Annotated in this window: 226 protein-coding genes, 1 other RNA gene, 2 pseudogenes and 1 riboswitch (2 of these 230 cut by a window edge); of the genes and pseudogenes, 144 read left to right on the forward strand and 85 right to left on the reverse strand. The window is 62.2% G+C overall.

The features are described from left to right. The 34 genes from rpsL to bfr form a co-directional block, all read left to right on the forward strand. Positions 1–51 carry the 3' portion of a 30S ribosomal protein S12 gene (rpsL, locus tag K8U54_RS13705; protein WP_003186084.1) on the forward strand. 321 nt of this gene lie to the left of the window's left edge, so 51 of the gene's 372 nt are visible here — the last part of the coding sequence; the start codon falls outside the window, past its left edge; it ends in the stop codon at positions 49–51. Positions 52–168: 117 nt separating this feature from the next. Further along, positions 169–639, forward strand: a complete 471-nt coding sequence (gene rpsG / locus K8U54_RS13710; protein ID WP_010490886.1) for a 30S ribosomal protein S7 — start codon at positions 169–171, stop codon at positions 637–639. A gap of 30 nt (positions 640–669) precedes the next feature. Beyond that, positions 670–2,799, forward strand: coding sequence for an elongation factor G (gene fusA, locus K8U54_RS13715; protein ID WP_249906365.1), 2,130 nt, complete (start codon positions 670–672; stop codon positions 2,797–2,799). A gap of 30 nt (positions 2,800–2,829) precedes the next feature. After that, on the forward strand, positions 2,830–4,023 hold the full coding sequence (tuf, locus tag K8U54_RS13720) for an elongation factor Tu (RefSeq protein WP_013789746.1): 1,194 nt from the start codon (positions 2,830–2,832) through the stop codon (positions 4,021–4,023). A gap of 183 nt (positions 4,024–4,206) precedes the next feature. Further along, a complete protein-coding gene (rpsJ, locus tag K8U54_RS13725; protein ID WP_013789756.1) occupies positions 4,207–4,518 on the forward strand; it encodes a 30S ribosomal protein S10 in 312 nt (103 codons plus the stop codon). An 82-nt stretch (positions 4,519–4,600) separates the two neighbouring features. After that, a complete protein-coding gene (rplC, locus tag K8U54_RS13730) occupies positions 4,601–5,236 on the forward strand; it encodes a 50S ribosomal protein L3 (protein WP_013789757.1) in 636 nt (211 codons plus the stop codon). A gap of 12 nt (positions 5,237–5,248) precedes the next feature. Continuing rightward, positions 5,249–5,851, forward strand: coding sequence for a 50S ribosomal protein L4 (rplD, locus tag K8U54_RS13735; RefSeq protein ID WP_013789758.1), 603 nt, complete (start codon positions 5,249–5,251; stop codon positions 5,849–5,851). Then, positions 5,848–6,150, forward strand: a complete 303-nt coding sequence (gene rplW, locus K8U54_RS13740) for a 50S ribosomal protein L23 (protein ID WP_013789759.1) — start codon at positions 5,848–5,850, stop codon at positions 6,148–6,150. Before rplD ends, rplW begins: the two co-directional genes overlap by 4 nt. A gap of 14 nt (positions 6,151–6,164) precedes the next feature. Then, positions 6,165–6,989, forward strand: coding sequence for a 50S ribosomal protein L2 (rplB, locus tag K8U54_RS13745; protein WP_013789760.1), 825 nt, complete (start codon positions 6,165–6,167; stop codon positions 6,987–6,989). A gap of 16 nt (positions 6,990–7,005) precedes the next feature. Next, entirely contained in the window at positions 7,006–7,281 is a 276-nt protein-coding gene (gene rpsS, locus K8U54_RS13750; protein ID WP_013789761.1) for a 30S ribosomal protein S19, read from the forward strand. An 11-nt stretch (positions 7,282–7,292) separates the two neighbouring features. Beyond that, a complete protein-coding gene (gene rplV / locus K8U54_RS13755) occupies positions 7,293–7,625 on the forward strand; it encodes a 50S ribosomal protein L22 (protein ID WP_003103908.1) in 333 nt (110 codons plus the stop codon). 13 nt (positions 7,626–7,638) lie between these two features. Further along, positions 7,639–8,325, forward strand: a complete 687-nt coding sequence (rpsC, locus tag K8U54_RS13760) for a 30S ribosomal protein S3 (protein ID WP_013789762.1) — start codon at positions 7,639–7,641, stop codon at positions 8,323–8,325. Positions 8,326–8,337: 12 nt separating this feature from the next. After that, on the forward strand, positions 8,338–8,751 hold the full coding sequence (gene rplP / locus K8U54_RS13765) for a 50S ribosomal protein L16 (RefSeq protein ID WP_003243901.1): 414 nt from the start codon (positions 8,338–8,340) through the stop codon (positions 8,749–8,751). Next, positions 8,751–8,942, forward strand: coding sequence for a 50S ribosomal protein L29 (rpmC, locus tag K8U54_RS13770; RefSeq protein ID WP_013789763.1), 192 nt, complete (start codon positions 8,751–8,753; stop codon positions 8,940–8,942). Before rplP ends, rpmC begins: the two co-directional genes overlap by 1 nt. A gap of 2 nt (positions 8,943–8,944) precedes the next feature. Beyond that, positions 8,945–9,211, forward strand: a complete 267-nt coding sequence (gene rpsQ / locus K8U54_RS13775) for a 30S ribosomal protein S17 (protein ID WP_003243904.1) — start codon at positions 8,945–8,947, stop codon at positions 9,209–9,211. A gap of 23 nt (positions 9,212–9,234) precedes the next feature. Continuing rightward, a complete protein-coding gene (rplN, locus tag K8U54_RS13780) occupies positions 9,235–9,603 on the forward strand; it encodes a 50S ribosomal protein L14 (protein WP_002555479.1) in 369 nt (122 codons plus the stop codon). 11 nt (positions 9,604–9,614) lie between these two features. Further along, positions 9,615–9,929, forward strand: coding sequence for a 50S ribosomal protein L24 (gene rplX, locus K8U54_RS13785; RefSeq protein WP_003463290.1), 315 nt, complete (start codon positions 9,615–9,617; stop codon positions 9,927–9,929). A gap of 19 nt (positions 9,930–9,948) precedes the next feature. Beyond that, positions 9,949–10,488, forward strand: a complete 540-nt coding sequence (rplE, locus tag K8U54_RS13790) for a 50S ribosomal protein L5 (RefSeq protein ID WP_013789764.1) — start codon at positions 9,949–9,951, stop codon at positions 10,486–10,488. 13 nt (positions 10,489–10,501) lie between these two features. Then, positions 10,502–10,807, forward strand: coding sequence for a 30S ribosomal protein S14 (gene rpsN / locus K8U54_RS13795; RefSeq protein WP_013789765.1), 306 nt, complete (start codon positions 10,502–10,504; stop codon positions 10,805–10,807). A gap of 185 nt (positions 10,808–10,992) precedes the next feature. Then, complete coding sequence (gene rpsH, locus K8U54_RS13800) at positions 10,993–11,385, forward strand: 30S ribosomal protein S8 (protein ID WP_013789766.1); 393 nt, start codon at positions 10,993–10,995, stop codon at positions 11,383–11,385. Between the two features lie 12 nt (positions 11,386–11,397). Beyond that, on the forward strand, positions 11,398–11,931 hold the full coding sequence (rplF, locus tag K8U54_RS13805; protein WP_013789767.1) for a 50S ribosomal protein L6: 534 nt from the start codon (positions 11,398–11,400) through the stop codon (positions 11,929–11,931). 11 nt (positions 11,932–11,942) lie between these two features. Then, entirely contained in the window at positions 11,943–12,293 is a 351-nt protein-coding gene (gene rplR / locus K8U54_RS13810; protein WP_003293038.1) for a 50S ribosomal protein L18, read from the forward strand. Positions 12,294–12,296: 3 nt separating this feature from the next. Beyond that, entirely contained in the window at positions 12,297–12,797 is a 501-nt protein-coding gene (gene rpsE, locus K8U54_RS13815; RefSeq protein WP_013789768.1) for a 30S ribosomal protein S5, read from the forward strand. Between the two features lie 2 nt (positions 12,798–12,799). Then, positions 12,800–12,979 carry a 50S ribosomal protein L30 gene (gene rpmD, locus K8U54_RS13820; RefSeq protein WP_013789769.1) on the forward strand — a complete coding sequence of 60 codons (180 nt, stop codon included), beginning with the start codon at positions 12,800–12,802 and terminating at the stop codon, positions 12,977–12,979. A 3-nt stretch (positions 12,980–12,982) separates the two neighbouring features. After that, entirely contained in the window at positions 12,983–13,417 is a 435-nt protein-coding gene (rplO, locus tag K8U54_RS13825) for a 50S ribosomal protein L15 (RefSeq protein ID WP_070887126.1), read from the forward strand. Next, the gene (gene secY / locus K8U54_RS13830) at positions 13,418–14,746 is read left to right on the forward strand and encodes a preprotein translocase subunit SecY (protein WP_013789771.1); all 1,329 of its coding nucleotides are present in this window, start codon (positions 13,418–13,420) and stop codon (positions 14,744–14,746) included. 28 nt (positions 14,747–14,774) lie between these two features. After that, positions 14,775–14,891, forward strand: coding sequence for a 50S ribosomal protein L36 (gene rpmJ / locus K8U54_RS13835; RefSeq protein ID WP_002555468.1), 117 nt, complete (start codon positions 14,775–14,777; stop codon positions 14,889–14,891). A 131-nt stretch (positions 14,892–15,022) separates the two neighbouring features. Beyond that, on the forward strand, positions 15,023–15,379 hold the full coding sequence (gene rpsM, locus K8U54_RS13840; protein ID WP_249906366.1) for a 30S ribosomal protein S13: 357 nt from the start codon (positions 15,023–15,025) through the stop codon (positions 15,377–15,379). A 30-nt stretch (positions 15,380–15,409) separates the two neighbouring features. Then, positions 15,410–15,799 (forward strand): 30S ribosomal protein S11, encoded by a 390-nt coding sequence (rpsK, locus tag K8U54_RS13845; RefSeq protein ID WP_013789773.1) that lies wholly within the window; start codon positions 15,410–15,412, stop codon positions 15,797–15,799. Positions 15,800–15,816: 17 nt separating this feature from the next. Next, the gene (rpsD, locus tag K8U54_RS13850) at positions 15,817–16,437 is read left to right on the forward strand and encodes a 30S ribosomal protein S4 (protein WP_013789774.1); all 621 of its coding nucleotides are present in this window, start codon (positions 15,817–15,819) and stop codon (positions 16,435–16,437) included. 22 nt (positions 16,438–16,459) lie between these two features. Beyond that, a complete protein-coding gene (locus tag K8U54_RS13855) occupies positions 16,460–17,461 on the forward strand; it encodes a DNA-directed RNA polymerase subunit alpha (protein ID WP_013789775.1) in 1,002 nt (333 codons plus the stop codon). A 43-nt stretch (positions 17,462–17,504) separates the two neighbouring features. Beyond that, on the forward strand, positions 17,505–17,891 hold the full coding sequence (rplQ, locus tag K8U54_RS13860) for a 50S ribosomal protein L17 (protein ID WP_042552930.1): 387 nt from the start codon (positions 17,505–17,507) through the stop codon (positions 17,889–17,891). 173 nt (positions 17,892–18,064) lie between these two features. Continuing rightward, a complete protein-coding gene (katG, locus tag K8U54_RS13865) occupies positions 18,065–20,356 on the forward strand; it encodes a catalase/peroxidase HPI (RefSeq protein ID WP_249906367.1) in 2,292 nt (763 codons plus the stop codon). Between the two features lie 137 nt (positions 20,357–20,493). Further along, the gene (bfr, locus tag K8U54_RS13870; protein ID WP_249906368.1) at positions 20,494–20,958 is read left to right on the forward strand and encodes a bacterioferritin; all 465 of its coding nucleotides are present in this window, start codon (positions 20,494–20,496) and stop codon (positions 20,956–20,958) included. Between the two features lie 55 nt (positions 20,959–21,013). On the opposite strand, the gene uvrA is transcribed toward bfr, so the two are convergent. Continuing rightward, entirely contained in the window at positions 21,014–23,848 is a 2,835-nt protein-coding gene (uvrA, locus tag K8U54_RS13875) for an excinuclease ABC subunit UvrA (protein WP_249906369.1), read from the reverse strand. A gap of 187 nt (positions 23,849–24,035) precedes the next feature. Here uvrA and K8U54_RS13880 point away from each other — a divergent pair, with 187 nt between their 5' ends. Further along, positions 24,036–25,424, forward strand: a complete 1,389-nt coding sequence (locus tag K8U54_RS13880) for an MFS transporter (protein ID WP_249906370.1) — start codon at positions 24,036–24,038, stop codon at positions 25,422–25,424. 15 nt (positions 25,425–25,439) lie between these two features. Next, complete coding sequence (locus K8U54_RS13885) at positions 25,440–25,940, forward strand: single-stranded DNA-binding protein (protein ID WP_073267867.1); 501 nt, start codon at positions 25,440–25,442, stop codon at positions 25,938–25,940. Between the two features lie 60 nt (positions 25,941–26,000). Here the strand turns inward: K8U54_RS13885 and K8U54_RS13890 are convergent, their stop codons facing one another. Then, positions 26,001–26,348, reverse strand: coding sequence for a VanZ family protein (locus K8U54_RS13890; protein WP_249906371.1), 348 nt, complete (start codon positions 26,346–26,348; stop codon positions 26,001–26,003). A gap of 241 nt (positions 26,349–26,589) precedes the next feature. Between K8U54_RS13890 and K8U54_RS13895 the strand changes: the two genes are divergently transcribed. Then, entirely contained in the window at positions 26,590–27,474 is an 885-nt protein-coding gene (locus K8U54_RS13895; RefSeq protein ID WP_249906372.1) for a sugar nucleotide-binding protein, read from the forward strand. Next, the gene (locus K8U54_RS13900) at positions 27,467–28,396 is read left to right on the forward strand and encodes an NAD-dependent epimerase/dehydratase family protein (RefSeq protein WP_249906373.1); all 930 of its coding nucleotides are present in this window, start codon (positions 27,467–27,469) and stop codon (positions 28,394–28,396) included. Before K8U54_RS13895 ends, K8U54_RS13900 begins: the two co-directional genes overlap by 8 nt. 187 nt (positions 28,397–28,583) lie before the next feature. On the opposite strand, the gene K8U54_RS13905 is transcribed toward K8U54_RS13900, so the two are convergent. From K8U54_RS13905 to K8U54_RS13925, 5 genes are all read right to left on the reverse strand, one after another. Beyond that, positions 28,584–29,276 (reverse strand): OmpW/AlkL family protein, encoded by a 693-nt coding sequence (locus tag K8U54_RS13905; RefSeq protein ID WP_249906374.1) that lies wholly within the window; start codon positions 29,274–29,276, stop codon positions 28,584–28,586. Between the two features lie 386 nt (positions 29,277–29,662). Beyond that, positions 29,663–30,184, reverse strand: coding sequence for a DUF3299 domain-containing protein (locus K8U54_RS13910; RefSeq protein WP_249906375.1), 522 nt, complete (start codon positions 30,182–30,184; stop codon positions 29,663–29,665). Positions 30,185–30,241: 57 nt separating this feature from the next. Then, a complete protein-coding gene (locus tag K8U54_RS13915; protein ID WP_249906376.1) occupies positions 30,242–31,504 on the reverse strand; it encodes an ABC transporter permease in 1,263 nt (420 codons plus the stop codon). Between the two features lies 1 nt (position 31,505). Next, entirely contained in the window at positions 31,506–32,213 is a 708-nt protein-coding gene (locus K8U54_RS13920) for an ABC transporter ATP-binding protein (RefSeq protein ID WP_249906377.1), read from the reverse strand. 128 nt (positions 32,214–32,341) lie between these two features. Beyond that, positions 32,342–32,938, reverse strand: a complete 597-nt coding sequence (locus tag K8U54_RS13925) for a DUF2796 domain-containing protein (protein ID WP_249906378.1) — start codon at positions 32,936–32,938, stop codon at positions 32,342–32,344. Between the two features lie 129 nt (positions 32,939–33,067). Between K8U54_RS13925 and K8U54_RS13930 the strand changes: the two genes are divergently transcribed. Next, positions 33,068–33,421 (forward strand): hypothetical protein, encoded by a 354-nt coding sequence (locus K8U54_RS13930; RefSeq protein WP_249906379.1) that lies wholly within the window; start codon positions 33,068–33,070, stop codon positions 33,419–33,421. A 108-nt stretch (positions 33,422–33,529) separates the two neighbouring features. Further along, positions 33,530–34,690, forward strand: coding sequence for an IS30 family transposase (locus K8U54_RS13935; RefSeq protein ID WP_249906380.1), 1,161 nt, complete (start codon positions 33,530–33,532; stop codon positions 34,688–34,690). A 180-nt stretch (positions 34,691–34,870) separates the two neighbouring features. On the opposite strand, the gene trxA is transcribed toward K8U54_RS13935, so the two are convergent. The 3 genes from trxA to K8U54_RS13950 all read right to left on the reverse strand — a co-directional run bounded on the left by trxA (position 34,871) and on the right by K8U54_RS13950 (position 36,917). Continuing rightward, on the reverse strand, positions 34,871–35,743 hold the full coding sequence (trxA, locus tag K8U54_RS13940; protein ID WP_249906381.1) for a thioredoxin: 873 nt from the start codon (positions 35,741–35,743) through the stop codon (positions 34,871–34,873). A gap of 74 nt (positions 35,744–35,817) precedes the next feature. After that, positions 35,818–36,480: a class I SAM-dependent methyltransferase gene (locus K8U54_RS13945; RefSeq protein ID WP_249906382.1), complete on the reverse strand. Its 663-nt coding sequence runs from the start codon at positions 36,478–36,480 to the stop codon at positions 35,818–35,820. Continuing rightward, positions 36,477–36,917 carry a YbaY family lipoprotein gene (locus tag K8U54_RS13950; protein ID WP_249906383.1) on the reverse strand — a complete coding sequence of 147 codons (441 nt, stop codon included), beginning with the start codon at positions 36,915–36,917 and terminating at the stop codon, positions 36,477–36,479. Before K8U54_RS13950 ends, K8U54_RS13945 begins: the two co-directional genes overlap by 4 nt. Positions 36,918–37,064: 147 nt before the next feature. Between K8U54_RS13950 and nrdR the strand changes: the two genes are divergently transcribed. The 11 genes from nrdR (at position 37,065) to K8U54_RS14005 (ending at position 45,271) form a co-directional block, all read left to right on the forward strand. Next, the gene (nrdR, locus tag K8U54_RS13955) at positions 37,065–37,529 is read left to right on the forward strand and encodes a transcriptional regulator NrdR (RefSeq protein ID WP_070887146.1); all 465 of its coding nucleotides are present in this window, start codon (positions 37,065–37,067) and stop codon (positions 37,527–37,529) included. Between the two features lies 1 nt (position 37,530). Continuing rightward, positions 37,531–38,649, forward strand: coding sequence for a bifunctional diaminohydroxyphosphoribosylaminopyrimidine deaminase/5-amino-6-(5-phosphoribosylamino)uracil reductase RibD (gene ribD, locus K8U54_RS13960; RefSeq protein ID WP_249906384.1), 1,119 nt, complete (start codon positions 37,531–37,533; stop codon positions 38,647–38,649). Between the two features lie 184 nt (positions 38,650–38,833). Further along, positions 38,834–38,990: riboswitch (FMN riboswitch) on the forward strand. A gap of 92 nt (positions 38,991–39,082) precedes the next feature. Continuing rightward, positions 39,083–39,544, forward strand: coding sequence for a 6,7-dimethyl-8-ribityllumazine synthase (locus tag K8U54_RS13965; protein WP_249906385.1), 462 nt, complete (start codon positions 39,083–39,085; stop codon positions 39,542–39,544). Positions 39,545–39,556: 12 nt separating this feature from the next. Next, entirely contained in the window at positions 39,557–40,219 is a 663-nt protein-coding gene (locus K8U54_RS13970; RefSeq protein ID WP_249906386.1) for a riboflavin synthase, read from the forward strand. 13 nt (positions 40,220–40,232) lie between these two features. After that, the gene (gene ribBA, locus K8U54_RS13975) at positions 40,233–41,324 is read left to right on the forward strand and encodes a bifunctional 3,4-dihydroxy-2-butanone-4-phosphate synthase/GTP cyclohydrolase II (protein ID WP_249906387.1); all 1,092 of its coding nucleotides are present in this window, start codon (positions 40,233–40,235) and stop codon (positions 41,322–41,324) included. 99 nt (positions 41,325–41,423) lie between these two features. Further along, positions 41,424–41,900 carry a 6,7-dimethyl-8-ribityllumazine synthase gene (ribH, locus tag K8U54_RS13980; protein ID WP_075931540.1) on the forward strand — a complete coding sequence of 159 codons (477 nt, stop codon included), beginning with the start codon at positions 41,424–41,426 and terminating at the stop codon, positions 41,898–41,900. Then, the gene (gene nusB, locus K8U54_RS13985) at positions 41,897–42,376 is read left to right on the forward strand and encodes a transcription antitermination factor NusB (protein ID WP_249906388.1); all 480 of its coding nucleotides are present in this window, start codon (positions 41,897–41,899) and stop codon (positions 42,374–42,376) included. The genes ribH and nusB overlap by 4 nt, the downstream gene beginning before the upstream one ends. Before the next feature lie 5 nt (positions 42,377–42,381). After that, positions 42,382–43,347, forward strand: a complete 966-nt coding sequence (gene thiL, locus K8U54_RS13990) for a thiamine-phosphate kinase (RefSeq protein ID WP_249906389.1) — start codon at positions 42,382–42,384, stop codon at positions 43,345–43,347. Then, positions 43,340–43,873: a phosphatidylglycerophosphatase A family protein gene (locus K8U54_RS13995; protein ID WP_111463960.1), complete on the forward strand. Its 534-nt coding sequence runs from the start codon at positions 43,340–43,342 to the stop codon at positions 43,871–43,873. Before thiL ends, K8U54_RS13995 begins: the two co-directional genes overlap by 8 nt. 9 nt (positions 43,874–43,882) lie before the next feature. Beyond that, on the forward strand, positions 43,883–44,611 hold the full coding sequence (locus tag K8U54_RS14000; RefSeq protein WP_249906390.1) for a substrate-binding periplasmic protein: 729 nt from the start codon (positions 43,883–43,885) through the stop codon (positions 44,609–44,611). Between the two features lie 15 nt (positions 44,612–44,626). Then, a complete protein-coding gene (locus tag K8U54_RS14005; protein WP_434059951.1) occupies positions 44,627–45,271 on the forward strand; it encodes a retropepsin-like aspartic protease family protein in 645 nt (214 codons plus the stop codon). A gap of 18 nt (positions 45,272–45,289) precedes the next feature. Here K8U54_RS14005 and K8U54_RS14010 read toward each other — a convergent pair whose 3' ends face one another. Beyond that, a complete protein-coding gene (locus K8U54_RS14010) occupies positions 45,290–46,564 on the reverse strand; it encodes a cation:proton antiporter (protein ID WP_249906391.1) in 1,275 nt (424 codons plus the stop codon). A gap of 307 nt (positions 46,565–46,871) precedes the next feature. On the opposite strand from K8U54_RS14010, the gene K8U54_RS14015 reads away from it, so the two are divergent. Genes K8U54_RS14015 through K8U54_RS14030 form a run of 4 tightly spaced genes read left to right on the forward strand, consistent with a single transcriptional unit; the run spans position 46,872 to position 50,313 of the window. Continuing rightward, a complete protein-coding gene (locus tag K8U54_RS14015; RefSeq protein WP_249906392.1) occupies positions 46,872–47,585 on the forward strand; it encodes an ABC transporter permease in 714 nt (237 codons plus the stop codon). A gap of 11 nt (positions 47,586–47,596) precedes the next feature. Next, entirely contained in the window at positions 47,597–48,487 is an 891-nt protein-coding gene (locus K8U54_RS14020; RefSeq protein WP_249906393.1) for a glycine betaine ABC transporter substrate-binding protein, read from the forward strand. A 1-nt stretch (position 48,488) separates the two neighbouring features. Further along, positions 48,489–49,148 carry an ABC transporter permease gene (locus K8U54_RS14025; protein WP_070887159.1) on the forward strand — a complete coding sequence of 220 codons (660 nt, stop codon included), beginning with the start codon at positions 48,489–48,491 and terminating at the stop codon, positions 49,146–49,148. 10 nt (positions 49,149–49,158) lie between these two features. Then, entirely contained in the window at positions 49,159–50,313 is a 1,155-nt protein-coding gene (locus tag K8U54_RS14030) for an ABC transporter ATP-binding protein (RefSeq protein WP_249906394.1), read from the forward strand. A gap of 54 nt (positions 50,314–50,367) precedes the next feature. Here the strand turns inward: K8U54_RS14030 and K8U54_RS14035 are convergent, their stop codons facing one another. Beyond that, positions 50,368–50,727 (reverse strand): cupin domain-containing protein, encoded by a 360-nt coding sequence (locus K8U54_RS14035; protein WP_249906395.1) that lies wholly within the window; start codon positions 50,725–50,727, stop codon positions 50,368–50,370. Between the two features lie 390 nt (positions 50,728–51,117). Here K8U54_RS14035 and K8U54_RS14040 point away from each other — a divergent pair, with 390 nt between their 5' ends. Both K8U54_RS14040 and K8U54_RS14045 read left to right on the forward strand, forming a co-directional pair. Further along, positions 51,118–52,611 (forward strand): aldehyde dehydrogenase, encoded by a 1,494-nt coding sequence (locus K8U54_RS14040; RefSeq protein ID WP_249906396.1) that lies wholly within the window; start codon positions 51,118–51,120, stop codon positions 52,609–52,611. A 360-nt stretch (positions 52,612–52,971) separates the two neighbouring features. After that, on the forward strand, positions 52,972–54,114 hold the full coding sequence (locus tag K8U54_RS14045; RefSeq protein WP_249906397.1) for an MFS transporter: 1,143 nt from the start codon (positions 52,972–52,974) through the stop codon (positions 54,112–54,114). On the opposite strand, the gene K8U54_RS14050 is transcribed toward K8U54_RS14045, so the two are convergent. Both K8U54_RS14050 and K8U54_RS14055 read right to left on the reverse strand, forming a co-directional pair. Continuing rightward, a complete protein-coding gene (locus tag K8U54_RS14050) occupies positions 54,109–55,581 on the reverse strand; it encodes a phospholipase D family protein (RefSeq protein WP_249910449.1) in 1,473 nt (490 codons plus the stop codon). The two genes, K8U54_RS14045 and K8U54_RS14050, sit on opposite strands and share 6 nt — an antisense overlap. 143 nt (positions 55,582–55,724) lie before the next feature. Then, positions 55,725–57,158 (reverse strand): PLP-dependent aminotransferase family protein, encoded by a 1,434-nt coding sequence (locus K8U54_RS14055; protein WP_249906398.1) that lies wholly within the window; start codon positions 57,156–57,158, stop codon positions 55,725–55,727. 176 nt (positions 57,159–57,334) lie between these two features. On the opposite strand from K8U54_RS14055, the gene K8U54_RS14060 reads away from it, so the two are divergent. Next, positions 57,335–57,574 carry a DUF1127 domain-containing protein gene (locus K8U54_RS14060; protein ID WP_249906399.1) on the forward strand — a complete coding sequence of 80 codons (240 nt, stop codon included), beginning with the start codon at positions 57,335–57,337 and terminating at the stop codon, positions 57,572–57,574. Between the two features lie 40 nt (positions 57,575–57,614). Here the strand turns inward: K8U54_RS14060 and K8U54_RS14065 are convergent, their stop codons facing one another. Next, the gene (locus tag K8U54_RS14065) at positions 57,615–58,928 is read right to left on the reverse strand and encodes an NAD(P)/FAD-dependent oxidoreductase (RefSeq protein WP_249906400.1); all 1,314 of its coding nucleotides are present in this window, start codon (positions 58,926–58,928) and stop codon (positions 57,615–57,617) included. A gap of 153 nt (positions 58,929–59,081) precedes the next feature. Between K8U54_RS14065 and K8U54_RS14070 the strand changes: the two genes are divergently transcribed. Continuing rightward, positions 59,082–59,435: a YkgJ family cysteine cluster protein gene (locus K8U54_RS14070; RefSeq protein WP_249906401.1), complete on the forward strand. Its 354-nt coding sequence runs from the start codon at positions 59,082–59,084 to the stop codon at positions 59,433–59,435. A gap of 3 nt (positions 59,436–59,438) precedes the next feature. Here the strand turns inward: K8U54_RS14070 and dadR are convergent, their stop codons facing one another. Continuing rightward, a complete protein-coding gene (dadR, locus tag K8U54_RS14075) occupies positions 59,439–59,927 on the reverse strand; it encodes a transcriptional regulator DadR (RefSeq protein WP_013789818.1) in 489 nt (162 codons plus the stop codon). Positions 59,928–60,083: 156 nt separating this feature from the next. Here dadR and dadA point away from each other — a divergent pair, with 156 nt between their 5' ends. The 6 genes from dadA (at position 60,084) to K8U54_RS14105 (ending at position 66,586) form a co-directional block, all read left to right on the forward strand. Then, positions 60,084–61,382 (forward strand): D-amino acid dehydrogenase, encoded by a 1,299-nt coding sequence (gene dadA, locus K8U54_RS14080; protein WP_249906402.1) that lies wholly within the window; start codon positions 60,084–60,086, stop codon positions 61,380–61,382. After that, positions 61,357–61,707, forward strand: a complete 351-nt coding sequence (locus K8U54_RS14085; protein WP_027904572.1) for a RidA family protein — start codon at positions 61,357–61,359, stop codon at positions 61,705–61,707. The genes dadA and K8U54_RS14085 overlap by 26 nt, the downstream gene beginning before the upstream one ends. Before the next feature lie 135 nt (positions 61,708–61,842). Continuing rightward, positions 61,843–62,916 carry an alanine racemase gene (alr, locus tag K8U54_RS14090; RefSeq protein WP_249906403.1) on the forward strand — a complete coding sequence of 358 codons (1,074 nt, stop codon included), beginning with the start codon at positions 61,843–61,845 and terminating at the stop codon, positions 62,914–62,916. Between the two features lie 307 nt (positions 62,917–63,223). Continuing rightward, positions 63,224–63,772: a cupin domain-containing protein gene (locus K8U54_RS14095; protein WP_249906404.1), complete on the forward strand. Its 549-nt coding sequence runs from the start codon at positions 63,224–63,226 to the stop codon at positions 63,770–63,772. Positions 63,773–63,899: 127 nt separating this feature from the next. Beyond that, complete coding sequence (locus tag K8U54_RS14100; protein WP_249906405.1) at positions 63,900–64,322, forward strand: c-type cytochrome; 423 nt, start codon at positions 63,900–63,902, stop codon at positions 64,320–64,322. A gap of 131 nt (positions 64,323–64,453) precedes the next feature. Beyond that, complete coding sequence (locus tag K8U54_RS14105; RefSeq protein ID WP_249906406.1) at positions 64,454–66,586, forward strand: acetyl-CoA hydrolase/transferase C-terminal domain-containing protein; 2,133 nt, start codon at positions 64,454–64,456, stop codon at positions 66,584–66,586. Here the strand turns inward: K8U54_RS14105 and K8U54_RS14110 are convergent. The 3 genes from K8U54_RS14110 to rep form a co-directional block, all read right to left on the reverse strand. After that, entirely contained in the window at positions 66,570–67,142 is a 573-nt protein-coding gene (locus K8U54_RS14110) for a xanthine phosphoribosyltransferase (protein WP_249906407.1), read from the reverse strand. The two genes, K8U54_RS14105 and K8U54_RS14110, sit on opposite strands and share 17 nt — an antisense overlap. A gap of 117 nt (positions 67,143–67,259) precedes the next feature. Beyond that, positions 67,260–67,742, reverse strand: a complete 483-nt coding sequence (locus K8U54_RS14115; RefSeq protein ID WP_249906408.1) for a UPF0158 family protein — start codon at positions 67,740–67,742, stop codon at positions 67,260–67,262. 200 nt (positions 67,743–67,942) lie between these two features. Then, positions 67,943–69,952 carry a DNA helicase Rep gene (gene rep / locus K8U54_RS14120; protein WP_249906409.1) on the reverse strand — a complete coding sequence of 670 codons (2,010 nt, stop codon included), beginning with the start codon at positions 69,950–69,952 and terminating at the stop codon, positions 67,943–67,945. Positions 69,953–70,209: 257 nt separating this feature from the next. On the opposite strand from rep, the gene K8U54_RS14125 reads away from it, so the two are divergent. After that, positions 70,210–71,886, forward strand: a complete 1,677-nt coding sequence (locus K8U54_RS14125; protein WP_249906410.1) for a putative bifunctional diguanylate cyclase/phosphodiesterase — start codon at positions 70,210–70,212, stop codon at positions 71,884–71,886. 12 nt (positions 71,887–71,898) lie between these two features. Here the strand turns inward: K8U54_RS14125 and K8U54_RS14130 are convergent, their stop codons facing one another. Continuing rightward, positions 71,899–73,281, reverse strand: coding sequence for a NorM family multidrug efflux MATE transporter (locus K8U54_RS14130; RefSeq protein WP_249906411.1), 1,383 nt, complete (start codon positions 73,279–73,281; stop codon positions 71,899–71,901). Between the two features lie 139 nt (positions 73,282–73,420). Here K8U54_RS14130 and K8U54_RS14135 point away from each other — a divergent pair, with 139 nt between their 5' ends. From K8U54_RS14135 to K8U54_RS14170, 9 genes and pseudogenes are all read left to right on the forward strand, one after another. Next, the gene (locus K8U54_RS14135) at positions 73,421–74,341 is read left to right on the forward strand and encodes a LysR substrate-binding domain-containing protein (RefSeq protein WP_249906412.1); all 921 of its coding nucleotides are present in this window, start codon (positions 73,421–73,423) and stop codon (positions 74,339–74,341) included. A 232-nt stretch (positions 74,342–74,573) separates the two neighbouring features. Further along, positions 74,574–75,593 (forward strand): annotated as a pseudogene (locus K8U54_RS25345) (Cache 3/Cache 2 fusion domain-containing protein); the annotation flags it as partial. A gap of 180 nt (positions 75,594–75,773) precedes the next feature. Continuing rightward, complete coding sequence (locus K8U54_RS25350) at positions 75,774–76,496, forward strand: methyl-accepting chemotaxis protein (protein WP_434060027.1); 723 nt, start codon at positions 75,774–75,776, stop codon at positions 76,494–76,496. A gap of 513 nt (positions 76,497–77,009) precedes the next feature. After that, positions 77,010–78,173, forward strand: a complete 1,164-nt coding sequence (locus tag K8U54_RS14145) for a type III PLP-dependent enzyme (RefSeq protein WP_075931569.1) — start codon at positions 77,010–77,012, stop codon at positions 78,171–78,173. A 136-nt stretch (positions 78,174–78,309) separates the two neighbouring features. Next, a complete protein-coding gene (locus tag K8U54_RS14150; protein WP_249906414.1) occupies positions 78,310–80,778 on the forward strand; it encodes a Lon protease family protein in 2,469 nt (822 codons plus the stop codon). A gap of 181 nt (positions 80,779–80,959) precedes the next feature. Then, positions 80,960–81,301, forward strand: coding sequence for a hypothetical protein (locus tag K8U54_RS14155; RefSeq protein WP_249906415.1), 342 nt, complete (start codon positions 80,960–80,962; stop codon positions 81,299–81,301). Positions 81,302–81,491: 190 nt separating this feature from the next. Next, positions 81,492–81,980, forward strand: coding sequence for a TIGR00645 family protein (locus K8U54_RS14160; protein ID WP_249906416.1), 489 nt, complete (start codon positions 81,492–81,494; stop codon positions 81,978–81,980). Between the two features lie 108 nt (positions 81,981–82,088). Next, positions 82,089–82,394, forward strand: a complete 306-nt coding sequence (locus K8U54_RS14165) for a DUF6482 family protein (protein ID WP_249906417.1) — start codon at positions 82,089–82,091, stop codon at positions 82,392–82,394. Positions 82,395–82,632: 238 nt separating this feature from the next. Next, positions 82,633–83,250 (forward strand): FKBP-type peptidyl-prolyl cis-trans isomerase, encoded by a 618-nt coding sequence (locus K8U54_RS14170; protein ID WP_249906418.1) that lies wholly within the window; start codon positions 82,633–82,635, stop codon positions 83,248–83,250. A 353-nt stretch (positions 83,251–83,603) separates the two neighbouring features. Here the strand turns inward: K8U54_RS14170 and K8U54_RS14175 are convergent, their stop codons facing one another. Both K8U54_RS14175 and K8U54_RS14180 read right to left on the reverse strand, forming a co-directional pair. Then, the gene (locus K8U54_RS14175; RefSeq protein ID WP_249906419.1) at positions 83,604–83,831 is read right to left on the reverse strand and encodes a PA4570 family protein; all 228 of its coding nucleotides are present in this window, start codon (positions 83,829–83,831) and stop codon (positions 83,604–83,606) included. Positions 83,832–84,112: 281 nt separating this feature from the next. Continuing rightward, entirely contained in the window at positions 84,113–85,081 is a 969-nt protein-coding gene (locus K8U54_RS14180) for a polyprenyl synthetase family protein (RefSeq protein ID WP_070887311.1), read from the reverse strand. A 273-nt stretch (positions 85,082–85,354) separates the two neighbouring features. Here K8U54_RS14180 and rplU point away from each other — a divergent pair, with 273 nt between their 5' ends. From rplU to K8U54_RS14205, 5 genes are all read left to right on the forward strand, one after another. Then, positions 85,355–85,666, forward strand: coding sequence for a 50S ribosomal protein L21 (gene rplU, locus K8U54_RS14185; RefSeq protein WP_013789840.1), 312 nt, complete (start codon positions 85,355–85,357; stop codon positions 85,664–85,666). A 38-nt stretch (positions 85,667–85,704) separates the two neighbouring features. Further along, positions 85,705–85,962, forward strand: coding sequence for a 50S ribosomal protein L27 (gene rpmA, locus K8U54_RS14190; protein WP_013789841.1), 258 nt, complete (start codon positions 85,705–85,707; stop codon positions 85,960–85,962). Between the two features lie 223 nt (positions 85,963–86,185). After that, positions 86,186–87,409, forward strand: coding sequence for an Obg family GTPase CgtA (gene cgtA, locus K8U54_RS14195; protein ID WP_249906420.1), 1,224 nt, complete (start codon positions 86,186–86,188; stop codon positions 87,407–87,409). Positions 87,410–87,509: 100 nt separating this feature from the next. After that, positions 87,510–88,628, forward strand: coding sequence for a glutamate 5-kinase (gene proB / locus K8U54_RS14200; protein ID WP_249906421.1), 1,119 nt, complete (start codon positions 87,510–87,512; stop codon positions 88,626–88,628). Between the two features lie 65 nt (positions 88,629–88,693). Beyond that, positions 88,694–89,152, forward strand: coding sequence for a CreA family protein (locus K8U54_RS14205; RefSeq protein WP_249906422.1), 459 nt, complete (start codon positions 88,694–88,696; stop codon positions 89,150–89,152). A 257-nt stretch (positions 89,153–89,409) separates the two neighbouring features. Here the strand turns inward: K8U54_RS14205 and rpsT are convergent, their stop codons facing one another. Beyond that, positions 89,410–89,685: a 30S ribosomal protein S20 gene (gene rpsT / locus K8U54_RS14210; RefSeq protein ID WP_042556309.1), complete on the reverse strand. Its 276-nt coding sequence runs from the start codon at positions 89,683–89,685 to the stop codon at positions 89,410–89,412. Positions 89,686–89,945: 260 nt separating this feature from the next. On the opposite strand from rpsT, the gene murJ reads away from it, so the two are divergent. The 9 genes from murJ (at position 89,946) to K8U54_RS14255 (ending at position 98,760) form a co-directional block, all read left to right on the forward strand. Then, positions 89,946–91,490 (forward strand): murein biosynthesis integral membrane protein MurJ, encoded by a 1,545-nt coding sequence (murJ, locus tag K8U54_RS14215; RefSeq protein WP_249906423.1) that lies wholly within the window; start codon positions 89,946–89,948, stop codon positions 91,488–91,490. Positions 91,491–91,587: 97 nt separating this feature from the next. Then, entirely contained in the window at positions 91,588–92,538 is a 951-nt protein-coding gene (gene ribF / locus K8U54_RS14220; protein ID WP_249906424.1) for a bifunctional riboflavin kinase/FAD synthetase, read from the forward strand. After that, a complete protein-coding gene (gene ileS, locus K8U54_RS14225; RefSeq protein WP_249906425.1) occupies positions 92,535–95,369 on the forward strand; it encodes an isoleucine--tRNA ligase in 2,835 nt (944 codons plus the stop codon). Before ribF ends, ileS begins: the two co-directional genes overlap by 4 nt. 30 nt (positions 95,370–95,399) lie before the next feature. Then, positions 95,400–95,906 carry a signal peptidase II gene (lspA, locus tag K8U54_RS14230; RefSeq protein WP_249906426.1) on the forward strand — a complete coding sequence of 169 codons (507 nt, stop codon included), beginning with the start codon at positions 95,400–95,402 and terminating at the stop codon, positions 95,904–95,906. Next, a complete protein-coding gene (locus K8U54_RS14235; RefSeq protein WP_249906427.1) occupies positions 95,899–96,336 on the forward strand; it encodes an FKBP-type peptidyl-prolyl cis-trans isomerase in 438 nt (145 codons plus the stop codon). Before lspA ends, K8U54_RS14235 begins: the two co-directional genes overlap by 8 nt. A 48-nt stretch (positions 96,337–96,384) precedes the next feature. Beyond that, positions 96,385–96,576 carry a type II toxin-antitoxin system RelB family antitoxin gene (gene relB / locus K8U54_RS14240; RefSeq protein ID WP_249906428.1) on the forward strand — a complete coding sequence of 64 codons (192 nt, stop codon included), beginning with the start codon at positions 96,385–96,387 and terminating at the stop codon, positions 96,574–96,576. After that, on the forward strand, positions 96,576–96,851 hold the full coding sequence (locus tag K8U54_RS14245) for a type II toxin-antitoxin system RelE/ParE family toxin (protein ID WP_249906429.1): 276 nt from the start codon (positions 96,576–96,578) through the stop codon (positions 96,849–96,851). Before relB ends, K8U54_RS14245 begins: the two co-directional genes overlap by 1 nt. Positions 96,852–96,884: 33 nt before the next feature. Next, positions 96,885–97,829, forward strand: a complete 945-nt coding sequence (gene ispH, locus K8U54_RS14250) for a 4-hydroxy-3-methylbut-2-enyl diphosphate reductase (protein WP_249906430.1) — start codon at positions 96,885–96,887, stop codon at positions 97,827–97,829. Between the two features lie 190 nt (positions 97,830–98,019). Further along, positions 98,020–98,760, forward strand: a complete 741-nt coding sequence (locus tag K8U54_RS14255) for a dienelactone hydrolase family protein (protein ID WP_249906431.1) — start codon at positions 98,020–98,022, stop codon at positions 98,758–98,760. 54 nt (positions 98,761–98,814) lie between these two features. Here the strand turns inward: K8U54_RS14255 and ppa are convergent, their stop codons facing one another. The 3 genes from ppa to K8U54_RS14270 form a co-directional block, all read right to left on the reverse strand. Beyond that, positions 98,815–99,342, reverse strand: a complete 528-nt coding sequence (gene ppa / locus K8U54_RS14260) for an inorganic diphosphatase (protein ID WP_070887203.1) — start codon at positions 99,340–99,342, stop codon at positions 98,815–98,817. 38 nt (positions 99,343–99,380) lie between these two features. Then, positions 99,381–100,250 carry a zinc-dependent peptidase gene (locus K8U54_RS14265; RefSeq protein WP_249906432.1) on the reverse strand — a complete coding sequence of 290 codons (870 nt, stop codon included), beginning with the start codon at positions 100,248–100,250 and terminating at the stop codon, positions 99,381–99,383. A 295-nt stretch (positions 100,251–100,545) separates the two neighbouring features. Further along, complete coding sequence (locus K8U54_RS14270) at positions 100,546–101,001, reverse strand: GNAT family N-acetyltransferase (protein WP_249906433.1); 456 nt, start codon at positions 100,999–101,001, stop codon at positions 100,546–100,548. Between the two features lie 253 nt (positions 101,002–101,254). On the opposite strand from K8U54_RS14270, the gene mpl reads away from it, so the two are divergent. From mpl to K8U54_RS14285, 3 genes are read left to right on the forward strand one after another with little or no spacing between them, the layout of a single operon-like run. Continuing rightward, complete coding sequence (gene mpl, locus K8U54_RS14275) at positions 101,255–102,607, forward strand: UDP-N-acetylmuramate:L-alanyl-gamma-D-glutamyl-meso-diaminopimelate ligase (protein WP_249906434.1); 1,353 nt, start codon at positions 101,255–101,257, stop codon at positions 102,605–102,607. 2 nt (positions 102,608–102,609) lie between these two features. Then, on the forward strand, positions 102,610–103,242 hold the full coding sequence (gene ubiX / locus K8U54_RS14280) for a flavin prenyltransferase UbiX (RefSeq protein ID WP_249906435.1): 633 nt from the start codon (positions 102,610–102,612) through the stop codon (positions 103,240–103,242). Beyond that, positions 103,235–103,528, forward strand: a complete 294-nt coding sequence (locus K8U54_RS14285; RefSeq protein ID WP_249906436.1) for a YceK/YidQ family lipoprotein — start codon at positions 103,235–103,237, stop codon at positions 103,526–103,528. Before ubiX ends, K8U54_RS14285 begins: the two co-directional genes overlap by 8 nt. Positions 103,529–103,768: 240 nt before the next feature. On the opposite strand, the gene K8U54_RS14290 is transcribed toward K8U54_RS14285, so the two are convergent. The 4 genes from K8U54_RS14290 to K8U54_RS14305 form a co-directional block, all read right to left on the reverse strand. Further along, positions 103,769–104,701 carry a 2-hydroxyacid dehydrogenase gene (locus tag K8U54_RS14290; protein ID WP_249906437.1) on the reverse strand — a complete coding sequence of 311 codons (933 nt, stop codon included), beginning with the start codon at positions 104,699–104,701 and terminating at the stop codon, positions 103,769–103,771. 33 nt (positions 104,702–104,734) lie between these two features. Then, on the reverse strand, positions 104,735–105,322 hold the full coding sequence (locus tag K8U54_RS14295) for an IMPACT family protein (protein WP_249906438.1): 588 nt from the start codon (positions 105,320–105,322) through the stop codon (positions 104,735–104,737). Then, entirely contained in the window at positions 105,322–105,981 is a 660-nt protein-coding gene (locus tag K8U54_RS14300; protein WP_249906439.1) for a TetR/AcrR family transcriptional regulator, read from the reverse strand. The genes K8U54_RS14295 and K8U54_RS14300 overlap by 1 nt, the downstream gene beginning before the upstream one ends. A 112-nt stretch (positions 105,982–106,093) precedes the next feature. Beyond that, complete coding sequence (locus K8U54_RS14305) at positions 106,094–107,017, reverse strand: aldo/keto reductase (protein ID WP_249906440.1); 924 nt, start codon at positions 107,015–107,017, stop codon at positions 106,094–106,096. A 187-nt stretch (positions 107,018–107,204) separates the two neighbouring features. Here K8U54_RS14305 and K8U54_RS14310 point away from each other — a divergent pair, with 187 nt between their 5' ends. Both K8U54_RS14310 and K8U54_RS14315 read left to right on the forward strand, forming a co-directional pair. After that, positions 107,205–107,723: a hypothetical protein gene (locus K8U54_RS14310; protein ID WP_249906441.1), complete on the forward strand. Its 519-nt coding sequence runs from the start codon at positions 107,205–107,207 to the stop codon at positions 107,721–107,723. Beyond that, positions 107,720–108,088 (forward strand): DUF3140 domain-containing protein, encoded by a 369-nt coding sequence (locus K8U54_RS14315; protein WP_249906442.1) that lies wholly within the window; start codon positions 107,720–107,722, stop codon positions 108,086–108,088. The genes K8U54_RS14310 and K8U54_RS14315 overlap by 4 nt, the downstream gene beginning before the upstream one ends. 25 nt (positions 108,089–108,113) lie before the next feature. Here K8U54_RS14315 and K8U54_RS14320 read toward each other — a convergent pair whose 3' ends face one another. Then, positions 108,114–109,034 (reverse strand): LysR family transcriptional regulator, encoded by a 921-nt coding sequence (locus K8U54_RS14320; protein WP_249906443.1) that lies wholly within the window; start codon positions 109,032–109,034, stop codon positions 108,114–108,116. Between the two features lie 188 nt (positions 109,035–109,222). Here K8U54_RS14320 and K8U54_RS14325 point away from each other — a divergent pair, with 188 nt between their 5' ends. Then, positions 109,223–110,569 carry an aspartate aminotransferase family protein gene (locus K8U54_RS14325; RefSeq protein WP_249906444.1) on the forward strand — a complete coding sequence of 449 codons (1,347 nt, stop codon included), beginning with the start codon at positions 109,223–109,225 and terminating at the stop codon, positions 110,567–110,569. Positions 110,570–110,750: 181 nt separating this feature from the next. Next, positions 110,751–112,250 (forward strand): CoA-acylating methylmalonate-semialdehyde dehydrogenase, encoded by a 1,500-nt coding sequence (locus K8U54_RS14330; RefSeq protein ID WP_249906445.1) that lies wholly within the window; start codon positions 110,751–110,753, stop codon positions 112,248–112,250. 488 nt (positions 112,251–112,738) lie between these two features. Here the strand turns inward: K8U54_RS14330 and K8U54_RS14335 are convergent, their stop codons facing one another. The 3 genes from K8U54_RS14335 to K8U54_RS14345 all read right to left on the reverse strand — a co-directional run bounded on the left by K8U54_RS14335 (position 112,739) and on the right by K8U54_RS14345 (position 115,021). Continuing rightward, positions 112,739–113,446, reverse strand: a complete 708-nt coding sequence (locus K8U54_RS14335) for a DUF2441 domain-containing protein (protein WP_249906446.1) — start codon at positions 113,444–113,446, stop codon at positions 112,739–112,741. Between the two features lie 160 nt (positions 113,447–113,606). After that, positions 113,607–114,431 carry an NYN domain-containing protein gene (locus tag K8U54_RS14340; RefSeq protein WP_249906447.1) on the reverse strand — a complete coding sequence of 275 codons (825 nt, stop codon included), beginning with the start codon at positions 114,429–114,431 and terminating at the stop codon, positions 113,607–113,609. Positions 114,432–114,538: 107 nt separating this feature from the next. Continuing rightward, the gene (locus tag K8U54_RS14345) at positions 114,539–115,021 is read right to left on the reverse strand and encodes a BRO-N domain-containing protein (RefSeq protein ID WP_249906448.1); all 483 of its coding nucleotides are present in this window, start codon (positions 115,019–115,021) and stop codon (positions 114,539–114,541) included. A gap of 681 nt (positions 115,022–115,702) precedes the next feature. On the opposite strand from K8U54_RS14345, the gene K8U54_RS14350 reads away from it, so the two are divergent. The 7 genes from K8U54_RS14350 to azu all read left to right on the forward strand — a co-directional run bounded on the left by K8U54_RS14350 (position 115,703) and on the right by azu (position 122,964). Then, positions 115,703–116,593 carry an MBL fold metallo-hydrolase gene (locus tag K8U54_RS14350; protein WP_249906449.1) on the forward strand — a complete coding sequence of 297 codons (891 nt, stop codon included), beginning with the start codon at positions 115,703–115,705 and terminating at the stop codon, positions 116,591–116,593. 419 nt (positions 116,594–117,012) lie between these two features. Continuing rightward, positions 117,013–118,134 carry a branched-chain amino acid ABC transporter substrate-binding protein gene (locus K8U54_RS14355; RefSeq protein ID WP_249906450.1) on the forward strand — a complete coding sequence of 374 codons (1,122 nt, stop codon included), beginning with the start codon at positions 117,013–117,015 and terminating at the stop codon, positions 118,132–118,134. A gap of 223 nt (positions 118,135–118,357) precedes the next feature. After that, positions 118,358–119,272, forward strand: a complete 915-nt coding sequence (locus tag K8U54_RS14360; protein WP_070887221.1) for an ABC transporter permease subunit — start codon at positions 118,358–118,360, stop codon at positions 119,270–119,272. 52 nt (positions 119,273–119,324) lie between these two features. Then, positions 119,325–120,551 carry a high-affinity branched-chain amino acid ABC transporter permease LivM gene (livM, locus tag K8U54_RS14365; RefSeq protein ID WP_249910450.1) on the forward strand — a complete coding sequence of 409 codons (1,227 nt, stop codon included), beginning with the start codon at positions 119,325–119,327 and terminating at the stop codon, positions 120,549–120,551. Continuing rightward, positions 120,548–121,420, forward strand: a complete 873-nt coding sequence (locus K8U54_RS14370) for an ABC transporter ATP-binding protein (RefSeq protein WP_249906451.1) — start codon at positions 120,548–120,550, stop codon at positions 121,418–121,420. The genes livM and K8U54_RS14370 overlap by 4 nt, the downstream gene beginning before the upstream one ends. Beyond that, on the forward strand, positions 121,417–122,145 hold the full coding sequence (locus tag K8U54_RS14375) for an ABC transporter ATP-binding protein (protein WP_249906452.1): 729 nt from the start codon (positions 121,417–121,419) through the stop codon (positions 122,143–122,145). The genes K8U54_RS14370 and K8U54_RS14375 overlap by 4 nt, the downstream gene beginning before the upstream one ends. A 369-nt stretch (positions 122,146–122,514) precedes the next feature. Further along, the gene (gene azu / locus K8U54_RS14380) at positions 122,515–122,964 is read left to right on the forward strand and encodes an azurin (protein ID WP_249906453.1); all 450 of its coding nucleotides are present in this window, start codon (positions 122,515–122,517) and stop codon (positions 122,962–122,964) included. 525 nt (positions 122,965–123,489) lie between these two features. Here the strand turns inward: azu and K8U54_RS14385 are convergent. Together K8U54_RS14385 and K8U54_RS14390 are read right to left on the reverse strand one after the other, a co-directional pair. Next, positions 123,490–124,122 (reverse strand): TetR family transcriptional regulator, encoded by a 633-nt coding sequence (locus K8U54_RS14385; protein WP_249906454.1) that lies wholly within the window; start codon positions 124,120–124,122, stop codon positions 123,490–123,492. Between the two features lie 89 nt (positions 124,123–124,211). Next, complete coding sequence (locus K8U54_RS14390) at positions 124,212–124,652, reverse strand: YhcB family protein (RefSeq protein WP_111463860.1); 441 nt, start codon at positions 124,650–124,652, stop codon at positions 124,212–124,214. Between the two features lie 173 nt (positions 124,653–124,825). On the opposite strand from K8U54_RS14390, the gene K8U54_RS14395 reads away from it, so the two are divergent. The 3 genes from K8U54_RS14395 (at position 124,826) to zapE (ending at position 128,184) form a co-directional block, all read left to right on the forward strand. Further along, positions 124,826–125,455: an alpha/beta hydrolase gene (locus K8U54_RS14395; RefSeq protein WP_249906455.1), complete on the forward strand. Its 630-nt coding sequence runs from the start codon at positions 124,826–124,828 to the stop codon at positions 125,453–125,455. 63 nt (positions 125,456–125,518) lie between these two features. Continuing rightward, complete coding sequence (locus K8U54_RS14400) at positions 125,519–126,868, forward strand: tryptophan--tRNA ligase (protein ID WP_249906456.1); 1,350 nt, start codon at positions 125,519–125,521, stop codon at positions 126,866–126,868. Between the two features lie 221 nt (positions 126,869–127,089). Beyond that, positions 127,090–128,184, forward strand: a complete 1,095-nt coding sequence (gene zapE, locus K8U54_RS14405; protein ID WP_249906457.1) for a cell division protein ZapE — start codon at positions 127,090–127,092, stop codon at positions 128,182–128,184. A gap of 72 nt (positions 128,185–128,256) precedes the next feature. Here zapE and K8U54_RS14410 read toward each other — a convergent pair whose 3' ends face one another. Continuing rightward, positions 128,257–129,168 carry a GlxA family transcriptional regulator gene (locus tag K8U54_RS14410; RefSeq protein ID WP_434060028.1) on the reverse strand — a complete coding sequence of 304 codons (912 nt, stop codon included), beginning with the start codon at positions 129,166–129,168 and terminating at the stop codon, positions 128,257–128,259. A 219-nt stretch (positions 129,169–129,387) separates the two neighbouring features. Between K8U54_RS14410 and nfi the strand changes: the two genes are divergently transcribed. Beyond that, positions 129,388–130,095 carry a deoxyribonuclease V gene (nfi, locus tag K8U54_RS14415; RefSeq protein ID WP_249906459.1) on the forward strand — a complete coding sequence of 236 codons (708 nt, stop codon included), beginning with the start codon at positions 129,388–129,390 and terminating at the stop codon, positions 130,093–130,095. A gap of 204 nt (positions 130,096–130,299) precedes the next feature. Here the strand turns inward: nfi and K8U54_RS14420 are convergent, their stop codons facing one another. Then, positions 130,300–131,337 (reverse strand): NADP(H)-dependent aldo-keto reductase, encoded by a 1,038-nt coding sequence (locus K8U54_RS14420; protein WP_249906460.1) that lies wholly within the window; start codon positions 131,335–131,337, stop codon positions 130,300–130,302. A gap of 247 nt (positions 131,338–131,584) precedes the next feature. Here K8U54_RS14420 and rplM point away from each other — a divergent pair, with 247 nt between their 5' ends. From rplM to K8U54_RS14470, 10 genes are all read left to right on the forward strand, one after another. Continuing rightward, the gene (gene rplM, locus K8U54_RS14425) at positions 131,585–132,013 is read left to right on the forward strand and encodes a 50S ribosomal protein L13 (RefSeq protein ID WP_013789889.1); all 429 of its coding nucleotides are present in this window, start codon (positions 131,585–131,587) and stop codon (positions 132,011–132,013) included. 14 nt (positions 132,014–132,027) lie between these two features. Beyond that, positions 132,028–132,420, forward strand: a complete 393-nt coding sequence (gene rpsI / locus K8U54_RS14430) for a 30S ribosomal protein S9 (RefSeq protein ID WP_013789890.1) — start codon at positions 132,028–132,030, stop codon at positions 132,418–132,420. A gap of 516 nt (positions 132,421–132,936) precedes the next feature. Further along, positions 132,937–133,533, forward strand: coding sequence for a ubiquinol-cytochrome c reductase iron-sulfur subunit (gene petA / locus K8U54_RS14435; protein WP_070887233.1), 597 nt, complete (start codon positions 132,937–132,939; stop codon positions 133,531–133,533). Continuing rightward, positions 133,530–134,756 carry a cytochrome b gene (locus tag K8U54_RS14440; protein WP_249906461.1) on the forward strand — a complete coding sequence of 409 codons (1,227 nt, stop codon included), beginning with the start codon at positions 133,530–133,532 and terminating at the stop codon, positions 134,754–134,756. Before petA ends, K8U54_RS14440 begins: the two co-directional genes overlap by 4 nt. Then, entirely contained in the window at positions 134,756–135,538 is a 783-nt protein-coding gene (locus K8U54_RS14445) for a cytochrome c1 (protein ID WP_249906462.1), read from the forward strand. The genes K8U54_RS14440 and K8U54_RS14445 overlap by 1 nt, the downstream gene beginning before the upstream one ends. Positions 135,539–135,701: 163 nt before the next feature. Further along, positions 135,702–136,319 (forward strand): glutathione S-transferase N-terminal domain-containing protein, encoded by a 618-nt coding sequence (locus tag K8U54_RS14450; protein WP_249906463.1) that lies wholly within the window; start codon positions 135,702–135,704, stop codon positions 136,317–136,319. A gap of 51 nt (positions 136,320–136,370) precedes the next feature. Then, entirely contained in the window at positions 136,371–136,784 is a 414-nt protein-coding gene (locus tag K8U54_RS14455; protein ID WP_249906464.1) for a ClpXP protease specificity-enhancing factor, read from the forward strand. Between the two features lie 297 nt (positions 136,785–137,081). Continuing rightward, the gene (locus K8U54_RS14460; RefSeq protein ID WP_075960093.1) at positions 137,082–137,447 is read left to right on the forward strand and encodes a BON domain-containing protein; all 366 of its coding nucleotides are present in this window, start codon (positions 137,082–137,084) and stop codon (positions 137,445–137,447) included. A 53-nt stretch (positions 137,448–137,500) separates the two neighbouring features. After that, entirely contained in the window at positions 137,501–137,698 is a 198-nt protein-coding gene (locus tag K8U54_RS14465; protein WP_249906465.1) for a CsbD family protein, read from the forward strand. Between the two features lie 168 nt (positions 137,699–137,866). After that, positions 137,867–138,775, forward strand: coding sequence for a hypothetical protein (locus K8U54_RS14470; RefSeq protein ID WP_249906466.1), 909 nt, complete (start codon positions 137,867–137,869; stop codon positions 138,773–138,775). 21 nt (positions 138,776–138,796) lie between these two features. On the opposite strand, the gene K8U54_RS14475 is transcribed toward K8U54_RS14470, so the two are convergent. Then, complete coding sequence (locus K8U54_RS14475; protein ID WP_249906467.1) at positions 138,797–139,747, reverse strand: threonine dehydratase; 951 nt, start codon at positions 139,745–139,747, stop codon at positions 138,797–138,799. An 82-nt stretch (positions 139,748–139,829) separates the two neighbouring features. Here K8U54_RS14475 and K8U54_RS14480 point away from each other — a divergent pair, with 82 nt between their 5' ends. Continuing rightward, a complete protein-coding gene (locus K8U54_RS14480) occupies positions 139,830–141,170 on the forward strand; it encodes a PLP-dependent aminotransferase family protein (protein ID WP_249906468.1) in 1,341 nt (446 codons plus the stop codon). Between the two features lie 69 nt (positions 141,171–141,239). Next, positions 141,240–142,715, forward strand: coding sequence for an AMP nucleosidase (gene amn, locus K8U54_RS14485; protein ID WP_434059952.1), 1,476 nt, complete (start codon positions 141,240–141,242; stop codon positions 142,713–142,715). 579 nt (positions 142,716–143,294) lie between these two features. Here amn and K8U54_RS14490 read toward each other — a convergent pair. Beyond that, complete coding sequence (locus tag K8U54_RS14490; protein ID WP_249906470.1) at positions 143,295–143,519, reverse strand: hypothetical protein; 225 nt, start codon at positions 143,517–143,519, stop codon at positions 143,295–143,297. Between the two features lie 135 nt (positions 143,520–143,654). Here K8U54_RS14490 and K8U54_RS14495 point away from each other — a divergent pair, with 135 nt between their 5' ends. After that, positions 143,655–144,857 (forward strand): HD-GYP domain-containing protein, encoded by a 1,203-nt coding sequence (locus tag K8U54_RS14495; RefSeq protein ID WP_249906471.1) that lies wholly within the window; start codon positions 143,655–143,657, stop codon positions 144,855–144,857. A gap of 38 nt (positions 144,858–144,895) precedes the next feature. On the opposite strand, the gene K8U54_RS14500 is transcribed toward K8U54_RS14495, so the two are convergent. Both K8U54_RS14500 and K8U54_RS14505 read right to left on the reverse strand, forming a co-directional pair. Further along, positions 144,896–145,963 (reverse strand): ATP-binding protein, encoded by a 1,068-nt coding sequence (locus tag K8U54_RS14500; RefSeq protein WP_249906472.1) that lies wholly within the window; start codon positions 145,961–145,963, stop codon positions 144,896–144,898. Continuing rightward, the gene (locus tag K8U54_RS14505; RefSeq protein ID WP_249906473.1) at positions 145,960–146,685 is read right to left on the reverse strand and encodes a response regulator; all 726 of its coding nucleotides are present in this window, start codon (positions 146,683–146,685) and stop codon (positions 145,960–145,962) included. Before K8U54_RS14505 ends, K8U54_RS14500 begins: the two co-directional genes overlap by 4 nt. A 251-nt stretch (positions 146,686–146,936) precedes the next feature. Between K8U54_RS14505 and K8U54_RS14510 the strand changes: the two genes are divergently transcribed. From K8U54_RS14510 to K8U54_RS14525, 4 genes are read left to right on the forward strand one after another with little or no spacing between them, the layout of a single operon-like run. Beyond that, positions 146,937–147,983 (forward strand): efflux RND transporter periplasmic adaptor subunit, encoded by a 1,047-nt coding sequence (locus K8U54_RS14510; protein WP_249906474.1) that lies wholly within the window; start codon positions 146,937–146,939, stop codon positions 147,981–147,983. A gap of 15 nt (positions 147,984–147,998) precedes the next feature. Continuing rightward, positions 147,999–151,139, forward strand: coding sequence for an efflux RND transporter permease subunit (locus K8U54_RS14515; RefSeq protein WP_249906475.1), 3,141 nt, complete (start codon positions 147,999–148,001; stop codon positions 151,137–151,139). A 2-nt stretch (positions 151,140–151,141) separates the two neighbouring features. Further along, positions 151,142–152,602 (forward strand): efflux transporter outer membrane subunit, encoded by a 1,461-nt coding sequence (locus K8U54_RS14520; protein ID WP_249906476.1) that lies wholly within the window; start codon positions 151,142–151,144, stop codon positions 152,600–152,602. 2 nt (positions 152,603–152,604) lie between these two features. Then, the gene (locus tag K8U54_RS14525; RefSeq protein WP_249906477.1) at positions 152,605–154,113 is read left to right on the forward strand and encodes an MFS transporter; all 1,509 of its coding nucleotides are present in this window, start codon (positions 152,605–152,607) and stop codon (positions 154,111–154,113) included. 304 nt (positions 154,114–154,417) lie between these two features. On the opposite strand, the gene K8U54_RS14530 is transcribed toward K8U54_RS14525, so the two are convergent. From K8U54_RS14530 to K8U54_RS14570, 9 genes are all read right to left on the reverse strand, one after another. Next, positions 154,418–156,028, reverse strand: coding sequence for a gamma-glutamyltransferase family protein (locus tag K8U54_RS14530; RefSeq protein WP_249906478.1), 1,611 nt, complete (start codon positions 156,026–156,028; stop codon positions 154,418–154,420). Continuing rightward, entirely contained in the window at positions 156,022–156,819 is a 798-nt protein-coding gene (locus K8U54_RS14535; RefSeq protein WP_249906479.1) for an amino acid ABC transporter ATP-binding protein, read from the reverse strand. The genes K8U54_RS14530 and K8U54_RS14535 overlap by 7 nt, the downstream gene beginning before the upstream one ends. Before the next feature lies 1 nt (position 156,820). Beyond that, positions 156,821–157,591, reverse strand: coding sequence for an amino acid ABC transporter permease (locus tag K8U54_RS14540; RefSeq protein ID WP_249906480.1), 771 nt, complete (start codon positions 157,589–157,591; stop codon positions 156,821–156,823). Between the two features lie 11 nt (positions 157,592–157,602). Next, on the reverse strand, positions 157,603–158,409 hold the full coding sequence (locus tag K8U54_RS14545) for an ABC transporter substrate-binding protein (RefSeq protein WP_249906481.1): 807 nt from the start codon (positions 158,407–158,409) through the stop codon (positions 157,603–157,605). A 77-nt stretch (positions 158,410–158,486) separates the two neighbouring features. Next, positions 158,487–159,155, reverse strand: coding sequence for a GntR family transcriptional regulator (locus K8U54_RS14550; RefSeq protein WP_249906482.1), 669 nt, complete (start codon positions 159,153–159,155; stop codon positions 158,487–158,489). 297 nt (positions 159,156–159,452) lie between these two features. Next, positions 159,453–160,892, reverse strand: a complete 1,440-nt coding sequence (locus K8U54_RS14555; protein WP_249906483.1) for an amidase — start codon at positions 160,890–160,892, stop codon at positions 159,453–159,455. Between the two features lie 56 nt (positions 160,893–160,948). Next, the gene (locus tag K8U54_RS14560; RefSeq protein ID WP_249906484.1) at positions 160,949–162,160 is read right to left on the reverse strand and encodes an MFS transporter; all 1,212 of its coding nucleotides are present in this window, start codon (positions 162,158–162,160) and stop codon (positions 160,949–160,951) included. Positions 162,161–162,170: 10 nt separating this feature from the next. Beyond that, positions 162,171–163,100: a SphA family protein gene (locus K8U54_RS14565; RefSeq protein ID WP_249906485.1), complete on the reverse strand. Its 930-nt coding sequence runs from the start codon at positions 163,098–163,100 to the stop codon at positions 162,171–162,173. A gap of 59 nt (positions 163,101–163,159) precedes the next feature. Then, positions 163,160–164,164, reverse strand: coding sequence for a helix-turn-helix domain-containing protein (locus K8U54_RS14570; RefSeq protein WP_249906486.1), 1,005 nt, complete (start codon positions 164,162–164,164; stop codon positions 163,160–163,162). A 264-nt stretch (positions 164,165–164,428) separates the two neighbouring features. Between K8U54_RS14570 and K8U54_RS14575 the strand changes: the two genes are divergently transcribed. Then, positions 164,429–165,610 (forward strand): MFS transporter, encoded by a 1,182-nt coding sequence (locus K8U54_RS14575; protein WP_249906487.1) that lies wholly within the window; start codon positions 164,429–164,431, stop codon positions 165,608–165,610. A gap of 13 nt (positions 165,611–165,623) precedes the next feature. Here K8U54_RS14575 and K8U54_RS14580 read toward each other — a convergent pair whose 3' ends face one another. Both K8U54_RS14580 and K8U54_RS14585 read right to left on the reverse strand, forming a co-directional pair. After that, positions 165,624–166,964 (reverse strand): sensor histidine kinase, encoded by a 1,341-nt coding sequence (locus K8U54_RS14580; protein ID WP_249906488.1) that lies wholly within the window; start codon positions 166,962–166,964, stop codon positions 165,624–165,626. Continuing rightward, positions 166,961–167,635, reverse strand: coding sequence for a response regulator (locus K8U54_RS14585; protein WP_249906489.1), 675 nt, complete (start codon positions 167,633–167,635; stop codon positions 166,961–166,963). The genes K8U54_RS14580 and K8U54_RS14585 overlap by 4 nt, the downstream gene beginning before the upstream one ends. 195 nt (positions 167,636–167,830) lie before the next feature. On the opposite strand from K8U54_RS14585, the gene K8U54_RS14590 reads away from it, so the two are divergent. Then, positions 167,831–168,361 carry an SDR family NAD(P)-dependent oxidoreductase gene (locus K8U54_RS14590; protein ID WP_249906490.1) on the forward strand — a complete coding sequence of 177 codons (531 nt, stop codon included), beginning with the start codon at positions 167,831–167,833 and terminating at the stop codon, positions 168,359–168,361. Between the two features lie 106 nt (positions 168,362–168,467). Continuing rightward, positions 168,468–169,175, forward strand: coding sequence for a tRNA (adenine(22)-N(1))-methyltransferase (locus K8U54_RS14595; RefSeq protein ID WP_249906491.1), 708 nt, complete (start codon positions 168,468–168,470; stop codon positions 169,173–169,175). Between the two features lie 21 nt (positions 169,176–169,196). On the opposite strand, the gene K8U54_RS14600 is transcribed toward K8U54_RS14595, so the two are convergent. From K8U54_RS14600 to K8U54_RS14615, 4 genes are read right to left on the reverse strand one after another with little or no spacing between them, the layout of a single operon-like run. Then, positions 169,197–170,594, reverse strand: a complete 1,398-nt coding sequence (locus K8U54_RS14600; RefSeq protein ID WP_249906492.1) for an ABC transporter ATP-binding protein — start codon at positions 170,592–170,594, stop codon at positions 169,197–169,199. Next, a complete protein-coding gene (locus tag K8U54_RS14605) occupies positions 170,591–171,412 on the reverse strand; it encodes an ABC transporter permease (protein WP_249906493.1) in 822 nt (273 codons plus the stop codon). The genes K8U54_RS14600 and K8U54_RS14605 overlap by 4 nt, the downstream gene beginning before the upstream one ends. Further along, entirely contained in the window at positions 171,409–172,344 is a 936-nt protein-coding gene (locus K8U54_RS14610) for an ABC transporter permease (RefSeq protein ID WP_070887267.1), read from the reverse strand. The genes K8U54_RS14605 and K8U54_RS14610 overlap by 4 nt, the downstream gene beginning before the upstream one ends. Then, complete coding sequence (locus K8U54_RS14615) at positions 172,341–173,882, reverse strand: ABC transporter substrate-binding protein (protein ID WP_249906494.1); 1,542 nt, start codon at positions 173,880–173,882, stop codon at positions 172,341–172,343. The genes K8U54_RS14610 and K8U54_RS14615 overlap by 4 nt, the downstream gene beginning before the upstream one ends. A 526-nt stretch (positions 173,883–174,408) precedes the next feature. Here K8U54_RS14615 and K8U54_RS14620 point away from each other — a divergent pair. Then, a complete protein-coding gene (locus K8U54_RS14620) occupies positions 174,409–175,464 on the forward strand; it encodes an acyltransferase family protein (RefSeq protein WP_249906495.1) in 1,056 nt (351 codons plus the stop codon). Between the two features lie 360 nt (positions 175,465–175,824). On the opposite strand, the gene K8U54_RS14625 is transcribed toward K8U54_RS14620, so the two are convergent. Continuing rightward, a complete protein-coding gene (locus tag K8U54_RS14625) occupies positions 175,825–176,649 on the reverse strand; it encodes a hypothetical protein (RefSeq protein WP_249906496.1) in 825 nt (274 codons plus the stop codon). Between the two features lie 434 nt (positions 176,650–177,083). Here K8U54_RS14625 and K8U54_RS14630 point away from each other — a divergent pair, with 434 nt between their 5' ends. The 7 genes from K8U54_RS14630 to hsdR all read left to right on the forward strand — a co-directional run bounded on the left by K8U54_RS14630 (position 177,084) and on the right by hsdR (position 187,676). Continuing rightward, positions 177,084–177,314: a helix-turn-helix transcriptional regulator gene (locus K8U54_RS14630; protein ID WP_131650822.1), complete on the forward strand. Its 231-nt coding sequence runs from the start codon at positions 177,084–177,086 to the stop codon at positions 177,312–177,314. A gap of 496 nt (positions 177,315–177,810) precedes the next feature. Beyond that, positions 177,811–178,509: an inovirus Gp2 family protein gene (locus K8U54_RS14635; protein ID WP_249906497.1), complete on the forward strand. Its 699-nt coding sequence runs from the start codon at positions 177,811–177,813 to the stop codon at positions 178,507–178,509. A gap of 100 nt (positions 178,510–178,609) precedes the next feature. After that, positions 178,610–180,760 (forward strand): nuclease-related domain-containing protein, encoded by a 2,151-nt coding sequence (locus K8U54_RS14640; RefSeq protein WP_249906498.1) that lies wholly within the window; start codon positions 178,610–178,612, stop codon positions 180,758–180,760. A 125-nt stretch (positions 180,761–180,885) separates the two neighbouring features. After that, complete coding sequence (locus K8U54_RS14645) at positions 180,886–182,334, forward strand: N-6 DNA methylase (RefSeq protein WP_249906499.1); 1,449 nt, start codon at positions 180,886–180,888, stop codon at positions 182,332–182,334. After that, positions 182,331–183,491 (forward strand): restriction endonuclease subunit S, encoded by a 1,161-nt coding sequence (locus K8U54_RS14650; protein ID WP_249906500.1) that lies wholly within the window; start codon positions 182,331–182,333, stop codon positions 183,489–183,491. The genes K8U54_RS14645 and K8U54_RS14650 overlap by 4 nt, the downstream gene beginning before the upstream one ends. A gap of 13 nt (positions 183,492–183,504) precedes the next feature. Further along, a complete protein-coding gene (locus K8U54_RS14655) occupies positions 183,505–185,301 on the forward strand; it encodes a GmrSD restriction endonuclease domain-containing protein (RefSeq protein ID WP_249906501.1) in 1,797 nt (598 codons plus the stop codon). Continuing rightward, positions 185,301–187,676 (forward strand): EcoAI/FtnUII family type I restriction enzme subunit R, encoded by a 2,376-nt coding sequence (gene hsdR / locus K8U54_RS14660; protein WP_249906502.1) that lies wholly within the window; start codon positions 185,301–185,303, stop codon positions 187,674–187,676. The genes K8U54_RS14655 and hsdR overlap by 1 nt, the downstream gene beginning before the upstream one ends. A gap of 169 nt (positions 187,677–187,845) precedes the next feature. Here hsdR and K8U54_RS14665 read toward each other — a convergent pair whose 3' ends face one another. From K8U54_RS14665 to K8U54_RS14685, 5 genes are all read right to left on the reverse strand, one after another. Then, complete coding sequence (locus tag K8U54_RS14665) at positions 187,846–188,052, reverse strand: hypothetical protein (protein ID WP_249906503.1); 207 nt, start codon at positions 188,050–188,052, stop codon at positions 187,846–187,848. Positions 188,053–188,094: 42 nt separating this feature from the next. Further along, the gene (locus K8U54_RS14670; protein ID WP_249906504.1) at positions 188,095–188,988 is read right to left on the reverse strand and encodes a hydrolase or metal-binding protein; all 894 of its coding nucleotides are present in this window, start codon (positions 188,986–188,988) and stop codon (positions 188,095–188,097) included. A 90-nt stretch (positions 188,989–189,078) separates the two neighbouring features. Continuing rightward, positions 189,079–190,083, reverse strand: coding sequence for a YqaJ viral recombinase family protein (locus K8U54_RS14675; RefSeq protein WP_249906505.1), 1,005 nt, complete (start codon positions 190,081–190,083; stop codon positions 189,079–189,081). Between the two features lie 74 nt (positions 190,084–190,157). Continuing rightward, the gene (locus K8U54_RS14680) at positions 190,158–191,126 is read right to left on the reverse strand and encodes a DUF932 domain-containing protein (RefSeq protein WP_249906506.1); all 969 of its coding nucleotides are present in this window, start codon (positions 191,124–191,126) and stop codon (positions 190,158–190,160) included. Between the two features lie 90 nt (positions 191,127–191,216). After that, a complete protein-coding gene (locus K8U54_RS14685; protein ID WP_249906507.1) occupies positions 191,217–191,546 on the reverse strand; it encodes a hypothetical protein in 330 nt (109 codons plus the stop codon). A 512-nt stretch (positions 191,547–192,058) separates the two neighbouring features. Between K8U54_RS14685 and K8U54_RS14690 the strand changes: the two genes are divergently transcribed. The 3 genes from K8U54_RS14690 to K8U54_RS14700 are packed head-to-tail and all read left to right on the forward strand — an operon-like array spanning position 192,059 to position 195,605. After that, positions 192,059–193,273, forward strand: coding sequence for a DUF4297 domain-containing protein (locus K8U54_RS14690; RefSeq protein WP_249906508.1), 1,215 nt, complete (start codon positions 192,059–192,061; stop codon positions 193,271–193,273). Further along, complete coding sequence (locus K8U54_RS14695; protein ID WP_249906509.1) at positions 193,270–193,749, forward strand: three component ABC system middle component; 480 nt, start codon at positions 193,270–193,272, stop codon at positions 193,747–193,749. The genes K8U54_RS14690 and K8U54_RS14695 overlap by 4 nt, the downstream gene beginning before the upstream one ends. Then, positions 193,746–195,605, forward strand: coding sequence for a DUF3732 domain-containing protein (locus tag K8U54_RS14700; protein ID WP_249906510.1), 1,860 nt, complete (start codon positions 193,746–193,748; stop codon positions 195,603–195,605). The genes K8U54_RS14695 and K8U54_RS14700 overlap by 4 nt, the downstream gene beginning before the upstream one ends. 43 nt (positions 195,606–195,648) lie before the next feature. Here K8U54_RS14700 and K8U54_RS14705 read toward each other — a convergent pair whose 3' ends face one another. The 5 genes from K8U54_RS14705 to K8U54_RS14725 form a co-directional block, all read right to left on the reverse strand. After that, positions 195,649–196,905: an integrase domain-containing protein gene (locus K8U54_RS14705; RefSeq protein ID WP_249906511.1), complete on the reverse strand. Its 1,257-nt coding sequence runs from the start codon at positions 196,903–196,905 to the stop codon at positions 195,649–195,651. A 184-nt stretch (positions 196,906–197,089) separates the two neighbouring features. After that, positions 197,090–197,481, reverse strand: a transfer-messenger RNA (tmRNA) gene (ssrA, locus tag K8U54_RS14710). Between the two features lie 106 nt (positions 197,482–197,587). Next, positions 197,588–197,863 carry a hypothetical protein gene (locus K8U54_RS14715; RefSeq protein ID WP_249906512.1) on the reverse strand — a complete coding sequence of 92 codons (276 nt, stop codon included), beginning with the start codon at positions 197,861–197,863 and terminating at the stop codon, positions 197,588–197,590. Positions 197,864–198,018: 155 nt separating this feature from the next. Then, complete coding sequence (locus tag K8U54_RS14720) at positions 198,019–198,903, reverse strand: cation diffusion facilitator family transporter (RefSeq protein ID WP_249906513.1); 885 nt, start codon at positions 198,901–198,903, stop codon at positions 198,019–198,021. 61 nt (positions 198,904–198,964) lie between these two features. Then, positions 198,965–199,384 carry a polyribonucleotide nucleotidyltransferase gene (locus tag K8U54_RS14725; protein ID WP_249906514.1) on the reverse strand — a complete coding sequence of 140 codons (420 nt, stop codon included), beginning with the start codon at positions 199,382–199,384 and terminating at the stop codon, positions 198,965–198,967. 149 nt (positions 199,385–199,533) lie between these two features. On the opposite strand from K8U54_RS14725, the pseudogene K8U54_RS14730 reads away from it, so the two are divergent. Continuing rightward, positions 199,534–199,914 (forward strand): annotated as a pseudogene (locus tag K8U54_RS14730) (DEAD/DEAH box helicase); the annotation flags it as partial. A 248-nt stretch (positions 199,915–200,162) separates the two neighbouring features. Here the strand turns inward: K8U54_RS14730 and K8U54_RS14735 are convergent. From K8U54_RS14735 to K8U54_RS14760, 6 genes are all read right to left on the reverse strand, one after another. Further along, complete coding sequence (locus tag K8U54_RS14735; protein WP_249906515.1) at positions 200,163–200,369, reverse strand: hypothetical protein; 207 nt, start codon at positions 200,367–200,369, stop codon at positions 200,163–200,165. Positions 200,370–200,490: 121 nt separating this feature from the next. Then, positions 200,491–201,024, reverse strand: a complete 534-nt coding sequence (locus tag K8U54_RS14740; RefSeq protein ID WP_249906516.1) for a hypothetical protein — start codon at positions 201,022–201,024, stop codon at positions 200,491–200,493. Between the two features lie 105 nt (positions 201,025–201,129). Continuing rightward, positions 201,130–201,354: a DUF7706 family protein gene (locus tag K8U54_RS14745; RefSeq protein WP_249906517.1), complete on the reverse strand. Its 225-nt coding sequence runs from the start codon at positions 201,352–201,354 to the stop codon at positions 201,130–201,132. A 530-nt stretch (positions 201,355–201,884) separates the two neighbouring features. Next, positions 201,885–202,244: a histone-like nucleoid-structuring protein, MvaT/MvaU family gene (locus K8U54_RS14750; RefSeq protein ID WP_249906518.1), complete on the reverse strand. Its 360-nt coding sequence runs from the start codon at positions 202,242–202,244 to the stop codon at positions 201,885–201,887. A 129-nt stretch (positions 202,245–202,373) separates the two neighbouring features. Then, a complete protein-coding gene (locus tag K8U54_RS14755) occupies positions 202,374–202,874 on the reverse strand; it encodes a ProQ/FinO family protein (protein ID WP_249906519.1) in 501 nt (166 codons plus the stop codon). 681 nt (positions 202,875–203,555) lie between these two features. Then, positions 203,556–204,014 (reverse strand): helix-turn-helix domain-containing protein, encoded by a 459-nt coding sequence (locus tag K8U54_RS14760; protein ID WP_349654555.1) that lies wholly within the window; start codon positions 204,012–204,014, stop codon positions 203,556–203,558. Between the two features lie 221 nt (positions 204,015–204,235). On the opposite strand from K8U54_RS14760, the gene K8U54_RS14765 reads away from it, so the two are divergent. Then, a complete protein-coding gene (locus K8U54_RS14765; protein ID WP_249906521.1) occupies positions 204,236–204,964 on the forward strand; it encodes a metallophosphoesterase in 729 nt (242 codons plus the stop codon). Positions 204,965–205,743: 779 nt separating this feature from the next. Beyond that, a complete protein-coding gene (locus K8U54_RS14770; RefSeq protein ID WP_249906522.1) occupies positions 205,744–206,373 on the forward strand; it encodes an HAD family hydrolase in 630 nt (209 codons plus the stop codon). A 1,919-nt stretch (positions 206,374–208,292) separates the two neighbouring features. Here the strand turns inward: K8U54_RS14770 and K8U54_RS14775 are convergent. The 7 genes from K8U54_RS14775 to K8U54_RS14800 all read right to left on the reverse strand — a co-directional run bounded on the left by K8U54_RS14775 (position 208,293) and on the right by K8U54_RS14800 (position 215,510). Further along, the gene (locus K8U54_RS14775; RefSeq protein ID WP_249906523.1) at positions 208,293–208,460 is read right to left on the reverse strand and encodes a hypothetical protein; all 168 of its coding nucleotides are present in this window, start codon (positions 208,458–208,460) and stop codon (positions 208,293–208,295) included. An 830-nt stretch (positions 208,461–209,290) separates the two neighbouring features. Beyond that, positions 209,291–209,683, reverse strand: a complete 393-nt coding sequence (locus K8U54_RS14780; RefSeq protein WP_249906524.1) for a GlcG/HbpS family heme-binding protein — start codon at positions 209,681–209,683, stop codon at positions 209,291–209,293. 74 nt (positions 209,684–209,757) lie between these two features. Further along, positions 209,758–209,922 (reverse strand): hypothetical protein, encoded by a 165-nt coding sequence (locus tag K8U54_RS25355; RefSeq protein ID WP_434060029.1) that lies wholly within the window; start codon positions 209,920–209,922, stop codon positions 209,758–209,760. A gap of 109 nt (positions 209,923–210,031) precedes the next feature. Continuing rightward, positions 210,032–211,288, reverse strand: coding sequence for an MFS transporter (locus tag K8U54_RS14785; protein WP_249906525.1), 1,257 nt, complete (start codon positions 211,286–211,288; stop codon positions 210,032–210,034). A gap of 63 nt (positions 211,289–211,351) precedes the next feature. Further along, positions 211,352–212,947, reverse strand: a complete 1,596-nt coding sequence (locus K8U54_RS14790) for a GMC oxidoreductase (RefSeq protein WP_249906526.1) — start codon at positions 212,945–212,947, stop codon at positions 211,352–211,354. Positions 212,948–212,969: 22 nt separating this feature from the next. Continuing rightward, positions 212,970–214,757 (reverse strand): thiamine pyrophosphate-binding protein, encoded by a 1,788-nt coding sequence (locus K8U54_RS14795; protein WP_249906527.1) that lies wholly within the window; start codon positions 214,755–214,757, stop codon positions 212,970–212,972. A gap of 93 nt (positions 214,758–214,850) precedes the next feature. After that, positions 214,851–215,510 carry a ThuA domain-containing protein gene (locus K8U54_RS14800; RefSeq protein WP_249906528.1) on the reverse strand — a complete coding sequence of 220 codons (660 nt, stop codon included), beginning with the start codon at positions 215,508–215,510 and terminating at the stop codon, positions 214,851–214,853. Positions 215,511–216,214: 704 nt separating this feature from the next. On the opposite strand from K8U54_RS14800, the gene K8U54_RS14805 reads away from it, so the two are divergent. From K8U54_RS14805 to K8U54_RS14815, 3 genes are all read left to right on the forward strand, one after another. Then, positions 216,215–217,423, forward strand: a complete 1,209-nt coding sequence (locus K8U54_RS14805; protein WP_249906529.1) for a LacI family DNA-binding transcriptional regulator — start codon at positions 216,215–216,217, stop codon at positions 217,421–217,423. Positions 217,424–217,594: 171 nt separating this feature from the next. Further along, a complete protein-coding gene (locus K8U54_RS14810) occupies positions 217,595–219,001 on the forward strand; it encodes an amino acid permease (protein ID WP_434059953.1) in 1,407 nt (468 codons plus the stop codon). Between the two features lie 69 nt (positions 219,002–219,070). Further along, positions 219,071–220,225, forward strand: a complete 1,155-nt coding sequence (locus tag K8U54_RS14815; protein WP_249906530.1) for an MFS transporter — start codon at positions 219,071–219,073, stop codon at positions 220,223–220,225. 65 nt (positions 220,226–220,290) lie between these two features. Here the strand turns inward: K8U54_RS14815 and hisD are convergent, their stop codons facing one another. The 4 genes from hisD to K8U54_RS14835 form a co-directional block, all read right to left on the reverse strand. Further along, a complete protein-coding gene (gene hisD, locus K8U54_RS14820) occupies positions 220,291–221,598 on the reverse strand; it encodes a histidinol dehydrogenase (RefSeq protein ID WP_249906531.1) in 1,308 nt (435 codons plus the stop codon). A 223-nt stretch (positions 221,599–221,821) separates the two neighbouring features. Continuing rightward, positions 221,822–222,640: a helix-turn-helix domain-containing protein gene (locus K8U54_RS14825; RefSeq protein WP_249906532.1), complete on the reverse strand. Its 819-nt coding sequence runs from the start codon at positions 222,638–222,640 to the stop codon at positions 221,822–221,824. 207 nt (positions 222,641–222,847) lie between these two features. Further along, positions 222,848–223,498 carry a TetR/AcrR family transcriptional regulator gene (locus K8U54_RS14830; protein ID WP_249906533.1) on the reverse strand — a complete coding sequence of 217 codons (651 nt, stop codon included), beginning with the start codon at positions 223,496–223,498 and terminating at the stop codon, positions 222,848–222,850. Between the two features lie 88 nt (positions 223,499–223,586). Further along, positions 223,587–224,486, reverse strand: partial view of an FAD-dependent oxidoreductase gene (locus K8U54_RS14835; RefSeq protein WP_249906534.1) — the 3' portion only. Its footprint extends 372 nt past the window's final position; the window shows 900 of its 1,272 coding nt (coding positions 373–1,272); the start codon falls outside the window, past its right edge — the gene reads right to left on this strand; it ends in the stop codon at positions 223,587–223,589.

Below are 224,486 nucleotides of genomic sequence, written 5' to 3' on the forward strand. Positions count from 1 at the left end.
AAAGGCCGTAACCAGGGTCGTTCGAAGTACGGTACCAAGCGTCCGAAGTGATCGGCCGCCGGTATTGAATGCAGTTTCTAATTTTATTGAGTCGATAAGAGTAAGGTCGGGCGTAACCAGATGGTTGCAGTTCCGGGCTAACCTGAAGACCGTTTGAGGGCTTATCAAATGCCAAGACGTCGTGTAGCAGCCAAGCGCGAAGTGCTTGACGATCCAAAATACGGAAGCCAAATCCTGGCCAAGTTCATGAACCACGTGATGGAAAGCGGCAAGAAAGCCGTTGCCGAGCGTATCGTTTATGGCGCCCTGGACAAGGTTAAAGAGCGTAAGAACAGCGATCCCCTGGAAATCTTCGAGAAAGCTCTCGACGCCATCGCTCCGCTGGTCGAAGTGAAGTCGCGCCGTGTAGGCGGTGCTACTTACCAGGTTCCGGTCGAAGTTCGTCCGTCCCGTCGTAACGCTCTGGCCATGCGCTGGCTGGTGGATTTCGCCCGTAAGCGTGGCGAGAAGTCCATGGCACTGCGTTTGGCTGGTGAACTGCTGGACGCCGCCGAAGGCAAAGGCGCCGCAGTCAAGAAGCGTGAAGACGTGCACCGTATGGCCGAGGCCAACAAAGCGTTCTCGCACTACCGTTTCTAAATCCGGCATCACTCAATTTGCGAGGGCTTTATGGCTCGTAATACAGCAATTAACCGCTACCGTAACATTGGTATTTGCGCGCACGTCGATGCGGGCAAGACCACGACTACCGAGCGGATCCTGTTCTACACAGGTCTCAGCCACAAAATGGGTGAGGTGCATGACGGTGCAGCCACTACCGACTGGATGGTGCAGGAGCAGGAGCGCGGTATCACCATTACCTCCGCTGCCGTTACCACCTTCTGGAAAGGTTCCCGTGGTCAGTACGACAACTACCGCGTAAACGTCATCGATACCCCCGGCCACGTTGACTTCACCATTGAAGTAGAACGTTCGCTGCGCGTACTCGACGGCGCCGTCGTGGTGTTCTGTGGTACTTCGGGCGTTGAGCCGCAGTCGGAAACCGTATGGCGTCAGGCCAACAAGTACGGCGTACCGCGCGTTGTCTACGTCAACAAGATGGACCGTGCGGGTGCCAACTTCCTGCGCGTCGTCGGTCAGATCAAGAACCGTCTGGGCCACACTCCGGTGCCGATCCAGCTGGCCATTGGTGCAGAAGAGAACTTCGAAGGTCAGGTCGACCTGATCAAGATGAAGGCCATCTACTGGAACGATGACGACAAGGGCACCACCTACCGCGAGGAAGAGATTCCGGTGGAAATGCTCGAGCTCGCCAACGAGTGGCGCAGCAACATGGTCGAAGCCGCTGCCGAAGCCAACGAAGAGCTGATGAACAAGTACCTCGAAGAGGGCGAGCTCTCCGTCGAGGAAATCAAAGCCGGTCTGCGCCTGCGCACCCTGGCCAGCGAAATCGTTCCGGCCGTCTGCGGTTCCTCGTTCAAGAACAAGGGCGTTCCCCTGGTTCTCGACGCGGTCATCGACTTCCTGCCCGCTCCTACCGAAATCCCGGCGATCAAGGGTATCCACCCTGATCTGATCGAGAAGCCGAAGGAAGAGCTGGTCGACGCCGACTTCGACGAGCGTCACGCTTCCGACGACGAGCCGTTCTCGGCTCTGGCGTTCAAGATCGCGACCGACCCGTTCGTGGGTACGCTGACCTTCGTCCGCGTCTATTCGGGCTTCCTGACCTCCGGTGACTCCGTCATCAACTCGGTCAAGGGCAAGAAAGAGCGCGTTGGCCGTATGGTTCAGATGCACGCCAACCAGCGTGAAGAGATCAAGGAAGTGCGCGCTGGCGACATCGCTGCACTGATCGGCATGAAGGACGTCACCACTGGTGACACCCTGTGCAACGCCGACAAGCCAATCATCCTCGAGCGTATGGACTTCCCGGAGCCGGTTATCTCGGTAGCCGTTGAGCCGAAGACCAAGGCTGACCAGGAGAAGATGGGTATCGCACTGGGCAAACTCGCTCAGGAAGACCCGTCGTTCCGCGTCAAGACCGACGAAGAGACTGGCCAGACCATCATCTCCGGTATGGGTGAGCTGCACCTGGACATCCTCGTTGACCGCATGAAGCGCGAATTCAACGTCGAAGCCAACATCGGCAAGCCGCAGGTTTCCTACCGCGAGAAGATCACCAAGAACTGCGAAATCGAAGGCAAGTTTGTTCGTCAGTCCGGTGGTCGTGGTCAGTTCGGTCACTGCTGGATTCGCTTCGCGCCGGCAGACGAAGGTCAGGAAGGTCTGGTATTCGTCAACGAAGTCGTGGGCGGTGTGGTTCCGAAGGAATACATCCCGGCCATCCAGAAGGGTATCGAAGAGCAGATGAAGAACGGCGTCGTTGCCGGTTATCCGCTGATCGGCCTGAAGGCGACCGTGTTTGACGGTTCCTACCATGACGTCGACTCCAACGAGATGGCGTTCAAGGTGGCAGCTTCCATGGCGACCAAGCAGCTGGCCCAGAAGGGCGGCGGTGTTGTGCTTGAGCCGATCATGAAAGTAGAAGTGGTAACCCCTGAGGACTACATGGGTGACGTGATGGGTGACCTGAACCGTCGTCGTGGTCTGATCCAGGGTATGGAAGACTCGGTTTCCGGTAAGGTTATCCGTGCCGAGGTTCCGCTGGGTGAGATGTTCGGTTACGCAACCGACGTTCGCTCCATGTCCCAGGGTCGCGCAAGCTACTCCATGGAATTCTCCAAGTACTCCGAGGCTCCGGCGAACATCGTCGAAGCTCTGGTTAAAAAACAAGGCTGATTCAGCCCTTTAGGCAAGAGGTTCACTGTCGTGGCTAAAGAAAAATTCGAACGTAACAAACCGCACGTCAACGTTGGCACCATCGGTCACGTTGACCATGGCAAAACCACTCTGACCGCTGCTCTGACTCGCGTCTGCTCCGAAGTATTCGGTTCGGCTCGCGTCGACTTCGACAAGATCGACAGCGCTCCGGAAGAGAAGGCTCGTGGTATCACCATCAACACTGCCCACGTAGAGTACGATTCCAACATTCGTCACTACGCGCACGTTGACTGCCCGGGTCACGCTGACTACGTCAAGAACATGATCACTGGTGCTGCCCAGATGGACGGCGCGATCCTGGTTTGCTCGGCCGCTGATGGTCCGATGCCGCAGACCCGTGAGCACATCCTGCTGTCCCGTCAGGTAGGCGTTCCGTACATCGTTGTCTTCCTGAACAAGGCTGACATGGTAGACGACGCTGAGCTGCTGGAACTGGTCGAGATGGAAGTTCGCGATCTGCTGAGCACCTACGACTTCCCGGGCGACGACACCCCGATCATCATCGGTTCGGCGCTGATGGCTCTGAACGGCCAGGACGACAACGAGATGGGCACCACTGCCGTCAAGAAGCTCGTCGAGACTCTGGATACCTACATCCCTGAGCCGGTTCGTGCCATCGACCGTCCGTTCCTGATGCCGATCGAAGACGTATTCTCGATCTCCGGCCGCGGTACCGTTGTTACCGGTCGTGTAGAGCGCGGTATCGTCAAGATCCAGGAAGAAATCGAGATCGTTGGTCTGCGTGCTACCACCAAGACCACCTGCACCGGTGTCGAGATGTTCCGCAAGCTGCTCGACGAAGGTCGTGCTGGTGAGAACTGTGGCGTTCTGCTGCGCGGCACCAAGCGTGACGACGTAGAGCGTGGTCAGGTTCTGGCCAAGCCGGGCACCATCAAGCCGCACACCAAGTTCGAAGCTGAAGTGTACGTTCTGTCCAAAGAAGAAGGTGGTCGTCACACCCCGTTCTTCAAGGGCTACCGTCCGCAGTTCTACTTCCGTACCACTGACGTGACCGGTTCGTGCGAACTGCCGGAAGGCGTTGAGATGGTAATGCCGGGCGACAACATCAAGATGGTTGTCACCCTGATCAAGCCGATCGCCATGGAAGACGGCCTGCGCTTCGCCATTCGCGAAGGTGGTCGTACCGTTGGTGCCGGCGTGGTTGCCAAGATCGTCGAGTGATCGTCTGATCTGATCCACAGGGAGCCCCCGCCTAGCGGGGGCTTTTTTATGGGTGGAAGATATCCGCTGGTTATTTTCTAACCGGGTTGACACTCCCAGGGGGCGTCTATAGAATCACGCCTCCTTTTAACGGGCGTATTGCGTCCGTTGACTGGGAATCGCAGCTTGGAATCTGAGGTCAAAATGCAAAACCAACAAATCCGTATACGGTTGAAGGCTTTTGACCATCGCCTGATCGATCAATCAACCCAGGAAATCGTGGAAACCGCGAAACGTACTGGTGCTCAGGTGCGTGGTCCGATTCCTCTGCCAACTCGCAAAGAGCGGTTCACCGTTCTGACTTCGCCACACGTCAACAAAGACGCGCGCGATCAGTACGAAATCCGCACTCATAAGCGCGTACTGGACATCGTCCAGCCAACGGATAAAACCGTTGATGCTCTTATGAAGCTCGATCTTGCGGCTGGCGTGGAAGTGCAGATCAGCCTCGGCTAAAACCTGGCGGTTTTAGTCGTGTAACGCTCTGAAATGGGCGGCCATAGCGGGTGAAAGCCCCGTACACTCATGAGGTTACAACATGACTATTGGTGTAGTCGGTCGTAAGTGCGGCATGACCCGCATTTTCACCGAAGAAGGTGTCTCCATTCCGGTCACGGTCATTGAGATCGAGCCGAATCGCGTCACCCAGTTCAAAACTGAGGAGTCCGATGGCTATCGTGCAGTGCAAGTCACTGTCGGCGAGCGTCGCGTTTCTCGTGTCAGCAAGGCTCAAGCCGGTCACTTCGCCAAGGCGAACGTCGCGGCAGGTCGTACCGTTCTGGAATTCCGTCTTGAAGAAGGCGACTACCAGGCTGGCGATCTGATCAACGCTGAAATCTTCCAAGCTGGTCAACTGGTCGACGTGACCGGTCAGTCCAAAGGTAAAGGCTTCGCCGGTACCATCAAGCGTTGGAACTTCCGCGGCCAAGACAATACCCACGGTAACTCCGTGTCCCACCGCGTTCCGGGTTCGATTGGCCAGTGCCAGACGCCGGGCCGTGTATTCAAGGGCAAGAAAATGTCCGGTCACATGGGTGCTGAGCGCGTGACTGTGCAGTCCCTGGAAGTAGTGCGCGTGGATGCTGAACGCAACCTGCTGCTGGTCAAGGGTGCCGTTCCTGGCGCTACTGGCGGCAACCTGGTTGTGCGTCCGGCTGCCAAGGCTCGCGGTTAAGGGGAAGCTGACATGCAATTAAATGTAAATGGCGCTCAAGCGATCGAAGTCTCCGATGCGACTTTCGGTGGCGACTACAACGAGACCCTGGTTCACCAAGCTGTCGTCGCCTACATGGCTGGCGGCCGTCAGGGCAGCAAGCAGCAGAAGACTCGTTCCGACGTTTCCGGTGGCGGTAAGCGCCCGTGGCGTCAGAAGGGTACTGGCCGTGCGCGTGCCGGTACTTCCCGTGGTCCGATCTGGCGTGGCGGTGGTGTGACCTTCGCAGCACGTCCGCAGAACCATGATCAGAAGCTGAACAAGAAGATGTATCGCGCTGCGATCCGTTCGATTCTTGCTGAGCTGGTCCGTAGCGACCGTCTGGTAGTGGTAGAAGACTTCGCTGTCGAAGCTCCGAAAACCAAAGAGCTGCTGGGCAAGCTGAATGGTCTGGGTCTGAGCGACGTTCTGATCGTCTCCGACGCTGTAGATCAAAATCTGTACCTGGCTGCTCGCAACCTGCCACACGTCGACGTTCGTGACGTGCAGGGTTCCGATCCGGTCAGTCTGATCGCGTATGAAAAGGTACTGGTTACCGTTTCTGCCGTGAAGAAATTCGAGGAGCTGCTGGGATGAACCAGGAACGCGTATTCAAAGTGCTGCTTGGCCCGCACATCTCCGAGAAGGCCACGACTCTGGCAGACAAGAAAAGCCAGTTCGTTTTCAAAGTTGCGACTGACGCAACCAAGCTGGAAATCAAGAAGGCCGTCGAAAGCCTGTTCAGCGTGAAGGTTCAGCATGTCACTACCCAGAACGTTCTGGGCAAGAGCAAGCGCACCGCTCGCGGTCTGGGCAAGCGTAACGACTGGAAGAAGGCGATCATCTCCCTTCAGCCAGGCCAGGATCTCGATTTCGCCACCAGCAGTGCTGAGTAAGGAAGGGGTGCATCATGGCAATCGTTAAATGCAAACCGACTTCCGCGGGCCGCCGTTTTGTGGTCAAGGTGGTCAATCAGGAGCTGCACAAAGGCGCTCCTCATGCTCCACTGCTCGAGAAGAAGTCGAAGTCTGGCGGTCGTAACAACAACGGCCGTATCACCACCCGTCATATCGGTGGTGGTCACAAGCAGCATTACCGTCTGGTCGATTTTCGTCGCAACGACAAAGATGGCATTCCTGCCACTGTCGAGCGCGTTGAATATGACCCGAACCGTACCGCGCACATCGCTCTGCTGAAATACGCCGACGGTGAGCGTCGTTACATCATCGCACCGAAGGGTGTGAGCGCCGGCGATCAGCTGGTTGCAGGTTCGATGGCGCCGATCAAGGCCGGCAACAGCCTGCCGCTGCGTAACATTCCGGTAGGTTCGACCGTTCACGGTATCGAGCTGAAGCCGGGCAAAGGTGCTCAGATCGCTCGTTCCGCTGGTGCTTCGGCTCAGCTGATCGCTCGTGAAGGCGTCTACGTCACCCTGCGTCTGCGCAGCGGTGAAATGCGTAAAGTGCTGGCCGAATGCCGCGCGACCCTGGGCGAAGTCTCGAACTCCGAGCACAGCCTGCGTTCGCTGGGTAAAGCTGGTGCCAAGCGCTGGCGTGGCGTTCGCCCGACCGTTCGTGGTGTTGCCATGAACCCGGTCGACCACCCACACGGTGGTGGTGAAGGTCGTACCTCTGGTGGTCGTCATCCGGTGTCTCCATGGGGCTTCCCGACTAAGGGCGCGAAGACTCGTGGTAACAAACGCACCGACAACATGATCGTCCGTCGTCGCAAGTAACTAGAGGGATACGACAGTGCCACGTTCTCTGAAAAAAGGTCCTTTTATCGATCTTCACCTACTGAAGAAGGTCGAAGTGGCAGCAGAAAAGAACGATCGCAAGCCGGTTAAAACCTGGTCGCGTCGCTCGATGATTCTGCCGCAGATGGTCGGTCTGACCATCGCCGTGCATAACGGTCGTCAACACGTCCCCGTTCTCGTGAACGAAGACATGGTCGGCCACAAACTGGGCGAGTTCGCCGGTACCCGCACTTATCGTGGGCACGTGGCTGACAAGAAAGCCAAGCGTTAAGGGGTAAGGAAATGGAAGTAGCCGCTAAGTTGTCGGGCGCTCGCATCTCCGCCCAGAAAGCCCGCTTGGTCGCCGACCAGATCCGCGGGAAGAAGGTGGGCGAAGCGCTCAACCTGCTGGCTTTCAGCAGTAAGAAAGCCGCGGAAATCATGAAGAAAGTGCTGGAGTCGGCCGTGGCCAACGCCGAGCACAACGAAGGCGCCGACGTTGATGACCTGAAGGTCAGCACCGTTTTCGTCAACGAAGGGCGTTCGCTGAAGCGCATCATGCCGCGTGCCAAAGGCCGCGCTGATCGCATCGTCAAGCGGTCTTGCCATATCACTGTCAAGGTTGCGGACAAGTAACGGAGTCGATCAGATGGGTCAGAAAGTACATCCCACTGGCATTCGCCTGGGAATCGTCAAGGATCACACCTCCGTCTGGTACGCAGACGGCCGGACTTATGCGGACTACCTGTTCGCTGATCTGAAGGTGCGTGAGTATCTCCTCGACAAACTAAAAAGCGCGTCCGTAAGCCGTGTCGACATCGCTCGTCCGGCCCAAACCGCACGCATCACCATCCACACCGCTCGTCCCGGCATCGTGATCGGCAAGAAAGGTGAAGATGTTGAGAAGCTGCGTCAGGACCTGACCAAGCAAATGGGTGTGCCCGTGCACATCAATATCGAAGAGATCCGCAAGCCGGAGCTCGACGGTATGCTGGTTGCGCAGAGCGTAGCTCAGCAGCTGGAGCGTCGCGTTATGTTCCGTCGCGCCATGAAGCGCGCTGTACAGAACGCCATGCGTATTGGTGCCAAGGGCATCAAGATCCAGGTGAGTGGTCGTCTCGGCGGTGCGGAAATCGCACGTACCGAGTGGTACCGCGAAGGTCGTGTGCCGTTGCACACCCTGCGCGCTGACATTGACTATGCCACCTACGAAGCGCACACCACCTACGGTGTGATCGGTGTGAAGGTTTGGATCTTCAAGGGCGAGGTCATCGGTGGCCGCCATGAAGAGCTGAAGCCGCAAGCACCTGCGCCTCGTAAAGCTGCTAAGAAATAAGGAGTACGCATCATGTTGCAACCAAAGCGTACGAAGTTCCGTAAGCAGATGACCGGCCACAACCGTGGTCTGGCTCAGCGCGGTAGCAAGGTCAGCTTCGGCGAGTTCGCCCTGAAGTCCGTTGCCCGCGGTCGTCTCACCGCCCGTCAGATCGAGTCCGCTCGTCGTGCTCTGACTCGTCACGTCAAGCGTGGCGGGAAGATCTGGATTCGCGTTTTCCCGGACAAGCCGGTTACCAAGAAGCCTCTCGAGGTGCGTATGGGTAAAGGTAAGGGTGGCGTTGAATATTGGGTAGCCCAGATCCAGCCAGGCAAGGTCCTGTACGAGATCGAAGGCGTTTCCGAAGAGCTGGCGCGTGAGGCTTTCGCCCTGGCTGCTGCAAAGCTGCCGCTCGCCACCACCTTTGTTAAACGGACGGTGATGTGATGAAAGCGAAAGAACTTCGTGAAAAAAACGCAGAGCAGCTGAACGAGCAACTGCTCGGCCTGCTGCGCGACCAGTTCAATCTGCGCATGCAGAAAGCAACTGGTCAGTTGGGGCAGTCTCACCTGCTCTCGCAAGTTAAGCGCGACATCGCTCGTGTGAAAACTGTGCTCAACCAGCAGGCAGGTAAGTGATCATGGCCGAAGTTGAAAAAACAGTCCGTACGCTGACCGGCCGTGTCGTCAGCGACAAGATGGACAAGACCATCACCGTTCTGATCGAGCGTCGCGTAAAGCACCCGATCTACGGTAAATACGTCAAGCGTTCGACCAAGCTGCACGCTCACGACGAATCCAACCAGTGCAAGATCGGCGACAAGGTTTCCATCCGTGAAACCCGTCCGCAGTCCAAGACCAAGTCCTGGGCTCTGGTTGAAGTCGTCGAACGCGCCGTCGAAGTCTAAGAGCTAAGGGTCGGAGAAATTTTATGATTCAGACTCAATCCATGCTCGATGTGGCTGACAACAGCGGTGCACGTCGTGTCATGTGCATCAAGGTGTTGGGCGGCTCCCATCGTCGCTACGCCGGCATCGGCGACATCATCAAGGTCACCGTCAAGGAAGCAATTCCGCGCGGCAAAGTGAAGAAAGGTCAGGTCATGACCGCAGTGGTCGTTCGTACCCGTCACGGCGTTCGCCGTGCCGACGGTTCGATCATCCGCTTCGACGGCAACGCTGCTGTTCTGCTGAACAACAAGCAGGAGCCGATCGGTACCCGCATCTTCGGGCCAGTGACCCGTGAACTGCGTACCGAGAAGTTCATGAAGATCGTCTCGCTCGCCCCTGAAGTGCTTTAAGGAGATCCGACATGCAAAAGATTCGTCGTGACGACGAGATCATCGTGATCGCCGGCAAAGACAAAGGTAAGCGCGGTAAGGTGCTCAAGGTTCTCGCTGACGACCGTCTGGTCGTCGGTGGCATCAACCTGGTGAAGCGTCATACCAAGCCGAACCCGATGTCGGGCGTTCAAGGCGGTATCGTCGAGAAAGAAGCGCCACTGCACGCTTCCAACGTTGCCATCTTCAACAGCGAAACCAACAAGGCTGACCGCGTTGGTTTCAAAGTCGAAGACGGCAAGAAAATTCGTGTCTTCAAGTCCACCCAGAAGCCGGTTGGCGCTTGAGAATCATAGGTAAAACACCATGGCACGACTGAAAGAGATTTACCGGAAGGAAATCGCGCCCAAGCTGAAGGAAGAACTGAAGCTGGCGAACGTGATGGAAGTTCCGCGCATCACCAAGATCACCCTGAACATGGGCCTGGGCGAAGCGATCGGTGACAAGAAAGTCATCGAGAACGCCGTTGCCGACCTCGAGAAGATCACCGGTCAGAAAGTCGTCGTGACTCATGCCCGCAAGTCGATCGCAGGTTTCAAGGTTCGTGAAGGTTGGCCGATTGGCGTCAAGGTCACTCTGCGTCGCGAGCGTATGTACGAGTTCCTGGATCGTCTGCTGTCCATCTCCCTGCCGCGCGTGCGTGACTTCCGCGGCCTGAATGCCAAGTCCTTCGACGGCCGCGGCAACTACAGCATGGGGGTGAAAGAGCAGATCATCTTCCCGGAAATCGATTACGACAAGATCGATGCGCTGCGTGGTCTGGACATCACCCTGACCACCACTGCCCGTACGGATGACGAAGGCCGCGCTCTGCTGCGTGCTTTCAAATTCCCGTTCCGCAACTGATTGGAGTAGGAACATGGCCAAGACGAGCATGAAAAACCGCGAGCTGAAGCGTCAGCGCACGGTTGCCAAGTACGCCAAAAAGCGTGCCGAGCTGAAAGCCATCATCGTGGATCAGAACGCAACTCCAGAAGCCCGTTGGGAAGCCAGCGTCGCCCTGCAGAAGCAACCACGTGATGCCAGCGCTTCGCGCCTGCGCAACCGCTGCCGCATCACCGGTCGTCCGCACGGTGTATTCCGCAAGTTCGGTCTGTCGCGTATCAAGCTGCGTGAAGCAGCCATGCGTGGCGACGTACCAGGTCTGGTCAAAGCCAGCTGGTAAGCCGAAGCGGCAAACGCCGGAGCCTGCTCCGGCGTTCAAGCAATATGAATCAAGCCCCTTTTGGGGCTTGATTCATTTTTGATCAGTCTCTAGAATGCCCGGCTCTCCTGAGCCCGGATTTCCGTGAGCTCTGGTGATTCTTTAGCCGAGAGGCTAATTCTTTTTGTATCAGGAGCGTCTAGCCCATGAGTATGCAGGACCCGTTAGCGGACATGCTAACTCGTATCCGTAATGCCCAGATGGCTGAAAAGTCCGTCGTAAGCATGCCTTCTTCTACCCTGAAGGTGGCTGTAGCCAAAGTTCTCAAAGACGAAGGTTATATTGCGGGTTATCAGATCAGCGGCGAAGCAAAGCCGCAGCTGTCCATCGAGCTGAAGTACTTCGAAGGCCGTCCGGTCATCGAAGAAGTCAAGCGCGTCAGCCGTCCCGGCCTTCGCCAGTACAAATCCGTCGATGATCTGCCGAAAGTTCGCGGCGGTCTCGGTGTTTCCATCGTCTCCACCAACAAGGGTGTGATGACGGACCGCGCTGCGCGCGCTGCCGGTGTCGGCGGCGAAGTGCTTTGCACTGTGTTCTAAGGGGGGATAAGCATGTCTCGCGTTGCTAAGAACCCCGTCAAGCTGCCTGCTGGTGTAGAGATCAAGCTCGCCGGTCAGCAGCTTTCGGTGAAGGGTGCCAAGGGCACTCTGGAACTGAACGTTCACTCGTCCGTTGAAGTGCTGCAGGAATCCGGTGAGCTGCGTTTCGCTGCTCGCAACGGCGACCAGCAGACTCGTGCGATGGCCGGTACTACCCGCGCCCTGGTTAACAACATGGTCATCGGCGTAAGCCAAGGCTTCGAGCGCAAGCTCCAGCTGATCGGTGTTGGTTACAAGGCGCAGGCCAAGGGTCAGGTGCTGAACCTGGCGTTGGGCTTCTCTCACCCTATCGACTACCAACTGCCGGAAGGCGTTGTGGCCGAAACCCCGAACCAGACCGAGATCCTCATCAAGGGTGTCGACAAGCAGCTGGTTGGTCAGGTTGCCGCGGAGATTCGTGACTTCCGCCGTCCTGAACCTTACAAGGGCAAAGGTGTTCGTTACGCTGACGAAGTCGTCCGCCGTAAAGAAGCCAAGAAGAAGTAAGGGGCTAGGAAATGACCGACAAAAAAGTTACTCGTCTGCGTCGCGCTCGCAAAGCACGCCTGAAAATGCACGAGCTCGAAGCCGTGCGTCTGTGCGTGTATCGCTCTTCGCAGCACATCTACGCCCAGGTCATCTCGGCCGACGGCAGCAAGGTTCTGGCCAGCGCCTCTACCTTGGACAAAGCACTGCGTGACGGCGCCACCGGCAACGTCGACGCGGCCAAGAAAGTTGGTGAGCTGGTTGCCGAGCGTGCGAAAGCCGCTGGTGTGACCCAGGTTGCATTCGACCGTTCTGGCTTCAAGTACCACGGCCGCGTCAAGGCGCTGGCTGATGCTGCTCGTGAAGGCGGGCTGGAGTTCTAAGTTATGGCAAATAACGACCAAAAGCGCGACGAAGGCTATATCGAGAAGCTGGTTCAGGTGAACCGCGTTGCCAAGACCGTTAAAGGCGGCCGTATCTTCACCTTCACCGCGCTGACCGTGGTGGGTGATGGCAAGGGCCGTGTAGGTTTCGGCCGTGGCAAATCCCGTGAAGTGCCGGCTGCCATCCAGAAGGCGATGGAAGCTGCTCGTCGCAACATGATCCAAGTTGATCTGAACGGCACCACCCTGCAGTACGCCATGAAGTCCGCCCACGGCGCTTCGAAGGTTTACATGCAGCCTGCTTCCGAAGGTACCGGCATCATCGCTGGTGGCGCCATGCGTGCCGTCCTGGAAGTCGCTGGTGTTCAGAACGTTCTGGCCAAGTGCTACGGCTCCACCAACCCTGTGAACGTGGTTCATGCCACTTTCAAAGGTCTGAAGGCTATGCAGTCTCCGGATTCGGTTGCAGCCAAGCGTGGCAAGAGTGTCGAGGAGATTCTCTAACCATGGCTAACACCGTCAAAGTGACTCTGATCAAGAGCACCAATGGCCGTCTGGCCAATCACAAAGCCTGCGTCAAGGGTCTCGGCCTGCGTCGCATCAATCATACCGTCGAAGTTCTGGATACTCCGGAAAACCGCGGCATGATCAACAAGGCTTATTACCTTCTCCGTGTGGAGGGTTGATCCATGTACCTGAACGATTTGAGTCCAGCGCCGGGTTCCCGTCGCGAGAAGCACCGTCCGGGCCGTGGTATCGGTAGTGGTTTGGGCAAGACCGGTGGCCGTGGTCACAAAGGTCAGACCTCCCGCTCCGGTGGCACCATTGCTCCGGGTTTCGAAGGCGGCCAGCAGCCTCTGCACCGTCGTCTTCCCAAGTTCGGTTTCGTATCTCTGAAAGCTATGGATCGCGCGCAAGTGCGTACCTCCGAGCTGAACAAGATCGAAGGCGACGTAGTTACTCTGCAGGCGCTGAAGGATGCCAACCTGATTAATCAAAACGTACAGCGTGTGAAAGTCATGCTGTCCGGTGAGATTACTCGCGCGGTCACCCTCAAAGGTATCGCTGCCACCAAAGGTGCGCGTGCGGCTATCGAAGCAGCTGGCGGTAAGTTCGAGGAATAAATGGCTAAGCAAGGTGCTCTCTCTGCTCTGGCTGGTGGCGGGTTGTCCGAACTCTGGGCTCGTCTGCGCTTTCTGTTCATGGCGATCATCGTCTATCGAATCGGCGCGCATATCCCAGTTCCCGGTATAAACCCTGACCGTCTGGCCGATCTGTTTCGACAGAATGAGGGGACCATTCTTAGCTTGTTCAACATGTTTTCCGGCGGCGCGCTGGAGCGGATGAGCATCTTTGCACTGGGGATCATGCCGTACATCTCGGCATCGATCATCATGCAGCTGATGACCGCCGTGAGCCCGCAGCTGGAACAGTTGAAGAAGGAAGGTGAGGCTGGTCGTCGCAAGATCAGCCAATACACCCGCTACGGCACCTTGGTTCTGGCGTTCGTTCAGGCTATCGGCATGTCCGTTGGCCTGGCGAGTCAGGGCGTAGCGTTCTCGGTCGATTTCGGCTTCCACTTCGTTGCAGTCACCACCTTCGTGGCGGGTGCGATGTTCATGATGTGGCTGGGCGAGCAGATCACCGAGCGCGGTGTTGGCAACGGTATTTCGATGCTGATTTTTGCGGGCATCGTAGCCGGTCTGCCGTCGGCGATCGGGCAGTCTTTCGAGTCTGCACGGCAGGGCGATATCAACATCTTCGCTCTCATCGCCATCGGTTTGCTGGCAGTAGCGATCATCGGTTTCGTGGTGTTCATTGAGCGTGGCCAGCGTCGCATCGCGGTGCACTACGCCAAGCGTCAGCAGGGCCGCAAGGTCTTTGCTGCGCAGACCAGCCACCTGCCGTTGAAGGTGAACATGGCGGGCGTAATCCCGGCCATCTTCGCCAGCAGCCTTCTGTTATTCCCGGCCTCGCTGGGTGCCTGGTTTGGTCAGTCCGAAGGTATGGGCTGGCTGCAGGATATTTCACAGGCTATCGCTCCTGGTCAGCCGTTGAACATTTTGCTGTTTAGTGCAGGGATCATTTTCTTCTGCTTCTTCTACACAGCGCTGATGTTCAACCCGAAAGACGTAGCGGAAAACCTGAAGAAGTCCGGTGCCTTTATTCCGGGTATCCGTCCCGGTGAGCAGTCGGCGCGCTATATCGATGGCGTTCTGACCCGCTTGACCATGTTCGGTGCTCTGTACATGACGGCCGTATGCTTGTTGCCCCAGTTCCTGGTGGTGGCGGCCAACGTACCGTTCTACCTTGGCGGGACCTCGTTGCTGATCGTGGTAGTGGTTGTGATGGACTTCATGTCGCAAGTACAATCGCACCTCGTTTCGCACCAGTACGAATCCCTGATGAAGAAAGCCAACCTGAAGGGCTACGGCAGCGGCATGCTCCGCTGAAGTGCCCATAAGGTTCGAGGAGTTGGTGATGAAAGTTCGTGCATCGGTGAAAAAGCTGTGCCGCAACTGCAAAATTATTCGCCGTGAAGGTGTAGTGCGAGTGATTTGCAGCGCGGAACCGCGTCACAAACAGCGCCAAGGCTGAATGTGATCGACGCTATAAGCCCGGCAGCTAGTGCGCTGCCGGGTTGATTATTTGTTTCTACAGCGATAATATCTCGCGCCCCATTTCTTGGCTTCCGGGGCGTAGGTAGCTGTCAATTGGAGTTCCACTGAATGGCCCGTATTGCAGGCGTTAACATTCCGGATAACAAGCACACTGTTATCTCGCTGACCTACATCTTTGGTGTTGGTCGCACTACTGCACAGAAAATCTGTGCCGCTACCGGGATCAACCCGGCAGCAAAGATCAAGGATCTCTCTGACGAGCAGGTCGAGCAGCTGCGCGGTGAAGTTGCCAAGGTGAATACCGAGGGTGATCTGCGCCGTGAAGTGAACATGAAAATCAAACGCTTGATGGATCTGGGTTGCTACCGCGGCCTGCGTCATCGTAAAGGTCTGCCGGTTCGCGGTCAGCGCACCAAGACCAACGCACGCACCCGTAAGGGCCCGCGTAAGCCGATCCGCAAGTAATCGCGTTCGCGAATCGACAGGAATTTAGTCATGGCAAAACCTGCTGCTCGTACTCGTAAGAAAGTCAAAAAGACGGTGGTTGATGGCATCGCCCACATCCACGCTTCTTTCAACAACACCATCGTGACCATCACCGACCGTCAAGGTAACGCCCTGTCCTGGGCTACTTCCGGTGGTTCGGGTTTCCGCGGTTCCCGCAAGTCCACCCCGTTCGCTGCCCAGGTGGCTGCTGAGCGTGCTGGTCAAGCTGCGCTGGAATACGGCCTGAAGAACCTCGACGTCAACGTCAAGGGCCCAGGTCCGGGTCGTGAGTCCGCTGTCCGTGCTCTTAACGGCTGCGGTTACAAGATCGCCAGCATCACCGATGTGACGCCTATCCCGCACAACGGGTGCCGTCCTTCGAAGAAGCGTCGCGTGTAATCAGGAGACAGTGAGAAATGGCTCGTTACATTGGTCCCAAATGCAAACTGTCTCGTCGTGAAGGCACTGATCTGTTCCTGAAGAGCGGCGTCCGCGCTCTGGAATCGAAGTGCAACATCGAAGCAGCCCCAGGTATCCACGGCCAGCGCCGTGGCCGTCAGTCCGACTACGGCACCCAGCTGCGTGAGAAGCAAAAAGTTCGTCGTATCTACGGTGTACTGGAGCGTCAGTTCAGCGGTTACTACAAGCAGGCAGCCAGCCAGAAAGGCGCTACCGGCGAAAACCTGCTGCAACTGCTCGAGTGCCGTCTGGACAACGTCGTTTACCGCATGGGCTTCGGCGCTACGCGTGCCGAGTCCCGTCAGCTGGTATCGCACAAAGCGATCAGCGTGAACGGCAAGACTGTCAACGTACCGTCCTACCAGGTCAAAGCTGGTGACGTGGTTGCAGTTCGCGAGAAGTCGAAGAATCAGCTGCGCATCGTTCAGGCTCTTGAGCTGTGTGCTCAGCGTGGCCGTGTTGAGTGGGTAGATGTAGACACCGAGAAGAAATCCGGCGTGTTCAAAAGCGTTCCGGTTCGTGGTGATCTCTCCGCTGACATCAACGAGAGCCTGATTGTCGAGCTCTACTCCAAGTAAGGGCTAGAAAATAGGTGCATCCATGCAGATTTCGGTAAATGAGTTCCTGACCCCCCGCCATATCGATGTGCAGGTGGTCAGTCAGACCCGCGCCAAGATCACCCTCGAGCCTCTCGAGCGTGGTTTCGGCCATACCCTGGGCAACGCGCTGCGTCGCATCCTGTTGTCCTCCATGCCTGGCTGTGCAGTAGTCGAGGCCGAGATTGACGGTGTACTCCATGAGTACAGCGCCATTGAAGGTGTTCAGGAAGACGTCATTGAAATCCTGCTCAACCTCAAAGGTCTGGCCATCAAACTGCACGGTCGAGACGAAGTTACACTGACTCTGGCGAAGAAGGGCTCTGGCGTCGTAACCGCTGCCGACATTCAGCTGGATCATGATGTTGAAATCGTCAACGGCGACCACGTAATCGCCAATCTGGCCGCTAATGGCGCGCTGAACATGAAGCTCGTCGTAGCTCGTGGTCGCGGCTATGAGCCGGCCGATTCGCGCCAGAGCGATGAAGACGAGAGCCGCAGCATTGGTCGCTTGCAGCTCGACTCTTCCTTCAGCCCGGTGCGTCGCGTGTCTTACGTGGTGGAAAACGCTCGCGTCGAGCAGCGCACCAACCTGGACAAGCTGGTTATCGATCTCGAAACCAACGGTACCTTGGATCCTGAAGAGGCCATCCGTCGTGCCGCTACCATCCTGCAACAGCAGCTGGCTGCATTCGTCGACCTGAAGGGCGACAGCGAGCCGGTTGTGATCGAGCAGGAAGACGAGATCGACCCGATCCTGCTGCGTCCGGTTGATGACCTTGAACTGACCGTCCGTTCGGCCAACTGCCTCAAGGCAGAGAACATCTACTACATCGGTGACCTGATCCAGCGCACCGAAGTAGAGCTGCTCAAAACGCCGAACCTGGGCAAGAAGTCCCTGACCGAAATCAAGGACGTTCTGGCTTCCCGTGGTCTGTCCCTCGGTATGCGCCTCGACAACTGGCCGCCGGCAAGTCTGAAGAAAGACGACAAGGCCACTGCCTGATCGTCATCATCACCGAACGTGTAGTTTGGTAAGGAATTGAACCATGCGTCATCGTAAAAGTGGCCGTCACCTCAGCCGCACCAGCGCTCACCGCAAGGCCATGTTTCAGAACATGGCGGTATCGCTGTTCGAGCATGAGCTGATCAAAACTACTCTGCCGAAAGCCAAGGAACTGCGCCGCGTTGCCGAGCCGCTGATCACCCTGGCTAAAGAAGACAGCGTTGCTAACCGTCGTCTGGCTTTCGACCGTACTCGTTCGAAAGCTATCGTTGGCAAACTGTTCAACGATCTGGGCAAGCGCTACGCCACCCGTCAGGGCGGTTACCTGCGTATCCTCAAGTGCGGCTTCCGCGCTGGCGACAATGCTCCGATGGCTTATGTTGAGCTGGTCGACCGTCCGGTCGGCGGCGCAGTAGAAGCTGCCGAGTAAGGCATCGTTGCAAGAAAAGACCGGGCCTAGGCCCGGTTTTTTTATGGGTGTTTTTTAGTAAAAAACTATCGCACTGTAAGTTGTTATTCATTTGTCGCTTCGCTTGTGCTCGTCAATACTCAACGCCAATCCCGCTCAGTCGGGAACGAACAGGCCAGCTAAGGAGATAGACGATGAGTGACAAGACCGAGGGCAAATGCCCCTTCTCGGGGAAAGCCTCTGGGGAAACGCCGAAGCATGCGGCTGGCGGCGGTACGGGCAACCGTGACTGGTGGCCCAATCAACTGCGCGTCGACCTGCTGCACCAGCATTCCGCCAAGTCCAACCCGCTGGGTGAGGACTTCAACTATGCCGACGCCTTCAATTCCCTGGACTACGAAGCGCTGAAGAGGGACCTGCGCGCCCTGATGACCGACTCGCAGGACTGGTGGCCCGCCGACTTCGGCCACTACGGCCCGCAGTTCATCCGCATGGCCTGGCACGCGGCGGGTACCTACCGCACCGGCGACGGTCGTGGCGGCGCTGGCCGTGGCCAGCAACGTTTCGCACCGCTCAACAGCTGGCCGGACAACGTCAACATCGACAAATCGCGCCGCCTGCTGTGGCCGATCAAGCAGAAGTACGGCCAGCAGATCTCCTGGGCCGATCTGCTGGTACTCACCGGCAACGTCGCGCTGGAAACCATGGGCTTTCGCACCTTTGGTTTCGCCGGTGGCCGTGAGGACACCTGGGAGCCGGATCAGGACGTTTACTGGGGCACCGAAAAGACCTGGCTGGGTGGCGATGAGCGCTATGGCAAGGGCGCTGCCGGCCGTGAAGACGACCAGGGCGTGCTGGTCGCCGATGCCGAGCTGCATGGCCATGAGCAGGATCGTACCGATAGCCAGGGTCGCAATCTCGAGAACCCGCTCGCGGCCGTGCAGATGGGCCTCATCTACGTGAACCCGGAAGGCCCGGAAGGCAACCCGGATCCGCTCGCCGCCGCCCATGACATCCGCGAGACCTTCGCGCGCATGGCGATGAACGACGAGGAAACCGTCGCGTTGATCGCCGGTGGCCATACCTTCGGCAAGACCCACGGTGCCGGCCCGGCCGATCACGTTGGCGCCGAACCGGAAGCCGCTGGTCTGGAAGAGCAGGGCCTGGGCTGGAGCAGCTCGTTCGGCAGCGGCAAGGCCGGCGATGCGATCACCAGTGGGCTGGAAGTGACCTGGACGACCACCCCTGCGCAGTGGAGCAACAACTTCTTCGAGAACCTGTTCAAGTTCGAGTGGGAGCTGACCAAGAGCCCGGCCGGCGCCCACCAGTGGGTGGCCAAGGACGCCGAGGCGATCATCCCCGATGCCCATGACCCGTCGAAAAAGCGTCTGCCGACGATGCTGACCACCGACCTGTCACTGCGTTTCGACCCTGCCTACGAGAAGATCTCGCGGCGCTTCCTGGAGAACCCGCAAGCCTTCGCCGAAGCCTTCGCCCGCGCCTGGTTCAAGCTGACCCACCGGGATCTGGGGCCGAAATCGCGCTACCTGGGGCCGGAAGTGCCGAAAGAGGACCTGCTCTGGCAAGACCCGCTGCCGGCGGTGCACCACCCACTGATCGACGCCGCCGACGTGGCGACCCTCAAGGCCCAGGTGCTGGGCTCCGGTCTGTCGGTCTCCGAGCTGGTCGGTACGGCCTGGGCCTCGGCTTCGACCTTCCGCGGTTCCGACAAGCGCGGCGGGGCCAATGGTGCGCGCATTCGCCTGGCGCCGCAGAAGGACTGGGCGGCCAACCAGCCCGAGCAACTGGCCAAGGTGCTGGCGACGCTGGAAGGCATTCGAGCCGAGTTCAACCGCTCCGCCACCGGCGGCAAGCAGGTGAGTCTGGCCGACCTGATCGTGCTGGCAGGCAATGCCGGTATCGAGCAGGCCGCCAGCAAGGCCGGCCGCACCGTGCAGGTGCCGTTCTCGGCCGGGCGCAGCGATGCGTCCCAGGCGCAGACCGATGTCGAGTCCTTTGCCGTGCTCGAACCGATCGCCGATGGCTTCCGCAACTACCTCAAGGGCCGCTACAGCGTGCCGGCCGAGGCGTTGCTGATCGACAAGGCGCAGTTGCTGACCCTGACCGCGCCGGAGCTCACCGTGCTGATCGGGGGTCTGCGGGCGATCAACATCAACGTGGGCGGTACCAGCCATGGTGTGCTGACCGCCAAGCCTGGCGCGCTGACCAACGACTTCTTCGTCAACCTGCTCGACATGGGCACGGCGTGGAAGGCGGCGGCCGGTGACAGCAACCTGTTCGAAGGGCGTGACCGCAAGAGCGGCGAGCTGAAGTGGACCGGCACCCGGGTCGACCTGGTGTTCGGCTCCAATGCCATCCTGCGCGCCCAGGCCGAGGTCTATGCCAGCGCCGACGCCCGCTTCATCGAGGACTTCGTGGCCGCCTGGACCAAGGTCATGAACCTCGACCGCTTCGATCTCGCCTGATCCATGGCCGGGCGTTTGCGCCCGGTCGGTGATCCAACACAACGCCTCCTTCATGGGGGCGTTGTGCTTTTTGCTTGACCCGGCCGGGTGATGGGCCGAGCATTCACCCATTCATTCGCAGCACCAAGGATTTCCCCATGAAGGGCCATATCGAAGTCATCGACTACCTGAAAACCCTGCTCAAGGGAGAGCTGGCCGCGCGCGATCAGTACTTCATCCACTCCCGTCAGTACGAGGACTGGGGCTTCGGCAAGCTCTACGAGCGCATCAATCACGAGATGGAGGAGGAGACCCAGCACGCCGATGCCCTGCTCAAGCGCATCCTGTTCCTGGAAGGCGTGCCGGACATGGTGCCGGATGCCTTCACCTTCGGGCAGACCGTGCCGGATGCGCTGAAACTGGACCTGGCCCTCGAGTATCAGGTACGCGCTGCGCTGAGCAAGGGCATCGAGCTGTGCGAGCGCCACCAGGATTACCAGACCCGCGACATCCTGCTGCTGCAGCTCAAGGACACCGAGGAAGACCATGCCTATTGGCTGGAAATCCAGCTGCAGCTGATCGCCAAGCTGGGGCTGGAGAAGTACCTGCAGAGCCAGATGTAGATCACCAGCAAGAAAAAGCCCCGCATCTGCGGGGCTTTTCGTTTCAGGCCACGGGTTAAGCGCGGTCACGTTCCAGCAGCGGCTTGAGGAAGTGCCCGGTGTGGGACTGCGCCATCTCGGCCACTTCCTCCGGCGTGCCGACGGCGATGATCTGGCCACCCTTGGAGCCGCCCTCCGGGCCGAGATCGACCAGCCAGTCGGCGGTCTTGATCACGTCCAGGTTGTGTTCGATTACCACCACGGTGTTGCCATGGTCGCGCAGGCGGTGCAGCACGTCGAGCAATTGCTGGATGTCCGCGAAGTGCAGGCCGGTGGTCGGCTCGTCGAGGATGTACAGGGTCTTGCCGGTGTCGCGCTTGCTCAGCTCGCGCGACAGCTTGACGCGCTGCGCCTCGCCGCCGGACAGGGTGGTCGCCGACTGGCCGAGCTTGATGTACGACAGGCCCACGTCCATCAGCGTCTGCAGCTTGCGCGCCAGGGCCGGCACGGCATCGAAGAAGGCGCGGGCGTCCTCGATGGTCATCTCCAGCACCTCGTGGATGCTCTTGCCCTTGTACTTGATCTCCAGGGTCTCGCGGTTGTAGCGCTTGCTCTTGCACACGTCGCAGGGCACGTAGATGTCCGGCAGAAAGTGCATCTCCACCTTGATCAGGCCGTCGCCCTGGCAGGCTTCGCAGCGCCCGCCCTTGACGTTGAACGAGAAGCGCCCCGGGCCGTAGCCCCGCGAGCGTGACTCGGGGACCCCGGCGAACAGCTCGCGGATCGGCGTGAACAGCCCGGTGTAGGTCGCCGGGTTGGAGCGCGGCGTGCGGCCGATGGGGCTCTGGTCGATGTCCACCACCTTGTCCAGGTGCTGCAGGCCGTCGATGCTGTCGTGGGCGGCAGCCTCCAGGGTGGTGGCACCGTTCAGGGCGGTGGCGCTGAGCGGGAACAGGGTGTTGTTGATCAGCGTCGACTTGCCCGAGCCGGAGACCCCGGTCACGCAGGTCAGCAGGCCGATGGGAATCTCCAGGTTGACGTTCTGCAGGTTGTTGCCGCGGGCGCCCTTGATCTTCAGCGACAGCTTCTTGTTGCGCGGTGTGCGCTTGGCCGGCACGACGATCTTGGTGCGGCCGGACAGGTACTTGCCGGTGACCGAGTCCGGGTGGGCCATGACTTCTTCGGCGGTGCCTTCGGCGACGATCTGCCCGCCGTGCACGCCAGCGCCCGGGCCGATGTCGACCACGTAGTCGGCCATGCGGATGGCGTCCTCGTCGTGCTCGACCACGATCACCGTGTTGCCGATGTCGCGCAGGTGGCGCAGGGTGCCGAGCAGGCGCTCGTTGTCGCGCTGGTGCAGGCCGATGGAGGGTTCGTCGAGAATGTACATGACCCCCACCAGGCCGGCGCCGATCTGGCTGGCCAGGCGGATGCGCTGGGCTTCACCGCCGGACAGGGTGTCGGCACTACGGTCCAGGGTCAGGTAGTCGAGGCCGACGTTGACCAGGAACTGCAGGCGCTCGCAGATTTCCTTGAGGATCTTGCTGGCGATCTCGCCGCGACGGCCATCCAGGGTCAGGTCACCGAAATAGTCGCTGGCCGCGCCGATCGGCATGCCGGTGACGGCCGGCAGGGTCTTCTCGCCCACCCACACATGGCGCGCTTCGCGACGCAGGCGCGTGCCGCGGCAGTCGGGGCAGGGCTGGGTGCTGAGGAACTTGGCCAGCTCCTCGCGTACGCTGGTCGATTCGGTCTCGCGGTAGCGGCGCTCGAGGTTGGGCACGATGCCCTCGAACGGGTGCGAGCGCTTGACGATGTCGCCCCGGTCGTTGAGGTACTTGAAGTCGACCTTCTGCGTACCACTGCCGCCGAGAATGACTTTCTGGTGCTCGCTATCGAGCTCGCCAAAGGGTTTGTCCAGGCTGAAACGGTAGTGCGAGGCCAGCGAGCCGAGCATCTGGAAGTAATACACGTTGCGCCTGTCCCAGCCGCGTATCGCGCCTTCGGCCAGGGTCAGCTCGGCATTGACCAGGCGCTTGGCGTCGAAGAACTGCTTCACGCCCAGGCCGTCGCAGGTCGGGCAGGCGCCGGCCGGGTTGTTGAAGGAGAACAGCTTGGGCTCCAGCTCGCTGATCGAGTGCCCGCACACCGGGCAGGCGAAGCGCGCGGAGAAGATGATCTCCTCTCCTTCCTCGCCCTCCATGGGCGCGATCAGCGCCAGGCCATCGGCCAACTTCAACGCGGTCTCGAAGGATTCGGCCAGGCGCTGCTGCAGGTCGCCGCGGGCCTTGAAGCGGTCGACCACCGCATCGATGCTGTGCTTCTTCTGTTTGTCGAGCTTGGGCAGCTCGTCCAGTTCATACAGCTTGCCGTCGACCCGCACGCGCACGAAGCCCTGGGCGCGCAGCTCGTCGAACACCGCCAGGTGCTCGCCCTTGCGCTCGCGGATCACCGGGGCCAGCAGCATCAGCTTGCTGCCCTCGGGCATGGCCAGCACCTGGTCGACCATCTGGCTGACCGTCTGGGCTTCCAGCGGCAGGTCGTGGTCGGGGCAGCGCGGCGTACCGGCGCGGGCGTAGAGCAGGCGCAGGTAGTCGTAGATCTCGGTAATGGTGCCGACCGTCGAGCGCGGGTTGTGCGAGGTGGACTTCTGCTCGATGGAGATGGCCGGCGACAGGCCTTCGATGGTGTCGACATCGGGCTTTTCCATCATCGACAGGAACTGCCGGGCGTAAGCCGACAGCGACTCCACGTAGCGACGCTGGCCTTCGGCATACAGGGTGTCGAAGGCTAGGGAGGATTTGCCGGAGCCGGACAGGCCGGTGATCACGATCAGCTTGTCGCGTGGCAGGGTCAGGTCGATATTCTTCAGGTTGTGGGTACGGGCCCCACGAATCAGGATCTTGTCCAAAAGGAACCTCTAAGCTGACTGGTTTTTCGTCGCTGTCGTAACAGGAGGCCCTTGTCACAGCCTCGCGTGGCGGGCGGATAAACCGCCGAGTATACGGGCGGCGACAGTCGTGCGGCAAAGCGCCGCTGCTGTGCCAGTAGGGTTTCGACTGGTAGAATCGCCGGCTTGTTTCAACAGGTTATCGACGATGGGCGATTCGCACAGCGAACGCATGAGTAGCGCGGAAACCCGTGCAGCCGGTGGGCTGGCGTTGGTGTTCGCATTCCGCATGCTGGGCATGTTCATGGTGTTGCCGGTATTGGCTACCTATGGGCAGGAGCTCGCCGGTTCAACCCCGGCCCTGATCGGACTGGCGATCGGCGCCTACGGCCTGACCCAGGCCTTCCTGCAGATTCCCTTCGGGGTGATCTCCGACCGTATCGGTCGGCGACCGGTGATCTACTTCGGTCTGGTGATCTTCGCCGCAGGCAGTCTGCTGGCCGCCAATGCCGATTCCATCTGGGGGGTGATCGCCGGGCGTGTGCTGCAGGGGGCCGGGGCGATCTCGGCGGCGGTAATGGCGCTGCTGTCCGACCTGACCCGCGAACAGCACCGCACCAAGGCCATGGCCATGATCGGCATGAGCATCGGCCTGTCGTTCGCCGTGGCCATGGTGGTCGGCCCGCTGCTGACCCGCGCCTTCGGCCTGTCCGGGCTGTTCCTGGCCACCGGCGCCATGGCGCTGCTGGGCATCGTCATCGTCGTCGGGCTGGTGCCGTCGAGTGCCGGGCCGCTGCAGCACCGCGAGTCGGGCGTCGCCAGGCAGGCGCTGTGGCCAACCCTGAAACACCCGGACCTGCTGCGCCTGGACTTCGCCATCTTCGCCCTGCATGCGATCCTCATGGCCAGCTTCATTGCCCTGCCGCTGGCCCTGGTGGAGCAGGGCGGCCTGCCCAGGGAACAGCACTGGTGGGTGTACCTGACCGCGCTGCTCGGCGGCTTCTTCCTGATGGTGCCGTTCATCATCTACGGCGAGAAGAAGCGTCAGATGCGCCGCGTGCTGATCGGCTCGATCGTCGTGCTGCTCGGCTGCGAGCTGTTCTTCTGGGCGTTCGGCCATGGCCTGCGCAACCTGGTGCTGGGCATCGTGGTGTTCTTCACCGCCTTCAACCTGCTCGAAGCCTCGCTGCCCTCGCTGATCAGCAAGGTGGCGCCGGCCGGTGGCAAGGGCACGGCCATGGGCGTGTACTCGACCAGCCAGTTCCTCGGCTCGGCCCTGGGCGGCATCCTCGGTGGCTGGCTGTATCAGCACTACGGGCTGACCGGCGTGTTTGCCGGCTGTGCACTGTTGACGGTTCTCTGGCTGGCCTTTGCTGTTACTATGCGTGAACCGCCGTATGTGACCAGCCTGCGGTTGCCGCTCTCCAGTGCGGCGTTGCAGGAAGCAGGTCTGGCCGAGCGAATTCAGGCAGCGCCGGGAGTGGCGGATGCCGTTGTGGTGGTCGAAGAGGCCGCCCTCTATGTGAAAGTGGATACCCAACAATTGGATCGCACGTCGCTGCAGCGCTTGATCGAAGCGGCGCCGGTGACGTGCTGAAAGTAGGAGAGCGTTATGGCCCGTGGGGTTAACAAAGTCATTCTGGTCGGTACCTGCGGACAGGATCCGGAAACGCGCTATCTGCCCAGCGGCAATGCCGTGACCAACCTGAGCCTAGCTACCAGCGAGCAGTGGACGGACAAGCAGACCGGTCAGCGCGTCGAGAAAACCGAGTGGCACCGTGTGTCGTTGTTCGGCAAGGTCGCCGAGATCGCCGGTGAGTACCTGCGCAAGGGCTCCCAGGTCTACATCGAGGGCAAACTGCAGACCCGCGAGTGGGAAAAGGACGGTGTGAAGCGTTACACCACCGAAATCATCGTCGACATGCAGGGCACCATGCAGCTGCTCGGCGGCCGTCCTGACGGCGCCGGTGGTGGTGATTCCGCCCCGCGTCAGTCGCGCCCGGCACCGCAGCGCGAACCGCAGCAGCAGGCGCCGCGCCAGTCCGCGCCACAGCAGCAGAAGCCGCAGCCGGCCCAGGACTACGACAGCTTCGACGACGACATCCCGTTCTGATCGTCAGCTGACGGTAAAAGGCCCCGCACTGCGGGGCCTTTTCGTTTCCGTCGGCGGGGCTCAGGCCGGGCTGAACCAGCGCTTGCGCAACAGCCCCTGGCAGGTCCACAGCAGCAGGGCGATGCTGATGCCGCAGAGGTTGGCCAGCACGTCCAGCGGGCTGAACTCGCGCACCGGCTGGAGCAGGTGCTGCAGCCATTCCAGCAGGGGCGCCTGAATGTACAGCAGCGGCCACAGCAGCCAGCCTGGCGCGCTGGGAAAGGCGATACGGGTGATCAGCGACAGGCCGCCGAAGGCGACCAGATGCAGGAACTTGTCCGACCCGTCGAACAGGTCGGGTGGTGGCTCGGGGCGAAACAGCCCGTAGGCGAGTACCCCGCAGCAGGCCAGGAACAGCAGTTTTCTCACGTTTTCTTCCTTCGTTTCTGATCGGCTCGGCATTCAGACCGGCATCGCGCCGCAGGGTTGCCCGCTGCATCCCTGGGCCGGACCAGGCACGGCAAGATGAAGCCCGCAGGTGACGGCGCGGGGTAAAAACAGCAAAATGCAGGCCATGGGGCTGAACCGTTCGGGCTCTGCCAAGAGTCGGTCGCCCAGGCAACCATGCCGGGCCTGACTCAAATCTGATTGTGGAGCTTGTAGTTTCGTTATGCGCATGCGCCTGTTGTTGCTGGGTGGTGGCAGTACGCTGGGTCGGGCGTTGATTCGTCTGGGGGCCGAAGAAGACATCGGTTTCCTCGCCCCGCGCCCGCCGGCCCAGGGTTGGGATGCCGCCAGCCTGACTCAGTTGGTCGACGATACCCGCCCTGATGCGGTGATCAACCTCGCTTACTATTTCGACTGGTTTCAGGCCTCCAAGGTCAGCGAAGAGCGTTTCGCTGCCCAGGAGCGTGCGGTCGAGCGCCTGGCCGAGCTCTGCCAGCATCACGACATTCGCCTGCTGCAGCCATCCAGCTACCGGGTGTTCGACGGCGCCCGCGCCACCGCCTACAGCGAGAAGGACGAAACCCAGCCGCTGAGCATGCGTGGCCAGGTGCTGGTACGCATGGAGCAGAGCGTGCGCGCGCTGTGCCCGCGTCACGTGCTGCTGCGTTTCGGCTGGATCCTCGATGACAGCCCCGACGGCCTGCTGGCGCGCTTCCTGGTGCGCGCCGAGCGTGACAAGGCGCTGTTCCTGGCCGACGACCGACGCGGCAATCCAACGCCGGTGGAAGATGCCGCGCGGGTGATCCTTGCCGTGCTCAAGCAGCTCGACTGCGCCGCACCGCTGTGGGGCACCTACCACTACGGTGGCCACGAGGCGACCACGGCGCTGGCCCTGGGCCAGGCGATGCTCAGCGAGGCCCGGCACCTGCGCCAGAACCTGCTGGAGGAAATCTGCGGCCAGGCCCATGCCGCCAGGGGCGACGCCTCGGAAGAGCCGCAGCACGGCGTCCTGGCGTGCAAGAAGATCCTTCACACCTTCGGCGTCAAGCCGCGCGCCTGGCGTGCCGGCCTGCCGAGCCTGCTGGAGCACTATTACCGCCATGTCTGATCAACCTGTTCTCGTCACCGGCGGTGCCGGCTTCATCGGCTCCAACCTGGTCGACGCCCTGCTGGCGCGCGGGCACCGTGTGCGCGTGCTGGACAACCTGTCCATGGGCAAACTGAGCAACCTGCCGCTGGACCATGAGCGCCTGAGTTTTATCGAAGGCGACGTGGCCGATGCCGCCCTGGTCAGCCGTGCGGTGGCCGGTTGCGGCGCCGTGGTGCACCTGGCGGCCGTGGCCTCGGTGCAGGCCTCGGTGGACGACCCGGTCAGCACCCACCAGAGCAATTTCATCGGCACCCTGAACATCTGCGAAGCCATGCGCGAGCACGGCGTGCGGCGCGTGGTGTTCGCGTCCAGCGCCGCGGTGTACGGCAACAATGGCGAAGGCGTGGCCATCGACGAAGACACCGCCAAGGCGCCGTTGACGCCCTACGCGTCGGACAAGCTGGCCAGCGAGCACTACTTGGAGTTCTACGCGCGGCAACACGGGCTGGAGCCGGCGATCTTCCGCTTCTTCAACGTGTTCGGCCCGCGCCAGGATCCGTCGTCACCCTACTCGGGAGTGATCAGCATCTTCACCCAGCGCGCCCAGCAGGGTCTGCCGATCAGCGTGTTCGGTGACGGCGAGCAGACTCGCGACTTCTTCTACGTCGCCGATCTGGTGGAGCTGTTGCTGCAGGCGCTGGACGCCAGGCGGCCGCCCAGCGGGGCGGTGAACGTGGGCTGGAACCAGGCGGTGAGCCTCAAGCAGTTGCTGACGCAGATCGGCGAGCTGCTCGGCGGGCTGCCGGCCGTGACCCATCTCGAGGCGCGGGCAGGGGATATCCGCCATTCCCGTGCCGACAATGGCCGTCTGGCCAGCGAGTACCGGCTGCCGGCGCAGACGTCGCTGCGTGATGGGCTGGCGGCGTTGCTCAAAAGTTGAGCCGTTGAGTGCAGGACAGCAAAAAGCCGGCATTGCCGGCTTTTTGCGTTTGGATGGGCTGCTGTGTGGATTCCTGTGGGAGCGGGCGGGGACGCCTAGTCCATGCCCGCGATTTCGCGCGCATGGCGCGCTCCCACAAAAGTGCATCGATCACTGCGCCGCCCTTCACCTGGTCCCAAACCAGGATTCAGAACTTGTAACCCAGGCCAACCATGTACACGAACGGGTCCACATCCACATCGACCTTGGCGCGTACGCCCAGGGCGGTATTGTCCACGTAGGCGGTGGTGTCGATGTCGATATAGCGGGCCTGGGCGTTGATCATCAGGTTGTCGGTGAGCATGTAGTCGGCACCGATCTGCCAGGCCAGGCCCCAGGAGTTCTTGGCGCGGAAATTGTCGAAGCCGGCTGCCGAGGCGCCGCTGCCCACGTGTTCGTCGTAGATCCAGGTGTAGTTGATGCCGCCGCCGACATAGGGCTGGAAGGCCGACCTGGCGTCCAGCGGGTAGTACACCAGGCTCAGGGTCGGTGGCAGGTGCTTGAGGGTGCCGAGCTTGCCGTTGGCGGCGTCCAGCACGGTGCCCTTGATCTTCACGTCATGCTCGAACGGCGTGGCGGCGAGCAGCTCGATGCCCAGATGGTCGGTCAGCATGTAGGCGAAGTTCAGGCCCAGCTGGGTGTCGCTGCTCATGGTCGCCTTGCCGCCCAGGTCCGCGCCCGCCAGGCCGCCGCGGTCGACCTTGACCGAGGAGCTGTCCGCTTCCGGGTTGACGGTGATGGCGCCGGCGCGCACGAGAATGTCTCCGGCCTGGTGCGCCTGGGCAATGGGGGCAGCCAGCGCCAGGGCGATCAGCGAGGCAGAGAACAGCGACTTGTACATGGTGAGCTCCTAACGGGTCATTCGAATCATCTCGGATGGCGTCAGGGTAGGGCGCTGAGCGGAGCGCCCGTTGACTCAGCTCAATAGCTGGCTGAGCAACGGTGCGACAGTTTGCCGCGATGCAGGGTCTGTTGATGCTTCAGCGCGAACCGCGTTGCTGCGAGAAATCTCGCCAGGCTAGGCGGAGGACGCAGGGAATGGTGTTCCCTTCTCAAGTTCTCCAACGACGCATGGCGAGATTTCCCGCGCAACCCTTAGGGCCGGGCCCGTTTTAGCGCGATGCTGCGTTTCTCGGTGACTCATTTGGCCAGCCAAACTTCGCACCTCGTGCCTTGCCTCGCGCTAAAACGAGCTCCGGCGCGCTCGTGCTGAAGCGTCAACAGACCCTAATTGGCCGGCAGTTCGTAAGGGTAGATCTTGTCGGCCGCCAACTGGTAGCCGACTTCCGCCAATTCGCTGCTGCTGTGCTCGACCTTGAGCGGGCCTTCGATCCAGAACGGCTGGTACAGCGCATCGAGCAGCACGCCCAGTTCGGTGGTGACATGGATGATCTGGTTGGAGGGCGGTGGTGGCACGTGGATGCAGGCGCCGAAGTAGGGCACCAGCAGGAATTCGGTCACGCGGCCTTCTTCGGTGACGTCCAGTGGCACGATATAGCCGGGGATCTTTACCTGCTGGCCGTCCATCTCCTTGACCACCGGTGCCGAGGGGAACTGCTGCAGAGAGGCCGCGCCGCCCTCGGACAGCGCATCGCCGAGCTGCGACATGTCGTGCATCGGCGTCATCTGCGGCACCTGGGGTGGCGCATCCTTGGGAATCAGTTCCTGCCAGTTCAGGGTTCGCAGGTCGGCGGCCCAGAGCGGCGAGACGAGGGTGAGGAGCAGAGCGGTAAGCAGGACGCGACGCATGACACTACCTTTGAATTGGAAAACGAAGCCGGGCTGATCAGGCCCGGCTTCGCGCAGTCACAGCCGGATGGAGAGCCCATCCGCTAACGACTGCCGATACGCGCGCCAGGCCGGCACGCTGCCCATCAGCAGGGCGGCTGCCAGAATAGCGCCGAGCAGCGTCCACTCATAGGGCGTCGGTGCGCTGAGGGGGAGATACAGGCCGTAATTGGCCTGCACGTAGCCCTGGGCACCGGCAATGCCGGCATACAGCAGTGCGGTGCCCGCCACCACCCCGGCGGCGGCCAGCGAGAAGGCCTCGAGAACCAGCAGGCTGGCGACATGCCAGGGCCGTGCGCCGACCGAACGGAGGATGGCCATCTCCCGGCGCCGCTCGTTGAGGCTGGTGAGAATCGCCGTGAGCATGCCGATCAGCCCGGTCAGCACCACGAACAGCGAGACCACGAACAGCGCCTTTTCCGCGGTGCCCATCAGGCTCCACAGCTCCTGCAGGGCGACGCCGGGAAGAATCGCCAGCAACGGCTCGCCGCGGTATTCGTTGACCTCGCGCTGCACGGCGAAGGTGGCGATCTTGCTCTTCAGGCCGAGCATCGCCGCGGTGATCGCCTTGGGTTGCAGGTCCATGTGTCGCGCCTGCTCGGCGCTGACCTTGCCGGCACCGCGGGCCGGCACGCCGTTCTGCCAGTCGACGTGCAGCGCCTCCATGCCTTCCAGGGAGATGTGCAGGGTGCGGTCTACCGGCGTGCCGGTGCGCGCCAGGATACCGCTGACCACGAAAGGCTTGTCGTCGTGCTGCTGCAGGCTGATGGTCGCGACGCCGTGGGACAGCACGATTTTGTCGCCGAGCTTGTAGTTCAGCGCCTCGGCCACCTCGGCGCCGAGCACCACGTCGAACAGGTCGTGGAAGCGCTCGCCCTGGGCCAGTTGCAGCGATTGCCCGCGACCGTAATGGTAGTGGTCGAAGTAGTCTTCGTTGGTGCCCATCACCCGGTAGCCGCGGTGCGAGTCGCCCAGGGAAATGGGGATCGCCCAGTCGACCTGGCGGTGGGTGGCGAGCTTCTCGAAGCTGTCCCAGCGGATGTTGTTGGTGGCGTTACCGATGCGGAACACCGAGTAGAGCAGCAGGTTGACGCTGCCGGAGCGGGCGCCGACGATCAGGTCGGTACCGCTGATGGTGTTGGCGAAGCTGGCGCGGGCTTCGGTGCGCACCCGCTCCACGGCGAGCAGCAGGCACACCGACAGGGCGATGGCGAATACCGTGAGCAGGGCGGTGAAGCGGCGGTTGGCCAGGCTGGCCAGGGCGAGTCGTAACAGGAACACCTCAGACCTCCTGGGGCTTGCTGGCGCGGTTGAGTTCAGCCAGCGACAGGCTGCGGTCGAACAGTGCGGCCAGGCTCTGGTCGTGGCTGACGAACAACAGGCTGGCGCCGACATCGCGGCATTCGCCGAACAGCAGCTCGAGAAACGCCTGGCGGGCATCGGCGTCCAGCGCCGAGGTCGGTTCGTCGGCGATCACCAGCTCCGGCTGGCCGATCAGCGCGCGGGCCGCGGCAACCCGTTGCTGCTGGCCGATGGACAGCGAATCGGCGCGGCGTTCGAGCAGCTCCGGGCGCAGGCCCAGGTGTTCCAGCAGCTTGCCGGCGGCCCCATCGACGCTGCCATAACGCTGCGCCGCGCGTTCGGCGCGCAGGCGGGAAAAGCGGCAGGGCAGCTCGACGTTGTCGCGCACGCTCAAGAATGGCAGCAGATTGAACTGCTGGAAGATGTAGCCGGTGTGATCGACGCGAAAGCGATCGCGGCGCGCCGCCGAGAGCGTGGCGAGGTCTTCGCCGAGCAGGCGAATGGTGCCACGCCCGGGTTTCTGCACGCCGCCGAGCAGGCCGAGCAGGGTGGTCTTGCCGCTGCCGCTGGGGCCCTTGAGAAACAGGGTTTCGCCGCGTTGCAGGTGAAAATGGGGGATGTCCAGAAGCTCGTCCTGGCCGGGCCAGGCGAAGCCGAGGTCGGTGAGTTCGATCAGTGCTGTGGTCATGGGAACTGCTGGCGCTGGAGGAAAAAGAAGCAAGTGTGCCAGTCATGGCCACCAAATGCTGAGCCAGAGGGTGTTGCCGAACGTGTGCAGCAGCGGATGCCTCCGGGTGGAGGCCTCCGCCCTGTCGATCAGAGGGTCAGGCGTGGCTTGGCCGGGGTCGATTCGACACCCTGCTGGCCGCTCGGGCCGATCAGTTGCACGTTGATCTTCTGGGTGGCCGGGAACTGCTTGTAGAAGGCCGACAGGTCGAGGGCTTTCAGCTCGCCCGGTTGTTTGCAAGTGAAGCTGTAGTCGGCATCGATATCGCTGTGCTCGTGGTGATGGTCGTCGCCATCGGCATGCTCACCGTGGCCGTGGTCGTGGTCGTGGTCATGATCATGATCGGCTTCTGCATGGCCGAACAGCGGGCTGCGTACTTCATTTTCGTTCAGGCTGCAGCCAGCAGCGGCGGGCAGGCTGAACAGCGCCAGGGGCTTTTCCAGCAGGGCGCGGGCGGCGGCGACGGTCTTCTTGTCGGCATCGCTGGTGGCGGCATGCTCGAAGCCGACGATGTTCATCGCCGGGCTTTGCAGCTCGATTTCCAGGGTGCTGCCTTCCAGCGCCACGTTCAGCGTGGCGACGCCGTGTTCGTGTTTGCCAAGGCTGCCGTGTTCATGGTCATCGTGGGCCTGGGCGGCGGCCAGGGGCAGCAGGGCGAAGGGCAGGGCAAGCAGCAGGTGGCGCATGGTGGGCTCCGGTAGGGTATGGGTGGAATTAATTGATACGTTATAACAAATTTTTGGCCCTTGGTAGAGCCGGCTTGGTTTGCCCGCGCGGCCGTGGGAGCATGGCGTATCGAACGAGTGGAGGTGGGCATGGTGCGTATTCGCGGGCGAATCGGCGATTGGCCGGTGGACCTGACGGTGGAACTGGATCCGCAGGATTGGGCGCAACTGGCGGCGGCCGTGCCGGCCGCTGCGGCGCAGAGCCCGGCGGTGGCCGCGTCGGTGCCGGCGCAGGCCGATCAGGATGGCCAGTGGCAGACGGTGCTGGAGCTGTTGCGCCTTGCCGGACGCATCGAAGGGCCGCAGCTGATGGCGCAACTGGCGGCGCTGGCCGGCGGTGAAGTGGCGGGCAAGCGCCTGCTGGTGCGCCTGCGCCACTGCGAGCAGGTGCGCATGGAAGCCGGCGCAGATGCGCCGGTTTATTGCTGGGTGGGAGAGGCGTAGTTCAGCTGCCTGGGTAATCTGAGCATGTGTACGGGCAACTACAAGGGGCGGATTCAATTGGTCAACGCAACACCATAATTCCTGTGTAAGCAGGTAGGAGTGTTGCAGATGAAGCAAAGACCTCGAATCTATTACACCGAAAGCCAGAAAGCGCTGATGTGGGCGCACTGGAGAAGAGGAGACTCTCTCCAGCAGATCGCCCAGCTCTTTGATCGCAACCACTCCTCGATACAGCGCATTTTGGCGCAGACAGGAGGGATACGACCGCCGATACGTAAACGCTCAAGGCTCGCGCTTACGATGGCAGAGCGTGAGGAAATATCGAGATCTCTCGTTGCAGGGCATTCGATTCGCCTGATTGCTCTACAACTTGGCAGAGCGCCCTCGACAGTTAGTCGGGAGATAAGCCGCAACGGCGGGTTGCATCACTATCGAGCCAGCTATGCAGATCAAGCTGCATGGGATCGAGCCTGCCGCCCTAAGGTCTGCAAACTTGTCCAAGCTCCGCAGTTAGCGCAACTTGTGGCTCAGCGGTTGCAGATGCAGTGGTCACCAGAACAAATAGCTGGTTGGCTACAGCGTACTTACCCAAATGAGCCGAGCTATCACGTGTCCCACGAGACGATCTATCGCAGCCTTTTCATACAGGCACGTGGCGCCTTGAAAAAAGAGCTGCTTGAGCATTTACGGCGCACTCGAGCCATGCGTCGCTCACGCCATCACACCCAAAAAACAGATAACCACGGGCAAATTCTTGATACGGTCTCTATCAGTAAGAGGCCCGCTGAAGTAGCTGACCGTGCTGTACCTGGTCATTGGGAAGGTGACCTACTGTGTGGCAGTAAGAACAGCCAGATCGCCACGCTTGTCGAGCGTCACAGCCGCTATCTGATGTTGGTGAAAGTAGCCGGCAAAGATACGGCTACGGTAATCGATGCGCTTATAGAAAATGCTCAAAAGCTACCTCAAGAGCTTTATCGATCTCTGACCTGGGATCGGGGCAAAGAGATGGCTGCGCACAAGCGATTTACCTTGGCAACGAACATCCAAGTCTACTTCTGCGACCCCAAGTCCCCATGGCAACGTGGCTCAAACGAAAATACGAATGGGCTGTTGAGGCAGTACTTTCCCAAAGGCATGAATCTATCTGAGTACTCTCAAGACAAGCTCGATGAGGTAGCAAGACTATTAAATGAGCGACCACGTAAAACACTCGACTTTGCGACTCCTGCCGAGTGCTTTAATCAGTACGTTGCGTCGACCGGTTGAATCCGCCGGCGAAAGCAGACATTGTTGTTTTACCCGTGGGAACGGGCGGGGACGCCTAGTCCATGCCCGGGATTTTTCGCGGGCATGGCCCGCTCCCACAGATACTGCGCCGATGCCCGCTACCGCCGTGTTGCAGTCAAAATAGATAAAGCCCGGCATGAAGATCGTGAACAGGTTTTCTTAGTACAGTGCCTGGTACACCCGGCGGCGGTAGGTGGTGACCAGCGGGTTGTCGTTGCCGAGCAGGTCGAATACCTGCAGCAGGGTCTTGTGCGGCAGGCCGTCGGCGTAATTGCGGTTGCGCACGAACAGCTTCAGCAAGCCATCCAGGGCCGGCTCGTACTGTTGGCGGGCGAGCTGCTGGATGGCCAGTTGGTAGGCGGCTTCGTCATCCTCGCCATTCTGGGCCAGGCGGCTCTTCAGGGTGGCGGCGTCCGGCAGGTCGGCGGCCTGGCGCAGGAAGGTGATCTGCGCACGGGCGCCAGCGAGGGCCTGCTTGTGTTCATCGCCCTTCACCGCGCCGAGCACCTGCTCGGCTTCGCTCAGATCGCCCCGTTCGGCCACACAGCGGGCGTAGAGAATCAGCGCCGCGGCGTTTTCGTTGTTTTCCGTCAGCAGTTCTTTGAGCGCGGCCTCGGCCTCACCGATGCGGCCCTCGGCAAAGGCCGTCTGGGCGACTTCCAGCAGGTCGGCCTGGGGGGCTTGCGGCTCGGCGACGTGAGGTTGCAGCAGGGCACGAATCGCCGACTCCGGCTGGGCGCCCTGGAAGCCATCGACCGGCTGGCCGTTCTTGAACAGCACCACGGTCGGCAGACTGCGAATGCCGAAGCGGGCGACGATGTCCTGCTCGATGTCGCAATTGACCTTGGCCAGCAGCAGCTCGCCCTGGTAGCCCTCGGTGATCTGCGCCAGCACCGGCATCAGCGCCTTGCAGGGTGCGCACCACTCGGCCCAGAAGTCGACGAGCACCGGTTTGTCGAACGAGTTCTCGATCACCAGCTGTTCAAACTGGGCGGCGCCATTGATATCGAAGATGTAGGGGGTGTCGCTCATGGTCGGTCTCTGTCCGGGCGAAAGGTGGGTGTGACTCTATAGGTGTGACTATAAGTGTGGGCGTTGCCGCAAGGCTACAAGTGCACCGCGGCAGCGTGATACAGGCTGACGTGGCGGAAGGTTTCCGGCTCGGCCAGGTCGGGCCAGGTGCAGCCCTGCAAGCCGGCGATGCGCCGGTAGCGCGGGTGGTCGAAGTCGCGCACCCGGGAGTCGGCCACCAGCACCTCGCTGGCATGTTCGAGCACCCGGTCGAGCAGCGGCAGGTTGCTGCGGTCGTAGAGCACGTCGGCGACGATGGCCAGGTCGTAATCGTGGCGCTCGGCGTAGAGATCGCTGGAGTAAGCGAGCTGCACGCCGTTGAGCTCGGCGTTGGCCCGGCAGGCGGCCAGGGCCAGCGGGTCCAGGTCGCAGGCCACCACCTGGGCGGCGCCTGCACGGGCTGCGGCGATGGCGGCCACGCCCGAGCCGGCGCCCAGGTCCAGCACCCGTTTGCCGCGCACCCATTCGGGGTGGCGCGCCAGCCAGTCCACCAGCACCAGGCCGCTGGCCCAGCAGAAGCACCAGTAGGGTGGCTCCTCGAGAATGCGCCGGGTTTCCTCCGGGCTGAAGCAGCGGTCCATGTTCGCCGGGTCGATCAGCCACAGGCGCAGGTCGGTATCCGGCAGAGTGGTAGCGCTCAGTCGTGCATCGCCGAGCAGATCGCCCAGGGCGGCCTGTAGATCCGGCGGTGGCGTCACAGCGCCGGGGTCACGCGGACTTCGCCGAGGGCCTGGCTTTGCGGTTCACGAATCAGCTGATTGGGCATGTGCAGCACCAGTTTGCCGGACTGATGCACGCGGCCACGCAGTTCCACGCGAATGCCCTGGTCGAAGTTCTCCGGGTTGAATTGCAGGCGAAACGGCAGCGGCGCGCCGGTGCCGCGCAGCTGGATGTTGCCGAGCAGCTTGTGCGGCAGGCCGCGCTCGTTGATGGTCAGCAATGCCAGTTCCACTTCGGCCCCCGCTGGCACATCGAGCAGGGTACCGGTCAGTTCGCGCAGGTGAGCCGGGGTTGGCGCCGGCTGCTCGGCTTTGACCGCAGGTGCCGGCGCGCTAACCGCCGGCGGTGGTGTTTCCCCGGCACAGGCAGCGAGCAGGGAGGCAAGGCAGAGCAGGGCGAGCGGGCGCAATGGCATCGGATGATCCTGGCAAACGGGTAATGCCTGGATTCTCGCCATAGCGGGCGGTGAATGCAAAGGAAAGCGCCCAAGCCCGGGTGCTTGGCGCCGGGCGGTGCTGATGCGCTACCATGCGGGCTTTCTCGCCTGCGATCGTTTCCAGCCATGCATTGCCCGTTCTGCTCCGCCAACGACACCAAAGTCATCGATTCGCGTCTGGTCGCCGAGGGTGATCAGGTGCGCCGTCGCCGCGAATGCCTGGCCTGCGGCGAGCGCTTCACCACCTTCGAAACCGCCGAGCTGGTGATGCCGCGGCTGATCAAGCAGGACGGCAGCCGTCAGCCCTTCGACGAGGACAAGCTGCGGGCCGGCATGCAGCGGGCGCTGGAAAAACGCCCGGTGAGCATCGAGCGGCTGGAGGCGGCCATCGCCCATATCAAGCATCGGCTGCGCGCCACCGGTGAGCGCGAGGTCAAGTCGCTGGTACTCGGCGAATTGGTGATGACCGAGCTGCAGAAACTCGACGAAGTGGCCTATATCCGCTTCGCCTCGGTGTACCGCCGCTTCCAGGATCTCAACGAATTCCGCGAGGAAATCGACCGTCTTTCCCGCGAGCCGAACCAGGATTGAGATGAGCAGCAGCGATCACGCATTCATGGCGCGCGCCCTCGAGCTGGCGCGCAAGGGGCTGTATTCCACCCATCCCAACCCGCGAGTCGGCTGCGTGATCGTGCGCGACGGCAAGATCGTCGGCGAAGGCTGGCACGCCAAGGCCGGGGAGCCCCATGCCGAAGTGCACGCGCTGCGCCAGGCCGGCGACAAGGCGCGCGGCGCCACCGCCTACGTGACGCTGGAGCCGTGCAGCCACCATGGTCGTACACCGCCGTGCGCCGATGCGCTGGTGGCCGCTGGTGTCACGCGGGTGGTGGCGGCCATGCAGGACCCCAATCCCCAGGTGGCCGGCCGCGGCCTGCTGCGCCTGATGAATGCCGGCATCGCCGTGCAGGGCGGCGTGCTGGAAGCCGAGGCGCGGACGCTCAACGCCGGTTTTATCAAGCGCATGGAAAGCGGCCTGCCGCTGGTGCGCGTCAAACTGGCGATGAGCCTGGATGGGCGCACCGCCATGGCCAGTGGCGAAAGCCAGTGGATCACCGGGCCGGCGGCGCGTGCCGCGGTGCAGCGTCTGCGCGCGCGTTCCAGCGTGGTGCTCAGCGGCGCCGATACGCTGCTGGCCGACGCTGCGCGCCTGACCGTGCGCCCGGACGAACTTGGCCTGGGCGCCGAGCTGACCGCCTTGGCCCAGGCCCGGCCGCCGCTGCGCGTGCTGGTCGATGGGCGCCTGCGGGTGCCGCTCAGCGCGCCGTTCTTCCAGGCCGGACCGGCGCTGGTGGCCACCTGCGCGGCGGCCACTTCGCGCTGCCGTTACCAGGATGACGGCCACGAGCTGCTGGCCGTGCCTGGCAGCAATGGTCATGTCGACCTGCGCAAGCTGCTGCTCGAGCTGGCTGGGCGTGGCGCCAACGAGGTGCTGGTCGAGGCCGGGCCGAAGCTAGCCGGCGCCTTCGCTCGTTTGGGATTGGTCGACGAGTACCAGCTGTTCGTCGCGCCCAAGTTTCTCGGCTCCAGTGCCCGACCCCTGTTGGATCTGCCCCTGGCGAAGATGGCCGAAGCGCCGGCGCTGAAGATCGTCGACATGCGAGCCGTGGGCGACGACTGGCGGATCATTGCCGTGCCTGATCGTTCGAGCTGAAGCTGTTCACGCTCTTTCTGGGCATGTGTAGGGGCAGCTACAAGGCAATAGCAGCCGTTTGCCGATCCACTGTGGAGTTACATAGATAAAGCCCGGCATAACGATGTGAACAGCCGCTCAGGCAGGGCCGCCGTGCGCTGGCGCGGCAAGTATGGTAAAACGCTGTCGGCTGCGACAAGCAGCCACACGTTCTCAGGGCGGGGTGTAATTCCCCACCGGCGGTAATGCTGCGCAACGCAGCTAGCCCGCGAGCGCCCGGTACGGCACCAGCCGCCCGGGGTCGAGCAGATCCGGTGTGATTCCGGAGCCGACGGTATAGTCCGGATGAAGAGAGAGCGGGATTGCCTGACGAGGCGGCCCTCCGGCTGCTGCATGTCCGTACCATCCCTATCGATCCAAGCTGCCCTGTTTTAACCATAAACAGGAGTCGAACATGTCCACTTCCAACAGCGTGCGCCGGGTTGCCTTCGTGCAGGCCTGCTGGCACCGCGAAATCGTCGACCAGTCGCGTCACGCCTTTATCGAAGAAATGCAGCGCCAGGGCTACGCCGCCAGCGAAATCGATTGCTTCGAAGTCGGCGGCGCCTTCGAAATTCCCCTGCACGCCAAGCGCCTGGCCAGGAGTGGCCGCTACGCCGGCATCGTCGCCGCCGGCCTGGTGGTCGATGGCGGTATCTACCGCCACGAGTTCGTCGCCCAGGCGGTGATCGAAGGCCTGATGCAGGTGCAGCTGGACACCGACGTGGCGGTGTTTTCGGCGGTGCTGACGCCCCATCATTTCCATGCCGGTGAAGAACACCAGACGTTCTTCCGCGAGCATTTTCTGGTCAAGGGCGCCGAAGCAGCGCGCACTTGTGCCGACACGCTGCGCAAGCTCACCGAGCTGCCGGTCTGAGGAGGAGCCTCTATGTTCACCGGAATCATCGCCTCCATCGGCAGCATCGCCGCCATCACGCCCAAGGGCGGCGACGTGCGCGTCTACGTGAAGACCGCCAAGCTCGACCTCAGTGATGTGGTGCTGGGCGACAGCATCGCGGTCAACGGCGTGTGCCTGACCGCCGTCGAACTGCCGGGTGACGGCTTCTGGGCCGACGTCAGCCGCGAGACCCTGGCGCGTACCGCCTTCATCGACCTGAAGAGCGGCAGCCGGGTCAACCTGGAAAAGGCCCTGACGCCGACCACGCGCCTGGGTGGCCACCTGGTCAGCGGGCATGTCGACGGTGTCGGCGAGATCGTCTCCCGTGAGGAGAACGCCCGCGCCATCCAGTTCAAGGTGCGCGCGCCGCGGGAGCTGGCCAAGTACATCGCCCACAAGGGTTCGATCACCGTGGATGGCACCAGCCTGACGGTGAATGCCGTGGACGGCGCCGAGTTCGAGCTGACCATCGTGCCGCACACCCTGGCCGAAACCATCATGGCCGACTACCGCGTCGGCCGTCGGGTCAACCTCGAGGTCGATCTGCTGGCCCGTTACCTGGAGCGCCTGCTGCTCGGTGACAAGGCCGCCGAGCCGAGTGGGTCGGGGCTGACCGAAGGATTTCTCGCCGAACACGGCTACCTGAAGCATTAAGGACACCGCCACCATGGCACTCAACAGTATCGAAGAGCTGGTCGAAGACATCCGCGCCGGCAAGATGGTCATCCTCATGGATGACGAAGACCGCGAGAACGAGGGCGACCTGATCATCGCCTCCGAATGCGTGACCGCCGAGCACATCAATTTCATGGCGCGCTTCGCCCGCGGCCTGATCTGCATGCCGATGACCCGCGAGCGTTGCGAAACCCTCAAGCTGCCGCTGATGGCGCCGCGCAACGGCTCCGGCTTCGGCACCAAGTTCACCGTGTCCATCGAGGCCGCCGAGGGCGTGACCACCGGCATCTCCGCCGCCGACCGCGCCCGTACCGTGCAGGCCGCGGCGGCCAAGCACGCGGTGGCCGAAGACATCGTCAGCCCCGGCCACATCTTTCCGCTGATGGCCCAGCCCGGCGGCGTGCTGGCCCGCGCTGGCCATACCGAAGCGGCCTGCGACCTGGCGCGCATGGGCGGCTATGAGCCGAGCGGGGTGATCTGCGAGATCATGAACGACGACGGCACCATGGCCCGTCGCCCGGAGCTGGAAGCGTTCGCGGCCCAGCACGGCATCAAGATCGGCACCATCGCCGACCTCATCCACTACCGCATGCTCCACGAGCGCACCGTGCAGCGCATCGCCGAGCAGCCGCTGGACAGTGAAGTCGGCCATTTCAACCTGGTGACCTACCGTGATTCGGTGGAAGGCGACGTGCACATGGCGGTGACTCTGGGCACCATCTGCGCCGAGGAGCCGACCCTGGTGCGGGTGCACAACATGGACCCGATGCGTGACCTGCTGATGGTCCGCCAACCGGGGCGCTGGAGCCTGCGTGCGGCGATGACCGAGGTCGCCGAAGCCGGCAGCGGCGTGGTGCTCTTGCTCGGCCATTCGCTGGGCGGCGACGAAGTGCTGGCGCATATCCGCGAAGCGGACGGCAGCACCACTGCCAAGACACCGAGCACCTACAGCACCGTCGGCGCCGGCTCGCAGATCCTGCGCGACCTGGGCGTGCGCAAGATGCGCCTGATGAGCGCGCCGATGAAGTTCAACGCGATATCCGGTTTCGACCTGGAAGTTGTAGAATACCTGCCCCCGAAATAAAGGGGCGACCGCGATGGGCCGATTACGGCCCATCGCCCATATTTTTCGGGGCCTGCCGCGGCGGGCCCTGGCTCTTTAAAGACAGCTCGAGAACTCGCTATGACACTCAAGACCATCGAAGGTACTTTCATCGCTCCCAAGGGTCGCTTCGCCCTGGTGGTCGGCCGCTTCAACAGCTTCGTGGTCGAAAGCCTGGTCAGCGGCGCGGTCGACGCCCTGGTTCGCCACGGCATCAGCGAAGACGACATCACCATCATCCGCGCACCGGGTGCCTTCGAGATTCCGCTGGTCGCCCAGAAAGTCGCCCAGCGTGGCGAGTACAGCGCCATCATCGCCCTCGGCGCGGTGATCCGTGGCGGCACCCCGCACTTCGAATACGTGGCCGGTGAATGCACCAAGGGCCTGTCCCAGGTGTCCATGGAGTTCGGCGTACCGGTCGCCTTCGGCGTACTGACCGTCGATTCCATCGAGCAGGCCATCGAACGTTCCGGCACCAAGGCCGGCAACAAGGGCGCCGAAGCCGCGCTGTCCGCTCTGGAAATGGTCAGCCTGCTGGCGCAGTTGGAGGCCAAGTGAGCCAGAACGACAACAAGCCAGCCAAGAAAGGCCCGAGCCCCAAGCTGCTGGCTCGCCGTCAGGCGCGTACCCTGGCCATGCAGGCCCTGTACTCCTGGCATATCGCCGGGCAGGCGCTCAACGAGATCGAAGCGCAGTTTCGTGTCGACAACGATTTCAGCGCGGTCGACGGCGCCTACTTTCACGAGGTCCTGCATGGCGTGCCGCGCCAGAAGAGCGAGATCGACGCACTGTTCGAGCCGCTGCTCGACCGTCCGCTGGACGAGATCGACCCGGTCGAGCTGTCCATCCTGCGCCTGTCCACCTACGAGCTGCGTAACCGCATCGACGTGCCGTACCGCGTGGTGATCAACGAAGGCATCGAGCTCGCAAAAGTGTTCGGCGCCACCGACGGTCACAAGTTCGTCAACGGCGTGCTCGACAAGCTGGCGCCGACCCTGCGCGCCGACGAAGTCCGCGACTTCAACAAGCGCTGAGTGCCTTGGGCGAGTTCGAGCTGATTCGTCACTACTTCGCCGCAGCCGCCTGTGCGCAGGCGGCCGATGGTGTGGTGCTGGGAATCGGCGACGACTGCGCCCTGCTGCAGGTCCCCCCCGGCGAGCAACTGGCGGTGTCCACCGACACCCTGGTCGCTGGCGTGCATTTCCCGGCCGATGCGCCAGGCCGCCTGCTCGGTCAGCGCGCCCTGGGCGTTTCGGTCAGTGACCTGGCGGCGATGGGTGCCGCGCCCCTGGCGTTCACCCTGGCACTGACCCTGCCCGAGGTATCCCCCGACTGGCTGGCCGACCTCACGGCCGGGCTGGAGCACATGGCGCGCCAGTGCGGTGTGCGGCTGGTGGGCGGCGATACCACCCGTGGGCCGCTGAGCCTGACCCTCACCGTATTCGGCCGCGTACCGGCTGGCCAGGCGCTGACCCGCGCCGGCGCGCGGCCGGGCGACCTGCTGTGCGTCGGCGGCGAGTTGGGCAATGGCGCCGGCGCGCTGCCGTTCGTGCTCGGCGAGCGGGCCGAGCAACCGGAAAGCGCCGCGTTACTGGCCCATTACTGGTCGCCGGTGCCGCAATTGCAGCTTGGCCAGGCCCTGCGCGGCGTCGCCACGGCGGCGCTGGACATCTCCGACGGCCTGCTCGCCGACTGCGGACATATCGCCCGGGCATCCGGCGTGGCGCTGTTCGTCGAGCAGCAGCGTCTGCCCCTGTCAGCTGCCTTGCTGGCCTGCGTGGATGAGCAAAGCGCACGTCAGCTGGCGCTTGGGGGTGGCGACGACTACGTGCTTGCCTTTACCCTGCCTGCCGAGAAACTGGACGTGCTACGTGCCATGGGCCAGCCTGTACAGGTGATCGGTCGGGTCGAGGCCGGACAGGGCGTGCACCTGCTGGACGCCGGAGGCCACGCCATCGAGCCACGGTACAGTGGCTACCAACATTTCGGAACGCACCGTGACTGATCATCCCAAGCAAGTCCCCGCCGAGTTCGTGCCACCTTCCGTGTGGCGCAACCCGTGGCATTTTCTGGCCTTCGGCTTTGGCACCGGCACCATCGCCAAGGCGCCGGGCACCTGGGGTTCGCTGGCCGCCGTGCCGTTCATCCCGTTGTGGCAGATGCTGCCGGACTGGGGCTACTGGCTGCTGCTGGGCGTGACCATGGTGTTCGGCGTGTGGCTGTGCGGCAAGGTGGCCGACGACCTGCGTGTGCACGACCACGAAGGCATCGTCTGGGACGAGATGGTCGGCATGTGGATCACCCTGTGGCTGGTGCCCGAAGGCTGGGGCTGGGTGCTGGTGGGCTTTCTGATGTTCCGCTTCTTCGACATTCTCAAGCCGTGGCCGATTCGCTGGATCGATCGCCATGTGCACGGTGGCTTCGGCATCATGCTCGACGACGTGCTGGCCGGGGTGTTCGCCTGGCTGGCCATGCAGCTGCTCGTCTGGGGCTGGGCCAATGGCCTGGCGGCCAGCCTCGGTTTTGCCTGATCAGGAGCCATGATGGTGCGTGCGCTGTGGCTGGCTCTGTTGTTGTCGATCGGCGTCTGCGCCCAGGCAGGCAGTGAGGTGCCGTCCTCCATCCGCATGGCCAGCGATGTCTGGGTCGACCGTATCAACCCGGATGGCACCGGCATGTCCTGGGATATCCTGCGGTTGGTCTTCGAGCCCGCTGGCGTCAAGCTGGAGATGCAGATCGTGCCCTACACCCGCTCCATCGGCCTGGTGAAACGGGGTGAGGCCGACGCCTGGGTGGCCTCCTACCAGAACGAGGTCAGCGGCGGCGTGGTGTACCCGAGCTGGCATTACGATTCGGATCTGATCAGCGCCCTGAGCCTGGCGGCCAAGCCCGAGCCGGATCAGGCCGAGCTGCGTCGCTCGCGCCTGGTGTGGATGCGCGGCTACGAATACCAGCGCTATATCCCCGGGCTCAGCCACTACAACGAGCTGCAGCGGCGCAGCGGCATCCTGTCGATGCTCGACCAGGGCCATGCCGACTACTACATCGATGCCCGCCCCGAGGTCGAACAGACGCTTGCCGGCGCCACCGACCCCGGCAAGTACCGGGTCACCGACCTGCTGCGCCTGCCGTTGTACATCGGTTTTTCCGACACCCCGCGCGGTCGCGCGCTGGCCAAGCTCTATGATCAGCGCATGGCCGAACTCGTCGAGCAGGACAAGCTGCGAGAAGTCTTCGAGCGCTGGGGCCAGCACTACCCCTTCGAATAGCCGGGAGAAGCACGGATGCGTCGAGTGATGATGATCATGGCAGGTTGGTTGGCGGCACCGCTGCTGCTGGCCGCGCCGCCGGTTCAGGTGGTCGGGCTGTTTCCCGGTGCGGCGGTGCTGTCGGTGGACGGCCAGCGCAAGCTGGTGCGCGTCGGCCAGACCGGCCCCGGCGGCGTGCAGGTGGTCAGCGTCGACAGCCGCGGCGCGGTGCTGCGCGTCGACGGCGTGGAGCGCAGCTACGGCCTGAGCCGCGAGTACAACACCGAAGGTTTCGCCGCCCCACAGAAACAGACCCTCAGCATCGCCCGCAGCAATGGCGGTCACTACTGGGCCGAAGGCGCGATCAATGGCCGCGCCCAGCAGTTCCTGGTCGATACCGGCGCCACCTCGGTGGCCCTCAATGAAAATCATGCCCGCCGCCTGGGCATCGACTACCGCACCAGCGGCCAGCCGATCCAGGTCAGCACCGCCAGCGGTACGGCGCGGGGCTGGCGGGTGACCCTCGACAAGGTCAGCGTCGGTTCGCTGCAGGTGCTGGGCGTCGAGGCGGTGGTGCTCGAAGGTGCCTCGCCCAGCGAAGCATTGCTGGGCATGAGCTATCTCAATCGCATCGGCTGGCGGGTCGAGAACAACCTGCTGGTGCTCGAATCCCGCCTGTAGGCCAGTGGCGCCGCGCCTTCAGTGATGAGCGTCGACGGCAGTCTGTGGTCGGTCGCGGTACAGCCGGCTGACCAGCGGGCCGATGGACAGCCCCTGCAGGAGGATCGAGGTGAGCACGACGATATAGGTCAGGCTCAGCAGCAGGTCGCGCTCCTCACCGAGTGGCAGTGACAGTGCCAGCGCCACCGACACGCCACCGCGCAGCCCGCCCCAGGTGAGGATGCGGATCGCTCCGTGGGACACCTGGCGACGCCCGCCGGCGCGGCGGCGCATCACCAACACCGCCGGGGCCACCGTCAGCAGGCGCGCCACCAGCACCGCGCCACCGAGCACGAAGGCGGCGATGATGTGCAGCCAGGAGAACGGCAACAGCAACAGCTCCAGGCCGATCAGGGCGAACAGCAGGGCGTTGAGAATCTCGTCGATCAGCTCCCAGAAGCCATCGACGTAGCGGCGTGACTCGTCCGACATGGCATGCTTGCGGCCCAGGTTGCCGATGATCAGGCCGGCCACCACCATGGCGATCGGCCCGGACACGTGCAGGCGCGCCGCCAGTGCCGCACCGCCGAACACCAGCGCCAGGGTCAGCATCACCTCCACCTGGTACTGGTCGATGCTGCGCAGCATCAGCAGCACGCCGTAGCCCAGGGCGGCGCCGAACAGCAGGCCGCCCACCGCTTCATGCGCGAACAGCCAGCTCACCGTGCCCAGGGTCGGCGTGCTGCCCAGCTGCAGGATGCCGAGCAGGATGGTGAACACCACTACCGCGGTGCCGTCGTTGAACAGCGACTCGCCAACGATGGTGGTGGCCAGGGGCTTGGGCGCGCCGGACGACTTGAGGATGCCCATCACCGCGATCGGGTCGGTGGGCGAGATCAACGCCCCGAACAGCAGGCAGTAGATGAAGTCCACGTGCCAGCCGAACAGGGCGAAGATGTAGAACGCCAGGGTGCCGATCACGCTGGTGGCGATCAGCACGCCGACGGTGGCCAGCAGGCCGATGGGCCACTTGTAGCTGCGCAGATCGCTCAGGTCCACGTGCAGCGCGCCGGCGAACAGCAGGGCCGGCAGGAACCAGGTCATCAGGATGTCGGAGAAGTCGATGCGACGGATGATTTCCTGCGCCTCGATCTCGATCAGTGGATAACCGAGCTGGCTCAGGCCCTGGGCGATCAGCGAGAAGATCAGCGCGGTGGCCATCACGCCGATGGTCGGTGGCAGGCGGATGAAGCGGTAGTTGACGTAGGTGAGCAGGGTGGTGAGGACGATGAAGGCGGCAACGAGGTCGAGCACGGGGTCTCCTTTGACGGCTGATGTTCGCCATCCCGGCGAACACCCTGGAGCCCCGATGATACCTGGCTTGTAACCAGATGTGTGGGCGTAGATGGCCGCCCGCCCATGGCAGAACGATGGCAGAAAGGCGGAACCGAAGCGGCGGCGGAGGGTCGAGTAACCATGGGTCGGAAGGCTGCAGGGCGCATGCGTCCTGGCATGAGGGGCATCGTTAGAGGATGCTCCAGCCTCCGGCATTGGACGGCCGATGCGCAATGCATCCGGCCAGCTCGATCCGCCAACGGCGGTCGTCAACTGGAGTCGACATATGCTGAAAAGCTTCGGCAAGGTGCTGCTGGGCGCTGTTGCGCTGATCGCGGTACTGGCCTTGCTGGTCCACTGGATCACCCCGGCGGTGCTCGCGCAGCACCGCGAAGACCTCATCTACTACCTGCAGGCGCACCTGTATCTGGTGTTCGTGTCGATGCTGGCAGCCCTGGCGGTCGGCATCCCGGCGGGCATCCTGCTCAGCCGGCCCGGCCGCGAGCACAGCGCCGAGCGCTTCATGCAGGTGTTCAACGTCGGCAACACCGTGCCGCCATTGGCGGTGCTGGCCATCGCGCTCTCGGTGGTCGGCATCGGCAACGGCCCGGCGATCCTTGCCCTGTTCCTCGCCTCGCTGCTGCCCATCGTGCGCAATACCTACGAAGGCCTGCGCAACGTGCCGGGTTCGTTGAAGGAGGCCGCCACCGGCATCGGCATGACGCCGCGCCAGGCGTTGTGGCGGGTCGAGCTGCCCAACGCGGTGCCGATCATCGTCGGTGGCATCCGCGTGGCGCTGGCGCTGAACGTCGGGACCGCGCCGCTGGTGTTCCTGATCGGCGCCAACAGCCTCGGCAGCCTGATCTTTCCCGCCATCGCCCTGGAAAACCAACCGCTGCTGATACTCGGCGCCGCTGCCACGGCTCTGCTGGCGTTGCTGCTCGACGGCCTGGTGGCGGCCACCAGCCGTTTCTGGTTCGAGCGTGGGGTGGCCCGTTGAAGGAAACCATGATGAAGTCTCTCGTTCTGTGCCTCGGCCTGCTGCTGGCAGTGACCAGCCAGGCTGCGGAAATCCGTATCGGTGCCAAGGTGTTCACCGAGCAGGTGATCCTCTCCGAACTCACTGCCCAGTACCTGCGCCCCCACGGCTACCAGGCACGCATCGTCGGCAATCTGGGCAGCACCATCGCCTGGAACGGCATGAAGAGCGGCCAGCTGGACCTGACCTGGGAATACACCGGCACCTCGCTGGTGGCCTACAACAAGGTCACCGAGCGCCTCGACAAGGAAGCTGCCTACGGGCGCGTCAAGGAGCTGGACGCCAAGAGCGGCGCGATCTGGCTGGCGCCCTCGCGTTTCAACAACACCTACGCCCTGGCGCTGCCGGAAAAGGTCGCCGAGGAGAATCCGGATATCCACACCATCAGCGACCTCGCCCAGGCTCTGAAAACGCCGGGCAAGGGCAACCGCCTGCTGGCCCTGGACATCGAGTTCGCCAACCGCTCCGATGGTCTGGACGGGCTGGTCAAGGAGTACGGCCTGACCTTCACCCGTAACGAGATTCGCCAGATGGACCCGGGCCTGGTCTACACCGCGTTGCGCAACGGCCAGGTGTTCGTCGGCCTGGTGTACACCACCGACGGCCGCCTGGATTCCTTCGGCCTGCGCCTGCTCGAGGACGACCGCAAGTACTTCCCGGACTACACCGCTGCGCCGGTGGTCAACGCCGACTACCTCAAGCAGCACCCGGAACTCGAGGAGCTGCTCAAGCCGCTCGCCGAGCGCCTGGACGACGCCACCATGCGCCGCCTCAACGCCCGCGTCGACGTCGATCGCGAAACGCCGGCTGCAGTGGCCGCCGACTTCCTGCGTCAGGAAAAACTGATCGGGGAGGGCAACTGACATGGATTTCATGACCGCTTTCCAGCATATCGACTGGAGCCAGGTGCTCAGCCTGACCGTCGAGCATATCGCCCTGGTCGGCATCGCCGTGGGCCTGGCGATTCTCATCGGCGTGCCGCTGGGCATTCTGATGACCCGCTTCCCCTGGCTCGCCGGGCCGCTGCAGGGCCTGGCCACCGTGGTGCTGACCCTGCCGGCCATCGCCCTGTTCGGCCTGTTGCTGCCGTTCTACTCGCAGTTCGGCCAGGGCCTCGGCCCATTGCCGGCGGTGACCGCGGTGTTCCTGTATTCGCTGCTGCCGATCCTGCGCAACACCTACCTGGCGCTGACCAGCGTCGAGCCGGGCATCCGCGAGGCGGGCAAGGGCATCGGCATGAGTTTCTGGCAGCGCCTGCGCATGGTCGACCTGCCGATCGCCGTGCCGGTGATCCTGGCCGGGGTGCGCACCGCCGTGGTGATGAACATCGGCGTGATGACCATCGCCGCCACCATCGGTGCCGGCGGCCTCGGCGTGCTGATTCTCACCGCCATCAGCCGCAGCGACATGGCGACCCTTTTCGTTGGTGCGGTGCTGGTGAGCCTGCTCGCCATCGTCGCCGACCTGTTTTTGCAGTGGCTGCAGAAAACGCTCACTCCCCGTGGCCTGAAAGCCGCCCACTGAGGACTCGAACATGATTCAACTCGACAAACTGACCAAGAAATTCCAGCAGAAAGGCAAGGATGTCGTCGCGGTAAATGAAGTCAGCCTGACCGTCGACGAAGGCCAGATCTGCGTGTTCCTCGGCCCCTCGGGTTGTGGCAAGAGCACCACGCTGAAGATGATCAACCGGCTGATCGCGCCCACCTCCGGGCGCGTGCTGATCAACGGCGAGGACACCACCGGCATCGACGAAGTGACCCTGCGTCGCAACATCGGCTACGTGATCCAGCAGATCGGCCTGTTTCCCAACATGACCATCGAGGAAAACATCACCGTGGTGCCCAAGCTGCTCGGTTGGGACAGGAAGCGCTGCCACGAGCGCGCCGTGGAGCTGATGAGCATGGTGCAACTCGAGCCCAAACAGTACCTGTCGCGTTACCCGCGCGAGCTGTCCGGCGGCCAGCAGCAGCGTATCGGGGTGATCCGCGCCCTGGCGGCCGACGCCCCGGTGCTGCTGATGGACGAGCCCTTCGGCGCCGTCGACCCGGTCAACCGCGACGCCATCCAGAACGAGTTCTTCCAGATGCAGCGCGCGCTGAACAAGACGGTGATCATGGTCAGCCACGACATCGACGAGGCCATCAAGCTGGGCGACAAGATCGCCATCTTCAAGGACGGCACGCTGCTCCAGTTCGACCATCCGGACACCCTGCTGGCGCACCCGGCGGACGACTTCGTCAGCGGCTTCGTCGGCCAGGACAGCACACTCAAGCGCCTGCTGCTGATCCGCGCCGAAGACGCCGCCGACGATGCACCATCGATTCTGGCCGAAACCAGCATCGCCGATGCCGTGGAGTTGATGGAAGAGCATGACCGCCGCCACCTGGTGGTCACCGATGCCGGCAGGAAGGCCCTGGGCTACGTGCGCCGCCGCGATATGCGTGGCCAGGGCGGTGCGGTGCAGCCTTTCGTGCAACCGTTCAACGCCACCGCCGCCCACGATGAACACCTGCGCATCCTGCTGTCGCGCATGTACGAGTTCAACCGCTCGTGGTTGCCGGTGCTCAGCGCCGACAACGACTTCCTTGGCGAGGTCACCCAGGAATCCATCGCCGACTACCTCAGCTCCGGTCGCTCGCGGGGCAAGAGCAGCATCGTCTCGCCGGCCGAGCAGATCGCCAGCTGACGAATGGCTCGAAGCCGGTCAGGCATGGCCGGCTTCGGGCGTACCCGTGTTCGTTCAGGCCTGTTCGAAGATCACGTAGACCTTGCGGCACGGCTCCAGCACTTCCCAGGTGCCGATGAAACCGGCCGGGATCACGAAGCGGTCACCGGCCCGCACGGTCTTGGCATTGCCGTCGTTGTCACGCAGCACCGACACGCCCTGGAGGATTTCGCAGTACTCGTGCTCGCTGTAGCTGACCGTCCATTGGCCGACCTCGCCCTCCCAGATGCCGCTGTTGAATTGCCCGCAGGGGCTGGCGTAATGGTTGCGCACCTGCTGCTGCGGGTCGCCCTTGAGGATCTTTTCGGCGGCGGGGCGGTAGCTTTCGGTGCTGCCGGTGCTTTGCGCGAAATCGACGATCTGCTGGATATTCATATTCGCTTCCCTGGTCAACGTGAACGTACGTCGATCTTCCCATGGCCATTGCGGGCCAGGGGCGGCGCGGCGTAACGATTTGTTCGAGTCTATGTTTAAGAAAATGAACGCAGCAAGGGCATTTGGCCACCAACTGTCAAGAATATTGAAAACTCTGCGAGCGCTGGTTTAGTGTGGTTCGCAGTTTTCGGCCGGTAGGGCCCCTTGAAAAACGTAGGCGAGGCCGCTGGCGCGAGGCGAAAACAGGCGAAGACGTGGCGCTTACGTGCGGTAATGAGCCTTTCTCAGCCTGTTTAACGCCGCGATGGCAACGCAGTCGTTTTTAGGGGTGTCCTATAGCGGCTCACCACAGGCGCCCATGCGCCTTCACCGACCAGAGAGGATGATCAGATGACCGGTTTGACCCGTACCGATTGGGAACAGCGTGCCAAGGATCTGAAAATCGAGACCCGCGCCTTCGTGCAGGGCGAATACCAGGCTGCCCAGAGCGGTGAGACCTTCGATTGCATCAGCCCGGTCGACGGCCGGGTGCTTGGCCAGGTCGCCAGCTGCGACCTGGCGGACGCCGAGCTGGCGGTGAAATCGGCCCGTGCCGCCTTCGATTCCGGGGTGTGGTCGCGTATTGCCCCGGCCAAGCGCAAGGCCAAGATGATCCGCTTCGCCGAGCTGCTGATGGCCAACGCCGAGGAGCTGGCGCTGCTGGAAACCCTGGACATGGGCAAGCCGATCAGCGATTCCCTGGGCATCGACATTCCGGCCGCGGCCAACGCCATTCGCTGGAGCGCCGAGGCCATCGACAAGGTCTACGACGAAGTCGCCCCGACGCCGCACGACCAGCTTGGCCTGGTGACCCGCGAGCCGGTTGGCGTGGTGGCAGCCATCGTGCCGTGGAACTTCCCACTGCTGATGTCCAGCTGGAAGCTCGGCCCGGCCCTGGCCACCGGCAACTCGGTGATCCTCAAGCCCTCCGAGAAGTCGCCGCTGACCGCCATTCGGGTGGCCGCCCTGGCCGTCGAGGCCGGTATACCGGCTGGTGTGTTCAACGTGCTGCCCGGTTACGGCCACACCGTCGGCAAGGCCCTGGCGCTGCACATGGACGTCGACACCATCGTGTTCACCGGTTCGACCAAGATCGCCAAGCAGCTGATGATCTACGCCGGCGAATCGAACATGAAGCGCGTGTGGCTGGAGGCGGGCGGCAAGAGCCCCAACATCGTCTTTGCCGATGCGCCGGACCTCAAGGCCGCTGCCGAGTCCGCCGCCAGCGCCATCGCCTTCAACCAAGGCGAAGTGTGCACCGCCGGCTCGCGGCTGCTGGTGGAAAATTCCATCAAGGAGCGCTTCCTGCCGATGGTGGTCGAGGCCCTGAAAGGCTGGCAGGCCGGCAACCCGCTGGACCCGGACACCAACGTCGGCGCCCTGGTCGACACCCAGCAGATGGACACCGTGCTGCGCTATATCGAGGCCGGGCACAAGGACGGCGCCAAGCTGCTGATCGGCGGCAAGCGCACCCTGGAGGAGAGCGGCGGCACCTACGTCGAGCCGACCATCTTCGACGGCGTGACCAATGCCATGACCATCGCCCGCGAAGAAATCTTTGGCCCGGTGCTCTCGGTGATCGGTTTCGACAGCGCCGAGCAGGCCGTGCAGATCGCCAACGACACCGTGTATGGCCTGGCCGCGGCGGTGTGGACGGCGGACATCTCCAAGGCGCACCTGACCGCCCGCGCTCTGCGCGCCGGCAGCGTGTGGGTCAACCAGTACGACGGCGGCGACATGACCGCGCCGTTCGGGGGCTTCAAGCAGTCGGGCAACGGCCGTGACAAGTCGCTGCACGCCTTCGACAAGTACACCGAACTGAAAGCCACCTGGATCAAGCTCTGATCCTGCAGGGATGAGGCTCGCCAGCCGGCGAGCCAGTGCAGACCGGCGGCCGGGCTCCTAGGGTCTGTTGCCATTTCAACGCGAGCCGCGTTGCCGCGATAAATCTCGCCAGGCGAGGCGGAGGACGCAGGGAATGGTATTCCCTTTTCAAGTCCTCCAACGACGCATGGCGAGATTTATCGCACAACCCGAAGGGCCGGGCCCGTTTTGCCGCGATACTGCGTTTCTCGCCGGCTCATTTAACCCATTAAACTTCGCGGCTCGTGCCTTGCCTCGCGGCAAAACGGGCTCCGGCGCGGCCGTGCGTGAAACGGCAACAGACCCTGGAGCCCGGCCGCTGTGCTTTTACTGGAGTCAGTGATGCGTTGGGGTACCTACTTTGCCGTCTGCCTGGCGGTGATCAGCATCGGCCTGGCCATGGGCGTGACCATGCCGCTGGTGTCGTTGCGCCTGGAGAGCTGGGGCTACGGCTCGTTCGCCATCGGCATCATGGCGGCCACGCCGGCCATTGGCGTGCTGCTGGGCGCCTCGCTGGCCGGCCGGCTGGCCTCGCGCTGCCCCACGCCGCGGTTGATGCAGCTGTGCCTGTTGGCTGGCGCGCTGTCGGTCACCGGCCTGGCGCTGCTGCAGAGCTACCCGGTGTGGATCGTGCTGCGCCTGCTGCTCGGCGTGACCCTCACCGTGGTGTTCATCCTCGGCGAGAGCTGGATCAACCAGCTGGCCGTGGAGAAGTGGCGTGGCCGCCTGGTGGCGCTGTATGGCACCGGCTACGCCCTGAGCCAGCTGTGCGGGCCGCTGCTGCTCAGCGTACTGGGTACCGATACCGACCTGGGGTTCTGGTTTGGTGTGTCGCTGCTGATCGGCGGCTCGCTGCTGTTGATCGGCCGCACCGGCGCGCCGGTGGTCGATGCGCACAGTGCCTCCGGGCGCGGCCTGCTGGTGTTCTGCCAGCGCATGCCGGCGATCGCCTGGGCGGTGATGCTGTTCGCCGCCTTCGAGGCGATGATGCTCACCCTGCTGCCGATCTACGGCCTGCGCCAGGGCTTCACCCAGGAAGTGGCGTTGTTCATGGCCAGCGTGGTGGTGGTCGGCGATGCCGTGCTGCAGTTGCCCATCGGCCTGCTGGCCGACCGCATTTCGCGGGTCACGTTGTTCCGGGCCTGTGGCGTGGTACTGCTGTTCTCCAGCCTGGGCATTCCGCTGCTGTTGCACACGCCGCTGATCTGGCCGGTGCTGGTGCTGTTCGGCGCCAGCGCCGGTGGCCTGTTCACCCTGTCGCTGATCCTCATCGGCGAGCGCTTTCGCGATGACCAGCTGGTGCGTGCCAATGCCCACGTGGCGCAGCTGTGGGGCATCGGCTGCCTGATCGGGCCGCTGGCCACCGGCGCGGTCAGCCAGTGGGTCAGCGGGCATGCATTGCCGATGCTGATGGCGGTCGGTGCAGCGGCGTTCATCTGGCTGGCCTGGCGGCCCCGTGCCTTTGATGAGCAGGTGGCGCTATAGCATCTTCTCCAGGCCGATGGCCCGGGCGAACCAGGCGTTGAAGCGCCGCCAGCGGCTGCCGGGCTCTTCGCCGAGGACGAATTCCTTGCCGTCGTCCTCGCCGACCCAGACCATCCGCGTCGCACCGTTGGCGTCGTGCTGCAGGCGCACTTCGTAACTGACCGAGGGCTTCATGCCCTGCAGTGCCAGCTCGCGCAGGTAGGCGGCGAGCCTGGGGCTGTCGACCAGCACGCCGACCTCGGTATTCCACAGTACCGAGCGCGGGTCGACGTTGAAGGAGCCGACGAAGGATTTCTGCTTGTCGATGACGATGGCCTTGCTGTGCAGGCTGGAGTTGGAGCTGCCGCTGAAGCTGTAGGCCGGCGGCGAATCCGCACCCGGCTGACTGCGCAGCTCGTACAGGCGCATGCCGTGCTCGAGCATTTCCTGGCGATAGGGCGCGTAGCCGCCATGCACGGCGGGCACATCGGTGGCTTCCAGGGCATTGGTGAGCAGGCGGATGTCCACGCCGTTGTCGGCCAGGCCGATCAGGTACTGCAGACCGGCGGGGGCGGGCACGAAGTAGGCGGATACCATCACCAGGTCGCTCTTGGCCCCCTGCAGATGCGGCGCCAACTGGGTGGTGAGCAGCAACTGCGGGTCCGGTTCGCCGCTGGCCAGCACCTTGCTTGGTGCGTCCCACAGCGCGGTGCCCGGCGCCCAGATCAGCTCGTCGAGCCAGGCCTGCAGCTTCGGCTCGTGCTGGTAGGCGAGCAGGCGTTCGTACAGCTCCGGTTGCTCGACGCGGGCGGTGTCCAGGTAGTCGCGCAGGCCCTTGCGCGCCTTGTCCAGATCCTTTTGCGAGGGCTGGCGCCAGACGAAGGCCTCGATGGGTTTGCTCAGCCGGCTGTTCCAGTACTGATCGAAGCTCTCTGCCAGATCCTTGGCCACCGGGCCGACGGACAGCATATCGATGTCGGTGAAGTTCATGTTCGGTTCGGCGTCAAAATACTCGTCGCCCAGGTTGCGCCCGCCGACGATGGCCGCCGCGCTGTCGGCCAGCCACAGCTTGTTGTGCATGCGCCGGTGCTGCTGGGAGAGGTTCAGGCCGCGGCCGATCACCCGGGTGACGCCGGTCAGGCGGCCCAGGTGCAGGGGGTTGAAGACGCGGATCTGGATGTTCGGGTGGGCGGCCAGCAGGGCGATCCTGTAGTCCTCGCCGTCACTGGTGGTGTCGTCGAGCAGGATGCGGATGCGCACGCCGCGGTCGGCGGCCTGCAGCAGCTCCTTGACCAGTGCGCGGGTGCTCAGGCCGTCGTGCACGATGTAGTACTGCAGATCGAGGCTGTGCTGCGCCGCGCGAATCAGCTCGGCGCGGGCGGCGAAGGCTTCGTTGCTGGCCGGTAGCAGGCGAAAGCCGGAGTGGCCCCCATGTTCGGCGGCGCGCGCCGCGAGCCCTGCGCCGAACGACGAATCGGCGACGGCCATGGCCTGGCTGGGCACGATGGGCACCTGGTTGGTACAGCCGCCGAGAATCAACAGGGCGATAAAGAGCACGCGCAAGGGCAAGGTTGCAGCCTCCAATCGGCTGTGCGGATGTGCTGATAGGACGCCGCTGCGCTGGGAAAGATTCAGTCTCTTGGCGGTGACGAGGCGTCGAGCATGGCCGTGACGGTTTCCCCCACCTTGCGTACCGCTGCTTCGATGGTCGGGTTGGGGCGCGTGGCGTAGTTCATGCGCAGGCAATTGCGGTACTTGCCGGCAGCGGAAAAGATGCTGCCCGGCGCCACCTGGATCTTGTGCGCGGCCAGCTCGCGGTTCAGGCGCTGGCTGTCGAAGCCCTCGGGCATTTCCAGCCACAGCATGAAGCTGCCCTGGGGACGGCTGACCCGCACCGAGGGCGGAAAGTAGCGGCTGACCCAGTCGCTCATCTGTTCCAGGTTGCGGGCGTACTGGCCGCGCATGCGGCGCAGGTGCGGTTCGTAGTGACCGCCTTCGATGTATTCGGCCAGCGCCAGCTGCGGCAGCTGCGCGGTGGCGCCGGTACCCATGTACTTCATGTGCAGCACCTGGTTCAGGTAGCGGCCCGGGGCGATCCAGCCGACGCGAAAGCCCGGCGCCAGGGTCTTGGAAAACGAGCTGCAGAGCAGCACCCGGCCGTCGTCATCGTAGGACTTGATGGTGCGCGGGCGCGGGTAGTGAAAGGCCAGCTCGCCGTACACGTCGTCCTCGATGATCGCCACGTCGTGACGCTGGGCCAGGGCCAGCAGGGCGCGCTTGTTGGCCTCGGGCATGATGTAACCCAGCGGGTTGTTGCAGTTGGGGGTGAGCTGGATGGCCTTGATCGGCCACTGCTCCAGAGCCAGCTCCAGGGCCTCGAGGCTGATGCCGGTGAGCGGATCGGTGGGCAGTTCCAGGGCCTTCATGCCGAAGCCCTTGAGCGCCTGCATCACGCCGTGGAAGCTCGGCGAGTCGACGGCGACGATATCGCCCGGCACGCAGATCGCCCGGATCGCCGCCGACAGCGCCTCGTGGCAGCCGGTGGTGACGACGATGTCCTCGTGGCTCAGCTGGCAACCGGAGTCCAGGGTCAGGCGGGCGATCTGCTCGCGCAGGCGCGTGTCACCGTAGATGCTGCCGTAGGTGAGGGTGTGCAGGTCCTGCTTGCGGCTCAGCCGTGACAACGCGCGCAACAGTGGCTTGAGCGTCGGGCTGTCGATATCCGGGCGACCGCGGCCCAGTTGGACGAAATCGTTGCGTGGCGAGGGGGCGATCTGTTCCAGCACCTGGTCCCACTGCGAGACGTCCACGGGGCGCTGCGGCGCCCGGCTGATCTTGGGCAGCGCCGGCTTGTCGCGGCCTTGCGGCACGAAGTAGCCGGATTTCGGTTTCGGCAGCGCCAGGCCGCGGTCTTCCAGATGGCGGTAGGCCTGCTGCACGGTGCTCAGGCTGACCCCATGTTCCTGGCTCAGGGCGCGCACCGAGGGCAGCCGGTCACCCGGTCGATACAGGCCCTGCTCGATGCGTTCGCCGAGCAGGTCGGCCAGATTGGTGTAGAGGGTCATGTTCGCATGCCGGTATGGAAGGGAATCAGCTGAACCATACAGATGGCCCTGGTAGGGACCATTCAGTTCGGCGTGGGCCGATCTGTATGGATTTAATTCCCTTTCTTTGCATCTGTCATGCTTTTTCGCCGCCCCCCATCATGATCTCCCATGACCCCAATGCGCAGGAGAGCGACATGAACGGGCTGAGCGATGTGCGATTGACCTTGAAAGGCAGTGAGTTGGAAGGCGGTAACGGGCGGCGACTGGCCGCGGCACCGGCGCATTCGGCGATGACGCACCGCTGGCTGTGCTTCATCCGGCGCCTGACCACCCGGCGCGCACTGCTCAGGCTCAACGATGCTCAGCTGCAGGACATCGGCCTGAGCCGCGAGCAGGCCGTGCGCGAAGCCAACCTGCCGTTCTGGAAGCTCTGACGCGGGCTTCATGCTGCGCTCAGCCGCAGACTGCCGGCGATCAGAGCAGTTCCTTGAGGCGGTGCCAGAGCATGCCCAGCGCCAACAGGGGCGAGCGCAGATGGCGGCCGCCGGGGAAGGTCATATGCGGCACCCTGGCGAACAGCTCGAAGCCGCCGCCGGCCTGCCCGGCGATGGCTTCGGCGAGCAGTTTGCCGGCCAGGTGCGTGGCATTCACGCCGTGGCCCGCATAGGCCTGGGCGTAGAAGACGTTGGGCTGGTCCTTGAGCTGGCCCAGCTGCGGCAGGCGGTTGGCGCCGATGCCGATCATCCCGCCCCATTGATAGTCGATGCGCACGTGCTGCAGCTGTGGGAATACCGCGAGCATCTTCGGGCGCATGTAGGCGGCGATATCGGCAGGATCGGTGCCGGAGTAGCGGCAGGCGCCGCCGAACAGCAGGCGGCGGTCGGCGGACAGGCGATAGTAGTCGACCGCTACCCGCTGGTCGCAGAGCGCCATGTTCTGCGGGATCAGGGTATTGGCCTGCTCTTCGCTCAACGGCTCGGTGGCGATGATGTAGCTACCGGCCGGCAGCACCTTGCCGCCCAGGGTCGGGTGCAGGTCGCGGATATAGGCGTTGCAGGCCAGCACCAGCTGCCCGGCGCGCACCACGCCCTGGGCGGTGTGCACGCGGATCTCGCTGCCGTAGTCGATACGCGTGGCCGGCGAGTGCTCGAACAGGCGTACACCCAGGCTCTGCGCCGCGGCGGCCTCGCCCAACGCGAGATTGAGCGGGTGCAGGTGGCCCGAGCCCATGTCGATCATGCCGCCGACATAGCGCTGTGAGCCGACCACCTCGTGCATCTGTTCCGGTTGCAGCAGGCGCAGCTCATGGCGATAGCCGAGGCTCTGCAGCTCGGCAGCATCTTCGGCGAAGCCGGCCAGGTCGCGGGGTTTGTTGGCCAGGTCGCAGTAGCCCCAGGTCAGGTCGCAGGCGATCTCGAACTGGGCGACTCGCCGGCGCACCAGCTCCACCGCCTCCAGGCCCATCAGTTTCAGTTCGCGCACCCCGTCCTTGCCGATCACCGACTCGAACTGCTCGACGCCATGGCCGACCCCGCGAATCAGCTGGCCACCGTTACGCCCGCTGGCGCCCCAGCCGATGCGATGGGCTTCCAGCAGCACCACCGAGAGGCCTTTCTGGGCCAGTTCGATGGCCGTGTTCAGGCCCGAGAAGCCGCCGCCGACGATGCATACGTCGGCATGCTGCTCGCCTTGCAAGGCCGGCAAGTCGAGCAGCTGGTTGGCGCTGGCGGCGTAGTAGGAGGGCGCATGCTCGGCGCTATGAACCGGCGGGTGGGCACGGGCGGTCATATGCGAAATCCTGAAGTCTGTGTGGCTAAAAATGGACGAAGCATAAGCGCGCAGGAGGTTGCCAGCCAACCACGCATCCGCCGCGCAAGCGGTGCTTTGCCTGGCTTGAGCCCGGCTGTACCATGCCCGCCTGCCGTTCCTGAGCCTCCGACCATGAGTTGTACCAGCCGCAAGATCGACCTGTTGCGCCGCCAGATTCCGCGCTTTGAGTGTGTGCCTGGCTGTCACGATTGCTGCGGCCCGGTCACGGCTTCCTCCGAAGAAATGGCGCGCCTGCCGCGCAAGACCCGCGCCGAGCAGGACGCCGCCCTGGCCGCTTACAACTGCGTACACCTAGGGCCGAACGGCTGCCAGGTGTACGACCAGCGTCCGCTGATCTGCCGGCTGTTCGGCACCACGCCGAACCTGCCGTGCCCCCATGGCCGCGGGCCCGAACAGCCCATCGAGGCGCATGTCGAACAGCAGGTGCACCAGCTGATCGCCACTACCCGCCAGGTGCTCGTTTAGCGATTACTCCGGCACCGGCAGCGCCAGGCTCTCCTTCACCTCTTCCATCACGATATAGCTCTTCGACTCACGTACATGGGGCAGCTTGAGCAGGATGTCGCCAAGCAGCTTGCGGTAGCTGGCCATCTCGTTGATGCGCGCCTTCACCAGGTAGTCGAAGTCGCCTGATACCAGGTGGCACTCCAGCACGTGGGGCAGCTTGAGCACGGCACGGCGGAAGTCCTCGAAGGTGTCGCCCGACTTGTAGTCTAGGCTGATTTCCACGAACACCAGCAGGCTGGCCTTGAGGTTCTGCGGGTTGAGGCGGGCGTGGTAGCCCATGATGATGCCTTCGCGCTCCAGGCGGCGAACCCGTTCCGTGCACGGCGTGGTCGACAGGCCGACCCGTTCGCCCAGCTCGGTGAAGGAGATGCGCCCGTCCTCCTGGAGGATGCGCAGGATGTTGCGATCGATCTTGTCCAGCTCGCGGCGGCTCTGGTGTTGCGTACGCATGCTCGGCACCCCTCCGTGAAAGGCTCGTAAAGCCAGAATTCCCTTCGAATATACGAGTGTATACAGTGAAAAGCACTGGCATTCACTTTCTATACTGTACGCATCGACTTCTCAAATCGTAATACGCCAGTGCATCGTCGCGGCGAGGAGAACAACATGCGGGTTCTGGTGCTTGGTAGCGGTGTGATCGGTACGGCCAGTGCGTACTACCTGGCCCGTCAGGGGTTCGAGGTGGTGGTGGTCGATCGCCAGGACGGCCCCGCCATGGAAACCAGCTTCGCCAACGCCGGCCAGGTGTCGCCGGGTTACGCATCGCCCTGGGCGGCGCCGGGCATCCCGCTGAAGGCGATGAAGTGGCTGCTGCAAAAGCATGCGCCCCTGGCGATCAAACTGACCGGCGATGTGGATCAGTACCTGTGGATGGCGCAGATGCTGCGCAACTGCACCGCCAGCCGCTATGCGGTGAACAAGGAGCGCATGGTGCGCCTCTCCGAGTACAGCCGCGATTGCCTCGACGAGCTGCGCGCCGAAACCGGCATCGGCTACGAAGCGCGCCAGCTCGGCACCACCCAGCTGTTCCGTACCCAGGCGCAACTGGATAACGCCGCCAAGGACATCTCGGTACTGGAGCAATCCGGTGTGCCTTACGAGCTGCTCGACCGCGCCGGCATCGCCAAGGTCGAACCGGCCCTGGCCAGCGTCACCGACAAGCTGGCGGGCGCCCTGCGCCTGCCCAACGACCAGACCGGCGACTGCCAGCTGTTCACCCGCAGGCTGGCCGAGATGGCCACCGCGCTGGGCGTGCAGTTCCGCTTCGGGCAGAACATCCAGCGCCTGGACGTGGCCGGTGACCGCATCAATGGCGTGTGGATCGACGGCAAGCTGGAGACCGCCGACCGCTACGTGCTCGCCCTTGGCAGCTACAGCCCGCAACTGCTCAAGCCGCTGGGTATCCGCGCGCCGGTGTATCCGCTCAAGGGTTACTCGCTGACCGTACCGATCACCAACCCGGACATGGCGCCGACCTCGACCATTCTCGACGAGACCTACAAGGTCGCCATCACCCGTTTCGACCAGCGCATCCGCGTCGGCGGCATGGCCGAGATCGCCGGTTTCGACCTGAGCCTCAACCCGCGGCGTCGCGAAACCCTGGAAATGATCGTTGGTGACCTGTACCCCCAGGGCGGCGACCTGAGCCAGGCGGATTTCTGGACCGGCCTGCGCCCGGCCACCCCGGATGGCACGCCGATCGTTGGCGCCACACCCTATCGAAACCTGTTTCTGAACACCGGACACGGTACCCTAGGCTGGACCATGGCCTGCGGCTCCGGTCGCCTGCTGGCCGACCTGATCGCCAGGAAGCGCCCGCAGATCAGCAGCGAAGGCCTGGATATTTCCCGTTACGGTAGCCCCAAGGAGTTGAACAACCATGTCCATACAGCGCCTGCGAACTGAGCCGCGCCTGAGCGAAATCGTCATCCACAACGGTACCGTTTACCTGGCTGGCCAACTGGATGAAAACCACAGCGACGGTATCGAAGCGCAGACCAAGGCGACCCTGGACAGCATCGATGCCTTCCTGGCCGAGGCGGGCACCGACAAGACGCGCATCCTGTCGATCACCATCTTCCTCAAGAACATCGACGACCGCGATGGCATGAACAAGGTCTGGGACGCCTGGGTGCCGGCCGGCCACTCGCCCGCCCGCGCCTGTGTGGAAGCCAAGCTGTATTCGCCGGATGTGCTGGTGGAAATGACGGTGATCGCGGCGCTGCCTTGATGCCTGTATCGCTCTTGGCCTAAGACTGGCCGAATTGTGGGAGCGGGCCATGCCCGCGATTTTTTCGCGCGCATGAACTAGGCGTCCCCGCGCGCTCCCACAGGTTTCCTGCTTATATCCTGCTTCGAGATAACCATGCGCCCCGCCCGTGCCCTGATCGACCTGCAAGCCCTGCGTCACAACTACCAACTGGCCCGTGAACTGGCTGGCGCCCGCGCGCTGGCGGTGGTCAAGGCCGACGCCTACGGGCACGGCGCGGTGCGTTGCGCCCGGGCGCTGCAGGCGGATGCCGATGGTTTCGCCGTGGCCTGTATCGAGGAAGCGCTGCAACTGCGCGCAGCGGGCATCAGTGCGCCGATCCTGCTGCTCGAAGGTTTTTTCGAAGCCAGCGAGCTGACGCTGATCGAGCAGCATGACCTGTGGACAGTGGTACACGCCGAGTGGCAGCTCGACGCAATCGAGCAGGCAGCGCTCCAGCGCCCGCTGAACGTCTGGCTCAAGCTGGACAGCGGCATGCACCGCGTCGGTTTCCACCCGGCTGATTACCAGGCGGCCTACCGGCGCCTGCTGGCCAGCGGCAAGGTGGCGAAGATCGTGCTGATGAGCCACTTCTCCCGCGCCGACGAGCTCGATTGCAGCCGCAGCGATGAGCAATTGGCGGTGTTCCAGCAGGCCCGCGAAGGCCTGGCCGCCGAGGTCAGCCTGCGCAATTCGCCGGCCCTGCTGGGCTGGCCGAGCATCCCCAGTGACTGGTCGCGGCCCGGCATCATGCTCTATGGCATCACGCCGTTCGAGCAGGCCCAGCAAGTCGCCGCCCGGCTGCAGCCGGTGATGACCCTGGAGTCGCGGGTGATCAGCGTGCGTGATCTGCCGGCCGGCGAGCCGGTCGGCTATGGTGCGCGCTTCGTCAGCGAACGTGCGACGCGGGTGGGTGTGGTCGCCATGGGCTATGCCGACGGTTATCCGCGCCATGCGCCGACCGGCACCCCGGTGCTGATCGACGGCCAGCCATCGCGGATCATCGGCCGGGTGTCCATGGACATGCTTACTGTCGACCTCAGCGACCTGCCAGGCGCTGGCCTGGGCAGCCGCGTCGAGTTCTGGGGCCGCGGCGTGCTGGCCAGCGATGTCGCCCTGGCCGCCGGCACCATTCCTTACCAGCTGTTCTGTAACGTGCGGCGGGTGCCACTGATCTACAGCGAAGCCTGAGAAGCTGTTCATGATCGCTCAGCCCAGCTGCGTCGGTTTGGCAGCTAAGTGGCGGGAGCGGCCATTTGCAGGCCGTAGGGTGGATGACGCCTTTCTCATCCACCATTGCGATCCTGAGGTGGTGGACGGGTGAAGCGTCGTCCACCCTACGAAAGGCCGCTTCTGCCTTGCAGCTGCCGCTGCATGCCCATAACGATCATGACAGGTGCTGAGCGGGATACGCCCCAAGTGTTCGGGCTGTTGTAAATACTGAACACTGTCGCCATGATAAGACCACTTTTCATGGCTTCACTGGGGGTAACCAGCATTGGACGTCGGTCTTCGCCTGCAATCGATCCGCAAGCAAAAGGGGCTTTCCCAGCGCGAACTCGCCAAGCGGGCGGGGGTTACCAACAGCACCATCTCGATGATCGAGAAGAACAGCGTAAGCCCGTCGATCAGTTCGCTGAAGAAGGTGCTGGCCGGCATCCCCATGTCGCTCGTGGAATTCTTCTCTCTGGAAGCCGAGCAGGACAGCCCGGTGCAGGTGGTCTACCGCGCCAGCGAGCTGACCGATATCCATAGCGGCGCGATCACCATGAAGCTGATCGGCAAGGCGCACCCCAGCCGGGCCATCTCCTTTCTCGACGAAACCTACCCGCCGCACAGCGATACCGGCCTGGAGATGTACGCCCACGAGGGCGAGGAGACCGGCATGCTGGTGGAAGGGCGCCTGGAGCTGACCGTCGGTGACGAGGTGTTCATCCTCGAGAGCGGCGACAGCTACTACTTCGAGAGCAGCCGGCCGCACCGCTTTCGCAATCCCTTCGATCAGCCGGCGCGGCTGATCAGCGCCACCACGCCCGCCAACTTCTAGGCCCGCGCCAGGCAATCTGCGCCGTCGTTGATCTGCGTCATGGGGTCACGCATCCCGCCGTTTCGGCCAGTCGGTATACTTTGCCGGCTTGCGAAACCGTGGCCGAACCACCCATGAGGGCATCTGAGTGAACCCAATTAGAAGCATGCTGGTAGCGCCGGCCATCGCCCTGGCGCTGTGGGCCGTGACGGCCCAGGCGAATACCGACGAAGCGATTGCCGAGCGGATCAAACCCGTGGGACAGGTGTGCATTGCCGGGCAGGAGTGCCAGGGCGTCGAAGCCGTGGCGACCGCCGCTGCCGGTGCTGCGCGTAGCGCCGATGACATCATTGCCAGGCACTGCACGGCCTGTCACACCAGCGGGCTCCTGGGTGCGCCGAAGATCGGCGACACGGCGGCGTGGAAGGAGCGTGCCGATCACCAGGGCGGCCTGGATGGCATCCTCGCCGCGGCCATCAACGGCATCAATGCCATGCCGCCCAAGGGCACCTGTGGCGATTGCTCGGATGACGAGTTGCGCGCTGCCATCCAGAAGATGTCCGGCCTGTAAGCCGCGGATTTGCCCCTCGAAAAAGCCGCCAAGTGGCGGCTTTGTCGTTTCAGAATGATGACAACATGCAGCAAAAGGCGCAGCGGGGCAGTCCAACGGGGACGATCCCGACCGTTGGCCTGGAGAACCGCATGCCCCAATCCCGTAGCCTCGAGCAAGCTGTCGACCACGTGCTGGACGCCATCGACGGGCCGATTCACCTCGGTCTACCCCTTGGTCTGGGCAAGCCCAATCGCTGGGTCAACGCGCTGTATGCGCGGCTGCGCGAAATGCCCGAGCGGCAGCTGACCATCTACACGGCGTTATGCCTGGGTCGCCCGCGGGCCGACCAGGAACTGCAGCGACGCTTTCTCGAGCCCTTCGTCGAGCGCGTTTACGGCGATTACCTGGAACTGGATTTCCTCGCCGACCTGCAGGCCGACAGGCTGCCGGCCAATGTGCGCATCGAGCAGTTCTTCCTGCAGCCCGGCAGCCTGCTCGACAGCGCGCCGACCCAGCAGGACTACACCAGCAGCAACTACAGCCATGCCGCCCGCGACCTGAATGCCAAGGGCGTCAACGTGGTGGCCCAGCTGGTCGCGGCCGACCCGACGCGGCCCCAGCATTTCAGTCTCAGTTGCAACCCGGACATCACCCTCGACCTGCTGCCGATGCTGCAGGCGCGGCGTGCGCGGGGCGAGACCATTGTCTGCGTGGCCCAGGTGCACGAGGGGCTGCCGTACATGGCTGGCGACGCCGAGCTGTCGCGGGAGGTTTTCGATATCCAGCTGGGCGAGCACGAGGCCACCACGCTGTTTTCCACGCCGAACATGCCGGTCACGGTGCAGGACCATTGCATCGGCCTCTACGCCAGTACCCTGGTGCGCGACGGCGGCAGCCTGCAGATCGGTATTGGCGCCATGGGCGATGCGGTCAGCGCCGCGCTGCTGCAGCGCCATCGCCACAACCCGGCCTATCGCGCCGTGCTCGACGAGCTGCAGGGTGGCCCGGGGCACCCCCTGAGCGCCCAGCTGGGCGACCTGGAGCCTTTTCGGAGCGGGCTGTACGGCTGCAGCGAAATGTTCGTTAACGGCCTGCTGGATCTGGCCGAGGCCGGGGTGATTCGCCGCGTCGTCTACCCCGATGTGCGGGTGCAGCGCCTGGCCAGCGCCGGTGCGCTGGACGCCAGCGGCCAGCCGCGCAGCGTACAGGCGCTGCTCGACGCCGGCCTGCCTGCACGCCTCGATGACGCGGCGCTGGCCTGGATGCAGGAGGGTGGGCTCCTGGATGCCAACCTGAAGATGCAGGGCGAGAATCTGTTGTTACCCACCGACCAGCAATGCTCGGCCGACCTGTCCGATCCGCTCAGCCAGGCGGCCCTGCGCGATTACCTGACGCCCGCCGCCCATGGCGTGGTGGTACACGGTGGCTTCTTTCTCGGGCCACGGTCCTTCTACGAGCGCCTCAACGCCATGACCCCGGAGCAGCGCAGTCGCTTCGGCATGACCGGCATCGGTTTCATCAACGAGCTGTATGGGCAGGAGGAGCTCAAGCGCCTGCAGCGTGTGGAGGCACGCTTCATCAACAGTGCCTTCACCGTCACCCTGCTCGGTGCCGCGGTGGCCGATCAGCTGGAGGACGGCCGGGTGCTCAGCGGTGTGGGCGGGCAGTACAACTTTGTCGCCCAGGGCCATGCGCTGCCCGGCGCCCGTTCGATCCTGCTGCTGCGCAGCTGGCGCGAATCGGCTGGCGAGGTCAGTTCCAATATCGTCTGGGAATATGGCCACGTGACCATTCCCCGCCACCTGCGTGACGTGGTGATCACCGAATACGGCATCGCCGACCTGCGCGGCAAGACCGATTCTCAGGTGATCGAGGCGCTGCTCGCGGTCGCCGATTCGCGCTTCCAGGAAGCGCTGATGCAGCAGGCCATCGACGCCGGCAAGCTGCCCAGGGATTTCCGCCTCGCGACGCGTCATGCCGATAACACCCCCGAGCGCCTGGAACAGCTTGCCGAGCGGCATCGGGCGATGTTCGCCGAGTACCCGCTGGGCAGCGATTTCACCGAGGAGGAGCAGGCCCTGTTGCGGGCGCTGACCTGGCTGAAGGGCAAGCTGCGCCTGAGCGAGGTACTGGAGCTGGGCAAGGCGGCGCTGGATGCACCGCCCGCCGAGGCGTTTCCGGCAGCCCTGCAACGCATGGGTCTGGAGCGGCCCGAGGGATTGCGCGAGGAGCTGTACCAGCGGCTGGTGCTGGCCGGGCTGCAGGCTACTCGAGGAAGGTGACCTTGCCGCCTTCCAGGGACTTGATGCGCGCCAGGGATTCGATCCGGTAGCCCTGGGCATCCAGGGTGCTGCGACCGCTCTGGAAAGACTTCTCGATCACCACGCCGATACCGGCGATGCTGGCGCCGGCCTGGCCGACCAGGTCGATCAGCGCCTTGGCGGCGTGGCCGTTGGCGAGGAAGTCGTCGACCAGCAGCACGTGGTCGTCGGCATTCAGGTGTTTGGAGGAAATCGCCAGGGTGCTCTCGGTCTGCTTGGTGAAGGAGAACACCTTGGAGATGTACAGGTTGTCCTTGAGGGTCAGCGACTGGTACTTGCGGGCGAAGATCACCGGCACGCCCAGTTCCAGGCCGGCCATCACCGCCGGTGCGATGCCCGAGGCCTCGATGGTGACGATCTTGGTGATGCCCTGACCCTTGAAGCGCTCGGCGAACTCGTGGCCGATCTCCTGCATCAGCTTGGGATCGATCTGGTGATTCAGAAAGGCATCGACCTTGAGCACCTGCTCGGAGAGGACGGTACCTTCACTGCATATCTTCTGTTTCAACGACTCCACGATCGATCCTCTGGGCTCTAGAGCAAAGCGGCGGATTTTCGCTCAAATTGCCGATCATTTGTAGCGAAAACACCGCGCGCGTCATCCGCTCGTCCATTGCCGGGCCCAGCCGGGCGCTCAGGCGCTGCGGGTCAGCCGGCGCAGAATGTCCCGCGGAATGCCGCGCGGATCCAGCGGCAGCCTGTCCGGCGCCGGTTCCAGGCCCAGCTCGAACAGCCAGTTGAGGGCGTATTCGCGCAGTTGCTTGTGCTCGTACTCCTGCCACTGCTGGCGCAGGGCCGGGAAGTAGTCGATCTCGTAGTCGAAGGCGCGCAGCGGCTTGCGGCCGGTCAGCGCGGCGCTGAGCAGCGGATGGGCGTTGAGGTCGTTGAGGGTGAACAGGAAGGATTCGCGCATCGCCACGCGCTGGGCCACGTCCAGGTTCGGCACGTGGGCGTAGCGCTCGGGGTTGAGCTGCACCTGCTGGCGTTCCTCGCTGCCCTGGTCCTCCGGCGACAGGCTCAGCAGCGTGCCGGCGTCCATGTCGAGCCAGTGTTCGAGGGTTTCGCGGCCGCTGATCAACTGGGTCAGGGTGTCGAGGTCGAGAGTGAGCGTGCGCATGGTGCCGGGCCTCTGCAAGGGGAGCTGACGATGACGGGGCCGGCTGCTGGAGCCGGCCTCTCACTCTGACTACGAAATGTGGCACTGGTGCCCGGCGGGATGATGGGGTCGGCGAAAAGGTAGCCTGGGTTGAGCTAAGCGATATCCAGGTCGACTTTTCGGTGGCGCGGCGCCCGAGCCGGGCTGCGGATGGTGACCCGTCAGCGCTTGAGCATCGCCCGCATGCTGGCCAGGGCGTCGTTGCCACGGGCAGTCTTGACCTCCACCGGCGCCTCTTCCTGGCCTTCCCAGACCAGATCCTCCGGCGGCAGCTCGTCGAGGAAGCGGCTCGGCGTGCATTCGACGATCTCGCCGTACTGCTTGCGCTTGGCGGCGAAGGTCAGCGCCAGGTTGCGCTTGGCGCGGGTGATGCCCACGTAGGCCAGACGCCGCTCCTCCTCGATGGTGTCGGCCTCGATGCTGGAGCGGTGGGGCAGGATCTCCTCCTCGAAACCGATGATGTACACCGACGGAAACTCCAGGCCCTTGGAGGCGTGCATGGTCATCATCTGCACGCCATCGGCCCCTTCTTCCTCTTCCTGCTGGCGTTCTAGCATGTCGCGCAGTACCAGCTTGCCGATGGCGTCCTCGATGGTCATGTCGCCTTCCTCGTCCTTGTCGAGGGTGTTCTTAAGGGCGTCGACCAGGAACCACACGTTGCCCATGCGCGCCTCGGCGACCTTGTCGCTGGAAGCGTTCTGGCGCAGCCAGTTCTCGTAGTCGATGTCCATGACCATGCTGCGGATGGCGGCGATCGGCTCGTTGACCACGCACTGCTCGCGCACGCCGTCCATCCAGCGCTTGAAGCGCGCCAGGCGCTCGGTGTAGCGGCTGTCCAGGTGCTCGCCGAGGCCGATCTCGTCACTGGCGGCATACATGCTGATCTTGCGCTCGTTGGCGTAGTTGCCGAGCTTTTCCAGGGTGGTGGAGCCGATCTCGCGGCGCGGCACGTTGATCACCCGCAGGAAGGCGTTGTCGTCGTCCGGGTTGACCAGCAGGCGGAAGTAACTCATCAGGTCCTTCACCTCCTGGCGGGCGAAGAAGCTGGTGCCGCCGGACAGGCGATAGGGAATCTGGTGGTGCTGCAGCTTCAGCTCCATCAGCTTGGCCTGGTAGTTGCCCCGGTAGAGGATGGCGAAGTCGCTGTAGGGCCGCTGGGTGCGCAGGTGCTCGGTGAGAATCTCCAGGGCCACGCGCTCGCACTCGGCATCTTCGTTACGGGTGCGGATCACACGGATCTCGTCGCCCATGCCCATCTCGCTCCACAGCTGTTTCTCGAAGGCGTGGGGGTTGTTGGCGATCAGCACGTTGGCGCACTTGAGGATGCGGCTGGTGGAGCGGTAGTTCTGCTCGAGCATCACCACCTTGAGCGACGGGTAGTCTTCCTTGAGCAGGTTGAGGTTTTCCGGCCGTGCGCCGCGCCAGGCGTAGATCGACTGGTCGTCGTCGCCGACCACGGTGATCTGGTTGCGCATGCCTACCAGCAGCTTCACCAGCAGGTACTGGCTGGAGTTGGTGTCCTGGTACTCGTCGACCAGCAGGTAGCGGATGCGGTTCTGCCACTTTTCCAGGATGTCCTGATGTTCCTGGAACAGCTTGACCGGCAGCAGGATCAGGTCGTTGAAATCCACCGCGTTGTACGCCTTGAGCGTGCGCTGGTAGTGCAGGTAGACGATGGCGGCGGTCTGCTCCTTGGGGTTGCGCGCATTGGCCAGGGCCTCGTCGGGCAGGATCAGGTCGTTCTTCCAGCTGTCGATATAGTTCTTGACCTCGTCGGCACCGTCGTCGCCGGCGTACTCCTTCTGCATGATGTCGGTGAGCAGCGCCTTGATGTCGCCGTCGTCGAAGATCGAGAAGCCGGGCTTGTAACCCAGGCGCGCATACTCCTTGCGGATGATGTTCATGCCCAGGTTGTGGAAGGTCGACACCGTCAGGCCGCGGGCTTCGGCGCCCTTGAGCAGGGTGCCGACGCGCTCCTTCATCTCGCGCGCGGCCTTGTTGGTGAAGGTCATGGCGACGATGTGCTGGGCGCGGATGCCGCAGTTCTGCACCAGGTGGGCGATCTTGCGGGTAATCACGCTGGTCTTGCCGGAGCCTGCGCCGGCGAGCACCAAAAGTGGGCCGCCGACGTAGTTCACGGCTTCCTGTTGCCGGGGGTTGAGTCGGGACATCGTGTCTATCGCAGAGGGAAATGGCCGCGCATTTTAGCTGAAAGTCGGCGCTCATTTGCGGGCTTCGCTGCAGCAGCCGATAACCGTGCTCGCCAGCACGTTCACGCCACTTCATTGCGTCGGCGGGCTTGTCGATTACCGGGGTTTTGCCGCAGGATATCCGCCGATTTACACGGAAGTGATTGATTTGACGCCGGATGTGGCGCACTCAGAAGCGCCGCGCGCGCTCATCTTTTTCGTGCATCGGGGGATCTTTCTTGAGCGCATTCGTCGAGCCGTTGCGCCTGGTACTGCTGGCGGAGACGCCGCAGTGGAGCGAGCTGCTGCGCGAGCGCCTGGACGCCGTGGGCGGGTCGACGCCCCTGAGCTGCGCTACCAGTTGGCCGGATGCCCGGCAGCTGCTCGACACCGCCGCCGATGCCGTGCTGCTGACCACTCCCGCGCACCTGGCGGACTCCCGGCGCTGCGCGGCGCCGATCATCCTGCTGCTGGAACAGGAACCGGCCGACACGCCGCCCCAGGTCTGCGACTGGCTGGTGCGCGACCAACTGAGCCCCGAGGTACTGCGCCGCAGCCTGCGCTACGTGCGTGAGCAGGGCCGCCTGCGCCTGACCCTGCAACGTCTGGCCGAACAGGATGCGCTCACCGGCATCGCCAATCGCCAGGGGTTTCACACCCTGCTGGCAGCACGCCTGGCCGAGCAGGGCTGCCGCGGCCTGGCGCTGATCCAGCTGGACCTGGACAACTTCCGCCAGGCCAACGATGCCCTAGGCGACTGCGCCGGCGACCAGCTGATCCAGCAGGTGGTGGCGCGCCTCAAGCAATACCTGGAGCGCGGCGACCAGATGGCGCGGCTGGGCGGTGACGAATTCGCCTTGCTGCTCGACAGCCATGATGATCTCGAGCGCCTCCACGGCCGTGTGCAGCATCTGCTCGAGGCGCTGGGCGAGCCCTACTGGGTGGAGGGCGAAAGCCTGCTGCTCGGTTGCAGCCTCGGTGTGGCACTGGCCAAGCCGGCGAGCAGCGCCGATGGGCTGATGTGGCACGCCCATATCGCCATGCAACAGGCCAAGAGCCGCCAGGGCTGCACTTACCACCTGTACGACGAACGCCTGGACCACGGCATGCGCAGCCAGGTCGACCTGCAGCGCGAACTGCGCCGGGCGCTGCGCAAGGGCGAACTGCAGCTGCACTACCAGCCGCGGCTGTGCCTGCACAGCGGTACCATCGTCGGCCTGGAAGCGCTGGTGCGCTGGCAGCACGAAAGGCACGGGTTGCTGATGCCCGGCGAGTTCGTGCCGCTGGCCGAGGAGTGCGGGCTGATCGTGCCGCTCGGCTACTGGGTGATCGACCGCGCCATGCGCGACATGCAGTGGCTGCGCGAGCGCGGCCATCCGGCGTTGCACATGGCGGTCAACCTGTCGTTCCGGCAGTTCCAGGACAGCCAGTTGCTGCCCACCCTGGAACGGCTGATCGACAGTTGCGGCATCGACAGCCACTGGCTGGAGTTCGAGCTGACCGAAACCGCGGTGATGCGCCGCAGCGAGTACGTGCTGCAGACCATGGGCCGCCTGGGCCACCTGGGCGTGCGCTTTTCCCTGGACGACTTCGGCACCGGCTTCTCGTCGTTCGAGCACCTGAGCAACCTGCCCATCGCCCTGCTGAAGATCGATCGCAGCTTCGTCACCGGCATGGAGCTGCGCCCGCAGAGCCAGCAACTGGTGCAGGCGATGATCAGCCTGGCCCATAACCTCGACCTGCAGGTGGTCGCCGAAGGCGTGGAAAACCTGGAGCAGCTGCGCCTGCTGCGCGAATTCGGCTGCGACCAGGTGCAGGGTTACCTGATCAGCCGCGCCGTGCCACGCGACGAGCTGGATGGCGTGCTGGCCAGGGAGCAGGTGTCGCCGCCCGGTTCACGGCAGCGGGACGCCTGACGCCGCGTCAGGCTACGACACGCAGATCTGCCCCCTGGCATCCTCGGGGCGCTGCAGGCGCGCGGTCTTCCAGCGAAAGCCCAGTACCAGGCCGGTCGCCGTCACCGCCAGCCCGGCAGCCAAGCCCCACCAGACGCCATGGGCGCCCCAGCCGAGCGGGAAGGCCAGCAGCCAGGCCAGCGGCGCACCCACGCACCAATAGCCGGTCAGGCCGATCACCAGGGTCAGGCGGCCGTCGTTGAGGCCACGAATCGCGCCCATGGCGATGCTCTGCAGGCCATCGAACAGCTCGAACCAGGCGGCGATCGCCAGCAGGCTCACCGCCAGGCTGACGATATCGGCGAATGCCGGGTCGTGGCGGTCGAGGAACAGGCCGATGATCCACTCCGGCAGCAGCCAGAACGCCAGGGCGAACATCAGCATCAGCGCGGCGCCCAGGCCCATGCCCAGATGACCGGCGAGGCGCGACAGCGGCAGGCGGCCCGCGCCGTAGTGCATGCCGACCCGGAAAGTCACCGCATACGAGAGACCATGGGGCACGATAAAGGCCAGGGCCACCGACTGCATGGCGATCTGGTGAGCCGCCAGCTGCACGCTGCCCAGGGCGCCCATGCACAGGGTGGCGAAGGTGAACAGCCCTTGCTCGGCCGCGTAGGTGCCGCCAATCGGCAGGCCGAGGCGCAGCAGGGCGCGCAGCTCGGCCCGTTGTGGGCGACCCAGGCCACCGCGCAGCTTGTAACGCTGGTAGGTCGGCGAGATCAGGATGTACAGCGCCAGGGCCAGCGCCATGGCGCTGCTGACCAGCGCGGTGGTCAGGCCGATACCGCTCAGGCCCAGTTCCACGCCCAGCCAGCCCTTGATCAGCGCATAGTTGATGATGAAGTTGGCAAGGGTGCCGACGATGCTGATGGTCATCACCGGGCCGGGATGGCCGATGGCGCTGGTGAAGCCGCGCAGGGCCATGAAACACAGGTAGGCGGGCAGGCCCAGGGACAAGGGGCGCAGGAACGCCATGGCCTCGCCGGCCGCAGCCGGATCCTGCCCCAGGTGCGGCAGCAGCGGCCCCAGGCCGTTGAGGCACAGCGCACTGATGATGCCCAGCAGGATGGCCAGCCACAGGCCGTTGCGCAGTAGGCGGGTGACGCCCTCCGGGTCACCGGCGCCGTGGCGGATGGCGATCATGCTGCCCACGGCGGCGATCACCCCGGTGCAGAAGATCGAGAAGATGAAATAGCAGGTCGCACCCAGAGCGCCGCCGGCCAGCTGCCCAGGGCCGAGCATGGCCATCATCAGCGTGTCGGTGAAGATCATCAGCGCATGGGCCAACTGCGCGGAGATCAGCGGGCCGGCCAGGCGCAGCAGGGCGCCCAGTTCATGACCAAGGGGACTTTTCATGATGAGTAAAACTTCGGCTGGATAATTACTCCCGGGCTGTCGGGAGATAAGCAATGCCAGCTATTCTCCGGTTTGCAGCCCGAACCCACAAAAGGAAAATAGCCATGCATGGCATGATTAAAACTCATGGAGAGGTCCGGTGAGCCGGCACCTGCCGCCTTTATATGCCCTGCGCGCCTTCGAAGCCGCGGCGCGGCATTTGTCCTTTACCCGCGCTGCCGATGAGCTGGCGATCACCCAGAGTGCGGTCAGCCGGCACATCCGCACCCTGGAGGATCACTTCGCCTGCCGGCTATTCGAGCGCCGTGGCCGCGCACTGCACCTGACCGAGCCGGCCAGTCTGTTGCTGCCAGGCGTGCGCGAGGGCTTCGAGTCCATGGAGCGGGCCTGCGCGCACTTGCGCGTGGAGGACGGCACCCTGCGCCTCAAGGCGCCCTCGACCCTGACCATGCGCTGGTTACTGGCGCGCCTGTCGCTGTTTCGCGCCCGCCATGATGACCTTGAGGTGCAGCTCACCAGCGCCTGGATGGATCTCGATCGCGTGGATTTTCTCCACGAGCCGTTCGACTGCGCCGTGCTCCTGGGAGCCGGCACCTTCAGCGACGAATGGCATAGCGTGCGGCTGTTCGAGGAGTGGTTGATCCCGGTGTGCGCCCCCGGTGCCGTGGGCGAGCAGCCATGGGACGTCAGCCGTCTGCAGCAGGCCGAACTGGTACACCCCACGCCCGACCGCCGCGACTGGCGCCGCTGGCTGCAGGCCATGGGCCTGGCCGACCAGGTGGCGCTCAAGGGCGGCCAGGTGTTCGATACCCTGGAGTTGGGCATCGTCGCCGCCGCCCGCGGTTATGGCGTGTCGATCGGCGACCTGGCGATGGTCGCCGAGGACGTGCTGCTGGGCCGCCTGGCGCTGCCCTGGCCGAGCGCCGTGTCCAGTGGCGAAAGCTATTACCTGGTGTGGCCCAAGGCCCGCCGCGGCCAGGAACGCTTCGAGCGGCTGGCCGAGTTCCTGCTCGCCGAGGTGGCCGCCATGCAGTTGCCCGACGTGCAGCTGCGGCGCTAGGAAACGGCTGAAAATTCTCGCGGATGATACTTTTTGATTACTCCACGTAAAAAATGAGGTGATTGCGTCATGAGGGCCATTGACGCACTAAAACTCTCAAATATTCTCCGCGCTCGCCGAAAAATGGCGGCTTATCAATCACTCCATATAAGGACATGTGGAGCCATGGAGACGCGTCATGAACCAACCTCGTTCCCGTATCGCCTGGCAGCTGGCGACGGCCCTTGCCGCCATGCTGGTGCTGCTGATCAGTGTCAGTACCGTATTCGCCCTGCGCTCGCTGAGCAGCGCCAACCTGGTCACCCGTGAAGAGCACCTGGGCAGCGAAGCACGCCTGCTGGCCGACCAGTTGAGCACCTTCCACGAAAGCCTGCGCGAAAGCACCCAACGCCTCGCCGGCCTGTTCGAGCGCCGCTTCAGCAGCGGCCTGCAGGTCAGCCCGGACGAGCGCGTCGCCGCGGGTTCCCTGCAGGCGCCGGCGCTGTACCTGGGCAATACCCGACTGAACAACGATTTCAGCGAAGTCGATGAATTCCGTCGCCTGACCGCCGGCGTGGCGACCATCTTCGTCCGTGATGGCGACGACTTCGTGCGCGTGACCACCTCACTGACCAAGCAGGACGGCGGCCGCGCCATCGGTACCGTGCTCGACCGCAACCACCCGGCCTATGCACGCCTGCTCGGCGGCGACAGCTACGTGGGCCGCGCGCTGCTGTTCGAGCGCTTCTACATGACCCAATACACCCCGGTACGCGACAGTGCCGGGCGGGTCATCGCCGTGCTGTTCGTCGGCTTCGACTACACCGATGCGCAGAACGCCCAGTTCGCCAACCTGGAGCGCTTCCGCATCGGCAGCACCGGCTCCCTGGCGTTGCTCGACGACCAGAACAAGTGGCTGGTGGCACCTTATAGCGCGCAGCGTCCCGAGCAATTGACGGGCAACATGAGCAACGTGCTGGGCAATCCGGGCAAGGGCGGTTTCTGGAGCGATGGCAGCCAGGACTTCTACAGCGTTGCCGTGCCCTTTGCCGGTGGCCCGTGGACGGTGGTGGCAAGCATGCCGGAAGCGGAGATCCAGGCGGTGACCTGGCGAGTCGGCAGCCAATTGGCGATCGGCAGCCTGGTGACCCTGGTGCTGGCCGTGCTGGCGGTGATCTGGCTGCTGCGTCGCAAACTGCGGCCGCTGGGGGATCTGGTCGAACAGGCCCAGGCCCTCGGTGCCGGCGACCTGAGCGTGCGCCTGCAGGTCACGAGCCATGACGAGATCGGCGAGCTGTCGCGCAGCTTCAACCAGATGAGCGAAGCGCTGTCGACCATGGTCGCGCGCATCCGCAGCGCCGCCGGCAACGTCAGCCAGCGCGCCGAGGCGCTGTCCGGCCTGTCGCGCGGTGCCTATGAAGGCATCGAGCAGCAGTCCGGCGAGATCAGCAGCATGGCCGGCGCGGTGGAAGAGTTCAGCGCCACCTCGCTGAACATCGCCGACAACATGCGCAGCACCGAACGCATGGCCAGCGAGAACGCCAGCCAGACGCGCATCGGCCGTACCTCGATGGAAGAGGCGTCCAATGCGCTGGAGCAGATATCCCAGTCGGTGAACAGCGCGGCGAAGGTCATCGACAGCCTGGGCCAGCGTTCCCAGGAGATCGGCGGCATTCTCAGCGTGATCACCTCGATCGCCGACCAGACCAACCTGCTGGCGCTCAATGCCGCCATCGAGGCGGCGCGCGCCGGTGAGCAGGGCCGCGGCTTTGCCGTGGTCGCCGACGAGGTGCGCAGCCTGGCCGGCCGCACCCGCGAGGCGACCACCGAGATCTCCAGCATGATCAGCAGCATCCAGGGCGAAACCAGCAGCGCCATCAGCACCATGGAGCAGGGCCGGCAGTTGATGCAGAACGGCCTGGAGCTCAACGCCAAGGTCGCCGCGGCGCTGACTCATATCGCCGAGCAGACCAGCGCTGCCGGCGAGCAGTTCGCGGCCATCACCACTGCCACCAGCGAGCAGAGCAGCACCGCCACGGTGCTGAGCAGCAACCTGCAGAGCATCGCCCTGGCCAACGGCGAGCAGCGCGAAGTGATCGCCAACCTGGCGCACACCTCCAAGGAACTGGAAACCCTGGCCACCGACCTGCACCGCGAAGTCGAGCGCTTCCGCTGATCCCGGTCCTCCAGGACCGGTCCTCTACGGCTGGTGCTGCCTACTGGCGCCAGCCGCCTTCCGAGCCCCGGTCAAGGCTCGTCCAGGCTTGACGTCATCATCCTGAAAACCCTGCGTGCCAGGCTGCTGGCCTGGTGCGGCGGCTGCGTTGCAAGCCGCGGCTGTGCAGCATTGCGGACCATTTCGTGTGGAATCCGAAACGCTCTGAAAATCAGTTTCCGCCAGGGGCAATTTTTGATTGATCTGAGCGAGTCATGGTCTTAAAGTCCGCGCCCGAACGTCCATGCTGGCAACGATCCATTCGGCTCAAGTACTGACGACGAGAGGTTGTCCGGCCCCTTTCAGGGCAGGCAATTCTCGGCGACATGCCTTGGGAAGTAGGCGAACCAAAGTGGGGAAACTGATCAGACGTTCCTGGCCTGGCGACAGGCCGCCCCCGACACCCGGTTGAACCTGTGCCCGGTTCAACTGCCCGAATCCTAGTGTTCATGGTTTAGCCATTTGGAGACCCGCATGTCGATCAAGGTCGAAGACTACTACCCACGCGAAACCTTCAACAAAATGAAGGCCTTCGCCGACCAGCAGGAAACCCCGTTCGTGGTGATCGACACCGCGATCATCAGCCAGGCCTACGACGACCTGCGCGCCGGTTTCGAATTCGCCAAGGTGTACTACGCCGTCAAGGCCAACCCGGCGATCGAGATCATCGAACTGCTGCGTGACAAGGGCTCGAGCTTCGACATCGCCTCGATCTACGAGCTCGACAAGGTGCTGTCCGCCGGTGTCGGCCCGGAGCGCATCAGCTACGGCAACACCATCAAGAAGGCCCGCGACGTTCGCTACTTCTATGAGAAGGGCGTGCGCCTGTTCGCCACCGACTCCGAAGCCGACCTGCGCAACATCGCCAAGGCGGCGCCGGGCTCGAAGATCTACGTGCGCATCCTCACCGAGGGGTCGACCTCGGCCGACTGGCCGCTGAGCCGCAAGTTCGGCTGTCAGCCGGACATGGCCCTGGACCTGTTGATCCTCGCCAAGCAGCTGGGCCTGGTGCCCTACGGCATTTCCTTCCACGTCGGCTCGCAGCAGCGCGATATCGACGTGTGGGACGCGGCCATCGCCAAGGTCAAGGTGATCTTCGAGCGCCTCAAGGAAGAAGACGGCATCGAGCTGCAGATGATCAACATGGGCGGCGGCTTCCCGGCCAACTACATCACCCGCACCAACAGCCTGGAAACCTACGCCGAGGAAATCATCCGCTTCCTCAAGGAGGACTTCGGCGACCAACTGCCGGAAATCATTCTCGAGCCGGGCCGTTCGCTGATCGCCAACGCCGGCGTGCTGGTCAGTGAAGTGGTGCTGGTGGCGCGCAAGTCGCGCACCGCCGTCGAGCGCTGGGTGTACACCGACGTGGGCAAGTTCAGCGGTCTGATCGAAACCATGGACGAGTCCATCAAGTTCCCGATCTGGACCGAGAAGAAGGGTGAGATGGAAGAGGTGGTGATCGCCGGCCCGACCTGCGACAGCGCCGACATCATGTACGAGCACTACAAGTACGGCCTGCCCCTGAACCTGGCCAGCGGCGACCGCCTGTACTGGTTCTCCACCGGTGCCTACACCACCAGCTACAGCGCGGTGGAATTCAACGGCTTCCCGCCGCTGAAAGCCTTCTACCTGTAAGCCCCGCTGCACCGCCAGGCGCCCGCACCCGTTGCGGGCGTTTTGCTTTCTGCGCCAGTCGGCACGGGTGCCTTGCCAGGGGGAAGTGGGCAGCGCGAGAATGCAGGCAACTCTCCGCGGTATTTAAGGATCCCCGATGCCCGATCCCGTTGCAGCCGGCCTGCGCCTGGCGCCCGATGCACTCACCCGTCCCTTCTCGCCCACGCAGTTCGCCTTCACCACCACCGATGACCTGGAACCCTTTCGCGGCGTGCTCGGCCAGGAACGCGCCGTGCAGGCGCTGCAGTTCGGCGTGGCCATGCCGCGCCCCGGCTACAACGTGTTCGTCATGGGCGAACCGGGCACCGGTCGCTTCTCGTTCGTCAAACGCTACCTGCAGGCCGAGGGCAAGCGCCTGGAGACCCCGCCGGACCGAGTCTACGTCAACCACTTCGACGAGCCCCGCGAGCCCCGCGCGGTGGAACTGGCGCCGGGCACGGCCAGCGAGTTCATCGCCGACATCAACGCGCTGATCGACAACCTGCTGGCGACCTTCCCGGCGGTGTTCGAGCACCCGTCCTTCCAGCAGAAGAAGAGCGCCATCGACCGCGCCTTCAACAAGCGCTACGACCAGGCCCTGGACGTCATCGAAAAGCTGTCGCTGGAGCGCGGCATCGCCCTGTATCGCGACAGCAGCAACATCGCCTTCACGCCGATGCTCGACGGCAAGGCGCTGGACGAGGCCGAGTTCGCCCAGCTGCCGGAAGCCGACCGCGAGCGCTTCCACGCCGACATCGCCGCCCTGGAGGAGCGTCTCAACGAGGAGCTGGCCAGCCTGCCGCAATGGAAGCGCGAATCCAGCAACGCGTTGCGCCAGCTCAACGAGGAAACCATCACCGTCGCCCTGCAGCCGCTGCTGGCGCCGCTCTCGGAGAAGTACGCCGAGAACGCCGGGGTGTGCGCATACCTGCAGGCCATGCAGGTGGACCTGCTGAAGAGCGTGATCGACCTGCTGATCGAGGTGGAAAAGCCCGACGCCCAGACCCGCAAGCTGCTCGAGGAGCTGTATTGCCCGAGCCTGATCGTCGGCCACCACGTCGATGGTGGCGCGCCGGTGGTGTTCGAGCCCCACCCGACCTACGACAACCTGTTCGGGCGCATCGAGTACAACACCGACCAGGGCGCGCTCTACACCAGCTATCGCCAGTTGCGCCCGGGTGCGCTGCACCGCGCCAACGGTGGCTTCCTGATCCTCGAGGCGGAGAAATTCCTCAGCGAGCCGTTCGTGTGGGAGGCGCTCAAGCGCGCCCTGCAGTCGCGCAAGCTGAAGATGGAGTCGCCGCTGGCCGACCTCGGTCGCATCGCCACCGTGACCCTCAATCCGGAAACCGTGCCGCTGCAGCTCAAGGTGGTGATCATCGGCTCGCGTCAGCTGTACTACGCGCTGCAGGACGCCGATCCGGACTTCCAGGAGATGTTCCGGGTGCTGGTGGATTTCGACGAGGACATCCCCCTGGCCGACGACAGCCTGGAGCAGTTCGCCCAGCTGATGAAGACCCGCACCACCGAGGAAGGCATGGCGCCGCTGAGCGCCGCCGCGGTGGCGCGCCTGGCCACCTACAGCGCGCGCCTGGCCGAACACCAGGGGCGCCTGTCGGCACGTATCGGCGACCTGTTCCAGCTGGTCAGCGAGGCGGACTTCATCCGCAACCTGGCCGGTGAAGCGGTCACCGACGCCGACCACATCGAGCGCGCGCTCAAGGCCAAGGCCACCCGCACCGGGCGCGTCTCGGCGCGGATCATCGACGACATGCTGGCCGGCATCATCCTGATCGACACCGCCGGGGCGGCCATCGGCAAATGCAACGGCCTGACCGTGCTGGAAGTCGGCGACTCGGCCTTTGGCGTGCCGGCGCGGATCTCCGCCACCGTCTACCCGGGCGGCTCGGGCATCGTCGACATCGAGCGCGAGGTCAACCTCGGACAGCCGATCCACTCCAAGGGCGTGATGATCCTCACCGGGTTCCTCGGCAGCCGCTACGCCCAGGAATTCCCCCTGGAGATCTCGGCGAGCATTGCCCTGGAGCAGTCCTACGGTTACGTGGACGGCGACAGCGCCTCCCTCGGCGAGGTGTGCACGCTGATCTCGGCGCTGTCACGCACACCGCTCAAGCAGTGTTTCGCCATCACCGGGTCGATCAACCAGTTCGGCGAGGTGCAGGCGGTCGGCGGGGTCAACGAGAAGATCGAGGGCTTCTTCCGCCTCTGCGAGGCCCGTGGCCTGACCGGTGAACAGGGGGCGATCATCCCGCACTCCAACGTCTCCACCCTGATGCTCGACGAGCGTGTGCTGCAGGCCGTGCGCGCCGGGCAGTTCCATATCTACGCCGTGCGCCATGTGGACGAGGCGCTGAGCCTGCTGGTCGGCGAGGATGCCGGCACGCCGAACGACAAGGGTCAGTTCCCCACCGGCAGCGTGAACGCACGGGTGGTCGAGCGCCTGCGCGAGATCGCCGAAATCGGCATGGGCGAGGAAGACAAGCCCGAGCAGGCCAAGGAAGCGCTCACCGCGGCGCTGCCGGAAAAGCCCAACAAGCCCCGGGCCAAGAAGCCGACGCCGGAGTAGGGCGCCAGGGCGGGCTGATCATTCACTGATCGGCTCGCCCGCCGCCGTTGGGCCGGCAGCATGCAGGGGCTTGCGCACCTGTCATGCACAAGGTTATCCACAGCTTTTGTGTATAAACCTGCCTTTGCCGGCAGGCGCTACGGGTGTAGGCTGCAGGTCTGTCTCTGCGAGGATCGCCGCCATGTCGCGTAGCCTCTGCCTGACCCGTGATTGTCTTGGCGTGACCACCCGTATCGAATGCACGGTGCTGCCCCTGGCGGGGGAGCAAGGCTTGTGGACGCTGATCTGCGTTGCCGGCCTGTCTGCCCGGCAACCCTCCGCCGTCAAGGCACAAGGCCCATTCCACGGGCCTCTGGTCGTCGAGCAGCTGCTCGAGGACATTGCCGAGAGCCTGGCCGGCCAGGGCTACTGCACCTGCCACGAAGCGCCGATCTGGCGCCTGCATGCCCAGGCTCAACTGCGCCGTTTGAACGCTGCACGCCGCGCGTCGCGGCGCGTATCCCTGTCATTGCCCGATAGTTGAGCGATCGTCTGCGCCGCGTTCGTGGCGCGACCCGTCGGTCAGGCTGCGACGCCAGGCCGCAGATCTTATCCACAAGCGCCCGGGCGCCGCCCCTGGCCGGATTCCCTGCAATGCCCGGCGAACCGGCGCGGCTTGCCTGTGGTCGGACGCTGGGTATACTCGCTCGCCTGTCCATTACCTGTGAGAGTCCATGGAACGCTTTATCGAAAACGCGATGTACGCATCGCGCTGGTTGCTGGCCCCCATCTATTTCGGTCTGTCGCTGGGGCTGCTGGCACTGGCCCTGAAGTTCTTCCAGGAAATCTTCCATATCCTGCCCAACATCTTCGCCATGGCCGAGGCGGAGCTGATCCTGGTCCTGCTGTCGCTGGTCGACATGGCGCTGGTCGGTGGCCTGCTGGTGATGGTGATGATGTCCGGCTACGAGAACTTCGTCTCCCAGCTGGATATCGACGACAACAAGGAAAAGCTCGCCTGGCTCGGCAAGATGGATTCCAGCTCGCTGAAGATGAAGGTAGCGGCCTCCATCGTGGCGATTTCCTCGATCCACCTGCTGCGGGTGTTCATGGATGCCCGCAACCATGACCCCGACCACCTGATGTGGTACGTGATCATCCACATGACCTTCGTGGTCTCGGCCTTCGCCATGGGTTACCTGGACAAGCTGACCAAGCACTGATCGTCGCTGTCCAAGGCAGACGCCCGGCCCGCCCAGCGCGCGCCGGGCGTTTTGTTATCGACGCGCCGACAATCGTATAGTGGCGCTTCTTGCCTGCGAGGACCTGCCATGACCCTGCCTGAATTGCTGCACGCGGCGCGCGCCGGCGCGGTGAGCGAGCTCGAACTGATTTCCCTGGAAGGTGGCATCTACCTGCTGCAGATTCTCGGCACCGAGCAACGCGCCTACCTGCGCGACGCTGCGGGACGCAACCTGCACCTGCGCTCGGTGGAACACGCCCGTGACCTGCTCGAGGAGTTGCCGGACGTGCCGCTGTTTCTGGTGCATGCCTCGGCCTACGACGAGATGTGCGGATTGCCGGGCGGCACCCGCGACGCCCTGCGTGTACCGGTCGGCCTGCGCAGCCGCTGGTAAGAACCTGTTCACGATCTGCTGCGCGTCGGCCCTACGGCGTTAAAAACAGACTCAGAATGCTCATTTACAGCACGTAAACTCGTGTGCGAGCCCAGTCCGCTTCCTCGCCTGTTTTTGTGGGGCCGCCTAGGCCTTGTATGGCTCTAGCTCGCTAGATCGTGAACAGGTTCTAAGGCACGGGCGGCGGCTGGAACCGTGATAGGCTAGCCGGCCTTTTTCCTGCTAGCGGAGCGGCGACATGTCCGAACTCGATCTTTCCACTGACGAAGCGCGCGTCAGCTACGGCATTGGCCGCCAACTGGGCGGCCAGCTGCGTGACAACCCGCCGCCGGGCGTGAGCCTGGATGCCGTGCTGGCCGGCCTGGCCGATGCCTTTGCCGGTCAGCAGAGCCGTGTCGGCGAAGCCGAGCTGTCGGCCAGCTTCAAGGTCATCCGCGATGTCATGCAGGCCGAAGCCAAGGCCAAGGCCGAAGCGGCCGCCGGCGCCGGTCTGGCCTTCCTGGCCGAGAACGCCAAGCGTGACGGCGTCACCGTACTGGCCTCTGGCCTGCAGTACGAAGTGCTGACCGCGGGCGAGGGCGCCAAGCCATCGCGCGACGACAGCGTGCGTACCCATTACCACGGCACCCTGATCGACGGCAGCGTGTTCGACAGCTCCTACGAGCGTGGCCAGCCCGCCGAATTCCCGGTCGGTGGCGTCATCGCCGGCTGGACCGAAGCCCTGCAACTGATGGGCACCGGCAGCAAATGGCGCCTGTACGTGCCGAGCGAACTGGCCTACGGCGCCCAGGGCGTTGGCAGCATCCCGCCGCATAGCGTGCTGGTGTTCGACGTCGAGCTGCTCGACATCCTGTAAGCGCTAACGCTTCGGCCCTGCGGCGTTAGAAGCTCCCAGGGCTCCAGCTCGCGAGCTTTAGAACTGTTCAAAGTCTTCCAACTCAGATTCGTCGATTTTGACAGTTAGCTGGCGCTAGCGGACATACGTAGGGTGGACCGGGGCGCGTAGCTGAGGCTTTATCCGCCCACCGCTCTGCAATCGCGGTGGTGGACAAAAAGAGCGTTGTCCACCCTACGAAACTGCGAAGGCTGCTGCGCGTCGGCCCTGCGGCGTTAAAAATAGACTCAGAATGCTCATGTACAAAAGTACACTCCGCTTCTTCGCCTATTTTTGCCTTGCAGGGCTCTAGCTCGCGAGCCTTCGGATAAGTGTCACGGGCGCAATGCCCGGGCATAGCAGTACAGGAACAGGCTGCGCACCAGTTCCTTGAGGATCAGCGGCTCGCTCGAGCTCAGTTCGTGCAAATCCAGATCACCCTGTTTGCGCAGTTCATCCAGCGCGTCCTCTTCGAGCACGGCGCAGACTTCGCCTGTCTCGCGGTGCAGGATGCGCAGGTAGGGATGGGGACGGTCCAGCCAGGCGTCTATCAGATAAGTCATGCTCGCATCTCCCTGAGTGAGTGGTAGATATGAGAATAATTCTTATTACGTTAATAGCAAGCCTTAATCGCACCTTTCGTCGATCTGCCGCTGCCTTGGCTGAGCAGGTTCAGGCCGTTTCAACTCTAGAGCGTACTCGCCGAAGGCGGCACGCCGTGGCATGTTGCTGCAGATAAGTGCCTACACGCGGCCGGCGTCCCGGTCTGCCCTGCGCAGCAGGTAGTTCCGGGCATAAAAAAGCCCGTCGCTGGGACGGGCTTTCGAACTCGCGCTACCTGCCTTCAGTGCGTGCGGGCCACGGCGAAGTGGCTCAGCTCGACCAGGGCATCGCGGTAGGCGCTGGCGGGCAGCACTTCCAGGCAAGCGATGGCGCGTTCGGCGTAGTCGCGTGCCAGATTGGCGGTGTAGTCCAGGGCGCCGGCGGCCTGCACCGCCTCGCGGATGCTTTCCAGGTCTTCCAGGCCACCTTTCTGGATCGCCTGGCGCACCAGGGCGGCCTGTTCAGCGTTGCCTTCGCGCATGGTGTAGATCAGCGGCAGGGTCGGCTTGCCCTCGGCCAGATCGTCGCCGACGTTCTTGCCTAGGGTCGCCGCATCGCCCTTGTAGTCGAGCAGGTCATCGACCAGTTGGAAGGCAACCCCCAAGTGGTCACCGAACAGGCGCAACGCCTCGTTCTGCTCGGCGGTCGCTTCGGCCAGCGCGGCGGCGCTCTGGGTCGAGGCCTCGAACAGCATGGCGGTCTTGCCGCGGATGACTTCCATGTAGGTTTCTTCGCTGGTGCTGGCGTCACGGATCTTCGACAGCTGCAGCACCTCGCCCTCGGCGATCACCCGCGTGGCCTTGGAGAGGATCTTCATCACCGGCATCGAGCCGAGTTCGACCAGCATCTCGAACGAGCGCGAATACAGGAAGTCACCGACCAGCACGCTGGGTGCATTGCCCCACTGAGCATTGGCGGTGCTGCGGCCGCGGCGCATGTCGGACATGTCGACCACGTCGTCGTGCAGCAGGGTGGCGGTGTGCAGGAATTCGATGGTGGCCGCCAGCAGGCGCAGACGCTCGTCGTCCAGGCCCAGGGCCTTGCCGCTGAGCAGCACCAGCAGTGGGCGCAGGCGCTTGCCGCCAGCGGAGATGATGTAGTCGCCGATCTTCTCGACCAGCGGGACGCGGGACACCAGTTGCTGACGGATAATGCCGTCAACAGCGGTGAAATCATCCGCTACCACACTGTAAAAAGCCTGGGGTTGCATCGGCGACATAAGCTCCTTGGGCAGGCACTATCGACCGTAATAGGCCCTAGTTTGCGCGGCATGCTAGGGGGCAGGGTGGGGGCTGTCAAGGCGATGGCAGGCGGCGCTTGCGCAGTTCCAGTGGCTTGCGTACAATCGCGCACCCTGAACTTCCCCCTGGGTATTTCCCTGCCTTACGCAATTGCACGGGTGTCCATCCGGCCCCGAGCAGCCATGCCAGCCAACAGTTATTCCTATAAAGCGCTGGGTGAGCAGGATCAACGGAGATTTACCATGTACGCAGTAATTGTTACTGGTGGCAAGCAATACAAAGTCACCGAAGGCGAATTCCTCAAGGTCGAGAAACTGGAGCTGGCCGCTGGCGAAGCGCTGACTTTCGACCGCGTGTTGCTGGTTGGCAACGGTGATGACGTCACCATCGGCGCCCCTGTCGTCGAAGGCGCCAAGGTATCGGCTGAAGTCGTTTCGCAAGGTCGTCACGATAAGGTCACCATCATCAAGTTCCGTCGTCGTAAGCACCACATGAAGCGTCAGGGCCACCGTCAGTGGTTCACTGAGATCAAAATCACCGGTATTCAGGCCTGATTCGTTTCGTCTGAGCCCTTTATAGGAGTATTGAACTCATGGCACACAAAAAAGCTGGCGGTAGTACCCGCAACGGTCGCGACTCAGAAGCCAAACGCCTTGGCGTGAAGATGTATGGCGGCCAGAAAATCGTTCCTGGCAACATCATCGTGCGTCAGCGCGGCACCCAGTTCCACGCTGGCTACGGCGTTGGCATGGGCAAGGATCACACCCTGTTCGCGAAAATCGAAGGCGTGATCAAGTTCGAAGTCAAAGGTGCCTTCGGTCGCCGCTACGTAAGCGTCGTCGCGGCCTAATCGCGAAGTTGCTGGAAAAGCCCCGTCCTGCGACGGGGCTTTTTTGTTTCTGTATCCTGTTGCGCTCGGTTTGCTGCTTCGCCCTCTTCGGGCCGCTGCAAGCGCGCATCCTGTGGGTTCTTGCCAAACTGTCCTGGGTTGACGCGGGTGGTTTCAGGGCAATTTCGCAAGCACCCGGTGTTTCCTGTTTCAGTGACCCGCGATTATGGCGGGAGGTGTACCCATGAAATTCGTCGATGAAGTATCGATTTCTGTAAAGGCCGGCGATGGCGGCAACGGCATGATGAGCTTCCGTCGCGAGAAGTTCATCGAGAACGGTGGCCCCAACGGTGGTGATGGTGGCGACGGTGGCTCGATCTACATCGAGGCCATGGCCAACCTCAATACCCTGGTGGACTACCGCTATACCCGGCGCTTCCAGGCGCCCAATGGTGAGAAGGGCGGCAGCACCGACTGCACCGGTGCCAAGGGCGAAGACCTGATCCTGCCGGTGCCGATCGGCACCACGGTCATCGATGCCGGTACCCAGGAAGTGATTGGCGACCTGACCAAGGCCGGGCAGCGCCTGATGGTGGCCCAGGGCGGCTGGCATGGGCTGGGCAACACCCGCTTCAAGTCGAGCACCAACCGTGCCCCGCGCCAGACCACGCCCGGCAAGCCGGGTGAGGCGCGCGACCTCAAGCTGGAATTGAAGGTGCTGGCGGACGTCGGCCTGCTCGGTCTGCCGAATGCGGGCAAGAGCACCTTCATTCGCTCGGTGTCGGCGGCCAAGCCGAAAGTCGCCGATTACCCCTTCACCACCCTGGTGCCGAACCTGGGTGTGGTCAGCGTCGACCGCTACAAGAGTTTCGTGGTCGCCGACATTCCCGGTTTGATCGAGGGTGCCTCCGAGGGCGCCGGGCTGGGCATTCGCTTCCTCAAGCACCTGGCGCGTACCCGTCTGCTGCTGCACCTCGTCGACATGGCGCCGCTGGACTTGACCGACCCGGCCGAAGCCGCTGCCACCATCGTCGCCGAACTGACCAAGTTCAGCCCGGCGCTGGCCGAGCGCGAGCGCTGGTTGGTGCTCAACAAGGCCGACCAGATCCTCGATGAGGAGAAGGAGCAGCGGGTCGCCGAGATCAAAGCGCGGCTCGAATGGGAAGGCCCGGTCTACGTGGTCTCCGCCCTGGCGCGCGAAGGCACCGAGCAGCTGTGCTACGACATCATGGATTTCCTCGAGGCGCGTGCCGAGCGTATTCAGGAGAACCCCGAATATGCCGCCGAGCTTGCCGAGCTCGATCAACGCATCGAAGATGAGGCACGTGCCCAGTTGCAGGCGCTGGACGACAAGCGCGCGCTGCGCCGTTCCGGGGTGCGCGCCGTGGGCGACGTCGAGGAAGACGACAGCTTCTGGGACGAGGAAGATGACGAGGATGGCCCGGAAATCATTTACGTCCGGGATTGATGGGACGACAGACGCCGCTTTTTAGCGGCGTTTTTGTAGGTTTGGCCGTTGCCGCGGGTAGCGGCTTGCGAAAATGTGCGTCTGGCTGGGGTTGGAAAACATGCGTGACAAGGTAAGTGGTGCGCAGCGCTGGGTGGTGAAGATCGGCAGTGCCTTGCTGACCGCCGATGGCAAGGGGCTGGATCGCGGCGCCATGGCGGTGTGGGTCGAGCAGATGGTCGCACTGCGGGCGCAGGGCGTCGAGCTGGTGCTGGTGTCCTCCGGTGCGGTGGCAGCGGGGATGAGTCGCCTGGGCTGGGCGGCGCGCCCGAGCGCCATCCACGAGCTGCAGGCCGCCGCCGCGATCGGCCAGATGGGCCTGGTGCAGGCCTGGGAGTCGAGCTTCGGCGAGCATGGTCGGCGCACCGCGCAGATCCTCCTGACCCATGACGACCTGTCCGACCGCAAGCGCTACCTCAACGCGCGCAGCACCCTGCGCACCCTGGTCGAGCTCGACGTGGTGCCGGTGATCAACGAGAACGACACCGTGGTCACCGACGGTATCCGGTTCGGCGATAACGACACCCTGGCTGCGCTGGTGGCCAACTTGGTGGAAGCTGATCTGCTGGTGATCCTTACCGACCGCGACGGCATGTTCGATGCCGATCCGCGCAACAATCCCGATGCCCAGCTGATCCACGAGGCGCGCGCCGACGACCCGGCCCTGGATGCCGTGGCCGGTGGCGTGGGTGGTGCCCTGGGGCGCGGCGGCATGCAGACCAAGCTGCGCGCGGCGCGCCTGGCGGCCCGTTCCGGGGCGCACACGGTGATCGTCGGCGGTGCCATCGAGCAGGTATTGGCGCGGCTCAAGGCTGGCGAGCTGCTCGGCACCCTGCTGGTGCCCGAGCGCGGCATGCTGGCGGCGCGCAAGCAGTGGCTGGCCGGGCACCTGCAGACCCGCGGCACCCTGGTGCTCGACGATGGCGCGGTCAAGGCGCTGGTCTCCGACCGCAAGAGTTTGCTGCCGGTCGGCGTCAAGGCCGTGCAGGGCAGCTTCCGCCGTGGCGAGATGGTGATCTGCGTGGCGCCGGATGGCCGGGAGATCGCCCGCGGCCTGGTCAACTACAGCGCCCTGGAGGCGCAGAAGATCATCGGTCGCCCTTCGGACGAGATCGAGCGCCTGCTCGGTTACGTCGACGAGCCGGAGCTGGTGCATCGCGACAATCTGATTCTGGTTTAGGGCGCTACGAGCTGCAGCCTGCAAGCGAAGAGCGGTTCTGTCGGTATCCATCGAAGGGGTGACGTATGAAGGCGGGATGGCTGGGGTTGTTGTGTCTGTTGCCGCTGTGGGTGTCTGCCGAGGAAATCGGGCAGGTGTCTACCGTGTTCAAGTGGCTCGGGCCAAACGACAAGATTGTGGTCGAGGCCTTTGACGATCCGAAGGTGGCGGGCGTGACCTGCTACCTGTCGCGGGCCAAGACCGGCGGTGTGAAAGGTGGCCTCGGTCTGGCCGAGGATCGCGCCGAGGCTTCGATCGCCTGCCGCCAGGTGGGGCCGATCAGCTTTGCCGGCGAGCTCAAGGATGGCGAGGAGGTATTTCGCGAGCGTACCTCGCTGGTGTTCAAGACCATGCAGGTCGTGCGCTTCTTCGACCAGAAGCGCAACACCCTGGTGTACCTGGTCTACAGCGATCGCATCATCGAGGGCAGCCCGCAAAATGCGGTGACGGCCATCCCGATCCTGCCCTGGCCGAAGGGTAGCTGAGTCGGCGGCCGTTGCTCGGGTCGGCGAATCGGTAGGGCGCTTCGTTTTGCCCGGGCAATTCGGGAGCCGTCTTTGTCGGCGGCTCCGCTTGCCTGGTGGCGTCGCCTCGGTGTGCCTGGGGCTTGCAAGCCGGCTCGCTCGGCTGCGGCTTGTCGGCTGGGTGGTCAGCGCGCGCGGAGGGCCCGGGGGTGAGGGCGGTACTTTTCTCCGGGCAATAAAAAACCGGCCCTGGGGCCGGTCTTCATGAAGCGGTACGCTTAGGCAGCAGCTTGGCTGAGTGCTTTGACGTGACCGTTCAGGCGGCTCTTGTGACGAGCGGCCTTGTTCTTGTGGATGATGCCCTTGTCGGCCATACGGTCGATCACAGGCACAGCCAGAACGTAAGCAGCTTGTGCTTTCTCGTGGTCTTTGGCGTCGATGGCCTTGACTACGTTCTTGATGTAGGTACGAACCATGGAGCGCAGGCTGGCGTTATGGCTACGACGCTTCTCAGCCTGTTTTGCGCGTTTTTTGGCAGAAGGTGTATTGGCCACCGTCAAGCTCCTCGAAAACTAAGGGGTTACAGACAAATAAGGCCGCGAATCATGCAGGCGACCGAAGCACTTGTCAAGGTCGATACTGCGTCAGTCGTCGCAGGGCGAACGAGACGAGGGGTGCTTTATCGCGTCGGCGATTCTACACTCCCGGCCGCACCGGCGCCGTTGCACCTTCGGTGGCCGGCGCGGTCTGTTGCTGGCGCGTGACGCGCGCGCCGAATTCGATCCAGTAAACGCCGATTGAGCATCCCTGCCGAATGAATCTTCTCAAGTCGCTGGCCGCGGTCAGTTCCATCACCATGTTGTCGCGGGTTCTGGGTTTCGTGCGCGACACCATCATGGCCCGGATCTTCGGTGCGGGTATCGCCTCGGATGCCTTCGTGGTGGCCTTCAAGCTGCCCAACCTGCTGCGCCGCATCTTTGCCGAAGGAGCCTTTTCCCAGGCTTTCGTGCCGATCCTGGCCGAGTACAAGACCCAGAAGGGCGAGGAGGCGACCCGCACCTTCGTCGCCTACGTGGCTGGCCAGCTGACGCTGATTCTCGCTCTGGTAACCTTGCTCGGCGTGCTGGCTGCCCCCTGGATCGTCTGGGCCTCGGCGCCAGGCTTCAGCGACAACCCCGAGCGCTTCGAGCTGACCAGCGATCTGTTGCGGGTGACCTTTCCTTATATCCTGCTGATCTCCCTGTCGTCCTTCGCCAGCGCGCTGCTCAATACCTGGAACCGCTTTGCGGTGCCGGCCTTCGTGCCGACCCTGCTGAACGTCAGCATGATCGTCTTCGCGCTGTTCCTGACCCCGTACTTCGACCCGCCGATCATGGCCATGGGCTGGGCGGTGCTGGTCGGCGGCCTGCTGCAGCTGCTCTATCAGCTGCCACACCTGCGCAAGATCGGCCTCCTGGTGCTGCCGCGTCTCAACCTGCGCGACAGCGGCGTGTGGCGCGTGCTGCGGCAGATGGGGCCGGCGATCCTCGGTGTGTCGGTGGCGCAGATCTCGCTGATCATCAACACCATCTTCGCCTCCTTTCTGGTCGCCGGTTCCGTGTCCTGGATGTATTACGCCGACCGTCTGATGGAGTTGCCGTCGGGCGTGCTGGGCGTCGCCCTGGGTACCATCCTGCTGCCGTCGCTGGCCAAGACCCATGCCGCCGAGGATCCGGCCGCCTATTCGAAGCTGCTCGACTGGGGCCTGCGCCTGTGCATCCTGCTGGCGCTGCCCTGTGCCCTGGCCCTGGCCCTGCTGGCCGAGCCGCTGGTGGTGTCGCTGTTCCAGTACGGCAACTTCACCGCCACCGACGCCGAGATGACCCAGCGCGCCTTGCTGGCCTACTCGCTGGGGCTGCTGGGCATGTTGCTGGTCAAGGTGCTGGCGCCGGCCTTCTATGCGCGCCAGGACATTCGCACGCCGGTGCGTATCGCCATGTTCACCCTGCTGATGACCCAGGTGATGAACCTGTTGTTCGTTTTCGTCATTCCCCTGGCCCATGCCGGCCTGGCATTGGCCATCGGCCTGGCCGCCTGCCTGAATGCCAGCCTGCTGTTCTGGAAGTTGCGCACGCGCGGCCTCTATCAGCCGCAACCGGGCTGGGCGATGTTCAGCGGCAAGCTGCTGGCGGCGCTGCTGGTGATGGTGGTGGTGCTGGTCGGCATGCTCTGGCTGATGCCGGCCTGGAGCGACGGCAACATGCTGGCTCGCCTGATGCGCCTCGGCGCGCTGGTGGCCGCTGGCGCGCTGAGCTATTTCGCCGTGCTGGGCATCCTGGGGTTCCGGCTGCGCGACTTCTCCCGACGCTCGATTGCCTGATGACGGTGTGGCGCCGGCCAAATGAGCGCGCCGTATCCGCTACCCGGCGCCAGCCGCTGTGCGTATAATTGGCCACTTTGTGAGCAAGAAGCGCGTTATGCAGCTGGTTCGAGGCCTTCATAATCTGCGGCCCCAGCATCGGGGCTGTGTCGCCACCATCGGTAATTTCGACGGCGTTCACCGTGGCCACCAGGCGATTCTGGCGCGTTTGCGTGAGCGCGCGGCGGAGCTGGGCGTGCCGAGCTGCGTGGTGCTGTTCGAGCCGCAGCCCCGTGAATACTTCGACCCCGCGGGCGCGCCGGCACGCCTGAGCCGCCTGCGTGACAAGCTTGCCCTGCTGGCTGCCGAAGGCGTCGACCGGGTGCTGTGCCTGACCTTCAACCCGCGCCTGCGGGAACTGAGCGCCGCCGAGTTCGTGCAGCGCGTGCTGGTCGATGGGCTTGGCGTCCTGCATCTGGAAGTAGGCGACGATTTCCGCTTCGGTTGCGACCGTGCCGGGGATTTCGCCTTTCTGGCCGAGGCCGCGCAGCGCGAAGGCTTCAGCGTCGAAGCCGCCAAGACCGTGGAGATCGAAGGGCAGCGGGTCAGCAGCACGCGGGTGCGCGAGGCCCTGGCCAGCGGCGACTTCGCCGTCGCCGAACGCATGCTGGGCCGGCCGTTTCGCATCGTCGGGCGGGTGCTGCATGGCCAGAAGCTCGGCCGCCAGCTGAATGCGCCGACCGCCAACGTGCAGCTCAAGCGCAAACGTGTACCGCTGACCGGGGTGTACCTGGTCAGTGTCGAGATAGACGGCCAGCCATGGCCGGGGGTCGCCAATATCGGCGTGCGCCCCAGCGTGGCCGGTGACGGGAGCGCCCACCTCGAGGTGCACCTGCTGGATTTTGCCGGTGACCTGTATGGCCGGCGTTTGACGGTGGCTTTCCACCACAAGCTGCGCGATGAGCAGCGTTTCGCCTCGCTCGAGGCATTGAAGACGGCCATTGCGGCCGACATTGCCGCTGCCCGCGACCATTGGCAGCGCCAACCGCTGATGAAGAGCCCGACATGACCGATTACAAAGCCACGCTGAACCTGCCCGATACTCCCTTCCCGATGAAGGCTGGCCTGCCGCAACGCGAGCCGCAGACCCTGCAGCGCTGGATTGATATTGGTCTGTACGAAAAACTGCGCAAGGCTGGCGAAGGCCGCCCGAAATTCGTGCTGCACGACGGCCCGCCCTATGCCAACGGCAGCATCCACATCGGTCACGCGCTGAACAAGATCCTCAAGGACATCATCACCCGCTCCAAGACCTTGGCCGGCTTTGATGCTCCCTACGTGCCGGGCTGGGATTGCCACGGCCTGCCGATCGAGCACAAGGTCGAGACCACCTTCGGCAAGAACCAGCCGGCCGATCTGACCCGCGAGCGTTGCCGCACCTACGCCGCCGAGCAGGTCGAGGAGCAGAAGGCCAACTTCATCCGCCTCGGTGTGCTGGGTGACTGGAACAACCCCTACCTGACCATGAACTTCGCCAACGAGGCCGGCGAGATCCGTGCCCTGGCGGAAATGGTCAAGAACGGCTTCGTGTTCAAGGGCCTCAAGCCCGTCAACTTCTGCTTCGACTGCGGTTCGGCCCTGGCCGAGGCCGAGGTCGAGTACCAGGACAAGAAGTCCGAAGCCATCGACGTGGCCTTCCCGGTGGAAGATGCCGACAAGCTGGCCGCCGCCTTCGGCCTGGCCAGCCTGAGCAAGCCGACCGCCATCGTCATCTGGACCACCACGCCCTGGACCATCCCGGCCAACCAGGCGCTGAACGTGCACCCGGAATTCACTTACGCGCTGGTAGATGTGGGCGACCGCCTGCTGCTGCTGGCCGAGGAGATGGTCGAGAGCTGCCTGCAGCGCTTCGGCCTCGAAGGCCAGGTAGTGGCCACCGCCGAAGGTTCGGCGCTGGAACTGATCAACTTCCGTCATCCGTTCTATGACCGCCTGTCGCCGCTGTACCTGGCCGACTACGTCGAGCTGGGCGCCGGTACCGGTATCGTCCACTCCGCGCCGGCCTACGGCGAGGACGACTTCCAGAGCTGCAAGCGCTACGGCATGAGCAACGACGAGATCCTCAACCCGGTGCAGAGCAACGGTGTATACGTCGATTCGCTGCCGTTCTTCGGCGGCCAGTTCATCTGGAAGGCCACACCGGCGATCATCGCCAAGCTCGAGGAAGTGGGTGCGCTGCTCAAGCACGCCACCATCAGCCACAGCTACATGCACTGCTGGCGCCACAAGACCCCGCTGATCTACCGCGCCACCGCGCAGTGGTTCGTGGGCATGGATAGCAAACCGAAAGAGGGCGGTACTCTGCGTGAGCGCTCCCTGGCGGCCATCGAAGACACCAGGTTCATCCCGGCCTGGGGCCAGGCGCGCCTGCACAGCATGATCGCCGGTCGTCCGGACTGGTGCATCTCGCGGCAGCGCAACTGGGGCGTGCCGATCCCGTTCTTCACCCACAAGGAGAGCGGCGAGCTGCACCCGCGTACCGTCGAGCTGATGGAAGAAGTTGCCAAGCGCGTCGAGCAAGAGGGCATCGAAGCCTGGTTCAAGCTGGACGCCGCCGAGCTGCTGGGCGCCGAGGCCGACCAGTACGACAAGAGCCGCGACACCCTGGACGTGTGGTTCGACTCCGGCACCACCCACTGGCACGTGCTGCGCGGCTCCCACGCCGAGCTGGCGCATGCCTCTGGCCCGGTGGCCGACCTGTACCTGGAAGGCTCCGACCAGCACCGCGGCTGGTTCCATTCGTCCCTGCTGACCGGCTGCGCCATCGACGGCCACGCGCCGTACAAGGAACTGCTGACCCACGGCTTCACCGTCGACGAGCAGGGCCGCAAGCAGTCCAAGTCCCTCGGCAACGTGGTCGCGCCGCAGAAGGTTATCGACAGCATGGGCGCCGACATCCTGCGCCTGTGGGTCGCTTCCACCGACTATTCCGGCGAGATGGCGGTTTCCGACCAGATCCTGCAGCGCAGTGCCGACGCCTACCGGCGTATCCGTAACACCGCGCGTTTCATGCTGGCCAACCTCAATGGCTTCAACCCGGCTACCGACCTGCTGCCGGCCGAGCAGATGCTCGATCTGGACCGCTGGGCGGTGGACGCCACCGCGCGCCTGCAGGACGAGCTGACCGAAGCCTACGCCGAGTACCGCTTCTGGAACGTGTATTCCAAGGTGCACAACTTCTGCGTACAGGAGCTGGGCGGCTTCTACCTGGACATCATCAAGGACCGCCAGTACACCACCGCGCCGGACAGCATCGCCCGTCGTTCCTGCCAGAGCGCGCTGTTCCACATCTGCGAGGCGCTGGTGCGCTGGGTCGCGCCGATCCTGTCGTTCACCGCCGAGGAAATCTGGCAGTTCCTGCCGGGCGAGCGCGCCGAGTCGGTGATGCTGGCCACCTGGTACGAGAACCTGGCCCGCCTGCCGGAGGGCGCCGAGCTGGACAACGCCTATTGGCAGCGCGTCATGGCGGTCAAGGGCGCGGTCAACAAGGAGCTGGAGAACCTGCGTGCAAGCAAGGCCATCGGCGCCAGCCTGCAGGCGGAAGTGACCCTGTTCGGTGACGACGCCCTGCGCGGCGACCTGGGCAAGCTCGGCGACGAGCTGCGCTTCGCGCTGATCACCTCCGCCGCCGCTACCGCGCCGCTGAGCGATGCGCCAGCCGATGCGGTGGTCACCGAGGTCGAAGGTTTGAAGCTGAGGATCGTCAAGTCCGCCCACGCCAAGTGCGGCCGTTGCTGGCACCTGCGCGCCGATGTCGGTACTCACGCCGAGCATCCGGAGCTGTGCGGCCGTTGCATCAGCAACATCGAAGGTTCGGGCGAGGTGCGCCACCATGCGTAACGCCCTGGCCCGCATCGCGGAGATGAATCAATGAGCGCCCGTTTCGGCAAGCTCGGCTGGGTATGGCTCAGCGTCGTGGTGTTCGTGATCGACCAGGTCACCAAGTTCTGGTTCGACAACAACCTGCAGATGTACGAACGCATCACCGTGATCCCCCAGGTGCTGGACTGGACCCTGGCCTACAACACTGGCGCCGCCTTCAGCTTCCTGGCCGGTGCCTCGGGCTGGCAGCGCTGGTTGTTCACCCTGATCGCCGTGGTGGTCAGCGTGATTCTGGTGGTGTGGATGAAGCGCCTCAAAGCTGACGAAACCTGGCTGGCCATCGGCCTGGCCCTGGTACTCGGTGGCGCCCTGGGCAACCTGGTGGACCGGGTGATCTTCGGCCACGTGGTCGACTTCATCCTGGTGCACTGGCAGAGCAGCTGGTATTTCCCAGCCTTCAATATCGCTGACAGCGCGATCACCGTCGGCGCCATCCTGCTGGCGCTGGACATGTTCAAGAGCAAGAAGCCCGAAGAAGAGGTGGCACGTGACTGATGTACGTATCGGCCCGGATCGGCAGGTGACCCTGCATTTCGCGCTGAAGCTGGATAACGGCGATGTGGTCGACAGCACCGAAGGCAAAGCTCCGGCGACCTTCAAGGTCGGCGACGGCAACCTGCTGCCGGGCTTCGAGTCCGCGCTGTACGGCTTCAAGGCCGGCGACAAGCGCAGCCTGACCGTCGAGCCCGAGCAGGGCTTCGGCCAGCACAACCCGCAGAACGTGCAGGTGATGCCGCGCTCGCAGTTCCAGGACATGGAGCTGTCGGAAGGGCTGCTGGTGATCTTCAACGACGCCGCCAATACCGAGCTGCCGGGCGTGGTCAAAGCGTTCGATGACGCCCAGGTGACCATCGACTTCAACCACCCGCTGGCCGGCAAGACGCTGACCTTCGACGTCGAGATCATTGAGGTCAAAGCCGTCTAGGCAGTGTAGGATGAGTGCCTTGTCGCCCGCTAACATGGAGGCCGCGTCATGAGCGTACAGCGTTCCCCCATCGTGTCGGAGTTCGAGACCCAGGAATTGGCGGACAGCCACGACGGCTGGTTTCGCCGCAAGGTCGCGGAATCTCTCGCAGACGTTCGCGGGGTGGTTGCTCATGATCAGGTGATGGCCGATGTCGAGGCCATCATTAGCGAAGCAGAGGCGCGGCGGCGCAGTAGCTGATGCTGCCGATCGTCTGGCGCGCCACTGCCAGGGACGATCTGTTGCAGATCATTCGCTACATCGCCAATGAAGACCCTCAGGCTGCCAGGCAATTGAAGGAACGTCTGGAGTCGGCAGTGCTGCCGTTGGCCGAGCATCCCTACCTGTATCGCTTTGGTCGGGTGCCTGGAACACGTGAGCTGATCGCTCATCCAAACTATATTCTGGTTTACCGAGTAGCCGCTGACGCTGTGGAAGTGGTGAATGTTCTTCATGCTCGCCAGCAGTATCCATGAGGCCTGTGGCGCCGCGTAATCGAGACAACCATCATGCAAATCAAACTCGCCAATCCCCGCGGTTTCTGCGCCGGTGTCGACCGCGCCATCGAGATCGTCAACCGCGCCCTCGAGGTGTTCGGTCCACCGATCTACGTGCGCCATGAAGTGGTGCACAACAAGTTCGTGGTCGAGGATCTGCGCAACCGTGGCGCGGTGTTCGTCGAAGAACTGGACCAGGTGCCCGATGACGTGATCGTCATCTTCAGCGCCCACGGTGTGTCCCAGGCGGTGCGCAACGAAGCCGCCAACCGCGGCCTGAAAGTGTTCGACGCCACCTGCCCGCTGGTCACCAAGGTGCACTTGGAAGTGGTGCGCTACAGCCGCGACGGCCGCGAGTGCATCCTTATCGGCCATGAAGGCCACCCGGAAGTCGAAGGCACCATGGGCCAGTACGACGCCAGCAACGGCGGCGCCATCTACCTGGTGGAGGACGAGGACGACGTCGCCAAACTGCAGGTGCGCGACCCCGACAACCTGGCCTTCGTCACCCAGACCACGCTGTCGATGGACGACACCAGCAAGGTCATCGATGCCCTGCGCGCGCGCTTCCCCAACATCGGCGGGCCGCGCAAGGACGATATCTGCTACGCCACCCAGAACCGCCAGGATGCGGTCAAGCAATTGGCCGACGAGTGCGATGTGTTGCTGGTGGTCGGCAGCCCCAACAGTTCCAACTCCAATCGCCTGCGTGAACTGGCCGAGCGCATTGGCACTCCGGCCTACTTGATCGACGGCGCCGAAGACCTCAGGCGCGAGTGGTTCGAGGGCGCCAAGGGCATCGGCATCACCGCCGGCGCCTCGGCCCCGGAAGTGCTGGTGCGTGGGGTGATCGACAAGCTCGGCGAATGGGGCGCCAGCAACGTCCAGGAACTGGACGGCCGCCCGGAGAACGTGACCTTCTCCATGCCCAAGGAGCTGCGGCTCAAGGCGGTATAGGGTCAACCGTTGCATGCGAAGCCAGGGCATTTGCCCTGGCTTTTTTATGGGCGCAGCAACGCTCTGCCGGCCCGCACAGCCTGAAATGCTTGGGCACTCGATTGCCGTTCTGTTGACCAATACCTGAGTTCGCCCATTTATGCCTGCCGTCGCCTGGCGCTGGCGGGCAGCATCCAACCGGAGGATCACCATGGCTCACGAGCAAATCGTCATCACCACGCCAGACGGCCAGTGCCCGGCCCACGTGTTTACGCCGGCTGACGGGCAGGGCGGCCCGGCGGTCATCTTCTACATGGATGCCGGCGGCATTCGCCCTGCGGTGCTGGCCATGGCCCAGCGGCTGGCCGATGCCGGCTACGTGGTGCTGCTGCCGGATACCTACTACCGCTACGGCGCCTACGGGCCCTTCGATCCCAAGGAAGTGTTCAAGGGCGATTTCCGCGCCATTCTCGGCCCGCTGATGGCCACCACCGGCAATGCCAAGGCGGCGGCCGATATCGATGCCTATATCGCCTACCTCGATGGGCGCAGCGATGTGCACGGCCAGCGCATCGGCGCGGTGGGCTTCTGCATGGGCGGCGGCATGGCCATCGCCTGCGCGGGTGCACGGCCGGAGCGCTTCGCCGCCATCGCCAGCTTCCACGGCGGCAACCTGGCCACCGACGCCGCCGACAGCCCCCATCTCGCGGCGTCTGCACTGCAGGCCGAGGTCTATATCGCCGCCGCGGAAAACGACGGCAGCTACCCGCCGGAAATGGCCGAGCGTTTCGAGAAGGCACTCACCGACGCCGGTGTGACCTACAGCTCGGAAACCTACCCGGCCAAGCACGGCTGGATGAAGCCGGACTTCCCGGTGTATGACGAGCAGGCGGCCGAGCATGGTTGGAAGCAGATGCTGGCGTTCTTCGCCCGCACCCTGAAACGGCGCTAAATCCCAGGCATTAAAAAGCCGGCTTGTGGCCGGCTTTCGTTAGGCAGGTTGTGCTTACTTTTGATAAGCAGCAGCCGCCTTGGTGATCTCGGCGCGGGCCGCGTCGGCATTGCCCCAGCCTTCGACCTTGACCCACTTGCCCTTCTCGAGATCCTTGTAGTTCTCGAAGAAGTGCTTGATCTGCTCGATCAGCAGCGGGGGCAGGTCAGTGTATTCCTGAACGTCTTTGTAGATCGTGGTCAGCTTGTCGTGGGGTACGGCGATCAGCTTGGCGTCGCCACCGGCTTCGTCGGTCATGTGCAGCACGCCGACCGGACGGGCGCGGATCACCGAGCCTGGGGCGACCGGGTACGGGGTCACGACCAGCACGTCGAGGGGGTCGCCGTCGTCGGCCAGGGTGTGCGGGATGAAGCCGTAGTTGGCCGGGTAGAACATCGGGGTGGCCATGAAACGGTCGACGAACAGGCAGTCGGTGTCGTGATCGATTTCGTATTTGATCGGCGCGTGGTTGGCCGGGATTTCGATAGCGACGTAGATGTCGTTCGGCAGGTCTTTACCGGCCGGAACCTTGCTGTAGCTCATGGGTGACTCCCTGATGTGCGCCAAAAAAAGTGGCGCGATTATAGGTGGATTCCCGCGTCGTTGCCATTACAGCCAATGGTCGTATCGGCCGCCGCGGGCGTGGCTTGCTGATAGTCCGGGTGTTCGACCTGCAGGCGGCGCAAACGTGCCAATGGGTCTTGCCGATAGAACAGGCGCAGCTGCTCGTAGACCGCGGGAAAGGCTTCAACGAGCAGGTCCGGCGCGTTGAAGAAGTATTCGCTGGTCACCGCGAAGAATTCGGCGGGGTTTTCCGCGGCGTAGGGGTCGATGGCGGTCTGCGCCTCTTCGTCGGCATCCAGCTCGGCGTTCAGGCTGTCGAAGGCCTCTTGCATGGCGCTTGCCCACTGCTTCACGTCCATGTTGCTGTGCAGCGGTGGCAGGCCGTTGGCGTCGCCGCCGAGCATGTCCAGCTTGTGGGCCAGCTCGTGGATCACCAGGTTGTAGCCCTCCCAGCCGCCACTGGCCTGCACGCCCGGCCAGGCGAGGATCACCGGGCCCTGCTGCCAGGCTTCGCCGCTGTGCTCGCCATCCCACTCGTGCTCGATGCCACCGGAGTCGCGATGGCGCTGCGGGCTGACGAAATCGTCCGGGTAGAGAATCACCTCGTGGAAACCCTGGTACCAGTTCAGGTCGGCCAGGCCGAGCAGCGGCAGTTCGGCGAGCGCGGCCAGGGCCAGGCGGTCGTCATGGTCCAGCTCGAGGCCGGGCAGGGTGGTCAGGTGCTTGGCGTGCAGAAACAGCACGGCGCGTTCGCGCAGCAGCCGCTCTTCTTCGCTGCTCAGGCCGTCGAGAATCGGCAGGCGCTGGCGCACCGTGGCCCAGCTGCTGGCGCTGACCGGGTGACGGGAGAGGATGCGCCGACGGCGCCAGGCGCTAAACGACCACATGGAAAAGGCTCGCTGGGAGAATGGCCGTCACCATAACAGGCCGCCCGCCGACCGCAAGCGCCCAGAGCCTGTTCAAAGTCTCGCGAGCTAGAGCAATGCAAGGCCTAGGCGGCCCCACAAAAACAGGCGAGGACCGGTCGGAGTCGCGCTCGACTTTACGAGCTGTAAATGAGCAGTACTCGCTTCGCTCGCCCTGCGGGCCGCGCTAAAGCGCGTTAGCCGCAAGCGGCTTGCCGAGCCTGTTTTTAACGCCGTAGTGCCGACGCGCAGCAGACTTTGAACAGGTTCTCAGGAGTTACTCGCTGCTGATGGGCAGCACGTAGTTCTTGAACTGCTCGTCCTCGACGAAGCCGATCGACTGGTAGACCTTCTGCGCCACCTCGTTATCGCGGCTGGTGGCCACGCGCATGCGCACGGCCTGGGTCTGCTTGGCCATCTTTCTGGCGGTCTGCAGCAGGCGGTCGGCGACCAGTTGGCGACGCGCGTCCTCGGCCACGAAGATATCGTTGAGGATCCACACCCGCTTGAGCGACAGCGACGAATAGCTCGGGTACAGCTGGCAGAAACCCAGCAGCTTGTCATCGTCGTCGGCCAGGGCCAGGTAGATCACCGATTCCTCGCGCTTGATGCGGGTTTCCAGAAACTTGCGCGACGAGTCGAGAAACGGCCTTTCGCCATAGAACTCGCGGTAGCGAACGAACAGCGGGGTGAGTAGATCCAAGTGCTCCAGGGTGGCTTGCACGATGCGCATGGGCGAGGGCCTCGTTTGGCTGTCGGATGGAGACGGCAGGCGTTTCGATTAAAGTGCAGTTTTCGCCCTAAATTCGCCCTAAAGCCAGTGAGGCAGAGCTGTTACGGGGCGGCGGGAGGCTTGTTCTCGATGCCTGAATTTCGGCCATCCAGACCCGCCGAGCAGGCTGGGTACCAGGCGCCGCTGTGCTAATCTGCGGCCATGTTTTCACGCGGCTCGTCGGCCTCCTGGCGCGCCTGTTCTCGAGGTTTTCATGCATATCCACATTCTCGGCATCTGCGGCACCTTCATGGGTTCGCTCGCGGTGCTGGCCAAGGAACTTGGCCACCGCGTCACCGGCTCCGATGCCAACGTCTACCCGCCGATGAGCACCCAGCTCGAAGCCCAGGGCATCGAGCTGCTGCAGGGTTACGATCCCGCGCATCTGCAGCCGGCGCCGGACCTGGTGGTGGTCGGCAACGCCATGAGCCGTGGCAACCCGGCGGTGGAATACGTGCTCAACAAGGGCCTGCCCTATGTATCCGGCCCGCAGTGGCTGGCCGACCATGTGCTGCAGGGCCGTTGGGTGATGGCGGTGGCCGGCACCCACGGCAAGACCAGCAGCTCGAGCATGCTCGCCTGGGTGCTGGAGCACGCCGGCATGGCGCCGGGCTTCCTGATCGGCGGCGTGCCCCAGAACTTCGGGATTTCCGCGCGGCTGGGCGACACGCCGTTCTTCGTGGTCGAGGCCGACGAGTACGACAGCGCCTTCTTCGACAAGCGCAGCAAGTTCGTCCACTACCGCCCGCGCACCGCGATCCTCAACAACCTGGAATTCGACCACGCGGATATCTTCCCGGACCTGGCGGCCATCGAGCGGCAGTTCCATCACCTGGTACGGATCATTCCCGGCGAAGGCCTGGTCATCCACCCGGCCAGCGAAGCTGCCCTGGCGCGGGTGATCCAGATGGGCTGCTGGACGCCGGTGCAGACCACTGGTGAAGGTGGCCAATGGCAGGCACGCCTGCTCAGCGCCGACGGCTCGCGCTTCGAGGTGAGCTTCGACGGTAAGGTCGAAGGCATGGTGGACTGGCAGTTGACCGGCCAGCATAACGTGGCCAATGCCCTGGCTGTATTGGCGGCAGCGCGCCACGTCGGTGTGGTGCCGGCGCTCGGTATCGAAGCGCTGGGCCAGTTCATCAACGCCAAGCGACGCATGGAAAAGGTTGCCGAGGTGAACGGCGTGACCGTCTATGACGACTTCGCCCACCACCCCACCGCCATCGCCACCACCCTCGACGGCCTGCGCAAGCGCGTTGGCGACGAGCAGATCATCGCGGTGATCGAGCCACGTTCCAATTCCATGAAGCTCGGTGCCCACCGCGATGGCCTGGCCGAGTCCGCCGTGCAGGCCGATGCAGTGTTCTGGTACGCGCCGCCGAATCTCGGTTGGGATCTGGCGGCCACCGTTGCCGGTGCGACCAATCCAACCCAGGTGTGCGATTCCCTGGACGCGATCATCGACGGCGTGAAGGCGCGAGTACGGCCTGGCACCCAGGTGGTGATCATGAGCAACGGCGGTTTTGGCGGCCTACATGGCAAGCTGGCCAAGGCGCTGGAGGTGTGAGGATGGCAGGGCCAGAGCGTATTACTCTCGCGATGACCGGCGCCTCGGGCGCCCAGTACGGCCTGCGCCTGCTCGACTGCCTGGTGCGTGAGGATCGGGAAGTGCACTTCCTGATCTCCAAGGCCGCGCAGCTGGTGATGGCCACCGAAACCGACGTCAGCCTGCCGGCCAAACCCCAGGCCATGCAGGCGTTTCTCACCGAATACACCGGCGCCACCGACGGGCAGATCCGCGTGTACGGCAAGGAAGACTGGATGGCGCCGGTGGCTTCCGGCTCCGGTGCCCCGTCGGCCATGGTGGTGGTGCCGTGCAGCACCGGCACCTTGTCATCCATCGCCACCGGCGCCTGCAACAACCTGATCGAGCGCGCCGCGGACGTTGCCCTGAAGGAGCGCCGCCAGCTGATAGTGGTGCCGCGCGAGGCGCCGTACTCCAGTATTCATCTGGAGCACATGCTCAAGCTGTCCAACCTGGGCGTGACCATCCTGCCGGCCTCGCCGGGCTTCTATCACCAGCCGCAGACCCTGGATGACCTGGTCGATTTCGTGGTCGCGCGCATCCTCAATTGCCTGAACATCCCCCAGGACATGCTGCCGCGCTGGGGCGAGCATCACCTCAACAGTGGCGATGAATAGGCGCGCCGGCTGGCTCTTGCTGCTCGCCTGCCTGCAACTGGGCGGCTGCGCTACTGCACGTACCCTGGATGCCAACCAGCCCGGCGCGCCGGTGGTGTACGCCGGCACGCGGCTGGACTGGTACGCGCTGCAGGGCGGTTGCTGCCCGGTGGAGCGCTTCGGCGCCGAGGCGCCGCGTTATGCCGGCCTCGATCTGCCGGCCAGCGCCTTGCTCGATACCCTGCTGTTGCCGCTGTCGCTGGCCAAGGCGCTGGGCATTGGTTTGCAGGTGAGTGGGGGCGGGTAGGGTGTTTTGACCGGGCCAGGGTGGTTTTGATGGGCTAGCGCCTACGCGGCCCGACCCAGCCGACGGTCTGAAGCCTATCACCCAGTGGGAGCGGGCCATGCCCGCGAAAAGTCACGGGCATGGCCCGTTCCCACAGAGAGCCCGCATTATTCAATCGTAGGGTGGGCGATAGCCCACCAGTTTTTAAGGGGTGAGGGGATTAGTTCACCAGCCTGCAGCCCTTCCAATCCATGCCCAGCTTCAAATCGGCGTCAGCAGCGTCTCACCGCGGAAATGCCGGCCGATATTGTCGAGAAACTGGCTCAGCGACTGCTCCAGCGCCTGGGGCGAGTTGCCGCCCACATGGGGGGTGATGGTCAGGTTGTCGAGGTCGAGCAACTCGGTGGGTGGCAGCGGCTCGCTCTCGTAGACGTCCAGCGCCGCAGCGCGGATGCGCTTCTCGCGCAGCGCCGTGCCCAGCGCCGCGGTGTCCACCACGCTGCCGCGTGCCACGTTGACCAGATAACCCTGGGGGCCCAGTGCATCGAGCACCTGCGCCCCGACCAGGTGATGGGTCGCGGCGCCGCCGGGGATGGCGATCACCAGGCAGTCGCACCACTCGGCCAGCTCCCGCACGCTCGGGAAATAGCGGTGCGGGCTGCCCGCTTTCGGCGAGCGGTTGTGATAACCCACCGGCATATCGAAGGCCGCGGCGCGGCGGGCCAGCTGCTCGCCAATGGCGCCGAGGCCGAGGATGCCCAGGCGCTTGCCGCTGACCCCGTCGGTCATCGGCAGGGCGTCGCGCCAGATGCCCGCGCGGCAGGCGTTGTCCAGGCGGCGCACGTCGCGAATCGCTGCCAGCAGCAAGGCCATCGCATGGTCGGCGACGCAGCTGGCATTGCTGCCGGCGCCGTTACTGAGGGCGATGCCGCGAGCGCGGGCCGCCTCGATATCGACCTTCTCGTAACCCACCCCCAGGGTGCCGACGAAGCCGAGCTTGGGCAGGCGGGCGATCTCCTCACCGGTCAGGCCGATGGTTCCGATGGTCAGCACCGCTTGAATGCTGGCGCCGTGCTCGGCAATGGCTGCTTCGCGTGCCGCCGCATTGGCGGCATGGGTCACCTGATACTGCTCGGCGATACGCGCCAGGCTGCTTTCGCTGAGCGGGTTGAGAATCAGCAGGTGCGGCTTCATGGGGGCTCCAGGGCAGGTGGGCGGGTGGTTGTGTTACTCGATGATCCGCAGGGCGCTACGCCCGCGGCTGATATCGGCCAGCAGGCGCTGCAGGGCTTCGATCCGGGGCTGCGGCACGGCCAGCTGCAGCTCGGCGCCTTCGGCATCGAAACTTTCCTGTTCCAGCACGGCGTCGAATTCGGCCAGGCGCGACTTGAGCAGGGCCAGCTCGGCGAAACCGCAATGGCAGGCGCAGGCAGTGCGCGGCACCTGTTCCTGGCGCTCGGCGTTCTGCAGGCATTTGTTGGCGCTGCCGCCGTAGGCACGGGCCAGGCCGCCGGTGCCGAGCTGGATGCCGCCATACCAGCGTGTCACCACCACGGCCACGGCGTCGAACCCCTGCGCCTCGATGGCGGCGAGAATCGGCCGGCCGGCGGTGCCGCCAGGCTCGCCATCGTCGCTGAAGCGGTACTGCTGGCCGAGCTTCCAGGCCCAGCAGTTGTGCGAGGCGCCCGGCTCGCTGAGCTGCTCGATAAGGGCCTGGGCATCCACCGCGCTGGTAATGGCGCGGGCCTGGGCGAGAAAACGGCTCTTGCGGATTTCCTCGCGGTAGTCGCAAGGGGCGAGTAGCAGGTAAGGCATCAGACGCTCGGCTTCAGCCCACAACCCCTGAGGATGATGCGCACCATGTTGTCCGCCGCAGCCTGGTAATCGGGCTTGGTCAGGCGCGAGCGGCCACTGACCCGGCAGATCTCCGAAGCGAAGTCGGCGTGGTACTGGGTGCTGCTCCAGATCAGGAAGATCAGGTTGGTGGGATCGACCGGCTCCATCTTGCCGGCGGCGATCCACTGCTCGAAGATCGCCGCGCGCTCGCGAAACCAGCTCTGGTGATCCTTGCCGAAGTGTTGGGACAGGAAGGCGCCGCCGCTGATCACTTCCATGGCGAAGATGCGCGACGCCTTGGGGTAGCGCCGCGAATATTCCATCTTGGCGCGGATATAGCGCTCCAGCGCCTCGGCCGGGGCGTCGTCGACGCTGAGGCTGTCGAAGGCGCTGTCCCACAGGGCCAGGATGTTGCTCAGCACGGCCAAGTACAGGCCCTGCTTGCTGCTGAAGTAGTAGTGCAGGTTGGCCTTGGGCAGGCCCACCGCCTGGGCGATGGTATTCATGCTGGTGCCCTTGAAGCCGTGGCGGGCGAACTCGTCCTCGGCGGCCGCGATGATCGCTTCTTCGTTCTTCTGCCGGATGCGGCCGGTCGGTTTGCCAGTGGTGGCGCGTGGAGCGGTGGCGTCGAGGGGCATCAGGGGGCTTCCGTGGTGATCAAAGGGCGCAGCGGGTGAACAGATACTCCACCGTGGCGGGCGTGACAAGCGCTGGCGCCGCAATTATCTGCCCGCTGGCCCCGACGTCGGGTCAGCTGAAGGCCTGGACGATGCGCTGGCGCTGCTCGGCATCCGGCAGGCGACCCTGGCCGGCACGCAGGTTGTCGACCACGTAGCGCGGGTTGGAGGTGGCCGGAATCACCGCGGTGACGGCCTCGTCGGCAAGGATGAACTTGAGCAGCAGCTGCGCCCAGGACGTGGCATCGATTTCGTTGGCCCACTCCGGCAGCGGCTTGCCCTTGACCCGGCCGAGCAGCTGCGCGCGCTGGAACGGCCGGTTGATCAGCGTGGCGATGCCATTGTCGCGGCAGTAGGGCAGCAGGCGCTTTTCGGCATTGCGCTCGCCCACCGAATAGTTGAGCTGCACGAAGTCGACCTTCTCCTTGGCCAGCACGGCGAGCAGGTCGTCATGGGCCGATTCGATGTAATGGGTGATGCCGATGTAGCGCACCTTGCCCTGTTCGCGCAGCTCGCGGGCCAGGGCCAGCTGGGTCGTGGTGTCCTGCAGGTTGTGCACCTGCAAGAGATCCATCTTGTCGGCCTGCAGGGCCTTGAGGCTGGCCTCGAACTGCGCCAGGCCGCGCTCGCGACCGGTGCTCGACAGCTTGGAGGCGAGAAACGCCTTGCCCTGGGTTCTGGTGCGTTTGAGCAGCTCGCCGGTCACCGCTTCGGCGCTGCCGTAGCTGGGCGCGGTATCGATCAGCGTACCGCCGCCATTGATAAAGGCACGCACCACCTCGTCGAGCGATTTCAGGCTGGCGTCGTCGAGGCTCACGTTGAAGGTCTGTGAGGTGCCCAGGCCGATCACCGGCAGGCTCTCGCCGCTGGACGGGATCTTGCGCTGCAGCACCGCGGTGGGGTTGGCGGCGAAGGCGAAACCGGGCAGCAGCGGGCTGCTGGCCGCGAGCGTCATCAGGGCGGCGCTGCCCTGCAGGAAATGGCGACGGCTGGGCATGGCGTGCTCCGTTATCGAGAGGGGTAAACAGGAGAGACTAGTCGGCCACCCCCGCTGATCGATCCCATCGTCGCCATGACTTGTTACCTGGTGTGTCCACCGCGGGGCGCTCCGTTTGTCCGCCTTGGGCAACGGCGTTCGCGCTGGCGCGGTCATCTATCGGGACAGCCACCGGCGAGGACGCTCCATGAGCAGCACCGCGAAGAAGACCGACCCCAAACTGTGGAACAAGGTGAAACAGCGCGTCACCCAGGGCGACAAGGGCGGCAAGCCCGGCCAGTGGTCGGCGCGCAAGGCGCAGCTGGCCGTGCAGCTGTACCAGCAGGAGGGCGGCGGTTACGAGGGCGCCAAGGATGCCGACAATCACCTGCACCAGTGGACCGAGCAGGACTGGGACACCCAATCCGGCAAGCCCTCCGGCGAAACCGGCGAACGCTACCTGCCCAGGAACGCCCGCGATGAACTGAGCGACAAGGAGTACGCGCGCAGCACCCGCAAGAAACGTGCGGACAGCCGCGCCGGGCGCCAGCACTCCAAGCAGCCGAAGGACGTTGCCGACAAGGCCGCCACCCACCGCACACCAGCGCTGAGCGGGCTGACCAAGGCCGAGCTGATGAAGCGCGCCGCAAGCAAGAAGATTCGTGGTCGCTCACGGATGAAGAAGGATGAGCTGGTCAAAGCGCTGGAAAAGGAGGGCGGCAAATGAGCGAGTTGAACGAGGCGCAGAAGAAAGCCATCCGCAGTGATTTCAAGGCGGCGGTGAACATGCCGCCAGCACGCCTGCGCCGCTGGTTGCAGGCCGCGGACAGCAAGCGTGTGGGCATGACCAAGGGCGGGCGCAAGGTCGAGTCCAGCCGCGACGGCAAGTCGGTCGGCCACCAGATGGGCGAGCGCATTCTGCAGATCAAGGGCAAGCGCGTGGCTGAGCTGGAAACCGACGACTACCAGGCGATGCGCAAGGTGATCGGCTACGTGCACCGCCACCTCAAGCAGCGCCCGGCCGGTGACGTGGAAGACAGCCGCTGGCGCCAGTCGCTGATGAACTGGGGGCACGATCCGCTCAAGGACTGAAGCGCCACTTGGGCCTGTGAGCGCGTCAGGCGTTGGCCGCCAATTCCTGCAGAAAACTTTCCAGCACGAGATGGGGCCGGCGGCCCTTGCGAGTTACCGAGGCCAGGCTGATGTCGTAGAAGCGCGTGCCGGCCTTCAGCGCGCGCAGGCGGCCTTCCTTGATCCACGCCTCGGCATAGTGGTCGGGCAGGTAGCCGATATAGCGCCCGGTAAGGATCAGGAACGCCATGCCTTCGCGGTCCGAGGCGCTGGCCGTGCAATTGAGCACGCCGTAGTGGTTCTGGATCTCCGGCGGCAGGCGGAAGGTTGGTGCGATGGCGTCCTGGGCGTTGAGGCGCTCGTCCGGCAATTCGCGATCATCGACGTAGAACAGCGGGTGGCCGACCGCGCAGTAGAGCAGCGAACGCTCATCGTACAGCGGCTGGTAATCCAGACCGGACAGGCCGCCGACCACCGGCACCACGCCGACATGCAGGCGCCCGTCGAGCACGCCTTGCTCGACCTCGCTGGGCGGCGTCATGCGGATGTTCACCCGCACGTCCGGCCCCAGCGCCTTGAGGCGGGCGAGGGCGCCGGTGATGCGCATATGCGGCACCGTCACCAGGTTGTCGGTCAGGCCGATGTTCAGCTCGCCGCGCAGATGCTGGTGCAGGCCGTTGACCTCGGTGCGAAAGCTCTCCAGTGCCGCGAGCAATTGCTGGGTCGACTGGTACACCTCGCGGCCTTCCTCGGTCAGCGCGAAGCCGGCACGGCCGCGCTGGCAGAGGCGTAGGCCGAGGCGCTGTTCCAGGTCGCTCATCTGCTGGCTGATTGCCGAGCGGCCAATGCCCAGCACGCTTTCCGCGGCAGAAAAGCCTCCGCATTCCACCACGCTGCGAAACAGCTTGAGCAGGCGGATATCGAAGTCGCTGACCTGGGCGAGGGGCTCGGGGCGTCGGGCGCTCATTGTTTAGTCACCAGTGAACTGAGGATTCGAAGAGTCAGGTTTGAGTGACTTTATGCCTGTGGCACCTTGGCTGACAACTGATGCACTTACGTGTGGGAGCGGCTTTAGCCGCGATTGCTGTCGATTCTCGCGGCTAAAGCCGCTCCCACGTTGCCCCCGATCACGCCGCCATTGCCGAGGCCATCGCCATGAACATGCCGCAGACCGCCACGCCGTCCCTGGCCAGCCAGCTCAAGCTGGACGCCCACTGGATGCCGTTTTCCGCCAACCGCAGCTTCCAGCGCGACCCGCGGATCATCGTTGCCGGCGAAGGCGCCTGGCTGACCGACGATTCCGGTCGCAAGGTCTACGACAGCCTGTCCGGCCTGTGGACCTGCGGCGCCGGCCATTGCCGCCAGGAGATTCAGGACGCGGTCGCCAAGCAGCTCGGCACCCTCGACTACTCGCCGGGCTTCCAGTACGCCCACCCGCTGTCGTTCAAGCTGGCCGAGCAGATGGCCGACCTGATGCCGGGCGAACTCAACCATGTGTTCTTCACCGGTTCGGGCTCCGAGTGCGCCGACACCGCGGTGAAGATGGCCAAGGCCTACTGGCGCCTCAAGGGCCAGGCCAGCAAGACCAAGTTCATCGGCCGCGCCCGCGGTTACCACGGCGTGAACATCGCCGGCACCAGCCTTGGCGGCATCGCCGGCAACCGCAAGATGTACGGCCAACTGATGGATGTCGATCACCTGCCGCACACCCTGCAGCCGGGCATGGCCTTCACCAAAGGCGCAGCAGAGACCGGCGGCGTCGAGCTGGCCAACGAGCTGCTCAAGCTGATCGAACTGCATGACGCCTCGAACATCGCCGCGGTGATCGTCGAGCCGATGTCCGGCTCGGCCGGCGTCATCGTGCCGCCGGCAGGCTACCTGCAGCGCCTGCGCGAGATCTGCACCCAGCACAACATCCTGCTGATCTTCGACGAAGTGATCACCGCCTTCGGGCGAATGGGCAAGTGGACCGGCGCCGAGTACTTCGGCGTAACGCCGGACATCCTCAACGTCGCCAAGCAGATCACCAACGGTGCCATCCCCCTGGGGGCGGTGATCGCCAGCCGCGAGATCTACCAGACCTTCATGGGCCAGCCGACGCCCGAGCACATGATCGAATTCACCCACGGCTACACCTACTCCGCCCACCCGGTGGCCTGCGCCGCCGGCCTGGCCTCGCTGGAACTGCTCAAGCGCGAGAACCTGATTCAGCAGGCCGCCGAGCTGGCGCCCAAGTTCGAGAACGCCATCCATGGCCTCAAGGGCGCCAAGCACGTGGTCGACATCCGCAACTGCGGCCTGGCCGGCGCGATTCAGCTGGCGCCCCGTGACGGCGACCCGACCATCCGCCCCTACGAGGCCGGCATCGCCCTGTGGAAGGCCGGTTTCTACGTGCGTTTCGGCGGCGACGGCCTGCAGTTCGGGCCGATGTTCAACGCCAAGATCGAAGACCTCGACCGCGTGTTCAGCGCCGTCGGCGACGCGCTCAACAAACTGGATTGATCGAATACCCGTAGGAGCCCCGTCCCGGGGCGAATGGCATAGGCAACGCAGATGTTGCGTCAAGGCCGCCATTGTTCGCGCCGAGGGCGACGCTCCTACCCGCTCTCGGGCACCTCTAAAAACCCAGGCGATGGCAACGCAGGTTTTTTTGAGGTGCCTTCAACGTTATCGAGGACTTTACATGACCACCATCCAGCACCTGATCCACGGCGAACTCAGCGACGGCCAAGGCGGCCGCAGCGCCGACGTGTTCAACCCGGCCACCGGTGAGGCGGTGCGCCGCGTCGCCCTGGCCGATGTGGCCACCGTGCAGCAGGCCATCGATTCGGCCAAGCAGGCCTTCCCGGCCTGGCGCGCCACGCCGCCGGCCAAGCGCGCCCAGGTGATGTTCCGCTTCAAGCAACTGCTCGAGCAGCACGAAGACGCCATCGCCAAGCTGATCGCCGAAGAGCACGGCAAGACCCTCGAAGACGCCGCCGGGGAGCTCAAGCGTGGCATCGAGAACGTCGAATACGCCTGCTCGGCGCCGGAAATCCTCAAGGGTGAATACACCCGCAACGTCGGCCCGAACATCGACGCCTGGAGCGACTTCCAGCCGGTGGGCGTGGTCGCCGGCATCACCCCGTTCAACTTCCCGGCCATGGTGCCGCTGTGGATGTACCCGCTGGCCATCGTCTGCGGCAACTGCTTCATCCTCAAGCCGTCCGAGCGCGACCCCAGCTCCACCCTGTACATCGCTCAGCTGCTCCACGAGGCTGGCCTGCCCGCCGGCGTGCTCAACGTGGTACACGGCGACAAGACCGCCGTGGACGCGTTGATCCAGGCGCCGGAGGTCAAGGCCCTGAGTTTCGTCGGCTCCACGCCCATCGCCGAATACATCTACGCCGAAGGCAGCAAGCACGGCAAACGCGTGCAGGCCCTGGGCGGTGCCAAGAACCACGCGGTGCTGATGCCTGACGCCGACCTGGACAACGCCGTCAGCGCATTGATGGGCGCCGCCTACGGCTCCTGCGGCGAGCGCTGCATGGCCATCTCGGTAGCCGTGTGCGTGGGCGATCAGATCGCCGACGCCCTGGTCGAGCGTATCGTGCCGCAGATCAAGGCCCTGAAGATCGGCGCCGGCACCCAGTGCGGCCTGGACATGGGCCCGCTGGTTACCGCCGCGGCGAAGGAAAAAGTCACCGGCTATATCGAAGCTGGCGTGGCCGCTGGCGCCCAGCTGGTGGTCGATGGCCGTGGCCTGAGCGTATCGGGCAATGAAAACGGCTTCTTCCTCGGCGGCAGCCTGTTCGACCGGGTGACCGCGGACATGAGCATCTACACCGACGAGATCTTCGGCCCGGTGCTGTGCATCGTGCGTGTCGACAGCCTGGAAACCGCCATGCAACTGATCAACGACCACGAGTACGGAAACGGCACCTGCATCTTCACCCGGGACGGCGAAGCGGCGCGGCTGTTCTGCGACGAGATCGAAGTGGGCATGGTCGGCGTCAACGTGCCGCTGCCGGTGCCGGTGGCCTACCACAGCTTCGGCGGCTGGAAGCGCTCGCTGTTCGGTGACCTGCACGCCTACGGCCCGGACGGCGTGCGCTTCTACACCCGCCGCAAGTCGATCACCCAGCGCTGGCCGCAGCGCAAGACCCACGAGGCGGCGCAGTTTGCGTTTCCCAGCAATAGTTGAGGTGGGGTGGGGGAGCGAAAAGGCCGATCGGTTGATCGGCCTTTTTATTGGTGTTCAGGAGGTCGGCTTGCGCCCGTCTCTGTGTAGAGCCGCAATCTATGGGAGCGGGCCATGCCCGCGAATCTCTATTGGCATCGATACATGGGTTGCGGTTGGATGCACTCTTTGGTGGATCGCACTCCGACGCCGCCCATCTATCGCCTGAATAACCGGATTCGCCCTTACGGCGACTCACTTTTTTTCAAACGCCAAAAAAGTAAGCAAAAACGCTGTGCCCCATCATCCGGGTCTCGCTACGCTCGACTTCCCTCACTCCATCATTGCTCCGAGGGCCCGCCGCGAAGGGCCATCCCTGGCCCATCGCGGCTCTCGCGGCATCCATGCCGCTCAACCTTCTACATAACGATTCCGTTCGGCCTCCTGAAGGGGCGATTTGCGTATGACTGATGTATCGCGTTGAGGCTAATGGTGGACAAGCTTCGAGTTGTCTACCCTACTTGCGATGGTGGATTCATGTGCCCGAGTGTTGGATTACCATATTCTCGGCATCGATTGAGCAATAAATTCAGAGCCTCAGGATCAATGACGCGTATCGCTCCATCAATAAGATATTCCCACTGAGATGTTAATGTTTCGCCCTGCCAATACATTCGGGCAAAATCGTCGTCTTGCGTAGTGCAGAAGCGATCAAAACAGCTGGCATCAGCCCGGAAAACATTAAGTGCATGATGGATTTCAATACGTACAATGATTCGGCGATGATCCGAACCAAACATTCCATCTAGCACGGCACGGCCTTCAACTGAGTCTTCTGCCGCCCATATGCACCCAAGCCTCGACGGGCACTGAGGCGCATGATTTCGACGCAGCTCTTCAAAGCGTAGTTCGTTTCTATAGACTCCAATCCAGTGGTTTTGTTGAGCTTCAGAGAAGCCAAGCTGCGAGCCGTATCCATCTGTAACTCTCATGCCTCGTGCAAGCATAAATCCTTTCATAAACATAATCGCTCGGGGCGTTATGACGGATCGGAAATCACAGTTGGCGATTGCTTCAAGCGATAGTGCTTCTACAGGGCAATGCGCATCAGCGATCCCTGCATCAATTTGCGAGTAAAAAGTTGGGCTTCCGATGAGCTCCATTAATGAAAGGTTGTTGCATGAAAGTGGTTCTTCCGGATTAAAGGCATGGATTAGCATTCGCCATTTCCTTATTTTTAGTTAAGCAGCCTGATTACAGATGTATACGGCAATTAATCACTGAGTTCGCCTTCAAGTAGCGATTTTCATACAGCCGATAATGCGTGGATAGCACGGATGGGTATGTGTAAGGTGGACAACGCGAAGCTCGTTCACCATTTCATTGTTTAACGGCGGGCTTTCGGTTTCGCACGTACAGCACCTTCCCTCCAGTTGCAGTCACGCCCCGCTCCTGCATCTCAAACTGTCCATTTCGGCCCTTGATCAGATCTGTAAGTTTCTTGAAGCCATACAGGCGCGGGTCGAAGTCGGACTTTAGCTTGCGCAAGTTTTCGCCTAGGGCTGCCATGTGGACCCAACCGTCTTCGTCTGAAATGTCATCAATAACTTTGGTGATCAGCGCTACCGGCACTTTTGGTCGATTGGCCTCTGCGGGCGTCGCTTCAGCTGGCTTGATGGTGCCGTGGGACGGTTTTGGCTCTGGAGTTTCAGGAGATTGTGCGCCAGGGGTTTCAGGTTCATTTACCTCGGCACGCAGCAGCTCGGTATAGATGAACTTGTCGCACGCCTTAACGAATGGTTGCGGTGTTTTCTGCTCCCCGAAACCAATAACTTCCAACCCCTCTTCACGCAGTCGAGCAGCCAGCCGAGTGAAGTCGCTGTCACTCGATACCAAGCAAAATCCATCAAATCGCCGCGTATACAGCAGATCCATAGCATCGATAATTAACGAACTGTCAGTAGCGTTCTTGCCCTTGGTATAGGCGAACTGCTGGATCGGTTGAATGGAGTGGTCGAGCAGTACTTTCTTCCAGCCGCCGAGGTTGGGCAGTGTCCAGTCGCCGTAGATGCGTTTCACGCTGGCGACGCCGTATTTGGCGATTTCTTCGAAGAGGCCTTCGACGATGGCGGCGGGGGCGTTGTCGGCGTCGATCAGGACGGCGAGGTGCTTTTGGTGGGCGGCAGGCGCGTTCTTGCTGGCCATGGTTCTTCCTTGAGAGGCGATGGCCGACCTTACTGCGAAATACTGGCGGTGCGCCACTGTTCAGTACTGGCTCTTCGTCTAACCAGCAGCCACTGCCGTGTGTTGGTTTAGCCGAACCAGCGTCGCCGTACTGGCGCTTCTTGCCAATTCGCAAGGGTGGGCAACTGCTGGAGACGAACCCAGAGTTCACCTTGCCAGTCGAGCATGCCGATGTGCGCCCCTTGCCAGTTCATTTGCACGCGCCTTGGCGCCGCGTGTTGCAGGTGTGCGAGGTCGTGCAGGTGAGGGATGACTTCCTCGCCAAACCAGTGGCTGAGGCTGCGGTGCTCGGGGTGCATGAAACGGTACAGCGCCTTGTACAGCCCGGACTGATTGATGACCTGTACGGGCTCTTCGCTGCCGCTGGCATAGCGCAGCTGGATGGAGCGAATCTGCTCCGTGTCCATGCGCCGGCACAGGCGTTCGGCATGGCGCTGGCCGAGCAGGCGGCCGACATCGTTGGCGACGAACCAGGGTTGGCGGTCGATCAAAATCGCGCGTAATGGCTTGTTATGGCGTTTGAATACAGTGGGGGTGAATGCGTCATGCATCGTGAAGGCTCCGAGTTGGGTTCAGGAGCTGCCTCGATCGCTGTCAACCGATATGGAGGCAGACCGCGCAGGGTTGACAGACCGGACTCGGAAGCCGGCAGACCACGAGGATCTCCCCACGCGATCTGCCATAGAGCGGTGCAGCGCATACTGCATGCAAGGGCCGGCCTGCAAGAACGAACGCCGTTCTCACATGCACCGGTTGGCACATCGCGCCGAGATTCGAGCTGTCAAACCCGGTCACGGGACTTACCGTGACCGGTGCAGGATAGGGTTGCAGTGCGGGCAAGGCAAGCTGCGTAGATCGGGTACTGGCGTCACGGGGATTTAGCTCGACGCTTTTAACAAGGCAGGGTGGAGGCAGACCGCGTAGGGTGACAGACCGGGACAAGTACCGGCAGACCACAAGGGTCTCCCCACGCGATCTGCCATAACGGTGCAACTCAGCTGCATGCGAGAGCGCTGTTCTGGCTTGCACGGGTTGGCATCATCGCGCCCCTGCTAAGGGATTGGCCGAGGCCGGCACAGGATAGGGTGCGCCGCGCGGGCAAGGCAAACTGCCAGGGACTGCCGCCCAGGAGATTGGCTCGGTAAACGCAACAAACCATTGCGCGTCAGGCCGTATTTCGAACCTATCTGTCTCTCTATGATGGCTCGCACTTCCCCTTGCGAGGCCATGTCATGAACGCTCTTCGTCTGTTGCGCCCTTTGTTGTTAGGCAGTGCCGTGCTGGGTATGGCCAGCCAGGTGCTGGCGGCCGAGCCGTTGGCGCTGGAGGTTTACAACCCCGGTGCCAAGTCGATTTTTCCGGTGTCGGCGCAGATCGTGTCCGGGCCTACGGAAGCGGTGCTGATCGATGCGCAGTTCCAGCGTGACGATGCCCAGGCGCTGGTCGAGAAGGTGCGCGCTACCGGCAAGAAGTTGACCACCGTGTATATCAGCCACAGCGACCCGGATTATTACTTCGGGCTGGATGTGATCCACCGCGCCTTCCCGGAGGCGAAGATCGTCGCCACTGCCGAGACGGTGGCCGCCATCGAGGCGAGCAAGGACGGCAAGTTGGCGCACTGGGGGTCGATCATGGAAGGCAATGCGCCCGAGGCGCTGGTGGTGCCCAAGGCGCTGAAAGAGCCGAAGCTGACCGTGGATGGCCAGGTGCTGGAGATTCACGGGCCGGAGCCGGCGCGTACCTTCGTGTGGATTCCTTCGCTGAGGACCGTGGTCGGCGGCATTCCGGTGTCGGCCAATATCCATGTGTGGATGGCCGATACCCAGACCGAGCAATCGCGCCGCGACTGGCTGGCGACCCTGGCGGCCATCGACGCGTTGAACCCGAGCCGCGTGGTGCCGGGGCATTACCTGCCCAATGCCGATGGCAGCCTGCCGGACTCGCCGCAGACCGTCGCCGCGACCCGCGAGTACCTGCAGGCCTTCGAGCTGGAAGCTGGCAAGGCCAAGGATTCGGCGCAGCTGATCGCCGCCATGGGCATGCGCTACCCGAACCTGGCCGATGAGTCGTCCCTGGAGCTGGGCGCCCGGGTGATCAAGGGTGAGGTGAAGTGGCCGCAATAAGGCCGCAAGGAGGCATCGTTCTGGCATTGCTGATGCCAGGGCGATGTTGTTACCGGTTACAACACCGCCGGCTCTTCTTTGATAACCATTGGAGCGTGAGGCCGGCCGCTCTGGAATAAGCCTCGGCACGCAAAATAGGAGTTTTCGCGACTATTCGGATGGCCTGTCCAAGGTTGTGCAGTGTTTCCCATGGTTGCACCAGCATGGACGACGGCCTGCTCGGCTACGGTGCGCAACTGGTGGCGGTTTGCGGTGAACGTGGCGCCTTTTCAATCGGAAGTGACGCATTACCCTCAGACACTTGAGGTTACATCGGCGTCAACATCGACTTTCGTCTAGAAGTTTCAAACGGTCGTGCGAATGGCATAGCGCTTGCTCCAACAGGCGGGCCAATCCTAAAACTCCTCAGGAGCACGTCCATGCCTCACACGTCTTTCAAGAAAGGTTTCTTGGCGCTCGCGATCACTGGCGCACTGGGTTTTTCCTCGCTGACCCATGCTGATATCACCATCGGTGTCGGTGCACCGATGACCGGCGGCAACGCGGCCTTTGGTGATCAGTTCTGGCGCGGCGCGCAGCAGGCAGCCGATGACATCAACGCGGCGGGTGGGGTGAACGGCGAGCAGATCAAGCTGGTGAAGGGCGACGACGCCTGCGAGCCCAAGCAGGCCGTGGCGGTTGCCAACCGTATGGTCGATGCGGACAAGGTGGTGGCGGTTGTCGGGCACTTCTGCTCGTCGTCGACCATGCCGGCGTCCGAGGTGTATGACGAGGCGGGCATCCTGGCGATCACCCCGGGGTCGACCAACCCGCAAGTGACCGAGCGCGGCCTGACCGCGATGTTCCGCATGTGCGGCCGTGACGACCAGCAGGGCATCGTTGCCGGCGATTACATCGTCGATGTGCTCAAGGCCAAGAAGGTCGCTGTAGTGCACGACAAGGACACCTACGGCCAGGGCCTGGCCGACGCCACCCGTGCGCAGCTCAACAAGCGCGGCGTGAAGGAAGTGATGTACGAAGGCCTGACCCGTGGCGAGAAGGACTTCAACGCTCTGGTCACCAAGATCCGCGCCAGCGGCGCCGAGGTGGTGTACTTCGGCGGCCTGCACTCCGAGGCCGGCCCGCTGGTGCGGCAGTTGCGCGAGCAGGGGGTGACGGCCAAGTTTCTTTCCGGCGACGGCATCGTCACCGACGAATTGGTCTCCACCGCCGGTGGTCCGCAAAACGTCGACGGCGTACTGATGACCTTTGGCGCCGACCCGCGCCTGATCCCGGACGGCAAGGCGGTGATCGAGAAATTCCGCGCCAGTGGCTATGAGCCCGAGGGCTACACCCTGTACTCCTACGCCTCGCTGCAGGTGGTCGCTGCCGCGTTCGCCGGTATCAAGGGCACCGATGGCGCCGAGGCCGCTGCCTGGCTGAAGGCCAACCCGGTGCAGACGGTGATGGGCAAGAAGGAGTTCGATGAGAAGGGCGACCTGAAAGTCTCCGACTACGTGATGTACCAGTGGGGCGCTGACGGCAAGTACAAGCAGCTTTAAGAGCTGCGTTTTCAAAGGGGCAGGGCGCGCGTGGGAGTGGCTTTAGCCACGAGTGGTTAAAAGCTCGGGGCTAAAGCCCGCTCCCACAAGTGATTGTTCCATCTTCATTTGTCCTGCCTCTCGCGAACACACCTCCAAACCCGGCGGGCCATGACCTGCCGGGGCTGCTGCGGTCGCCTGGCGACCTTGCGCTTCTTTCCGTCACGGACTCAGAGATTTTTCAATGGACGGTATCTTCCTGCAGCAACTGGTCAACGGCCTGACCCTTGGTTCTGTCTATGGCCTGATCGCCATCGGCTACACCATGGTTTACGGCATCATCGGCATGATCAACTTCGCCCACGGCGAGGTGTACATGGTCTCCGCCTACCTCGCCGCCATCGCCATCGCCGTATTGGCCTTCTTCGGCGTGCATTCCTTCCCGCTGGTGATTCTCGGCACGCTGGTGTTCACCATCGTGGTCACCGGGGTGTACGGCTTCGCCATCGAGCGCATCGCCTATAAACCGCTGCGCAACTCCACGCGCCTGGCGCCGCTGATCAGCGCCATCGGCATGTCGCTGATCCTGCAGAACTACGTGCAGCTCAGCCAGGGCGCGCGGCAGCAGGGCATCCCCACCATGCTCGAAGGCGCGCTGCGCCTGCACGTGGGCGACGGCTACGTGATGATCACCTACACCAAGCTGTTCATCATCGCCGCAGCCATCATCGGCATGCTGGCGCTGACCTTCATCATTCAGAAAACCCGCCTGGGGCGCATGTGCCGCGCCACCCAGCAGGACCGCAAGATGGCGCAGATCCTCGGCATCAACACCGACCGGGTGATCTCCTACGTGTTCGTCATCGGTGCCTCCATGGGGGCACTGGCCGGGGTGCTGATCACCCTCAACTACGGCACTTTCGATTTCTACGCCGGGTTCATCATCGGCATCAAGGCCTTTACCGCGGCGGTGCTCGGCGGCATCGGCTCGCTACCCGGGGCGATGCTCGGCGGGCTGATCCTCGGCGTGGCCGAGGCGCAGTTCTCCGGGATGGTCAATTCCGACTACAAGGACGTGTTCAGTTTCTCGCTGCTGGTGCTGATCCTGATCTTCCGTCCCCAGGGCCTGCTGGGCCGTCCTCAGGTAACCAAGGTGTGATGCCGTGAGTACGACTTCTATCGATGTGAAAAAGAGCCTGGTCGATGCGCTGATGGCCGGGTTGATCGCCCTGATCGTGTTCGGCCCGGTGGTGGGCGTGGTGCTCAAGGGCTACGACTTCACCCCGCAATTCGACCGCGTGGCCTGGATGGTCGGCGTGGTAATGGTGGGGCGCTTCGTGCTCAGCCTGTTCCTGCAAACCCCGAAAGGCCGCGTGGTGCTGGAGGGCTTCGAGCGCTCCGGTGGCGGCGTCGGCGTGCAACCGCCGGGCTATGTGTCGCGCATGCGCTGGATCATTCCGGGGCTGATCCTGCTGGCGATCATCTTTCCGTTCTTCGCCAACAAGTACCTGCTGACGGTGATCATCCTCGGCCTGATCTACGTGCTGCTCGGCCTTGGCCTGAACATCGTGGTCGGCCTGGCTGGTTTGCTCGACCTGGGTTTCGTGGGCTTCTACGCCATCGGCGCCTACGGCCTGACCATGGGCTACGAGTACCTGGGCCTGGGCTTCTGGAGCCTGTTGCCGCTGGCGGCGATCATGGCGGCCTTCGCCGGAATGATCCTGGGCTTTCCGGTGCTCAGGATGCACGGCGATTACCTGGCCATCGTCACCTTGGGCTTCGGCGAAATCATCCGCCTGGTGCTGACCAACTGGCTGGAAGTCACCGGCGGCCCGAATGGCATGAGCGCGCCGTCGCCGACCTTCTTCGGCCTGGAGTTCGCCCGCCGTGCCAAGGACGGTGGCGTGCCGTACCACGAGTTCTTTGGCGTGGCCTACAACCCCAACATGAAGTTCCTGTTCATCTACACCGTGCTGGTGCTGGTGGTGCTGTTGGTGCTCTACGTCAAGCATCGGCTGACCCGCATGCCGGTCGGCCGCGCCTGGGAAGCGCTGCGTGAAGACGAGATCGCCTGCCGCTCCATGGGCCTGAACCACGTGCTGGTCAAGCTCTCGGCCTTCATGCTCGGCGCCTCCACGGCAGGCATCGCCGGGGTGTTCTTCGCCACCTACCAGGGCTTCGTCAACCCGACCTCGTTCACCTTCTTCGAGTCGGCGCTGATCCTCGCCATCGTGGTGCTCGGCGGCATGGGCTCGACCGTGGGCGTGGTGATCGCCGCGTTCGTGCTGACCATCGCCCCGGAGCTGCTGCGCAGCTTCGCCGACTATCGCGTGCTGCTGTTCGGCATGCTCATGGTGCTGATGATGATCTGGCGCCCGCGCGGGCTGATTCGCATCAACCGCATCGGCATCGCCCCGCGCAAAGGAGTCGCGCCATGAGCGACAACATCCTCTCGGTCGACGGCCTGATGATGCACTTCGGCGGCATCAAGGCGCTCAGCGACGTCAACTTCTCGATCAAGCGCCACTCCATCTCGGCGCTGATCGGCCCCAACGGTGCCGGCAAGACCACGGTGTTCAACTGCCTGACCGGTTTCTACTCGGCCACCGGCGGCAAGATCATGCTCAACGCCCAGGGCCGGCAGACCGACGTCATCCAGATTCTCGGCGAGCCGTTCCAGGCCGATGATTTCGTGAAGCCCGCGCAATTCGGCTCGCGGCTCTGGTACAAGATGTTCGGCGGCACCCATCTGGTGAACCGCGCAGGCTTGGCGCGTACCTTCCAGAACATTCGCCTGTTCAAGGAAATGACCGTGCTGGAAAACCTGCTGGTGGCCCAGCACATGCTCGCCGAGCGCAGCCTGATCAAGGGTATTCTCAACACCCCTGGCTACCGGCGTGCCGAGAACAAGCTGCTGGACACCGCCTTCTACTGGCTGGAAGTGGTCGACCTGGTCGAGCAGGCCAACCACCTGGCCGGCGAGCTTTCCTACGGCCAGCAGCGCCGCCTGGAGATCGCCCGCGCCATGTGCACCGGCCCCGAGCTGATCTGCCTGGACGAACCGGCCGCCGGCCTCAACCCGTCGGAAACCCACGCGCTGAGCAAGATCATCCGCCTGCTGCGCGACGAGCACGGCCTGACCGTGCTGCTGATCGAGCACGACATGGGCATGGTGATGAGCATCAGCGACCACATCATCGTCCTCGACCACGGCCTGGTGATTGCCCAGGGCGGTCCGGACGCCATCAAGAACGACTCGAAAGTGATCGCCGCCTACCTCGGTGCGGACGAGGAGGAAGTGGCATGAGCGACGTGAATGGGGCACCGCTGCTGGCGTTCAGGGACGTCGACGTGCATTACGGTCAGATCCAGGCGCTGAAGAAGGTCAACCTGCACATCAACCCCGGCGAAACGGTCAGCCTGATCGGTGCCAACGGCGCGGGCAAGTCCACGCTGCTGATGTCGATCTTCGGCCAACCGCGGGCCAGTGGCGGGCAGATTCTCTACCGAGGCGAAGACATCACCCGCAAGAGCACCCACTTCGTGGCGTCCAACGGCATCGCCCAGTCCCCGGAGGGGCGCCGGGTGTTCCCGGACATGAGCGTGGAAGAGAACCTGCTGATGGGCACCATCCCTATCGGCGCCCAACACGCCGACGAGGACATGCAGCGCATGTTCGAGCTGTTCCCGCGGCTCAAGGAACGGCGCAACCAGCGGGCGATGACCATGTCCGGCGGTGAGCAGCAGATGCTGGCCATCGCCCGGGCGTTGATGAGCCGGCCCAAACTGCTGCTGCTCGACGAGCCGTCGCTGGGGCTGGCGCCCATCGTGGTCAAGCAGATCTTCGCCACCCTGCGTGAGCTGGCGCAGACCGGCATGACCATCTTTCTGGTCGAGCAGAACGCCAACCACGCGCTGCGGCTGAGTGATCGTGCCTATGTGATGGTCACCGGGGAAATCCGCCTGACCGGCACGGGGCAGGAGTTGCTCGGCAACCAGGATGTGCGCAACGCCTACCTGGGCGGGCATTAGGCAGCAATGCCGGGACCACTGCAGGGCAATGCGCTACAGCGGCCCCGGCGTGTCTGGCGCAGCCTAACTGGCGCTGCCGCTCGCGCCCTGTGCGTAAGCGGCGAACCAGTGCTGCAGGTTGTCGATGATGGTCATGCTCTCGTTCCTCCGGCTTTGGCGTAGCGTAAGGGCCGCCTGATCATTCGGCCGCTTGCTTGTATGGATCGTTTCGATAGTTTTTCTGGATGGCCGATATGGATGGCCGATACGGATGGCCGGTGTATGGCCCATTGGGGATCAGCTGCGGTCTGTTGCCTCAGGTCATGGGAAATGCGTGCCCGATAGGGCACCCTGCAGGCTGTGAACGTTTTCACTGCCAAGGAGACTCCCATGATTCGCAAGTTTGTCGTCGCCTCCGTACTGGCCCTGGTCAGTGCGCCGCTGTTGGCCGCCGAATGTTCGGTGGAGGTGCATTCCACCGACCAGATGACCTTCGACACCAAGGAGATCAAGGTCAGCAAGAGCTGCAAGACCTTCACCATCGAACTCAAGCACGTCGGCAACCTGCCCAAGCACGTGATGGGTCATAACCTGGTGGTGACGAAGAGCGCCGACGTGCAGGCGGTCAGTGCCGACGGCATCGCTGCCGGGGTCGACAAGGACTACCTGAAACCCAACGACGCACGGGTGATCGCCCACACCAAGTTGATCGGCGGTGGCGAGTCCGACTCGGTGACCTTCGACGTGAGCAAGCTGGACGCTGCCGACGCTTACCAGTTCTTCTGCTCCTTCCCCGGCCATGCCGCGCTGATGAAGGGTGCGCTGACCCTGGTCGACTGATTCCCGCCTTCATCTCAAGGCCGCTGCTAGTCAGCGGCCTTTTTACTTGTGCATGAAAATCAGCGAGTTGCACGGGTTACCCACAAGACCTGTTGATAAGCCTGTATCGTTCATGTGCAAAAGGCCGTTCAAAGCTCTAACGGCGTGGCCTCTAGGGCGTCGCGGTATTTTTGATCAATGCCAATAGTGCTTTGCAAACAAGGTGTTAGGCGAGCACGGCAGGCGTTTATCAACTTTTCCCCGGTTACTGTGCGCAGTGCTGTGGATAAGGTGAGCATGCCGGGCTGCAGGCCACGAATAGCGGCGCATACAGGCGGCTGTTCATTATTTGATCGGCTTGATGGGGTGCCAAGAAACATCGCCGCGTCAACCATTACTTCAACGATTTCAGTGCGTTGAAGGGCGCGTGCGGAAAGGTTGTCCACGGAAGGTGTGGAGCACATTGTGGATAACGTGCGCGTACTGGAGGCCAGGCCACTGACCATGGGCTTTGCGCAGGGCTGATCGTTTTCTGCTCAGCGCCGTTCAGCCCTTGTCGCTGCTCAGGCCGCGCCAGCGCTTGGCGCCGATCAGAATGAAGCGCAGCTGCTCGATCATCTTGGTTTCCGGCCGGCGGTGGGCGGGCAGGGTGGTGGCCTCTGGGTCGATCAGCTCGGGCAGGGTGGCGAACACGGTCTTCACCACCAGGTCGGCCAGCATGCTGCGCGCTGCCTCGTCGAGGTGCTGCAGCTTGGGCATCAGGCTCAGGTCGCTGGTCAGGTCGGCAGCGATGTCATCGCGAAAGGTCGCCAGGGCCTGGCGTACCGGCAGCGAGCCGCCGTACTGCTCGCGGGCGAGAAACAGGAACTGGCCGCGGTGCTGTTCCACGGCATGCAGGAAGATCTGCACCGAGGCGTCGATGATGCCGCCCAACTCGAACTCGTTGCGGCGCACCTGGCGCAGGGTGGTGCGAAAGGTTTCGCCGACCTCGGCCACCAGGGCCAGGCCCAGGGCATCCATGTCCTTGAAATGGCGGTAGAAACCGGTGGGCACGATGCCGGCGGCGCGCGCCACTTCGCGCAGGCTCAGGCTGCTGAAGGCCCGGCCGCTGTCCAGCAGCTCACGGGCGGCGTCCATCAGCGCCTGGCGGGTGGGGTGGTGGGACTGGCGTGCTGGCATGGAATCACGTCCTTGTCTGGCTCGGTGCAAGCATCGTAAAACAAAACCCCGCCATGGGGCGGGGTTCGGAAGTACTGCAGTCGCCGCGCTCAGTAGCGGTTCTTCAGGCCGTAGCCCTCGTCGAGCATGCCCGGGACGTCGCCGGTCTTGGGCGCGTAGTCCTTGGGAATCTCCATGTCGCGCGGCGGCGTCAGGCGCTCGCGCTTGTCGGCGCTCGGCTCGGCGTGCAGGGTGGCGAGCAGGCGCTGGCGGGTCACTTCGTCGAGTGCCAGGCGATCGGCACCGTGGGACAGGTGCTCCTGAACGTCGTGATAGCTCTGGGTCAGTTTCTTGACCAGATTGGCGGTGGTGTTGAAGTGGGTGACCACTTCGTTCTGGTAGGCCTCGAAACGTTCCTGCATCTCGTCCAGCTGGCGCTGGGTGCGGCTGGGGGCAGCATTGGGCGCGAGACGGGCGATCAGGAAACCGATGGCGATGCCAGCGACCAGGGTAAGTGCCGGTAGCAACCAGGCGGTGAGCGTCTGTTCCACGAGTCCTTCCTCTCTAAACGGCTTTGCTTTACGTTAACGGCTGGAACCTGCGCTGTACACCGCTAAGTGCGTGTAGGCGAAGGTGTTTTGAGGTGTCTACCCGGCAACGCGCAGAGGCGCTGCGGGTACATCGTTCGACGAGTCGACCCGATTGAAGGTCACGGAGTTCACTGTTGCTGATCCGCGAAACCCCCACGATGATCGACGGCCCGAGCGGCCAGCTGGAAGCCCTTTGTCTGGAAGTCGCCGAGGCGCGCGGCGTCGCGCTGATCTGCCATCCGAACCCGGTACAGGGCGGCACCATGCTCAACAAGGTGGTGTCGACCCTGCAGCGCACCGCCCGCGACGCCGGCTACCACACCCTGCGTTTCAACTACCGCGGCGTGGGCGCCAGTGCCGGCAGCCACGACATGGGCAGCGGTGAAGTGGATGACGCCGAGGCGGTCGCCACCTGGCTGCGCGAGCGCTACCCGGACCTGCCGATCACCCTGATGGGCTTTTCCTTTGGTGGCTTCGTGGCTGCCGCCCTGGGTGGCCGCCTGGAGCAGCAGGGCGTCGAGCCGGCGAAGCTGTTCATGATCGCGCCGGCGGTGATGCGCCTGGGCGGCGACAACCCGCCGGCCGAGCGTTGCCCGCTGGTGGTGATCCAGCCGGACGCCGACGAAGTGGTCGAGCCGCAGCGCGTCTACGACTGGTCCGCCAACCTCGGGCGTGCCCACGAACTGCTGAAAGTGGCAGAATGCGGCCACTTTTTCCACGGCAAGCTGACCGATCTCAAGGATCTGCTGCTGCCTCGCCTGTGATCTGCCGCGCGCCTGCCTGGCACGCCGGATCCCCAAGATGGTCCACGTAAAGCGAACCCGAACATGACCACGCGTATCCTTACCGGCATCACCACCACCGGCACGCCGCACCTGGGCAACTATGCCGGCGCGATTCGCCCGGCCATCGTCGCCAGCCGCCGCGCCGACATGGATTCCTTCTACTTCCTGGCCGACTACCACGCGCTGATCAAGTGCGATGACCCGGCGCGCATCCAGCGCTCGCGCCTGGAGATCGCCGCGACCTGGCTGGCGTTGGGCCTGGACACCGACAAGGCGACCTTCTATCGCCAGTCCGACATCCCGGAAATCCCCGAGCTGTGCTGGCTGCTGACCTGCGTGGCCGGCAAGGGCCTGCTCAACCGCGCCCACGCCTACAAGGCCTCGGTGGACAAGAACGTCGAAGCCGGTGAAGACCCGGACGCCGGCGTGACCATGGGCCTGTTCAGCTACCCGGTGCTGATGGCCGCGGACATCCTGATGTTCAACGCCCAGAAGGTGCCGGTCGGTCGTGACCAGATCCAGCACGTGGAAATGGCCCGCGACATCGGCCAGCGCTTCAATCACCTGTTCGGCCAGGGCAGGGACCTGTTCAAGCTGCCCGAGGTGGTGATCGAGGAAGACGTCGCCACCCTGCCGGGGCTCGATGGTCGCAAGATGTCGAAGAGCTACGACAACACCATCCCGCTGTTCGGCAGCGCCAAGCAGCTCAAGGACGCCGTGGCGCGCATCGTCACCGACTCCCGCCAGCCCGGCGAGGCGAAGGACCCGGACAACTCGCACCTGTTCACCATCTACCAGGCCTTTGCCGCACCGACCCAGCAGGCGGATTTCCGCGCCGCGCTGCTCGGCGGGCTGGCCTGGGGCGAAGCCAAGCAGGCGCTCTATGAGCTGCTGGAAGCCGAACTGGGCGAGGCGCGCGAGCGCTATCACGCCCTGATCGCCCGCCCGGCGGATCTGGAAGACATCCTGCTGGCCGGCGCCGCCAAGGCGCGCAAGATCGCCACCCCGTTCCTCGGCGAGCTGCGTGAAGCGGTGGGCCTGCGCTCGTTCCGCGAGCAGGTGCAGGTGGCCGCGGGCAGCAAGAAGAAGGCCGCCAAGCGCGCCCGCTTCGTCAGCTTCCGCGACGAGGACGGCAGCTTCCGCTTCCGCCTGCTGGATGCCGACGGCGAGCAACTGCTGCTGTCGCCGGCCTTTGCCGACGGCAAGGCGGCGGGCCAGGCCAGCAAGGGCCTGCAAAGCGGCGAGCCGCTGGACATCCGCGTGCAGGGCAATACCTTCGGTGTGTGGCTGAACGACCAGCTGGTCGGCGAAAGCCCGGCCTTCGCCGATGCCACGGCTCTTGAGGCGGCCATCGCCCGCCTGCGTGACGCCCTGGCGCCGGAAGAAGCCTGACACCAATGGCGCGCGCCGCGGTCTGAGCGGTGTAGGGTGGACGACGCTTTATCCGTCCACCAATGCGCAGTGGCAGTGGTGGACCGGTGAAGCGTGGGCTACGCCCCCCGATCCACCCTACGGCCTCTCGCAAAGTCCTTTGCGCCCATAGGGCCTATTTGCCAATCCCCGGGGGCGTCGTTAAAGTGTCGCCCCCGCTTCATTTGCCCGGTTTTCGCACTATGACTCCGCTCGAACGCTACCAGGCCGACCTCAAACGTCCGGACTTCTTCCATGATGCCGCCCAGGAACAGGCCGTGCGCCACCTGCAGCGCCTGTACGACGAGCTGGTCGCCGACGAGCGCAGCAAGCCCGGCGTGCTCGGCAAGCTGTTCGGCAAGAAATCCGTCACCCCGGTCAAGGGCCTGTATTTCTGGGGCGGCGTCGGCCGTGGCAAGACCTATCTGGTCGACACCTTCTTCGATGCCCTGCCGTTCAAGGAAAAGGAGCGCACGCACTTCCACCGCTTCATGAAGCGCGTGCACGAAGAGATGCGTTCGCTCAAGGACGTCAAGAACCCGCTGACGGTGATCGGCAAGCGCTTTTCCGAGCAGTTCCGGGTGATCTGCTTCGACGAGTTCTTCGTCTCCGACATCACCGACGCGATGATCCTGGCGACCCTGCTCGAGGAGCTGTTCAAGAACGGCGTGACCCTGGTGGCCACCTCCAACATCGTGCCGGACGGTCTCTACAAGGACGGCCTGCAGCGCGCGCGCTTCCTGCCGGCGATCGAGCTTTTGAAGGTGCACACCGAGATCGTCAACGTCGACAGCGGCATCGACTATCGCCTGCGTGCCCTGGAGCAGGCCGAGCTGTTCCACTTCCCGCTGGGCGAAGCAGCCGAGCAGAGCCTGGAAAAGAGCTTCAAGAGCCTGCTGCACGAGAACACCGGCGTGCAGGAAAACGAATCGCTGATGATCGAGAACCGCGCCATCGTCGCGCGCAAGGTCGGCGGCGACGTCGGCTGGTTCGATTTCCGCGAGCTGTGCGACGGCCCGCGCAGCCAGAACGACTACATCGAACTGGGCAAGATCTTCCACTCGGTGATTCTCTCCAACGTCGAGCAGATGAGCGTGGCCAAGGAAGACATGGCGCGGCGCTTCATCAACCTGGTGGACGAGTTCTACGACCGCAACGTCAAGCTGATAATCTCCGCCGAAGTGGAGCTCAAGGATCTGTATACCGGCGGGCGCCTGAGCTTCGAGTTCCAGCGTACCTTGAGCCGCCTGCTGGAAATGCAGTCCCACGAGTTCCTGTCGCGCCCGCACAAGCCCTGATCGGCTGAGCGCAACGGCAAAGGCCGCATGCTCGCTTCCTGATCGGAAGTTGGGCAGGCGGCCTTTTTCGTTTCAGCCTGCTGGCTGTGCCTGCTGCTGGAACTGCTGGCGGTAGTGGTTGGGCGACAGCCCGGTGTGCTGGCGGAACAGGCGGGCGAAGAAGCTGGCGTCGTCGTAGCCGATCTCGTAGCTGACCGCCTTGATGCTCTTCGGCGAGGACGACAGCAGCCCCTTGGCGGTTTCGATGCGCAGGCGCTGCAGGTAGTACAGCGGCTTGTCGCCGGTGGCGGCGTGGAAGCGGCGCATGAAGTTGCGGATGCTCATGCCGTGGTCACGGGCCACGTCCTCGAAGCGGAAACGCTCGGCGAAATGCTCCTCGAGCCACTGCTGGATCTGCAGGATCTTGGTGTCCTGGTGCTGCTTCTGGCCGCCGAAGCCGATGCGCCCCGGGGTGTAGCTGCGGCGCACTTCGTAGAGGATGTCGCGGGCCACGCTCTGCGCCACGCTGGTGCCGCAGAAATGCTCGATCAGGTAAATGTACAGATCGCACGCCGAGGTCGGGCCGGCTACGCAGTAGAGGTTGTCGGCGTCGGTCAGGTGTTTGTCCTGATTCAGTGCCACGGCGGGAAAACGCGTGGCGAACTCGCCGAAGAAACGCCAGCAGGTGGTCGCTTCCTTGCCGTCGAGCAGGCCGCTGGCGGCCATCCAGAACGCCCCGTTGGCTTCGCCGCACAGGCTGGCGCCAGCGGCGTGGCGGGCGCGCAGCCAGTCGAACACCTGCGGGTAGCGGCTGCACAGGGCATCGTAGTCGTCCCAGAAGGCCGGCAGGATGATCAGCTGGGCTTCACTGTCGAGCGGGCCGTCGACCGGTAGCTGCACGCCGCTGAAACTGGTGACGGGCAGGCCGTCCGGGCTGACCAGGCGCACCTCGAAGGTCGGCACCAGGCCGAGGCCCTGCTGCTTGCCATGGCGCAGGCCGGCCATATGGAAGAAATCTCTGGCCTGCATGAGGGTCGAAGCGAATACGCCGGGCGTGGCGAGGATGCTCACGCGGGTGAGCGGGGACAGGCTGGGCATGGCTGTTGTTCTTGTTCGAGTGATTATCGGCCTGAGGGTAAAGCCGTCAGGTTCCGGCTGAATCGTCTTCTTTTATCCGGGCTGAGTCCAGCCCGGTCTCGCAATGCTGTGCTGGAGAGAGTTGTCATGCTGAGTTTTGCCGAGTTGGCCGCGTCGCCCTTCGCCGAATGGGACGGCACGCCCGCCGCCGCGAGGATCCTGCAGAAGGAATTGGCCGAACAGGTGCGCCTGGAGGACGACTTTCCGCCATTGCGCCTGCTGGCCGGCGTGGATGTCGGCTTCGAGGAGGGCGGCGAGATCACCCGCGCCGCCGCCATCCTGCTGGATGCCGAGACCCTGCAACCGGTCGCCGAATGCGTGGCGCGCATCCCCACCAGCATGCCGTACGTGCCGGGGTTGTTGTCGTTTCGCGAGCTGCCGGCCCTGTTGTCGGCGCTGGCAGGCCTACCCCAGGAGCCGGACCTGATCGTCGTCGACGGCCACGGCATCGCCCATCCGCGCGGCCTGGGGATCGCCGCGCACCTGGGCGTTGTCACCGGCCGGCCGACCATCGGTGTGGCGAAGAAGATCCTCACCGGGCATCACTGCGAGCTGGGCGACGAGCGAGGCGACAAGGTGGAGCTGCTCGACCGCCAGAACCGGCAGATCGGCTGGGTGCTGCGCAGCAAGCGCAAGGTGCGGCCGTTGATCGTCTCGCCCGGCAACCGGGTCAGCATGCACAAGGCTGCAGAGCTGGTGCTGAGCTGGGACAAGGGCTATCGGCTGCCGGAACCGACGCGCCTGGCGGACCGCCTGGCGTCGCGGCGCGACATGAAGGGACCCACGCTGCTGTAGGCAGGTGCGGACGGGAGAGGGCACGTACGCGGCCCGCCCCTAGGATGTGTTGAACCATCAAGGCCGCGGGCCTGCTTGTTGTGGGAGCGGGCGGGGACGCCTAGTCCATGCCCGCGATACGCGCGCATGGCGTGCTCCTACAGAGGGCGAGGCAATCGCTGGGGCGGGCCGCTTAGGTATCAACCCGCCACCATCCCTGACCAATCAAGGCGCCGGGTTGGGCTGGGCCTTGTGGATCGCCTCGATGCCTTCCAGCACCGCATCGCTGAGGGTCAGCTCGCTGCTCGCCAGGTTGGCGTCGAGCTGCTCCAGCGAGGTGGCGCCGATGATGTTGCTGGTCACGAACGGGCGGCTCGTCACGAACGCCAGGGCCATCTGCGCCGGGGCCAGGCCGTGTTCGCGGGCCAGGGCCACGTAGCGCGAGCAGGCGGCCACGGTTTCCGGGGCGTTATAGCGGGCGAAGCGGCTGAATAGGCTCAGGCGTGCATTGGCCGGGCGGGCGCCGTTCTCGTACTTGCCGGAGAGCATGCCAAAGGCCAGGGGCGAGTAGGCCAGCAGGCCGCACTGCTCACGAATCGAGACTTCGGCCATACCCACTTCGTAGCTGCGGTTGAGCAGGTTGTAGGGGTTCTGCACCGACACCACGCGGGACATGCCGCGGGCTTCGGCCAGTTGCAGGAACTTCATGGTGCCCCACGGCGTTTCGTTGGACAGGCCGATGTGGCGGATCTTGCCGGCCTTGACCTGCTCGTCCAGCACTTCGAGGATTTCCTCGATGGGCGTGGAGTCGCTGTCCTGATGCTGGTAGCCGAGCTGGCCGAAGAAGTTGGTCGGGCGCTCCGGCCAGTGCAGCTGGTAGAGGTCGATCCAGTCGGTCTGCAGGCGCTTGAGGCTGGCGTCCAGGGCGGCGACGATGTGCTGGCGGTTGTGCTTGAGCTGGCCGTCGCGGATGTGGGTGATGCCGTTGCCGGGGCCGGCCACCTTGCTGGCCAGGATCCAGTCGGCGCGGTCGCCGCGCTGCCTGAAGTAGTCGCCGATGATCTGTTCGGTCTTGCTGTAGGTCTCGGCACGCGGCGGCACCGGGTACATCTCGGCGGTGTCGATGAAGTTGATGCCATGGGCCTTGGCGCGCTCGATCTGGGCGAACGCTTCGGCGGCATCGTTCTGCTCGCCCCAGGTCATGGTGCCCAGGCACAGGGCGCTGACATTGAGATCGGTGCGGCCGAGCTGACGGTATTGCATGGGAGCGTCCTCTGACAAAAGGCCCATACAAGCAGGTTGAAATTTTTTTCGCAATCAGGATAATCCGCGTCCTCTCTCTGCGGTGGAAGTGATGCGCCGCCTGCCGAAGAATCTTGCCGTACGCGGACGCGCTGACCCGAGCCCCCGATAGCGCCCGCATCCGGCTGCCTTTGACTTGTCAAAGTACGCACTATTCAGTAAGATCCGCCGTCTATTTTTTGCTGGGCGGCCCCTGAGGCTATAAAGAATGAAAACTTTTACCGCTAAACCGGAAACAGTAAAACGCGACTGGTTCGTCGTTGACGCTGCTGGTCAGACCCTGGGTCGTCTGGCTACAGAAATCGCGAGCCGTCTGCGTGGCAAGCACAAGCCTGAGTACACCCCTCACGTTGACACCGGCGACTACATCGTCGTCATCAACGCCGAGCAGGTACGTGTAACTGGCGCTAAAACCAGCGACAAAATGTACTACTCCCACTCCGGTTTCCCGGGCGGCATCAAGTCGATCAACTTCGAGAAGCTGATCGCCAAGGCCCCTGAGCGCGTGATCGAGACCGCGGTTAAAGGCATGCTGCCGAAGAACCCGCTGGGCCGCGACATGTACCGTAAGCTGAAAGTGTATGCGGGCGCTGCTCACCCTCACACTGCTCAGCAGCCTCAAGAACTGAAGATTTAACGGAATAGTTCATTATGTCGGCGACTCAAAATTACGGCACTGGCCGTCGCAAGACTGCAACCGCACGCGTTTTCCTGCGTCCGGGCACTGGCAAGATCTCCATCAACAACCGCACGCTGGACACCTTCTTCGGCCGTGAAACTGCCCGCATGGTAGTTCGCCAGCCGCTGGAGCTGACCGAGACCGTCGAGAAGTTCGACATCTACGTCACCGTCATCGGCGGTGGTGTGAGCGGTCAGGCTGGCGCGATCCGTCACGGTATCACCCGCGCGCTGATGGACTACGACGAGACCCTGCGTCCGGCTCTGCGTAAAGCAGGCTACGTGACCCGCGATGCTCGTGAAGTCGAGCGTAAGAAAGTCGGTCTGCGTAAAGCACGTAAGCGTCCTCAGTACTCCAAGCGTTAATTCGCGACGGTACTCGAAAACGCCCAGTTTCCTCACGGAGCTGGGCGTTTTTTATGGGCTGCCCTTTTTGCCGGCCACCCGGCGGGCCGTTGACAAGGGCTGCCGGCCTTTTCTGATTGTTCCGTCAGGCCCCGCCCATTCCCGTCTGCCCTGCCTGAGCCTGGGCGCGTTCAGCCTACCCGCCGCTTCGTTGATGCGCGTCATGAGTCGCCCAGCCGGCCTGTGCGAATCTCGCGCCGGATTGCACTAGCGCCGATCCGTACGCAGGACCGCCACGACGTTCCATCTTCGCTGCCTGGCCGCCGATTGACCTGCGCGGTCCGTGCGGCCGAGGCAATGGACTAAAGTCGCCAAGGAACGTCGAATGGCAGCGCCTCGGACGTGCGCTGCCCTGAAACAGCGGGGCGAGTGCCGAGCCTGGCGCCGCCATGTCCCTCCGGCCGCTGCTACGGGCGACCAACACTTACTTATTAGAGGCCTGAAAAACAGGCCGGAAAGCCGATGGGAGACGACTGAATGAGCAATGACGGCGTGAATGCGGGCCGGCGTCGCTTTCTGGTGGCAGCCACTTCGGTGGTCGGGGCCGCCGGGGCGGCGGGGGCTGCAATTCCGTTTGTGGGGTCGTGGTACCCGAGCGCCAAGGCCAGGGCCGCTGGCGCCCCGGTCAAGGTGAACGTCGCCAAGATCGAGCCGGGCCAGCAGATGGTGGCCGAGTGGCGGGGCCAGCCGGTGTTCATCATGCGGCGCACCGAGGCGATCCTCGAGAACCTCACCAGGATCGAAGGGCAACTGGCCGATGCCGACTCCCGGCATTCGGTGCAGCCGGGCTACGTCGACCCGAAGACGCGCTCGATCAAGCCGGAAATCCTCCTGCTGGTGGGGTTGTGCACGCACCTGGGCTGCGCGCCGTCGTTCCGCCCCGAAGTGGCACCGGCGGATCTCGGCGAGAACTGGGTCGGCGGCTACTTCTGCCCCTGCCACGGTTCGCGCTACGACCTCGCCGGTCGCGTCTACAAGTCGCAGCCGGCGCCGTTGAACCTGCCGGTACCGCCGCACCGCTACGAGTCGGCTGAGGTGATCATCATCGGCGTGGATCAGGAGCAAGCAGGATGAGCAAATTCATGCAGTGGGTGGATGCGCGCTTCCCCGCCACCAAGATGTGGAACGACCACCTCGCCAAGTACTACGCGCCGAAGAACTTCAACTTCCTGTATTTCTTCGGCTCCCTGGCCCTGCTGGTGCTGGTCAACCAGCTGCTTACCGGTGTGTGGCTGACCATGAGCTACAACCCGACTGCCGAAGGCGCCTTTGCCTCGGTCGAAGGGCTGATGCGCGATGTGCGCACCGGCGATACGCCCCACGGCGCGATCCTGCGCTACATGCACTCCACCGGCGCCTCGGCGTTCTTCATCGTCGTCTACCTGCACATGTTCCGCGGCCTGCTCTATGGCTCGTACCAGAAGCCCCGGGAGCTGGTATGGATCTTTGGCATGCTGATCTACCTGATGCTGATGGCTGAGGCCTTCATGGGCTACCTGCTGCCGTGGGGGCAGATGTCCTACTGGGGCGCCCAGGTGATCATCTCGCTGTTCGGCGCCATTCCGTACATCGGCGATGCACTGACCGAATGGATCCGCGGCGACTACCTGGTCTCCGGCATCACCCTGAACCGCTTCTTCGCCCTGCACGTGGTGGCCCTGCCGATCGTCATTCTCGGCCTGGTGGTGCTGCATATCCTGGCGTTGCACGAGGTGGGCTCGAACAACCCGGACGGCATCGACATCAAGAAGTACAAGGACGAGAACGGCATCCCGCTCGACGGCATTCCCTTCCACCCCTACTACACGGTCAAGGATATCGTCGGCGTGGTGGTGTTCCTGTTCGTGTTCTGCTTCGTGGTGTTCTTCTTCCCGGAGATGGGCGGCTACTTCCTCGAGAAGCCCAACTTCGAGCAGGCCAATCCGTTCAAGACCCCCGAACACATCGCCCCGGTGTGGTACTTCACGCCGTTCTACGCGATCTTGCGCGCCATCCCCGACAAGCTGATGGGGGTGATCGCCATGGGCGCCGCCATCGCCGTGCTGTTCGTGCTGCCCTGGCTGGATCGCAGCCCGGTGCGTTCGATGCGCTACAAGGGTTGGCTGAGCAAGCTGTGGCTGCTGGTGTTCTGCGTGTCCTTCGTGATCCTCGGCGTGCTCGGCGTCCTGCCGCCCACCCCGGGTCGTACGCTGCTGTCGCAACTGTGCACGGCGCTGTATTTCGCGTACTTCATCCTGATGCCCTTCTACACCAGGATGGAAAAGACCAAACCCGTTCCTGAAAGGGTGACAGGCTGATGAGAAAGCTATTTGCTGCATGTGTGGTCGCCTTGTTGCCTGCCATCGCCCTGGCCGCCGGTGGCCACGGCGTGGCCCTGGACAAGGCCGATATCGACCTGGCCGACAAGGCGGCGCTGCAGGACGGCGCGCGTACCTTCGCCAACTACTGCATGGGCTGCCACAGCGCCAAGTTCCAGCGCTACGAACGCGTCGCCGCCGATATCGGCGTGTCCGAAGAGCTGATGATGGACAACCTGGTGTTCACCGGCGCCAAGATCGGTGACCACATGACCATCGGCATGAAGGCCGAGGATGCCAAGCGCTGGTTCGGCGCCGCACCACCGGACCTGACCCTGGTCGCCCGGGTGCGCGGCAACGACTGGCTGTACACCTATCTGCGCACCTTCTACGACGATCCGGCGCGGCCGCTGGGTGCCAACAACCTGGTGTTCCCCAACGTCGGCATGCCCAATGTGCTGGGTCGCCTGCAGGGCCGCCAGTACATGGGCTGCAAGCAGGTGCAGGTGGTCGACGATGGCAAGAAGCAGTACGACCCGCTGACCGGCACGCCGCTGACCCACGAGGCCTGCGATCAACTGGTGCTCGAGCCCAACAGCGGCCAGCTCAGCCCAGAGGCCTTCGATGACAAGGTGCGCAACCTGGTGACCTTCCTGGCCTATTCGGCGGACCCCAACAAGCTGCACATGCGGCGTATCGGCACCTATGTACTGATCTACCTGGCGTTCTTCTTCGTCTTCGCCTACCTGCTCAAGCGCGAATACTGGAAGGACGTTCATTAAAAACTACCTACGTTTTTAAACTGTCGCTTCCGGTATCATGCTCAGCCCGCGTACCCCGCGGGCTTTTTTATGCCCTGAACATTCATCTCAGGGACTGCCGGGAACCGTCGCTAGTGATAGCGCTTCCCGGTGCGTTCACGTTTCACGAATCTGGAGGATCGCCTTGGCTGCGACCAACCGGTTGGCCTGTTATTCCGACGCTGCCGACCACTACTCTCACCGCGTCCGCATCGTGCTCGCCGAAAAGAGCGTCGTGGTGGAAATCATCGACGTGGAGCAGGGCCGCTTTCCCAACAAGCTGCTGGAAGCCAACCCCTACGCGACCCTGCCGACCCTGGTCGACCGTGACCTGGCGCTGTACGAGCCGACGGTGATCATGGAGTACCTGGAGGAGCGCTACCCCCATCCGCCGCTGATGCCGGTGTACCCGGTGGCGCGTGGCAATACGCGCCTGCTGATGCATCGCATCCAGCGCGACTGGTGCTCGCTGGTCGACCTGATTCTCGATCCGCGCAGCAAGGAAGCGGCCCGCGTGCAGGCGCGCAAGGAATTGCGCGAGAGCCTGACCGGGGTTTCGCCGTTGTTTGCTGATAAACCATTTTTCCTCAGCGACGAGCTGAGCTTGGTAGACTGCTGCCTGTTGCCGATCCTCTGGCGCCTGCCGGTGCTGGGGATCGAATTGCCAAGGCCGGCCAAACCGCTGCTCGATTACATGGACCGGCAGTTCGCACGCGAAAGTTTTCGCCAGAGCCTGTCGTCCGCCGAACGAGCCATGCGCTGACTCATTACTTTTGGCGCCCCGCAGCTGGCGCGCCCTGTTTCAGGAGGTTTGATGAACTCCAGTCGTCCTTATCTGATCCGTGCGCTGTACCAGTGGATCGTCGACAACGATTGCACCCCGCACCTGCTGGTCAATGCCGATTATCCAGGCGTTCAGGTACCGAGCAAGTTCGTCAGCGACGGGCAGATCGTGCTCAACGTGTCGCCCACTGCCGTGCGCGAACTGGCCCTCGACAATGACGCGGTGCGCTTCGAAGGGCGCTTCGGTGGGGTTGCCCACAGCCTGTTCGTGCCGTCGCCCGCCGTACTGGCGATCTATGCCCGGGAAAATGGCCAGGGCATGGTCTTCGACCAGGAGCCGCCGCCCGTGCAGAACGAGGTCGAGGACGTCGAAGAGCAGCAGACGCCGCCCGACGACGAGCCGCCGCGGCCAAGCGGGCGGCCCAGCCTGAAGGTCGTCAAGTAGGCGATCGCATCGCCTGTGGTACCCGAAATGCCGGTCTCGTGACCGGCATTTTTCGTTTCAGGCCGCAGGCGGCGCCGCTTGCATGATGGCATTAAGTCACTTCGTGCAATCTGCCTGAGCCGTTACGCTTGAACTTGCAGTTTGCACGGAGTGACAGCACTTAATATTTATTTAAATGTTTGATTTAAAAGGTTTTTTTATATTGAAAAAAGCTGGCACAGCGCTTGCGATATTCAGGGGGAAGCCACAGCCCTGAAGTTGGATGTGGCGAACTTGAATGAAACAGGAGTGTTGCCCATGAAACAGCCAATCAATAAGTTCGCTTTTGCCGCTATCACTGCGACCGCCCTGAGCTTGTCCGTGGCGGGTACCGCTTTCGCCGATACCTACAACAGCACCCAGCCGACCATGCTGGCTGCCAACACCATGGACAAGGCTGAAGAAGCCGTTTCCGACACCTGGATCACCAGCAAGGTCAAATCCGCCTTCCTGGCTGACGACGGCCTCAGCGCCCTGGACATCAAGGTCGAGACCAACAAAGGTGTGGTTGCCCTGTCCGGCGTCGTGAAAACCGAAGCCGAGCGTGACCTGGCTGTTGCCAAAGCCAAAGAAATCAAAGGCGTTCAGGCGGTTTCCGCTGACGGCCTGAAAGCTGCCGACTGATCATGTGCCAGGGCAGGCTCCTGCAGCCTGCCCACTTCCTTGGAGAATGCAGCATGAATTCCGACATCATCAAAGGTAAGTGGAAGCAGCTCGGCGGCGACATCAAGGCGCGCTGGGGCAAGCTGACCAACGACGACGTGGATGTCGCCGAAGGCCATAGCGAATACCTGGCAGGCAAGCTGCAGGAGCGTTATGGCTGGACCAAGGAACAGGCCGAGGATGAACTGCGCGATTTTCGCAGCAAGTACTGACTCGCCACTGGCGTGAAAACGCCAGACGTATCACTCGAAGCCCCGGCCCCGTGCCGGGGCTTCGTGCTTTCCGAGATATGAATCCTGGCGGGCAGGTGGCCGCGCTGTTTCAAGTTCATGGCGCCCGCGCCGATACCCTGAGCACACTCGCCAGGCACAGGATGTAGCATGTCGACCATCACCCCCTCCGGCGCCAGCTCCGTACCATCTGTCAGGACAGCTGCCGCACGCACGGCAGATGGCGCCAGTGCCTCGACGGCGAAAACGGCCGCAGGGCCCGATCAGCAGCCCTCGGTAACCGTTACCCTCAGCGAATACGCCCAGAAACGCGCGAAAAGCATGCGTGAGGCCTTTGGCAAGTTGAGCGAAATGCAGGCCAGGCAGGCTGAAACTCGCAAGGAGGCGGCACGCCAGCGCCTCGAAGACATCAAGCGACGCATCGAAATGCTCAAGCAACTGGTCATGGCGCTTGGGCCGGCAGCGGCGAAAGGCGCGCTGCGCCAGATCAAGCAATTGGCCCAGGAGCTGGGGCAGGCTGCCGCTGTGCTCAAGGAGCCGTCTGGTGGCACAGTATCATCGGTCGGTACAGTGGGGGCGAGCGGCGAAAGCGAAGGTGCCGCGGCGCAGGAGGCGGTTACGGCCGAGGCCGTGAGCGAGGCAGAGCCGACCGCCGAGGTGGCGGTCGAAGCCGAGGCTGAAGCTGGAACATCCGAAATGAATGCCGAGACCGCCGAGCTTGCGGCCGGTGAAGAGGCCGAGCAGGAGGATGAGCCTGGGGCTTCCCAGCAGGACGCCGCAGAACAGGCCCAGACGGCGATCAGCCAGGCCCGGCAGGAGCGCAACGAACGCCAGCGCCGCGCCGATGCCGAGGAATTGAAGAAAGTGGCCGCCCAGCTCAAACAGCTGCTGGCCATGGTGCGCTCGCAGATCAGCGGCAAGCCGGACGAAGAGAGCAGCAAGCTCGTCGAGGGCATCGACAAGCAGCTCGCCGAGCTCGAGAAGACTGTCGGCGACATGACCGGCGGCGGCCCATCCATCTCGGTATCGATCGGCGCGTCGCTGTCGATCAGCGTCTAGCCGGTCCGGGTCGATAGCGGCTCAGGCGAGGATCGCCGCCAGCGCCGCACGGTCGACATTGGCACCGCTGAGCACCACGGCGGCGCGTTCGCCGCGATTGATCTCGCGCTCCTGAATCAATGCCGCCAGGGCTGCCGCGCCGGCGCCCTCGGCCAGGTTGTGGGTATCTTCGTGGTAGATGCGCATGGCCTGGCGGATTTCCTCGTCGTCGACCCGCACGATCCTTGCGGCGCCCGCGCGGATGATCTCCAGCGCCTCGGGCTGCGGCATGCGGCAGGCCATGCCATCGGCGATGGTGTCGGCACTGTCGGTGCAGATGACCCGCCCGGCGGCGAAGCTCTGCGCATAGCCGTCGGCGGCGGTGCTGACCACGCCGATCACCTCGGTATCCAGGCCCAGCAGGTCGCGGGTGCGAATCACCCCGCAGATACCCGAACCCAGGCCGATGGGCACGTAGACGCGCTTGAGCGGCGGCGCGGCTTCGAACAGCTCCAGCGAGTAGGTGGCCACGCCGCGGATCAGGTCCGTGTGCAGCGACGGCACGAAATGCAGATCGCGCTCGGCCGCCAGTTCGGCCGCCCTGGCGCGGGCCTCGTCGAAGTCGCGGCCATGCTCGATCACCTCGGCGCCCAGCGCGGCCATGGCGGCATTCTTTTCCCGGGCGTTGCCCTGCGGCACCACGATGACGATCGGCAGGCCGGCCTTGCGCGCCGCCAGCGCCATGCTCTGCCCATGGTTGCCGCGGGTAGCCGAGATCAACCCACTGACGGCCGGTTCACGGCGTAGCAGGGTATCCACGTAGACCAGCCCGCCGCGCACCTTGAAGGCGCCGGTCGGCGTGTGGTTCTCGTGCTTGACCCACACCTCGCAGCCCAGCCGCTGGGCCAGCAACGGCCAGGCGAACTGCGGCGTCGCCGGAACGCTCGGACGGATCAGGGTGACGGCTTTGCGCAGGGCGGCGAGGTCGAACATCGGCTGGTGCTCCGGGTGGGCTTTGACCCGATGCTACGGCTCGGGCATTGTATGGGTAAATCTTTATATTGCATGGCAAGCAATGTGGTTACCTGACCTCCAGGGCAGTACGCTGCCCACCTACCTGGCGTTGGTCGAGGCTATCGCGACGGCCATCGGCACGGGCGAGCTCAAGCCCGGTGAACGGCTGCCGCCGCAACGGCGACTGGCCTGGGCCCTGGGCATCAACCCGAGCACGGTGATGCAGGCGTATCGCGAGGCGGCGCGGCGGCACCTGGTGTCCGGCGAGGTGGGCCGCGGCACCTACGTGTTGGCCGATAGCCACGAAGCCAGCCTGTTCCACCTCAAGCAGCCGCGACTGCCGGCCGATGGCATCGACCTGTCGACCAACGTGCCGGTGCACGATGGCGGCAGCGATGACCTGTCGCGCACCCTGCAGCGCCTGATCGCCGAAGGGCGCCTGGATGCCCTGCAGGCCTATGCGCCGGCCGAGCTCGAGCAGCGCGGCCGGGTGGCGGTCAGCCAGTGGCTGCAGCAGCGCGGTGTGCATACGCCACCGTCCCAGGTGGCGCTGTGTGCCGGCGCGCAGCAGGGCGTGTCGGCGGCGCTGCTGGCGCTCTGCGAAGCCGGCGACCCGGTGCTTGCCGAAGCCTTCACCGCGCCGGGCATCAAGGCCGCCGCGCGCCAGCTACGGCTGCCGCTGCATGGCGTGGCCATGGATGAGCGCGGCATTCTTCCCCAGGATCTCGATCGCCAGGTGCGCGCCACCGGCGCCCGGGTGCTGGTGCTCACCCCCTGCCTGCAGAATCCCACCGGCAGCAGCATGGATGGCGAGCGCCGCCAGCGCATTGCCGAGCTGGTGGAGCGCCATGGGCTGTGGCTGATCGAGGACGACGTTTACGGCGCCCTCGGCAGCCAGGCGCCATTGGCTGCAGCGTTGCCGGCGCGCAGCCTGCTGGTCGGCAGCCTGTCGAAAACCGTGGCGCCGGGCCTGCGCCTGGGCTTCATGCAGGGGCCGCAAGCGCTGCTCAAGCGCATCGATCCGCAGGGGCATGCCACCAGCTGGGCGGTATCGCCGCTGTGCCTGGCACTGGCCTGCGAGTGGATCGAGGATGGCACCGCCGCGCGCAAGCTGGCCTGGCAGCGTAATGAATTGCAGCAGCGCTGGCGCCTGGCGAGCCGCGTGCTGGGCCCGCGCATGCCGCTGGGGCGCGAGGTGGCGCCGCACCTGTGGTTGCAACCGCGGGACAGCGCCGCACTGGTGACGGCCTGCCGGGCGGCCGGCGTGGAGGTGGTACCGGCGGACGTGTTCGCGGTCGGCCCGGCCCAGGCCAGTGCGATTCGCATCAGCCTGGCCGCCGCACGCAGCCGCGCCGAACTCAAGCAGGCGCTGGAGCGCATCGCCGAAGCCTGGCCGTTATGAACGCCCCTTGCACCTTCACAGTAATAAGTGTCAGCTATGATCCGTGAAATTCACGATAAGGAACCGTGCATGCCCCTTTCTACAGACGGCGCTTTTATCGTCGTCAACACTGCCGAAGAAGCCGTTGACCGCCTGGCTGCGCTGCATCAGCGCGCCACCGAGGGCCTGAGCCAGGCGCTCAAGCGCTACCTGAAAGACCGCGTGCGGCCCAGTGCCGAGGAACAGGAGCTGTTTCGCTACCCCGAGCTGCGCCTGACCTACGACTGCCAGGGCGAAGTGCCGACCACCGTGCGTGCCTACGCCAAGGTGCAGGTGCCCGGCACCTACCGCGTCACCATCACCCATCCGGCGGCATTCCGTAAGTACCTGCTCGAGCAACTGCAGCCGCTGATGGCCGACTTCACCCTGACCGTCGAAGTCGGCGTCAGCCAGCAATACATTCCCTATCCCTACGTGGTGGAGCAGGGCGACGAACTGGCCGGCTCCGGGGTGACCGCTGCCGAGCTGGCGCGGGTGTTCCCGAGCACCGACCTGTCGGCCGCCACCGATGGCACCGCCGACGGTTTGTACGACTGGGAGAACACCGACCCGCTGCCGCTGGCGCTGTTCGACGCCGCCCGGGTGGACTTCTCCCTGCGCCGCCTGGTGCATTACACCGGCAGCGACTGGCGCCATGTGCAGCCGTGGATCCTGCTGACCAACTACCACCGTTACGTCGACCAGTTCATTCGCCACGGCCTGGACATGCTCAACGCCGAATCGCGCTTCGAGCGCATGGTGCTGCCGGGCAACGTGGTGATCTCCCGCGGCATGCCCGAAGGCGAGATGCAGGCGATCATCGAGACCGTGGTCTGGCACCGCTACCAGATGCCGGCGTACCACCTGCAGGCCGCCGACGGCGACGGCATCACCCTGGTGAACATCGGCGTCGGTCCGTCCAATGCCAAGAACATCACCGACCACCTGGCCGTGCTGCGCCCCCATTGCTGGCTGATGATCGGCCACTGCGGCGGCCTGCGTCAGTCGCAGACCATCGGCGACTACGTGCTGGCCCACGCCTACATGCGCCGCGACGGCATTCTTGATCGCGTGCTGCCGCCGCACATTCCGCTGCCGGCCCTGGCCGAGGTGCAGCAGGCGCTGCAGGATGCCGCCGCCCAGGTCACCGGCGAGCGCGGGGACGACCTCAAGCGGCGCCTGCGCACCGGCACCGTGCTGACCTACGACGACCGCAACTGGGAGCTGCGCTGGGCCCAGGAACGGCCGCTGATCAACCTGTCACGGGCGGTGGCGGTGGACATGGAAAGCGGCACCATCGCCGCCCAGGGCTATCGCCTGCGCGTGCCCTACGGCACCCTGCTGTGCGTGTCGGACAAGCCGCTGCACAGCGAGATCAAGCTGCCCGGCGCAGCCGGAGCCTTCTACGAGCGGGCGGTGACCCAGCACCTGCACATCGGCATCGCTGCCCTGGATCTGCTGCGTGGTCAGCTCAATTCGCTGCACTCGCGCAAACTGCGCAGCTTCGACGAGCCGCCGTTCCGCTGAGGACGTTGCGCTGAGAGCCTGTTCGTAATCTTTCAGCCCAGATTCGTCGATTTCGGCAGCTAAGTGGCGAAAGCGGCCGGTCGTCCCCGTTAGGGTGGCTGATGATTATCTGTGGGAGCGGGCCATGCCCGCGAAAAATCAAGGGCATGGACTAGGCGTCCCCGCCCTTACCGACATGAGTCCGCCAGCATTACCGAGTTGTTTATGTACTCGGTTCCGCTCTGACGAGCGGGTTACTTTTGGCATTGCCCCAAAAGTAACCAAAAGGTCTAGCCCCGCCATCCGGCCCCGGCTTCGCCGGGGTTCCCTCGCTTCATCATTGTTCCGAGGGCCCGCCGCGAAGGGCCATCCTTGGCCCATCGCAGCTCTCGCGACATCCATGTCGCTCAACCCTCTCCACAACGATTCCACTCGGCCTCCTGAAGGGGCGATTGGCGTCGTCAGTTACTTTTGTGCAAGAAAGACATTACAAAGCCAGCGATGACCGTCCGCTTCTGCCTTGTAGTTGCCGCTTCATGCGCGCAAATATCCTGAACAGGCTCTAGGACCAAGTCGCGCCGGGCAATCCGGCGCGGTGCTTTACTTGCGGTTTTTACCCACCATCATCTTCCAGCGGTTGCGGTTGAGCAGCACGTAGCCGGTGAGCTGCATGCCCGCGGCGATCACCAGGCTGCGGGTCAGGTCCGGGTCGGCGGGGCGTGGGCCGTTGTAGATCTGGTACAGGGCGTACAGCACGCCGATCAGGCCGAGAATGAAGAACACCAGGCCGAGAATGGTCAGGCGGTGAAGCTTGCGTGGCAGCATGGCAGCACATCGTCATGGAGAGCGGGGCGGCCAAACTAACTCGGAATCCGCACCGGCGCCAGCCACTCTGGCCTATCAAGTGTGCGCGGATGGGCTAGATTGATTGGCAGGCATCCATCTGTTCGCCGAGTCGCCATGCTGAAGAAAATCCCCACCCACGCCGTGCGCATCGGCATGTTCATCCAGGGCTTCGATGGCAACTGGCTGTCGCACCCGTTCTGGAAAAGCCGCTTCGTCATCGACGACGCCGAGGATCTGGCCCGTGTGCGCCAGAGCGGTGTCAGCGGTGTGTGGATCGATACCAGCAAGGGGCTGGACCTCCCCGGCCCTACCAGCGCCGCGCCGCCGCCTGCACCGGCCGTTGCCGAGGCACCGTCGGTGGTGGCCGCCGTGCCGGTGCACAGCTGCAGCGTGCGCGACGAGTTGCAGCGCGCCGCCAAGCTGATCAAGCGCTCGAAGAAGGCGGTCACCGAGCTGTTCCAGGAGGCGCGCCTGGGCAACGCCATCAACGTCGAGGGTTGCATGCCGCTGGTCGCCGATATCAGCGAGTCGCTGGCGCGCAACAGCTCGGCGCTGCTCGGCCTGGCGCGGCTCAAGCACAAGGATGAATACACCTACCTGCATTCGGTGGCGGTGTGTGCGCTGATGCTGTCGCTGGCCCGGCAACTGGGCCTGGACGAGGAGCACGCCCGGGAAGCCGGCCTGGCCGGGCTGCTCCACGACGTCGGCAAGATGGCCATGCCCCTGGAGGTGCTGAACAAGCCCGGCAGCCTGACCGATGCCGAGTTCGCCATCATGCGCAGCCATCCCGAGCGCGGCCACGCCATGCTGCTGGCGGCCGGCTCGCTGCCCGAGTCGACGCTGGACGTCTGCCTGCATCACCACGAAAAGTACGACGGCAGCGGTTATCCCGGCCACCTCGCCGGGGAGGGCATCAGCCTGCTGGCGCGGATGGGCGCGGTGTGCGACGTATACGACGCCATCACCTCCAACCGCCCCTACAAGCATGCCTGGAACCCGGCCGAGTCCCTGGCGCGCATGGCGCAGTGGACGGGCCACTTCGACACCCGGGTGTTCCATGCCCTGGTGCGCACGGTGGGGATCTACCCGCTGGGTTCGCTGGTGCGTTTGGAGTCCGGGCGGCTTGGCGTGGTGGTCGACCTGCTGCCGGATAAGCTGACCACCCCGGTGGTGCGGGTGTTCTTCTCGGCGAAGAACAGGGCGGCCATCGTGCAGCAGGAGTTGGACCTTTCCCGGCCGGGGGTCAATGACCGCATCGCCAGCCGCGAGGACCCGGCCGAGTGGGGCTTCAGCAACCTCGACGACTTCTGGCGCTAGGCCCTGTGCGAACCGTAGCGGCGTTCGCAGCCCCTCGTTCAGGCCTGCGCGGCCAAGGGCAGCTGCACGATAAACCGCGTGCCGTTCCCCGCAGGCACGCAGCGCGCCTGGCCGCCATGGGCCTGGGCGATGGCCCTGACCACCGCCAGGCCCAGGCCGCTGCCGCCGCTGTGGCGCGAACGGGAGGGCTCGCCGCGGCGGAACGCCTCGAACACCTGGGCAGCCAGTTCGGCGTCGATGCCCGGGCCGTTGTCCGTGACGCTCAGTTGGTAGCCGTCAGCCGCCACGCCGGCCTCGATGCGCAGCACGCCGGGGTCGGCATGGGCCAGGGCATTTTCCAGCAGGGCGCCCAGCGCCTGGCGCAGGCGAAATTCGTCGCAGACCACGCAGGTTTTCTCATCCAGCTGCAACTGCAGCGCGAAGCCGCGGGCCTGCAAGCGGCTGGCGAAGGCCTGTACGGTGGCCGCGATGCCTTCGGCGGGGCAGGTGGTCGCGAGGTCGAGCTGCAGGTGGTCGCTGTCATTGAGGCTCAGCACGCGCAGGTCTTCGATCAGCCGGCCAAGCCCCTCGACCTGGCGCAGCAGCCCTTCGAAGGTCTCGGTGCTGGGTGGGAACACGCCTTCGGCCAGGCCTTGCAGGCGCCCGCGCAGGATGGTCACCGGAGTGCGCAGCTCGTGGGCCACCGCAGCGTTCCAGAACTGCTGTTCGCGGGTCACGCTCTGCAGGCGCTCGGCCATGGCGTTGAAGTCGCGCACCAGCTGGCCGGTTTCGCCGAGCGCCCGGTCATCCGGCGCGGCACGGGCCTGCAGGTTGCCCTGGGCGATTTCCCGCAGGCTGTGGGCCACCGAGTTGAGCGGGGTGAGAATGCGCCGTGACAGGCGGACGCCCACGTAGCCGGCGATGCCCAGCGCCGCCAGGAGGGTGCCGACCATCCACAGCAGCTCGATGCCGGACGGCACCCAGGTTTCCGAAATGCTGCCGGGCGCGAGGGTCGAGGCCACGGCGTAGAACGCGTAGCTGCCGACGATCGACAGCAGGATCACGCCCGCCGCCATGATGCTCAGTGACAGCAGAATCTGCCGGCGCAGGCTCACCGCGCCGCTCATGTGCCGCTCCCGAAGCGATAGCCGACGCCACGTACGCTCACCGGCGTGCCGTGGATGCCGATGCTTTCCAGCTTGCGGCGCAGCTTGCTGATATGGCTGTCCACGGTGCGTTCCTGGGTGTCGCCTTCGGGGAGGCAGCCGACCAGCAGTTCGGCGCGGCTGAACACCCGCCTGGGGGTGCGCATCAGGGTGACCAGGATCTTGAACTCGGTCAGGGTCAGGTCGAGGGGGTATTGCCTGTCGTCGCAGCTGACCGTGGCCTCGTGGTGATCCAGGTCGACCTGGAACTGGCCGACGCGCAGCAGGCGGCTGCCGGCCGCACCAGTGGCCTTGGCGCGGCGCAATACGGCGCTGACCCGAGCCACCACCTCGGCCGGGTTGAAGGGCTTGACCACGTAGTCGTCGGCACCGATGCGCAGGCCCATCAGCTTGTCGATGTCCTGGTCCAGGGCGGTGAGCATGATCACCGGGGTGTCGCCACGGTGGCGGATTTCGGCGAGCACCTGCCAGCCGTCCAGGCGCGGCATCTGCACGTCGAGCAGCACCAGATCGGGCTTGAGCGTCTGGTGCTGGGCCAGGGCCTCCTGGCCGTCCCGGGCGTGCACGCTGCGCAGGCCGCCCCGCTGCAGATAGGCGGCGAGGATCTCGGCGATCTCGCTTTCGTCCTCGGCGATCAGGATCAGCGCGTCCTGGCGGGGTGTGGCGGCGGGCGGCAACGTCATGAATTTCACCTTTTCGGCTGGCCTCCACATTATCTCCACAAAAGCTCGAATCAATCCCGATTGTTTGCACCGACACTCGCCTCCTGATGCTGCGCCAGGTGCGCAGGCAACGAAACATCTGCGAGGTCGGTGAGGTTATGGGAAGTCGAAGAGGGCGGTACGTCATGGGCCTGTGCCTGTGCGCCCTGATACTGGGCGGTTGTGATTCGGCGCAGCAGGAGGCACAACCGGAACCCGTGCAGGTGTCGGTCATGGCGCTGACACCGCAGACCCTGGACATCAGCGAGGATCTGCCCGGGCGCGTCGCCGCCCTCAGAACCGCCGAGATTCGCCCGCAGGTCAGCGGTATCGTGCAGCGCCGGCTGTTCGAGCAGGGCGCCGACATCCAGGCTGGCGCCGCACTGTTCGAGATCGACGCCGCACCGTTCAAGGCCGAGGTGCAAACCGCGGCGGCCGCCCTCGAGCGCGCCCAGGCCGTGCTGGCCCGTGCGCGCATCCAGGCCGAGCGCCTGCAGCCGCTGGTGCGCGCCGAAGCGATCAGCCAGCAGGTCTACGACGATGCCGCCTCGCAGCGCGAACAGGCGGCCGCAGACGTGGCCCAGGCCGAGGCGGTGCTGGCGCGCAAGCGCCTGGACCTCAAGTTCGCCACCGTCAGCGCACCGATTGCCGGTCGCGTCGACCAGGCCCAGGTCTCCGAAGGTGCCCTGGTGGCGACCACCGACACGACGCCCATGGCCACCGTCCAGCAGATCGACCAGGTGTATATCGACGTGCGTGAGTCGGCCAGCAGCCTGGAGCACTGGCGCCATGCCCTGGGCAGCAGGCTGGCCCCTGGCGCCACCGGCGTACCGGTGCAGGTGCTCGACAGCAGCGGCACGGCCTATGGGCTGAGCGGCAGGATCCTGTTCTCCGGGATCAGCGTCGACGCCGGCACCGGCAACCTGCTGCTGCGCGTGCAGGTCGACAACCCCAACCACCAGCTGCTGCCGGGCATGTACGTGCTGGCGCGGGTGCCGCGGGCTCGCTACGCCGATGCCCTGAGCGTGCCGCAACAGGCGGTGCTGCGCCGTGATGGCCAGGCCAGCGTGTGGGTGGTCGACGCCGGTGAGAGGGTGCAGCGCGTGCCGGTCGAGCTCGGTGAGCTGGTGGCGCGTCACTACCGCATCGCCTCCGGGCTCAGCGCTGGTCAACAGGTGGTGATCGAAGGCCTCGAGCGCCTGGAGGAGGGCGTTGCGGTCAACGCGCGGCCGTGGAAGTCCGCCACCGCGGGCGAGCTGGCCAGCTCGCCCGCGCGTTGATCAGGAGAATTTCCCATGCCGCAGTTCTTTATCAACCGCCCGGTGTTCGCCTGGGTCATCGCCCTGTTCATCGTGCTGTTCGGTTGCATCGCCATTCCGCAGTTGCCGATCGCCCGCTACCCCTCGGTGGCGCCGCCCTCGGTGACGCTGTACGCCAGCTACCCGGGCGCCACGCCTAAGACCCTCAACGATTCGGTGGTCAGCCTGGTCGAGCGCGAGCTGTCCGGGGTCAAGAACCTGTTGTACTTCGAGTCCTCGGTGGACACCTCGGGTACCGCGCAGATCACCGCCACCTTCAAACCGGGCACCGATCCCGAGCTGGCCCAGGTGGATGTGCAGAACCGCATCAAGGCGGTCGAGCCGCGCCTGCCGCAAGTGGTGCGCCAGAGCGGCCTGCAGGTGGAATCCGCCGCCTCGGGCTTTCTGCTGATGATCGGCATGACCTCGCCGGACGGCCAGTTCGACGAGGTGCTGCTGGGCGACTACCTGGCGCGCAATATCGTCCCGGAGCTGCGGCGCATCGAGGGCGTCGGCCGCGTGCAACTGTTCGGCGCCGAGCAGGCGCTGCGCATCTGGGTCGACCCCAACAAGCTGACCGCCTTTGGCCTGACCATGGGCGACCTGGCCCAGGCCATCGAAGGGCAGAACGCGCAGATCGCCCCCGGTCGCGTTGGCGACGAGCCGGCATTGCCGGGGCAACGGCTGACCGTGCCGCTGACCGTCGAAGGCCAGCTGGAAACCCCCGAGCAGTTCGCCGCCGTGGTGCTGCGCGCCACTGCCGATGGCGCGCGGGTGACCATCGGCGATGTCGCCCGGGTCGAGCTGGGCGCCCAGTCCTATGGGTTTTCCAACCGCGAGAACGGCGTGCCGGCGACCAGCGCGGCGATCCAGCTGTCGCCAGGCGCCAACGCCGTGCGCACGGCCCAGGCGGTGCGCGACCGGCTCGCCGAGCTGGCGGCGAGCATGCCCGCGGGCATGAATTATTCGGTGCCGTTCGATACCGCGCCGTTCGTCAAGGTGTCCATCGAGAAGGTGATCTACACCCTGCTCGAGGCCATGGTGCTGGTGTTCCTGGTGATGTTCCTGTTCCTGCAAAACATGCGCTACACGCTGATCCCGGCCATCGTCGCGCCCATCGCGCTGCTCGGCACCTTTGCGGTGATGCTGCTGGCCGGGTTCTCGATCAACTCGCTGACCATGTTCGGCATGGTGCTGGCCATCGGCATCATCGTCGACGATGCCATCGTGGTGGTCGAGAACGTCGAGCGGCTGATGGCCACCCGTGGCCTGTCGCCGCGCGAGGCGACCCTGCAGGCGATGAAGGAGATCACCGGTGCGGTGATCGGCATCACCCTGGTGCTCACCGCGGTGTTCATTCCCATGGCCTTTGCCAGCGGTTCGGTGGGCGTGATCTACCAGCAGTTCACCTTGTCGATGGCGGTGTCGATTCTGTTCTCGGCCTTTCTGGCGCTGACCCTGACGCCCGCGCTGTGCGCCACGCTGCTGCGCCCGGTGAATGCTGACCACCATCAAAAGCGCGGATTCTTCGGCGCTTTCAACCGCGGCTTCGAGCGCCTGACCGAGCGCTACACCGGGCGCATCACCCGGTTGGTCGGGCGCAGCGGGCGGATGATGGTGGTATTCGTGCTGCTCTGCGGCGTGCTGGCCATCGCCGGGCAGCAGCTGCCGTCGTCGTTCCTGCCGGAGGAGGATCAGGGCTATTTCATGACCTCCATTCAGTTGCCGACTGGCGCCACCAGCGAGCGCACCCTGGATGTGGTCAAGCGTTTCGAGGCCCACGTGGCCTCGCGCCCGGCGCTGGATGCCAATCTGGTGGTGCAGGGCTTCAGTTTCTCGGGTTCCGGCACCAACGCGGCGATGGCCTTCACCATGCTCAAGGACTGGAAGCAGCGCAACGGCGCCACCGCCGCCGAGGAAGCGGCATTGGCCCAGGTGGCCATGGCCGACAACGTCGAAGGCACGGTGATGAGCCTGATGCCACCGGCCATCGACGAGCTGGGTACCTCCTCGGGCTTCACCCTGTTCCTGCAGGATCGCGGCAACCGCGGCGAAGCCGCACTGCTGGAGGCCCAGGCGCAGCTGCTGGAACTGGCCGGGCAGAGCAAGATCGTCAGCGACGTTTATCCTGACGGCCTGCCGCCGGGTGAGAGCATTCGCCTGAACATCAACCGGCCCAAGGCCGAGGCCATGGGCCTGTCGTTCACGGCGGTAAGCAGCACCCTGTCGGCGGCCATGGGTTCGCTGTACGTCAACGACTTCCCCAATGCCGGGCGTATGCAGCAGGTGATTCTGCAGGCCGATGCGCCCGCGCGGATGCAGCTCGACGACGTGCTCGATCTGCGTGTGCGCAATGCCAACGGCGGCATGGTGCCGCTGCGCGAAGTGGTGACCCCGGTGTGGAGCGAGTCGCCACAGCAGATGATGCGTTTCCAGGGCTTCCCGGCGGTGCGCATTTCCGGCGGTGCGGCGGCTGGCGTTTCCAGCGGCGCGGCGATGGCCGAGATGGAGCGTCTGGTCACCGAGTTGCCCCAGGGCTACGCCGTCGCCTGGACCGGGCAATCGCTGCAGGAGCGTCAGTCGGCTGCCCAGGCGCCGATGCTCATGGCGCTCTCGGCTCTGGTGGTGTTTCTGGTGCTGGCGGCGCTGTACGAGAGCTGGTCGATCCCGCTGTCGGTGATGCTGGTGGTGCCGCTCGGCCTGCTCGGTGCGGTGGCTGCGGTAATGCTGCGCGGCTTGCCCAACGATGTGTTCTTCAAGGTGGGGATGATCACCATCATCGGCCTGTCGGCGAAGAACGCCATCCTCATCGTCGAGTTCGCCCGCCAGCTGCACGCCGAGGGCCGCTCGCTGGTGGACGCCGCGGTGACCGCCGCACGCCTGCGCCTGAGGCCGATCCTGATGACCTCCCTGGCCTTCACCCTGGGTGTGGTGCCGTTGATGCTCGCCTCCGGTGCCAGCGCCGAAACCCAGCACGCCATCGGCACCGGCGTATTTGGCGGCATGCTCAGCGGCACCCTGTTGGCGGTGTTCTTCGTGCCGTCGTTCTTCGTGTTGGTGATGGGGCTGCAGGAACGCTTGCAGGGTTGGCGTGCACGGCGCACCCCTGGCTTGCCGCCGCTCGGTGAGGAGAAATGATCATGCGTTGTTTGCACCTAATCGCCCTGGTCGGTTGCCTGTCGGCCTGTTCAATGGCTCCCAGACTGGAGCGCCCGACGCCACCGGTGCCGGCCAGCTTTGAAGATTCGGGCAATGCCACCCTGGCGCATGGCGACGCCGTGCCCGCCAGCGAAATGGGCTGGCGCACGATGTTCGCCGACCCGCAGTTGCAACGCCTCATCGAGCTGGCCCTGGCCCACAACCGCGACCTGCGCCTGGCGGCGTTGAACGTCGATGCCGCGCGCTCGATGTTCAATATCCAGCAGTCCACACGCCTGCCGTCGGTGTCGCTGGATGCCAGCCACAGCCGCGAACGGGCGCTGGCGCAGGGCAATAGGGGGGAGTCGCGCCGCGAGGTGAGCAACCAGGTCGCCGTGAACGTCGGTACCAGCGCTTTCGAACTGGACCTGTTTGGCCGCGTGCGCTCGCTGTCCGATGCCGCCTTGGCCCGTTACCTGGCCAGCGAGCAGGGCCGCGATGCAGCGCAGATCAGCCTGATCGCGGCGGTGGCCGACGCCTACTTCGCCCGCCAGCTGGCCGACGAACAGCGTCAGCTGGCCCAGCGCACGCTCAAGGACTGGCAGCAGTCCCTGAAGCTGGCGCGGCTGCTGCAGGACGCCAAGCAGAACGGCGGCCTGGATGTCGCCCAGGCCGAAGGCCAGGTGGCCAGCGCCGAGGCCGACCTGCAGGCACGTCAGCGGGCGTTCGTCCAGGCTGGCAACGCGCTGCAATTGTTGGTCGGCGACGCATTGCCGGCTGACCTGCCGGCGCCGCGGGTGCTCGCGCTGCAACCGCTGGTGGCGCGCCTGCCGGCCGGCCTGCAGTCGGACATGCTGCTGCGTCCGGACATTCGCCAGGCCGAACAGACGCTCAGCGCGGCCAATGCCGATATCGGTGCGGCGCGGGCGGCGTTCTTTCCGCAAGTGTCGCTGACGGCCTCGTTCGGTTATGCCAGCACCTCGCTGGGCAGCCTGTTCGACCCCAGCCGTCAGGTCTGGCGCTTCGCACCGCAGGTCTCGCAGCCGTTGTTCCAGGCGGGGCGACTGCGTGCCGAACTGCGCCTGGCCAAGGTGCGCAAGTCCGAGGCGGTGGCTCAGTACGAGCGCGCCATCCAGGTCGCCTTTCGCGAAGTGGCGGATGCCCTGGCCGGTACGGCCACCCTCGATAGCCAGATCGAGGCGCAAATCCGCGTGGTGGCCAGTGCCCAGCGCCGCGTGGCGCTGTCCGGGCTGCGCTACCAGGCCGGGGTCGATGGTCGCCTGGAGCTGCTGGATGCCCAGCGCGGGCTGTACGCCGCGCAGCAGACATTGCTGGAACTGCGCCGCGATGCGGTCGTCAACAGCGTGGCGCTCTACAAGGCGCTCGGCGGTGGCCTGCGTGTGCGCACTATCATCACCGCCGCGCGCAGCAGCGCTGCCGACCCCGATCAACGAGAACCTTAGTCATGTTGCGTGCCGTACCCAAACGCTGGTTGATTCTTGTCGCGGTGATGCTGGCGTTCACCCCCATCGTCATCGACATGACCATCCTGCATATCGCGGTGCCGTCGCTGACCCAGGCACTCGGCGCCACGAGCACCGAGATCCTCTGGATCATCGATATCTACCCGCTGTTGATGGCCGGTTTGCTGGTGCCCATGGGCACCCTGGCCGACCGGGTGGGCAATCGGCGCATCCTGCTCTCCGGCCTCAGCGTGTTCGGCGTGGCATCGACGCTGGCGGCGTTCGCGCCCAACCCGGCGCTGCTGATCGGCGCCCGTGTACTGCTGGCCCTGGGTGGGGCGATGATCATGCCCTGTGTGCTGGGCATCATCCGTCGCACCTTCGAGGACGAGCGCGAGCGGGCCATGGCCCTCGGCCTGTGGGGCACCGTCGGCGCGGCCGGTGCGGCAGTCGGCCCGCTGATCGGTGGCGCACTGCTCGAGCATTTCTGGTGGGGCTCGGTGTTCCTGATCAACGTGCCGGTGATGGCGGTGGTGATTCCGGTCGCCTTCCTGCTCCTGCCGCGCGTCGAGGAGACCACGCCGGGCAGGTGGGCCATCGGCCAGGCGCTGGTCCTGATCGCCGGCATCATCAGCGTGGTCTACGCCCTCAAGGCCGGCGTCGGCGCCACCCAGTCGCTGCCGGTCGCCCTGTTGGTGCTGTTCATGGGCCTGGCGTTGCTGACCCTGTTCGCCCGCCAGCAGTTGCGCTCGACCGAGCCGATGCTCGATCTGTCGCTATTCGGCCGCCCGGTGTTGCTGGCCGGGTTGATCATGGCGGTGGTGGCCATCGGTGCCCTGGCCGGGGTGGAGCTGACCCTGGCGATGGAGCTGCAATACGTGCTCGACAAGTCGCCGTTGCAGGCCGGCATCTTCATGATTCCGATCATGGCGGCCGCGGCGGTCGGCGGGCCCCTGGCCGGCTACCTGTCCAACCGCTTCGGCCTGCGCTGGGTGGCCAGCCTGTCGCTGCTGGTTTCCGCTGGCGCCCTGGGTTTCGTGGCCTTCGCCGACCTGCATGAGCCGAGCGTCAGCGTGCCAGCCGTGCTCGCCGTGCTGGGGCTGGCGCTGAGCATCGGCCTGACCGCCTCGTCGATCGCCATCATGGGCGCGGTAGAGGCCAGCAAGGGGGGTGCGGCAGGCGCCCTGGAGGCCACCGCCTACGAGCTGGGCACCGGGCTGGGGATCACCTTCTTCGGCGTGTTCATGTCCAGCGTGTACGGCCACACCATCGCCTTGCCCAGGGAGCTGGCGGCGCCGCTGGCCGAGCGCGCGGTGCGCTCGATCGGCGACAGTTACCTGGTCGCTGCGGAGTTGCCGGCCGCGCAGGCCAGTGCCCTGATCGAGGCAGCCAAGGCGGCATTTTCCAGCACCCACTCGGTGCTGCTCAGCACCTCGGCCGTGGTGATCGGCGTGCTGGCGGTGGTGGTGTTCAGGTTGTTCAAGGGTTATCGCGGACAAAGCGCCCACTAGGCTCGGTACGAAAAGTACCTGCGCCCGAGTCGTTTCATTCAGGCCTCGAGATTTCATGATCCTCTTGGGCGACATGAAGGAGGCGGCTGCAAGGCAAAAGCAACCATCGAGTGTAGGAGGGGCTTTAGCCCCGAGCTTTTTATCAAGGCAAACAAAGAGCTCGAGGCTAAAGCCTCTCCCACGAGTTACGCGACCGGCCGCTCTCGCCACTTTGCAGTCAAAGCGCTAAGTTCGAGCCGACAGCCCGTGAAGGGATTAAAAAACGGGCCGCCACTGCAGCGGCCCGGTATTTCAGAGAACGTCGTCACCACACGGCGATATGGGAGTCCGCACGTGGCTCGGTGCCGCCGCATAGCACGCCGGTTTGTGGATCACGCACGATGATCTGCCCGCGGCCGTAGTCGGTGGAGTCGCAGACCACGCTGACCTCGTGGCCCAGGCGTGCCAGGGCCGCGGCCAGGTCCCGCGAGGCGGCCTGTTCGATGCCGACCTTGTTGTCGCCCAGCCACTGCCAGCGCGGTGCGTCGAGGGCGGCCTGGGGGTTGAGGCTGAAATCGACCAGGTTCATCACCATCTGCACGTGGCCCTGGGGCTGCATGTAGCCGCCCATCACGCCGAACGGCGCGACCGCCTCGCCGTCCTTGGTCAGGAAGCCGGGGATGATGGTGTGGAAGGTCTTCTTGCCGGCGACCAGGGTGTTGGCGTGGTTGGCTTCCAGGCTGAATTCCTGGCCACGGTTCTGCAGGGCGATGCCGCTGTCCGGCACCACCACGCCGGAGCCGAAGCCGTGGTAGTTGCTCTGGATGAACGACACCATGTTGCCTTCGCCATCGGCGCTGGCCAGGTATACGGTGCCGCTGGCGTGCGGGTCACCGGCTTGTGGTTGCCGGGCGCGTTCGCCGATCAGCTTGCGGCGTCGCTCGGTGTAGCCAGGGCTGAGCAGGTCGGCCACCGCGACGCGCATGTGCTCGGCGTCGGTGATGTGATGCAGGCCGTCGGCGTAGGCCAGCTTCAGCGCCTCGATCTGGCGGTGCCAGGTCTGCAGGCTGTCACGATGGTCGAACTCGAAGCCCTGGAGAATCTGCAGGGTCATCAGGGCGACCAGGCCCTGGCCGCTGGGCGGGATTTCCCACACGTCGTAACCGCGGTAGTTGACGCTGATCGGCTCGACCCAGCGTGGCTTGTAGGCCTGCAGGTCGCTCTTGCGCAGGTAGCCGCCGGCGGCGCGCGACGCCTGGTCGATGCGCTCGGCGATCTCGCCGCGGTAGAAGCTCTCGCACGCGCTGTCGGCCAGCGCCTGCAGGGTGCGTGCCTGGGCCGGGTTGCGGAACAGCTCGCCGGCTCGTGGCGCACGGCCGTCGATCAGGAAGGTGTCGAACCAGGCCTGCAGGGCCGGCTCGCGGTGTGCGGAGAATTCCTCCAGGGCCACCTGCCACTGGTGGGCGACCACCGGCGACAGCGGAAAGCCATCGGCAGCCAGGCTGATCGCGGGTGCGAGCAGTTCGGCGAACGGCAGGCGGCCGAAGCGGCGCGACAGTTCGGCCCAGGCCGATGGGCAGCCCGGCACGGTGACCGGTGTCCAGCCGTAGGTGGGCATCTGCGTGTGGCCGGCGGCCTTCACGGCGTCGATGTTCAGGGCGGCGGGGGCGTGGCCGCTGGCGTCCAGGCCGTGCAGCTGGCCCTTGACCCAGAGCAGGGCGAAGGCATCCCCGCCGATGCCGCAACCGGTAGGCTCGACCACCGTCAGGGCGGCTGCGGTGGCGATGGCCGCATCGATGGCATTGCCGCCGCGGCGCATGATGTCGATGCCGGCCTCGGCGGCCAGGGGTTGCGAGGCGGCTACCATGCCGCGCCTGGCAAATACGCTCTGGCGCTGCGAGGCATAGGGATAGCGGTGGGCGGAAAAACTCAGCATGCGGATATCTCCGGCAGGACGCGGCTCAGGAACGCCCGCGTACGCGGGTGGCTGGGGGCGCTGAAAATCTGTTCGGGCGGGCCTTGTTCGATCAGTTCACCCTGATCGAGCACCACCACGCGGTCGGCCACTTCCCGGGCGAAGCCCATTTCGTGGGTGACCACCACCATGGTCATGCCCTGTTCGGCCAATTGTTTCATCACCTGCAGCACTTCGCCGACGGTTTCCGGGTCCAGGGCGCTGGTCGGTTCGTCGAACAGCATCGCCTGGGGCTTCATCGCCAGGGCGCGGGCGATGGCCACGCGCTGCTGCTGGCCACCGGAAAGCATAGACGGGTAGTGGTCGGCCTTGTCGGCCAGGCCCACCTGCTTGAGCAGCTGGCGGGCGTGTTCCACGGCCTGCGCCTTACCGACGCCGAGCACCTGGATCGGCGCCTCGATGATGTTCTGCAGGGCGGTCATGTGCGGGAACAGGTTGAAGCGCTGGAACACCATGCCGATGTCGCGGCGCTGGCGGGCGATATTGCGCTCGCTGTCGCGTACCAGCGAACCATCGGCGCGCTCGCGGTAACCCATGGGCTGGCCGTTGACGCGAATGCGCCCGCCCTGGATCTCCTCGAGCAGGTTGATGCAGCGGATGAAGGTGGTCTTGCCCGAGCCCGAGGCGCCGATCAGCACCACCACCTCGCCGCGTTTGACCTGCAGCGATACGCCCTTGAGGATCTGCAGGTCGCCGAAGGACTTCTCGATATCCAGCGCTTCGATGACCAGATCCTGATTGCCGTTCTGCATCTCAACGCCCCCTCAAGAATTTTGCCGTGTAGCTGCCGAACATCCGTTTGGAGGCCGTGGCCGGGCGCCGGTCGGATTGCCCGAAGCGGCGCTCCAGCCAGGTCTGGAAGAAGCCCCACAGGGTGGTCAGCGCCAGGAAGTAGATGGCCACCACCAGGTACAGCTCGAACACCCGGAAGGTCGCCGAGGTGATCATCTGGGTGCTGAGCAGCAGCTCCTGCACGCCGATCACGCTGACCAGGGTGGTGTTCTTGAGCATCAGGTTGAACTCGTTACCCAGCGGCGGCACGATGATGCGAAACGCCTGGGGCAGCACGATGCGGCGCATCAGCTTGGCGAAGGTCATGCCCAGAGAACGGCCGGCCTCGTACTGGCCCTTGTCCACCGCGCCGATGCCGGCCCGCATGATCTCCGCCATGTAGGCACCTTCATTGAGGCCCAGGGCAATGATCGCCGCCTGCAGGTTGCCCGGTATCACCACCCAGCCCAGGTCCAGGTCCTCGAAGCGGAAGATGCCGCCCGCCGCCAGCGCCGTGTACAGAAAGACGATCTGCACCAGCAGCGGCGTGCCGCGCATCAGCCACACGTAGAAGCGTGCCGGCGCCTGGATGAACGGGTTGCCCGACAGACGCATGAGCGCCGTCAGCAGCCCGATCACGCAGCCCAGGGCCATCGCCAGCACGGCGATCACGCAGGTCATCCACAGCGCGCGCAGGTACACGTCACTGGGCTGCAGCAGGTACTGCCAGAAGATGTCCCAATTGAAATTCATCCAGGTGGCCCTCAGTCCAGCTTGTCACTGGCGACGTGCCACTTGGCGAGCAACGCGGCGTAGCTGCCGTCGGCGCGCATGTCGTCGATGATCTGCTGCACCGCGGCGGACAGCTGCTGGTCATCCTTGCGCACGCCGATCCCGGTGAGAATGCGCCCGAACGCCGGCACACCTTCCTGGAACAGGTCTGGGGCCATCGCCGCGTAGTAGCCGGCGGTTTCCACGGTGGTGCCGTAGGCGTCGACCTGGTTGATGCGCAATGCCTGGAAGGCGTCGGTGTCGGTGTTGTAGACCACCAGTTTCATCGGTGCCTTGCCGGTCTTGGCGAGCTTGTCGTTCTCGGCATCGAGCAGGGTCTTGATGGTCGAGCCGTTGAGCACGGCGATCTTCTGGCCGGACAGGTCATCGAGTGCCTTGATGTTCCTGGGGTTGCCCTTGGGCACCACCACCGACTGGCTGGAGTACATGTAGTTGACGATGTCGATCACCTCGCGGCGCTCCGGCTTGTCGAACAGCTGGTCGACGATCAGGTCGCACTGGCTGGCCAGCAGCGCCGGCACCAGCCCCGAGAACGGCGTGACGCGCCACGACACCTGCTTGTCGCCCAGGCGCTTGGCGATCTCCATGCCCAGGTCGATGGCCAGGCCGGTCGGCTTTTGCGCGGCGTCGAAGGACACCAGCGGCGGCGAGTCCATGCCCGAGCAATAGGTCAGCTTGCCGACGTCCTTGAGGCGATCCGGCACGGCGGGTGCGGCCGTGGCCAGGGAAGCGGCCAGACCCAGGGATACGGCGGCGAGGAGAGAGCATGAAAGGCGCATGGTGGTACTCCGTTTGCTGTGATCGAAAGGGCAGCAGTGAAGTGGGAGGGAGGCGACCGTCGGCGGTCGTCCGCTTGTTATTGTTCGCTTTGCAGGAATAGCGTCAGGGCCGGCAAGGTGCCCTCGATGTGCGCGCGGATCACCCGTTCGGCCAGGTCGGCGTCACGGGTGCGCAGGGCATCGAGAATCTGCGCGTGCTCCTCACGGCCGCTGAGCGGCTTCTCGCCGTGTTCGAGCCACAGGCGCATCGGTGCCTCGATCAGCGAGTAGAGCGCGACGATCTGTTTCATCAGTCGCGGGCGCTCGCTGATGCTGCACAGGTACTCGTGGAAGATGCGGTGACGCACCACCCACTGGGCGGTGTCGTGACGGCACTCGTCCATGTCGTCGAGCAGCCGCTCCAGCAGGGTCAGGTGGCGCTCGGTCACCTTGCCCACCGCCACCCGGATCGCCAGGCCCTCGAGGGCGCTGCGCATCTCGAACACCTCGCGCATCTCCTCGATGTCCAGGCCGCTGACCACCGCACCGCGGTTGGGGCGCAGGGTGACCAGGCCCTGGGCATCCAGGCGGCGGAAGGCTTCACGCACCGGCATACGGCTGGTGCCGATCTCGGCGGCGATGTCCTCGGCCACCAGGCGGTCACCCTTGCGGTAACGGCCGGCGCAGATCGCCGCGAGCAGGAAGTTGTAGGCCTCTTCTTCGGCGGTCACGGGTTGACGCTGGGCGTAGAGCGGAGCGGTGAGCATGGTGGCGATCCTGAATAAATGTATCCAATTATCCGTTTAGCCAATCGAGCAAGAGCCGGGCCACTTTTCACCAGAGCTTGGAAACGGCAGAGATAACAGAGGGTTAGGCAGGGAAGCCGGCATTCTGTCCAGGTGGAGCGCGTAACGGTGGTGTCACCGAATGAAGCACGGCGGAAAGCAGACGCCCGATTACTGGGCGTTTCGGTGGCAGAGAGGAATTTCCGCAGGGTTGCCTGGCAGGTCGTTATCGATCGGCGTGGTCCGGGTATCGGCAGGCGCCGTTACCCGGACCTTGGCTCAGCGCCCGCTGGCGCTGACCGGCGGCACGCGGCCAGCCCAGGGTTGGGCCTGTTCCAGCTGGGCAGCCAGGGCCAGCAGGGTGCCTTCCTCACCGAAGCGCGCGGCGAAATGCGAGCCCAGCGGTAAAGCGCCGGCGGTCCAGTACAGCGGCACCGACATGGCCGGTTGGCCGCTGGCGTTGAACAGGGCGGTGAACGGCGAGTAGCTGTGGAAGCGGTCGATCATGGTGGCCAGGCTCACGCTTTCATCGAACGGGTCCAGGCTGCCGATCAGCGGCGGCTCGCGGGTCAGGGTCGGGGTGAGGATCAGGTCGAAGTCGCTGAGGAAGGCGGCCAGGCGCCGGCCCAGCATATGGATGCTGGTGACCGCGTCGGCGTAACGCACGCCGCTGGTGTCACCTTTCTCGCGCAGGATGATGCGCGTGCGCGGCTCCAGCTCTTCGAGGCTGACCGGGGTGCCGCGCATCTCGCCGAGCAGCCCGACGTAGCTGCTGGTGCTGGCACCGATGATGTCGAACACCTGATCGAGAAAGGCCAGGGCGTCGACCGGCAGGGTGGCGTGCTCGATGCGGTGGCCGAGGGATTCACACAGCCTGGCGGTGTGGCGCACCGCGGCCAGCGCCTCGGGGCCGCTGGTCCAGGGCGCCAGGTGCTCGACCAGGGCGATACGCAGCGGCCGTGGCGGCTGGCGCAGGCTGTCGACGAAGGGCTCCTGCTGCCAGGGCGCCGCATAGGGCGCGCCGAGGTCGGCGCCGGCGGTGATGTCCAGCAATGCGGCGCTGTCGCGCACCGACAGGCTGATGGCGTGGGCGGTGCTCATGCCGGCCCAGCCTTCGCCGGTCAGCGGCCCGCTGGGCATGCGCCCGCGGCTGGGCTTGAGGCCGAACACGCCGCAGCAGGAGGCGGGTACGCGCAGCGAGCCACCGCCGTCATTACCATGGGCGAAGGGCACCACCCGGGCGGCCACCAGTGCCGCGGCGCCACCGCTGGAGCCGCCAACGCTGCGCGCGGTGGCCCAGGGGTTGCGGGTGGCACCGAAGCGGGTCGACTCGGTGGTGTAGGAGGTGCCGAACTCCGGCGCGGTGGTGGTGCCGATGAACTGGCAGCCGGCTTCGCGCAGGCGGCTGACCAGGTTGTCGTCCATCGGCATGCGCGCTTCGCCAAGGGCCAGCGAGCCGTTGCTCATGCGGGCGCCGTCGAGTGGTGCGAACAGGTCCTTGATCAGCGTCGGCACGCCACGCAACGGGCCGTTGCCGAGCCTCGCCTGGCGGGCGCTGTCATAGAGTTTCTCGGCCACCGCATTGAGCTGCGGCTCGACCTGTTCCAGCCGCGCGATGCTCGCTTCGAGCAGCTCGCCGGGGCTGACTTCGCCCTTGTCGACCAGCCCGGCCAGGCCGGTGGCGTCGTGTTGATCCATCAGGGTGTGAATGTCGTGCATGGCTAAACCTCGGCTATGGGGTAAACCCGCTGGCCTGCAGCGGGGCAAAGGGAAATTCACGGGTGTGAGGGGAGCGCCGTGTCGCGCGGTCGGAGCACGGCGGCCACCAGCCAGATGGCCGCGCCGGCCAGGCTGGCGGTGGCCAGCCACTCGACGGCGCCGCGCAGGTCGTAGCCGAGGGCCATCAGGGTGGCGACCGCCAACGGGCTGGCGAACTGGCCGATGTACAGGCAGGCGGTGAAGCCGCCCAGGCCGCGGCCGCGGGTGCTGGCGCTCAGGGCGTTCATCACCGGGGCCATGGCGTTGGGCACCAGCAGGCCGACGCCGAGGCCGTGGACGACCACCGCCACGAGCATGTCCGGGTAGCTCTGGGCACGGATCAGCAGCCACAGGCCGCAAGCCATCAGCCCCAGCAGCAGGGCGTTGCAACCGGGAATGCCCAGGCCGCGGCGCAGCAGCGGCCAGGCCAGCGAGCCGCCGAGGCTGGCCAGCAGGCCCAGCCCGGCGCAGGCGCCGATCAGGGTGCTGGAGGTGATGCCCATTCCGGCCAGCAGCAGCGGCGCCTGCACCGGCACCACCACGGCCAGCACCATGCCGGCGAGAATCAGCAGGTAACCGACGACCAGGCGCGCGATGGACACCTGCTCGTCGTCCGCCTGCACACCGCTCGCCACCTGCCGCGGCGGCTCCCAGAGCACGCGCAGCATCGCCGGGAGCAGCAGCAACGGCAGCAGGTACAGGTAGAACGGCAGCCGCCAGGACTGCTCGCCCAGCGCGCCGCCGGCCACGAAGCACAGGGCGCCGACCAGGCCGATGCCGACCACCTGCAGGTTGACCAGGCGCATGCGCTCCTCGCCTTGCCAGTAGTCGGCGATCAGCGCCGCGCAACAGGTCATGATCGCCGCTTCGGCGCAGCCGAACAGCAGCCGCGCGCCGACGATCTGGGTCAGGTCATCGAGCAATGCCGGCAGCACGCCGAGCACGGCGTACAGCAGGGTGGCGATGACCAGCAGCACCTTGCGACCGATGCGGTCGGCGAGCCAGCCGGCCAGCGGCGCGAACAGGGCGATGGCCAGGGCCGGGCCGGTGATCGCCAGGGGCACCAGCAGGTCGGCACGCGGCTCGAAGGGGCCGAACTCGGCGCCGAGCTTGGGCAGGATGGGCGCGACCATCACCGAACCCATGATGGTCAGGCTGCTGCCCAGTACCAGCACCAGGCCCTCGCGACGGGTCTTGGCCTGGCGTGAAACGGTAGATTCGATCGTCATGGCGGCCACCTCAGAAGCTGTACGCGACGCGCAGGGCGACGTTGTAACCCTCGGTGCGGTTCTCGGCGCCGAATTCCTTGTAGGCGTGCAGCCACACCGGCGGCAGGCCGGGCTTGAAGAAACTCAGCGCCGGGCCGACGGCCATGACCCGGGCGCGGTTGCCGTGAGCGAGGTTGGGTGCGTCGTCGTCGCTGATCTGCTGGTAGTAGTAGCCGCCCAGGCCCAGCGTCCATGACCCGAGGTGCTGGCCCACGGAAAACTCGTGGCGGTACTCGGTGCCGCTGCGGTAGTCGGTGGCGTGGTTGCGGGTATTGAAGTCCAGCTGCTGGCTCGACGACACCTCGAAGCCGCCATCGCTGAGCCAGGTGGCATTGAGCGCGGGGGAGAGGGTCCAGTGGTTGAGGCCGGGGGAGATCAGCCGGTTCCTGTCGTAGTCGCCGGTCGGCGCCTGGATCTGCAGGCGTGTGTTGACGAACAGGTTGCGGGAAATGTCCCACTGCAGGATCAGCGGGGTGATCTGCGTGTCGGCCTGGCGAAACACGTCCTTTTCCAGGCGCAGCGGGCCGAACGGGGTGTCCACCTTCAGGCGTGCGTCCATCTGGAAGAACGGCTGGGCGATGGCAAAGCCGTAGCGGGCGCCGAACAGCTGCTGCTCGGTCATGCGGATATAGGCCACGCCGATCGACAGCACGTCCAGCGAGAAGGCGCTGCCTACCTTGTCGCCGTTACGGTCCTTCTGCAGGTTGGTGGCGTAGTAGGCCGTGCGCAGGCCCAGGGTGCCGAACGGCGTGGGCGGCGGTGACATGCCGGCACCGAAGTCGTAAACCCCGGCGGGCGTGGTGGGTGCCCCGTTTTCCGTAGCCTGGGCCTGGCTGCCGAGGAGCAGGGCGGCGCCGAACAGGGCGGACAGATGAATGCGTGACGCACGGCGAACCGGCATGGCTGACCCCTTTTATTATTGTGTGGGAGGTCAGCCTAGGGACGCTTCAGCGTCCGCCGTTATCCGTTTTCGGCACAGTGTTGGCGAGCCTGACGCAAGGTCTCCGACGGCTTGCAGCCGAACAGCTGGCGGTAGTCGCTGGCGAAGCGGCTCAGGTGCCAGAAGCCCCAATCGGCGGCGATGCTCTGCACCGAGTCGGCCTCGCTGGCGCGGCGCAGCTGGCGGTGTACCGCGTTCAGGCGGATGGTGCGCAGGTAGGCCAGCGGGTTGATGCCCAGCGCTTCCTGGAAGCAGTACTGCAGCTTGCGGCGGCTGGCGCCGATCTGATTGCACAGCTCGAGAATGTTGACGGGCCGCTCCGGGTGGGCGAGGGCGTAGTCCCGTGCGCGGTCGACCATGCGCCGGCGCGCGCTGGGCGGCAGCGAGTGGTCGCCTTCGGCGTCGATCAGCTCCAGCAGGTGCATGACGATGGCATCGCGGATGGCACCACGGATCGTGCCGTGATCGAGCAGCGTGGCGCCGGGGGCCTGCCTGTCGAGCACGCTGCCGAACAGGTCTGTCAGCTGCTGCTGGTTGGCCTTGCCGAGCAAGTGGTAGCACCGGGACAGGCGCGTCAGGTCGAGTTCGCGCTGCTGCTGGTGCAGGGTGCGCTGCAGCGACTGCTCGTCGATGGCGATGCATACCGCGTCCAGCTCGCCGCTCACGCGCAGCTCCGGCAATTGATCGCCACGGCCGACCAGTAGGCTCGGTGCGTGGATCGAATGGCCGCCGCAGTGCAGGTGCGGGTCAGGGCAGCGTAGCGGCATGGCGAAGGCTATCGCGCCGGGCCAGGTGGCCGCCTGTTTGAGCATCGCCTGGTTGGCGCGGTCGCGAATCAGCTGCATGCCGTCGAGCTGCAGCTCGAGTATCTCACCGCTGAAACGCCCGGCGCCGAGCTGGTCGTAACGCAGCTGCCAACCGGACAGTTGCGCATGCTCCTCGACATCGTTGGAGCGCCGGTAGCGGATCGCCGAGGGCGGGACTGCCGGCGGCGTATCGGTTTGGGTAACCGCGAGACTGTGCATTTTCGAAACCTTCACTGGGGTGTCGAGGCTGTGTACCCAGCATGAGGCAATTTCCATTCCGTAATTCAGGTTAATCATTAATACAATTAACTTGTGCCGAAACGGGATAGTCGCCAAGACCCTCTGTGAACTGATCGAAGCCGCAGCCAGGCGTCCGGGTCGCACCATTGCCCGCAGGCATGACCGCTATGCACCGCGATCATTTGACCCGCCTGGCCTGAGTGCATAGGGTGGCGACCCGTTTTTCCAGACTCAAGGTCGCCCATGTCCGCTCGTCCCAAACTGCCGTTCACCATCTACCTGCTGGGTGCGACGATCTTCTCGCTGGTCACCGCCGAATTCATGGTCGCCGGCATGATGCCGGCCCTGGCCGAGGCGTTTTCGGTAAGCCTGGGCGAGGTCGGCAACCTGATCGCCTTCTATGCCCTGGGTATGGCCCTCGGCGGCCCGCCGGTGACCATGCTGTTGCTGTCGCGCGGCATCGGCAGCAAGCCGGCGCTGGTCGGGCTGCTGGTGGTCTACGTGCTGGCCGGCGCCCTGGCCGCGGCGGCCACCAGCTACCCGGTGCTGGCCCTGGCGCGGATCATCATGGGCGTGTCCAGTGCCGCGTGCATCGGCCTGTGCATGACCCTGTGCGCGGCGATGGTGGCCAATCAGGAGCGCGGTCGCGCGGTGTCGGTGGTGCTCGCCGGTCTGATGCTCTCGCCGGTGGCCGGCGTACCGCTGACCGCCTGGATCGAGCAGCACCATGGTTGGCGCGCCAGCTCCTGGGCGGTGGTCGGCCTGGCGCTGATTTGCACCTTGCTCGCCGCCATGCGCCTGCCAAAGGCCGAGGCTGGCGGCGAAGCCCGCCTCGGCGAACAGATCAGGACCCTGCGCACCCGCCGCCTGTGGGGCGCCTACCTGACCAGCGGGCTGATCATCGGCGCCACCTTCGCGGCCTTCAGCTACTGCACGCCGATCCTTATCGAGGAGGTCGGCCTGGCGCCTGGCCAGGTGGCACCGATGCTGGCGCTTTATGGCGTGGCCAACCTGATCGGCAACATGGTGGTGGGCCGTTTCGCCGACAGCCACACCTTCACCGCGCTGGGCCTGGGCCTGATCATGCTGGTGCTGGCCATGGCCGGCTTCGCCCTGGCGGGCGATCAGCTGTGGCTCAACCTGGGCTGCTTTATCGCCATCGGCCTGACCGGCGTGGCGCTCAACCCGGCGATGGTCGCGCGGGTGATGAAGGCCGCCGAACCCGGCGCCCTGGTCAACACCCTGCACACTTCGGTGATCACCGCCGGGCTGGCGTTCGGCAGCTGGGCCGGTGGCGTGGCCATCGAAGCGGGCTACGGCCTGCGTGCGCCGCTGTGGGTCGGCGCCGCCATCGCCCTGGTGGGCCTGCTCAGCGTGATTCGCCCGCTGGCCAGCCGCCGTGTGGCCGCCAGCCCTTGCACCTGATCGTCGCGCTCGGCTAAGCGCAGGCCAGCGGTAGCTGCACCCTGAACACGGCGCCGCCGCCGGCGGCATCCTCGACGGTGATGCGCCCGCCATGGGCACGCACGATTTCCCGTACCAGGTGCAGGCCGAGGCCATGGCCGGGCTGTTCGGTCTTGCCGCGGTAGAAGGGCTGGAAGATCTGCTCGCGATCTTCCCGGGCCACGCCGGGGCCCTGGTCGGCCACTGCCACGCTGGCGTCGGCGCCGATGCGCAGGCTGATGGTGCCGACCCCGGCACCGTGCACCAGGGCATTCTGCAGCAGGTTGGTGAGCACCCGGCTCAGGGCGCTGGCCTGGCCCAGCACCCACACCGGCTGCTCGGGGGCTTCCAGCACCAGGTCGTCGCAACGCGCCAGGGCCAGGGGGGCGATATCGGAAATCACCTCGCGGCCCAGGGCCACCAGGTCCACGGGCGCGAATTCCATCTTCGGTGCCTGCAGCCGTTGCAGGTCGAGCAACTGCTCGGCCACGGTGGCCAGGCGTGCCAGGTCGATCTGCAGCATGGGTTTGATCGTGTGCGCGGGCATGCCGTCGAGGCGCGCCATCAGCACGGCGATCGGCATGCGCAGCTCATGGGCAGCGTCACGCAGGAAGCGGTCGCGGGCGTGGTAGGCCTTGCTGGAGCGCTCCATGGCCGCGTTGAAGGCACTGACCAGCGGGCGAATTTCCCGTGGCACCGAGTCCTCGGGCAGGTGCGCATCGGGCTGCGAGATGTCCAGCGCCGCGGCACGGCTGGCCAGCCGGCGCACCCCGCGCATGGCGCGCAGCACCACGATGGGCGTGGCCAGCAGGGTGAACAGCAGCAGCGGGGTCAGGAAGTAGGGGCTCAGCAGCCCGGTGGCCTGGACGATCAGGCTGGTGAAGCTCAGGTCCGCCACGCCGCCGACCATGATATGCACGCGTTGCCCCTGTATCTCCTTGACCTCGATGCGCATGGTCAGCTGGCGGTGTTCCGGCAGCGTACGGATCTGCGAGATGCCGAGCACCGGCAGGTAGTTGGCCAGCTCGCGGTATTCGCCCGGCACGTGGCCGAGTTCGTTACGGTGCCCGTTGCCGTCGGCGATCACCACCCACAGGCCGGGGTTAGCCGCCTGCAACTGGCGCAACGGCTCGCTGGACGCGAAGACCAGCCCCTGGGGCTGCACGGCAATGGAATCCTCCAGGGCTTCGATCACCGCATCGTCCATGAAGGTGAACTGGTCGTCGATGATGTGATACAGGGTGCCGGCAATCGCCGCCATCAGCACCACCACCTGCATGATGCACAGCGACCACAGCAGGCGGCTGATCAACGACGGGTTCTGGACGCTTTTCATCGGCTTTCCTTGAGCAGGTAGCCGACGCCGCGGATCACCGCGATCTCCACCCCCGCGTCGGCATCCTTGAGCGACCGGCGCAGCCTCGACACATGGGCGTCCAGGGCATTGGACTGGATCTCGTCGGCCAGGCCATACACCGCCTCGTGGAGGTTCTCGCGCAGCACCGTACGACCCTGGCGGTAGATCAGCGCTTCGAGAATCAGCAACTGGCGCCGCGGCAATGGCAGCGCCTGGCCGTCGACGACCGCCTCGCGGGCGCTGAAGTCGAACGACAGGGCGCCGAGCGTGGCGGTGGGCAGAACCACCATGGCCGGGCGCCGGGCAATCGCCCGCACCCGGGCCAGCAGTTCGTCGACGGCCACCGGCTTGACCAGGTAATCGTCGGCGCCGCCATCGAGGCCGTCGACCCGCTCGGCGATCTCGCCACGGGCGGTGAGCAGCACGATGGGCAGCGCCGGGCACAGCCGCCGGGCGGTGGCGATGAAGCCCACGCCATCGCCATCGGGCAGGCCGCGGTCGAGAATCAACAGATCGTGCACGCTCAGGCGCAAGGTCGCCCCCGCCGCGGCCAGCGAGTGCACGGTATCGACCAGCAAACCGTGCCGGCCAAGCGCCTCTTGCAGGGCCTGGGCCATGGGCAGGTCATCTTCGACGAGGAGGATTCGCAAGGTGCATTACCGCGCGGTTATCGGAGCGGCACATAGTAGCGGAGCCGGGAAAATCACGGCGCAATGTTCAGGCAATGTTGCCGGGTGACCATCGGCTGCAACGGCCGACAGGGCCGCTGAGGCAAGGCGGCCGCCGCCCAAGAGGCGCAGCGGCAACGCCGGGCCTGTGCACGCAACTTTCGGGCGGGTTGAGGCATGAAGCGAACTTTCGTGGTCTTCGGGGCGCAGCACAGCGTGGGCGCGCTGGCCGCCCGGCAGTACGGCAACCAGGGGTATGACGTGGTGCTGGTGGCCGACCAGGCGCATTGCCTGAAGGCATTGACCAGCGTGCTGGAAAGCGAAGGCATCGCCACCCGCACCTTTACCGGCGAGCTGGCGCGGCCGGAGCAGGCCAGGGCGATGATCCGCTCCATCCGCAGCAGCGTCGGGCCGATCGACGCCATGTACTACGGCCTGGACTGCAGCAATGGGCGAGCCCAGGGTGATGAGGCGGCCGAGCTGGGTTGCCTGAGCCTGGCGGCGCTGGTCAGCGAGCTGCTGCCCGACATGCGCTCGCGCAAGGCCGGCGCCATCCTGCTCGACCAGGGCGCCGCAGACCTGTCGTGCGCCCACGGCGCCAATGCCCGGCTGTGCCTGCAATGCCTGCAGGAGGCGCGCGCCTGTGAAGGTGTGCAGGTGGGCACCCTCAGCCTCGGCGCCTTGATCGGCGGCCAGCGCGCCTGCTGAGCAGGCCACGGGCGGCGCCATTAGCGGTTGCCTCACCGGCCATTGCCCGACAGAATCGCCGGCCGCTCGGCCAGCCCTGGCCAGTGTGCTATTCACGAGGCCGCCCTTGAACCCACGCCAATTATCCGCGCGCCTGGAGCGCGTCGCCGCCCAGGTGCCGGCCGGAGCGCGGCTTGCCGATATCGGCACCGACCACGGTTACCTGCTCGTCGCGCTGGTCAAGCGTGGGGTGATCAGCGCCGCGGTGGCCGGCGAGGTGGCCCTTACGCCGCTGCGCGCGGTGGAGCGAAGTGTTCGCGAGAACGGCCTGGGCGAGCAGATCGCCGTGCGCCTGGCCGATGGCTTGGCGGCCATCGAGCCCGGGGACGGCATCACCGCCATCAGCTTCTGCGGCATGGGCGGCGAGACCATTCGCGACATTCTCGCCCGCGACAAGGCGCGGCTCGGCGGCAACGAGCTATTGATCCTGCAACCCAATGGCGGCGAGCAGCCGTTGCGCAGGTGGCTGATGGATAACGGCTACCGCATCCGCCACGAGGAACTGCTGCAGGAAAACCGTTTCTTCTACGAAATCATCGTCGCCGAGCCCGGTGAACCGAGGCGCCATACCGACAGAGCGCTGTATTTCGGCCCGCTGTTGGTGCAAGAGCGCAGCCCGGTTTTTCTCGCCAAGTGGCAGCGCCTGCTGCGTCTCAAACAGCAGACCTTGGCTGGCCTGGCCCGCGCCCGGCGGACCGTGCCGGATGCCGAACTGGAGCAGCAGGTGCGCTGGATCAGCGAGATGCTCGGCTCCGACGGGTGTGCACAGGCCTGAGCCCGCGCACAACCGCGCCGCTCAGTGGCCCAGGCGAATGCGCTGATCCGCTACCGCCTCGATCAGCGCCTCGTCATGGCTGACCAGCAGCACCGCGGTGCGGCGTTCCCGGGCCGTCTCCACCAGCAGTTCGATCATCTCCTGCTGGGTGATCAGGTCGAGGCGCGAACTGGGTTCGTCGGCGAAGATGAACACCGGGTCGAGCAGCAGCACGCGCAGCAGGGAAAAGCGCTGCAGCTCGCCGCCGGAAACGTTGCCGGGCAGGCGGTTGAGCAGGCCGCCGTCGAGGCGCAGGCGGGCGAGCAGGCCATCGATACGGCTGGCATCGAGGCGATGCAGGCTCACCAGGTCGGCCAGGCAGCGGCCCAGGGTGACGGTCGGCGGGAAGGCCGCCACCGGGTCCTGGTAGAGCTTCTGGAAGGCCACGCGCGGTGCCTCGCGGCGCTTGGTCACGGTACCGCTGCGTGCCTGCATCAACCCGAGTATGACGTCACCCAGGGTCGACTTGCCGCAGCCCGACGGGCCGGTGACGCCGACCACTTCGCCAGGGCGCACGTCGAACGACAGCCCTTCGAACAGCACGCGGTCACCACGCTCCACGGCCAGGTCGCGCACCTGCACCACCGGCGCGCCGCTCGGCACCGATGGGTCATGGCGTGGCCAGCGTGCCGGGTCGGCGTTCAACAGGCGGCGGGTGTACTCGTGGGTCGGCGCATCGAGCACCTGCGCGGCGCTGCCGCTCTCGATGACGCGGCCCTTGAGCATGATCATCACCTCGCCACCGAGCTGGCGCGCCACCTCGATATCGTGGGTGATGATCAGCAGTGCGCCGCCCTCGGCGATGCCGGCCTGCAACAGGCTGATCACCTCGCCGATACGTGCGCTGTCGAGGCCCTTGGTGGGCTCGTCGGCGATCATCACCTTGGCGCCACCCGCGTGGGTGGCGGCGAACGCCAGGCGCTGGGCCATACCGCCGGAGAGCTGGAAGGGAAACTTCGCCTCGGCCTGCTCGATACCCAGCTGCGTCAGATCACTGCGACTTTGCCGACGGGATTCCTGAGCGCTTTTGCCGACTACGTAGCGGTAGGTTTCCGCCACCTGGTCGAGGGCGCGCATGGTCGGGTCCAGGCTCAGCCAGGGCTCCTGGGGCAGCACGGCGAGTTCGCGGCCCCAGGCGGCACGCCGGCCAGTCGCCTGGCCCGACTCGCATCGGCCGCCGGCCAGTTCGATCTCGCCATGGGCCGAGAGGCCCGGCGGCAGGTTGCCGACGATGCCCTGGGCGAACAGGCTCTTGCCCGAGCCGGTTTCGCCGATGATGGTCAGCACCTTGCCGGGCCACAGGTCGATGGACAGCGGCTCGACCAGTTGCGCGGTGGCGGTACGGATTTCCAGGGCGCGGGTGCTCAGCAGTGGTTTCATGGCTTGCGCCCCCCGGCAATCAGCAGCAGTGACAGAACGATAAGAAAGATCACGGTGATCGGCAGGGCGATCACCGACGGCGCTTCGGCGAAGTACGGCAGCAGCTCGGTGATCATCAGCCCCAGCTCGGCGGTGGGCGGCTTGACGCCGACGCTGACGAAGCCCAGGGCGGCGATGGCCATGATCGCCGCGGCGGCGCCAAAGGCGGCGATGGTCATCAGCAGTGGCGCCAGTTCCGGCAACAGGTGGCGGCGGATGATGTATGCCGGGCCGAAGCCGAGCAGCTGCGAGGCCGCCACGGCCGGCGAGGCCAGCACGGTGCGCGCCAGGGCGCGGGTCATGCGGAAGTATTCGATCCACAGCACCAGCGCCACCGCGCCATACAGGGCGAGAAACGAGCCGGGGTAGATGGCCACGATCAGCAGCACCAGCAGCAGGCCGGGCAGGGCCAGGAACATCTCGGCCAAGAGGCCCAGACCCTTGTCGACCCAGCCGCCCTTCCAGGCCGCCAGGATGCCCAGCAGCACGCCGGGAATGGCCGCGGTGGCGACGCTGACCAGCGCCAGGCCCAGGGACAGGCGCACGGCGGCGGCCAGGCGCGCGAGCATGTCGCGGCCCAGGTGATCGGTGCCCAGCGGGTGGGCGCTGCTGACGCCGGCGAGAATCGCGCTGTAGTCCTGCTTGGCGATGTCCACGCCCCACAGCAGCGGCACGCCGATGGCGAAGGCGACCAGCGCCGCGAGCAGGGCGAGGCCGATGTAACGGACGGTCGCGCGCGGTGCGGGCGCGGCCTCGGCGATGGCGGTTTCCAGGCTCATGCGGTTCTCCGGCGCGGGTCGATCAGGTGGTTGAGCAGGTCCACGGCGGTATTGAGCAGCACGAACATCAGCCCCATGGCCAGTGCGGTGCCCTGCACCATGGGCACGTCGCGCTGAACGATGGCGTGCACCAGGCCGTGGCCGATGCCCGGCCAGGCGAACAGGGTTTCGACCACCACCACACCCTCGATCAGGTACACCAGCTGCACGCCCAGGTACGTCACCACCGGCACGCCGATATTGCGCAGGCCATGGCGCATGAACACCTGGGCACCGCTCAGCCCCTTGAGGCGGCCGAAAGCGAAGTAGGCGGACGATGCCACCGCCACGGTAGCGTCCCGCGCCACCCGCGAAGACACCGCCGCCAGGCCCAACGCCAGGGTCAGGGTCGGCAGGATGGTATGGATGAAGCTGCCATGGCCGGCCGACGGCAGCACCATCAGCCACACCGAGAAGATCAGCACCAGAATCACCCCCAGCACGAAGTGCGGGATGGCGCGGGTGACCGTGCTGAGCAGCAGCAGGCCGCGGTCCAGCATGCCGCCCGGGCGCAGGCCGGCGAAGATGCCGATGGGCGGGCCGATCAGGAAGGACAGCAACACGGCGCCGACGGCCAGGCGCACGGAACTGCCCAGTTCATGGGCGACCATGTCCAGCACCGGCCGGCCGGTGACCAGCGAGTTACCCAGGTCGAGGCTCAGCAGGTCGCCGATCCACGCCGTGAAGCGCCACAGCACCGGCTGATCCAGGCCCAGCTCGGCGCGTACCGCCTCGGCGGCGGCGCTGTTGACCATGTCGTAGCCATAGCGCCCGGCGGCGATGCGGTAGGCGGCATCACCGGGCAGCAGGCTCATCAGCAGGAAGGTCAGGGCGCCGATCAGCACGGCGACCATCACCGCCTGCAGCAGGCGAAAGCCCAGCAACCGCATCATGGGCGCCACCGCATGCTGCTCAGGCCGAAGGTGCGCTCGAACGGATCGATGGCGGCGCCTTCGATCTGTTTGGACACGGCGATGGACTGGCGGTACCAGGCGATGGGGATCAGCGGCAGGTCGTTCTGCACCAGGGTCATCAGCTTGTTGCGCAGTTGCTGTTGTTCGGCCGGGTCATCGCTGGCCAGCAGTTTGCTCAGGGTTTGGTCGAACTGCGGGTTGTTCCAGCCCAGCGGGCCCCACTCGGCGCCGCCATTGCCAAAGTCGGCCATCAGGGTCAGCAGCGGGTCGGGCACCAGGGCGTAGTTGCGCCCGTACAGGGCCAGTTGCAGGGTGCCGTCGTTATGCGCGGCGGGGATGGCGCTGGCATTGGTGACGGCGACTTCCACGTCCACGCCGACCTCACGCAGCTGTGCCTGCAGGGCGGTGGCGATCAGCGGCAGTTCCGGACGATCCGAATAGGTGAGCAGCTTGAGCTGCAGGCGCTGGCCGTCCTTTTCCAGAATGCCGTCGGCACCCGGCTTCCAGCCCTGGGCCGCGAGCAGGTCACGGGCCGCCTGCGGGTCGTACTTCAGTGGCGGCAGGCTGGCGTCGTGCCAGGCCGGCACGCTGCCCGCGAACATCTGCGTAGCGCCGGTGCCCGGCGCGCGCAGCACGGCGGCGGTGATGCCTTCGCGGTTGATCGCCAGGCTCAGCGCCTGGCGCACCTCCACCGGCGCGGTGGCGCCGTTGCCGGCATTGGCCGCCAGCACCAGCACGCGCGGCACCGGGCCCATCAGCACCTGCACACTGGGGTTGCGCTGCAGGCGCGCGATGCTCGGCGGGTCGAGCTGGAACACCAGCTCGGCACCGCCGCTCTCGGCCATCAGCGAGCGGGTTTCGCCGCGCCCGGCGCCCAGGTAGGTGGTTTTCTCGATGCTCGGTTTTGTCCCCCAGTAACCCTCGAAGCGCTCGGCGGCGAGGCGCTGCGGCGGCTCCAGCAGGGTCAGGTGATACGGGCCGGTGGCGATGATCTGCTTGACGTTGTCGTCGGCGTCATAGGCCGCGCTGGCAAGGATGTTGGTGGACGAGTGAGCCAGTAGCGCCGCCAGCGGTTTGAAGGGCTTGCTGAGGGTGATCACCACCTCATTGCCGGTGGCGCTGATCGCGGTGATCGGCGCATCGCGCAGCATGCCGGGCTTCTTGCGCGCCGCCTCCAGGGCATGGGCGGCAACGGCGGCGGTGAGGTCGCTGCCGTCGTGGAATTTCACGCCCTGGCGGATCGCCAGGGTCCACTGCTTGCCGTCGTCCGACACACTCCAGCGCTCGGCCAGGGCCGGCAGCGGCTGGCCCTTGGCATCGGCCTCGAGCAGGGTTTCGGTGATCTGCATGCGCTGGAAGATAAACCCGGAAATCGCCGGGTCCAGCCCGCCGATCTCGAACGGTGCGACCACGTCGAACACGCGATCATCGGCGGCGACAGGGCCGGCTGTCAGCGTCAACCAGGCGGCGAAGGCACCGGCGAGCAGTGAGAGGCGAGGGCGGTTCCTGAAATGCATGGGCAGGTCCTTGGCGAGTCTGATCGGCAGGCAGGCGCTGGCGCACTGCCCGTGGCAAAAAAGGCCGGACAATATAGTAATGTTATGTTGTATCGTCTAGTGGTGATTAGTTTCAACGCGGCGTGTTGAACGTGTCTAGGCCGGGGAGGTGAGAGCTGCTGCGGCTAGCAGCACGGTAATGAATATGTCCATGGATGCGCTGCGTGCGCTGCCCTGGCGGGTGGTGCAGTGGCAGGTCGCCTGGTAGCTGAAGCGTGCCGGGAGGATCGGCCGCAATATCCTGCGAGCCATCAGTATGCCGGAGGGTGGTGATGGCACTAGGGTATTTGCCATGGCTTTTCCTCATCGCCACGTGGGTCAGAAGCTCTCGCTTGGATTATTGAAAAATCGGTCCTCTTTAGCGGCGCGACCGCAAGGCGGCTGATGAACTGTCGAAGCTCACCGGGCTCAGATGGTCTGATCCGCCAGCATCCGTTCCCATCTCTGTGGAAACGCTGTCTCGCTTAGCTAGTACAGAGGACTCAGCATGACCAACACCACGCCTGAAAAGGATCTGCGAATAGAGACCATTCGCGGACTGGCGCTGTTTCTCATGGTGGCGGGCCATGTCATCGGCAGTTCGTCCGACCTGGGCATGAAGGTGCCTGACGACTCCGTGCTGCGCTACCTCTACGACTCCCTCGTTTACATCCGCATGCCGCTGTTCACTGCCATTTCCGGCTACGTTTATGCACTGCGCCCGGTGAGCACCGGCAGTGATCTATCGCGCTTTTACAGAGGCAAGTTCAAACGTGTGGGCATACCGCTGTTGACGGTCTCGACGCTGTTCTTCGTCATGCAGATGATCGTGCCCAACACCAACGACAAGCCGCAGCTGAGCGAGATCTTCAGCATCTACTTCTTCAGCTACGCGCATTTCTGGTTCCTGCAGGCGATCTTCTGCATCTTCATGGTGATCTCCTTGCTGGAGAAGGCTGGCCTGCTGTTAAGCCTGCGCAACTACGGTCTGGTGTTCGCGGTGGCCCTGGCGGCGTCCTTCGTGTCGGAGGGTTTCCCGAACCTGTTCAGCTTCGACCGGGCGGTGGAGCTGTTGCCATTCTTTCTGCTGGGCCTGGGCCTCTATCGCTTCAGCGCGCAACTGATCACTCGCAGCAGTGTCGTCACCATGGCCGCGGCGCTGGTGATTCTGGTGGGGATCGACCAGGCCTATCTGTTCGCGCTGCTTGACCTCGACGATGCCAACCTGGCCCTGGTCGGCACGGCGCTGGGCCTGGCGGCTATCAGCCTGCTGATCGCCCGGCGCTTCTACTTCATGCCGCTGGCCTGGCTGGGTTACTTCTCCTTCGAGATTTACCTGTTCCACGTCTTCGGCACGGCGGGTGCGCGCATCGTGCTGAATAAGCTGCAGGTCGAGGGGCAGTGGCTGGTCTTCACCGGCAGCATGGCGCTGGGGCTGCTGCTGCCGGTGGCGTTCAAGCTGGTGCTGGAGCGGATCGGCCCGCTGCAGTTTCTCAGCGTGGCCTTCTTCGGCGGCAAAACGCGAGTCAATCATGCGCCTCCGCGACAGAAGGCCACCACCTGAGGCAACTGGCCACAAGGGTTAACGGCCGGCGGTAAGGATGCGCGCTACGGGGTTCCTAGCCCGCCCGAGTACCGGATTGGCAGATCTGACCGTTAACTCGCGCAGTTGTTAAAGCCTCCACTGTGGGGCAGGATCACTGGCAGCCCTGCGGGCGGTTTGCAAACTACAGGTGGGCAGCTGATGTTCAGTCTGGCGCCTTTCCGACACCCAAAGAAAAACCCCTGACTTCCGCTAGGAAATCAGGGGTTCTGGTTTGGTGGGCCGGGGTAATCTGAACAGTTAATTTAAATGCATGATTTTATTGAAAAATAATCGGTTAATTTTCGCTTTGGAATACCGTTTGGAATACCGTCATTCGATCTAAAGCTTCCGGAGAACCAGTCCGAGGTGCAGGCCGGTCTCGGCTTCGTTGAGAATGAGCCGCTCAAGGATTTTCGTCCTAGAAAGCTTATGCCCTTGAGCAAGTCTGTCGAGGGTGGTGTTGACATCGTTGGCGAGTACAAAGTTGTATTGCTTCTTGTTGGGCGAGTTTTCGCGCGTCTTTCGGGTGCCCCACCATCGCTTGATTTTGGCAACGTAGAGCTCTCTTTCGCCTAGGGTCGCATCACAGCGGTCAAAAAAATCCAGTAGCTCGCTATGGCTTGTGAAAGGGGGAGCGCTCCGGGTTAGTTGAGGCTGGTGCTTCTCCATCCAGTCCCAAGCCATTGAGCATTTTGATTCCTCGTCCACTCCCTTGAACCAAGTGAAGAGCTTGTCGTGCTGTAGGTGCTCACGCCACGCATATTCAAGGTCGCTCACAGCCGTTTTCTTGTCGCTTAAGCGGGCGTTCCAGAGATCGAAGACTGCAATCACTTGCTGCCGGATCGGCAATGTCGCGAGTGGCTGTGGGAGTTGTCTTTCACCTATAGCTTGCAGGGTTTTCCGTACTAGCCAGGCCGGCTGTCGCCCATCCTTCGCAACCCATCGAAAGTCATAGTCGGCTAGAAACTGAGTGTCTTTGGCGTGCTCAAGGGCCGCTACGAGCTTTGGGGTGAGGTGCTCAGCTATCTGCTTACGCATGACCTGGCTATTGAGCTGGCACTCGTCAAATTCAACTCCATCATTAGCCAGTGCATTCCATAGCCAGGCGATCTCCCTCACGGTCATCTTCATGGTGCGAATGAGTTCCGTTTCTACTCTGCCCATTTCAATCTCCAAGAGTATTTATGGATGGATTATAGACGTATTAAAGCGAATATCTATCGTGCTTTATAGATGTTTTATAGCCGATGTATAGATGTTGAAAATCATGCCTGCTTCCCTGTTTTTAAGGGGTTTATGGCCTTTTTAGGGGCGCCATGCCATCCAGGCACTAACCGTTGCACGGAGCCCCTTCATTAGTCGCGGCAACCTTGAATTTCAACACGTACCTACACGAACTGGCTGCGGACCCTTGGCAATGGTCAATGGCCATGTATTCGGAGCTGCCACTGCAATAAGGCCAAACGCAATTTTGGGAAGCTCAAGGTGCTGGCATAGGCCAAGGTGAATCGCCGATGCGTTCCGTCCTGGATGGGGTAGCCAGGTTTTTTCTAATCGCCTCTGCAGATCCTCTGAGCCACATACAGAGGAGCCTGCTCATGCGAATCATCCGTTTGAAAGAGGTCATCGATTCGACCGGTTTGGCGCGGTCGACCATCTACAAGCACATCGGGGAGGGCACCTTTCCGAAACCGGTTTCACTGGGCGACCGTTGCGTCGGTTGGGTCGACAGCGAGGTGCACGACTGGATCTTGGCTAGGATCGAGGAGCGTGACCTGGCAGAGGGTGCTGCGACGCGCTCCACCGGCCATCTGAGTGTGGCCAGTTAGATCTGAGTATCTGCGCCATGACTGGCTACGGCTGGTCATGGCGCTTATGCCGGGTGGCTTCTTCAGGCTGCTCGGCACTCGCCAGGAAGCCGGCTCGATGTTGCTCCGCATCGATCCGGCAGGCTCTGGCTAGGCATCGGTCCACCATGGGCTTTCGATCTGGTTTTTTTCCGGAATACGGTTTCAGCAAAAACAGTCGCTGTGGCTTGGTAATCGGGGTGGATTTTCCCGAGCCAGTCGGAGCGGTCAGCTGCGGTGTGGGTAGTATGCTTTTACTAGCTATTACTACCCGAAGGGTTCCCACCTAACCCAGCAGTGGAAAGCATCACTGACCAGATCCCATGCACAAGGAGTCGGATACTGAGCTACCACTTGAAGTGGCTGGCAGCACAACGCATGCGGATAGGTCAACCAAGTGTCGGTCGAGGAAAGGTAACGGTTAAAAAGTACACAGCTGACACAGGTTATGAAACTCAACCAACGAGAGGTCATAACCATGCTCAACGATACCGATACCACTCAGCGCTACCTGCTCCGTCATCCTGCCAATACCAATCTCCATCTGCACTACGACAACACCTTTGCGGGCTTCCGCTTGATGCGTGACAAGGGGCCTTTCATTCGTGAGTACCTGTCCGATCTCAAGCACACCATCGAGCTGGCTTTGGCTGAATATCCGAGGCTCTTGGCCTTCAGAGTGGATCTCCGTTTGCCTCAGGGTGTCGAGCTGCCCGACTACGCCTATACGAACCAAGTCATCAGCCGATTCTTCGAATCGTTTACGAAGAAGATCCAGTATCACCAGGAGCGGGTGGCTGAGCGTGGCTATTCGCGTGGCTGCAAAGTACGGTACGTCTGGTCCCGGGAGGTCGGTCAGGGAGGCCGGCAGCACTATCACCTGTTGATCCTGTTGAACCGCGATGCCTATTACACAATTGGGCGTCTGGGTTCAGATCGGGTGAATATGATCAGCCGCTTAGAGGACTCCTGGGTAGGCGCGCTACGGCTATCGGTCGACCAGGTGAGAGGACTTGTGCATATCCCGAAGGATGCTGAATACCGAATCGATCGTGAGATCCGTCGTGATGAGGTCGATGAGCTGCACGAGCTGTTCTACCGAGCCAGCTATCTGTGCAAGGTTGCTACGAAGTCCTACGGGGATCGTCAGCGATCATTCGGCACCAGCAATGGCTAATTGACTAGTGACTGCGCTCTAACACCGTGCTTGTGGAATCCTGGCCAGCTGATGGTTTAGGCTCAGGCCAGGAATCTACGGATGATGAGGGCGCTTTGGAGTGACGGAAAAAGGAGAGCGCTGCCGACAGCATTATCAGTCGGTATATGAACGGAATCAGCCAGAACTCAGCAAGGGCCGTGCTCTTGATGAAAGCTTGCATCATTTCCTCGACCAGCGCCCGGCGGGTAAGAACCTGTCAGCACTTGAGCGTGCGCAAGGTCTTGCGTCGGCATTGTTTTGGCTTGATATGGATGCGGTTGCTCAATCCGAACTTGCCAGCCTCGCCCTTAGCCGGGTGCTGCATTTCGATAATGCAGTCAGAGCTGATCTACTGCTGCACATCGCTAGCCATAACCCAGAAACCCTCAGGTGGGCAATCCGTTACTCGAAGCTGTTTGAGCGTACGGAGTCGCCGCTTTGGCTTGCGCTCAGGGCGGCTCTCGGCGGGGATGAGTGGCATGTCTTCTTCGGTGTCTGCGACCGTTTACTAGATCAGCTCAAGCCTTTTGATGAGCTGATAGCCCGCTCTGATAATCAGCTTGAGCACTTATCGCTGGTGGAGCTGTTCTCCTACCTCAGTGTGCTGGCCTATCAGGAGTTTTCTGAAGACGGTTCCGATGATCGTTCCGGTCGACAGTGGCAGGTCTACAACCGCATCATCTTGAGGAAACTCGAGGCTTGCCCGGAAGAGGACTTTTGCCTGACCGAGTCCCGGCTCGGGCAGTCGTTGAAGCGGCATTTGTCGCCGATTATTTTTCCTGAGTCGTCCGCCACGGATGCAGTCCGGTGTCGTGAAAACCTCGAATGGTTAGCTGTTCTGATTGCAGCAACCCAAGAGCGGATCGACTATGAGGGTTCGATTGACTGGTTCTGCTTCAACTCTGAATGCCGTTACCAGCTAAAACCCGGTGAGCCGGTTATCTACAACCAGTCGGAGGCGGGAACAGAGCGGTGGCGGCGCACCGGGCGTAAGAATGATTTGCTTTGGCACTATTGGATGAATCGCGCCGTGCATGCCTTCGCTCTCTCCGGCATGGCTGAACAACTCATCGGTTCACCTGAGAACCATGAGCTGAACCAGCTGGCCTTTATCAAGGCGGTTCGCAGCAAGCTGCAGCTGCAGCAAATCTACGGCTTGGGTGACCGGCTCTCGCTCAGTGATGGCTCCCAGATCCAGCTTCACCACTTGCTGCTGGCGAGCGAGCTAAGTTCGGTTTTCTTTCAGAAAGAGTTTATCCAGCCATTCCAGCGTTACTTGCGCGAATCCGGTGTGCTTGCTCAGGCACTGGGGCGGCTAGCCATGAATGGCATGCTTTCCGGTGAAAACCGGTTCCCGATGACCTGGTCCGAAGAGCCAGAAAAGATCCGCAGGATCACTGGCTGGACTGTCTGTGACGAACACCCGAAAGGCTGCGCCAGCTCGGCCAAGGCAATCCTCACGTTCTGGACCAGCGACTTCAAGGCGCTATCTCAGCAATTGAAACTGCAGCCGGGGATGCCAGCGCCGAGGCTTTATGAGCAGCCCTTCTACAAAATCGGACGCTATAGCTTTCAGTTCCCTTGGGTTGGTGCGCAGCAAAACAACCTGACGGCAGCCATCAATAACTTGCGGCGCGTGAATGCCCGTAGAGCGGATGCGCAGGCAGAGACGCAACGAGTGGAGCTGGCGTTGGCCGAGAGTCTTCGGCAGCGAGGCTTTGCCGTTGAGGTGGGGTATCGGCCGGCTGTGACAGGCGATGACGATGCCGGCGAGGTGGATCTGATCTGCCACATGGATGGCGTACTGCTGCTCTTGGAGGTCAAGTCGGGGTATATCCGTTCGACTAGGCATGAGGTCTGGTTGCATCGCACCAACACGTTGCGTAAGGCGGCCTGGCAGTTACGCCGCAAACAGACCGCTGTTCGAAGTGCGCTAGTTGCTGATCAAGAGTTGCGCGCCAGGTTGGGCTATTACGGCCAAGAGCCTGAGGCGGATATGCGTTCCTGGATTGTCGATACCTCCATTGAGCTCGATGGGCGGTCAGTCGATGGATTCAGGGTGGTATCCCGAGAGGCACTGGAGGTCGTTCTGCGTGATGAGAAGCAGCTCCTCAGGCCCATAGATCAGCTTGACGAGGTGAGTCGGGACTCATTGTTCCTTGACGGCTTTACTGCTGGGCGATTTGTCGCGGTTGTTGAGTCCGATGAGCTGTGGCTAGGCCTCTGCTGACGCCAAGACGGGGCTCGAAAGGACGTACGAGGTGCGTTCAGGAGTAGCAAATTTTTGATGCCAAGCCGATAGCGGGTAGATTACCGGCTTTGCCCCGCGCAACATTGCCAGGATGCTGACAGTTAATGTTTGAACAAGCCTTCAAGAATATCGACGATGCCCTCTGGAAAGAGAGCGGCTGTACCACCGAGCTAGACTACACCGAGCAAACCTCCTGGCTGCTTTTTCTCAAGTATCTCGATGGGCTGGAGCAGGAAAAGGCCGGCGAGGCCCTGCTTGAGGGTAAGTACTACTACTACATTTTGGATCCGGCCTACCGCTGGAGTACTTGGGCCGCGCCTAAGGATGCGAATGGCCAGCTGGATCACAACAGCTCGCTGACTGGCGATGATCTGATCGATTTTGTAAATCGCAAGCTCTTCCCCTATCTGCATGGCTTCAAACAGCGCGCAGCTGGGCCGGACACCATCGAATACAAAATCGGCGAGATCTTCGGTGAGATCAAAAACAAGATCCGCAGTGGCTACACGCTGCGCGACATCATCGATCATGTCGATGAGCTGCGCTTTGGCTCGCAGGTCGAGAAGCATGAGCTTTCGGCGCTCTATGAAGAAAAAATCAAACGCATGGGCAACGCCGGGCGCAACGGAGGTGAGTACTACACCCCGCGCCCACTGATCCGCGCCATGATCCAAGTGACTGCACCGAAGATTGGTGAGCGCATCTACGATGGCGCTTGTGGCTCGGCTGGCTTCCTGTGCGAGGCGCACGACTTCCTCCGTGCCACTCCCAATCTGAGCACGAAAGACCTCGAAACCCTGCAGACGCGTACCTTCTACGGCAAGGAAAAGAAAAGCCTCGCCTATGTGATCGCGATCATGAACATGATCCTGCACGGCATCGAAGCGCCCAATATCCAGCACACCAACACCCTGACCGAAAACCTCGCCGATGTGCAGGAGAAAGACCGCTTCGATGTGATCCTCGCCAACCCGCCCTTTGGTGGCAAAGAACGGCCCGAAGTCCAGCAGAACTTCCCGATCCGCACCGGCGAAACCGCCTTCCTGTTTCTGCAGCACTTCATCAAGATGCTCAAGGCTGGCGGGCGCGCGGCAATCGTCATCAAAAACACCTTCCTCAGCAATGGTGACGCTGCCAGCTTGAGAAAGCTCCTGCTAGAAACCTGCAATCTGCACACGATTCTCGATTGCCCCAGAGGCACCTTCCAGGGGGCGGGTGTGAAGACCGTAGTGTTGTTCTTCGAGAAAGGCGCGCCCACTCGCAAAATCTGGTACTACCAGCTCGACCCCGGCCGCAGCCTGGGCAAGACCAACCCGCTCAACGATGCGGACTTGCTGGAATTCATCGAGCTGCAGAAAACCTTGGCCGAGTCGGACAAGAGCTGGAGCCTGGACGTCGCCAGCATCAACGCTGCGAGCTACGACCTGTCGGTTAAGAGCCCAAACGGCGGCGATGCAATCACCCACCGCAGCCCGCAGGACATCATGGGTGAGATCGCTGCGCTAGATGCTGAGAGCGCCGAGGTGCTGGCGAACATCAGGGCGATCCTATGAAGGCGGGGTGGGAAACAAAGCCGCTTGGCGAAATTATTCAGCTGGAGTACGGAAAGCCACTCGATGCTTCGCAGAGAAAGTCCGATGGCTTGTACCCGGTTTATGGTGCCAACGGAGAGAAAGACCGGAGCGATACCTTCTTCTACGACAAGCCCAGCATCATCGTCGGAAGAAAAGGCTCGGCAGGCGAGGTAAACCTGACTGAAGCCCGCTTCTGGCCACTGGATGTCACCTACTTCGTGACATTCGATGAAACACGTTTTGATTTGCAGTTTCTTTACCACCTACTGAGCCATCTAGAGCTGCCGAAATTAGCTAAAGGAGTGAAGCCAGGGATCAATCGCAATGAAGTCTATGCGATTGACGTGGCTACCCCTCGGCTCCCTGAGCAACAACGCATCGTCGCCATTCTCGACGAAGCCTTTGCCGGCATTGCCATGGCCCGCGCCGCCGCTGAGCAAAACCGCCAAAATGCCCGCGCCTTCTTCGAAAGCCACCTCCAGTCCGTCTTCAGTCAGCGGGGTGAGGGCTGGATGGAGGTAACGGTTGGTCAGTTGGTCCGGGATGGAGTGATTGCAAAACCCCAAGACGGTAATCACGGGGAGATTCATCCCACAAAAGCCGACTATGTCGAGGTTGGTATACCGTTTCTTATGGCTGCAGATCTTTTAGGCGGGCGTGTTGATACAAAGGGGTGCCGATTCATTTCCGAGCAGCAAGCTCGATCGCTTCGAATTGGCTTCTCAGTCGATCAAGATGTGCTTCTTTCCCACAAAGGAACCATTGGGAGAGTCGCTATTCTTGAAACAGACCAAGAGTTTGTAATGCTAACGCCGCAAGTTACCTATTACCGGGTGCTGAAAAAGTCAGAAATTTCAAATCACTATCTGTATTTTTATTTCCACAGCCCTAAATTCAGAAACCAGATTGAGCATGTATCCGGAGCCGGTTCGACTCGTGCGTACATCGGCATAACAAAACAACTCGATTTGAAGATACTGCTTCCTCCAATTGCAATTCAACAGCAGCTTGCCGTGCAACTCAAAGCGCTACAGGATGAGTCTCGTCATCTTGAATCTCTCTATATGCGTAAGCTCACCGCGCTGGACGAGCTAAAGCAATCCCTGCTGCATCAGGCTTTCAGCGGCAATCTATAAAAGGACTTTCCAGATGGCCACCCAGCGTTACTCCGTTACCCCGCATCCGATTGAAACCCTGTTGACCTGGGTGAAGTCCGGTGAGATTGCGATCCCGGAAATTCAGCGGCCTTTCGTTTGGGAGGCGACACGGGTGCGCAACCTGCTTGATTCGCTTTACCAAGGCTATCCGGTGGGTTATCTGATCGCCTGGCGCAATCCGTCGGTGAAGCTCAAGGACGGCACTACGTCTGCTGGAAAGCGCATCCTGATCGACGGACAGCAGCGAGTCACGGCGCTCATGGCATCGCTGCTCGGTGTTGAAGTGCTGACTGAGGATTATGAAACCGTTCAAATCCGCATCGCGTTTAATCCTCAGACCGAGAGTTTTGAGGTAAGCAACCCGGCGATCCGTAAAGACGTAGCGTGGTTGCCGGATGTGGCGGCGGTGTTCAACCCGACGACGAGCGTGTTCCAGCTGGTGAGCGAGTACTGCGCAGCCAACTCGGGTTGCTCGCAAGATGTGGTCTTCAAGGTGATCGAACGGCTGCGTGGCATCGTGCATAACCACGTGGGCATTATCGAACTGGCGGAAGACCTGGACATCGAAACGGTCACGGAGATCTTCATCCGGGTGAATTCGGCGGGCGCCCAGCTCTCACAAGCTGACTTTGCAATGTCGAAGATTGCGGTGAACGAAAGCTATGGCGGCAACGTGCTGCGCAAAGCCATCGACTACTTCTGCCATCTGGCGGTGGCACCAGACTTCAAGGCCAAGATTGAGAAAGGCGACACTGCCTTCGTGGGCTCGGAGTTCTACGGAAAGATGAAGTGGATCTGCGATGTGAATGACGACATCTACGATCCCACCTACACCGACATGCTGCGCGTGGCTTTCACCTCGGAGTTCGGGCGCGGCAAACTGCAGGATCTGGTGGCCTTGCTCTCGGGGCGGAATTTCGAGACCAAGCAGTTTGAAGAAGCCATTGCCGAACAGTCGTTCGCCAAGTTGAAGGATGGCATCCATGCCTTCATCAACGAGACCCATTTCAAGCGCATCACGATGATCCTGCGCTCTGCCGGCTTCATCACCAGCGACATGATCAGCAGCCAGAATGCGGTGAACTTCGCCTACATCCTGTATCTGCGCGGTCGCAAAGAGGGCGTACCTGCTGCCGAGCTGGAGCAACTGGTGCGGCGCTGGTTCGCCATGTCTGTGCTGCGCGGACGTTACAGCGGCTCGCCCGAGTCAACCTTCGATTACGACATACGGCAGATCGAGAGCCGGGGCGTGAAGGCTGTAGTGGATACGGTAATCCCTGCCGAACTGCCAGAAAGTTTCTGGACCGGGATGCTGCCGCAATTCATGGCTACGTCGTCAATCAAAAGCCCCTACTTTCTCTGCTACAAGGCTGCACAAGGTAAGCTCGGCGACAAGGGTTTCCTTTCGACCAACATCACCGTGACCGATCTGCTGCTGAATCGTTCGGACATCCATCACGTCTATCCGCGCCAGCACCTGAAGGGCAAGGGCCTCAGTGCTAGCACCTACAACCAGATTGCCAACTATGTGGTGGCCCAGAGCGAGATCAATATTACGATCAGCTCCACGGCGCCTGAGCTCTATTTCAGGGAGTTAGCCGAGCAGTGCAAAGGCGGTGCCGTGAAGTATGGCGGCATCACCGACGAAGCGATCATGCGTGAAAACCTGCGCATGAACTGCATTCCTGAAGCCATGCTCGACGGTGAGATCAAAGACTTCAACGCGTTTCTGGAAGAGCGCAGGAAGCTGATGGCGTTGAAGATTAAGGCTTGGTTTGAGGTGTTGTGATGAACGAAGCCGAAACCAGAGCCGAGTACATTGACCCCGCGCTTGCTGCGGCTGGCTGGGGCGTTGTTGAAGGTAGCCGCATTCGCCGTGAGTACCCGATCACCCTGGGCCGCATCGAGGGCAATGGCAAGCGGGGCAAGGCACTGACCGCTGACTATGTGCTGGAGTATCGGAATACTAAGCTGGCGGTGGTGGAGGCCAAGGCCTGGCAGAAGCTGTTGACTGAGGGTGTTGGGCAGGCAAAGGACTACGCGGGCAAGCTCTCGATTCGCTTTACCTACGCCAGCAATGGTCAGGGTATCTACAGCATCGATATGCACACGGGCATGGAAGGCGAGCTTGAGTCCTTCCCTTCGCCTGAAGAGTTATGGCACGCCACCTTTGCTGCCGAGAACGCATGGCGTGACCGTTTTGCCGCCGTGCCCTTTGAAGATAAGGGCGGCTACTGGCAAGGCCGCTACTATCAGGACATTGCTATCGAGCGGGTGCTTGCTGCGCTGGCTGAGGGGCAAGAGCGCATCCTGCTGACACTGGCAACCGGGACTGGCAAAACCTTCATTGCTTTCCAACTGGCGTGGAAGTTGTTCCAGAGCCGGTGGAATTTGACTGATTGGAAGTCTGAGGCTGAGCCGTCCCGCCGGCCGCGCATTCTGTTCCTTGCCGACCGCAATATTCTCGCTGACCAGGCTTACAACGCTTTTTCAGCCTTCCCCGAAGATGCACTCGTTCGCATCGCTCCCGACGAGATCAAGAAGAAAGGCAAGGTGCCGAAGAACGGCAGCATTTTCTTCACGATTTTCCAGACCTTCGTGAGTGGTCAGGGTGATACGCCGTACTTTGGCGAGTACCCGCCGGACTTCTTCGATTTCATCATCATCGACGAGTGCCACCGGGGTGGTGCTAACGATGAAAGCAACTGGCGCGGCATCCTCGAATACTTCTCGCCCGCCGTGCAGTTGGGCCTGACCGCTACGCCGAAGCGAAAGGACAACGCCGACACCTATGCCTACTTCGGTGAGCCGGTGTTCATCTATTCGCTCAAAGATGGCATCAACGATGGTTTCCTTACACCCTTCCGTCTGAAACAGATCGCCACCACGCTGGATGACTATGTATTCACCTCGGACGACACCGTGGTGGAGGGTGAGATCGAGGCCGGCAAGCGCTACGAAGAGAAGGATTTCAACAAGATCATCGAGATCAAGGAGCGCGAGAAGAAGCGCGTCGAGATCTTCATGAACGAGATCGACCAGAAAGAAAAAACCATCGTCTTTTGTGCCACGCAAACCCATGCGCTGGCCGTGCGCGACTTGATCAACCAGATCAAGAAGAGCGCCGACCCAAACTACTGCCAGCGAGTGACTGCGCATGATGGTGCGCTGGGCGAACAATGGCTGCGCGACTTCCAGGACAACGAAAAGACCATCCCGACCATTCTGACCACCTCTCAGAAACTTTCTACCGGCGTGGATGCGCGTAACGTCCGCAACATCGTGCTCATGCGGCCGGTGAATTCGATTATTGAGTTCAAGCAAATCATCGGGCGCGGCACCCGGCTTTACGATGGCAAGGACTACTTCACGATCTATGACTTCGTTAAGGCTCACCACCACTTCAGTGATCCGGAGTGGGATGGCGAGCCGATAGAGCCGGAAGCCTGTAAAAAATGCGGCAATACACCTTGCGCCTGTGAGAAGACGTCTCCTAAGCCCTGTGCAATCTGCGGAAATCAGCCCTGTACATGCCCGAAGGAGCCCTGCCAGAAATGCGGCAACCGACCCTGTACCTGCAAGAAAAAGGCGAAGGTGAAGCTCGGGGATGGCAAGGAGCGCCAGATTCAATTCATGACTGCGACCAGTTTCTGGCATCCGGATGGCACCCCAATGTCCGCCACGCAGTTCATGGAGGCCCTATTCGGTAAGTTGCCTGAATTCTTCAAGGACGAAGATGAGTTGCGAGTCCTGTGGAGCGCTCCGGACACCCGGCGCAAGTTGCTGGACGGACTCGCGGAAAAAGGGTTCGGGAAGGATCAGCTTGCCGAAATGCAGCGGATTATCGACGCTGAGAACAGCGACATCTTCGATGTGCTGGCCTTTGTTGCCTATGCCGACACCCCGCTTACCCGTGAGCAGCGGGCTGAGCGGGCGAAGGTTGTGGTCAGCAAAGAGTTTGGCGACAAGCAGCAGGCCTTTTTGACTTTTGTGCTGGCCCACTACGTCAGCGCCGGCGTGGATGAGCTCGACGAAGTTAAGCTGGGGCCACTCTTGAAGCTCAAGTACAACAACGCGATTGCGGATGCGTTTGCTGACCTTGGGACGCCCGATAGCATACGGAAAGCGTTTGTGGGCTTTCAGCAGTACCTTTATCAGGGCTGAGCTGCGCGCATGACTCGCGGCTGATTAGGCAGCGCTTGCACCAGGTTTTGGTCAAAAGAAAAACGCGTGAAGCTAAGAGGGAGGTTACTGCCTCCCTCTTTGCTTAACTTTCCTATGACGTCGGCGCGATTAGCCAGCCGTTGCAGCCTTGCTTATGGATGTGGCCAGATTACTGCAGTGCAATACTGCTGGCTTCTTTCTGGACCTTGCTGCGGAAGGCTTTTATTAGTCTGCAAAGGATCCAGCAGGCCAAGACTACGGCGACCAGCAGTGGTGGAAAGCGCAGCATCAGTAGAACGATGATAACTATCGTACATGCTGCAGCCAGCGCGCCGATAAAGGTCAGCAGGCACAGCAAAAATCTCAGTAGTGTCATGCCGAGTCTCCGAAGGCCTGCCCGGAGTGGGCAGGCACAGAGTTAGTGGGTTTTTGTGGCGAGCACTTCCAGCTTGCCGGCCAGCGAGTTGGGCGCAGGCGATGCCGTATCGCACTGACTGTCGGACGCCAGATCCGGGCTGGCGAAGAACTCCTCGACAATGCCCCCGACATCCTCCTCACTGTCCTCGAAGGCACCATTGCCCAAGCCACGCCGTGCTGCTTCGTCCAGTGCGGCTTGATCGAAACCCGCCGCCTGCCGCTGTTCATCCAGCTCGCCTGCTAAGCGCAGTGCCTCGGTCATGACCATGCCGCTACGCACCGTCAGATCGGTGTAGAAGATCGGCGTGCCGTGGCTTTGGCGGGTGGACTTGCCACGCAGCCGCAATTCAAGTGGCAGGCAGGCCAGGCGGTTGCCGGAAATGGCCTGAAAGTAGTGAAGGCGAGCGGCGAGGGTGCGGATGCTGTTGAAGCCAGTGGTGCGGAACACAAAGCTGCCCAGCAGATCCTCATCGCCGATCACCACGTTCAGTCGGCCATATGGCTTGCAGGCTCCGCCCTTAGCCAGCGAGCAGGCATCCGGCGAAGGGCAGGGCAGCGATTGCATACCGTCCTGGGTGACTCGCTTGCAGGTCTCGCCATCGCCGATGCAGATCGGGCGACCGGACTGGCGATCAAACAACGTGTAGTCCGCACGAAAATTCAGTTCTGGTTCGTTGAACAGCAGGCGCACCGGAATGCTGCGCAGCTTGTCGTCCTTGCCTTGGCGCAGCTCATCATTAAGAGGATGCGCCAGCCAGCCATCGCGGCTCTGCACCTGGGAAGTAATGGTGAACTGATCATCCTTTTCCGGCAGGCGTTTACCGTTTCTCTCGATAACCTTGCCGATGGAAATCCGCCCGAGTACTGGCGGCGTGATAGCTAGACCTTTAAGCATGGTGGTTCTCCTGTGAAACGAAAAAAGGCCAGCCACGCAGCGCGTACTGCATGGACTGACCGAAGGGGAGAAAGGGTGGGAGAGTGCGATTCAGCCGATCAGAAAGCGCCGGGCACCGGGCTTGAGGAGCGAGTACCTGTCGCGCAGGTGAGGCCTGTCTCGGAGCAGTCGAGCCACATCGAAGCCAATGCTGTCCTTGGCTTTGCGCCAACTGACGTAGCCGTTGGTGAACTCCGCGCGTGTGGCCTCGCCCATCGCTTGTTGCAGCATCTGCTTGAGCTGAGCTTCGCGTGCATGCTTTTTATCAATGAACTGACGCAGAGCCTTGAGCTCGACGTAAGCTGCGGTAAGTGCCGGGTTGTCCCTGAAGTCCACCGTCTGCCCGTCGTCTTCGGGATACAGGCAGCGCAGTGCCGTTTCAGCCGAGGCCGTCCCATCCGCGGGTGGCGGCGTGTCGGTCTCGACGTATGTCCAGAACGTACGCTCCAGTTCGATTAGGCGGGCGATCATCGCTTCGTCGCGCTCGATGCGATGGATCTCCAAGTGCTGACCACCGAGCACAACCGCAACATCTGCCGCTTGCTTGCCAGTCACGGCGAGCTGGTGCATCACCTGCAACTGCACATATTCGGGTACGCCTTCTTTCCAGAGGCGTGCCCCGTTTATGCCGGCTGTCTTGCATTCGAGAATTTGCACATCGTCGGCGCCGATGACCTCGCGATCAATGTTGGCCAGCATCCAGGAGAACTCAGGGTCCGGATGCTGCAGCACCGCGTTGATGCGGCGAACTTTGTTGCCGGTGCGCTTGCTGTAATGCCAGGCCACAATCGGCTCAAGAACGTTGCCCCAGTACATCGCGCTTTCTTCATCATCGGGGTCGGTTTTCGGCAGCCCGGTGTCCCGCCCGGTCTTCTCCAGCCACAGCTCCAGCTGCGACTTGTATGGGTTCAGGCCAACGGCCGCAGCGGCATCCGAGCTGCCGATGCCGCGTTTGCGCACCTCCAGCCACTCTTCTCGGGGCAGTTCCTTGGTACTGATCAGGCGTAGGGCTGAGCGGGGTTTGCTGGTGTTGCGGTTCAATGAGGTTGCTGTCATTGCGTCACCTTGCAGGCGTAAAAAAGCCCGATCAGCGCGAAGCTGATCGGGCGATACGATTGAAAGAGAAGGCCTTAGGCGGCGAGCTGTAGAGCCGCATCCAGAGCACGTTGCTTGATCTGCGCGCCCTGACCGAACCAGGCCGAGTCCAACCGGTATTCGGTGCTGCGTGCTCGTCGTTCGTGATCGACATACTCAGTTACGGCATTGAGCAAACCCCAGGCGGTGCCGTGTGCCGACTCAAGCTGGCTACCTCGGCCACGCCCTTCATACAGCTCCTGGACTTTGCGCAGAGCACGTTCGTTGGGCAGCTGTTCGGGTAGCTGGCCGGTCGGGCTCACTTCGCACATGACGTTCATGAAAAAGCCCATCGCTTCATGCCACTGCACCTTGCGCTCAGCCAGATGGCGCATGCGGTACATGAAGTCGTCCCATTGCGAGACGGCTATACCGAGCTGCTTCTTCACCAGATTCGGATCGAAGCGAGTGTTGTGCGGCACCTTGATCGCTCGGCTGGTGCCGTCCAGGGCGATGGTCAGGGTGTTGTTGCACACCACGCGAACAGTGGTCGGCGTTGCGGTGGTGGCCAAGGTGCCGTCGCATGACGTAGCCAACAGCAGGTAGCCGTTGACCTGGTCGTTACCCTTGATCGCCGTGCCTTGCCCGGTGCGTGCAAGCGCCCAGAACTTGCGACCGCCCTTGAGTACGCCAGCGGTTTCCAGCTCGTAGCCGGAGACCTCGGTCAGATCGCGGTAGAACTCCAATACTTCCCGAGGCTGCACGGTGTGATACCGCTTGGAGACCACCGACAGTGGGGCTTTGTTGTCCGAGCGGTAGAGCACCTTCTGCTCGGGGAAGGAGTGAATCGTACCGAGATGGGCGATGGCGTCCGATTTGAAATGAACGGGGCTTTCCAATATCTGCCAGTCCATGCCGGCTTCACGCTGCCAGACCTCGATAGGTTGTTTTTGCGGCAGGTTGTTGCCCAGACCGTGCCAAGGGGTAGCGTCGGCGTAAGCCATGGTTTCGATGAGATGAGCCATGAGAACGATTCCTTTGGATGCGCGCCGGCATAAAGCGCTGCGCCAGGCGCAGCGCCATCCGGACGATAGAAATGAGAAGGGGGGCGCCGATCAGGTCGGCAGGTTGAAGCGATGACCGCAGAGCAGACAGAGGTTGTGGGCCAGGACGTGGCGGTCGAGCGACTCGCCGAGCTGAGCGCCCAGCGCACAGCCGCCAACCCCGCCGGCCAGGCCGCCGAGGATGGCGCCCGATACGGAGCCTAGGGTGATGCCTAATGGGCCGGCAACGGCACCGATGAGTGCACCAGCCTGACCGCCAGCGAGGGCTGCACTGATGCCGCGCGCAGCACCGCCTACGGTGCCTATGGCGGCGCCGATTTTCATAGCGTGATGGAAGGAAGCGACTTTGGGGGAGTGACAGCGAGGGCACAGCAATGACATGGGGAAAACCTCCTTGGTGCTGGTGTCATTGCGGTGATGTAGGACTGAGATTTTTTTGAATCGAATGTAAGCGTCCTGCCAACTGTTCCCTGAATGCCGGCAGCCTCAGCATTTTGACCAGGGGCTTCTTCGATCAAGCCTACCAGGCTCTCTCCGAGCTGATGTGGCGAGTGGCGTATGGAGCCAGCCCTTGCCGCTTCACCAAACGCACCCCGTTCACATGCATTTGCGGCGATTCTTAGAATAGTGCCCTTTAGTGGCGTCGCTAATTTTGAAGTAGCTGAGGTCCAGAAGCCGCCCCTCCCTAAAACTCCGGAGCTGACGCGGAATATCTAGCTGCCAACGGCTAATCCGTAGAAATCAGGTGCTGTATATGCAAACAGTTAAGCTGGCGTGATGGCTAAATAGTTGCGCAGGAATTTTGCCTATGGCTTCATCATCCTCGAGTAGCGTCAGTGGATGGTCATTGCACACCTTGGCGGACAATTATTCCTGCGCGTAGAGAGGAAGGGATGGCTACAGAAAAGACATTCATGGAGGAAGCGGCTGCGCCAGGCACAGGGGCAGGTTTCGACTATCAGTTCTATTACTTCCTCTATCGCCTCTTGAATATGAAAAAAGGTCAGTCTATTGGCCTTGAGATAAAAGACGATGTCCACAGCGATCTGGACAATGACGTACAGTTGCTTTTCCAAGTAAAACACACCGTTCAAAAACAGGCTGATGGGACACCTATCGCTCTCCGAGAATTAGACTCCGACCTCTGGAAGACGCTTCATAACTGGGTTCGCATCATAACTGACCCCAAGGACAAACGGAGTGAGACGGATGACCAGCTCAACTTCGTGAAGCGGACAGAGTTTCATCTCGTCTCAAACAAAAGCATAAGCAAGTCCAACGAATTTTTGAAACGACTGGGTGCGTACACAGAGTATCCCAGCCCGGAAAACCTCGCCTCAATTCTTGATCGGATGAAGGAGCTGGCCGAATCATCAACTGACGAATCCATAAAAGGCTACATAAACCTTGTGCTGAAGCTCGATGAGGGGGTATTCCGAGAGTTCTTCAAAAGAGTTTTTTTTGAACTTGCAGAGTCCGAAATCATTCGGAAGATTAAAGATACCTTGGAGGAAAAATTTGTCGTGCCAGAAGACATTGACAGTGTTTATGGTCGACTATGTACTCTGATTAAAGATGATAACTATATTTCTATCGTGGCCGGAAAGCTTACGACCATTAGTTTCGCAGATTTCAGGACAAGGTACAGACGAGTTATCTCACAATCGACAAAAAAGCGCCTCAGCAGGCTCAATTTTGAGCCGCCGCTCCCAGAGGATATGCCGAGTCAACGGTTCATCAAGCAGCTTGTCGCAATCGAAGACATCTGCGACACCGACGACGAACTCATCACTCAGTTTTCCACCCACAAAGTGCGCTTGGCGCGTAGCCTAGAAGTATGGGTTCAAGGTGGTGAGGTTGTATCTGATGAAGTGAATGACTTGCATAAAGACGTCACGCTCCGCTGGAGCAATAAGCACCGCAAGGCCTTCCGGAGGTGCCCCGAGTCCGGTGTTAACGGCAAAGCACAAGAGATCGTGGATAACATGCGGGAGGAAAAATTCAGGCTTGGCGATGATGAATTGAGCACTGAAAATTCAAATGGAGAGCTCTACCTCCTTTCAGACCAGAACATCATCGGCTGGCACCGTGACTGGAAGACATTATGAGCGTTGAAACCGTAGAGTCTTTAGCACCCGTACCCCTGGCCTGGAGTGGATACAACAATGCTGGGATTGCCGCCGTCGCAATAGGATGTGTGCTCAATCACACCCAGACTCTGACTCTGGCCAAGGCGCTGCTCATTATGCCGATCGTGATGCACAGCGAAACTACCAAATTCCTGGCAAGTGAAAGGATCCGATCGCGAGAGATCGCCTCGCTCGTAGCGATCCGGCCAGACTTTATTCTCAATTTCAATCGCCGTTATCACGCCAGTCTTGCGCACTCGATCAATGCGATTCAATTGCTTCATGAGTTAGGTCATGTGAATTTCGATTCCTGCTTGACTCAATCGGCCAAGTTTGAATGTGTCGCTGAGTTCGGTAAGCGGGCACTGCTCATACAAAAAGCTTCGTCTGAGATCGCCAACCTGCTGGCGTCTTCAGAAGAGGAGCTTTATCTGAATCTTAGGATAGAATTGTGAAATTTGGAATCGACACTATCCGTCTATGGTCTCACGCTGGCGAGACGAGAGACGTCAACTTCGAGCGCGGCCATATCAATGTTCTGAGTGGTCGCAGTAACCGAGGCAAGACTTCCCTTCTCCACATAATTGATTACTGCTTGCTTTCAAGCGCCCACAAGATCCCCCACGACGTCATCAATGATACGGTTGCTTGGTACGGCATAAAGTTTTATATCAACGATAAAGAGTTGGCTATTGCTCGAAAGAGTCCTTCTGCCCAAACGGTCTCCGATCAACTCTACTTCTCTAGCGTCGGAGACTTACCAGTCAAGCCGTTCTCAAATGCTACCAGCGATGATATCAAGGCAATTTTACAAAGCGAATTCAGTCTTGACAGCAGTGTAATACTCTACGGAGGGCGAGGCGTACGATACGGAACACAAGTTTCGTTTCGGTACTTTCTAATGTTCAACACGATCTCGGAAGACATCATCACCAACACTGCCGCCTATTTCGACCATCAGCAGGAAGACCGATATCGAGTAGCGCTCCCCCGAGTTCTGGATCTTGGTCTAGGCATTGACAATCTGAAGAACATATCTCTTCGCGAACAGCGCGATGCCATCAAGCGCGATATTTTAAGCCTTGAGAAGAAGAAAATGGCTATTGGTAACGGTCGCCATCTTTTTGATAGCGAGGCACGAAAACTTGCAGCCGCGGCTGCTGAGTATGGCCTGATCGAAAAGGTACCTAAGGAGGTGACGATCGATTTCCTTCGAGAGATCGTGAAGGATGTGCCGACTCCTGAGGCCTCGGGGGAGGACGCCAAACGTCTTTCAAATGCTCGCTCGAAGCTGTTCGAAATCAACCGACGAATGCGCCGGCTTCGAGAGTTTTCAGACGAGCATAAGCAATATAAGGACGCCCTTAAGGTAACCAGGGATAGCTTGAAACCACTGGAAACCCTCCTGGCGCAGTCCCCCCAGCTTCTTAAAGGCGAGATTTTCGACGATCTCATCGACAGCTTGAACGTTGACCTTCGGGCGCTTAAAGCTGCTACCGCGACCCGGCAACCTGTCGACACGCAGGTGGCCAAAATGATGGAAGAGTTGAAGGAGCAGAAGGCCGAGCAAGAGCGAATCATCGAGTCGCTGCCAAAAGCACAAAAGTCTTTTGAAGACACCATCCAGTTGGTGAAGTTTGTCACTCGGATTGAGACGAAGTTAGAGATCTATAGTGCTGTCTCAACTGACTCGCCGGAAGACTACGATAGCCAAATCTCCAGGCTCAACGGTGAGCTCAGTGAGCTGGAGGTAGAGGACGTTGCCAGCACACGTGACGGTACAATAGGTCAAATTAACGATGTGTCATTAGCTTTGCTCAGCGAAGCAGCTGCGGCAATGGGCAACTATGCAAGTTTCCTAACTTCATTTAACTACGAAGCGCGCAAACTACAGCTCAGGAGGCCGAACTCCTCATTCATCGAGAACGTCGGTAGCAGCTCTAACCACATGTTCCTGCACTTGTTCATGTTCCTAGCGCTACATGAGGTGGCAATTGACAAGGGTGGCAAGTTCGTTCCCGCCTTCTTGTTCATAGATCAGCCGAGTCGTCCCTATTATGGAGAAGAAAAGATTATGGACGAGGTGAGTCTCAAAGACTCGGATCAGGCAAAAGTCAGCCAAGCATTCGAACTCTTGGGCAGCTTTGTCACCCGAATGAAAAAGAACTACAGCGCCGAGTTCCAAATGATCGTGCTGGAGCACGTACCGGTGGACCTCTTCAAAAGCGTGCCCAACGTGAAGGTGCTGCCTGAGTTCAGGGGGAACAATGCTCTGATCCCGCTTCACTGGCGTGCACCCAGCAACGCATGATTCGGCCTGGGTTCAGTGCCACGCAAGCTTGTTCAGCTTTTTCTCAACGAATCGATACCACCGTTCTGTCCCGGTTTTCCTTGATAGCTGCCACTGATAGATTGCCAGTGGCAGCTTCCTGGATATGCTCGCTCCACCAGACCATCATTGGACGCCTACGCTCAATGTAATCTGCCCGGTTGTAGGCGCTGCGAACCTCGTCCTTGTCGACGTGGGCAAGCGCTACCTCAATCAGTTCCGGATCCCAGCCGTGTTCGTTGAGGATGGTGCTGGCCATTGAGCGCATGCCGTGGCTTACCAAACGACCTTCGAAACCCATGCGCTTTAGCGCCATGTTGGCGGTCTGGCTGTTGCAGTGTGTGCGAGGGTTGCGGTCTGCAGGGAACACGAATTCCCGGTGCCCGCTGTAGGGTTTGATTGCCTCCAGCAACGCCAGAGCTTGCTCCGTAAGTGGGATAATGTGCGTGCGACGTTTCTTCATTCGCTCAGCAGGAATCGTCCAGATACGCTTTTCGAAGTCGATGTCTGCCCAGCGAGTGGTAGCTGCTTCCGCTGGTCGGGTCATGGTGTGAAGCTGCCATTCGATCAGGCAGCGGGTCGTTCTTTTTATGCTGGCATTGGCAATTGCCACCATGAGCTCGCTCAGCTCATCAGGGGGCAGTGCAGCCATATTTTTCTTTCTCGGTTTCTTGAAAACGGAGCGGATGCCGCTGAGCGGGTTCGCGTGAATTAGTCCCGAGTTGACCCCGTAGGTCATGATCTCGTTGAGCCGCTGCGTCAGACGTTTAACAGTCTCCAGGCTGCCTTTGGTTTCAAGAGGCCTGAGCAGGTTTATAACCTTCGGTGCGGTGATGGCGGAGATGGGCGTAGTGCCCAGATCCGGAAAAACGTGGAGCGTGAGCGAGCGCCAGATATCTTCGGCATAGGCTGAAGTTACTGAGTCTTTTTTGAGCTCGAACCATGCTGTCGCGACGTTTTTGAATGTGTGCTCCGTAGCTGCTTTCTTAGCTAGGCGCTCGGCATCGCGTATTTCCTTCGGATCCAATCCCTGCGCGACAATCTCCCTAGCTTCAACGGTTCGCTTGCGTGCCTGAGCCAGGCTCACCTCGGGAAAGGTGCCAAGACCCATGTTGATCCGTTTCTTCGTTACGGGATGGATATAGTTGAAGTTCCACAGCTTAGAGCCATTGATTCTCACTCGCATCTGAAGGCCGTTGCCATCAGTCAACGTGTAATCTTTCTCCTTCGGCTTGGCGGCTTTGACTTTGAGGTCTGAAAGGCGCGTGGCTTGGGCACCCATGATGTATTCCAAGGCTGTTTATGTATTCCAAAATTTACCAGCGGAACGTTTGGAATACCACGTGGAATACACGAATCCTAAGATGCTGCTGGACGCTATCGGATCGTAACGGTGCTCAAATCCCCGTATTTGCTGGGTTTCAGGCACAAAAAAGGACGTCCGTGGACGCCCTTAGATGTGTATTTGGTGGAGCCGGGGGGATTTGAACCCCCGTCCGCCAGTTCTCCACTGTCGGTACTACATGCTTAGCCGTGTCTATTGAGTTAACCCTCAGCCGCCCGACGGGCAGGGTGCATTGGGCGAGTTGTGTAAGTTTTAGCCACTTCGTCCACAACGTACTACGCGGCGATCCTGTTCTGCATGACAATCACTTCGGGTTTACAGGCATCCCCTAGTGATCGCTGGAGCCGAAGCTACCAGAAGGACTAGTCGCGCCGCTTACGCAGCGAGAGCGTAGCCCTCGTAGTTTTCGTCATTGGCAACTATAGAAAGTTGCAACAGTGGATTTACGACTTCTGTTACCAAGTCGGCATGCACCTCGAGCTTCGCTACCGGCGTCGAATCCTAATCGGCCCCGAAACTGCAAGGCGTGCAGTGTACGTCAAAAGGGTTCGTGGCGTCGACCCGGACGTACGCTGCACGCTGCAATCAGGCCGGCAGTGCAGCCGGCCCGACAGGGTTGTCAGCGGGTGGCGCCGCTGCCGTCGTCACCCGGTGCGTCGAGCAACTGCAGGGCTTCCTGGGCGTAGGTGCCGCAGGCTTCCAGGTCGCCAGCGGCCTGGGCGTCGGTGGCTTTCTTCTTGGCGTCTGCAACCTGCTGTTTGAGCGGCTCGGGCAGGGTGGCCTTGGTAGCCACGGCGTTGTCGAGTTTCTGCAGGTTGACGGTGCACAGGTCATCGGCTGCGAAGGCTGGAGCAGCCAGAACGGCGGCAATGACGAACATGGATACGCGCTTCATGTGGTAATCCTCTCATCACGAATAGATTCCCGGTGCCGCCCTGATCGAGGGTGAGGGGAGCCGGGAGCGTCCCACCCAAATCATTTGGGCTTAGTGAAGCTGACTGGCCTTTCGCAATGACGGTTCAGTGTTTTTCTGGTGGCGTATCGCCTGCCTCAAAAGGGTGCGGCGTCGACCGGGTCGGCATGCACCAGCACTTCGGCCTGGGCGAATTCGCTGCGGATGGCATCTTCCACCTGCTCGCACAGTGCGTGGGCTTGGGTGAGGCTGAGGCTGCCTGGCAGGTCGACATGCAACTGCACGAACCAGCGGGTGCCGGAGAGGCGCGTGCGCAGGTCGTGGATGCCGACGACCCCGGGCACCGCGCAGGCCAGTTCCCCCATGCGGGTGCTGACGTCGGGGGCCAGTTCCTGGTCCATCAACACGCTGACCGACTGGCGGGCGATGCTTACCGCGCTCCACAGGATGTAGGCGGCGATGCCGATGGCGAACAGCGCGTCGCCCTGTTGCCAGCCCAGGTAGGCGAGCAGCAGGGCAAGGAGGATACCGCCGTTGAGCAGCAGGTCGGAGCGGTAGTGCAGCGAGTCGGCATGGATCGCCGTGGAGCCGGTCCGGCGCACCACGTGATGCTGGAACAGCAGCAGGGCGATGGTAAGCGCCATGGACAGCAGCATCACCGCGATGCCGAGTGCCTGGGCGGTCAGCGGCTCCGGCTGGCGCAGGCGGTCGAAACCTTGCACGGCGACCAGGATGGCGCTGGCGCCGATGAACAGCGCCTGGCCCAGCCCGGCCAGCGCCTCGGCCTTGCCGTGGCCGTAACGGTGATCGTCGTCGGCGGGGCGCAGGGCGATGTTCACGGCGATCAGGTTGAGCAGCGAGGCGGCGCTGTCGAGCAGCGAATCGGTGAGGCCGGCCAAGAGGCTGACCGAACCGCTGGCCCACCAGGCGACGGCCTTGCACAAAACCAGGGTCAGCGCCACGCAGAGTGCGGCGGCGGTGGCCTGGCGCATCAGGCGGGCGTGCTGGCGGTCGAGGGTCATGGGTAATCCATGGGGTGCAGCAGGGGTGGGCCCGCCATCGCTGACGGGCTGCGCGGTTCGATCAGGCCGCAGGACGCAGGCCATAGGCTGCCAGCTGTTCGACGCTGCCGCTGTGCTGGATCAGGCGCGGGTCGTCGAGTGGCAGGTTGTGACCGGTCTGGGTTTCGATCAGTGCCTTGAGCTTGGCGGTGTCGACCTTGCCATCGGCATCCACCACCCCCTGCAGGGACGGGGTATCGACCTGGGCGGTGGTGCCGCCGGGCAGGTAGATGGCGCCGGTGGCGAAATCGACGCCGAAGGCGATCAGGCCGGGGATCACGTAGAAGAGAATACCGATGGCGTTCAGGCCGGCGACCAGGGGGTCGATGCGGCCTTCGATCTGGCCGCGGCGATCAGGAAAGAAGATGGTGCCGCAGGCAGACAGTTGAGTGACCAATGTAACGGCGAGAACGCCGCCGATAACGCGGGATTTCATGCGCATCGAGCACCTCCAGAAAAAGTGGACGCCACTATAGCAAGGCGAGCATGGCAAAGCTGCTGCGGCGCAGCAACAGCAGCTTTCGAGGTTATACGACCGGGCGAAGGCGGGGGCGGTTCGCCGTATAATCGCCGGCCTGAACTGGAGCCCCGATGAACAGCCTGCCGATCGATTCCCTGCTGCCCGACCTGTGCCGCGCCCTGGCCGAACGCGACGAAGTGGTGCTCGAAGCGCCGCCCGGGGCCGGCAAGACCACCCGCGTGCCATTGGCCGTGCTCGACCAGCCGTGGCTGGCCGGGCAGCGCATCATCATGCTCGAACCACGGCGCCTGGCGGCCCGCGCCGCCGCCGAGCGACTGGCCAGCGAGCTGGGTGAGAAGGTGGGTGAAACCGTGGGGTATCGCATCCGCCTGGACAGCAAGGTGGGGCCGAACACGCGTATCGAGGTGGTCACCGAGGGCATTCTCGCCCGGCGCCTGCAGAACGACCCGGCGCTGGAAGGCGTGGGCCTGGTGATCTTCGATGAATTCCACGTTTTCCCACAATCCCTGAATCCACATATTTCTTGTCAAGCTGCGTAACTTCAGCCACCGCCTTCGCTTTGTCTTTGAAGTCAAAGCCCACAAGACTTTGATGTTCCTGCTCCTGCCTGGAAAAGCCTTAGCCGTGCATCTGACGAGGAGTCATGAGGCCGGTCTATCTGACACAGCGCGATTGATGACTTCCCGTTGGACTGATCCAACGTGCTAGCCGCGAAGCCTCCATGTAGTGGCTCAGCTGTTCAAGCAGGGAGCGCCATCTGTGCAAGCCACAAAAGCGCTTCCAATGTATCGATATAGTAGTAGGCGAGGATGAGCAAACCCGCGCCATTGAGATATCTCCAAGCGGCGATGCTACTTTCCATATCGGCTTGACTTTGATGCCGTGCTCGCACTTCAGTCCTTTGATTAATTGTTGCTGGGGTCATTTTAAAATAGAGCAAATCCATTACTCTCCATCGGCTAGATCTATAATTTTGGACTGTGGGATTATCCATTTCCTAGTTATTCTTTCCATGAGATGGTGGGCCTTGTTTTGATCGCAGCAAGTTCCATTATTCACGCCCCAAATCACTCATCCAAATACCCCTTCTCCACGTACCGCCTGTAATACATTTCATGAAGCCTGATATCTGCCTGATAGGCTTTGATCTGATCTTCTCCCTCCTCATGGGGATAGTCTTCAGGCCGCATCTGCCGTAGGCGGATCAGATCATTGCGAAGGTCATCTGCCTCTTTGAGCTTACGAGTCTCAATAGTCTTGGCCAGCTCTTTGAATCCTGCAGAATCCGATCCGTTGTAGCAGTACCACCACTTCATGTCTTTGTAGATCTGCAGGTGGCGGCTATCGAAACCGCCACGGTGCTGATCGATGTCAAACGGGTATTGCCAGGGGTTTAGCTGGTACAGGAGGAACTCTTGCAATAGGTAGGCGGTGCCGTACTTGCCGTTGAGCAGGATTTCGCGGTGAGTGATGTAGGGCGACTCTGTGAGCATCGCTTTTACCTTGAAGTCAAAGAAACGTGCAGCTATCAACGCGGGAGCAATACGGAGAGCCTGGGAACTGATGTCAGGTGCATTGATGCGCTGAGAGCGAGTCGTCAAGTGATGACGGACGAGGATCTACGTTTCCAGACTTTCATCTCGCTGATTAGGCGTCATTCAGGTATCACTGATATAAGGTATGTTGCAAACTAGCTTCAATAAAGATCAGCGCGGTGCATAACCACCACGCGCCATCGCGTCCTGCAGCTTTGAGACTACCGACCGGATTAAATAGGCCTCTTCATCACTCTCTGCGCATCCACGTAGCTCACTCCAAGTAAGACGCTTGAAAAACTGAGCAAGAGCTAAAGTTTTTCCGTGGCTCAATTCTGCATCCGTTTGGCAGTCACCAATATTAAAAGTCACGATGACGTTCTTGTGTTGAATCATGATCGCCCATGAGAAAGCACCATTTTTTAATCAGCTCCAGCTTTTCGATTGATCAATGAAGTTGCTCAGCAGAATAGTTAATGCCTTCTAGAGCACATGGACTAAAAGCACTCATGGGAAAGTATCTATTTAATCCCGCACTTTCAAGTCTTGTTGTTTTTGAGTGTTTTTCATATAGTTAGAGTATTTTCAAAAAACATGAAATACGATTTAGGCATATATTGAATATGCATCACACACGTAGTGCTCTGGGCAATCATAAAGCGTTCGGTGCTTTGATCGTGGAGCGCGGGTGGGTAGTGCATCGTTCCAAAAAACAATCAGCTGGAGCGCTGGCAGCATATCTCGTCACTTGTGACGAGTTGGAAAAGGCAATCAGGCTTACCAAGATGCTCGTGGACAACACTGATCAGTGTCTGGAGCAAAGGCTATGGGGTGATGTGTAGAGGCAATAAGCTGCCAATCCCTTTGTCTGACCTCAAAAGTTCCAGATAAGAAAAAGGCCGCTCTCACGGCCTTTGATCAATCACTCACTGCACCCAGCTCTCAACCGTCTCAGCGCCGTGCTCTTCCTTCCAGCTCTTCAGCACTTTGTGGTTCCCACCCTTGGTTTCGATGATCTCACCAGTCTTCGGGTTCTTGTAACGCTTGAGCGTGCGCTCACGACGAGCCGGCTTAGCTGCAGCAGCTTTGCGCCCGGTGCCCGCTGAAGGATCCAGCAGGTCAATTACGTTGCGCAGCGAGTAGTTGTACTCAGCCAACAGCTTGCGCAGTTTGCTTTCAAACTCGATTTCTTTCTTCAGACCCTGGTCGTTTTGCAGGGCAGCAAGTCGCTGCTTGTGTTCTTCGATCTGGGCTTCCAGGGCTCTGAGTTCTGAGATTTTGGACATGTTTTCCCCAATTGGTTTGTGAATGAAGCTTGCTACAGCAAGGTCGTTATCTGAGTCTAATATAATAATATTAACTTTGCATTTTTTGCTGTTGATTAGCTTGGCAATCTGCCAGTGCAGAGCTGACGATTAGCTACTTTCATCTGCGTTCTGATCTACTGGCGTCGGGAGCACTTTCGATTGAGATTGTGCTCGACGCAATTGACTGCGCTGTCGCTTTGCTTGCCTTTTGGCATGTAGTGCCTGAGAGGTAGTCACCGTGCCAACTGGCTGGCCATTCAGGTCTAAACGTGGTGCATTTTCAACCATGGCCGCCCAGTATCGGGTTCCCTTGCACCAGGCAGCAAGGCCGAGTTTTAGTTGTTCCTTGGCTAGGCCCAGAAGCTCCAAGTGCTGCTCCGCGTCGACTAGGATGCCCTCCTTAAGAGGAACCTTTGGGGCAGGGGTAGCCGGGAAGGCTAGTGGAAAGTGCTTCTGCAATCTCCAGATCGCCTCTACGCCAGGATCTTGCTCGCGAGGCTTAGCTTTTGGCTTCGGCTGCCGCTTGTGCTGCTTCGTGTTCTCGGTTTTTATCTGCGCTTTTTCTGCTCGCAGGCGGTCACGTAGATCAGCTAATTGCTCAAAACCCATCGTTCAATTCACAGCTTTGTGGTTGATAATGGGTGCAAGCTTACCCTACTCAGTTTTTTTGGAGCAGCCCGAGGATAGCCCGCCTGCGATGATGCTTAGACGAATGGGGCCAACGCCAATCTACCAAGGCCATGACTCAAGATGTAGATAAGGTCTGGTATTTGCACTATGTCCTAGCGCTTCAAGGTGTAGAGGAGGTGATGCAAATCCCGTCAACGCTATGGCAACGTTTGGTGAACCTGAAAGTGGCGAAATTAACTTGGGGTATGCACAGGAAGTTCAACTAAGTGTTGTTATAGCGGCTAACGGGTAGCAAGCTCGAGCGATGAGAACCACAGCCTACGGCCGGTTCCTGCCTGAGCGGGTTAGCGAGTCAGAGGTTGTCGTCGTGTATGTAACCCTCTTTTTTTGCTCTGTAACCCTTCCAGGGTTACAGAGCAAAAAAAGAGGGTTACAGCGAACTATTGGCGGTTGGCCAACTTCATAGTCGCGTCGATACCAAGGACTATGGGCTTGGGCTGAATAGTCGGCAGCTCTGCGCCGAGCTCCAACCGTCTGAGCTCCTAGGCCGCCACAAGTGGAGTCGCCCGTATATAGCGGAACAAGGCCGGTGTGCAGGCGAGGTCAGGATTGTTGCGTGTGAACTGAGTGCTCCGGTGGCGATGCCGAGCATTAGGGCGCTCAGCTATTCCAGAAGCTGGCTACTGTTGATTTCGGCATCGCCAATTCTTCAGCTGCCTCGCGACGACTCAATCCTCTTGCCTTGCAAGCTCGTACCGCCTCGATTTTGGCCTGTCGGTTCAGAGCGCGCACTTGGCTCGGGCCTAGATCAACCTGCTCAGCTAGCCGTTCCATGCCACCTGCATCCTGGAAAGCCTTTAGGTCTTCTAAAGCTAGCTGGATCACTGACTCGGGTGTCGTGCTTCGAGATACCGCGCTCGCTATCACCAGAAAAGCAATGGGGTCGACACCGACAGCCGCTGCGACTTCATCGAGCTTCTCAAGCGAGATTGCGGATTTGCCGTGTTCGATGTTGTGCACATAGCGCCGAGCCGTAGCAGACACAAGGTCGATCTGCCGAAGGCCCTTTGACGCCCTCAGTGCGCGCAAGGCAGCGGCTAGACCATCACGACTTGGCATAGGGATCCTCAAAAACAAGGATAAGGCCACGTTGCGTCGTCTAAATCGACGCTATATAGTTCTCCTTTATGGTCTTCTGTCTTGCGGATTTCTCCGTTGAGGAGGGGCTGCGCTTTCGACCTGGCCACGCTTTAAGTCCGCGATTTATGTGGGCGTACAGGGAGATCAGCGCGGCCCGCAAAGGCTTTATCAATATATGGCTAAGTCGAGGTTAGTTGAGATTGAAGCTGTACGTACTGTCTGACTTGCACAACGAGTTTTCTAGGTTCGATGCTGCGCATCCGGAGCATGACCTGGTGATTCTGGCTGGCGATATTGATATCAAGTGCCGAGGGGTGAAATGGGCAAGTGAGGTATTCACCAAGCCTGTGGCCTACATCTGTGGTAATCACGAGTTTTACGGCGGCCACTTTGATCGTACCTTGGCCAAAATGCGTGAGTGCGCGGCACCCAACGTTTGGATCTTGGAAAACGATGCGCTGGTCTTTGACGGGCTCCGAATACTAGGCGCGACCGGTTGGACAGATTTCACCATCAGCGGAGATGTCTCAGCTGCTAGCAGGCAGGCGCGCCATGAGATGAATGACTACCGGTGTATTCGTGCTGACAGCACTTTTCGACGCCTGCGCCCAGATGATACGGCGAAGCGCAACAGGGTTACTGAGGCTTGGCTTGACGCAGAGCTCTCAAAACCATTTCCAGGCAGTACGTTGGTTGTGACTCACCACTGCCCCTTGGTAGCCGCTATTGCCGGCATGGAGGAGGGACATGCAGCGGCAAGCTACAGCAATAATTGGCCTGAGCTCGTGTCTCGGGCTGACGGTTGGATTTATGGGCATACACATCAGGCAATTGACCAGAAATTCCACGGCTGCCGGGTCATTTCCAATCCCCGTGGCTATCCCTCTGAACCGACGGGTTTTGACCCGGCTTTTGTGATTGAAATTTGATGAGTGCTAAGACAGTCGTACCGTCTATTTACGCGGTGAGATTCGCATCTGTTCCTCAAGAGGTTGGACAGGCGCAGGGTATGGTGTGGGGTGTTCCGATCGATGCCTACTTGGCGGATGCCGCCAGAGTGGGGGATCGGTTTGTAGCCAAAGCTTACGCTGACCTATCGCATCGGATCGCAGATGGTTCAACGATCACTACCCCACCAGTGCGACTGGTTCGTGCACAAGGCTCGTTCAGGCTTATCCAGAGCGTGAGCGGACATGACCACTACGTTATTGTTAGCGACTACGCTGCCTAGGTTCTTATCATGGCGGACACTTTGAATTGGCCACCAGAGGTCATCCAGGCTGCGACAGTCACATTCTCATTTCCGGTGACAGGTTTTCTCATGAGCCCGATACCTTGGGACGATAGACTGGTAGGTCAGGTCTTCATGGATGCTTGTGGAAGATTTGGTGATGGGCGACTCATCCATACATCGCCAGTTAGCGGTTTAACTGAGGAGTTAGGCTACGGGATTGCCCATACAGAGTCCGGAAGCACGTATGTGCTGGTCGTGAATTACTCCATGACGCTTGAGGATTTACGTGTGTGTCTTCAGCCGATAACCGAGAGGCTCCAGAACTAGTGATGTACCTAGAGGAGCAGGGCTCTCCAAGGAGCCTGAATGAGCTCCTCTAAGTCTCGTGCTTTAAACCGCATCCCAGTGTTCGTGTGATGCGTAGAGGCTCACCGGCTGGGATACCCGCGTCAGAATTGATGGAGGGCTCAGAGAGTGGTTGCTGCTGTCGTTTTTGATGCTTTCGGCACGTTGTTGTGGAGGCATTCAAAATTGAACCCCTATCGAGAGCTGCTCCGAGAGGGCGCCCTGCAGGGGCGAAAGCCACGGGCTGATGACGTCCGGCGGATCATGGCGCTTGACTGTGACTTGGCCGAAATTGCATCTCTTTTGGGTATTGAGCTCTCTGCTGATCGCCAGTACGAACTCCAGTCATTGATCGAGGCCGACCTTTCAGGGATTAGAGTCTATCCGGATGCTCAAGCGGCAATTGATTTACTGCAGCGTCACGGCATCGTTGCGGGCGTCTGCTCTAACTTGGCCCAGCCGTACGGCTCAGCGATCAGGTCTTTGTTTCCCAACCTTGATGCCTACGCGCACAGCTACGAGCTTGGTTTTTTGAAGCCTGACCCTGAGATTTATGCCTGGTTGCGTAACGCCCTTGCTAGTAAGCTGAGCGGGGGGCGAGTAGAGCAGATCTGGATGATCGGCGACTCGCTTCGCTGTGATAGAAATGGCGCTCGTGCAGCAGGCTTCATGGGGTATCAGCTGCACAGGGGTGGGTTCGGCGAATTCACCGACTTGCATATGTTTGCAGAGTTTGTAATTGCGTCGAGGGCCGCGTAACGATCAGTAGTGACTGGTTAATACCCTGCAGGATGAGCGTGCCAATGATCAGGCTGCTCAATGACATCCGACATTCAGGTCAGCCTCGTTCACCGTGGTCGTATGGAGTTGCTCAAGCTACTGAGGCTCACATGGGCGCCTTCAGCGAACCTCGACACCAGAGACTCAACGATCTCAAGTGTCCCTGCGGGGGCTAGGGGCCCTACTAGGACTCGAGCAGACCTCAGTGCATCTGGATCAAGTCTGATGTCGACATGAGTCGGCCCTGGGAGATCTTTCGCCAGGTCAATGCCGGTATGACCCCATTCTGTTCTGGACTGAATATAGGCCGCCGGGTCACCGTGGTACGGAGGTTCCGGGCCCGGCCCCGCTGCAAGTACAAACCGATACTCTTCCTGAAATTCCCAGTTTTTTGGTTTGAAGTAAGCGATTTCCGTTCCTTCACCGAAAAAGGTGATTTCCCCGGGAGAGGGGGTGGAGTACAGATGCTGTATTGCTGTCTCTACGTCAGGAACATAGCGTACTCGTTGACCAAAGGTCGTTCTCATTTTGGGAGTAGGTAAGAGTGTGATGTTTGGCGATAGCATTTCCTCAAGACTGAATGGAGCTTGCAGATCGACACAGCGAAAATTCTCATGCCACTCGATGTCGATTGGGTGCCAAATGAATGGGTCGGGCCGGAGGGAGATTCGAATACCCTTCATGCCGTCGCCATACATGGCCCATTGAGGAATGCTTTCCTCCTGTGACGCTGACCAGCAGCTCGCAAAAGTTCGTGCACCCACAGGAAAGTGGCCAATAGAGCGACCCTCTGTCACATCATCAAACCGATCCAGCCGGGTGAATCTGAGGGACTGGTACCGAAGAATTAGGGCAAGGGTATTCACAGTCGTGTAGTGATGAATCATGCGAATCCTTCCGAGACATTTGGCTGAAAATTATTGCTTAGCCATAATTCATAATAAAACGTATGGATGAGAAAGGTAAGCGTATGGAAATATTCTTGTCTGCCATCCACTGATGCGGTGGCAAGTTGTCCAATTTCGGTGTCCCTCTGTTTCTGAGATCCAAGTGTCCTCTCGTCACACCCTCAGCGTCCTGGAATTGCGGGTAATTTTTCCTTTCGTTGGCCAGGTTTTTTTAACGTTGCCAAGATTTTTTTAAAAAATGCGTGTAAAGCTCAGAAAAAATTAACCGAAAATGTTCGTCCGACCTGGCGGGGCGGTTACGACGATCTGGTCATCGTGTTCGCCCCTCTACCCTGAAGCTGCTGCGGGCGGGTCTCGATCGAGCGGTATCCATTTAGGGGTGAGGTTTGCGTTGATGCAGAGGCCGATGGCGACACTGGGAACGGTTGCGCCAGGTGCAGGCATTCCCAAACGACCCAATTCTGAATAGTTTCGGATAAGAACTTCGTTGCTACATGGAAATCCTGGCGATAAAGGTGTGGTCTGTCCCGGAGCTAGGGACAGACCAAATAGACGCCGTGAACTCGTAGTGGCCTGGGAAAACAGTAGGTGGAAAGACTCCGGGCAGCGTCATCCAACGTGTTTGTGAATTTAATAAATGCGACATTTTTTTCGGATAGGCGACAACATTTCGAGTCACCCCCTTAAAAAATTTTAAAGCCGACGGAGTTTATTTATTTGAGAGCAAAGAAAAAGCAGGGAGATCCTAGGCTCCTCGGAAGGCCAGGTCAGAACGCCATGTCGGTTTGGCTTTTGCCGTGTTTTTGATCCTGCTTTTTGGGCTTACCGCGCTTGGACGAACCTACAGATGATTGTCTGCCATGGGGGAGGGTAGGATCGGGTTTAGCCGCCTCTGGCGGCTACTTTGGCTTTGAATACAAATTGGGAGACGGCCAATGGCCGATGACGCTCGCCCAAAGTTGTACCCGTGTCGTACAACACGCCTGGACGTCAATTTCCATGTACTTGACTTGTGGCCTTCAGCGCCTCAACCAGGGTTTCTAACGCATCTGCCAGCCTGCGATCTTCCCGTGCGTCTCCGGAGTCGGGTCGGAATGACTGGCAATGACGAAGCAAGGCATCGCGATCGTTGTGGTTAAGATCAAATTGAATGAGCATGTGGAAGTCCTTGGCCCGAGCGTCGGTGATCGAGTTTGACGGGCTGCAGGGTTGCGTGGCAACGAGGGTGATGGCATTTGAGTGAGGAGATGGAGCGAGCAGTGTGGCAGCTCGCTGAGCATGTCTATCGGGGTAAATTGAGCGATGTCCTGATCGCGGCCCTGAAAGCCTTCCAAAGGTCACCTGGCCACGACGGGGTGACGCGTATCTATGCACAGGCGGTAGGGGAGTTTGGTTTGTCTGCGTTACGGCAGGCACTGGACGATAACCCAAGAGTCTGGGCTCAGGCGGCGCATGGTGGAATTGAGCTCCGCTGCCGTCTTCGGTCTCACTTAACCCACTTTCTGCGCAGGTGCCTTATGGACGATGGACATGCGACGGAGCGAATGCGAGACGTGCATTTCTCCACTGACCTGGGGCTCTAGGTCGGCAGCGCGTTCCTCGCCTGCTTCGGCTGAAGCTATGTGCAGATTCCTTCGACACGTTGCTGTGGAGGCAGGCAATACTGAGCCCATATCGAGATTCCTTCCGTGAAGGCGCATGGCAGAGATGAAAACTATGGGCTGACGATGTGCGCGAGATCAGGGGGCAGTACTGTAATTTGACTGGGTTGGCACGCCTATCGGGAGTCAAGCCTCTGTTGCTCGCCAAGACAAGGGGTGCTTGTTCCGCTCTAGGCCGCCATCAGTCCTCCTGTGTGTTCCACTATCGGATAAGTGATCGGTGCAGTCTATTACAAGAAAGCAGCGTCACTTCTGGTACCTGTGTTTTCAGTTTTAAGTATGCTAGAGGTTGTCTCTTACTATTAAGTGCAAGGTTGGTATAGCAAGTCATTGTCTGCCGACTGCCTCCAGCGCAATAGCCTGGTCAATATCGACAGGAGCCCCTGAAACGCCAAGTCCCCCTACTGCGCGTCCGTGCTCATCAAAAATTACAACGCCGCCACCAAAACTTATAAGGCCGCCATTAGTTGCTTCGAGTGTGTAGATTGCCCCGTCTGGGCGAGCTTCCTTACCAATTGACGCACTATCTGTCCGAAATAGGGCGGCAGTACGAGCCTTTTTGATCGCTATTTCGATAGCGCCAGGAATGGCATCGTCCATTCGAAGGAATGCTGCTTGAAGGCCAGAGGCATCCACTACCGAAATGCAAATTTGGTGACCACTACGATTTGCAATCTCTTCAGCTCGTTGAATGATTGATTTGGCTATTGATGAGATCATGTTTATTCCTCCTTGGAACCTGTATTTTAATTGCTGGTGTGGTTTCTGGTATCAGATGCCATTGATCATTCCCGCTAGCATTCAGCCTGTGCACCGAAGTTTCTGCTGTGGCATGAACTATTGAAAGCTTTAGTAGGTGTAAGTGCAGATTCCTCATTCATTTCATCAGCAGCTTGATGCGCTGCCCGATCCCACTTCGCATTGGTGCAGTTCAGTCGAGTTTCTGGTCTATCCCTGATGTCGGGCGGTTTAGATGGCTAAGTAGACGTTACGGTGAGTTTGGATCGCTTTTAATGGAGGTGTATGCAATAAGAAAAGGGCCGCCAGATAATGGCAGCCCTAAAAGTATCAGCTTGCTTTTTGCTCACTGATGGTAGGTTGACGCGGAGAGTTGGAGCGACCTTGTTTCATCAGCGCGGGGCCGAAGACCGCGAGCGGAATGAGCAAGACGATTGGGAAGTAGAGCAGCTTATCAATTCCGAAGGTACTGACAACAAGTGCAATGGCTGCTGGGCCAAGAAGCATCCCAGAGTAACCGATGCAGTTAACGATACCGATGTTGCGTCCAGCGTTTGCTGGATCCTTCCGACCAGCACTGGACAGCATGAGCGGGGCGATACTGGCAAGACCCAGGCCGAACATTGCAAAGCCAACCAGACCGGCAAATTCTGTATTGACGACGACGATCAGAATCAGGCCCGCGATAGCGATGACAGCGCTAAGGAAGACGAGCTTAACCGCGCCGATCAGAGCGGCCAGACGGTCGCCAATGAGTCGACCAATGAACTGAGCACCGATGAAGACAGAAACTGCAACGCCAGCATCTGCAGCAGTGACCCCAAGAACACGGCGTCCGTACTCTTGACCCCAGTCGGCAACAGCGCCTTCACCAACCATGCTACCAAGCAGCAGGATGCCGAACCCTACCATCAAAGCGATCACCCCTAGGGAGGCAGTGCTGATCGGCGTCGCCTCTTTAGTATCCACTGGTGCTGCTGGAACTACCTCGTGTTGTTCGAGCATGAACAGGCTAGAAATGATCCCTATTACGAGCAGCAAACCGCCGAGAACAGTGAAAGGGACGGCTGCGCTTTCGGTATAACGCGCAGCGAATCCGCTACCAACCATGCCAAGAACGAAGCCACCCAAGGAGTAGGCTGCGTGGAACGTAGTCATGATTGAGCGCTGATAGAATCGCTCTACCTGAACGCCGTGAGTGTTGTACGCAGTGTCTGCAGCACCTCGAAGCAAGCCAAGGATGACCCCGAAGCTCAGCGCAAAGTAGACGTCGGTGGTGTAGCCCAGTGGGATGATCGAGAGAGGATATGCAATAGCTGTTGCGAGGATAACGTTCTTCGCACCAAACTTATCCAGGAACAGGCCCACAATAAATGAGCCAACTGCACTGCCAACACCTATACCGAAAGCGATCATGCCGAAATCGGCGTCTCCGATATCACCATTAAGCCCCATGTTATGACGAAAGGCTGATACGCCTGTAGACCAGATGTACATCATGGCCCCAAGAATCATGAAACCCGCAAATGTTGCAATACGTGCTCTTCTGATTCGAGGGGTGACAAGGCTATTGTTCATGTTGTTCATTTTTTAACACGTTCCTGTCAGTTGAGGTTGGTTACCATCCGTTTTTAGCAAAGGATGGCGTTTTTATTGAAAGCCATCCGCTATCCTTAGCGCGTTTGCTGCAATTGTCAGTGCAGGGTTAACTGCTGCTGAAGAGGGGAATGATGAGCTATCAACTATCCATACGTTGAATAGGTCATGCATTCTGCAGTCTGGATTTAGAACGCTAGTTTTAGGGTCGCTACCCATTACTGCAGTACCGCACTGGTGAGAGTTTGTCGCAATCCCCATCCGTTCTGTCAGTACAACTGGAAAACCCGCTTTTTTCATTATCGCAGTGGTCTTTTCAACCAGCTGCTCGTGAGCACTCAAATTGTTTGGCGTCCAATAGACTTTGATTGAGTCACGCTCCTCGTCGTACACAACTCGATTGTCCTGAGTTGGAATGTCTTCCGATGTCAGGTATAGATCAACGCTATGGCCAGTAATGAAACGAGAAACTATTTTCGGAATCCAGGGGCGCATTGGAGTAATCATTGGCTCGCGGATCTTGCCGAGCATCTGAACATTTCCTAGAGGGAAAGTGTTGCGCTGACCAGCAGAGTACCAATCATTGATAGCCAAGGTTTTTTGAAACTTGACCTTATTAGTGTGCAGGGGGTCGACCGCGATCATGAAGGTGCTGTTATGCACCATGTAGTTCCGACCCAGTTGGTCAGAGCTATTTCCAAGACCGTTGGGGTGCTGTTCATTCTTCGAGCGGAAGAGGAGGGCAGCGCTGTTCACTGCACCACATGCGAGCGCGATCCGATTTGCAAAAATTCTGACCGGGCGCCCATCTTTGACACCTAATGCTTCTGTGACCTGAGTTCCGTCTTTGTTGGTCACAAGCTTATTAATTTTGGTACCGACCATCAGTCTTGCGCCTAACTCCAATGCTGGGCGCAAGGTCGAAATCTCTGCATCGCCTTTAGCTTCGAGTAGGCATGGGTAGCCGTCACAGGTAGAACAGAGCACGCAGGCGCGGTCTTCGCCGAAATCAACAGCCGCTGGCATTACGAAAGGTGACAGCCCGTCATCCTTCATCACTTTCTCGAGCGGAAGCAATGCAGGGTCGTGCTCTAGGCCAGGCCAAGGGTACGGTTGGGAGCGCCATGGTTCGGTGGGATCCTGGCCCGCGTTGCCGTGAACCTTGTACAACTGCTCAGCTTGGCAATAGTACGGCTCCAAATCCGCGTAGCTGATTGGCCAACCAGGTGCGATACCTTCGGCATGCTTCACGTCGGAGAAGTCTACTTCTCGAAAGCGCGGGAGCATTGCGCCATAGAACTTGGTGTTTCCGCCTACGTAGTAGAATACCCCTGGCGAAAAGGGGTTATTGTTTCTGTCCAGCCACTGCTCAGCGTTCCTGTAGCGCCCCTCGCCGAAAACAGCTTCAGCGCTCCAGTTCTCGGTTTCACGAGGAAGGAAGTCGCCGCGCTCTACGATCAGGACATCCAGTCCTTTCTTGATCAGAGCATGTGCAAATGTGGAGCCACCCATGCCTGATCCAATGATCAGTACGTCACAGGTTATCTCACCATTTGCATCAGGCTTCACGGTTGGATTGGAGCGCCGGCGTAGCGGCGCTCCTTCCAAACGGGCTTGCTCTGAATGAGTGTTTAATACTTCAGAACTCATTTCTTGCATGCCTCAGTTTTGATTACAGGTGCTGTTCTTTGTTACGCAGTTCCCAGTACTCATCCTGACGTTCGTCAGTGATGTACTCAGGAACCGGGAAGTCCCACCAGCCAGGTACCCATGGGCCTGCAGCGTCACGGTCGGTAGGCACCTCAATCAACACTGGTTCGTTGGCATCCAGTGCTTGCTGGAGGATGGGTTCCAACTCTTCGTTGCTGTTCACACAGAACGACTTGATACCGAATGATCTGCCCAGTGCGGCGAAGTCCGGAGAGTACGGCTCGCCATTTGGAAGGTTGAATTCGCTGCCGATGTGGCGACTGGTTTGTTTGCGTTGACCACCACGAATCGACATGTAGCCAGCGTTGTTCTGGATCAAGAACACCACAGGAATGTTGTTGGTCACGCAGACTGCAATTTCCTGCGGGTTCATCAGGAAGTCGCCATCGCCCAGGATGCAGACAACTGGCTGATTTGGCGCCGCCAGCTTGGCACCGATTGCTGCGGGTACTGCCCAGCCCATGGAAGAGAAGCCACCGGAGGTCAGGTGAGTGCGAGGCGAGTAGACGGGAAAGGTCTGCTTGACTGCACCCTGAGCGTTACCCGAGCCCACAACCACGATAGTGTCGCGTGGGAAGATTTTGCGCAGAGCACCCAGTGGACGCTGAGAAGTGAACGGGAACCGATCCGAATCGCGGCGGGAGGCGAGTTTGGTCTCCCACAGGTCTTGGTTTTTCTTCAGGTCTTGCAGGTACTCGGTACGATCGACAGTCTCGCCTTTGAGCTCTTCAACGATGTGAGCAAGCGCATATTTGGCGTCGGATACGATACCTACCGCTACTGGGTAGTTCTTGCCGATTTCGTGCGGATCGATGTCGATGTGAATCAGACGGCCTGGCGGGATCGAGAAGGTCACACCTTGGGCGTAGCTTGAAGATGACCAGTCGGTGAAGCGGCAGCCGACTGCAAGAATCACGTCGGAGCTGGAAGCCATGGCATTGCCACACAGAGTTCCAGTCTGGCCAACGCTACCTGCGAACAGAGCGTGGTCTTCAGGGAAGCCGCCCTTACCATTCCAAGTAGTCACTACTGGAATTTTCCAGGTCTCGGCGAGTGCCACGACTTCGTCGAATGCTTCTGCAGTGATGACGCCGCCGCCGATAACGATCATCGGGCGTTTGGCTTCACGCAGTACTTCTGCGGCACGTTTGATTGCCTGAGGATCTGGGTAGACTTTGCCGACCGGAGTGCGCTCTTGCAGGTCATGCAAGGTAACTTCACGCGCTTCAGCCTGGACGTCCATCGGGATTTCGATGTGTACAGGGCCTGGGCGGCCAGTCAGCATCGAGCTGAAGGCACGGTGCATGATGAAGGGCATTTCTTCGGTACGGGTGGCAACCCAATGGCGCTTGGAAACGGCCTCAGCAATTTTCGGGAAATCGTTGTCGGTGTAACGCTCCAGCTCCTGCAGTAGGCCGTGGCCACGCATGTGGGTGGGTGGGCCACCGGTGATCAGCATGCAGCTGGTGGAGTCGGTGTAGGCGGTGGCCATACCGATTACGGTGTTACTGGCACCAGCTCCAATGGATGTTACGGCAACCATTGGTTTGCCAGCGACACGGTAGTAGCCGTCAGCCAGGTGAACGGCACTTTGCTCATGGAAAACTTGAATAAATTTAAGCTTGGATTCCTCTTCCATAAAGGCATCCATCAGAGTCCAGATGCCGTGGCCAGGAATTCCGGCGACGTACTCGACTCCATAGTTTTTCAGGGTTTGAGCAACCACTTGGCTAGCAGTTAACTTCGGCATGTTACATCACTCCTAAGTGGAGGGTTTTACTAGACACTCTTCAGAGGAACCGCGTGGATTAACTCTGAAGAGCCCGATTTACCGGTTAGGTATTTATTTACGCGTTGCCCACACCAAGCCTTGTTTAGTGAGGCGGCGAATATTTGGGTCGGCGAGGTTGCTGGTGTCGTGGCCGATCGAGTGATAGAAGACTCGCCCTTCACCCCAGTTTCGAACCCATGCCACTGGGCTACGGTGCCCTTTCAGCCATGGCATTGGGTTGCCATCGAAAGTGGTTTCAGCAAGAACATGGATGTTTGGGTCGACCTGCATGTAGTACTGCTCGGAGCGAACCTCAAAGTCCTCAACGCCTTGAGTAACCTCGTGATTGCGGTCGATGAAATTGACCATGTACGGGTGTGGGTAACCTTCGCCTGCCGGGTGCTCAAGGAAAGATCCACCCAGCATGAAGTGATATTTCAGGCTTGCGCGGAATGCCGCTCCTGCGCCGTGCCAGCCAACAAGACCCACACCGCTTTCGACTGCTTCAGAAAGATGCTTTTCCTGCGAAGCGGTGAGGGTTTCAGTGGTAACAGCGTTGTTCCAGCCGATGATGATCAGGTCGTAACCTTTCAGGTCACGATCCAACGTGAAGATGTCAGTTGACTCTTCAACGTCAAAATCCAGCTCTTTGAAGAGTTTGCGAGCCCAGCCCGCAATTTCATAGGGATAATGTCCAGGCCAGCCGCCGTAAAGATAGAGAACGCGAGTCACGGTATACCTCCAGTATTTATTTTTGACGAAGAGCATCCGTCGATTGAAATTCGACAGAACCTTAGTTATGTATTTGCCTTTATTCAGGCTGCACGAAAACACCGAAATAAAATCGGATTAACAGTGTTCGGGGATTTGCCTGCCTACATTCTCACAGCATTCGGGCTGCTCGTTGTGTGCTGCTAACGTTCAAAGTAGGGGGCTTATCTAACGACGGTCTCACTGCGCACTTAAACTCCGGGGAAAACGTTCCGAGTCATTAATACAGCTGAGCTTTCCCGGTTCTTGGCACTAGGCCTACGACACACGGGCAGAACTTGGGCTTTGTGGGCAGTGAAACTAAAGAATTGCAAGAATGTAAGCCGCACGTCTAGGAAGGGCAGGCATCTCGCTTGACGGTTTCGCTGGGCTGTCTCGCTCAGCTTTTGGGCGCTAGACATAAGCAGCCTCGTTTTTTGTTGGGTGGTTATTCGTATAACCTGTGAGCACAAGGTAGCATGCGGTTTTCACTTGTCAATACCTACAAACGACAGAAGGTCTCGCCAGAATGGGGCCAGATTTCCCCTGTCGTTGGGTATGGGGAAAACCTCTGAAGGCCTTGCCAATTAAGGCTTTAGGCGGAAAAATGGTGCTGAATCAGGAGGGGTTTTTCGCAATTCTTGAGCTCATGAAAGGCTAAAGATTTTCCGGTGGAGATCCTTGGAGTGAGCTCAATTCAAAGCGCCCTGCAGCTGAGAACCTTTGGAAAGAGTTATCCTCTCCAAGCCCGAGCGCGTTATCCTGAGTGGCGCTTGCCAGCGCGGTTCCTGGGTGTCGCAGAAATAAATATAAGGGCAGATTTTCAGATGGTTTCGATGAAAGATGTGGCCAAAGCAGCCGGCGTTTCTCAGCCGGCGGTTTCCTACGCCTACAGTGGCTCCAGTAAGGTCTCTGCCAGCCAGCGGGAACACATTCTTTCGGTGGCGGCTAGCTTGGGATATCCCGGGCCAAACCTTCGGGGCAGAAGCTTGCGCTCGGGGCGGGTTGGTGCAATTGGCCTAGTCGTAATGGATCAGTTGTCATATGCCTTTGATGATCCTTGGGCCATGTCCCTTCTGAAAGGAATCGCCAGGGTGAACGAGTTGGCCAACGTCGCGCTGACCCTATTCCCGCTGAAAAACAAAAAGCTTGAAGGTGACCAGGAAGGAGATGCCAACCTAGCTGTCAGAGGATTGGTCGACGGCCTGATCGTCTCGACCTTGCCGGACGACCATCCCATCACGCAATTTATCGTGAAGCGCAAGATACCGGCGGTGATTATTGACTCCCCCAGGCTTGAAGGCGTGCATTTCGTTGGGATTGATGACCGGCAAGCTGCAACAGATCAAATGGAGCACATTCTTGCCCTAGGCCATACCAAAATAGGGATTTTGGTTGAGCGATTGATCCCTGATGGCAAGAGGGGGCGTGTGAGTCAGAAGCGCTTCAAGCACTCGACGGAGATGATCGCAAGGGAACGACTTACAGCCTATATCGAGACCGCTGAACGGCACGGTATTGATTATGACGATCTGATGATTGTCGAAGCTGGCGGTTTCACCGAAGCGCTAGGTCGGGAAGCCGCTTCCATCTTGCTCAGTGAGTCCGGTGTCTCGGCAATCGTTGCTAGTTCCGATGTGATGGCTCTAGCGTGCCTGTCACAAGCAGAAAAAGAAGGCGTGGAGGTTCCTGGGCAGCTATCGGTTATCGGCTTCGACGACGTTCCTGATGCGGCGCCTAGAGGCCTAACCACTATCCGTCAGTCCATCATCGGTAAGGGGGAGTTTGCTGCTCGCATTTTGCTCGATGAGCTGGAGGCGTCGGAACCTCTGCAGCCGGTAATCAAAATTTTTGATACATCGCTTGTTGTTCGAAGCACAACGCGTCAGGTGTAGCTGAGGCTGCGTCAGAGTGCGTCACTTTGCGTTTGATTGAGAAATTGGCCCGTTGAGTTTCACAACTTAGTCTGAGACAGCTACAAGGCGTGTCTCTAACAATAATTCTTGTGGAACTAACTTCTGTTTGCCTCCTGGCTGTACCGCTAAGGCGGTGTGCGGAAGTTCCTGATGGGGCAAGCGATGAATTATAAAATGGATTTGCCTTCTGAGAAGGTAACAGTGTCTCACGGTGCGCTGTCTAAAGGGCTGAGCAGCCGTCAAATCACCATGATCTCTATTGGTGGTGTAATTGGTGCGGGGTTTTTCGTCGGTTCCGCGAGCGCTATTAGTGCTGCTGGGCCTGCGGTATTGGTGTCTTTTGGGATCGCTGCAGTACTCGTTGTTCTTGTGATGGGCATGCTTGCCGAGCTTGCAACTGCAAGCCCAGATACAGGCTCTTTTTCCACCTATGCACAGCAAGCGATGGGACGCTGGGCCGGCTTTTCGATTGGGTGGCTGTATTGGTGGTTCTATGTTCTTGTCATACCGCTAGAAACCATCGTGGCTTCAGACATTCTTGGCGGATGGCTTGGAGTCTCCTCTATTGCAATTGGCGTCGCTCTCATCGTAGGTCTCACTCTGACCAATATCCTCAGTGTGAAGAACTTCGGTACGCTCGAGTACTGGTTTTCTCTGATCAAGGTCGTTGCCATTTTGGCCTTCATTGGTTTGGGGGTATTCGCTATTTCAGGAATGCTTCCTAGTAGCTCAGCGAATGGTGTAGGTCATCTTTGGCGGGATGGTGGTTTTGCGCCTACAGGGCTCCCTGGAATTGCATCAGCCTTGGTACTTGCACTATTCAGTTTCACTGGTATGGAAATCGTTACCATCGCTGCAGCCGAGTCTGAAGATCCTCGAGCAAACATTCGAAAGGCTATTCGCTCTGTTGTATGGCGGATGCTGATTTTCTACTTTGGCTCAATTTTCGTGATTGTTGCTTTGGTTGCGTGGAACTCGCCTCGCCTAGAGGTTGGTTCTTTCCAGTCGGCTCTCCAGGTGATGGGTATTCCTGGTGCTGCGGGTATCATTCAGGCTGTGATTTTGGTTGGGGTCGCGAGCACCCTCAACTCTGCGATTTTCACTGCTTCTCGTATGGGCTATTCGCTTGCGGTTCGCCGAGATGCCCCCAGGTCATGGGCTCAGACGACTGCCAACGGTGTACCGAAGGTCTCGATTTTCTACGCGAGCGCTGGAGCTCTCATTCTTCTGGTGGCCAACTACACCTTGCCTCAAACCGTATTAGTTCCACTGATTGCCACGATCGGCACGATTGCTCTCGTGATGTATCTGGTTATTGCTGTGAGCCAGGTGATTCTGCGTAAACGGGCCATCGCTGAAGGGAAGGCTTTGATCGTTGAATTCCCTCTATTTCCCGCGCTCTCCTACTTCACCATAGCTGCGATTGTGTCGTTCTTGGTTCTGATGGCTGTTGTCCCTGGGCATCAAACTGAGTTGCTTGTCTCGTCGGTTTTGACATTGGCCTTGATAGGCCTTGGAGTGATTCTTCAGCGAAGAGATCAAGCTAAACCTGCATAGCCACAAATTATGTATGCGCTAGTCACCCACTTTGCCCATCTTCGGATGGGCGTTTTTTTGGCGAATTATATGAACTCAAACGCAGATATTTCTCACCTAATCAGCAGTGAAAATTTGATCGCATGCCGCGCTTCGTTTTTTCTGCCGGGTGTGATGATGGGGGCCTGGGCGCCGTTAGTGCCTTTTGCCAAGGCGCGTGCAGGCATTGATGAGGGTGAGCTTGGAGTCCTGCTACTTTGCCTTGGCACAGGTTCAATGTGCATGATGCCCTTTGTAGGAAAAATCGTCAGCAGAGTGGGTTGTAGGGCGACTATGACCACGGCCATGCTGGGCGCTATAGCCATCCTCTTGCTTCTCTCTAGCGTCTCAAATTTCTTCTCGCTTGTTCTTTGTTTGCTGCTTTTTGGCGCCTGCTTGGGAGCAGCAGATGTGACGATGAACCTGCAAGGTTCAATTGTAGAGAGAGGTCTTGGCCGATCCATGATGTCCGGCTTTCACGGGCTTTTTAGTGTAGGAAACATCTTTAGCGCCTTGGTCATTTCCGGGCTTCTTTGGGTTGGGTTGTCGCCGTTCGCGTCTGTTCTCGCGTTAACAGCGATCTCAGCAGCGATGCTATTTACTGTAGGAAGGCATATGTTGCCCTTCGGAGAGGGGAGTGATGGGGCGATATTCAGTAAACCAACACCCTATGTGCTCTTGCTGGGCGTACTCAGTCTGATTGCCTTCTTGGTCGAAGGGTCGATGCTCGACTGGAGTGCCGTTTTTCTGAATACAGTTAGAGGGATGGACATCAATCACTCGGGTATCGGCTTCGCACTATTTTCGGTGACCATGGCAGTCGGAAGGCTTTCTGGTGATTGGTTGGTACCCAAGCTCACCGAGCGGGTAGTGATTGTAGGGGGTAGCTGCTTAGCTACAGTGGGGATGATCGTCGCGATATTCATTGACAACCAATTCGCTGCGCTGGGTGGTTTCATTTTGATTGGTGCAGGTATTGCGAACCTAGTACCTGTCTTTTGCTCGGCTGCAGGACGGCAGGGTGTCATGCCCGTGGCATTGGCGCTATCTACGGTAAATGCAATTGGCTACCTAGGCATTTTGATGGGCCCGGCCATAATAGGTTTCTTGGCTCACCTGACAACACTGAGCGTGGCTTTGATGATGACCGGTGCCTTGCTCCTGGTTGTCATTACGACATCGGGTGCTGTGGTGAAAAAGATCTGACGCTACTTTCTACCATCCAAAAAAATGCCAGCCATATGAGGCTGGCATTTCTTGTCGGTGAGGGATCAGAGAGCCGGTTCGCCGAAGCCAACCTCTTTCTTACCATAGCGACGGACACGGATATTTGCTTGCTCAGCGTGGCCCACGAACCCTTCCATCAAGCAAAGGCGAGAGCAGTATTCGCCGATAAGCGCAGACGCTTCGTCAGTTAGGATGCGTTGGTAGGTGCAGGTCTTGATGTATTTACCAACCCACAGGCCGCCGGTGTAGCGTGCGGCTTTGTTGGTCGGAAGGGTATGGTTGGTGCCAATCACCTTGTCGCCATAAGAGACGTTGGTGCGGGCGCCTACGAACAGGGCGCCATAGTTGGTCAGATTTTTAACGAAGTAATCGTCGTCATGGGTCATGATCTGGACGTGCTCGGAAGCGTATTCATCCGAGTACTTGACCAGTTCCTCATAGTTTTCGCAGAGGATGATTTCGCCAAAATTATCCCAGGCTTCGCGAGCGATTTTCTCAGTCGGCAGTTTGACAAGCAGGCGCTCGATTTCTTTCAGTGTTTCCAGCGCAAGTTCGCGAGAGGTGGTCAGCATCACGGCAGGCGAGTCCACGCCATGTTCAGCCTGACCCAGCAGGTCAGTTGCACACAGTTCACCGTCTACAGAATCATCGGTGATGAGCAGGGTCTCGGTTGGGCCGGCAAAGAGGTCAATGCCGACACGTCCGAAGAGTTGGCGCTTTGCTTCGGCTACATAAGCGTTGCCTGGGCCGACGATGATATCCACAGGACTGATCGATTCGGTACCGATAGCCATGGCTGCAACTGCTTGAATGCCGCCGAGGCTGTAGATAGCGTCAGCGCCGCCCAAGGCTTGGGCCGCAACGATGTATGGTGCTGGTTTACCTTGGAAAGGAGGGGCGGCAGTCGTGATATTTTTCACGCCCGCCGACTTTGCGGTAACGATCGACATGTGGGCCGACGCCAGCAGCGGGTACTTACCACCTGGTACGTAGCATCCAGCGGCACTCACCGGGATGTGTTTATGTCCGAGGATGACACCAGGGATGCTCTCGATTTCGACATCCAGTAGCGACTTACGCTGGGCATCAGCAAATCGGCGTACTTGCTGCTGTGCGAAGAGAATATCGTTGTACTCTCGCTCGGTCAGTCTGGAAACGCACTCTTTGACCTCTGCGTCGCTCAGGCGGTAGTCAGCGCGATCCCAGCCGTCGAACTTCACCGAGAGTTCACGGACTGCGGCATCGCCACGCTTTTCAATGTCTAGAAGAATGCGTGAGACATCCGACTTGACCTGCTCGTTGCGTTCAACCTGTTGTTCGGTCGGTTTTGCCTTTTTGATCCACTCAGCCATTTCATCACCTCTATCGGGCGCACAGTATTAAGATTATGAGCAGCGCTCGATGCTGGTTGCCTTACGATCTGGGTGTTCAGGCGCCACCATGCATTCGAATTTTCTGCTGCTTTAGGCAAATTACCGACGGAGGGTGACGCAAACAATTTCTCAAGATGACGAATGCTGACGCAGGATGACGCACATTTTGCTTGTTGTTAGGTGCATTTTTTCTGTGGTCTGCTCAGACCGTATCGATTGAGGACGTACCGGCACCAAGATAGTCAACCACCTCCTTAGGGATAGAGGGATCATCTGGCGAGAGTACGGTTGCGCGGCGGATATGCTCTTTTTTCATTAGCCCTTTAGCTACGAAATGCATCGCCGTTTTGTTTGCAACGGGCTGGCGTACCATGGTTGCGGCGATTCCGCTTGAAACGCCGAAAACAAATTTCCTTGAGTTTCTGTTGACTGCCGCGAGGTTGGTAAACGTGATTTCATTTTTCTGAATGGTTTCGAAGTCTATGCAGAAGATTCGATTTGAAATAAGAAAAGTCAGGCCGTGGTACTTGAAGTGGTAATCTATTTTTCCGCTGCCATCTTGATTGGGGAAACGCTCCACGTAGTAATGCATCAGCATTCCGTTTCTTTCGAAAATGCAAAAGGTGGATCTTACTATTTTGCCCTTATATATCGATGAGTGGTGGTATCTTTCATATACTCCTGTGAGTTCGCTAAGTTCAGATTTGCTGTCATTTAAAAGCTCATTCACAAACATGAGCATTTTAGGGGTTTGAATTAGATTTCTAAAAAGATGGAAGTGTCCACCTTCAACCATTGATCGGAAGTCATTGGGGTTTGTGTATAGTATGTCAGCGCTTAATCCAAAAAAACCTGCAATTACGCGCAGGTTGGCCTTGGATGGCTTATGGGTGCCGGCGAGGTATTTGTTGAACTGTTGTCTGTTTATTCCTACTCGTCTACATATTTCTGAGACTGTGCCAACCTGTTCGCACAGCATCTTCAAGTTTTCTTGGAAGTTATCTTGCTCTTGATCTTGCATCGCGAGAGTCGACCTAATTCAGCTATCGTGCCAGTCTATGGATATTTCAAAGAAGGCTTAAGGACGACGCTCTTGCCCCTTTGCACACGTGATTGAGACCTAGAAAATGGACTTTCCCGTACAGGTAGGCAACCCCTGCCTATTCTTGAGGATGCAGGCGCTGTTGGCCGGGCGAAATGGGATGAATCCCTAGTTTTTTGAAAGTTCTTAGCGCGCAATTTTCATGATCGCTTCAGCAGCTTTCGATCCGTAGGCAACTGCAGCATCCAAGTGCTCGTCGCTACCGTCCCAGTTCCACCAAGCACACACTGCATCCAGGGTTTTGCGAGCAATGCGCGCGTTGATGTCTACCGCAACATGACCCATGTCTTGGGCGATTGCCGCATACATGTAGTCGCAAAAACGCTCCCAGGTTTCGATCTCATCCCTTACCTCTTCGGGCAACTGCTTGGAGATACGGTCTGTGGCAATCAAGATGTCCCAGCTGTCATTGGCCGGCTCGCGCAGCTGTTGGGCCACATGAAAACGTACCAATGTTTTCCAGAAGTCCTGCGGATTGACACAGGTCGAGAATTCGACCAGCAATGCTTGCGCGTAACCGCTGTAATGCCAGCGCATAGCGGCAGCCACGACTTGGTCACGTCCCTCGGGAAAGTGGGAGTAGATGGTCGGTGGCTTGACACCTGCCTCTGCCCCGAGACTGCGCATAGACACGTTAGTAATGCCTTCACGCGTGGCAGTGCGCAGGAACGACTTGAGAATCGACTGCTTGCCTTTGGTAAGGCCATGCCGGTTGAACGCGCCGATGAACGTTTCAAGCTGGTGAAGCATGTCGCTGATGTTGTTCACGCCCGCCATGTTAAGTCCTGCACTCCACTTGGCTTTCGATCATAACGGATAGCGGTACGATATTCCCACTCAGCCTGGTAGTCTCGACGTTCGGGGCTTAAGCCACATATGCCGCCCGCGTGGCTTTGCCAGCAATCTCAAGCATCTCGGCGATGTCGGTCAGTTTGGCGCGGCAACGCCCTGGTTGGGCCCGAGAGACCTCATGTCGATCGATCGCCTGCCATGCTTCATAGTCGACTACTTCTAGCCGGGCCAGCATTGATAGTGAACCCACGCCAGGAGAGTTGAGTTCTAGCTCACCGCGCTCGATGTAGCCTGCGATGTTATCCACGACAGCCTTGGCATCCTTGCGATTGGCTGCCACCGCTCCCTTGCCGTGCTGGTTTACCCAGCCGGCCAGAAACACGTTACTCAGCGCGGAGAGGTCGACTGATGCCAGGCTCGAAGGCGCATGGGTGAACCCTATGGCAGTGATGATCTGGTCGACGCATAGGGTAGCGCGCTTGGTTTGCGCGTGCGCAATCTCGAGCTCTAGTGCTGAACCCGCAGGTGTTGCATTGAGTATTTGAGCGACAAAGTGAAAGGTGACACAGATGTCGCCTGGATTCGGGCAGTCGCCTTGCTGCTGCAGCCGAGAGTGGATCAATGTCGTTGCCTTGCAAGCTTCTGAACCGGCCTCAAGGCCGGTGACGGTCAGATGAACACCCGGTAGCTCCAGCAGTTCATGGAGCATCGAATAGTCAAATTTCGCGGTGCCCACTGGCGACCTGCCCAAGACGTCGATCGACATAATACCTTCACCTCGCAGCGAAGCCAGTCGCGCATCGTCGATGTCGGAGCCATTTAAGTCTGCTACTGGCTTGCACAGTAGGCGGATGACATCGATAGCCACGTTACCATTGCCAATCAACGCTAGGCGCTGGCCCAAGGGCTTGATACGTGTGCCTTCAACCAGTGCCTCGTGAAGATCAGGGTGACCGTTTACCGCTTTCAGTAA

The sequence above is a fragment of the Pseudomonas fulva genome (assembly GCF_023517795.1).
GTDB classification, from domain to species: Bacteria; Pseudomonadota; Gammaproteobacteria; order Pseudomonadales; family Pseudomonadaceae; genus Aquipseudomonas; species Aquipseudomonas fulva_D.

Bases quoted from the DNA above. Each gene is read 5' to 3' on its own strand.
- K8U54_RS14825 (WP_249906532.1), bottom strand. From the start codon at position 222,640: ATGCAAGATCAAGAGCAAGATAACTTCCAAGAAAACTTGAAGATGCTG.
- petA (WP_070887233.1), top strand. From the start codon at position 132,937: ATGAGCAATGACGGCGTGAATGCGGGCCGGCGTCGCTTTCTGGTGGCA.
- K8U54_RS14310 (WP_249906441.1), top strand. From the start codon at position 107,205: ATGAGCAGCACCGCGAAGAAGACCGACCCCAAACTGTGGAACAAGGTG.
- rplP (WP_003243901.1), top strand. From the start codon at position 8,338: ATGTTGCAACCAAAGCGTACGAAGTTCCGTAAGCAGATGACCGGCCAC.
- K8U54_RS14670 (WP_249906504.1), bottom strand. From the start codon at position 188,988: ATGCTTAAAGGTCTAGCTATCACGCCGCCAGTACTCGGGCGGATTTCC.
- K8U54_RS14610 (WP_070887267.1), bottom strand. From the start codon at position 172,344: ATGATGCGGTTGCTGGGCTTTCGCCTGCTGCAGGCGGTGATGGTCGCC.
- K8U54_RS14325 (WP_249906444.1), top strand. From the start codon at position 109,223: ATGAACATGCCGCAGACCGCCACGCCGTCCCTGGCCAGCCAGCTCAAG.
- K8U54_RS14290 (WP_249906437.1), bottom strand. From the start codon at position 104,701: ATGAAGCCGCACCTGCTGATTCTCAACCCGCTCAGCGAAAGCAGCCTG.
- K8U54_RS14160 (WP_249906416.1), top strand. From the start codon at position 81,492: ATGGAACGCTTTATCGAAAACGCGATGTACGCATCGCGCTGGTTGCTG.
- ubiX (WP_249906435.1), top strand. From the start codon at position 102,610: ATGGCAGGGCCAGAGCGTATTACTCTCGCGATGACCGGCGCCTCGGGC.
- dadR (WP_013789818.1), bottom strand. From the start codon at position 59,927: ATGCGTACGCAACACCAGAGCCGCCGCGAGCTGGACAAGATCGATCGC.
- K8U54_RS14180 (WP_070887311.1), bottom strand. From the start codon at position 85,081: ATGCAACCCCAGGCTTTTTACAGTGTGGTAGCGGATGATTTCACCGCT.
- ribH (WP_075931540.1), top strand. From the start codon at position 41,424: ATGACACTCAAGACCATCGAAGGTACTTTCATCGCTCCCAAGGGTCGC.
- K8U54_RS14575 (WP_249906487.1), top strand. From the start codon at position 164,429: ATGTCCGCTCGTCCCAAACTGCCGTTCACCATCTACCTGCTGGGTGCG.
- K8U54_RS13930 (WP_249906379.1), top strand. From the start codon at position 33,068: ATGGTGCGTATTCGCGGGCGAATCGGCGATTGGCCGGTGGACCTGACG.
- K8U54_RS14045 (WP_249906397.1), top strand. From the start codon at position 52,972: ATGCGTTGGGGTACCTACTTTGCCGTCTGCCTGGCGGTGATCAGCATC.
- K8U54_RS14070 (WP_249906401.1), top strand. From the start codon at position 59,082: ATGAGTTGTACCAGCCGCAAGATCGACCTGTTGCGCCGCCAGATTCCG.
- rpmD (WP_013789769.1), top strand. From the start codon at position 12,800: ATGGCTAACACCGTCAAAGTGACTCTGATCAAGAGCACCAATGGCCGT.
- fusA (WP_249906365.1), top strand. From the start codon at position 670: ATGGCTCGTAATACAGCAATTAACCGCTACCGTAACATTGGTATTTGC.
- K8U54_RS14315 (WP_249906442.1), top strand. From the start codon at position 107,720: ATGAGCGAGTTGAACGAGGCGCAGAAGAAAGCCATCCGCAGTGATTTC.
- K8U54_RS13970 (WP_249906386.1), top strand. From the start codon at position 39,557: ATGTTCACCGGAATCATCGCCTCCATCGGCAGCATCGCCGCCATCACG.
- K8U54_RS14650 (WP_249906500.1), top strand. From the start codon at position 182,331: ATGAAGGCGGGGTGGGAAACAAAGCCGCTTGGCGAAATTATTCAGCTG.
- K8U54_RS14065 (WP_249906400.1), bottom strand. From the start codon at position 58,928: ATGACCGCCCGTGCCCACCCGCCGGTTCATAGCGCCGAGCATGCGCCC.
- K8U54_RS14775 (WP_249906523.1), bottom strand. From the start codon at position 208,460: ATGCTCATTCAATTTGATCTTAACCACAACGATCGCGATGCCTTGCTT.
- K8U54_RS14305 (WP_249906440.1), bottom strand. From the start codon at position 107,017: ATGCCCAGCCGTCGCCATTTCCTGCAGGGCAGCGCCGCCCTGATGACG.
- rplU (WP_013789840.1), top strand. From the start codon at position 85,355: ATGTACGCAGTAATTGTTACTGGTGGCAAGCAATACAAAGTCACCGAA.
- K8U54_RS14345 (WP_249906448.1), bottom strand. From the start codon at position 115,021: ATGCATGACGCATTCACCCCCACTGTATTCAAACGCCATAACAAGCCA.
- K8U54_RS14000 (WP_249906390.1), top strand. From the start codon at position 43,883: ATGATGGTGCGTGCGCTGTGGCTGGCTCTGTTGTTGTCGATCGGCGTC.
- rpmC (WP_013789763.1), top strand. From the start codon at position 8,751: ATGAAAGCGAAAGAACTTCGTGAAAAAAACGCAGAGCAGCTGAACGAG.
- K8U54_RS14620 (WP_249906495.1), top strand. From the start codon at position 174,409: ATGACCAACACCACGCCTGAAAAGGATCTGCGAATAGAGACCATTCGC.
- K8U54_RS25350 (WP_434060027.1), top strand. From the start codon at position 75,774: ATGGCCGGCGCGGTGGAAGAGTTCAGCGCCACCTCGCTGAACATCGCC.
- K8U54_RS14530 (WP_249906478.1), bottom strand. From the start codon at position 156,028: ATGCTGAGTTTTTCCGCCCACCGCTATCCCTATGCCTCGCAGCGCCAG.
- K8U54_RS14400 (WP_249906456.1), top strand. From the start codon at position 125,519: ATGACCACGCGTATCCTTACCGGCATCACCACCACCGGCACGCCGCAC.
- K8U54_RS14495 (WP_249906471.1), top strand. From the start codon at position 143,655: ATGCTGAAGAAAATCCCCACCCACGCCGTGCGCATCGGCATGTTCATC.
- K8U54_RS14255 (WP_249906431.1), top strand. From the start codon at position 98,020: ATGGCTCACGAGCAAATCGTCATCACCACGCCAGACGGCCAGTGCCCG.
- K8U54_RS14060 (WP_249906399.1), top strand. From the start codon at position 57,335: ATGAACGGGCTGAGCGATGTGCGATTGACCTTGAAAGGCAGTGAGTTG.
- K8U54_RS14540 (WP_249906480.1), bottom strand. From the start codon at position 157,591: ATGAATTTCAATTGGGACATCTTCTGGCAGTACCTGCTGCAGCCCAGT.
- K8U54_RS14565 (WP_249906485.1), bottom strand. From the start codon at position 163,100: ATGCCGGTTCGCCGTGCGTCACGCATTCATCTGTCCGCCCTGTTCGGC.
- rpsC (WP_013789762.1), top strand. From the start codon at position 7,639: ATGGGTCAGAAAGTACATCCCACTGGCATTCGCCTGGGAATCGTCAAG.
- K8U54_RS14600 (WP_249906492.1), bottom strand. From the start codon at position 170,594: ATGAAACCACTGCTGAGCACCCGCGCCCTGGAAATCCGTACCGCCACC.
- K8U54_RS14150 (WP_249906414.1), top strand. From the start codon at position 78,310: ATGCCCGATCCCGTTGCAGCCGGCCTGCGCCTGGCGCCCGATGCACTC.
- relB (WP_249906428.1), top strand. From the start codon at position 96,385: ATGAGCGTACAGCGTTCCCCCATCGTGTCGGAGTTCGAGACCCAGGAA.
- K8U54_RS13880 (WP_249906370.1), top strand. From the start codon at position 24,036: ATGGGCGATTCGCACAGCGAACGCATGAGTAGCGCGGAAACCCGTGCA.
- K8U54_RS13950 (WP_249906383.1), bottom strand. From the start codon at position 36,917: ATGCCATTGCGCCCGCTCGCCCTGCTCTGCCTTGCCTCCCTGCTCGCT.
- rpsN (WP_013789765.1), top strand. From the start codon at position 10,502: ATGGCCAAGACGAGCATGAAAAACCGCGAGCTGAAGCGTCAGCGCACG.
- K8U54_RS14015 (WP_249906392.1), top strand. From the start codon at position 46,872: ATGCTGAAAAGCTTCGGCAAGGTGCTGCTGGGCGCTGTTGCGCTGATC.
- K8U54_RS14515 (WP_249906475.1), top strand. From the start codon at position 147,999: ATGCCGCAGTTCTTTATCAACCGCCCGGTGTTCGCCTGGGTCATCGCC.
- murJ (WP_249906423.1), top strand. From the start codon at position 89,946: ATGAATCTTCTCAAGTCGCTGGCCGCGGTCAGTTCCATCACCATGTTG.
- proB (WP_249906421.1), top strand. From the start codon at position 87,510: ATGCGTGACAAGGTAAGTGGTGCGCAGCGCTGGGTGGTGAAGATCGGC.
- K8U54_RS13965 (WP_249906385.1), top strand. From the start codon at position 39,083: ATGTCCACTTCCAACAGCGTGCGCCGGGTTGCCTTCGTGCAGGCCTGC.
- rplX (WP_003463290.1), top strand. From the start codon at position 9,615: ATGCAAAAGATTCGTCGTGACGACGAGATCATCGTGATCGCCGGCAAA.
- K8U54_RS14440 (WP_249906461.1), top strand. From the start codon at position 133,530: ATGAGCAAATTCATGCAGTGGGTGGATGCGCGCTTCCCCGCCACCAAG.
- rplC (WP_013789757.1), top strand. From the start codon at position 4,601: ATGACTATTGGTGTAGTCGGTCGTAAGTGCGGCATGACCCGCATTTTC.
- K8U54_RS14815 (WP_249906530.1), top strand. From the start codon at position 219,071: ATGAACTCAAACGCAGATATTTCTCACCTAATCAGCAGTGAAAATTTG.
- K8U54_RS14300 (WP_249906439.1), bottom strand. From the start codon at position 105,981: ATGCCCCTCGACGCCACCGCTCCACGCGCCACCACTGGCAAACCGACC.
- K8U54_RS14720 (WP_249906513.1), bottom strand. From the start codon at position 198,903: ATGACCCTCGACCGCCAGCACGCCCGCCTGATGCGCCAGGCCACCGCC.
- ppa (WP_070887203.1), bottom strand. From the start codon at position 99,342: ATGAGCTACAGCAAGGTTCCGGCCGGTAAAGACCTGCCGAACGACATC.
- ispH (WP_249906430.1), top strand. From the start codon at position 96,885: ATGCAAATCAAACTCGCCAATCCCCGCGGTTTCTGCGCCGGTGTCGAC.
- rpsK (WP_013789773.1), top strand. From the start codon at position 15,410: ATGGCAAAACCTGCTGCTCGTACTCGTAAGAAAGTCAAAAAGACGGTG.
- nfi (WP_249906459.1), top strand. From the start codon at position 129,388: ATGCTGAGTTTTGCCGAGTTGGCCGCGTCGCCCTTCGCCGAATGGGAC.
- K8U54_RS14690 (WP_249906508.1), top strand. From the start codon at position 192,059: ATGGCTACAGAAAAGACATTCATGGAGGAAGCGGCTGCGCCAGGCACA.
- K8U54_RS14035 (WP_249906395.1), bottom strand. From the start codon at position 50,727: ATGAATATCCAGCAGATCGTCGATTTCGCGCAAAGCACCGGCAGCACC.
- K8U54_RS14465 (WP_249906465.1), top strand. From the start codon at position 137,501: ATGAATTCCGACATCATCAAAGGTAAGTGGAAGCAGCTCGGCGGCGAC.
- K8U54_RS14490 (WP_249906470.1), bottom strand. From the start codon at position 143,519: ATGCTGCCACGCAAGCTTCACCGCCTGACCATTCTCGGCCTGGTGTTC.
- rpsE (WP_013789768.1), top strand. From the start codon at position 12,297: ATGGCAAATAACGACCAAAAGCGCGACGAAGGCTATATCGAGAAGCTG.
- K8U54_RS14725 (WP_249906514.1), bottom strand. From the start codon at position 199,384: ATGCGCATGAAATCCCGCGTTATCGGCGGCGTTCTCGCCGTTACATTG.
- rplM (WP_013789889.1), top strand. From the start codon at position 131,585: ATGAAAACTTTTACCGCTAAACCGGAAACAGTAAAACGCGACTGGTTC.
- rplN (WP_002555479.1), top strand. From the start codon at position 9,235: ATGATTCAGACTCAATCCATGCTCGATGTGGCTGACAACAGCGGTGCA.
- hisD (WP_249906531.1), bottom strand. From the start codon at position 221,598: ATGGCTGAGTGGATCAAAAAGGCAAAACCGACCGAACAACAGGTTGAA.
- K8U54_RS14755 (WP_249906519.1), bottom strand. From the start codon at position 202,874: ATGGGTTTTGAGCAATTAGCTGATCTACGTGACCGCCTGCGAGCAGAA.
- K8U54_RS14285 (WP_249906436.1), top strand. From the start codon at position 103,235: ATGAATAGGCGCGCCGGCTGGCTCTTGCTGCTCGCCTGCCTGCAACTG.
- K8U54_RS14370 (WP_249906451.1), top strand. From the start codon at position 120,548: ATGAGCGACAACATCCTCTCGGTCGACGGCCTGATGATGCACTTCGGC.
- mpl (WP_249906434.1), top strand. From the start codon at position 101,255: ATGCATATCCACATTCTCGGCATCTGCGGCACCTTCATGGGTTCGCTC.
- K8U54_RS13925 (WP_249906378.1), bottom strand. From the start codon at position 32,938: ATGCGCCACCTGCTGCTTGCCCTGCCCTTCGCCCTGCTGCCCCTGGCC.
- rplF (WP_013789767.1), top strand. From the start codon at position 11,398: ATGTCTCGCGTTGCTAAGAACCCCGTCAAGCTGCCTGCTGGTGTAGAG.
- rplQ (WP_042552930.1), top strand. From the start codon at position 17,505: ATGCGTCATCGTAAAAGTGGCCGTCACCTCAGCCGCACCAGCGCTCAC.
- K8U54_RS14665 (WP_249906503.1), bottom strand. From the start codon at position 188,052: ATGACACTACTGAGATTTTTGCTGTGCCTGCTGACCTTTATCGGCGCG.
- K8U54_RS14555 (WP_249906483.1), bottom strand. From the start codon at position 160,892: ATGCACGACATTCACACCCTGATGGATCAACACGACGCCACCGGCCTG.
- K8U54_RS14155 (WP_249906415.1), top strand. From the start codon at position 80,960: ATGTCGCGTAGCCTCTGCCTGACCCGTGATTGTCTTGGCGTGACCACC.
- K8U54_RS14735 (WP_249906515.1), bottom strand. From the start codon at position 200,369: ATGGATTTGCTCTATTTTAAAATGACCCCAGCAACAATTAATCAAAGG.
- K8U54_RS14115 (WP_249906408.1), bottom strand. From the start codon at position 67,742: ATGCGCACGCTCACTCTCGACCTCGACACCCTGACCCAGTTGATCAGC.
- K8U54_RS14780 (WP_249906524.1), bottom strand. From the start codon at position 209,683: ATGATCTCATCAATAGCCAAATCAATCATTCAACGAGCTGAAGAGATT.
- K8U54_RS14205 (WP_249906422.1), top strand. From the start codon at position 88,694: ATGAAGGCGGGATGGCTGGGGTTGTTGTGTCTGTTGCCGCTGTGGGTG.
- K8U54_RS14480 (WP_249906468.1), top strand. From the start codon at position 139,830: ATGTGGTTACCTGACCTCCAGGGCAGTACGCTGCCCACCTACCTGGCG.
- K8U54_RS14320 (WP_249906443.1), bottom strand. From the start codon at position 109,034: ATGAGCGCCCGACGCCCCGAGCCCCTCGCCCAGGTCAGCGACTTCGAT.
- K8U54_RS14335 (WP_249906446.1), bottom strand. From the start codon at position 113,446: ATGCTAATCCATGCCTTTAATCCGGAAGAACCACTTTCATGCAACAAC.
- K8U54_RS14475 (WP_249906467.1), bottom strand. From the start codon at position 139,747: ATGTTCGACCTCGCCGCCCTGCGCAAAGCCGTCACCCTGATCCGTCCG.
- K8U54_RS14615 (WP_249906494.1), bottom strand. From the start codon at position 173,882: ATGCATTTCAGGAACCGCCCTCGCCTCTCACTGCTCGCCGGTGCCTTC.
- rpsH (WP_013789766.1), top strand. From the start codon at position 10,993: ATGAGTATGCAGGACCCGTTAGCGGACATGCTAACTCGTATCCGTAAT.
- K8U54_RS14535 (WP_249906479.1), bottom strand. From the start codon at position 156,819: ATGCAGAACGGCAATCAGGATCTGGTCATCGAAGCGCTGGATATCGAG.
- zapE (WP_249906457.1), top strand. From the start codon at position 127,090: ATGACTCCGCTCGAACGCTACCAGGCCGACCTCAAACGTCCGGACTTC.
- K8U54_RS14050 (WP_249910449.1), bottom strand. From the start codon at position 55,581: ATGGCCGTCGCCGATTCGTCGTTCGGCGCAGGGCTCGCGGCGCGCGCC.
- rplR (WP_003293038.1), top strand. From the start codon at position 11,943: ATGACCGACAAAAAAGTTACTCGTCTGCGTCGCGCTCGCAAAGCACGC.
- K8U54_RS13920 (WP_249906377.1), bottom strand. From the start codon at position 32,213: ATGACCACAGCACTGATCGAACTCACCGACCTCGGCTTCGCCTGGCCC.
- K8U54_RS14375 (WP_249906452.1), top strand. From the start codon at position 121,417: ATGAGCGACGTGAATGGGGCACCGCTGCTGGCGTTCAGGGACGTCGAC.
- K8U54_RS14500 (WP_249906472.1), bottom strand. From the start codon at position 145,963: ATGAGCGGCGCGGTGAGCCTGCGCCGGCAGATTCTGCTGTCACTGAGC.
- K8U54_RS14330 (WP_249906445.1), top strand. From the start codon at position 110,751: ATGACCACCATCCAGCACCTGATCCACGGCGAACTCAGCGACGGCCAA.
- K8U54_RS14715 (WP_249906512.1), bottom strand. From the start codon at position 197,863: ATGAAGCGCGTATCCATGTTCGTCATTGCCGCCGTTCTGGCTGCTCCA.
- K8U54_RS14130 (WP_249906411.1), bottom strand. From the start codon at position 73,281: ATGAAAAGTCCCCTTGGTCATGAACTGGGCGCCCTGCTGCGCCTGGCC.
- K8U54_RS14030 (WP_249906394.1), top strand. From the start codon at position 49,159: ATGATTCAACTCGACAAACTGACCAAGAAATTCCAGCAGAAAGGCAAG.
- K8U54_RS14525 (WP_249906477.1), top strand. From the start codon at position 152,605: ATGTTGCGTGCCGTACCCAAACGCTGGTTGATTCTTGTCGCGGTGATG.
- K8U54_RS14020 (WP_249906393.1), top strand. From the start codon at position 47,597: ATGAAGTCTCTCGTTCTGTGCCTCGGCCTGCTGCTGGCAGTGACCAGC.
- azu (WP_249906453.1), top strand. From the start codon at position 122,515: ATGATTCGCAAGTTTGTCGTCGCCTCCGTACTGGCCCTGGTCAGTGCG.
- K8U54_RS14355 (WP_249906450.1), top strand. From the start codon at position 117,013: ATGCCTCACACGTCTTTCAAGAAAGGTTTCTTGGCGCTCGCGATCACT.
- K8U54_RS14445 (WP_249906462.1), top strand. From the start codon at position 134,756: ATGAGAAAGCTATTTGCTGCATGTGTGGTCGCCTTGTTGCCTGCCATC.
- K8U54_RS14695 (WP_249906509.1), top strand. From the start codon at position 193,270: ATGAGCGTTGAAACCGTAGAGTCTTTAGCACCCGTACCCCTGGCCTGG.
- K8U54_RS14830 (WP_249906533.1), bottom strand. From the start codon at position 223,498: ATGGCGGGCGTGAACAACATCAGCGACATGCTTCACCAGCTTGAAACG.
- rplE (WP_013789764.1), top strand. From the start codon at position 9,949: ATGGCACGACTGAAAGAGATTTACCGGAAGGAAATCGCGCCCAAGCTG.
- cgtA (WP_249906420.1), top strand. From the start codon at position 86,186: ATGAAATTCGTCGATGAAGTATCGATTTCTGTAAAGGCCGGCGATGGC.
- K8U54_RS14745 (WP_249906517.1), bottom strand. From the start codon at position 201,354: ATGATTCAACACAAGAACGTCATCGTGACTTTTAATATTGGTGACTGC.
- K8U54_RS14175 (WP_249906419.1), bottom strand. From the start codon at position 83,831: ATGACTTATCTGATAGACGCCTGGCTGGACCGTCCCCATCCCTACCTG.
- K8U54_RS14340 (WP_249906447.1), bottom strand. From the start codon at position 114,431: ATGGCCAGCAAGAACGCGCCTGCCGCCCACCAAAAGCACCTCGCCGTC.
- K8U54_RS14785 (WP_249906525.1), bottom strand. From the start codon at position 211,288: ATGAACAACATGAACAATAGCCTTGTCACCCCTCGAATCAGAAGAGCA.
- K8U54_RS14795 (WP_249906527.1), bottom strand. From the start codon at position 214,757: ATGCCGAAGTTAACTGCTAGCCAAGTGGTTGCTCAAACCCTGAAAAAC.
- lspA (WP_249906426.1), top strand. From the start codon at position 95,400: ATGAGCGCCCGTTTCGGCAAGCTCGGCTGGGTATGGCTCAGCGTCGTG.
- livM (WP_249910450.1), top strand. From the start codon at position 119,325: ATGGCCGGGTTGATCGCCCTGATCGTGTTCGGCCCGGTGGTGGGCGTG.
- bfr (WP_249906368.1), top strand. From the start codon at position 20,494: ATGAAGGGCCATATCGAAGTCATCGACTACCTGAAAACCCTGCTCAAG.
- K8U54_RS13855 (WP_013789775.1), top strand. From the start codon at position 16,460: ATGCAGATTTCGGTAAATGAGTTCCTGACCCCCCGCCATATCGATGTG.
- K8U54_RS14460 (WP_075960093.1), top strand. From the start codon at position 137,082: ATGAAACAGCCAATCAATAAGTTCGCTTTTGCCGCTATCACTGCGACC.
- K8U54_RS13900 (WP_249906373.1), top strand. From the start codon at position 27,467: ATGTCTGATCAACCTGTTCTCGTCACCGGCGGTGCCGGCTTCATCGGC.
- rplO (WP_070887126.1), top strand. From the start codon at position 12,983: ATGTACCTGAACGATTTGAGTCCAGCGCCGGGTTCCCGTCGCGAGAAG.
- K8U54_RS14705 (WP_249906511.1), bottom strand. From the start codon at position 196,905: ATGGGTGCCCAAGCCACGCGCCTTTCAGACCTCAAAGTCAAAGCCGCC.
- alr (WP_249906403.1), top strand. From the start codon at position 61,843: ATGCGCCCCGCCCGTGCCCTGATCGACCTGCAAGCCCTGCGTCACAAC.
- K8U54_RS14645 (WP_249906499.1), top strand. From the start codon at position 180,886: ATGTTTGAACAAGCCTTCAAGAATATCGACGATGCCCTCTGGAAAGAG.
- dadA (WP_249906402.1), top strand. From the start codon at position 60,084: ATGCGGGTTCTGGTGCTTGGTAGCGGTGTGATCGGTACGGCCAGTGCG.
- K8U54_RS14470 (WP_249906466.1), top strand. From the start codon at position 137,867: ATGTCGACCATCACCCCCTCCGGCGCCAGCTCCGTACCATCTGTCAGG.
- K8U54_RS14655 (WP_249906501.1), top strand. From the start codon at position 183,505: ATGGCCACCCAGCGTTACTCCGTTACCCCGCATCCGATTGAAACCCTG.
- K8U54_RS14145 (WP_075931569.1), top strand. From the start codon at position 77,010: ATGTCGATCAAGGTCGAAGACTACTACCCACGCGAAACCTTCAACAAA.
- rpsI (WP_013789890.1), top strand. From the start codon at position 132,028: ATGTCGGCGACTCAAAATTACGGCACTGGCCGTCGCAAGACTGCAACC.
- K8U54_RS14505 (WP_249906473.1), bottom strand. From the start codon at position 146,685: ATGACGTTGCCGCCCGCCGCCACACCCCGCCAGGACGCGCTGATCCTG.
- rpsG (WP_010490886.1), top strand. From the start codon at position 169: ATGCCAAGACGTCGTGTAGCAGCCAAGCGCGAAGTGCTTGACGATCCA.
- K8U54_RS14810 (WP_434059953.1), top strand. From the start codon at position 217,595: ATGGGGCAAGCGATGAATTATAAAATGGATTTGCCTTCTGAGAAGGTA.
- K8U54_RS13910 (WP_249906375.1), bottom strand. From the start codon at position 30,184: ATGCGTCGCGTCCTGCTTACCGCTCTGCTCCTCACCCTCGTCTCGCCG.
- katG (WP_249906367.1), top strand. From the start codon at position 18,065: ATGAGTGACAAGACCGAGGGCAAATGCCCCTTCTCGGGGAAAGCCTCT.
- K8U54_RS14385 (WP_249906454.1), bottom strand. From the start codon at position 124,122: ATGCCAGCACGCCAGTCCCACCACCCCACCCGCCAGGCGCTGATGGAC.
- K8U54_RS14350 (WP_249906449.1), top strand. From the start codon at position 115,703: ATGAACGCTCTTCGTCTGTTGCGCCCTTTGTTGTTAGGCAGTGCCGTG.
- K8U54_RS14550 (WP_249906482.1), bottom strand. From the start codon at position 159,155: ATGCTCACCGCTCCGCTCTACGCCCAGCGTCAACCCGTGACCGCCGAA.
- rpmA (WP_013789841.1), top strand. From the start codon at position 85,705: ATGGCACACAAAAAAGCTGGCGGTAGTACCCGCAACGGTCGCGACTCA.
- K8U54_RS14750 (WP_249906518.1), bottom strand. From the start codon at position 202,244: ATGTCCAAAATCTCAGAACTCAGAGCCCTGGAAGCCCAGATCGAAGAA.
- ribD (WP_249906384.1), top strand. From the start codon at position 37,531: ATGAGCAGCAGCGATCACGCATTCATGGCGCGCGCCCTCGAGCTGGCG.
- K8U54_RS13895 (WP_249906372.1), top strand. From the start codon at position 26,590: ATGCGCATGCGCCTGTTGTTGCTGGGTGGTGGCAGTACGCTGGGTCGG.
- nrdR (WP_070887146.1), top strand. From the start codon at position 37,065: ATGCATTGCCCGTTCTGCTCCGCCAACGACACCAAAGTCATCGATTCG.
- K8U54_RS14790 (WP_249906526.1), bottom strand. From the start codon at position 212,947: ATGAGTTCTGAAGTATTAAACACTCATTCAGAGCAAGCCCGTTTGGAA.
- K8U54_RS14510 (WP_249906474.1), top strand. From the start codon at position 146,937: ATGGCGCTGACACCGCAGACCCTGGACATCAGCGAGGATCTGCCCGGG.
- K8U54_RS14520 (WP_249906476.1), top strand. From the start codon at position 151,142: ATGCGTTGTTTGCACCTAATCGCCCTGGTCGGTTGCCTGTCGGCCTGT.
- K8U54_RS14420 (WP_249906460.1), bottom strand. From the start codon at position 131,337: ATGCAATACCGTCAGCTCGGCCGCACCGATCTCAATGTCAGCGCCCTG.
- K8U54_RS14545 (WP_249906481.1), bottom strand. From the start codon at position 158,409: ATGCGCCTTTCATGCTCTCTCCTCGCCGCCGTATCCCTGGGTCTGGCC.
- rplD (WP_013789758.1), top strand. From the start codon at position 5,249: ATGCAATTAAATGTAAATGGCGCTCAAGCGATCGAAGTCTCCGATGCG.
- rpsQ (WP_003243904.1), top strand. From the start codon at position 8,945: ATGGCCGAAGTTGAAAAAACAGTCCGTACGCTGACCGGCCGTGTCGTC.
- hsdR (WP_249906502.1), top strand. From the start codon at position 185,301: ATGAACGAAGCCGAAACCAGAGCCGAGTACATTGACCCCGCGCTTGCT.
- K8U54_RS14265 (WP_249906432.1), bottom strand. From the start codon at position 100,250: ATGTGGTCGTTTAGCGCCTGGCGCCGTCGGCGCATCCTCTCCCGTCAC.
- ribF (WP_249906424.1), top strand. From the start codon at position 91,588: ATGCAGCTGGTTCGAGGCCTTCATAATCTGCGGCCCCAGCATCGGGGC.
- trxA (WP_249906381.1), bottom strand. From the start codon at position 35,743: ATGAGCGACACCCCCTACATCTTCGATATCAATGGCGCCGCCCAGTTT.
- rplW (WP_013789759.1), top strand. From the start codon at position 5,848: ATGAACCAGGAACGCGTATTCAAAGTGCTGCTTGGCCCGCACATCTCC.
- K8U54_RS14055 (WP_249906398.1), bottom strand. From the start codon at position 57,158: ATGACCCTCTACACCAATCTGGCCGACCTGCTCGGCGAACGCATCGAG.
- K8U54_RS14580 (WP_249906488.1), bottom strand. From the start codon at position 166,964: ATGAAAAGCGTCCAGAACCCGTCGTTGATCAGCCGCCTGCTGTGGTCG.
- K8U54_RS14685 (WP_249906507.1), bottom strand. From the start codon at position 191,546: ATGTCATTGCTGTGCCCTCGCTGTCACTCCCCCAAAGTCGCTTCCTTC.
- K8U54_RS13885 (WP_073267867.1), top strand. From the start codon at position 25,440: ATGGCCCGTGGGGTTAACAAAGTCATTCTGGTCGGTACCTGCGGACAG.
- K8U54_RS14085 (WP_027904572.1), top strand. From the start codon at position 61,357: ATGTCCATACAGCGCCTGCGAACTGAGCCGCGCCTGAGCGAAATCGTC.
- K8U54_RS14170 (WP_249906418.1), top strand. From the start codon at position 82,633: ATGTCCGAACTCGATCTTTCCACTGACGAAGCGCGCGTCAGCTACGGC.
- K8U54_RS14025 (WP_070887159.1), top strand. From the start codon at position 48,489: ATGGATTTCATGACCGCTTTCCAGCATATCGACTGGAGCCAGGTGCTC.
- rpsM (WP_249906366.1), top strand. From the start codon at position 15,023: ATGGCCCGTATTGCAGGCGTTAACATTCCGGATAACAAGCACACTGTT.
- K8U54_RS14760 (WP_349654555.1), bottom strand. From the start codon at position 204,014: ATGCCAAGTCGTGATGGTCTAGCCGCTGCCTTGCGCGCACTGAGGGCG.
- K8U54_RS13905 (WP_249906374.1), bottom strand. From the start codon at position 29,276: ATGTACAAGTCGCTGTTCTCTGCCTCGCTGATCGCCCTGGCGCTGGCT.
- K8U54_RS14295 (WP_249906438.1), bottom strand. From the start codon at position 105,322: ATGCCTTACCTGCTACTCGCCCCTTGCGACTACCGCGAGGAAATCCGC.
- ribBA (WP_249906387.1), top strand. From the start codon at position 40,233: ATGGCACTCAACAGTATCGAAGAGCTGGTCGAAGACATCCGCGCCGGC.
- K8U54_RS13935 (WP_249906380.1), top strand. From the start codon at position 33,530: ATGAAGCAAAGACCTCGAATCTATTACACCGAAAGCCAGAAAGCGCTG.
- ileS (WP_249906425.1), top strand. From the start codon at position 92,535: ATGACCGATTACAAAGCCACGCTGAACCTGCCCGATACTCCCTTCCCG.
- K8U54_RS14165 (WP_249906417.1), top strand. From the start codon at position 82,089: ATGACCCTGCCTGAATTGCTGCACGCGGCGCGCGCCGGCGCGGTGAGC.
- K8U54_RS14570 (WP_249906486.1), bottom strand. From the start codon at position 164,164: ATGCACAGTCTCGCGGTTACCCAAACCGATACGCCGCCGGCAGTCCCG.
- K8U54_RS14105 (WP_249906406.1), top strand. From the start codon at position 64,454: ATGCCCCAATCCCGTAGCCTCGAGCAAGCTGTCGACCACGTGCTGGAC.
- K8U54_RS14630 (WP_131650822.1), top strand. From the start codon at position 177,084: ATGCGAATCATCCGTTTGAAAGAGGTCATCGATTCGACCGGTTTGGCG.
- rplB (WP_013789760.1), top strand. From the start codon at position 6,165: ATGGCAATCGTTAAATGCAAACCGACTTCCGCGGGCCGCCGTTTTGTG.
- K8U54_RS14605 (WP_249906493.1), bottom strand. From the start codon at position 171,412: ATGAGCCTGGAAACCGCCATCGCCGAGGCCGCGCCCGCACCGCGCGCG.
- K8U54_RS14360 (WP_070887221.1), top strand. From the start codon at position 118,358: ATGGACGGTATCTTCCTGCAGCAACTGGTCAACGGCCTGACCCTTGGT.
- K8U54_RS14560 (WP_249906484.1), bottom strand. From the start codon at position 162,160: ATGACGATCGAATCTACCGTTTCACGCCAGGCCAAGACCCGTCGCGAG.
- K8U54_RS14410 (WP_434060028.1), bottom strand. From the start codon at position 129,168: ATGGCCGGCCTGCGCCATGGCAAGCAGCAGGGCCTCGGCCTGGTGCCG.
- rplV (WP_003103908.1), top strand. From the start codon at position 7,293: ATGGAAGTAGCCGCTAAGTTGTCGGGCGCTCGCATCTCCGCCCAGAAA.
- K8U54_RS14635 (WP_249906497.1), top strand. From the start codon at position 177,811: ATGCTCAACGATACCGATACCACTCAGCGCTACCTGCTCCGTCATCCT.
- K8U54_RS14625 (WP_249906496.1), bottom strand. From the start codon at position 176,649: ATGGGCAGAGTAGAAACGGAACTCATTCGCACCATGAAGATGACCGTG.
- K8U54_RS14680 (WP_249906506.1), bottom strand. From the start codon at position 191,126: ATGGCTCATCTCATCGAAACCATGGCTTACGCCGACGCTACCCCTTGG.
- rep (WP_249906409.1), bottom strand. From the start codon at position 69,952: ATGTCCCGACTCAACCCCCGGCAACAGGAAGCCGTGAACTACGTCGGC.
- K8U54_RS14040 (WP_249906396.1), top strand. From the start codon at position 51,118: ATGACCGGTTTGACCCGTACCGATTGGGAACAGCGTGCCAAGGATCTG.
- K8U54_RS14590 (WP_249906490.1), top strand. From the start codon at position 167,831: ATGAAGCGAACTTTCGTGGTCTTCGGGGCGCAGCACAGCGTGGGCGCG.
- K8U54_RS14005 (WP_434059951.1), top strand. From the start codon at position 44,627: ATGCGTCGAGTGATGATGATCATGGCAGGTTGGTTGGCGGCACCGCTG.
- K8U54_RS14455 (WP_249906464.1), top strand. From the start codon at position 136,371: ATGAACTCCAGTCGTCCTTATCTGATCCGTGCGCTGTACCAGTGGATC.
- K8U54_RS14675 (WP_249906505.1), bottom strand. From the start codon at position 190,083: ATGACAGCAACCTCATTGAACCGCAACACCAGCAAACCCCGCTCAGCC.
- rpsD (WP_013789774.1), top strand. From the start codon at position 15,817: ATGGCTCGTTACATTGGTCCCAAATGCAAACTGTCTCGTCGTGAAGGC.
- rpsJ (WP_013789756.1), top strand. From the start codon at position 4,207: ATGCAAAACCAACAAATCCGTATACGGTTGAAGGCTTTTGACCATCGC.
- K8U54_RS14270 (WP_249906433.1), bottom strand. From the start codon at position 101,001: ATGCGCATCGTGCAAGCCACCCTGGAGCACTTGGATCTACTCACCCCG.
- rpmJ (WP_002555468.1), top strand. From the start codon at position 14,775: ATGAAAGTTCGTGCATCGGTGAAAAAGCTGTGCCGCAACTGCAAAATT.
- K8U54_RS14245 (WP_249906429.1), top strand. From the start codon at position 96,576: ATGCTGCCGATCGTCTGGCGCGCCACTGCCAGGGACGATCTGTTGCAG.
- secY (WP_013789771.1), top strand. From the start codon at position 13,418: ATGGCTAAGCAAGGTGCTCTCTCTGCTCTGGCTGGTGGCGGGTTGTCC.
- amn (WP_434059952.1), top strand. From the start codon at position 141,240: ATGCCCCTTTCTACAGACGGCGCTTTTATCGTCGTCAACACTGCCGAA.